The sequence below is a fragment of the Erythrobacter dokdonensis DSW-74 genome (assembly GCF_001677335.1).
Lineage (GTDB): Bacteria > Pseudomonadota > Alphaproteobacteria > Sphingomonadales > Sphingomonadaceae > Erythrobacter > Erythrobacter dokdonensis.
This window is the reverse complement of the sequence record NZ_LZYB01000003.1, coordinates 111,736-342,421: the sequence shown is the minus strand read 5'-3', so window position 1 is coordinate 342,421 and position 230,686 is coordinate 111,736. Positions and strand designations below refer to the sequence as shown.

Below are 230,686 nucleotides of genomic sequence, written 5' to 3'. Positions count from 1 at the left end.
CAGCCGATCTCGATCTGGCTTCGCGGACTGATTTCATTGGCGAGAACATCGAGGAGAGCCGCGCATCAGGTATGAGCGATGAACAATGGCGCGAACGGAAAATGCAGATCGCCGCGTCAATGCTCACCAGCGGTGTGGTAGCAGACCGATCGTCTCAAAGCTGGGTTATAACGGTCGGCTTTCGCTCCACCAATCCGGTTCTTGCTGCGGAAATCGCCGATGCCTATGCTGATGCTTTCGTGGCCACCGGCTCGCGCGATTCAATCGAGAGCAACAAATTTGCTCTGGAGTACATCAAGGGACAGATCGAAGAGACGCGCACGCGGCTGGCTGAAGCTGAGCAGGTTGCCAACAGCTACGCGCGCAGTTCCGGGATTATCCTACAAGCTGGGGGGACAGAGGAGGGCAGTGGTTCCTCGACACTGACTGCAGCCAATCTTACGAGTATCAATAGTAGGGTCGCCAGCGCCCGCGCTGCGCGGATCGAAGCAGAGCAGCGTTGGCGCGCGATCCAGAACCTGCCCGCTGCGGAACTGCCCGAAGTGCAGGCCAGTGGTGTGCTTCAGGGACTTGTGGCGGAACGGACCACTAAGCTAGCGCAGCTGGCCGAGCTGCGGCAGCGGTACAATGATGATTTCCCCCAGATCCAAAACCTGCTCGCGCAATTGCAAGTTATCGATGCCCAGGTCGAGCGCAGCGGAGACGACATCAAGGCTAGCGCTCGCAGCCAGTTTCTCGTTGCGCAGAGCCAGGAAAGAGCGCTTGAGGCGGAGTTGGCGTCTCTAACCGGAAACCGTCTTGTCGAGCAGGACCAGCAAATCGAACTGAGCGTACTGGAGCGTGAAGCGCAGGCACTGCGCGATCAGCTGAAATCGCTGCTTGATCGCTATAATCAAGTCAATAGCGCCGCAAATCTCGATCCGGGGACGATCAGCAAGATCGACTCAGCTAGAGTGCCGCGTTCACCTTTCTCGCCCAACATTCCGAAGAACATGGGCCTCGCCTTTGTCCTGGGCCTGGCGGTGGCGGCCGCACTAGCGGTGGTACGAGAGACGCTTGATGACCGGGTACGGTCGCTCGACGAAATCGAGGAAAAGCTTGGCCTGCCGCTGCTGGGACACACCCCGCACGTCGAAGGGCGAGATCTGGACGCACTCGGAACCAACCGGTTCAGCGCGCTGATGGAGGCCTATTCATCGATTCGTGCAGCGATAGACTTCAGTATGCCGCGCAACCGCAATGTCTTTCAGCTTACCAGCAGTCAGGCAAGCGAGGGCAAGAGCACGACCGCAGTGATTCTGGCCGAACTGTTCGCTAGCCTCGGCCGAAGGACCCTGCTGATCGACGCTGACCTTCGTCGCCCGTCGGTTGCGAGCCTGCTGGATATCGAGCGCCCAAAGATCGGGCTGGTAGAAGTGCTACTGGGTCATGTCGAGCTCGAAGCCGCGGTCGTGAAAGGGGTACACGAGAACCTCGAAATCCTGCCGGTCGGCGAAATTCCGCCGAACCCCGCCGAGCTTCTTGCTTCACGCGAATTGCGGGATTTCATCGAGAAATACCGGAGTGAATACTCACTTATCATCTTCGATTCGTGCCCGGTCATGGGTCTGGCCGATGCGCCGACTCTTGCCAGTCTGGTCGATGGCACAGTGTTCGTGCTCGAATCCAATCGTCTGCCATTTGGACAGGCAAGATCGGCCGTACGTCGCCTCGCGCTGGCCGGCGGAAAAATTCTCGGGGTCGTGCTAACCAAGTACCGTGCTCTTGAAGCCGGTCAGGCCTATGGTTACCAGTACGGGTATTATGAATATGGACGGGACAAGTAGCAGGTCATTGAAAATTATTTTTGGATAAGGCCGGGGTTCATCGTTAGATCAATCTGGATAGCCATGACATCGAAGTATACGAATTTTAGTACTGGCTGCTGACGAGGCTGCAGCTAAGGCCAGCGACGAAGTCCGTATTCGGCAATCAATACCTTAGTTCATGCCAAGATAAATGTAATCGCGCGAAACAGTAATTTCACTTGGCCGTAGCATGCTCGAACACGAAAAGCTCTACTAGGGTAGATAACAGCCAATGGCCCCCTCCCCACCTCTGCCCACGGTCAGCATTCTCATCGTTGCCTATAATTCGACATCGGTAATCACATCCTGCCTGGCCTCGATTCCGCAAGCCTGCGGACGCCATGATTTCGAAGTGTTGCTAGTCGACAATGGCGATGGTTCCACCGAAACACTCGTAACTGCGACGTTCCCGGACGTTCAGATCGTCCCGAGCCGGGGGAACATCGGCTTTGCGGGGGGCAATAACCTGCTGGCAGCTCAAGCCCGGGGTCGGTTTCTACTGCTGCTAAACCCCGACATGGTCCTGGAGGCAGAAGCGATCGATTACCTCATCGATGCGGCGGTGGTGGCTGATCCGTCGGTGGCTGCCTGGGGCGGTGTTACGCTAGACCGTGCGGGCAATCCGGACTACGGGAACACCGTTCACATTCCTTCCTTGCGAGAGATGGCCAGCCGCATGCTCGGCCGTTCCATCGCCGTAGACAAAGGACATCTCGGCATAGACGCTGATGCCGAAGTAGCTGTGTTAAGCGGTAGCTTTATCCTGTTTCAGCGTCAGGCATGGGACGAGGTCGAAGGCCTTGACGCCCGATATTTCCTCTATTGCGAGGAGGTTGATCTGTTCTACCGCCTGTCTTTGCGGGGCTACAAATTCTGGCGCATTGCCAAGTCGCGAGCCTTTCACGATATCGGGCACGGTCAAGCCATAACACCGGTGCGGATGCTCTATCGCGCCGCGGGTAACATGGAGTTTGCGCGTCGGCATTGGAATGGGCGCAGACAGGAACTTGCCTTCATCTTGATGTGGCTCGGGGCCTGGCAACGCGTCATTGCTGGTTGGCTGCTGGGGCGGTGGTTCCCACACATCCAGACCGTTGGATCGAGCCACCGCGATATCGCGCTGCGCCCTGGGTTTTGGCGCCATGGATATGATCCGGATCGGGGCCTGCTAGCAAAGTTGGGCAATCGCTGAGGAACCCAGCCGGCAGCCATCGGCCGCCGTGTAAGTTATCGATTGCGTTGAGGCATTTTGGTGGCTCTTTTGGAGAAAAGTCCCATGGCGACGACTGATCCGACGGCATTCACGGTCATCATTCCGGCCCACAACGAAGAAGCCGTGATTGCCCGCTGCCTCAACGTTCTGCTGGCCGATGTCCCCGCCGACAGCAAGATGCAAGTCATCATCGCCGCCAATGGCTGCAGTGACGATACCGTGGCCATTGCCCGCAAGGTCGCCCCCGGTGCGGTCGTGCTCGATCTGCCGGTCGGATCGAAGACTGCGGCCATGAATGCCGCCAATCGCGAGGCACTCTACTTCCCACGCATCTATCTCGATGCCGATGTCCAGTGTTCCTATGACTCGCTGCAGGCCGTGGCGCAGGTTCTGCGCGAGCCAGGTATTATGACGGCGGCGCCCGCGCTGCGCATGGATCTGTCGCGCTCCAATTGGCTGGCGCGCGCCTACTACCGGGTGTGGCTGACCCAACCCTATGTCAAGCGGGCGCTGGTCGGATCGGGCTGCTTTGGTCTCTCCAAGGCGGCCTATGAGAGGATCGGCGATTTCCCGCCGATCACCGGAGACGATATCTGGGTCTATTCACGCTTCAGCGAGACCGAACGCCGCAACATCGCGAACGACGCCGAAGGCCGACCTGTGTGGTTCCTCGTCTCCCCACCACGCCGGGCGATTGACCAGATCCGGGTCGAGACCCGCCGCCGCCTAGGCAATGAACAGGTTCTCAGGGATTATCCCAGCCCGCACTACGCCGGATCGAACAATGCCGGCGACCTTTACGACGCGCTGCACGAGGGAGCCTCGGTGCTCGATGTGTTGATCTATCTCGCGATCAAGGCGGTGGTCCGCCTAAGGGTGCGGCGGGTCAAGCGCAAGCGCAAGGACATCGTATGGGAGCGGGACCTTGCCGCGCGCGAGGTCTGACAGCTATTGTACGATCACCCTCTGGCTGACAGCCCGGGCCGGGGAACCGGCGATGATGCTCATCGGCGGGAAGTCTCCGCGGACCACCGCTCCAGCGGCGACGATGCAACCATCCCCTAGTCGGGTGCCAGGCAGAACCAAGGCGCGGGTAGCCAGCCACACATCATTACCGATAACAATATCACCCTCGGCCATGGGCTGATCGGTAACAGGGCTGCCAAGATCGTAACGGTAGGTCGCAGCCGTCAGCATCACCTCCGGCCCAAACAGTACATCATCACCAATGACAATGCGCCCGTCGCGCGGCCCAGCCCAAAGATGGCAGCGCGATCCGATCCGTACCCGGTGCCCGATCTCGATCCGCTCGGGATGATGGAACACCGCGTCGGGGCTGACATTGCGCGCCCCCGCAAATCGGACAGATCGCATCGGGGCGACGTGTGAGTAATTGTAATAATTTATGATTTTGACCAGATGCAACCAGGCACGAGGGTCGAACAGAGAGCCGATCAAACGCAGCACCCGCGCTGCCGTGCTCAGGCTCTTCTTGCGGGGCAAGGTGGGGGTCGTCACGGTTCAGCGCCTCCAGAATAGCACCATGCACTTGCCTATATGGCATCCGGAATCAAGCGTCGCGCATGAACCTCCGCCACGATGGCCCTGCGCTGAGACAGAATGCTTGGCGTGAGGATTTCTTTTTATTACAGATATATATGTGTCCCCAAAGCCACCATTACAACCATCATCGCGCGACATGGCAACGCTCAACGGTCGGCGACTGCCAGCTAAACGCGGCCCAATTGGGATGGCAGGACAGCACGGCGGGTGGTCGATTTACCTGCGGGCAGATACCCAAGGCTGACCGACAGGCCAACCAGCATGAAGAACCAAACAAGCGTGGCGAGCCATAGGGATACCGAGTTCACACCCAAAGCAAAGACAGACAAAGAAATCGCCACCCCGCGCAAAGTACGCGCTTCGCGAATCGGAAGGTCGCGCGATTTCAATGCCACCATTGCAATTGCGATAAGCGTAGCCCCGAGCAGCATAAGCACATTGGGGATGCCCCAACGAAGCGCGAGAATTAGCCAGAAATGATCAAACGAGCCCGAGTACATCCACGAGGGTCGATCCCAGTCCCCATAGCCGATGCCGAACCAAGGGTGGCGCGCCACGTTTTCAGTGCCGTACTGCCAGATCAGGACGCGGTTATAGGCTGACCATGAGTTCAGTGAGGCGTAGCGAACCAGAATGCCGTAGAAACCGGAATTGCTGGTCAGTTCAACGACTCCATAGAGGAGAGCCGAGAATAGCAGAAAAAGACGCCAAGTCAGGTTGGCAATGCGCTCGCTCAGCCAGTCGTAAATGATCAACCCCCCGCCCACGACAACGCCAAGCATTGCCGCGGAACTCATTGAAAAAATGCCTCCGATGGATGCTACAATGCCAAGCCACTTCGGCCATCCACGCAGTCCGGAGAGGGCATAAAGCGGAAGGAAGCTGGCGAGCAAAATGCCAGCGTGGATAGGGTGAGCAAAAGGACCTGCCCCCCTAACCAGCCCCATGCGAACTTCCAGCCGCAATCTGTTAGGAATTCCGGTCAACGAGGATGCAAATGGCTGGAAGATATGTCTATGGGTCAGGGACTCCAGTGCCACCATAAAAGATGCGAAGCCCAGCCCCGGCGCGATCAGGATAAGAAACGTTCGGAAATCCTTGGGTGACCGAATGGCAACGCGTGCAAGAAAGTAGGCAAGGGCAATGTCGACGGTGTGCGATCCGCCCATGACCGCCGCTGTCTCGAGCGAGCCGCTGGTCTGGTGCGCTGCCAACCATATCCACGCAGAGCCAAGAATAATCAGGATGTCTGGCCAGACGAAGCGGAACCGACTGCGCAAGGCACCGAACAAAATATACATCGTCGCGCCCAGCAAGTAGACGCGAAAGGGGGGAAGATAAAACCCCCCGACAGTCGGATTGAACTGTTCTGGGAGCAGAATAGTGTAGAATAGCCCGGCCGCCAGACTGACTGGGACAAGGCTGTCCTGGCGCGGTAACGGCCGTACGATCCCTCCTCCGGTGGGTAGAGGCAATGATCGGGCGGCGGCTTCCATAAGAACTCCTTGTACCTCAGCCGTGGCCAACGCGAGCGATTTCCAGACAATCGCAACCCTGTGCTCGAGACTCCAGACGATCCTTTTCGCCGTGGCCCAACGGCTGTTGCAGAACGTGCTGCCTGAACGGGCGCGCTTCTTGCGGTAACAGCCTTTTCTTGCCGTTTCCAGTTCCTCGCGCTAGCGCACACGCGCCATGCTTGAGAGGTCGCTTGGATGCCGCCCGAGCTCTGGCCGATCAGACAGATTGCGCGGAATCCCAGCCGGACTAGCGCTCTAGCCTGTGCCGGGCGTCAAGGACACCAGATGAACGAAGAGAGCAGGTCTGACGCACTTCGGAAATTCGGCGCTATGCTGCCACTGCTGGCGCAGAAGCTCAGTCTTCACCGGGTGCTGGGAGGAGCCTTTCTGCTGCGCGGCTTCAGCCTTGTCACCGGGCTGGTGCTAACCCTGCTTCTCGGTCGCTATTTCGGGGCGGCGGCGACGGGAACTTACGCTCTGATAACGCAGACCACGACGTTCATTGTCACAATCGGCCTGCTTGGGCTTGACTTGAGCCTTGTTCGCCATCTTGCGCGCCCCAAACGCAATGTAGCGACTGCGGTTTTCCTTCGAATCATGGGCCTGAGCGGCGCCTTGATGCTGTGCCTAGTGCTGGCAATCCTGCTTGGTGGCGACAATGTGTGGAGCGGCCTGTTCGGCGATGTCATTCCGCGCGAGTTCACGACAGTGATTTGCGTCCTCTTGCTGATACGCGGGCTCCATCAGACTCTTTGCGGCTTTCTCCACTCTCAGAAGCGGATTGCGCTTAGTCTGATGATCGGCTTGCTGGCTGTACCCTTTGCGGCAGTCTGCGCACTGCTGTCAGGTCTGGCACAAGATGTCCATGAGCTGCTGTGGGCCACAGCGGCAAGTGGCTTTGTCTGCATGTTGTGGGCGCTCTGGGCGAGCACGAAGCATCTCAGTAATGGCCAGGATGCGATCAGAGTATCCATGCGGCAGGTTCTTTCTTCGTCATTGCCGCTTTGGGGGTCATTGCTGACCCTGGTAATGGGGGAGTGGTATGCTCTTGCAGTAACCGCTCGCATGCTGAGCGTAGTCGACGCCGGCGTATTCCGCGTGGGCGCTCAGATTGCAGCGCCGCTGTCAGTTGTGTCCGGCACCATCACCTCAGTCTATATGCCACAGATCAGCGGCGCGTTTCATGCAGGTGACCGCCAGAGCGCCGCACGGCTTGCCCGGACAGCGGTCCGGATGTCAGCGGTACTCGCGCTTCCGGTAGCTGTCGGCATCATAATCGTGACGCCATTTTTGTTGCCCTTTATCGGTTCCGAGTTCGAAGCAGCAATGCCTGTTGTCGTGACGTTGCTAATCGGTCAGTTCCTTATCGCGCTTTCCGGACCTTGCGGTTTGGTGCTTGCGATGTCCGGCAACGAGAAAGTCAATCTCGCCATTGCGATTGCTGGAATTGCCTGCCTGCTGGTGGCAGCCCCGGTGGCCGCCACCCTCGCAGGGATTCATGGGGTTGCGATTTCGGTCGCGGCCGTACTGGTGATGCGCAACGTGGCGGCCTACTGCTACTTGCGCTACAAGGTCGGGATCGAGGTCTGGTCCGGACGCGCCATGCCAACATGATAGAAGGCATACGGGGGCACTGGCGCCGTCATTGACGAAATTTACAACGGGAGCGCAATAAGCCTCTTTCCTACACATAACCAATATGGTTCATCTTTCGGGACATACTATGCAGAAAGGTGTTATATGGAAGATGATTTCGCCAGCAACCTGCCTTCCGCGCTGACCCCTAGCGAATCGGCCTATGCCGTAACGCCGCACGACACGCTTGCCCTGCCTGCGGTACCAAAATTCCTCTATGTCGGAGTCGGCGGTCGGGTCACCTTGCGTTCACGCGACGCTGCGGCTGACGTGGTGTTCGAAAACGTGCCTTCGGGCGGCTATATCTACGTTCGCCCCAGCCACGTGCGGGCCAGTGGCACCACCGCTTCTGCTATCGTGGCCTGCGCATAATGCTGGGGCACAGGATCGCAGGGGGGCAGGTTATGCTTGCCGCGGGAGCTGGGATGGGCGGGGTTCCCGATTACATCGTCACCAGCAGGGCCGAATGGGACACTGTATTCGCCAACGATGCCGCCACGCTGGCGGGCAAGATTGTCGAGGTGGCCGCGCCGATCGCCGAAGCGGTCAACATCACCAATCGAGACTTCTCTGCGGCGGGTGCCCCTCTAACAATCCGCAGCGCCAATGCCGGTTCCTTCCTTGGCCGTCTGGAACTTTACACGTTGGTTCGCGGGGTGGATTTCTCCGGCCTCAACTTCCAGCTTACGGGCTGGCCCAAGGCGTTTGACGCCTGCGTCCAGTTTGGCACCGGCACCTTCGATCAGCTCAGGTTCGTCAACGGCACCACTTTCCGCCACGGCTACGGCGCGAGCCTCGCCAACATCGACACCTCCGCCGACCTGCCCGAATACGAGCGCATCGACAATGTGCAGACCGCGACCACGACCAGCGCGACCTATGCCCTTACGTGGAAAGATCCGGCTGCAACCCAGGGCATGATCGAGTTCTTCAATCGCGGCGCGAACAGCGTGCGCGTAGCTGTGGGGGGCTCGGACGTTGTTGCCACCGGCAGCAGCCAACTTGTCAATGCTGGCGCGCGGTTTCGTTTCGGCGGTCTCAACCCCACCACCGCCACGCATTTTGCCGTGCTGGCGACCACTGGCACCAGCGAGGTCAATGCCCGCACCGAAATCGGGCTGGCGACATACCTGGGCAGTGCGTTTCAGGCGTTCGGCTCGGCCAGTATGCAGAGCATCGAAATCCGCAACTGCCTGTTCCGCGACCTGGTCAACGGGGCCAAGGGGCTTGGCACACCGAGCAGCGTCGTTGTCATGGATAACGACTTTGACCGCATCTATGCCGACATTATCGCCGTGCCGCCTGCAGCGGGCGGAAGCGGGCGGTTCCTGCGCAACATTGCCACCATCCCTTTCTGCCGTTCGGGCATTGCCGAAAACCTCAATGGCGATGCGGGCGACCCGCATGGCGACATCATCCAGATGTTCGGCGCTGGCGCAGGTACGATCAGCAATGTCCGCATTGCTGGCAACCGGATGCGCGCAACCGCGCTGCGAACCGGCGTGACGCAGCAGGGCGTGTTTATCTCCGACAACGACACCAACCCGTCCTATGCCGACTTCGTCATTATCTCGAACACCTTTGTCGGCGGCTCGACTTTTCAGCTTGCGATTGGCGAGGGCGCTTTCTCGGCCCGCGATACGCTGGTCCACGGCGTCAGCATTTTGGATTATTCCAACGTCGCCAACCCTGCACCGACCGTCAAGATTGACACGGATCAGGGCGGCTCGGTTTATGTCGGCAAGTCAATTTACGGCCAGCTTGTCGTTTTTGCCGAGGCTCCACAGCAGGACGGCAATTTGCGCCTGCCTGACGCGGCAAGCCCCGCTGCCGTGTTCCCGAACCTTGGCAATCTTGCCGCCGCCACCACCCGCGCCGAGATTGAAGCGGCGCTGGCCACCGCCGCCGAGGGCGCAGGCCTGGGCGCGGTCGCCACGGCCAACGCTATCGACTGGACGACCACCGACCCCGAAGCCGTGATCCTCTGGGAGAACGTGCCAAGCGGTGTGCATTGGAACCCGCTGACGCAGCAAGACCCAGACACACTTATCACGCTGCCGCTGCGCAAGGTGCTTAACAAGCGGCCCGATCAACCGGTCAGCGTTACCGCTGGCACCGAATGGCGCAGCGTCGATACGGACGGCACGACCGAAGTGCAGGCATGGACGAGCAGCCCCGGCACGATCCAGCCCGGCCAATTTATTCAGATCAGAGGCACAACCGCCGCATCCGGAGGCACCATCATGCTTGGGCTATCCCTTAACCTGTTTTCACAAAACGTCAGCGTCACAAGCGCGAGCATTCCAACCGCCTATCTGGTGCGGGGCGCAACGGCGGGCTATTTCGTCGATCCGGCCAACGTGCCGAGCGGCACGAGCCGCATCACCTTCCGCGCGCAAGTCTGGCTTCCGTCGCTTTCCGGTGCTCCGCGCCTGTTCACGCAGGAAAGCACGGGTTGCGACTTGTGGGTAGGTTCATCGGGCCAGCTTGTCGCCAACATTGAAGACTCCACCGGCACTGCGATGATCTTTTCTGCAAATGTGGCACCAGACGGCACGATTGTTGCGGAAACGTGGCACGAAATCATTTTCGACGTGGATCAGGTGGCAGAGGAAGTGCGCGTGACGGTCGACGGCGTGCTGACGACGACCGCCTTCACAGCGGCCAGCAGCGGAACCTTTCAGACAAGCCGCGAAGTCAGCTTCCTTGCGCAGACGGCAGGTGCCTTCGCGGTTGCGGCAGGCACCCGGGTCGCCAACCTCGAAGTCGATTTTAACGGCACGCTGCACAAGGCGATCAGTAACGATGCGACGACCGCCAATGCCGATGCGTGGCACCGTGGCGGCGACTTTGCGAGTTGAGCGGAACCGCCGTCAGGCACCGGGACAGTCTCTCTTGCATGGCAATTTTCGGATTTGACGATGCCGTTGCCAGCCAAGTGCGACAGTCTCGGTGCGCCATGTAGCAATGCTACATTTCGCCAGCAGGGTGGCCCGCGTATCGTCCAAGCCGATGGCCCGTCAGATCTGCCTGTCGCCAGCTTGGACAAGACGCTGCAAGGCGCCCAGCATGCTGCGGACCGACTCCTTGATGCCAAGTGCCCGAACATTTTCAAACAGTGAAAGATTCTTGAAGCGCGGTCGCTTCCGACCCATCACGGTCATTGCCATCAACCTTGGCAGCACCAGTCCCTTGCGGCGGGCCTGAAACGGCTGGATGTGCCGGATCTGCTCGATTTCCAGCGGCTCGCACGCCAGGTTTCTGGCATTCATTGCCCGTAATACCAGTTCCTCGCCTTTGCGGGTACGGGACAGAACGATGCTCCGCCCCTCCTGTTCTTCGAACAGCGGGTAGCCCTTTTCGTCACAATGCCAGCCATCAGCGCACACGATGTCGGCAAATTCACCGATGCCGTCCGGACAAATCTTGCAGCGAAACTGGAGGTGCCGATTGAGAATGCTGCCCCAGCTGGTGTTGTAATCCATGGTGAAGCGCGTGCCGTCAGCCATCTGGGCAGTCGCATAACCTGGCCATCCGTCTCCGCGAAAACGGAATGCGGTCACTTGACTTTCGTCCTTGACCCCCATCGCCGCGAGCACGGCTGATGTACCGCGATAGCTCGGCACGCCTGCGCACATGAAGGCAAGCATATAGGACACCTTCTCGTCCACTCTCCGATCGATCCGGGCCAGCTGTCTGAGCCCGGCGACATCGCAAGGCTTGCCGACAAAAGCAAAGCGCCCGGGGCTGTCCAATCGCTTCGAGATATCCTCAAGCGGAGACGACGGCGCATAGCGCGAACCGGCGGCATGAAACACCTCATCGCGGCCCGTGCTAACGTAAAGCGCATTGCGGACCGGCGAGTCCTCAGAGACCGCTGTCTGCACGACATAGTCGATTTCGCCGCTGATCAGCAGGTGTGTCAGGATGGCTGATAATGCTCCACCCGAGGACGCATTGCGGCGCAGATCGTCATCGGTGCTCCAGCCGAGCCTTGCCCCCACAACGGGGCCCCACACGGAATGATACTCAGCCTCATGTTCCGCCGGATCGTGCCGGATATTGACCCCCGGACACGCCCGATCGATCACCGCTGCCATCTGCGGGCTGACCGGGCCGACCCGTTCGGGGCGCCGCAGACCCTCGGGCGTATCGCGCATGGCAATTGCCGGCGTGTCACCCGTTCCAAGCCCGGCGCAAAGCCCGCAACCCGAACACAGGCCGTTGGCCTTGATCGTCTCGATATCAAACATGGCGCGGTGCGAGCTTGCCAATCACCTCGTCCAGATAGGCCTCGTACTCGCCCAACCTGCGGCGAGCTTCAGCGCTGGCGGCCTTCGCTTCAGCGCGCATCGTCGGCACATCGGTCAGTGCCGCATCGAAGCGCGCCAGGACTGCTTCGTTGGTCTCGCACGTCAGATCGATGTTGTAGCTGTACCCGATTGATTCAAAAAGCCCATTGAATTTGCGGCTATAGCCGAGCGGGATAACGGGCGTGTCCGATGAAATCGCAGCAATCGTCGCGTGCATCCGGCTACCCGAGAACACATCAAGACTCGCGATGTAGCTTTTCGCTTCGACCGGACTGGCGAATTTGGGGGCGACTTGGACTTGCGGGTATAGCGACTTCAGCTGGTGCGCAACTGCGTAGTCGTCTTCGAAATGGCCAACGGCGGGATCGGGCGCATCCTTGCCGGAAATGACATGGCTCACCAGGTGCACATCGATCTGCGGGTCGCCGGTCAGTCGCTCGAGCAGGCTGTGGATGAGCGCCGGGTAATCGACCGTCAGCCGGACATTGCTGTGCGGCGAGCGGCCTGTCCGATACAGTAGAGCAGAAACGTTGAGGCCAAATTTCAGCGGTCGGCCTTCCCCGTCAGATTCATGACGCGCAGCTTGCTGGTGATAGGGCAAGGCAAAAGCGACATCGCAGGTCAGGGCCGACTTTTCCGCAACGCCCAGGCCTTCGAGCACCGCAAGGGAAACCTCGTCGCGGGCAAAGACCTTCCGGGCGATCTTCAATGCGGCAACGGCAAGCCGACGGGCCATCGGCGTGTGGAACGGACCGATCGTCTGCGGGCTGAAGACCAGTGGAGTCCGCGCCGCGCCTACCGCGATCTTGGACAGGATGATCAGCCAGTATCGCTTGCCGAAATAGATGTCCGAGAAGCTGTCGCCGCCGCCGATATCGAACACGATATCGCACTGTCTCAGTAGACGGTTGAGTCGAGAAAAGGGGTTCAACAGCGCCTTCAGCTGGACGTTCATGAAGTCGTGCTCGCCCGGCATCTCGTGGCCGTAGTCGAAGGCGCCGTGTGAACCCATCAGATGGAGAACGGGGCGATAGCCGTGGCGCTCGGCTGCGCGCACCAGCAGCGTGGCATTGGCTATCGTCAACGCGCCAACCCCGAGATTTTCGTTGAAGACCGTGTGCCAAAGCAGGCCCACATGGAGCGTCTTTGGCGTGGGAGCGGCATCGCCGGCGCGCTCATGTCCATCGACAATTGCTCGAGCATCCGGGGCGATCTGCTTAGACATTGGCTTATTCCCGTTTGTTCAATCTATTCGTGGATGCTGAGGAGAGTCCAAGACGCGCGGCACATGACGCGATGACGTCGATCGTCCAGTCCTGGCTTATCATCCATCAAGGGGTGCTGGTCTTGTCCGTCCCATGTCCGTCCGTTGGACCCGCCGGCCGGGCTGAAGTCGCTTGGTCCGTGTTCGATTCGCGCGAGAGATGCGCCGCTTTGTCATGCCGGGTAACGTCTATGCAAGCCGCATGTTTCGCAGGGAACGGTCATGAGAACTCGAAAGGCGCGCACCGGTTTTCCCGTGCCCCTTTTTTGACCACCGACCACCCAGATGAACACTCCGCGCCACCGGCAAAAACCTCTGGACCCTGTGCTACGCCACTTGTAGTGCCATCGGCGATCGCGAGCCCCTGTCTCTGCCGGAAAATCGGGACAAGCCTTACTTCGAGAAACGGTATCATGGGATTTTCGTTGTGGACGACCTGAAATGCACGATCATTATCCCGGCCTATAATGCGGGGCTTTTCGTTGAACGGGCGATCGCCAGCGCACGTGCGCAAGGGTCGACTGAAGAGGTGCGGATCATCGTCGTCGATGACGGTTCGACCGACGACACGGCAGCACGCGTCAAGGCGCAAGGCATGGCAGAGCTGGTTCAGCAGCCCAACGGAGGCGTCTCGGCTGCACGAAATGCCGGACTTGCGCTCGCGACGGGTGAATACATCATATTTCTCGACGCCGACGATGAACTCCTGCCTGACGCGCTGGAGCATCACCGCAACGCGATGGAAGCCCACCCCCACGCCGTGATGGTATTCGGTTCCAATCATATCATTACCGAAACCGGTGAGATCATCCGCAGCAACGAAACGGTTCCCTACGAAACGCGTGATTTCATGCGGACCGCGATGCACGTCACTCCCAGCCCGTCACAGGCCATGATGCGCCGCGCGGCGGTGGCGGCCGCCGGGGGCTATGACCCGGACCTCAAGGGCGCCGAGGATTGCGATCTGTCGCTGAGACTGCTGCAACACGGGGCGATCGTCTGCCACGGCCATTACGTGATGAACTATCGCCGGCATTCCGGGCAAGCTACCGGCCGCCCGTCGAAGGTCCTTCAGGAGCACATGCGGATGCTGCAGCGCCGGCTCAATGATCCGGCCGCACCGACAGACCCCAAGGACAGGCAGCAACTGGTCCGCAAGTGGCAACGCCACTATGGCCAATTCATGCCGCTCGAAATGACGAGACTGACCGTGACCGGGAATATTGGTGAGGCTCTTAAGGCCGCCCGCCACTTCACCAGCGCCCTGCCCGCAAGCGCTGTCGGCGCGGCAAGCTTTCTCCGCCAGCGGCTCTTCGCCAGAAACTGAGGCTGATCGGCACGGGTCGCCATCGGGCCGGGCTGGTGCGAGGCTTCCGACCGGCTCGATTGAGGTGTCTGCGGCACATGGAGCGCAGGGCAGCTGGCCGGGCTTGCCGGTGACCTCAGCCGCGCCAGGCGCGGGCCAGTTCGTCGATGATCGTTGTCGCCCTTGCCCGCCAACCGTGATGTTCGCGGGTCAAGCGCATCGCCTCGCGGGTTGCCGCCCACGCCGCGTCATCGCCCTGATCGGCATCATATCTTGAGGCAAGGTCGCTGCCATCCCCGGCAACCTCGAGCAAGCTGTCGCGCGGCAGGAGCGCCTCAAATTCGCCCGAGGCAGGCAAGGTGCCCAACAGCCGGCAGCCCGCCGCCAGCCCCTCAAAATAGCGCATCAGCAACGGACTATAGCCGCCCGACCGCTCTGGCTCAGGCGGCGTGACGACGAAGTAGCGAGAACGCGCTGCCAGAAGCCCAAGATCTCTCGGATCATCCAGAAAGCCGGTCGTTTCGCGATACTGGTAGTTCAGCCCCCGCTGCTCGCTAAGCGCCAGCAGCGACCGATGCAGCATCGGGTCGCGCCGCCCCATCCACAAAATGTCGATATCGCGCGCGACCTCCCGGGGGCGGAATACCTCGGTATCGCAGGCAAAGGGGAGGTAGATATAGCGGGTCCGCCCCCCTTTGGCCTCGAGATCGCGCAGCGCCTCGGCATAGGGCACGAAGACCAGATCGTGACCGAATAACCGGTCCGCCTGCGCGATCCGGTCGATCGCGTGCTTCCACGGATCGACGTAAAACACCGCACGAAGCACCCGGCCCGCCGCCCAGGACAGCGCCTGCAACGGCCATTCCGGCCGCGCCTTGCCGTGCATCGAAAAAAACGCGTCCATCTTCTGCGCACGCCCGGCTAGACGCAAATATTCGCCCGCGGTGCTCAAGCCGGGCGGCGGCGGCGCAAGGATCTCGCCAGCTCCAAGCGCGTGCAGGTCAGCAAACAGCGGGTCCGAAAGTAGCGTCCAATTGATCCCGCGCGGCAGCTTTTCGTTAGAGAGCAGGCCGATCTTCATCGTTTACCCCTTGTCGCAACGAAATTCCCTGAAGAGAGCCGCATCTAGGAACCCATACGATTGGGGAGATCAGCCGCCAGCGGATCGCTCGAGCGAATCCGCCGCTCCGTCTCGTCGGCATCAAGGAAGCGGCCATAAGTTCCCACTTCGATGTCACTGCGAATCACCTTGGCCGGGTTTCCGGCCACGATCGAGCGCGGCGGCACATCCTTGGTGACCACGCTGCCGGCTCCGACCACGCAATTGTCGCCAACCTTGATGCCGGGCAGAATGATACTTTCCCCGCCGATGAAGCAGTTCCGGCCAATCCGGGTGTGCATGTACATCCCGCGTGTGCGGTCATGCGTCAGTATCCGCGCGTTGAAGGCGACATAGGTATACTCGCCGATGTGCACTCCCTTCGGAAAGGTCATGTCCGGCTTGGCACTAAGGGACATCTCCACAGTCGGGTGTATGTCCATTTTCATTACACCCCGGAAGAAACGCAGGCGCGTCCCGGTGAGGAGTTTGCGCAGGAACGACAGACGGGCGAGGCTCATAGTAACATTCCTTTACGTGCTATGCTCGCTATCGCGCTGCCGCTTGACCCAAATCGATTGGACGCGCAATCCTCGATTGGTGCAGACCCAAAGCCGCTTTCCGAAGCACGCCAGAATGATTGCGCTGGCTGTTGCCGCAGTGCTGCTCGGGCTGGCTGCACTGTTGTGGCCGGAGGTTCCGCAGTGGAGAATCGCGGGGACGGTGAGCGCGAGGACATCATCTGTCACTCAACTGCCCGGGCCGTTGGCGTGCCCCAGCCCGGGCTACAGGATAACCATCCTTGGTGATAGCCACGTGGCAGGCAGCCGGATGAGGGCCGCCGGCCTGCCGTTCGGCGCAGTGCTCGAACAAGAGCTTGCTCGGGGGGTGAAGGTTACAAGCTACGGCATCGGCGGAGCAACCGCAGCAGGCGGCGAGCGACGCTGGCGCGCCAGCAATCTGCCCGAGGCCGATCTTGTGGTTATCGCTTATGGAACCAACGATGCCGCGCCACGCGGCTGGCTGAGGCGCAAGAAGCCCGTACCAATTGCGGCCTACAAAACTGCGATGACGCGACAGATCAGGGCTTTGCGTGCACGCGGCGCGCAAGTCATCCTGATGGCGCCTCCACCGGGAGGAAGCATGGCGATCAATCACAGGCTCGCCCCCTATCGGATGGCAGCACGCGACATCGCACGCGCCGAGAATATCCCGATGCTCGATCCTGCCGACGCTTTTGCATCCTGTTCAGGGTCGGAACCCCTGCTGACTCATGATGCCCTGCATATGAATCCGGCAGGGCATCAGTGCCTTGGTCGTTGGCTCGCGCGGCAATTGTGTCCGACCGCAGTTGCGCCATGATGATTGCGGCGCCCCGGTTCATCGCGGCTGCCTGGTCACTTCGGCAGAGTACCGCGCTCGGCCTGACAACAAGGCCCCAAGCCGGACGGCAAGGGGGTCAACCTTGTCCAGCGCACGGCGCTCGACGATGAGCCACGAAAATGCGGCGAGCGTAAGGGTGATAGGCAGGGCAGCAAGGATGTTAGCAGCAGGCGTCATGCCCGGCAGAAAATGCACGAGCCCCTGCTGCACCGGAAAAGCGTAGATGTAGAGGCCGTAGGAATAATCCCCGACCCGATTGTAGACGAGCAGCGGGCCCTTGACTGCGAAACCGAACCAGATCGTCGAGTACCCGACAGCGACCATGATCATGGGCAGCAGCGCGGCAGTTTTCATCACAAGTGCCACAAGCAGCCACAGCACGACAGCGATCCGAATATCCACCGGCAAGCGGTCTCGCCACACATAGGCCAGAACACCCAGACCAAAGGGGAATGCAAGATGCGCCAGCATGTCGAGGCGATAGGCCAGTCCCGACGCCGGCGCCCAGCCTAGGCTGACAAGAAATGCAGCCGCAAGCCCTGCAAAAACCAGCGTGAACGCGGCACGGCTGCGCAGCAATCCCAGCACACCCAGGGCAAAGAGGCCGAAGTAACAAACCACCTCGTAGAACAGCGTCCACAAGCTGCCATTGATGGCCGGCCCCATCGGATTATCCTCAAACACGCCCGGCAGCGAGAATTGCAGGAAGTACAGGCTGAGGTTGCCCGGCACGTAGAGCAGGGTCGCCGGATCGGTCAGATAGTCCGGCAAGGTTCGGGTGGTCAGCATCGCTCCGGCCATGACTGTCAGCACCAGAACGATGGCCAATCCCGGGAAGAGACGCATCACCCTCGCGATTGCGAACCGCCAGTGACTGCTTGCACGGTCGAAGCTGCGCGCAATCAGCAGGCCAGACAGGACAAAGAACACCGCAACGGCGTGGCCGCCCAGCGATAGACCCGTTTGCGGTTCAAGCGGTTCCACGGAACCGCTGCCGAGCGCGATAGGGAAAGCATGCGACACAAGGACCGCGCAAGCTGCAAGCACCCTGATCAGGTTGAGATTGTTGTCACGGCCTGCCAGAAGCTCGGCCAGAACCGGTCGGGGCATTGACATTTTCATCAGGCCTGCACCTGCCCGACCAGCGGACGCCACCATTGTTCGTTGTCGAGGTACCATCGTAGGGTTTGCTGCAGTCCATCCTCGAAGGTGTGCGCGGGTGCGTAGCCCAGTTCGGCGCGGGCCTTGGTTTCGTCGATGGCGTAGCGCCGGTCGTGTCCGGCTCGGTCGGTGACGAAGGTCTTGAGGCTGGCGGTCGGCTCACCCCTGGCGGCGGGCGCATCGGGGTAGCGCTGTGCCAGCCCGTCGACCTCGGCGAAGGCACAGTCGACTTCGGTGCAGACGCGATCGATCACAGTCATGTTGGGCAGTTCCGCCCCGCCGCCGATATTATAGGTCTCTCCCGGCACGCCGCGCGCGAGGCACGCCTCGATCCCGCGGCAATGATCCTCGACATGCAGCCAGTCGCGCACGTTCATGCCATCGCCATAAATCGGCAGGTTGCGCCCGTGCAGCGCGTTGAGCAGGAACAGCGGGATCAGCTTTTCGGGATACTGGTAGGGCCCGTAATTGTTCGAGCAATTGCTCGTCGTCACCTCGAGCCCGAAGGTGTGATGATAGGCGCGAACGAGGTGGTCGGACGCCGCTTTCGATGCCGAATAGGGTGAGTTGGGCGCATAAGGCGTGGTCTCGGAAAAAGCCGGATCATTCGGGCCGAGCGAGCCGAATACCTCGTCGGTCGAGATGTGGTGAAAGCGGTGCGGCACGCCGCTGCCCGCCAGCCAGACCGCGCGTGCGGCCTTCAGCAGGCTATTGGTGCCGAGGATATTGGTGTCGATGAAGGCATCCGGCCCGCTGATCGAACGGTCGACATGGCTTTCCGCAGCAAAATGCACCAGCGTGGTGATCTCGTGATCGCGCAGCAGGGCTTCTACGAGCGCGGTGTCACGAATGTCGCCGACCACCAGTTCGGCCTTGCTGCCTTCGAGCGTCGAGCGGTTGCCGGCATAGGTCAGCGCATCGAGCACCACCACGCGGGCGTCAGGGTGCCGGGCATTCCAGTAATGCACGAAATTGCCGCCGATGAATCCGGCGCCACCGGTAACAAGCAGATTAGCCAAGCTTTGCTTCCTCTTCGAGCATCAGCCGCAGATTGGTGCGCCAGTGAACCGGCGCGTCTGCCAGAAAGGTGCGGGTGGCGCTGCAATCAAGCAGCGAGAATGCCGGACGCCGCGCAGGCGTGGGATATTCGGCGCTGGTGATCGCGTGGATCACCGGAACCTTCGCAATCAGGCCCAGCGCATGGGCCTCCTCGGCGATGGCGACGGCGAATTCGTGCCACGTTGCCACTCCGTCGTCGCAATGGTGGAAGATTCCGGTCGCGCCTTTCTCGGTCAGCCCCCAGATGGTGCGAGCAAGGCCGGTGGCCCAAGTCGGCGCACCCACCTGGTCGGCAACCACCCGTAATTCGTCGCGCTCCTTCATGAGCCGGATCATGGTGCGCACGAAATTGGCACCGCCCGCTTCATAGACCCAGGCGGTTCGCACCAGCAGGTCCTCGGGGCGCAATTTGTCCTCTCCCTCTGCCTTGGTGCGTCCATAGACGGACAGGGGGTTGCGAACGTCAGAGGGCTGGTACGGGTCGCTCGACTGGCCGTCGAAAACGAAATCTGTCGACACATGGACAAGCTTTCCGCCCGTTTCGGCCATGGCCTCGACCATCGCCTCGACCGCCTCCGTATTGATCGCATGGGCGATATCTGGCTCGCTCTCGGCCCGGTCGACCGCAGTGTAGGCGGCCGCGTTGAGAATAACGTCCGGGGATTCTACGACCAGCCGGGCGCGCAGCATCTCGACCTCGGTGAAGTCGCAATCGTCGGCATCAATCGCGTTGATTTCAGCCCATGCAGGGGCCAGCCGGGTCAATGCGCCGCCAAGCTGGCCGCCCGCTCCGGTAATCAGTACCTTCATGCAAACACCGGTACATCGGCGAGACAAAGCCCGCGCGCGTCCTTTTCGGAGATAATGGGATCAAGGCCGGTCACCGGCCAGTCGATCCCGACCGCCGGATCGTTCCATGCCAGCGTATATTCGCTTTGCGGCGCGTAAGGCGCTGTACACTTGTAGAGAAAATCCGTGTCGTCCTCGAGGGTGAGGAACCCGTGAGCAAAGCCTTCAGGCACCCAGAACATGCGTTTGTTATCGGCGCTGAGTTCCACCCCGACCCACTGGCCGAAAGTCGGCGAGGACTTGCGCAGATCGACCGCGACATCGAACACCGCGCCTTGCGTCACCCGCACCAGTTTGCCCTGCGCCCCCGGATTCTGGAAATGCAGGCCGCGCAGAACGCCCCTCTGCGAGCGACTGTGATTGTCCTGCACAAAGGCAAGGTCGAGCCCGGCCGCGCCAAATGCCGCAGCGTTCCATGTCTCCATGAAGAAGCCGCGTTCATCGCCAAACACGCGTGGCTCGATGATCAGAACACCCGGCAGAGCGGTTTCGATGATGTTCACGCGGGCACCGTCTCTTCGAGCACCTTGAGAAGGTATTCACCATAGCCCGACTTGCGCAGCGGCTCAGCGATTTCCCGCAGCCGGTCGGAGGTGATAAAGCCCTGCCGCCAGGCGATTTCTTCGGGGCATGAAATCTTTAGCCCCTGCCGCTCCTCGGTGATGCGGACATAGGTCCCGGCATCGAGCAGCGAGGCATGGGTGCCCGTATCGAGCCACGCAAAGCCGCGCCCCATGATCTCGACAGCCATTGTGCCCTCATCCAGGTACAGCCGGTTCAGATCGGTGATTTCGAGTTCACCGCGTGCCGAAGGCTTCAGATCCCGCGCCCGGTCGACAACGGTTTCGTCATAGAAGTAAAGACCTGTCACAGCATAGTTCGACTTGGGGACCTTGGGCTTTTCCTCGATCGAGATCGCTTTGCCGCTGGCATCGAATTCAACCACGCCGAACGCCTGCGGATCGGTCACCCGGTAAGCGAAAATGCTTGCCCCGGTCGTGCGCGCGCTTGCGCTCTTGAGCAATTGCGGCAGGCCATGACCGTAAAAAATATTGTCGCCGAGAATAAGTGCGCTGGGGCCGCCCTTCACGAAATCCGCGCCGATGTGAAACGCTTGCGCAAGACCTTCGGGCCTGGGCTGCACCGCATAGCTCAACGAGACGCCGAAATCGGAACCATCGCCCAGCACACGCCGAAACTGATCTGCATCTTCGGGGGTGGTGATGATCAGGATTTCACGGATGCCCGCCAGCATGAGCGTGCTGAGCGGATAATAGACCATCGGCTTGTCAAAGATCGGCATGAGCTGCTTGGAGACGCCCCGCGTCAACGGGTAGAGCCGCGTCCCGGAACCGCCGGCAAGGATGATGCCACGCCTGATGCAATCGGTCGCCATATGAAAAGAAAACCCCGCCTTGCGATTGAGCTGCGTTGCACTTGCCGCATTGCAGCATGGGAAAAGTGGGTCAATCGCTAATCTGTGAGGCAGATGCGCGCCCCACAAAAACAGTGGCAACCCCCCCAGTATGGGCTAAGGGCAGCCACGCTACCGTGAGCAGCGGGGAAAAGCGAGTGCAACGGGTGGATAGCGCTGGGTCGATCGCAAGGGCGGACAGGTTCCTTGCCGACTGTGTGCGAGCCACACTTCGCGGAAGCGATTGCCCGCCCTGGTCGCAAGAGCTCGACGGCGCCCAGGCGGAAGTCATTTCGCGGATCGACTTTCATGGGATCGCGTTACTGCTCGCGGGCAGCATGCCAGACAGTCTGCCAAGGGTCCTTCAAGAGAGCATCCTCGAACAAGCCCGACTGCAGGCATTGTGGGAAATCAGCCATGGCCAGCGCGTGGCGCAACTGGTTGAGGCGCTGCATGCGCGGGGTTTCGAACCGCTGCTCATGAAGGGCACGGCCATCGCCTACTCCTGCTACGATGATCCGGCGATGCGCAGGCGCGGCGATACCGACATTGTCCTTGCTGGTGCCGAACGGGACAACGCACGTCGCTGCCTGCGGGCGCTCGGATTCCGTCCCCGCGGACACCATTTTGGGCTTCAGGAAGCATGGGTCGTGGATGCGCAAGGCGGGTTCACGCACGAGGTTGATGTCCATTGGGCAATGAGCTCATCAACGACGCTGGCTGCCGCGCTCGCGCAAAACGGCTTCGAGACGCGTACCATCGCTCTGCCCCGGCTATCGGCGAATGCGCGCAGCCTTGGGCTTGTCGACAATATCCTCATGATTTGCATCAATCGTCAGGCGCACAACATGTTAGGATATCACATTGAGGGCGAGAGAGTTTTCGATTCCGAAAGACTGATCTGGGCAGTAGATCTCGACCTCATGTGTGCCCGTCTCGACGCGAGTGACTGGTCCCTGCTGAGCGATATCTCACACAGGAGCGGTGCTGCCGGGACGGTTCTTGCCGGACTGCTATTTGCTCGCGATCGCCTGGGAACGGGCATTCCCGACAGGTGTATCGATTCCCTGTCTGCAGAAACGGCCGAAGGCCCGGTGTCCCGGTATCTGGCGCAGCAATCGAACTTTCAGAGGTTCAGACAGGATTTTGCGGCTGCTCCTGATTGGGGGATCCGGCGCGGCCTCGTGCTGCGGCAAGTCTTCCCGGAACGCGACGTGTTGGAGGACCGCTTTCCCGACAAGCGGCACTGGCCGAACGTTGCGTTGTATACGTGGCGCCTGCTGCAATCGGCCTCTGCGCTTTTGCGTTTTGGCCGGAACGGTTAGGAAAGCAGCTTTCGCATGCCGAACATGGAGCCGGGTGTCTCGTGAACCTGAACTTGCTTTGGAACAGGGCGCGCCCGTTCATCGGCGAGATCGCGACGCTCAGCGGCCTTTCGCTGCTCAGTTCGCTGGCGGCTCTGGCAATCCCCTGGCTTGCCGGCAACTTCCTTGCCGGTGTTGTCGGAGATGTCGGCGATGATCTCTATCCGACTGTCGCGCTGCTGCTGACCGCGCTCGTAACTCTGGCGATCATCAATATTGTCGTTGCGGTGCTGTCGGAACATGCTTCGGGCCGGATCCTCGCCGGCCTTCGCCGCGAGGTCTATGCCCATATCCAGGCGATGCCCCTGTCATTTCACGATCATAGCCGCAGCGGAGATCTCCTTGCATTGATGACCTATGAGGTCGAGAATCTCAGCCGGTTCCTCACGGCGACACTGGCCAACGTGCCGGCCATGATCATGACTGCGGCCGGAGCATCCCTGCTGCTCTTCCTGATCGATCCCACGATCGGATTGATCGTGCCCATCATCGTACCGGTCTTCTTCATTCTCGCCAGATTGTTCGGTCGCCGATTGCGCAATGCGTCTCGTCGCTTCCGCAAGGCCGAAACCGATCTCATCATGCTGGCGGAAAGCGATCTGGAGATGATTTCAGCGACAAAGGCTTTCGCTACCGAGGACAGCTTCCAGCAGCGATACGGCGAAGCGATCGAAAAGGCGCGCGTCCTGGCCGTGGCTCAGGCCCGCCTGGCTGCGGTGCTCGGACCGGCCCTCGCGCTAGCAGCGGCGATCGCGGCGATTGCCATCCTCGTCGCCGGCAACGGGCAGATCGATAACGGGGGACGCACTCCCGGCGAAGTCTTTACCTTCCTGCTCTATGCAGCGCTGCTTACCCGTCCGGTGGGCGGACTGGCAGAAACCTACGGCGCATTCCAGATTGCGCGCGGGACGCTGGCACGGCTCGAGAACGTGCTCTCAAAACCGATCGAGGATGGTTACGCCGGGACCGTTCGGTTGGGTCGAGCGCAGGGCGCGATCCGCTTGGAGAACGTCAAATTCGCCTATCCCGGTCGCCCCACGATTTTCGACGGACTAAATCTTTCGATCGCACCGGGACAGATCGTCGCACTGACCGGCGAGAACGGACTGGGGAAGTCCACGCTGGTTCGCCTGTTGCTGCGCTTTTACGAAATCGATTCCGGCCGCATAACGCTCGACGGGATCGATATTTCTGACCTGCAGATACAAGATCTCAGGCGTCAGTTCGGCTACGTGCCGCAGCAGCCCCTGCTATTCAACGGGACTATAGCGCAAAACATCGCCTTCGACGCGACGGATCCCGATCCGGTTGCGCTGAAGCGAGCAATCGATCTGGCCCAGGCATCGGAATTCATCGACCGCCTGCCACACGGGCTTTCCACCAGGGTCGGCGATCACGGAGTGCGGCTGTCCGGCGGCCAGCGCCAGCGCATTGCCCTTGCCCGCGCCTTGCTGCGCGATCCGCCGATCTACATCCTCGACGAAGCGACCAGCATGTACGACCTCGACAGCGAGGCGGCCTTTGTCGAAGCCTGCATTGGTGCCCTGAAAGGCCGCACAGTGATCATAATCTCGCATCGGCCCGCAAGCCTTGCCCTTGCCGACAGGGTGCTCGATGCCACCGACCTTCGCCTCGGTGGTCAGGCGCCAGAGCCGGGTTAGGCAGGTCGGATAAGATCGCGTTCAAGAAGGTCACGGGCAAGCACCAGTACATCCTGCTCGATCTGTTCGTAAGGGGCCGCAAACTCGGATTCGACAAGAAGGCTCAGATCGCGAATGGAGCAAGCCCCCTGCGTCAGGCGGCTCCAGACTCTGCTGCCGACTTCATTAAGGCCGAAATACTGCCCACTGGATAAATCGAGCAGCACCATTTCTCCCGCTACCTCGCGCGAGACGACATCGGTTGACACCACAAAACTTTCATCGGCTTGCATCACTACCCCCAGGCGAGTCCGATCCCTTGACGATCACTTCGAGAACGCTGGCCAGTTCGGAATATCTGCGCGGGTAGTCAAGCGCGGAACACGGTATTCTTTCGGAGAGGTCCGCAATGCGACAGAAATGCGCATTGAGCCTCTGCCGGTCCTCTACATCAAGAATGAAGGAGTGAAGCAACATCTGCTTGAGCGCCGCCGGCGGGGAGAGACGCTCGCAATGCAGGGGGGCATCGGGGTCATTGCCGAGCAGGTACATGTGGGAGAGAGGTGCCGGCTGGCTGCGGAATGCAAGCCCTGCTTCGGCAGACACGCTATGCTTGCGAACCGGATCCGCGGACATTGCATGATCGCCCAGAATAAAGGCCGCGCTATCAGCAAAAAGACGGACCGATGCGCTTTTCGGTTGCAGGTCATAGCCCTCGGGCGAAGCAACCAGTTCGATCACATCCTCGGTCAGCAAAGGGTAACCGTGCTTGGCAAGAGCAGCGGCCAGTGTGGTCTTTCCGCTGCGGGAAAGGCCAAGGAATGCTACGGCACGGCCATCGATTGCCACGGAGCTGCCATGCAGAAAAAGACCGCCGCAATGGTTGCCGAGCATCGGCAGGATGGAATTGCGGTAGAGGTTATCGATATGCTGCGGATCGGCCTCGGGTGTCGGACAGCAGCGGACTATCTCCGCCGCCAACGAAACTTCGAAATCCGCTTCACCAGGGAAGCGGATGAGGAACCCTTCAGGCAGGCGCCGGAACTCGGCCATCACCTCGCCCGCGGGCGTTATCCAGCTGTCATATGGGGGGCTGGAAAGCGGCGCTTGCAAACGTGCAGGAGCGGGATCGAGGCGAATCACCTAGTGAACTCAGCCTTCCAGTTGTTCAGGCAAGCTGCTCCGAAAACGCAAACAGCCCCGCTCTGGGAGCGGGGCCGCCATCGAAACCTGAAATGACCGGGTCAGGAACGGCGCGAGCGTCCGCCGTCACGGATAGTGCCACTGCTTCCGCCGGTAAGATTACGAACCGATCCAAACACTTCAAGCCGCGGCGCCTTGTATTCCGCTTTCGCTTCGGGCTTATTCATTCCAAGTCTCCGATCAACGTAGGACAGGATGCCTTAACGGCTAGTCTAATGCGCGTGCTCCAAAAAACACGCGGCTGCGTAAGTGCCATATATCTGCCAAGTTAAACTCGCGTCAACCGTTGTCTCGACTCTCTCGCCAAATTGCCTGACAAAGCAATCGTGGTTCACCAGGTCATCGAGGACCTGAGCGCCGACCCCAGTGATGTAGGAGCACATCATCCGGTTCGTGTCGTCGAAATCGAAGGCCGCCTTGGTGTCGCGCTCGATTACGATGTCCGGCAGAAATCCCCGCATCGCAAGGCGATGAGTGTATTTGTTGATGCCCCGGCGCATGCGGGCATATTCGGGCGTCGCGGCGCTGAACTCGACGAATTGCCGCGACAGGAACGGAAAGCGCAGCTCAAGGCCGTTGCTGGCGGGCTGACGCAGCATCGTTGCCCGGCTGTAAAGCGACCAAGGGTAGGCGAAACGGAGCCGGCGCTCACGCAGGTCCGGATTATCGGGCAAGGATTCGCGATAATGCGCGGCCAGTTCCGCCACCTGATCGCGCAGGTGTGGCTTGAGCCAAGCAGGGGCGACTGGCGCGCTCGTCTTGTCCCGATTCAAGAGCGCCCTGATGCCCCGACGCAAGGTCGAGGGCAGCAAGCCGGAGACTCCCCCCCGCGCCGCTAACGGGAGAGTATTCTGCCAGCCATGGACCGCCACATCCTCCCGCAGCGCGCGCATGAACCCTGCCCCATCGCGACGCGCGGCAAAATCCCGAAAGTAGCTTCTCGATCCGCCAAGCCACTCGTCTCCGCCGAGTCCCGTAACCAGCACACGGGCACCATTTTCGGAGGCACAGCGTTCAAGTTCGAACGACATCGCGCCATTGCTGGGCGGCGGCAATTCCTGGTCGGTTCGTGATTGCTCCACGTACCAATCGCATGGCGGATGGAAAATCGGCACTTCCTCAACGCGCCGAGCAATATGGTCCGCCACGGCCCGTGCATAGGGGACTTCATAGGAGGGCGTCCCTTCCTCGCCGACAAGGGTATAGCCGGAAAAATCGGGGGCGAGCAGTTCGCCCTGACGGTGAAGGTGATCTACCGCCGCGAAAATGGCCGAGGAATCGAGCCCGCCGCTTACCTCGATTGCCAGCGGCGCGCAGGAGCGCGACGACCTTCGTACCGCATCGAACAGTTCCCAGCGGTGCCGCTCGGCATATTCCGCATCTGTGCGGTAACGGATCGGGACCTCGGTGGGGAGTTCATAGTAGCGCCTGGTCACAAATCGCGCGCCGTCGCAACTGAGCCAATGCGCATGGGCCAGCGACTCAAGATCCTGCCAAGCTGTTTGTTCGGCATTGTAGAGCTCGCCCGCCATAAGGCTGGCAAGAAAACCGAAATTGGGCTCAGGCTTGCGATCAAGCGCTGTGATGATGGCAGCGATGTCGGAGGCGAGAAGCAGGCGGTCGCCGTCGCGGTAGTGAAACAATGGCTTCAGGCCGAGGTGATCGCGGGCACCGAAGAGCCGCTGGCGCCGCCAATCGGCAATGACGAAAGCAAACTCGCCGTCGCAATGGCCAACACACGCCTCGCCCCATGTCTCGTAGGCACGCAGCACCAGTTCGGCATCGGAGCGATTGCGCAGGATAGCACCGCGGGACAGGAGATCGCTGCGCAGCTCCTCCCAGTTTGCCAGAAAACCGTCGAACGCAATGGCCAGACCGCCATTCTCGTTGGCCAGAGGCTGCGCGGCTTCGCGCGATTCGGTCGTGGTGTGCAGAACACAGGCGGCGAGCCCCAGGGAACCCTTGACCAGCATCGCTGTGGCATCGTGTCGTCGCGGCGACAGGCCTTCGACCATTCGTCCCAACTGATCGCTACTGACCGGGTCGGGCGAGAAGATGGCGGCAATTCCCGTCAATCCGCTTACCCCCTTTCCGACGCCGCAATTCCGCCAAGGGTTGGCCCGCTGGCTGCGGCTGTGGCATTAGGCGGACAATGTCTGCCCCGCAACCATCGCCGATCCCGCCGGAAGGGTCCGGACCACGCCTTCGGGACCTTGGCTGGCTGCCCGCCTATTGTGCGAGGGGACTGGCGGAGCTGGTTCGCGCCCGAATCGTTTTCGCACGCCTGGAAGCACGCGATATCAAGCTCCGAAACGAGCGCGCGGAAGCACAGGCGAGAGCCCAAGTCGTGCCGGAACCGTCACATATTGCGCGCATCGCCTATGTTCTTCCGCGGTTATCCGCGCGATTGCCTTGGCGCAGCGACTGCCTCGTTCAGGCGATCGCCGGACAGAACTGGCTGGGTTCCGCCGGTCTTGCCAGCGAAATCCAGATCGGCGTGCAACGGTCGTCCGAAAGTGGCTTCGGTGCCCATGCCTGGCTGGTACATGACGGGAAATTGGTAAGCGGAGGAGATATAAGTCCTTATGAGCCGCTGCTTGCCAACAGCGTGCTTGCCACGAATACCGGTCGCAGCAGTTCGGTGAGTTCGGAGGAGGCGCCCGACCCCAAGCAAACAAAGCGGGCTGGCTCGACTCCGGTTTCGGACCGATAGGCGCGACGAGGCAAACCACGCGTTTACCTTTTTTTCCTAGAGATGGTTGCCAATCTTGCCGCAGTGCAGTACGTATCTTTCCGCATTCAGGTTCAAGAGGGCTCTAAGATGATGAAGCTTGCCTCCCGCATGATGATGGCCGCTGCCGCCGCGACAATGGTGGTGACCCCTATTGCTGCGCAGGCTAACACTCGCGCCGGAGACAGCAACGCTGTCTACAGCACAGCTTCCGCACCCGGCCTCGGCCGTGAGGCGAAAGGCGAGTCGGCCAAGAGCGGGACCAGCATCATTCTCCTTCTGCTCGCTAGCGCTGCGATCATCGGCGGCATTATTCTGGCTTCCAATTCCGATGACGACGGTCAGTCGCCCGGCACTTGATCGGGATCTGTTATTGAAAGCCCAAGGGCACGATGAAAAGGCCCGGTACCTAGTGCCGGGCCTTTTCATTTGCGGCGAAATGCTGCAACACGACAGCGCCTAATCAGGACCAAAGGCTCGACTTTGGACAAAAGCCTCGCACAACGGATACCCTTCTTCACCATCGCCGCTGTGCTGCTGGTGGCCTTCGCGCTTGGTGGTGGAGGTAGTCGTCAGGGCCTAGCCAATCTGCTCGTACAGCTGACGGCCGTCGCAGCCTTGGTTCCGCATCGCGCCGCCGTTCTGCAATTCTGGCGTACCAGTCCTCTGCCTCTCCGGATGTTGATCGGCCTGTCGCTGCTCCTGCCGCTACTGCAGATCATTCCGCTGCCTGCCGCTATGTGGACCGCATTGCCGGGCCGCGAACTCGTAGCGCGCTCGCTGGAGATGACCGACGGCAATGGCTGGCAGGCCATGAGCGTCAATCCGCTGCGCACCGCGCTCGCGGTGACGGCCCTGGTGACCCCGTTGACGGTGCTCGCGATCGGCTGGAGCCTGCCGCGTGATCGTCTCATTACGCTTGGCTGGATGGCTGCCGGTCTGGGGCTCGTGACAGTGCTTTTCGGCCTCGCGCAGCTCGGAGCCGCCAGCGACAGCGGCACTCTTTTTGGAGCGCGCAGTCCGGGAAAGGTTCTGCTCGGTACCTTCGCCAATCGCAACTCGACCGGGTTACTGCTCGGGTTTGCACTGGCGTTGGCAGCCCTGCTGCCGGCACCGCGACCGCATCCCGCTGTTCCGCTGGTGCGAGCGGTGCTGTGTGCGCTGCTGGTGCTCGCCATCATCCTGACCAAGTCACGCACCGCAATGGCGCTTGCGGCCATTCCACTTGGATTGGCAGGGATCAAGGCCCTGTGGTGGGCCTTGCGCGAACGTCGCGCCGCAGCGGCCAAAGGCGGCCAGCGTCCGCTGGCTATCGTCATCGGCGCCCTTGCCTTGCTGGCCCTGGGGGGAACCGGATTGGTCGTCGCTGCCCCCGGCCGGATCGGTGAAGCCTTCGAGCGATTTGAAGCCAGAGACGATCCGCGACGCTACATCTGGGACGACGCGACCTATGCCGCCACGCGTTACTGGCCGGTGGGCGCCGGCACAGGCACCTTCGACGAGGTGTTCCAGGTTGACGAATCGCTGGAGAACCTGACCCAGCGCACCGCGGGCCGGGCGCATAATGATTACCTTGAACTGGCGATAGAATCGGGTCTGGCCGGGCTGGTGCTTGCCGCCTTCTGGATCGTGCTGGTGGGCTGGCTGAGCTGGCGCGCGCGACTGTCCTCGCAACGCTGGGCGGCCTGGGCCGGAAGCTCTTTCCTGCTCGCGATCGCGCTGCAATCGATCACAGACTATCCGTTGCGCAACCAGACTGTCCTTGCCTTTGCCGGTTTTGCCCTATTGCTGCTGGCACGGATTGCCTCAGATCAGCGGAAGGTGCCAGCATGATCGGCCGATTGACCTGGCTGGCGAGCCTGCTGGCGTTTGCGGTGTTAACCGCCTTCCTCCAGATCGACCGGCAGGCCGACATGACCCCGTCGCTCGCCCCGACGATTCCGCAGCCGCTACGGAACTACGCCCAGCCCCGCATTGCCGCCGCCGCCGCGGAGAGCACGGATACAGCCAAGGCGCTCGAAGAGGCGAAGCGGCTGGTTCGGCGCCGCCCGGTTCCGGCCGAACATCTGACCTTGCTCGCAGTGGCCCAGACCAAGGCCGGCCAGGCAGAGCAGGCCGGGATGACGATCCAGATTGCCGCCCAGCGCGGCTGGCGCGAGCCGATTGCTCAGGAAGCGGTTCTGCGTCTCGCCCTCGCCGCTGGCGACGAGCCCGAGGCAGCACGCCGCTTTGCTGCGCTGTTTCTGCGCAGAGCCACCCCGAACGGCCTGTTGCAGGAGCTGGCCCCAGCGGTTCTTGACCAGACCAATGGTCCCGGCCAGCGGACGCTGGTCGACATCATCAACGGGACTGACCGCTGGCACAATACCTTCCTGCGCCGCGGCATCCAGGTCATGACGCCTGCCGCCTTTGCCGACATCGCCACCGCGAGCATGGCTCGGGGTACCCAGTTCGACTGCGCCATCCTGTCACAGACGCTCAAAGCGCTGCGGCAGACCGACGCGGCATCGGCCGACCGAGTCGCAGATGCCGCGCTCGAGGATTGCCCGCAGCTCGGCGCCTGAGCGCCGGGATGCATGGTCAAAGGGTGCGGATGATGCCGGAAAAGTCCGTCGCGGCATTGTCCCGGGCGAAGGCTTCATAGATCGCGCGAGCGTGATCGCCCAGTTCGACCTTCGCGCCCGCAGCCTGCGCCGCTTCCATCGCCAGCTTGAGATCTTTCAGCATCAGTCCGGCAGCAAACCCGCCCTGATAGTCGTTGTCGGCAGGGGTCTTGGGACCAACGCCGGGGACCGGGCAATAGGAGGTCATCGACCAGTTCTGGCCGCTCGACACGCTGGAAATGTCGTAGAAGGTCTGCGGATCGAGGCCCAGCTTCTGCGCCATGGCAAAGGCCTCGCAGGTGCCGATCATGTGGATTGCCAGCAGCATATTGTTGCAGATCTTGGCCGCCTGACCATTGCCCGCCGCACCGGCATGGATCACCGCCTTTCCCATCGCGGCAAGGATCGGCTGCGCGCGGGCGAAGGCTTCGTCGCTCCCCCCCACCATGAAAGTCAGCGTCCCGCCATTGGCCGCGGCGATCCCGCCCGAGACCGGTGCATCGACCATCTGGTAGCCATGCGCCTCGGTCACTTCGATCACCTCGCGCGCGGTGGCAACGTCGATGGTCGAGCAATCGAGCAGGATCGCGCCTTCGGGCGCGTGGCCGATGACGTCGTCCCAATAGACCTGTTTGACGATCGCCCCGTTGGGCAGCATCGAGACGACCGCTTCGGCACCTGCGCAGGCTTCCCTGGCGGTAGCGAAGGTCGCACACCCCGCCTCGCGCGCGGCGGCAAGCGCGGCTTCGCTGAGGTCAAAGGCGCGGACTTCATGGCCTGCCTTAACAAGGTTAGCGGCCATCCCGCCGCCCATGTTGCCAAGGCCGATAAAGGCGATTTTCATAGGTCTCTCTCTTCCCCTTGTGGTGGGCCTACCGCCCCTTCCACTGCCCCTCGCGCTTCTCGATGAAGGCTGCCATGCCTTCGGCCTTGTCCTCGGAGGCGGTAAGAATCTGGAAGATCCGGCGCTCGACGATGAGGCCCTGATCGAGCGTCATCTCGAAGGCCGAGTTCACCATTTCCTTGTTCGCAATGGTGGCCATCGGCGGCATCGCGGCGATGGTAGCGGCGGTCTTGAGCGTTTCGGCGATCAGCTCGTCATGCGGCACCACGCGGGCGACGAGGTTGCTGCGCTCGGCCTCTTCGGCACCCATCATCCGGCCGGTGAGGCACATTTCCATCGACTTGGACTTGCCGATCGCCCGCGTCAGCCGCTGCGAACCGCCCATGCCGGGGGCCACGCCGAGCTTGATCTCGGGCTGGCCGAACTTCGCCTTGTCCGAAGCGATGATGAAGTCTGCCATCATCGCCAGCTCGCACCCGCCGCCCAACGCAAAGCCGTTCACGGCAGCGATCCACGGCTTGCGCGTCTTCTTGACGATCTCGCTGGTCCAGGGGCTGAAGAAATCGTCGAGGTAGAAGTCCGCCGCCGGCTTCTCGCTCATCTCCTTGATGTCGGCGCCCGCCGCGAAGGCTTTGTCGCCGCTACCCGTGAGGATCGCGCACAGCTGCGTCGCATCGGCCTGATAGGCGGCAAAGGCGTCAATCAGCTCTTCCAGCACCTTGGAATTCAGCGCGTTCAGCGCCTGCGGGCGGTTGATCGTCAGCAGCGTGACGCCCTTGGTGCCGTGAGCATCGGTTTCGGCGGTGATGGTTTCATAGGTCATAGGGGTTTCCATTCCTCATCGGCGGACAGAGGCGCGAAGATGCTGTCGAGCAGCGCCTCGCTCACTTCCTCAGGGGTGGCCGGATCCCATTTGGGGTCATTGGTCTTGTCGACGATCACCGCCCGCACGCCTTCGGCAAAGTCGGGGCGGGTCAGCACACGGCTGGCGATGCGGTATTCCATCGCCATGTTGTCGGCGAAATCGCTCAGCTGCACGCTGGTCGCCAGCTGGCGCAGCGCGACCTTGCAGGTCTGGGGGCTCTTGGTGCCGAGCGAGTCGCGCTCCTTCATTGCCCAGTCGTCGTCAGCGTCGGCTGCGGCTTCGAGGCTGGCGAGGATATCCTCGTAAGCGTCGGAGGCGAAGTGCTTGGCGATCCTGTCGGCATTGGCTTCGATCCGGGCCTTGGGCGGGGTGCCGACGGGTTCGGACAGGATGCCAGCGATCCGGTCAGGGTGATCATGGATGCGCGCCTTGATGTCTTCAAGCATCTCGTGCGGCACGTAATGGGTGGCAAGGCCCGTCCACAGGCACTCCGAACCGTCAAGCCGCGCACCGGTGAGCGCGAGGAACTGCCCCAGCCGCCCGCCGAGCCGCGAGAGATACCAGCCGCCGCCGACATCGGGAAACAGACCGATCCCGGTTTCGGGCATGGCGAAGCGGGTATTTTCGGTCGCCACCCGGAACTTGGCCGGCTGCGAAATGCCCACGCCGCCGCCCATCGTGATGCCATCCATGAAGGCGACGATCGGCTTGGGATAGGTGAACATCTGGTGATTGAGCTGGTACTCGTCGTGGAAGAACTTCCGACCCGACACGCCGCCGTCATTGAGCGCCGAATTGCGCAGGAAGGCGATATCCCCGCCCGCGCAGAAGCCGCGCCCCTCGGCATGATCGAGGATTACCGCCTTGATGCTGTCGTCCGCCGCCCATTCGCTCAGCGCCGCGCTCATGGCATGACACATGTCGAGCGTCAGCGCATGCAATGCTTTGGGGCGGTTGAGGCTGATATGGCCGATCGGGCCATTGCTGCGGATAAGGACCTCGTCAGTCATTTTCTTCCCCTCGCCCCGCGCTCACTGGCGCAGCAAATCCCGGCCCACGACCATGCGCATGATCTGGTTGGTGCCCTCAAGGATCGAGTGCACCCTGAGATCGCGCCAGAAGCGTTCGATGGGATAATCCTGAAGGTAGCCGTAACCGCCGAACAATTGCAGCGCGCGGTCGACCACGGCACTGCCATTGTCGGTCGCGAGCCGCTTGGCCATGGCGGAAAAGCGGGTCTTGTCAGGCGCGTTGTCGGTGACCTTGGCCGCGGCGAGATAGAGCAGCGCCCGCGCCGCCTCCAGATCAGTCGCCATGTCGGCGAGCATGAACTGGGTGTTCTGGAACTCGGCAACGGCCTGACCGAACTGCTTGCGATCCTTGGTGTACTGGATCGCTTCATCAAGGCACCTTTGCGCCCCGCCGAGCGAACAGGCACCGATATTCAGCCGCCCGCCATCCAGTCCCATCATCGCGATCCGGAAACCCTCGCCCTCGCCGCCAACGAGGTTTTCTGCCGGCACCCGCACGTCTTCAAGGATCAGCTGCGCGGTCGGCTGGGAGTGCCAGCCTAGCTTCTTTTCCTGCGCGCCGAAGCTGACGCCGGGCATGTCCTTCTCGATCACGATGCAGGAAATGCCCTTGGGGCCATCCTCGCCGGTGCGCACCATCGCGACATAGATTTCGTTCGCGCCCGCGCCGGAGATGAACTGCTTGGTGCCGTTCAGCACATAATGATCGCCATCCCGGCGCGCAGTGGTCTTGAGCGCCGCCGCGTCCGAGCCCGAGCCTGGCTCGGTCAGGCAATAGCTGGCGATTTTCTCCATGGTGACGAGGCTGGGCAGGTACTTCGCCTTCACTGCCTCCGCGCCGAAGCGGTCGATCATCCAGGCGGCCATGTTGTGGATCGAGATGAAGGCGGATGTGGAGGGGCAACCATAGGCCATCGCCTCCATGATGAGCGCCGCCTCAAGCCGCCCGAGGCCGATCCCGCCCGATTCCTCGGACACGTAGATCGCCCCGAAGCCGAGCTCGGCGCTCTTCTGGATGACGTCGCGGGGGAAGATATGTTTCTCGTCCCATTCGGCGGCGTTGGGGGTGATGTTGTCGGCGGTGAAGCGCTGGGCGACCTCGCGGATCGCCAGCTGGTCTTCGGTGAGTTGAAACTGTCCGTGCATAGCCAAGGCCTCTAACGGGCTTTGCGGGGTTGGAAAAGGCTGGCGCGGCAATGCTGCGTGAGGATTTTTGCTAGGCAGCTTGCGAATTTCGTAACCTGCATGGCGCGCGCGTGCGTATCTAGCGGCATGAACCGCTCTGAAAGCCGCCTGACCCTTGTCTACAATGCCGACGGCGGCTGGCTGAACGCATTGAAGGACGCGGTCTGGAAGGTGGCGCGACCTGCGACTTATCCTTGTTCGCTGTGCGCGCTGACATACGGCTATGTGTCAATGCATCGCCGCTGGCGACAGTTCCTCGCGGGCCTGCCGCAGGACAAGGTGTTCCACCACCGCGATGATTTTTCGCTGGCTTTTCCCGATCTCGCGATCCCCCTACCCGCGATTCTGCTGGAACAGGATGGCGCCGTGCCGAAGGTGCTGGTGAGCGCGGCTGAGCTGGACGCGCTATCGGATCTCGAGGCGTTGGTCCGCTTGGTCGAAGAACGGCTGGCTCACGCCTGATCGGAACCAACAACCGCCTCGGCCTCGATCTCCACCTTCCATTCCGGGCGGCACAGCCATGCGACGCCGGCCATGGTCGCTGCCGGGCGGGCCGCACCGAAAAAGCGCGCATGGACCGCGCCGACCGCGTCCTGATCCGCAGGGTCGGTCAGCAGCATCCGGGTGCGCACCACGTCGGCCGCGCTACCGCCAAGTTGCTCGATTGCCGCAAGAATGGTCGTGCAGCACCGCTCGGCCTGCTCGGCAGCGCCGCCGGGCGTCGTCGAACCGTCAGGCTCGACCGGCCCCGTTCCGGCAACGATGATGCGATTGCCTTCCCGCACCGCGCGGGCAAAGCCGAAGGTCGCTTCATAGGGCGAACCCGAGGTCGCCCGCTGCCGCCCGCTCATCCGCAGGTGATCTGCCCGATCGTCATGCCGGCATCATACTGCACGTTCACACGATCCTGCCGGTAATCCATCGTCCACGCCGCATTGGGCGGGCCCCAGCGAAGAGTGCGCGCACCGCTTTGCTTGAGGATCGTCGCGCCGGTATCCGCATTGGCCTGCTTGCCGACATAAGACTGCACCTTTTCGGCATTGCACATCATCGGCATCGGCCCGCTACCGGGACCACCATCGTCTCCCATGGTTGCACAACCCGCCAGACCGACAGCGGCCAGTCCGATAATCGCCAGTCTCATGCCATCCTCCCTCGGCAAGCGCCGGAACCTGCCGGCGCAGATGAAGGTTATCAGGCGCGCGCTTGGCAGACTAGGCCCTGTGCTTGTCCAGCTCGTCGCCGGTCACGGTCACGACGTGGAGCAGATTGGTCGCGCCGGGGGTTCCAAAGGGCACGCCGGCGAGCACGATGAGCTTGGCCCCGGCTTGGGCAAAGCCGTGGCGCAGCGCCATGCGACGACCCTTGCCGATCATTTCCTCAAAACTGCCGATGTCCTTGGTCGCCACCGCATGCGCGCCCCACAGCAGCGCCAGCCGCCGCGCGGTGCGGGTCGAAGGGGTAAGCACTAACATCGGCGTGCCCGGCCGTTCCCGCGCGACCCGCCGCGCAGTCGAGCCCGACGAGGTGAACACCGTGATGGCGCTGATCGGCACGGTATCGGCAATGGTCATGCAGGCATGGGCGAGCGCATCGGAGGTGGTGGCATCGGGCGGCGTATCGAGAAACCGCACCCGTTCCTTGTAGCCTTCGTCGTTTTCGACCTGCACGGCGATGCGGTCCATCATGGCGACCGATTCTTCGGGCCAGGCACCGGCCGCACTTTCGGCCGACAGCATCACCGCATCGGCACCGTCATAGACCGCATTGGCGACGTCGGAGACTTCGGCGCGGGTCGGGGTCGGCGCCTCGATCATCGATTCGAGCATCTGGGTCGCCACGATCACCGGCTTGCCCGCGCGGCGCGCGGTGGCGACGATCTTCTTCTGGAGCGGCGGCACCTCGAAGGGTTCGAGTTCCACCCCAAGGTCGCCGCGCGCCACCATGATCCCGTCAGCCAGTTCGATGATCGCATCGAGCCGGTGGACCGCCTGTGGCTTTTCGATCTTGGCGCACAGTGCCGTGTGGCGCGATCCGATCAGCTTGCGCGCCTCGGCGATATCCTCAGGCCGCTGCACGAAACTCAATGCAATCCAGTCCGCGCCATGCTCGGTGGCGAAGGCAAGGTCGCGGCGGTCCTTGTCGGTCAGCGCGGGGATCGGCACCTCGGCGTCGGGCACGTTCACGCCCTTGCGATCGGAAATCACCCCGCCCACTTCGGCGCTGCACAGGATGCGGTTTTCGTCCGCTTCAAGCACCTTCAGCCGGATCTTGCCGTCGTTGATCAGCAGCCGCTGGCCGCGCTCCATGATCCCGAACAGTTCGGGATGCGGCAGGCAGACGCGGTTTTCGTCGCCCGGCGTCTCGTCCCGGTCGAGCACGAAATGGCCCGAATGGCGGATCACTGCCTGTCCGTCCCTGAAGGTGCCGACTCGCAGCTTTGGCCCCTGCAGGTCGGCAAGGATCGCAATCGGCTTGGCATATTGCTTTTCCAGCGCACGGATGGCGTGGATCGCCGCCTCGTGATCGGCATGGGCCCCGTGGCTCATGTTGAGGCGGAAGGCATCGGCCCCGGCGCGCACCAGCCGCGCGAGCATCTCCGGCGAGCGGCTCGCGGGGCCGATCGTGGCGAGAATCTTGACCTTGCGCCCGCGCGGGTCGATCCTCGGTTGCTCGCGTCGTGTCATTTTTGGCTATCCCTCGTTGGTGCGGCCTATGGCACAGCCGTTTTTCAACTCAAGGAAAAGCCGCGATGAATAGCAATGCCGATCCGCTCGATGCCCTCGACGACGCCCAGGCCGCTGCTGCCTTCCGCCGGCTGGTGCGCCACCTGCGCCACCGCCACGATGCCCAGAACATCGACCTGATGGGGCTGGCGGGGTTCTGCCGCAACTGCCTGGCCGACTGGATCCGTGAGGCGGGCTACCCCGGCGACAAGGAGCAGGCACGCACTCTTGTCCACGGAATGCCGAGCTCCGAATGGAAGGCGACCCGCCAGACCCCCGCGACCGAGGAGCAACTGGCGCGGATGGCCGAGAGCGTGGCGAAGAACGCACAGGATTAATTTTCGCAAGGTGTTCAATCGGCGCGGGGCTCTGGCTATCGCCCCTGCCAACCGATTCTCGTTTTGCGATGGAGACCCCCAAATGGCTGACGCCACCGATGACCGCCTGCGCCTTCTGATCGAGCGCATCGAACGCCTCGAAGAAGAAAAGAAGGGCATCGCCGACGATATCCGCGACGTCTACATGGAGGCCAAGGCGGTGGGCTATGATCCCAAGATCATGCGCCAGATCGTGCGCCTTCGGAAGATGAAGCCTGACGATCGCAGCGAGCAGGAAATGGTGCTGGAAACCTACAAGAACGCGCTCGGTATGGGGTGATGAAAATCCTTCACCTTGCGTTGGTTCTGGCCGGTTTATGTGGCGGCTTTCCGGCGACAGCACAATCATCGCAAGACCGACCGTTTGAACCGCAGAATTTCGCACACCTTGGGGCACGGATTGAGCGTGCTTATGCGGTCGAGCCTGATCGGGCGATGTTGGAGAACGCCTTGATCCAGAAGTCTCGTGCGCTGGAACTTGATCGCCCGCGCTTTGACCAGTGCCTGGACGAAGCCGACGAAAATCCGGCGTTCCGCGAAAGCCTCGCCGGAATTACCGGCGCTGTGTGGAATTGCGTAAGTCGCGCTTCCTCGAGCGAGGATCACGCCCTATACGCCCATGATTTGACGCAGGCGCTGCTCGAGGCGCTCGGTCAGGGCAACGAGCTCATCGGGCCGGAAAGCCTTGATGCGCTCTCGGCACAAGCACCCGGTGAACGCGCTCGCGAGTGCTGCGCGCTTAGCGTGACAGATGACCGCATCGTCCTGCGCATCGCGAACGGCTATGGCCAGCTCCCAACGCAGGAATGGCGGAAGGTGATTGAGAATTACCGCCCAGCGCGTGCCGTGGTTCTGGACCTGCGCGACGACACGGGCGGGGCGCTTCCTGAACTTGCGGAGCTAGCAGACCTGTTTCTGTCATCGGGCATCATTGTCGAAACGGTCGGCCGCTCGCCACGCGAAAATGCGCGTTACAGCGCCCGCCTTCCGGATGCGACGAATGGTTTGCCGATAGTGGTGCTGGTGAGCGAGAGAACGACGCAAGGCGGAGAAATTCTCGCCGCGAGCCTGCAGGACAACGGCCGCGCGCGAATCCTCGGGGTGCAAACGAGCGGCCAGTCGCTGATCCGTTCGGTCTATCCGATTGGGCGGCATTACGCTTTTACGCTGGTAACGGCAGTGACGCGCCGCCCATCAGGTCAGGTTATCGCAGGAAACGGCGTTACTCCCGATTGTCGGATCGATCCCGCGAGAGCCGACTTGGTCGATTGGGCGGTGCGTTATGCCAAAGGCGAAGTGCTCTGCCCGCTCGATTAGCTTGCGCGCCACAGTGTAGTGTCTTACATGAATAGGACACCACTTGAGGAGGACTACGAATGCCCGGCCCATGGAAAGACGCGCGCGGCGTCACCGTCACCACCACCCCGACAATCGAAGGCCACCCGATTCAGGAATATTGCGGCATCGTCACCGGCGAGGTGATCGTCGGCGCGAACCTGTTCCGCGACCTGTTCGCCAATATCCGCGACATCGTCGGCGGGCGGTCGGGCAGCTATGAACGCATCCTCGCCGATGCACGCAAGCAGGCGATCGAGGAATTGCAGGCCGAAGCGGCATCGCTGGGCGGCAATGCCGTGGTGGGCATCGACCTTGATTACGAGGTGATCGGCGCCAATGGCTCGATGCTGATGGTCAGCGCCAGCGGCACGGCGGTGCGGGTCTGACGGCCCCTCACCACCAGCCGTAATCGCTGGCGAGAAACAGCGCATTGTAGGCGGCGTGATGCAGCATCGCCGCCCGCAGGCCGAGCCGGGTGCGGCTATAGGCGAGCAGCAATCCGCCGATCGTCTGGGGCAGGACCACCAGCACGCCAAGCTGGTGCGTCAGCGGCTCGTAATTGCCGAGGTGCATAAGGCCGAAGAGCAACGTGCTGCCCCATACGAACCAGTGGAAATGGCGGGTGAACCAGTCGGGCACCGCCGTGTCGCGCTCACGCGTGAGCCCCCAGTGGATCAACCCCACCAGCGCCAGACCTACGCCCGCCAGCGCCAGCGGCATCCCCTTCTCCTCGCCTACGAACAGGGCCGCGACGAAGAACGCCTCTGCCGCAAAGCCGTAAAGCGCGAACCTCAGCGCCGCCATGCGGCCCGTCAGCCAGCCGCGATAGACCAGTTCCTCCACCACCGGGGCGAGCAGGAGATAGGAAAACAGATCCTCGGCCAGCGTGGTTTCCTCCTCGACCGGATCGGGGAGGAACCCCGCCCCCGCATCGAGCAGCGCGGTCAGTTCGACCACCGTCTTGTCGAGCGCGAGGTCGAACAGGAAAACCACCAGCAAGGCCGCCAGCAGGCCGCGGCCCCAGGGCATAGGCGCAATGGCGGGCGTGGGGCGCACCATGAAGCGGCCGACATCCACAAGCCGTTCGCGCAGCCTCATGCTCCCCGCCACGAGCGGCCTTGCATCCGCCTTTGCGCTCGGAGTAAGGCCCCCGCCTAGTTTTCCATCATCCCGGTGAAGTTCGTCCAATGGCAGGCCATTCCAAGTTCAAGAACATCATGCACCGCAAGGGTGCGCAGGACAAGAAACGCTCGGCTATGTTCTCCAAGCTGAGCCGCGAGATCACGGTGGCGGCCAAGATGGGCCTGCCCGATCCCGACATGAACCCGCGCCTGCGACTCGCGGTCAACGCCGCCAAGGCGCAGTCGATGCCCAAGGACAACATCCAGCGCGCGATCGACAAGGCAAGCCAGGCCGGCGGCGAGGACTATGTCGAGATCCGCTATGAAGGCTATGGTCCGGGCGGCGTCGCGCTGATCGTCGAGGCGCTGACCGACAACCGCAACCGCACCGCAACCAATGTCCGCACCGCCTTCAGCAAGAACGGCGGCAACCTCGGCAGCGAAGGCTCGGTGAGCCATGGTTTCGAGCGGCGGGGGCTGATCGAGTACAAGGCCGAGGTAGGCGACGAGGAAAAAGTGCTCGAAGCCGCGATCGAAGCGGGCGCGGATGATGTCGAATCCTCCGAAGACGGCCACACCATCTGGACCGCCGCCGATGCGCTTCACGGTGTCGCCAGCGCTCTTGAAGCCGCGCTGGGTGCAGCCGACAATGTGAAGCTCGCGTGGAAGCCGGTGCTGAGCGTCGATGTCGACGAAGCGACAGCAGGCACGCTGATGAAACTGATCGACACGCTCGACGATGATGACGACGTGCAGACGGTCTGGGGGAACTATGAAATCTCCGACGAGGTGATGGAGAAGCTGGGCTGATCATTCTCGGCCTCGACCCCTCCTTGGCATGCACCGGCTGGGGCGTGATCCGGGCCGAGGGTGCACGCATCAGCCATGTCGGCAACGGCCAGATCAAGACTGATCCGGGCGCGCCAATGACCGAACGGCTGGCGGCGCTCCAGAACGGGCTGGCAACGGTGATCGCGGAATACCGTCCCGCCCGCGCCGCCGCCGAGGAGATTTTCGTCAACAAGAATCCCCAGACGACCCTGAAGCTGGCTCAGGCGCGCGGCGCGGTGCTGTCGGCTTGCGGTGCTGCCGGCGTGCCTGTGAACGAACATGCCGCGCGGCTGGTCAAGAAGGCCGTCACCGGCACCGGCGGGGCGGAAAAGGTGCAGGTCGCGGCCATGGTGAAGGTGCTGCTGCCGGGCATCGCCATCTCCGGCAACGATGCCGCTGACGCGCTGGCCGTGGCAATTGCCGACGCGCATCTGACCCCGGGAACCTGAACGGAGACAGCCATGACGATCCACCTCTACGGAATCCCCAATTGCGACACGGTGAAGAAGGCACGCGCATGGCTGGATCAGCAAGGTCGCGACTACGTCTTCCACGATTACAAGAAGGAAGGCGCCGATCCCGAACGGATCGCGGGCTGGATTGCTGAGGCAGGTCTCGATCCGGTCGTGAACCGCAAGGGCACGACCTACCGGGCGCTGGCTGACGAGGACAAGGCGCGCGCTGCCGATCCGGCGACAGCACCGGCCCTGCTTGCTGCCAATTCTTCGGTTATCAAGCGCCCGATCGCCGAACACGCGGGCGGCCTGCTGGTCGGCTTCAAGCCCGAGGAATGGGCCGCCGCACTCGGCTGATCCCGCACCCCAGGATGAACCCGCTTGAGATCATCGCCGTCGCGCTGGGCCTTGCCAATGTCGGCCTGCTGGTTCGGCGGAGCATCTGGAACTATCCCTTCGGCATGGCGATGGTGACGCTCTACTGCGTCATCTTCTGGCAGGCGCGGCTTTATGGCGAGGCCGTGCTGCAGGTCTTCTTCTTCATCGTGCAGGGCTGGGGCTGGTGGCTGTGGGCGCGCGCCGGAGGCCTGACACGGATGGTGCGGGTCGAATGGATGGGCTGGCGCGGGCAAGTGCTGTCGGTTGCGCTGGTGGCAAGCTCCAGTCTAGGCATCGGTTGGGCGATGGCGCGTTTCACCGACGCCGCGCTGCCCTATGCCGATGCGACGATTGCGGGCGCGAGCGTGGTCGCGCAGGTGCTGCTGGCAATGCGGCGGGTCGAAAACTGGGCGCTTTGGATCGCGATCGATGTGTTGTCGATCGGCGTCTATCTGGCCCGCGAGCTCTACCTCACCGCCGGACTCTATGTGGTGTTCCTCGGCATGGCGACAGCGGGACTTGTCGTATGGGCCAGGGCGGCGCGGCAGGGCGGGGCGATTGCGACATGACACGGCGCGGTTTCCTGCTGGGCAAGTTCATGCCGCCGCACGCCGGTCACATCGCGCTGATCCGGTCAGCGCGCGCTTTGGTGGACGAGCTCACCGTAATGGTTTGCTGGTTGCCTGACGATCCGGTGCCCGGAAAGCTGCGTCTCGCCTGGATGTGCGAGCTGTTCCCCGATTGCCGCGTGCTGGGCCATGACGGGATCGTGCCGCAATCACCCGAGGAAAGCACCGACTTCTGGCCCGTCTGGCGCAATATCGTGGCCAGCGCCCATCCTGAACCTATCGACTACCTGTTTGCGGGCGAGGATTATGGCGCCGAGCTGGCGCGTCAGGTGGGCGGACTGTTCGTGCCTCTCGGCGGGCGGGTGCTCGATATGGCGGATGATCCGCTTTCGGCTCTCTCGGGCAGCGCCGTGCGCGCCGATCCGGCGCGCCATTGGGCCTATCTCCCGCAGCCGGTGCGCGCGCATTATCGTCGCACCATCTGCCTGCATGGCGCAGAGAGCACCGGGAAGACGACACTGGCGCGCGCCCTTGCGGCAGACACCGGAGCAATCACTGTCGGAGAATATGGCCGCAGCCATTGCGAGGTTCACCGCGAGCCGCTCACGCGAGAGGACCTGCTCCTGATCGGCCATGCGCAACAGGCGATGATCGCCGCCGCAGCCGAATGGGCCGGACCGCTGTTGCTGGTGGATACGGATGCGCTGATGACGGCAGCATGGTGCGAGATGCTGCTGGGCGATCGCCCCGTGGAACTAATGGGCGCACCCAAGGCCGACCTCTACCTGCTGCTCGAACCTGATCTGCCATGGATCGACGACGGCACCCGCTTCTTCAGCAATCCCGATGACCGTCACAGGTTTGCAAGGATCGTCGAGCAGGTACTCGACGATGCGGGGGTGCCGTTCGTGCGCATTTCCGGTCAAGGCAACGAAAGGCTCGCCGCCGCGCGCGCTGCGATAGGAGCGAACTATGATTAAGCCACGTCTTCTGCTGGCCACCCTGCTGCTCGGCGGAACACCTGTGCTGGCGCAAGACGCCGAGACGCTGATCATCGCCCATCGCGGCGCCAGCGCCGAGCGGCCCGAGCACACGCTCGCCGCCTATGAGCTAGCGATCGATCAGGGGGCCGATTACATCGAACCCGATCTGGTCGTCACAAAGGACCTCGTGCTTGTCGCGCGCCACGAAAACGAGCTTTCAGGCACTACCGACGTGGCAACGCGCGAAGAGTTCGAGGACCGGCGTCGGGACAAGATCATAGACGGACAGCGCGTCGCGGGCTGGTTTGCCGAGGACTTCACGCTCGCCGAACTGCGCACCCTTCGCGTCAAGGAGCGCATCCCTTCGCTCCGCCCCGCGAATGCACGCTTCGATGGGCTGTATCAGGTTCCCACTCTGGCCGAGATCGTCAAGCTACTGCGCGCCAAGGAAGCCACGATGAAAGGGCAGAGGCGGGTCGGGATCTATCCCGAACTCAAGCACCCCAATTTCATGTTGCAGGACGCGGGCATCGACATGGTCGACCTGCTGCTGCGCGATTTCCGCGAGCTCGGCATCACGCCGGAAAATCCCGTCTTCATCCAGAGCTTCGAGATTGCGCCTTTACAGCGCCTGAAGCAACGTGAAGGCGGCTTCAAGCTGGTCCAGCTGGTCGCGCCGATCGGTGGCCCGGCGGATGAACCCGCGATGCGCTATGCCGAGATGGTGACGCCCACCGGACTTGCCGAAATCGCCAAATATGCCGACGCGGTGGGAGCGCATATCTCCCTGATCCTCAAACCTGACGGGAGCCCGACCTCGCTGGTTGCGGATGCCAGGGCAGCAGGGCTGGCGGTTCATGCGTGGACCGTGCGACCGGAGAACGAGTTTCTGCCACCGATGCTGCGGACAGGAACCGATCCCAAGGGCCGGGGCTGCGGCGACACGAAGCTGGCCCTGCTGCTGGAAAAGGCTGGCGTGACCGGCATTTTCACCGATGGCGAGCTATCCCACGCCTGCGCCGAGGCCATGCCGGCAAAATAATCAGGCCCGTCTTGCGCTCAGGATGTAATTGAGCGCCATGTCATCCGACAGGTGCAGCCCCTTACCCGGGCGCCACGCGATACCGCGCTTCGCCGTGACCGTCAGGCCTGCATCCGCCAGCAGCGCCTCGAACTCCTCAGGCGTGATAAAGTCGCTCCAGTCATGGGTGCCCTTGGGAACGTAGCCCACCGCCTCGGCCGCGCCGACCAGCAGCACCCGGCTTGCCGCTGTGCGGTTGGGAGTGGACATGACCAGCAGGCCATCGGGTGCCAGCCGGGCCGCCACATCGCGCAGGAAGGCCGGCTTGTCGGCAACGTGCTCGATCACCTCGAGGCAGGTAACCAGATCGAAGGTGCCGATGTCCAGCGCGCCCACCTCGCCCGCCATGTAACGGATATCCAGGCCAACGGCCTCGGCATGTGCGGCTGCGGCAGAGACGTTCTCCGCCGCCGCATCGACCCCCGTCACCTCGCCCCCCAGACGCGCGAGCGGTTCGCATACCAGCCCCGCCCCGCAGCCAATATCGAGTGCCGCCTTGCCTGCCAGCGGCCGCCCGGAGACCGCCGCATCGGGCCAGTGCGCGTCGATGCTGTCACGGATGAAGGCGAGACGGACCGGGTTCACCTGATGCAGACTCGCCATCGGGCCCTTGGCATCCCACCAGTCCCGCGCGAGGCCGGCGAAGAATTGCGCTTCCTCGGGACGGATAGTTACATTCGATATGTTTGCGTTTCCCATGAACGCCCCTTAACAGCCGCCGCGAACACTCACCAGCGGGAGCTGACCCTTGGCCCGGATAGTGATGAAATTCGGTGGCACCTCGATGGCCGGGACGGAGCGCATCCGCCGTGTCGCCAATATCGTGCGCGCGCAGGCCGCACGCGGCGATCAGGTCGCGGTGGTCGTCAGCGCCATGGCGGGCGAGACCGACCGGCTGGTAAACTTCTGCCGCGAGGCCAATCCGCTCTACGATCCGGCCGAATATGATGTCGTTGTCGCCAGCGGTGAACAGGTCACCAGCGGGCTGCTGGCGCTGACCCTGCAGGCGCTCGGGTGCAAGGCACGCAGCTGGCTCGGCTGGCAATTGCCGATCCACACCATCGAGGCCCATGCCAAGGCGCGGGTCGAATCGATCGATTCCGACGCGCTGATCGCCTCGATGGAAGCAGGCGAGATCGCTGTAATCCCCGGCTTTCAGGGGCTTTCGGCGGACAATCGCGTCACCACTTTGGGGCGGGGGGGGTCGGACACTTCTGCGGTCGCGGTGGCTGCCGCGATCAAGGCCGACCGCTGCGACATCTACACCGACGTGGACGGCGTCTACACGACCGACCCGCGCATCGTTGCCAAGGCGAAAAAGCAGAAGGCGGTGACCTACGAGGAAATGCTCGAACTCGCATCGGTCGGCGCAAAGGTGCTCCAGACCCGCTCGGTCGGCCTTGCCATGAAGGAAGGCGTGCGGGTGCAGGTATTGTCGAGCTTCATCGGCGAAGGCGCCCCGCCCGCCGACGATCTGCCCGGGACGATGATCGTCTCGGACGAGGAAATGGACGAATTGGTGGAGAAGGGCCTGATGGAACGCCAGCTTGTGACCGGCATCGCGCATGACAAGAACGAGGCCAAGATCATCCTCACCCGCGTACCCGACAGGCCCGGCGCGGTGGCGAACATCTTCGAACCGCTCGCCGCTGCCTCGATCAATGTCGACATGATCATCCAGAACGTCGGGCGCGACAAGGGCGAGACCGACGTGACCTTCACCGTGCCCCAGTCGGACCTCGCCCGCGCACAGGCGCTGCTCGAGGACCGGCGCGGGGAAATCGGTTTCAACCGCATCATCACCGACAGCAAGATTGCCAAGATCAGCGTCGTCGGCGTGGGCATGAAGAGTCATGCAGGCGTCGCCAGCTCGATGTTCCGCGCGCTTTCGGATCGCGGCATCAACATCCAGGCGATCTCGACCTCGGAAATCAAGATCAGCGTGATGATCGACGAGGACGAGACCGAACTCGCCGTGCGCGTGTTGCACACCGCCTACGGGCTGGACGCGCAGGACTGATCGGGCGATGCGGTCTGCCCGCGGCATCTTGCGGGAAAACCCGCGAGACACCGCGGGATCGGCCCTTTTTCGGGAAGTTAGCTGACAGGCAGCCCGCTTCGCCGTTCTTAACCACGGCTGGTGAGGCGTGCTTAACCTTTGCGGCCGGAATCTGCGCGAACACATCCACAAGCGGAGTCGCGCCCTATGGCCATCAAGGCCCATCTCGATCAGCCGGCGCAGGGACAGAACCTGCGCGGTGCGCCGCGGCGCGCCTTGCGACTGGAAGCCAGCGGAACCCTGCCTGACGGTCAGGAAGCCAACGTCAGGCTACACAACATCTCGGCTGCGGGTTTGCTGCTGGAAACGGCGATCGATCTGGCAGCCGGCGAGGAACTGACGCTCGACCTGCCCGAGGCCGGGCAGGTTGCCGCGCGAATCATCTGGTCCAGCGAGGGTCTATACGGCTGCGCTTTCGTCACGCCGCTTAACGCTGGCGCACTGGCAGCCGCACAGTTGCAAGGCCTGCCGGTTGAACACCGGGCGCCGCCCGTTGCGACGACCGGGGCTGGCGCGAAACCACCCGAAGCGCTGGCGACGCGCCTCGGACGCCTCCGGCGCGAGGCCGGGCTCACACTCGCCGATGTCGCAAACAGGCTATCGGTCAGCAAGCCGACAGTCTGGGCCTGGGAGAAAGGCAAGGCCCGCCCCCTGCCCGAGCGGATGGAAGCCATCGCCGAGGCGCTAGGCGTGCCGTCAGCCGAGCTCGCCGAGACCGGCACGCCCGATGGCGATGCCGGGCTGGTCATCGAAGAGTGCCGCAAACGTATTGCAGAGGCGTGTAACACCAGGCCCGATACGGTGCGAATTCTGATAGAACTCTAACAGACTGAGTTCCCGCAACTAGAAGCAGCTACCTACTTCGCTAAATACGTATGGAAAATCTGTCAGTGTTGAAAAATATGGTAAACGAAACCCGGAGGTGATTCGTTTTTTAGTCTAGTAAATTTACATAGCTAACAAAACAGGCAGTCGAATTCGGGAAAAACAGGGGAAATGTTGTTCCTGACATAATATCGTTAGTTACCAAGTAAATCTGACTAAGAGCGATTTGACGAAGTTGTCGTTCAACCGCTGGGGCACTGTCGGCATGAAAATTGGTCTGAGTGATGTAGAGGGCCGCGTATTGCACGGCCTGATCGAGGAAGCGTCTGGCGATATCGTCATCAGGCTGGATCGCCGCGGTTTCATCAATCACGCGTCCGCGAACATTGCCGAACTCGGCTTCGATTTCTCCGGTGCCCTGCTGCTGCCGCACATCACCGACCTTGCCGAACAGGATTATGCTGCGGTCTTGAGCGAGCATGTCGGCGCGGTGCTCGAAGGCGCAGACCGCACCGACTGGATCGAGTTTCCGGTGGCATCCGGCGATCTTCAGTCCGAAAATGGCGCTCCGCAGGCCCGGCGCTGGTATGCGCTCAGCCTCCGCCCGATGATCGAGACCGACGGCAGTATCGATGGAGCGCTGTGCCTTATGCGCTCGGTGCAGCGGCTCCGCCTGCTTGAGGGCGAACTCTACAACCGCGCGGTCACCGATCCGCTGACGGGCCTTGCCAACCGGCCGGCCTTCTGTGCCAGCCTCAGGCGGCAGCTGGCGGGCGGAGGCGGCCAGATCATCGCCGTGTTCGCGGTCGACGGGATGCGCGCGCTGCTGCTGCGCTATGGCCAGCGCACCGCCGACGAGATCGTGTGGGGATTTGCCAAGTTCCTCGAAACCATGGCTCTGCCCGAGCACGAAATCGCCCAGCTTGACGGAGAGCGCTTCGGCGCACTGCTGTCGGGCATGAGCCTGAGCTCCGCGCGCGAGTGGAGCGAGGATGTGGTGCGCACCTTTGCCGCGCTTGCGGTCCCGGCCACAACCCGGTCCCCGCAGCTGACTGCCAGCGCCGGGCTTGCGCGGGTCGAATGCACCGTCGACTGGACCCTGCGCGAAGCCGAGCTGGGGCTGGTGCTAGCCCGCGCGGGCGGCGGCGGGCAAGTGGCGCTCGCAGGTCATCGCTGGACGGGCTGAAGCCGCACTGGACTCGGTCGCCCGGCGGGCTAAACCCTCGCCCCATGAGCCACATTGCCACCATCCTGCTGCTCGGTTCGGGCGAACTGGGCCGCGAATTCGTCATTTCCGCGAAGCGCCTCGGGGCGCGGGTTATTGCCTGCGATTCCTATGACGATGCGCCCGCGATGCAGGTGGCGGACGGGCGCGAGGTATTCTCGATGCTGGATGGCGCGGCGCTGCGTGCGGCGGCGGAAAAGCACAGGCCCGACCTCATCGTCCCCGAGATCGAGGCGATCCGCACCGAGATGCTGGCCGAGCTGGAGCAGGAAGGCTTCACCATCGTCCCCTCTGCCCGCGCCGCGCAGCTCACCATGAACCGCGATGCGATCCGCGACTTGGCGGCGGGCGAGCTGGGGCTGGTGACCTCGCAATATGGCTATGCGGAGAGTTTCGCCGAAGCGCAGACCATTGCCGAACGGATCGGCTACCCGCTAGTGATGAAGCCGGTGATGTCCTCATCGGGCAAGGGCCAGAGCAAGGTCGATGGGCCAGAGGCGCTGGAGGCCGCGTGGGAATACGCTGTTGCCAATATGCGCGGCGACAGGGCGCGGGTTATCTTGGAACAGTTCATCGCTTTCGACTACGAGATCACGCTGCTGACGATCCGGCACAAGGACGGCATCGCCTTCTGCCCGCCGATCGGCCACCGGCAGGAGCGCGGCGATTATCGCGAAAGCTGGCAACCTGTCGCCATGTCTCCTGCCGCGCTCGCAAGCGCGCAGGAGATGGCCGCCAAGGTCGTCATGGCGCTGCAAGGCGGCGGGCGCGGCTGGGGGCTGTATGGGGTGGAGTTCTTTGTCAGGGGCGAAGAGGTGATCTTCTCCGAACTCTCCCCCCGCCCGCATGACACGGGCATGGTGACGCTGGCCTCACAAGACCTGACCGAATTCGATCTCCACGCCCGCGCCATCCTCGGCTTGGCCGTTCCCGAGAGTATCGCCGCCCGCCCCGCCGCCTCGGCGGTGATCCTCGCCGACCGCGAGAGCGATGACTTCGCCTTCGAGGGACTGGGCGACGCGCTGGCGCTGGGCGACACCGATGTGCGGATCTTCGGCAAGCCCGTCACCCGGCCCTACCGCCGAATGGGCGTGGCGCTGGCCCGTGCCGCCGACGCGCCCGCTGCCGTCGATCTCGCCAAACAGGCCGCCGCTGCCGTGCGGATTGTCTATTCGCCGACAACCGACTAAGCGCCGCCGCCATGACCACCTATCCCCACACCGCCGCCCTGATGAAGCGCGGCACCGACTTCCTCGGCTGCGAGACGGCGATCCTGTGCGGCGCGATGAGCTGGGTGAGCGAGCGCAACCTCGTCGCCGCCATCTCCAACGCGGGCGGCTTTGGCGTGATCGCCTGCGGGGCGATGACGCCTGAACTGCTCGATACCGAGATCGCCGCGACCAAGGCGCTGACGACCAAGCCCTTCGGCGTCAACCTCATCACCATGCACCCCGCGCTGTTCGATCTGATCGCGGTGTGCCGCAAGCATGGCGTCACCCACGTTGTGCTGGCAGGCGGCATCCCGCCCAAGGGCTCGGTCGAGGCCATCAAGGCCGACGATTCCGGCATCAAGGTGATCTGCTTTGCTCCCACCCTGGCGCTCGCCAAGAAGCTGCTGCGTTCCGGCGCGGATGCGCTGGTGATCGAAGGCATGGAAGCAGGCGGACATATCGGCCCTGTCTCCACCTCGGTGCTCGCGCAGGAAATCCTGCCTGCGCTCGCGAGCGAACACCTGATCTTCGTGGCGGGCGGCATCGGCCGGGGCGAGGCGATTGCCTCCTACCTCGAAATGGGCGCGGCGGGCGTGCAGCTCGGCACCCGTTTCGCCTGTGCGACCGAGAGCATCGCCCACCCCGATTTCAAGAAGGCGTTTTTCCGCGCCTCCGCCCGCGAGGCCATCGCCAGCGTGCAGGTCGACCCGCGCCTTCCGGTGATTCCCGTGCGCGCATTGAAGAACAAGGGCACCGAGGAATTCACCACCAAACAGCGCGAAGTCGCCGCCCTGCTCGATGCGGGCGAGGTCGACATGGGCGAGGCCCAGCTCCAGATCGAACACTTCTGGGCCGGTGCCCTGCGCCGCGCGGTGATCGAGGGCGATGTCGAAAACGGCTCGGTCATGGCGGGCCAGTCCGTCGGCATGGTCACCAAGGAAGAGCCCGCCGCCGAAATCATCGCCGAGCTGATGGCCCAGGCCGAGGCGGCGCTGGCAAGATAGCATGGCCGCGCCGCTGGTTCTCACCCTCGCCTGCGCAGACCGGCCCGGCATCACCGCGCGGGTCACCGGTTTCCTGTTCGAACGCGGGTGCAACATCCTCGACGCACAGCAATTCAACGACCGGGCCGGGAATGGCGGTGAGGACCGTTTTTTCATGCGCGTGGTATTCGATCCCGATGGCACCAGCGCCGATACCCTGCGCGCCGATTTCGCCGCGCTGGCGGGCGAATATGCGATGGAGTGGGCAATGGTGGCCGAAGACCGGCCGCGCCGCACCATCATCATGGTCAGCAAGTTCGATCACTGTCTGGTCGATCTGATCTACCGCTGGCGCACCGGCGAATTGCCGATTGATCCGGTAGCGATCGTCTCCAACCATCCGCGCGAGACGGCGATCCGGGTCGATATCGGCGATATTCCGTTCCACCACATCCCCGTCACTCCCGACACCAAGCCCGCCGCCGAAGCACAATTGCGCACGCTGGCCGAGGAAACGGATACAGAGCTGGTGGTGCTGGCGCGCTACATGCAGGTATTCTCGGACGAGCAGTCCGCGCATTTCGCGGGCCGCTGCATCAATATCCACCACTCCTTCCTGCCCGGTTTCAAGGGCGCACGGCCCTATCATCAGGCCCACGCACGCGGGGTGAAGATCATCGGCGCGACCGCGCATTTCGTCACCGCCGATCTCGATGAAGGCCCGATCATCCATCAGGATGTCGAACGGATCACCCATGCCGACAGCCCGGCAGATCTCGTGCGCAAGGGGCGCGATATCGAACGCCGGGTGCTGGCCGAAGCCGTGCGCCTGTTCGCGCAGGAACGGGTGCTGATGAACGGCAACCGGACGGTGGTGTTCAGAGGCTGAGAGCTTTGGCCATTGCCAGAGGGCGAGACAGGGCGCATCCTGCCCGCCATGATCGTCCAGCGCCTCGACCATGTGAACATCATTACCGACCGGCTGGCAGAGACCGCGCGGTTCTATGCCGAATTGCTTGATCTGGAGGAGCGCGACGGCCCGCCGCCGCTGCCGCCCGAACAGGTGCGCTGGATGTACGACCCCGCGGGCAACGCGATCCTGCACCTCAATTCGCTCGATTGCCCGCGCGTGTTCGAGCGCGGCGTTGCCCCGGGGGCAGAGACCGGCGCGATCCACCATGTCGCGCTGCGTTGCGGGGATTTCGCGGAGGTCAAGGCGCGGCTTGACGCACGCGATGCGGATTACCGGATCAACGACGTGCCTTCGATCGGCCTGAAGCAGATCTTCACCGCCGATCCCAACAACGTGCTGCTGGAACTGAACTTCTTCAGCGTCTAACGCCGGGCGACCTTCTTGGCCGCCTCCAGCGCCTTGTCTTCATTGGCGCGCTTGATGACATAGGCGCGGATCGCTTCGATCTCTTCCTGCGAGAGCGATCCGGCGAAGCTTGCCATGCCGTTGTCCTTCAGCGCTCCGCCCTCGACAACCGCGTTCCACGCCTGCGCGCTTTCGAGCGATCCGGCGCGGCGCAGGTCAGGCAGAACGGTGGAACCCACTGCCCCCGGCGCGTGGCACACCGCGCAATAACGTCCGTACTTGGCTTGCCCCACGGCGATGATCTCAGCCGGGGCGGTGCTGGGCGGCGGGTCGAGAGGCAAGTCGGCCAGCGCCGGTTCGGGCGGCAGCTTGGCGGTGCCACCGAGCTTGAACACCAGCAGGCGGCTGATATTGCGCACCGGTGCCTTGCGCTTGATCAGATCGCCGTCGACCGACAAGGCATAGGCCCCGCCCCAGCCCGCCAGCACGGCGACATATTGCTCGCCATTGACCGTATAGGTCACGGGCGGCGCGACCACGCCGGTCTGCGCCGCGAAGCTCCAGAGCTTCTTGCCGTTGGCCGCATCATAGGCGTTGAATTCGCTGCCCGTGGTGCCCTGGAACACAAGGCCCCCGCCGGTCGCCAGCAGGCCGCCGTTCCACGGGCCGGGATGCTCGACCGTCCAGCGCGGCTTCTGCGCGACCGGATCCCAAGCCACCAGCATGCCTTTCAGCGTGCCCGCGACCTGCTTGCGGAAACCCTCGTCCGCCGGGACATCGCCTGCGCCAAGGTTGAAGCCGACATTGAACCCGCGCGCGGTGTCGGGCTTCCAGTCAGCCTCGGGCGCATACATCATCCCTGCCTCGAAGGCCGGGATATAGACGAGATTTTCGGTCGGGCTGTAGGCCATCGGGTGCCAGTTGTGCCCGCCCAGCGCGCCGGGGGTCACCAGTGCCGGCTTGCCGGTCTTGTCCACCCGCGTTTGGGGATTTTCGATCGGGCGGCCCGTCTTGGGGTCGATCCCGGTCGCCCAGTTGACGCTGACATAGGGCTTGGCGCTGATGAACTGCCCCGTCTCGCGGTCGATGACATAGAAGAAGCCGTTCTTGGGCGCCTGCATCAGCACCTTGCGTGGGCGACCGTCGATTTCCATGTCGGCGAGCATGATGTGCTGCGTGGCGGTGTAATCCCACGTCTCCCCCGGCGTGGTCTGGTAGTGCCAGACATATTCGCCGGTCGAAGGCCGCACCGCGACGATGCTGGACAGATAGAGGTTGTCCCCCTCCCCCGTCCCGTCCTTGCCGGGGCTGCGATAGGCGCGGTTCCACGGCGATCCATTGCCGACCCCGATATAGAGCAGGTCGAGATCCGGGTCATAGGCCATCGAATCCCACACTGTCCCGCCGCCGCCGATCGCATCGGACGAGCCGAGCACATCCATGTTCCAGGTTTCGGCCGCCTTTTGCAGGTAGGCCGGTGCATCCTCGGGATCGCCGCCTTCGGGAACGGTATAGAACTTCCACAGCTGCTCGCCGTCATCGGCGTCATATGCGGCGACAAACCCGCGCACGCCGAATTCGGCCCCGCCATTGCCGATGATCACCTTGCCATCGATCACGCGCGGCGCGCCGGTGATGGTATAGCTCTTGGACTGGTCGACCGTGACCTTCTCCCACGCCACCGCACCGCTCTCGCGGTCGAGTGCGATCAGGCGCCCATCCAGTGTACCGAGGAACAGCTTGTCGCCGTAAGTCGCAAGCCCGCGGTTCACGACATCGCAGCACGCCTTGACCGCAGTTTCACCGGGCACCTCGGGGTCGTATTCCCACAGCTTCGCGCCGGTCGCCGCGTCGAAGGCCTTCACCTTGCTCCATGCTGTGGTGAGGTAGAGCTTGCCGTCCAACACCAGCGGCGTGGCCTCCTGCCCGCGAGCGGTGTCCATATCGGCAAACCACGCAAGGCCGAGATCGCCCACGGTGTCGCGATTGACCTGGTCAAGCGGGGAATAGCGTTGTTCCGAATAGGTCCGCCCGTGGCTGATCCAGTTCGCGGTATCGGCATCGGCGCTGAGCAACATCGCGCCGGTGACGCCTTCGCCGTCCGCACCGCTGAACAGCCCGCTGCAATTGACCAGCATCCCCGACGACAACAACAAGGCCGCGCCAAACGCCCACTGCTTCACATTCATGAATTCGCTCTCCCGTGGCCATTCAGGCCATTTTCTTTTGCAACTTATGTTGCCGCAGCATCGCGGGCTTGTCCATGCCTGCCGGTCGCGCCTATCACACTGGCGTGGAGTGCATCTGGAGACCTGAAAATGTGCGATGAAACCAAGCTTGCCGAATGGGCCAGCCAGACTATCAGCCGTCGCCATTTCGGCGCCCTGACCGGCGCCGCAGCTCTGGCAGCCTGCGCTTCGGGCGAGACTGCAGGTCAGGCCAGCACCCCTGCCGGGCTGACCGAGCGCGGGGTGAGCTTCGCCACTCCCGACGGGACAATGGACGGCTTCCTCGTTCACCCCTCCAAGGGCAGGCACCCTGCCGTGATCGTGTGGCCCGACATTGCCGGGGTGCGCGAATCCAAGCGCAATATCGCCCGAAAGCTGGCGAGCGAGGGTTTCGCCGTGCTCGTCGTGAACCCCTATTACCGTGACGTCGCCGGCGAACAGTTCGCCGATTTCGCCGCCTTCATCGCTGACGGCGGCTTCCAGAAGGTCGGCCCCTGGCGGCGCAAGCTCGATGCAGAGGCGATCATGCGCGATGCGGCCGCGATCGTCGACTGGCTCGACCGGCAGGAGGCCGTGGACACCACCCGCGGCATCGGCACGCAAGGCTATTGCATGGGCGGGCCGTTCACGATCTGGAGCGCGGCGGCGGTGCCGGAACGGATCAAGGCGGCAGCGAGCTTCCACGGCGGCGGGCTGGTGCGGCCCGGCAATCCGATGAGCCCGCACGCGCAGCTCGCCAAGGTCAAGGCGGGGCTGCTGGTCGCCATCGCCAGGGATGATGACGCCAAGTCGCCCGACGACAAGCAGGTGCTGCGCGAAGTCGCCGACACCCTCGGCCTGACCGCCACCATCGGGGTCTATGACGGCGACCACGGCTGGATGGTGTCCGACAGCCCGGCCTGGAACGCGTCAGCGGCAGCCACGGGCGAGGCCGATCTGCTGGCGCTCTACAAGAGCGCGCTGGGGTAGGATCCGCTTCGCAAGCAGCGCAGGCAGCGTAGTGGCGGGCAAACTGTACGGCCTTCCTTGCCGGAACCACGTCCGCTTGCGGGCGGGCGCGGCAATGGCGGATCGTGGCCGGTTCGGCGAAGGGCGGCGTTCAGGCCGAATTCCCGATCAAACCCCGATGGGATCGCAAGTTTCATACCCCGACATCTTGCTGGCCATCGCCATCCCTTGAGCGGGACATGCGTTAGCGCGGCTTGGCTTTGTGCCAGGTTGCCCCTTGCGTCCATTTGGCGAAGTGCCTGACCATTTCACGTAGCGTGAGCGGGCAAAGCACAGCGTTTCGCGAAGGATCGATGCAGATTGCGAAGCAGTGATGGCGAGGACAGGCCAAGCACTTCAGACAGCGACAGTCATCAACCAACGCCATTTAAGGACGACCTGCCATGACCCGTTACCGCCCGAAGATCGCCGCCGCTTTTGGCCTTGTTCTCCTGATCCAGACCCCCGGCCTTTCCGCGCAAGATGCCGCTCCGCCGCCGCCGCCGCCCGCTGCCAAGATTGACCCTGCCACCGGGGGTCTGACGGCCAATACCACCACTCTTGAGATCAACTTCGTCCAGATCGCCAATCCGACCGGCCAGATCATGCTGGTGCTGTTCGACAGCAAGGAATCCTATGACAGCGGCGCCACACCCGTCAGGGCGATTGCCGTTCCGGTCATGGGCGAAACCGCCACCGCGACGATCCCCAATGTCCTTCACGGGCGCTACGGGTTCAAGATCGTCCATGACATCAACGGTGACGGGGCGATGAATACCAATCCCTTCGGGATGCCGATCGAGCCTTTTGCCTTCTCCAACAATGCGGTGGGCAACATGGGTCCGGCCACATGGGAGGCCGCCGCCTTCGACATTGCCGGGCCGACCGCGCAAACGATCACCATCCGTTGAACGACTGTACACAGGAGCCGGGCGCATGATCAGACTGCAAGCCTCTGCCGATCGCCGCCAGTTCATCCAGTCGCTGCTCGCAGCAGCAGCAGCGAGCGCGGTCATCACCCCGGAGCGCCTATTGGCCGGGGCGGCACCAGCGGACTGGACTTTGGGGGTCGCCGATGTCGAAGCCGACATCGCCCCCCGCGCTCTCACCCCGATTGCGGGCCGGGCCCCTGCGGACTTCGCCGGCGTCCTGTACCGCAACGGTCCGGCCAAGTTCCGGCGCAGCGGATCGAGCGCGGGCCACTGGTTTGATGGCGACGGGCTGATTCGCCGGTTCCGGATTGCCGATGGCCGCGCCAGCCTCGCCGCGCGCTTTGCCGACACGGCCAAGCGACGGCTGGAAACGCAGCTTGACCGGATCGTGATGCCGGGGTTCGGCACAGCTGCCGGGGAGGGCGCGAACATCGGCAATAATGACGATGCCAACGCCGCCAATACCAATGTGCGCCTGCTGGGCGGCGAATTGCTGGCCTTGTGGGAAGGCGGATCGGCCACCCGGCTCGATCCCGAAACCCTGGCTACCGAGGGAATCAAGACCTTCCGCGACGATCTGCGCCACATGCCCTTTTCAGCCCATCCCCGGATCGAGGCCGATGGTTCGGTCTGGAACTTCGGCGGCAATGGCAAGGTGACCGGCCTGTGGCACCTGGGCGCAGACGGAAGGCTGATCGATTTCGCCGTGCTGCCGCTGCCGCGTGCCAGCTACTTCCACGATTTCACCATCACCGCGCGGCATATCGTGATTGTGCTGCAACCCTGGCTGCAAACCCGCTTCGGCTTTCCGATCAGCAAGACGATGGCCTGGCAACCGGAACTCGGCACGCAGGTCATGGTCGTGGCCAAGGACGACCTGAGCCGCCGGCGGATTTACGAACTGCCCGCTTTCAGCGCGTTCCATTACGGCGATGGCTGGGAAGAGGCCGATGGCACGATCCGCTTCGCCGGCTGCCTCGAAGCCGATCCGACCTTCGGCCAGAGCAGCGCGAGCGCGCTGCTGCAGGGCGAATATATCGCTCCGCCGCGCGCGATGCTGAAGCAGATCGTGCTCTATCCCGATGGCAAGGCGGTGCTGGCAGCGACGGGGGCGGCTGGCGAATTTCCGGTCAGCGATCCCCGGCGCGCCGAGCAGCCGCATCGCCTGACTGCACATGTCACCGGTTATGACGGCAAAGGCCCCTTCCCGCACGCGATTGCCACTTGGGACTGGCAAAGCGGGCGCAGCGACTCCTTCGATTTCGGCGCGGACCAGCTGGTCGAGGAATTCCAATACGCCCCCGGCAACAGCGCGCGCGAAGGCGATGGCTGGCTCATCGGATCGACACTCAACCTGAAAGTGGGGGCAAGCGAGTTGCATCTGTTCCGCGCGGGAGACGTGGCAGCAGGTCCCGTTGCCAGCTGGCGCGCCGATGTGGCCCTGCCAATCGGCTTCCACGGAATGTTCGTCGGCGCATGAGGGCCGAACCCGCAGCCCTGAGCGGAAAACCTGAACACTGATCGGGCGCGGCCTGGTCTGGATCAAAGGCAGTAACTGGGTCGGTGGGTGAACGACCGCATGTGGCATGGCTTCCGCAGCAGCCGGCATCGGCTCCGCCGGAGCGGGTCCGGTTGCTCGCAGCGCGCCCTAGCGGGTCTTGGCCCGCTCGTTGGCCGCGCCGAAGCGGCCGTGCTTGCGGTAGCGCAGCATCCACTTGTCGAGGAACAGGCCCAGCGGCTTGGCCTCGATTCCGAGATCCGCAAGGCCCAGGGCGCCCTCGGCCACGACATTGCCTGCCTTGAGCAGCGTCCACTGGTCGCGGCTCATCGGCGTGCCGGGCAGTGCGGCGAAGGTCGCGGAAACCCCGTCGGGCATGGCAAGGAAGCGCCGCTTGCGGCCCTGCGCCTCGGCGATGCGCTGGTGGATTTCCATCATGGTGAGCTGCTCCGGCCCGCCCAGTTCATAGGTCCGGCCGCCGTGGCGCTCAGGGTGTTCGAGCGCGACCGCGACCGCCTCGGCTACGTCGTCGGCATAGACCAGTTGCAGCTTCACCCCGGGGCCGAACACCGGCAGCACCGGCAACAGTTCGATCATCCCGCCGAACAGATTGAGGAAATTGTCGTCCTTGCCGAACACGATCGAGGGGCGCAGCACGGTGGCCTGCGGGAAGGCGGCGCGCGCCCGCTCCTCGCCCAGCGCCTTGGTGCGGGCATAGGCAGCGCTCGATGAGGCATCGGCGCCGATCGCGCTGACATGGACCAGCGCCTTTGCGCCATTGGCCGCAGCCAACCGCCCGATGGTGCCCGGCGCCTCGCCCATCAGCGCATCGAGATTGCCGTCGAAGGCGCCGACGAGGTTGACCACATGGCTCGCCCCTTCAAGCGCGGCGGCGACGCTGTCTTCGCGCGTGATGTCGCAGGGCATGAATTGCAGCTGGCCGAGATTGGCGAGCGGCTTGAGCGCGAAACCTTTCTGCGGGTTGCGGCTGGCGAGGCGCAGCCGGGCGCCGCGTTCGAGCAGGCTTTGCGCGACATAATTGCCGATATAGCCGCTGCCGCCGAAGATCGTGACAAGCTGGCCGGAAAGCGGGGAGGAGGTGGGCATGGATTCGGGTGCTCTTGCTGGCGTGCGGTTTGCGCGCGCGCTTTGCGACAACGCGCCGCGCGAGGCAAGGGTTCCTCTGTTCTGTGGTGCGGGCGACAGGCTCTGTGCGCTTGCGCAGGCTTGCAAGGGGTTTGCCGGGGGTTTGCCGGGGTCCAGACCCCCTCCAGACGCTGTTCACCCCCCGCGCCGAGGCGGTTTGCCAGGACTGTTTCACGTGAAACACGCCGATTGCGGCCGGGGGCGAAGTTTGCATTGACAGCACCCCTGCCCCGGCGCTAATCGCCCGCCCCTACCCGGCCTCCGGCGACGACGACCGGAAGCTTCCGTGCCCAGATGGCGGAATTGGTAGACGCACCGTCTTCAGGTGGCGGCGCTCGCAAGGGCGTGGAGGTTCGAGTCCTCTTCTGGGCACCATCTGTTCTTCCGAGAACGTCCTGAAAATATGGACAAAGTGGCGGAAATCTGCCATTTATGAGCCCTCAACAGTCCGGTTGCGTCTGCAAGTTTCCGCATGCATCCGGGGCAAGGTGGGGGCAAATCTGCGGGTCATTCCCCCAACCGCAATTCCTCTTGCCCCCACCATCCGCGCGGACATTTCGCAGATCGATCGGACCGGGAACTGGAGGTCGCGATGCCGCTATCAGATTCTGCCATCCGAGCGCTCAAGCCAGAGGACAAGCGCTATCGAAAGACTGACCAGCGAGGCCTATATCTTGAGATAGAGCCCAACGGCTCGAAGCTATGGCGCTGGAAATATCGCTATCAGGGCCGTGAAAAGCGGATCGCTTTGGGCCGCTATCCGGACGTGTCCCTCGCAGCTGCTCGACGCTTGCAGGAAGACGCGCGGCGTTTGCTAGACGATGGCAAGGATCCCTCGCTTGAACGCCAAAGGGAGCGCCTGAGCGCCTCTATCAGTGCGGAGAACACATTCGGCGGCGTGGCGCGCGAGTATATCGAGATTAAGATGCTCGGCGAGAAACGGTCAGACACGACCGTCGCCAAAGCCCGTTGGCTTCTGGAGCAACTAAAGCCGCTGGCACCGCTCCCCGTGGCAGACATCAGGCCCGCCGAATTGCTGGGTGCTCTGCGTCGTATCGAGGCGAAGGGTAAGTACGAAACTGCCCGACGGTGCCGCTCGTTCGCAAGCCGCGTGTTCCGCTATGCGGTCGCGACATCACGTGCGGAGAATGATCCCTCTTCGGTTCTTAGAGGCGCACTGATCACTCCCAAGGTCACGCATTATGCGGCGCTCACCGACCCGCAAAAGGTGGGGGATCTCCTAAGATCTATCGACGAATACACTGGCTCTGTGATCACGAAGATCGCGATGCAGATCACACCGCACGTGATGTGCCGTCCGGGAGAGCTAAGACAAGCGGAGTGGTCAGAATTCGATCTCGAAAAGGCGATTTGGACCATCCCGCAAGGCCGGATGAAGTCGCGCCGCCCTCACTCCGTTCCGCTTTCGGAACAAGTCTTGAACTACCTTCGAGACCTTCAACCGCTTACCGGTCCAGCAGGCTATGTGTTCCCTGCGTTCCATACCTGGAAACGGCCGATGAGCGAGAATACGATCAACCAAGCCTTTCGCCGGATGGGGTACACTTCGGAGGAAATGACGGCCCATGGCTGGCGCACGACCGCTTCTACCCTGCTCAATGAATCAGGCAGGTGGAACCCCGATGCGATCGAACGCTCCCTTGCGCACGCCGACTCCAATGCGGTGCGCGGAACGTACAATCGGGGACGCTACTGGGCCGAGCGCGTCGAGATGCATCAATGGTGGAGCGACTACCTCGATCAGCTTCGGAGAGGGGGCGATGTAGTGCCGTTCGGCCGACGTGATAGGGCATGAGAGCGGATCAGATCCGATTGCCCCACGCTTGTCATATAAATTTATGATATCAGCAGGTTATACGACCCTCAATCAAATTTAATTGGCACTCCAGATCTGATTGAGAAGCTGCCATCTCAAATAATCAGCGGTATGTATCTGATTTCATGCGTATTTCATCAAGAATTAATCGGCGATTTGTCGCGTAGGGTGTGCTTTCGTCCAGACTGCTTCATCAAGTTACCAGCCTTTGCGCCCAAAACCGAACAGCGGGCATTTTAACTGATCGGACGAGGGCTAGGTAGCTACTCGGCGATTGAGATTCGTTGATGCCGCTCAATTAGATGGCCACCATCTTAGACCCAATTCCCGCCGCCCCGCTCGGTTGACAGAGGTGTTTGAAAAGTGTCGCTAACTCTGGCATCAGATGGGTCAGTGTGAGGGCGATCGTGACTGCAAAATCGGGAATTCGGGACAACCGCGAGAGGGGCGCTCCGCATCAGTTCATAACCGAGCGAAGCGGGCCTGGAAGCCGTCTTTCGGTTGTGTCGGCGTACTTTACCACGTTCGCTTACGAGTACCTTCGAAACACGTTGGACAGCGTCGAAGGTATGCGCTTCCTGTTTGGAGAGCCTCGCTTTTTGCGGGACGTGAACAATGGTGGCCTCGTCCCACCCGCGTTCGCATTAGATGAGGGCGGGCTTCGATTAGTCGAGCAGATTCGGCAGCGGACTGTTGCGCAGCGATGCGCGAATTGGATACGCGAGCGGGTCGAAGTTCGCTCGGTCAAGCGCGCAGGCCTTTTGCATGGCAAGCTGATCCATGTGGACGATGGCAAGCGAAGTCATGCTTTGCTCGGCAGCTCAAATTTTACTGTCAACGGGCTGGGCCTGGGTTCAACTCCGAACATCGAATTGAACCTCGTGGTGGACGGCGATCGTGATCGTGAGGACTTGCTAGCTTGGTTCAACGAGCTTTGGACAGACGAAAGCCTGACCGATGATGTGAAGGACGAAGTACTCCGTGCGCTGGAGGCGTTGTATGCCCATGCCAGTCCTGAGTTCGTGTACTTCAAGACACTACTACATATTTTTGGCGACTACCTCACCGAGCAAGCCGATGAGGCGGAGCAGTTTGAGCAGACTGCGTTCGAGCAGACCGCCATCTGGCAGGCGCTCTTCGATTTCCAGCGCGACGGACTTCGCGCAATCCTGACCAAGCTGGAGCGTCACGGCGGCTGCATTCTCGCGGACAGCGTGGGTCTGGGCAAAACTTACACCGCTCTTGGCGTGATCAAGTGGCATGAAAAGCGAAACAAGAACGTCTTAGTGCTCTGTCCGAAAAAGCTTCGGGAGAACTGGACCGACTATCTCGCGATCAACAACAGTGAACTCAATCCGCTGCGTGCAGATCGGTTTGGCTACACCGTGCTCTCGCATACGGATCTCTCAAGAGATAAGGGAAAAGTAGGCGACATCGATCTCTCGAAGATCGAGTGGGGAAATTACGACCTCGTCGTAATCGACGAGTCTCACAACTTTCGAAATGCCTCACGCAACCGCAGCGCTAATAGCCGCAAATCCCGCTACGAACGGCTTATGGACGACATCGTCAAGGCTGGGCTCAAAACGAAGGTTTTGTTGCTGTCTGCCACTCCAGTGAACAATGACCTAACCGATCTGAAGGCGCAACTCGATCTCATCTCGGCAGACCATAACGACGGGTTCTCGGAGGTCGGTGTCCCAAATCTCTCGGGCCTGATTGGCGCTGCCCAACGACGGTTTATTGATTGGGCGAAGAGCGGAGATCGAGACACGGCCGCGCTGTTAAGCTCTCTCCCGCCCGCGCTGTTTGGGTTGCTGGACGGTGTTACGATTGCGCGTTCTCGTCGGCATGTCGAGCGGCACTACGCCGCGTCGATGGAGCGTATTGGACACTTCCCCAAACGCGCGGCGCCCGTATCTGTGTTCCCCAGCATCGACATCGAAGGCGGCTTTCCCTCATTCGAATCTGTCGATGACCGGATAAATGGGCTGGAGCTTGCGCTGTATAGCCCACTCGTTTTTGTCCTGCCAGAGTACCGCCACCTGTACGACAAGGGCGGCAATTTCGATCAAGGTAACCGTGAGCGATACCTGATCGCAATGATGAAGTCTGGCTTTCTCAAGCGGCTTGAAAGCTCGATCAATTCGTTCTGCCTCACGATGGACCGAATGATCGGCCGGATCGACCAACGCCTCCGCGAACTGAATGCATTTGATGAAGCAACGTCGGTCAATGTCGAGTTAGGTGACGAGGACGAGCTCGACGAGGAGCTCGAAGAAGCCTTGGAAGTCGGTGGTGCGCTCAAGTACAAACTGGCTCATATTGATCGGCCAAGGTGGAAGGCCGCGCTCGAGCGGGATCGCGAACGCGTTCTCGGCCTTGCGAATGCCGCTCGGATGGTGACGCCGGAACGTGACGCCAAGCTGGCGAAACTCGTCGAAATTGTCCGCGAGAAGGCAAGCCGCCCTGCCTCAAACCGGAACGGCGAGTTGAACCGCAAGGTCATACTCTTCACAGCGTACACGGACACCGCACTCTATCTCTACGAACAGTTGCTACCGGTTGCGGAAGAACTGGGACTGGAGGCCGGGCTGGTCACCGGAACGGAATGCAAAGCGACGTTCGGGCGCGCCCACTTCCAGGACATTCTCGTAAACTTCGCACCTCGGGCTAAGCGCCGGGCGGATATGAAGAAGGCGGAACATAACGGCGAAATCGACCTGCTGATCGCGACCGATTGCATTTCGGAAGGCCAGAACCTTCAGGATGCCGACCTGCTGGTGAACGTAGACATCCACTGGAACCCGGTACGTTTGATCCAGCGCTTCGGCCGCATCGACCGCATCGGCAGTCTCAACGAGGCGATCCGGATGGTCAATTTCTGGCCGACCGAGGAGCTCAACAGATACCTCGGTCTCAAAGGCCGGGTTGAGGCACGAATGCGCCTGGTCGACCTTTCAGCGACCGGGGATGACGACTTGCTCAACAAGACGACCGAAGCCGAAGGTGATTTGCGCTGGCGGGACGAGCAATTGCTTCGCTTGAAGGATGAGGTGTTCGATTTGGAAGAAGCAGGCGGCGGCGTTACGTTGGCGGACTTCGCCCTCGACGACTTCCGCGCCGATCTGCTCGGCTTTGCAAAGACGAACGAGCAAGCCCTTCGCGACGCCCCCCTCGGTCTTCACGCCATCGTCCCAAACGAGGTCGAGGGCCGTTCGCTTGATCCCGGAGCAATCTTTTGCCTCCGTCGCCGCCCGCCTGCCCCTAATCCCGACCAGGTGAAGATCAATCCGCTCGATCCCTACTATCTTGTCTATGTAAGGGACGACGGCACAGTTCGCTTTGCCTTCGGTCAGCCAAAGCGCATTTTAGAGGCTTGGCGCGCCCTAAGTCTGGGCCACTCTGAGCCGTTTGAAATACTCTGTAACGCCTTTGATGACGAGACCGAGCAAGGCGAGAGGCTAGACCGATACGATGCCCTGATCAGCGCCGCGGTAAAGTCCATTGGAGAAACATCCGCCAAGCGAACTCTTGCTTCGCTGACTGCAGGACGTGCAACTCGAATTCCCGATGAAGCGGCTCAGGCCCGCGCAAGCTCCGAGTACGATCTGATTACCTGGCTGATTGTCCGCCCGGCGGAGGTGGCTGCATGACGGATGTCATCGGCATTGACCGCGCGATCCGTGCGTTCGCAGATCAGCCACTCGAACCCGCTGGCCGCAACTTGTTTCGGGCACTTGGCTATCAAAGTGGTAAGACCATTGCTCTTGACGGCACCCCAGCAACATTCGCACGGGAGCTTGATCACGATGGCAAGCTGGAGCGTTTGGACGCGCATTTTGCGAAGTGGCGCGAGGTGCGGTTCCTCTTTCAGCTGACGAACGACGAGATCCCGATGCTGGGCCGGGACCAAGGCTCCATTGATCTCGGTGAGCGTTACGGCCGCTCCATCATCGACAGCTATGTCTTCCTCGCCATCGCGCTGGAAGACGAGGAATGGAAGCGTTCCGCACTCGCCGGCATCACTCGCGCGGTTAACGCGTTGTTCCCGATGCCGGTAGTCTTGTTGTTCCGTCATGGCAGCCACATCTCAATAGCTGTCAGCGAGCGGCGCCAGCACAAGCGCGACGCCAGTCGCGACGTCCAGACGGGACGCATCTCAGTTATTCTCAACGTTTCTACCGAGCGTCCGCATCGTGGCCATCTGAGCATTCTCGCCAAGCTCGATTGGCAGGGAATGCCGCGTCGGCCTTCCAACTTCAGCGAGCTGCACGACCGCTGGCAGGAAGCGCTCTCGACCAAGACACTCAATGAAAAGTTCTACAGGGAATTAAGCGACTGGTTCTTCTGGGCGCGCCGACTGGTTGAATTTCCAGAAGGCGCCTATCCGCCTAACGCGGATAGGAAAAAGCCTGAGCGAAATTCGGTTCCAATGATACGTCTGCTCACGCGCGTAATTTTTTGTTGGTTCATCAAGGAGCGAGGGCTGATCCCAAGCGAGCTATTTCAGCTCGAAGTAGCGCACCGACTGCTGAAAACCGATCCAGGTAAGGAACCAGAGCACAGCAATTACTACCGCGCCATCCTGCAAAACCTTTTCTTCGCCACGCTTAACACTGAGATGGGCGAAGGGCGCAAATGGCGTTCCAAGAACGCTGGCGGCGGGCAAGATGGGCACTTCCTGGTGCACAATGTCTATCGATACCACGACCTGTTCGCCGACCCCGATGCCGCGCTCAATCTGTTCCGGAAAGTACCATTTCTCAACGGCGGGCTCTTTGAGTGTCTCGACCGTGAGCTGACCGACCGCGATCTTGCTCGTGATACGAACCTCGCGAAGGTCAGCGATGGCAAGCGGCTGCGGGTCGACGGCTTCTCGGACCACCCCAAGAACCCGCTGCACGTGCCTAATCGCATTTTCTTCGGTGACACGGTCGACGCGCCGGAACTCAACGAGGATTACGAAACCAAAGGCAAACAATACAAGGCTCGCGGTCTGTTCACGCTGTTCGACGATTATGTCTTCACGGTCGAGGAGAATACCTCGGTCGAAGAAGAAGTCGCGCTCGATCCGGAGTTGCTCGGGAAGGTTTTTGAGAATCTTTTGGCTTCTTATAACCCGGAAACCAGCTCCTCGGCGCGGAAGGTTTCTGGATCATTCTACACGCCGCGTTACGTCGTCGACTTCATGGTGCGCGAAACGCTCGCACACCAATTCACCCGCGCACTGATCGCTACCCAGTCGGGTGAAGATCGCGGTATTCGGCCGAAGACCGAGGCTCTTGACCTTGGCCCTGCACCTGGAGAGCTGAGCCTCCTGCGACCCGCTTCAAGCCCATCCCCGGAGGCAAACGGCAACGTGGCGGCGCGGGTCCACGCCCTGCTCGATCCCGCGGCACCAGCCCCTGATTTCACGGACAAAGAGCGCGACACTCTGATCGCCACGATAGAGGATCTGAAGGTGCTCGATCCCGCCTGCGGATCGGGCGCGTTTCCGATGGGAATGTTGCAGGCGCTGATAGACGTGCTGAAGCGACTGGACCCCGACAATGCGCGGTGGAAGGCCCGAAACCTCAAGCCCTATGAAGATCGTGCAGCTGCGGCGCGAAAGCTGCTGGATGCAACCCGCCGCGACAGCGAAATAGAAGAGGCCGACAAGGCCCTGGCAGAGGTCAAGGCCGAGTTCGAAGACCAAGACCTCGCCGATTATGTCCGCAAGCTGCACCTTATCGAGAAGTGCCTCTACGGCGCGGATATCCAGGCAATTGCCATTCTGATCGCGAAGCTACGTTTCTTCATCAGCTTGGCCGTCGAGCAAAAGCCGCACCCTGATCGCCCGAATCTGGGTATCAAGCCGCTTCCAAATCTCGAAACCAAGCTCGTCGCTGCGAACACCCTGATCCCGCTCGATCGGCCCAAGCAGGATGACCTCTTTGCCAACAAACGCATCGGCGAGCTGGAGGCGCAGATCGAAGGCGCGACCCAGCGCCACTTTGGCGCGCGGACGATGCGCACCAAGCGCAAATACCGCGACCTGATCCAGCAATACCGCGATGAGCTGTCCGAAGTGCTTGAGGCGGAACACTCGCTTCCACATGACGACGCGCAGAAGGCTGCCGCGTGGAACCCGTTTGATCAGAACGCCAGCGCGCCCTTTTTCGATCCGCTGTGGATGTTCCAGATGCACGATGGTTTCGACATCGTGATCGGCAACCCGCCCTATGTGCGCCAAGAGAAGATCACCGACCAGAAGGCCGCACTGCAAAAGGTCTATGGCGAGAAGGACCGAAAGGGTCAGCCGCTCGGAAGCTACGCAGGCACGGCGGATCTGTTCGTCTATTTCATCGAGCGCGGGATGCGGTTGCTGAAGCCCGGCGGTGCATTCAGCTACATCACCTCGAACAAGTGGTTTCGCGCCAAGTACGGCGAGAACCTGCGCCACTGGATGAACGTCAACGCGCGGCTTGACCTGGTAATCGACTTTGGCGACGCACAGGTGTTCGACGCCATCGCCTATCCGACCATTATCGTGGCTGAGCGCCGCGCTAGTCCGGGGCCGAAGCCGGAAGACCGCTTCCGCGCGCTCAATTGGCAAGATCTGGGCGATCAGGCAGACGAGGAGCGGTTCGAGGACTATCTAGAGCAATACGGCTTCGCCATGCCGCAATCGGCGCTGGAAAAGGGCGGCTGGCAGATCGAGCCGACCGTCAAGCGCGACCTGCTTGCCCGCATCCGCGCCGCCGGCGTGCCGCTGGGCGACTACGTCGAGGGACGGTTCTACTATGGGATCAAGACCGGCTACAACGAAGCCTTCGTGATCGACGGAGCCACCCGCGCGCAGCTGATCGCATCCGATCCGAAAAGCGACGAGATCATCAAACCTTTCCTGCGCGGACGTGATGTGAAGCGCTGGCGCGTGGAGCCGCAGGACTTGTGGCTGATCTTTACGCGACGAGGGATCAACATTGATCGCTATCCGGCGGTGAAGCGGCATCTGGAGCAATTCCGGCAATCCCTTGAACCTAAACCGCGAGACTGGAAGGGCGGTGAGTGGCCGGGACGAAAGGCCGGATCGTACGAATGGTTCGAGATTCAGGATAACGTCGCCTATTGGGAGGCGTTCCTGGAGCCCAAGATCATCGTTCCTGCGATTGAGAAGACAGTGGCCTACGCCCCCGACACGAGTGGCTTCTTCAGCAACGACAAGACGAGCATCGTCGTTTCGGATGACTGGCGCTTTTTGACCGCCTGCCTCAATTCTCCGGTTTCGTGGTGGATTGCGCAATCCCTCTATGCTGGACGCGCGGGCGGCTTCTTCGAATTCAAGCCGATGTACGTGGGACAGTTTCCGGTGCCGAGAGCATCGCCGACCCCAAAGGCCATGATTGGAGCGCTGGTGGAGGTTTTGCGCGCCGACCGCGCGAACCCCGCCCTTGAACAACTCCTCAATGGGCTAGTCTACGAACTCTACTTCCCGGACGATCTCCACACGCGCAGTTTGCATATTTTTAACGCTGCACAGGCGGCCGGGATGGAAGCCCTCGCCGGCCTCGAAGGCAAACCTCTCGCCGCCGCAGCCGAAACCTTCGCCCGCGAACACCTCGCCCCCGGCAAACCGCTGCGCGTGATGCTCTCTGATCTGCAGACGCTGGACGTGGTTCGGATCATCGAGGGCAAGGGATAATGGCTGCCAGGGGGAAGGTAAACGAAGGCGACCAAGATGCAGCGGCACCTATTCAGGAACGACAGGTGCCGCCTCGCATCAAGACCTTAACGCTTCGGAATTTCCGGGCGTTCCCTGGACCTGCCGAGGTGCCAATCCCGTTCAATGGAAAGAACCTCGTAATTTTTGGCGAGAACGGATCGGGTAAGTCGACGATCTTTCACGCTTTGGATGGATTCTTCTCGGTCGCTGAGCGCAACAATGGCGAGCGTCGTCAGCGACTTGAGAAGAACGTGAACCTGTTCAGCGATCTCGATCTAGACGAGACGTGGGTACAGGTTGAATTCGACGATAACGCCGTTGAAAAATGGGATGCAAGCAGCCATCCCTGCGATCCAGGCCAGCACCGAAGCGAGCGCGTTTTCGCAGCGGGTTATCGCAAAGCATTCCTTGATTATCGCTCGCTTCTCGAGACGAACTTCCGTCACAGTGGCGGCGCGATCAACCTGTTCGATATTTGCGTACAAACCGTACTTCGAGACTACAGGACCGCGCACGAGGGGTCCGAAGAAACAATTCGCGATCTTTGGCACGTTCTGAGGAAACACATCAATCCGCCGCGCTGGGATACCTCAGTTGGGCGGGACAAAGACGAGCGAAATCTATACCGCACAAGCGTAAATACTGGGATCAGTGAGGCGCTTGATGCCTTGGTCCCCCTAGTAAATGACATGCTAAAGGCGTTGGGCTGGACTGACACGGAGCTCGAACGCTTTGATTTTCCTCGCCTGACGTATAACAACGCGTGGCCTGTGAAGTTGCGCGACTTCGACGGGAAATCGATCAAACCGGTCATAAAGTTCAACGGTCAAGAGCTCGATGCTCCCCATTTGTCCTTGAACGAGGCTCGCCAGTCCGCACTCGCATTAGCCATCTACTTTGCTGGCCGAAAGCTATGCGCCGCGACCACCTTGGTGGACGTGCCAAAAATCATGGTACTCGACGATGTCATCGTTAGCCTTGATCAATCAAATCGCTTGCCCATCCTCGACCTACTAGCGGAAGAGTTCAGGGAGTGGCAGATCATCATACTGACGCATGATCGGTTGTGGTTCGACATGACGCGCAGCTACCACCGGAGGCATTTGGCGGATCGTTTCTGGACCTATGCCGAACTACATGCCGGCGCCAACCTTCAAGCTCCGCCCACCCCTGTCGCGACGTCTTCAAGTTCGGCCAAGGAGTCGATCGACCTGGCAAAAACGTTTTTGGCGCAGGGTCACATAAATGCAGCAGGCAATGCAGCCAGGATATCTGCTGAGCGCGCTCTTCGTGAATTTTGCGATGTAAAGCGGATACCCGTGAGGTACCGGTTAGAAACGGAAAAGATTGCATTTTCTGATCTCATTGAGGGCGCGCGCCAATGGAGCGGACGTGAAGCCAATGGCCATTACAATGATGTACTTGATCACTTGAAAATGTACGTGGAGATTTTGTTAAATCGGCTATCCCACGGCGGCTCGACAAATCTTGAGCGTCACGATGTTCAAGGCGCTATTGCTGCAACTGATGCCCTCTTGTTCGCTTTGAAGGTAACTTCCAAATATGAGCAGAATCTGTGAGGAGCAACCAATGGCGCCATGGCGAGCGTGAGTTCGTCCTCGCTCCCTTGCCCCAGGAGCAAATCGGCGTCGCGGGCTGCAATCTCGTCAAGCTGACGGTCGATTCTGTCATCGGCGACGAAGTCTGCGTCATGTTCAAAGAGGATCCCGACTATGCTGAGCAATATGCGTCGGTAAGGCCGATCAACATGTTCGCACATACTGGCGCGGTAAATACGCCACACGGTGCCGTCGCCTTCATTGTATGGCAGATCGCGGCAGGCAGTCCGTGCGAGGTTTTCGTTGAGACATTCTTCAACCCCGCCGCCTCGGGCGAGCTGATCTCTGAAGCTGCTCGCCAGACCCACCTCAAGCTGATCATCATTAACAATCGGACCTCAGCGGTCACTGCGTTTGTGGACTACGCGAACGTATTTGGGCTTGATGAGCTGGCAGCGTTCATCGAGCAAATGGACGCGCCGGCCAGCGGGCAGGACTTCCATCTGGCGACCAACCATGTCTTGACGCACATCGACTTGGTCAGCTTGGTTCGCGACGGCGCTCAGAGTGGTTGAAGTTTGTCTCAAGAAATGAGATGTTTGAGCCTCACTATGGGGGGCGACCAATGAGACCATTCACCCGCTCGATCATTGAGCTGTTCGACGGCAAGAAGCGCTACCTGATCCCGCTCTATCAGCGCCAATATGCTTGGAGCGTTTCGCCGCAACTCGAGCTGCTATGGGAGGATATCGAGCGAGCGGTTATGCGGCTGGAGGCAGATCGACAGGCCGCAACGCCGCACTTTATGGGCGCAATCGTCATCGCTCAGATCAAGACTTTCGGAAAGCAAGTGCAGGCGTTCGAGGTGATCGACGGACAGCAGCGCCTGACGACTTTCCAACTATTGCTTGCGGCGTTCCGCGACGTGGCCAACGCGCACGGCTCTGTCTACGGGCAGGAGATCAGCAAACTGATATATAACGACGGCGTAATGGAGACGCCGGAAGTGGAGCGTTTCAAGCTTTGGCCGACGCTGACAGACCGACGTTCCTTCGTTCACCTGATCGATCCAAATGCGGACTTGGCGTCCATCGGGGCTGCGCCGGACGATGAAGAAGGTGTCGTCCGTCCGGCGGTTGCGGCGCATGCCTGGTTCAAGGCGCGGATCGAGGAGCACGTCACCGTCGACGGCGCGTTTGACGCGTTTCGGCTGGAAAAACTTTACGAGGCGCTGCAAGCTGGACTTGCCGCCGTCTCGATCGAGCTGGAAGGCGGCGATGATCCGCAGACGATCTTCGAGACTCTCAACAGCCGCGGCGTCGACCTTTCGGCCGGTGACCTCATGCGCAACTTTATCTTTCAGCGCGCTAAGGGTCTTGGCCAAGAACATGGCTCACTCAACGTCGACAAACTCTATTCCGAGCACTGGTTGCCGCTTGATCGCTGGTTCTGGCGCGAAGAAGACAACCGGGGGCGTCAGACCAAGCCGCGATTGGACTGGTTGCTGGTTGATCACCTCTCGATGAAGCGGGCGGAGGTCGTCTCTGTCGAGCAACTCTTCGAAAGCTATCGTCGCTGGATTCTGAACGAGACCCCATTCTCTTCGGTTGAGCAGGAACTGCAGTCAATTTCGAGCAGCGCTGCGATCCACCGGCGCATCGCAGAGCAGCGGAGCGACGATGTGCTCGGCCGCTTCGGACGTTTTGCCAAGGCATTCGACGTGTCCACCGCTATGCCGTTAGTGCTCTATCTTGCGACCGATGGAGCTATTGACCAGGATCTTCCTGATGCCTTGGCCATGATCGAAGCCTTTATCTTGCGGCGCGATATCTGCGGCCTAACGACGAAGAACTATAACCGCATGTTTATCGATGTGCTGGATAAGGTTCGAAGTTCCAGTTTGCCGGCACTGCGTGCGCTGGAGGTGCAACTTTCGAGCGGTGACAGCGAGCTCAATCGTTGGCCGAACGATGAGGAATGGAAGGCTGGTTGGCTCGGTCGAGATCAGTACAAGGGGCCACGTCAGCCTCGCCTGAGATATCTTTTCGAAGCGATTGAGAAGTCCAAGCGGACGGCGCTGAGCGAAGAGATCGAAATTAAATCCGAACTCACGATCGAACATATCATGCCGCAGAAGTGGCGGTCTCAATGGCCCGTGCCAGGCTTCGAGCACGTAACGGAAGATGAAATCGACGTCGATCAATTGGCCCGTGAGATGGAGCGGGAACAGGCAATCAACAAACTTGGCAATCTGACACTCTTAACGCATTCACTCAATGCGACCGTCTCGAACGGTCCGTTTTCAGTGAAGATGCCAGCCGTTCGTGCCCACGCCAGCCTAACGCTCAATCGGGAGCTCAACGCTTTCGATCATTGGGACGAAGAGACTATTCTTCAACGAGGGCAAGCGCTGTTCGAAGTGGCACGGAAAATTTGGCGTGGGCCGCTAGAGAAGGAGAAGGTTTCGGCGGCCGTAGCTTCGCCAGTTGAAGCGTAGGAATGTCGCTGTCAAGGTAGCCTAGGAAGGCACCTTCCGAGATTGCGTCATCGTATCGTTTCTGCCTTTGTAACATGCATGAATTGGCGGACGCGGGTATGCGGGTGACGCTTAGCGAATCGCGAAGCGGCACCTTCTTGCCTGCGGTTCGGGATCTTTTCCGGAATCGAACCATGTTTTCGATCTGGTCCCGGGGCAAAGGCGATGGGGCAATAAGGAGATTCCGCCGAGACTTTTTCGACAATTCAATTATTTAGACAAACGATAATGGTACTCTTCTGGCACCATTTCCTTGATATCAGGCGATTTCTGCGCCTTGTCCTGCGCCGATTCGTCTGTTTCGGCCACCCGGGCGAGCGGCAAATCGCTGAAATGGCTCAAAAACGGCATTACATGTGCGGGGGCTGAGACGCCCCCGAACACGACTTCCGATTTTGCTGCCGTCTCCGCCAGGCGGGCCCCGTTCCCCGGCAATCAGCGTCACTTGCCAATCTCTGTAGGGAACGGCGGAGGCGCCTTGACCGGGGACGTTGCGGCTTCGAGTTGTTGCAACACCGTCGCTATCGCGGCTTCGAGCTGCGTATCCTGCCCGCGGTCGAGCGCCAGCTGGTCGAGCTCTACCCGGATGTCGGGAGCAACGCCTTCGTTCTCGATCGTCCATCGGCCGTCGGTATCGTAGAAGCGGAAATTGGGTACCGCCAAGCGCCCGCCGTCAATCAGGTCGGGATTGGCACTGATCCCGATCAATCCGCCCCAAGTCCGGGTGCCGATCAACGTACCCAGACCGCTTTCGCGGAAGGCATAAGGCATCCAGTCTCCGCCAGAGCCCGCGTACTGGTCGATCAGCATGACCTTGGGCCCGTAAATCCCGCCGCCCGGTGTCGCATATTCAAGCCCCTGGCGGTCCTTCCACCCCGCCAGCCACCGGCGCGAGAGCACATCGATGATGTAGTTCGCTGCCTGCCCGCCGCCGTTGGAACGCTCGTCCAGGATCAGCGCTTGCTTGTCGGTCTGGGCGAAATACATCCGGTTGAAGAAGGTGAAGCCGGCACCGGCAGTGTTCGGCATATAGACATAGGCGACCCGCCCGCCGCTCGCCTCATCGACCCGCTTGCGGTTCCCCTCGATCCATGCCCACAGGCGCAGCTGTCCCTCGTCGGCGACAGGCTCGACCGTAGAGGTGCGGCGCGGGCCGTCGGGCGTCGCCGCGACGGTAAGCGCGACCTGCATGCCGCGCGCACCCGAAAGCGCGGCATAGATATTGTCGCTGGCGGTCAGCTGCTGGCCGTTGATGGCAATGATGTAGTCGCCTTCGTTCACATCGACTCCGGGCGCAGCAAGCGGCGCGGCGAGGAAGGGGTTCCACTTCTCGCCGGTGAAGATCCGCTTGATCCGGTAACGTCCGTTTTCGACCGTTATGTCCGCGCCCAGGAGACCCGGAGCCGCGGCACTGTTGTCGTAGACATCTCCCCCGCCGATATAGTTGTGGCCGACTCCCATCTCGCCCGCCATTTCCACCAGCACCTCGTTGAGGTCCTCGCGCCGTCCGACATGCGCGAGCAGGGGTTCGAACTTGGCCCGCACCGCGTCCCAATCGAGACCGTGCATGTTCGGATCGTAGAAATACTGCTTCTCCATGCGGTGGACATCGGCAAAGATCTGTTTCCATTCAGACATGGGATCGATCAGCATCTTCACGCCCGCCATGTTTACCGGCTTGGGCTCGAGCTTCTTGCCCGCATCGGTGGTAAGCAGCGACTGATCGGACTTGGTCAGCAACAGCTTCTCGCCCTTGGCATCGGTCTCGACCGAGACGATGCCCTGCCCGACCTCCTCGGCTTTGCGATCCTCGAAGTCGAAGCGCAGCAACCTCGCCCGTTCCTGCCCGCTGCCAGGGCCGGTCGCGCCCCCTGCCTGAGCCCGCTCGACAAAGAACAGCGAGCCGTCCTTGGCAGTGGCGAGGCTTGTATAGAAGGCTTCAGCCACGGGCAGGGCCACGATGCGCTGATCCAAGCCAGCGGGATCGACTGCGGGCCTTTCATCCTTGGCATTGGAGCCATCTTTTCCGCTGCCCTTCTTGCCCGCGTCCTTGTCCTCCTCACCCTTGTCCGGCTCCTCGTTGGCAAGCACGGGCGCAAGCGGGGACTCGCCATCCGCCTCCAGCACCGCCGCATAAAGACCGGCTCGGTACGGCCGGTCCTGCGTGGTCATGTCGAGCCCGTCATATACCGACCCTGCCGTGGTCGAGGCGGCGAAGAACAGGAGCTTGCCGTCCTTGGAAAAGGTCGGCGACCCGACATCGGCAAAACCTTCCGTCACCGGGAAATTGCGCTTGCTATCGAGATCGTAGAGACTGAGCGCCGCATTCGCGTTGACGCCGCGGGTCGTGTAAGCGACCCAGCGCCCCTTGGGTGAGATGGCGGCGTCGAAATTGCCGTTGCGCCGAGGGCTTTGCGCGATCTGCCAGCGGCTGCCCGTCGCGACCTCGATCGCTTCGAGTGTCAGCTTGCTGGTCGCCACCACCAGATGTTTGCCCGCGTTCCCCCAGGCAATGAGCTCGTGGAAGTCCTCACCCAAGGGAATCGTGCGCACGGGCTCGATCCCACTCTGGTCCTCGATCTTGAGCACTTGGCCCGCACCGTCGTCGGTGACATAGGCAAGCCGTGTGCCGTCATCGGACCAGATCGCCGTGTAATCCCGCGTAGCGGCGCTCTGGGAGATGTTGCGGGTAGCGCCCTTGTCGGTGGGCACCGTGAAAACCTCGCCGCGTGCGGTCACCGCAACGCGCGCACCGGAAGGCGACAGGGCGGCGCTGGTCATCTGTCCGGCGACCGGCTTCCAGCCCGGACGGCGGGCGGGAAGATCGACGACAAGGCGGATCGGCAAGGGCGAGACACCGCCGCTGGCGACGTCAAGCGCATGAAAGCGACCGCCCGCCTCGTAAACGATACGCCCGTTCTTGGCGGTGATGTTGCGAATGTCCCAGTCGCTCTCGCGGGTAAGCTGCGCCAACGCACCGTTGGCGGGATCATAGCGGAAGATGTTGGCGCGGGTGTTCCAGCGGTCGGAGAGAAAATAGAGCTGGCCATCCATCCACACAGGATCGAATTCGCTGGTGCGGTCGCCGGGAATCTCGGTCACGGACCTGCCCGTGAAATCGATCAGCTGGATCGAGGGTGCGCGTCCACCGCGATAGCCGCGCCAGCCATTGACCCCGCCGGTCAGCACCGCGTTGGCCGATCCCCAAGGCACCGCCGCGAAGAGCTTGCCGGTCTCGTCGTAGCTGCCCGAGAACACCTGAGCCTCGGATACCTTCCTGGGCAGACCGCCATCCAGCGCGACATGGAAAAGCTGGCCCGATCGCCCGGCGCGCCGCTCTCGCGCGCTGACTATCGCCACTGCCTCGCCGCCCGGCGTCCAGTCGACTGCGGCATCGTCGCCCGGATGCCAGGTGAGCCGCTGGGGCTCGCCGCCGGTCACATCGATAACGAAAACATCTGCATTGCCGTCATAGTTGGCGGTGTAGGCGATCTTGGTCCCGTCGGGCGAAAACACCGGATCGCGTTCATCGGCGGGATGGGAGGTGAGCCGCACAGGGTTGCTACCGTCGGGCGCCGCGATCCAGATGTCACCGGCATAGACGAAGGCCAGCGCAGTGTCGGACAGGGCTGGGTCTCGCAGCAGCTTGGTTTCTTGCGGCTGTGCGCGCGCGATCGGCGCGGACAGCGCGCTCGTGACCATAAGAGCAACGGCGATCCATCGTTTTGTCATGACAATCCTCCCCAGGATGAAGCGAACTTCGAGTTACCTTGCCACCGTTACTTGCATACCAAGCGATGGCGGTCGAGACATGGGTTGCCTTTTGATGACGGGCGCGATGAGCAGCTCACGGCTGATCGGGAGAGCAATCCGGGCAAGGTGCGGCGGACGGCCCTGTTCTGGCACGCGGTCGATATGCGCGACTCCTAACCCTTTCCATAAAAGCACGGTTTACGATTGCTTAAAGCCCAGCGGGTAAAGCAGCCCATACCGACGAGAATGCGCGCTCCGGAAATGGGAGTGACACGGGAGTCGGCCGGGAATTAGAGGGGCATCCCAAGGGTATCGACCTTATCATGACCAAGCTGATCATCCAGATACCCTGTCTGAACGAGGCAGCGGGCCTGCCCGATACCCTCGCCAAACTGCCGCGGAGCATCCCGGGTATCGATACGATCGAATATTGCGTGATCGACGATGGCAGCACGGACGACACGTCCGGTGTTGCGCGTCGCTGGGGTGTGCACCACATCGTTCGCCACCGCCGCAACCGGGGCCTGGCCGAGGCGTTTCGATCGGGGCTCGAACGATGTCTTGCCGAGGGCGCAGACATCATCGTCAACACCGATGCCGACGGCCAGTATGAAGGGGCCGATATCGCCAAGATCGTCGCCCCGGTCGTCGCCGGTGAAGCCGACATCTGCATCGGCGACCGTTCGGTGGCGCGCAATCAGCATTTCGGACCGGGCAAACGCCTGCTCCAGCGGCTGGGCAGTTATGTCGTACGCACGCTTTCGGCGACCGACATTACCGATGCCGTCTCGGGCTTTCGCGCTATCAGCCGCGAAGCTGCGCAGCGGATCAATATCACCACCGAATTCAGCTACACCACCGACATGCTGATCCAGGCGGGACGCAAGCGTCTGGCGATAACTTCGGTGCCGGTGCGAACCCATGCAGCCACGCGCCCTTCGCGGCTGTTTAAATCGATCCCGCGCTTCATCCAGCAGACCGGTGTCACTATCCTGCGCGCCTATACGACCTTCAATGCGCTGCGGGTATTTGTAGGCCTTGGCGCGGTGGCAACGCTTATCGGACTGGTTCCGATCGGGCGGTTCCTGTGGTTTGCGCTTAACGGGGACGGGGATGGACACATCCAGTCTCTGGTGCTGGGCGGGGCCCTCCTCACAGTGGGCGTGCTGGTGGTGACGCTGGGCATACTTGCCGATCTGATCGCGACCAATCGCAAGCTGCTCGAGGCGGCTCTTCTCAAGCTGCGCAAGCTTGAAGACAAGCTCGATCGCGGCGAGGGACAGGCTCAGAAAATGCCAGACGACGAGACCGGCCGGCCGACCAGCGACGTGGTCCCGCAAAGGCTCGCCGGATGAGCGCATCGGCTTCTCCCGGCGCCAGCGTCCTGCCCGACCAGCAAAAGATACGGTTCGCGCTGGATACCAGCACCTGGCTGATCGCATTCATCGCGGTCATTCTCGTGCTGCAATTCGGCGAGGTGTTCCGGCGCGGGATCAATTGGGACGAGTTCCACCATTACCACCTGCTGTGGGAACTGCACGACGGACGGCTAAATCAGGCGGTCAACACCGCCTTTACCAGGGCTCTGGTCTGGATCGTCGAACTGCCGGGGGACCCGATCGATCATATCATTGCGCTGCGCGTGATGATGTTCGGGTTCGAGTTGACCATCCTCGCGGCAATCGTGGCGCTGGCCGAGCGGTTCAGCAGCCGAACGGTCGGTCTGATCTGCGCGCTTGCCTATATCACCTTCCCCTACGTCTTCGGGCATGGCTATTCCTTCCGGTTCGACCCGCCTGTGACAGCCCTGACGCTGTGCGCGGCCTGGATCATCATGGTTCGTCCGATGGACTGGAAGACGATCCTGGCAGCCGGGGCGATGATCGGCCTCTCGAGCATCCTGACGATCAAGATCGTGCTCCTTGCACCGGCCTTTGCCGGACTCATCTGGTTGCGCTGGAGTGAACATTCTTTCGCATCGGCCTTTGCCGTCCGAGTGGCGCTGCTCGGCGTTCTCGCCATCGCTATCGCCGGGCTGCTCTATCTGGCGCACTTGGGCGCATTGCCGACTGTATCGGCTGAAACTGCCGGCAAGACAGCTGGCGGGATCGGCAACGTCATGTTCGCACTGGAGCCAAAGCCGTTCTGGGGGATGGCGCTGTCGGCGGCGATCAGGGCGCCGCTCGTCACGCTGCTTGTCGCATTGTTCGTGCTGCAGTTGGGGGGGCGACCCACGTCCGAAAAAATTGCGCTGGCGGGAATGTTCGCCACCATCACCACGCTGATCTATTATCACAACACAGCGCCCTATTTCTACGTCTTCATGCTGCCGTGGGTGTTGATCGCATGCAGCGTCAGCGTCGATTGGATCATCAAGAAGTCAGCCCCGCTGCTGGTGGGCGCGATCCTTTTCATCAGCGGCGTCAGCACCTTCGCCAACGAGCCCCCATCCCCCCTCGAAAGCCAGCGGCAACTGATCCGTGCGGCACAAGAGATATTCCCGGATGGCCTTGCCTACTTCGATTTCATGGGAATGCTGCCGAGATTGGAAAAGGCAAACCCGTTCATGACCTTTCTGACGATCAAGGGTCTCCAGACAGCGAACAGGTCGATCTACAGCGAAGTAATGGCACAGCAAGCCGTGCCGCTGCTGATGAGCAATGACGAGCAATTCGATCGGCTGTTTGGCAATCCCGAAGAGGAGGTCCTTCTGCCCGGAGGCGGCAAGATGTTCACCGCCATGGACCGGGAAGCACTGCTCGATACCTACATCCCCTTCTGGGGACCGTTCCTGCTGGCAGGCGAAATAATTCCTGTCGGAAGCTCCAGCCACAAATTCGGTATCCGGGTCCCCGGCCCCTATACCGTTGCAGGCGGCTCGATCATGATTGGTGGCAGCCGTTACAGCGAAGGTGACATCGTCAATCTCGAACGCGGGATGCACGAAGCTTCCGGCGCGCGCCAAGGCGAGGTTCGCCTGGTGTGGGGCCGGAACCTCGAACCTCCCGCCTATCCGCCCCCGGAGCGCCCCTATGCTCCGGCCTGGTGACACGAACCCGCCTCCATGCCGGGCGACGGCGGGAAGGCCCGACGCCACCAGCATGACCTTGCAACTGCTCCTCACGGGTGACCGAAATGCATGACAGCGTTAGTGGCGGCAACGCATCGGCCAAATTCGCAAGTGTCCGCGAGAGTGCGGCACGCTCGCGCATCGCTGCGGCGCGCAACCGCGCGCTCGATCGCAACGCGGGCATCGAGAAATTTGCCAACAGGATGTTCTCGGGAACGACCTATGCCCTTTGGCGGCGCGGGGAGTTGATGACGCTTGCCGTATCTGGCGGCCTTACCCTCGATGCCGGCTCCGGTCGTGGCGGATGGGCCTCGATTATCACGCGCCGGGGAAGGCGCGAAAGCGTCGATATTGCACCGCGCGGCGATGAACAGGTGACTTGGACTGCCGATCTCCAGCATATGCCCCAAGTACCGACCGACCGATATGATGGCGTAGTGTGCCACCAGGTTCTCGAACACCTGCCCGACCCGACTGCTGCCGTGGCCGAAATCCACCGTGTCCTCAAGCCGGGTGGCATGGCGGTAATCTCGGTCCCGCATCTCAGCCGCCAGCATGAGCTGCCACATGATTTCCAGCGATACACGCCTGCAGGGCTGCAACACCTGGTTGAAAGCGAGGGCCTAGAGCTCCTCGAACTTGCCCACTATGGCGGGCTTGCCTGCTTCGTGCACCACCAGCTGGCAACCTTGGGATGCGCGCTGTTCAGCATACTGCCGATCATCGGCACGCGACTGTTCGCTGCGATCAACGCGCCATTCTCGGTTCTGGCTCACTTTTTCGATGCGTGGACCGACCGTAGCGGCTTGCTCGCCAATGGCGTGATCGCAATCGTTCGCAAGCCCTGCGACCGCGCGGCAGGCACCAAGCCGGACGCAGAGGGCGATACGACAATGGGGACGGCATCCCGATGAACAGTATCCAGCATGGCAATATCCCCCTGGACAGACAGTCCGCCGGACAGGTCGACCCCTTGCTCGGCGCCCTGGGCGATGATGGCTGGTTCCCTTCTCCCGCGCACATAATCCGGCGGGCGGCGCTGCTGGACACCGTGGGCAGTTGGCAGCCTGCCACACTGCTTGAGATGGGATGCGGCGCCGGTCGCCTGCTGGCAGACTGGGACCGTCTGGGGTTCCGAGGGCAGGCCGTCGAGCCGGACGCGCAATCGCGTGCCATGGCCCGTCGCTGCGCCGCGCATTTCGCGCCGAACTTTGAAGTGGTGGAACGTGCCACGCTCTGCAATGTGGATTACATCGTCTCGACCGAAGTGCTTGAGCATGTTGACGACCCGCTGCAGACTATTCGGGAATGGGTCGAGCATCTCAAGGATGGCGGATACTTCCTCGCCACCGTCCCGGCTTTCCAGGCCAAATGGGGCGCATCGGACGAGTGGGCAGGCCATGTCCAACGGTTCGAACCCGAAGAATTCCGCGCCCTGCTTGTGCAGGCGGGTCTCGTCGTGGTTTCGGTCGAGGTTTATGGCGGGTTGCTTGGCGACCTCATACGGATTGCCGGCAATGAGGCATCGCGGCGCAAGATGGCGGTACGAGCCAACCAGCCCAGTCGCGAGAACGCGACATTCGCCAGCGGTCGCGATCGGTCGATCGAGAACCGCCTCGCGCCCATACTGAAATCCTTGCCCGGCCGGGCGTTGATGCACACGGCAATCGCGGCGCAGAAATGGCTTCCGGGAGGACATGGCCTGATCGCGGTCGCCAGGAAGCTGCGTGATGAGTGACACAGCCGGAAACCGATGGAAGCAGGCAGGTGCGGCCGTCTCGGTCGCAGCGATCTGCTTTTTCGCTTTCGAGTTCTTCTCGGGAATCAACTGGAGCGAAGCTGCGCCGATCATCCGCGAGCAGGGGCGCATGTTGCCGCTTGCACTGTCGCTATACCTCCTGGCCTTCTTGCCGATGGCCGCAGGCTGGCATTTTGCGCTTGTCCTGTGCGGATCTGATGCCTCGTGGACGAGTTCGGCGCGCATCTTCCTGATTTCGCAATTCGCCAAGTATCTGCCGGGCAACATCGGCCATCTCGTCGGGCGGGTGGTGCTGGCCCGCAACGAGGGAATAGCTATGGCCACCGCCTCGGCGGCGATGCTGATCGAGATCGTCGGGGTGTTGATCGCTGCCGGCGCGCTCGTGCTTGCGGCGCTGGCGCTGGGGGCTGCGCCGGCGGTTGACACGCCACTGCTCCTGGTCGCGAGCCTGGGAGTTGCCATGGTTTGCGGCGGAGGGGCAACATTCATCCTGCGCGGAAAGCTTGCTTCCATCAGACTGCGGCCGCGGATCGCGGCAGGATTGTTGGGACTGTTTATCCTTGTGTTCCTGTGCATCTGCGCCGCTCAGATGGTTCTGCTTTTCTCGTTTGACGCGACGATGCCGGACGCCAAAGCGACGATGATCGTCGGCAGCGCGATCATGGTGAGCTGGATCGCGGGGTTTCTTACTCCGGGCGCTCCAGCGGGCATCGGGGTGCGGGAAGTGAGCCTGCTGATGCTGCTCCAAACCCTGCTGGAACAGGAGCACATCCTTCTGGCCGTCGCAGGTATGCGCCTCGTCACGCTGGTTGGAGATGCCCTGATGTGGGTGGGCGGGCTGTGTCTGCCAGCGCAAACGCGGATTTCACCCCCCGTTTCCAGCTAAAGCTGCCTCGATCGGAGCGAGATAGTCCTCGATCAGGCGCTCCCAGCGATAACGGGCGACAGTCTCCGCAATTTCGGCACCCTCCCCGGAGTGCTTTGCGAGCAGTTCGCGCAGCCCATGCTTGAGCGCGGGCAGGTCCGCAGGATCGCGTACGAAGACGACGTGATCGCGAATAGCCTCCCATTCGGGAAGCAGTTCGATGTTCGTATCTTGCGTGGCCAGAACCGGCTGACCGCGCATCAGGGCTTCGAGCAGTGCAACCGGAAGACCTTCGACATCGCCATCATGGGCCCTGGCAGGAAAGACGAAGCGCTGACACGAGGCAAGGAACGCCTCCTTTTCCGCCCCCGTCAAGAAGCCAAGAAAACGTGTGTCCGAACGGTTGACCCTGCGCGCTAGCGCTTCGCGTTCTTCACCATCGCCAGCGATCTCGAACCGCGGCTGCAGCCCCTCCTGATGCAGTTCCTCAAGCGCGGCGATAAGGTAGTCGAGCCCCTTCTTGCGTGACAGACGCCCGATCGTTCCAAGGTCCGCTCCACCGATCGAAGGGTCTGCTTCCACGAGCCGGGCAACCCCCATTGGCAGGACACTCGATTTGGCGCGCAGGCTATCGCGTTCGGCTGCGGGCAGGAAGCCTTCTGCCACCTCCAGCTGTCCCGAGTTCACGCAAAAAAAGCGGATGGCGTCGCGCAACAGGCCAGCTGCCATTGCCCTGCCTGCCACACCCAACTTCGCGAACACGGCAAGATCGGAAGAATGCGTCTGCAGCACATAGGGAATGCCGGTCCGCTGGCTCAGCCAGCGCGCCACGAGCCCTTGCGGCATGACCCAGTGCGCATAGATGCAGTCGAAACCACCCTCCCGCGAAAGCCGAAGAGCCGCTCGGGCCTGCGCTGCAAGGAATAGCGGAAGCTGTCCAAGCAAGAACGGATTTCGGCGCAGGTTCGGCAGGATCGCCGGATAGGCAAGCCCCTGCGCCCGCTTGGGCCACATGTAGCGGAATCGCTCAATCCTCAAGCGCCCGCGTTCCTCCCTCAAAGGTGCCTTGGCATCATGCGGCGCAAGGATCGTGATTTCGCTCGCTTCTCTTGCCCGCAGCCATGCCTCGGCCTGCTCGCCAACGAAATTGGCCTGCATGTCGCCATCGAAGCGCGGCAGGGTGGAGGTAAGCATCAGCACACGCATGGCTTGGCCTTCTGGTTCGTTGATCCGGGATTGCTGGGCGGCGCTGAAACGAGAATGTACCCAATAGTGGACGGCCGCGGAACTGGGCAAGCTATGCGAAGCAAAGTCCCTGCAGCACAGACGTGCGCCGGCCGTTGCCCCGTCAGGCCATTGCGCGGATTACCCGAAAGACAGTCACACTCGAGGACAGCGAGTGATATCCTGAAGTTGCGCGATGAAGGTCTGCCAACATCCCGCGCTCTCACGGTCGGACCCAATCGGACAAGAGTGCCTGGCTTGCGAATGGTAGCCTGGTCTGTCCTGCCGGCCCCGCTGGTCTGAAATTATGGCTAGTCCCGCATTATCCAGCGCTTAACCTGTTCCACTTAGGCATCTGAGACAATCATGGGATCATACGCATCATTCCGCCGCTTCGGCCGCGGAACGTGCGCCGGGTGCGAAGCGACATGGATATGGACAAGGCAGTGATTGCTGCAGGGCTGGAGAAGGATGCGGAGCCGCACAGCGCCGACCTGCGGGCTGCGCCGCGCTTCACCCTGCTCATCCGTGCGGCAAAGCTTGTATCGGCGCAGGGCGAATTTGTCTGCGTCATCCGCGATGTCTCGGAGACCGGAATAAGTGTCCGGTTGTTCCACGGGTTACCAAGCTGCCAACAGTTCGAACTCTACATGCCCGGCGGCGCGACCTATGTGGTCGACCGGGTCTGGCACCGCGATAACGAGGCAGGTTTCTCTTTCGCAGCACCTGTCGACGTCGCACGACTGGTCAACGAGTCCGGGGACTATCCGAAGCGCGGCCTCAGGCTCGGCCTGTGCTTTCCTATCAGGCTGAGCACCCTGGCGATGACCTGCGAGGCCATGGTCGAAAATCTCTCGCAGCAAGGCGCACGGATCGAATGCAGCGCGCTGCTGGCGATCGACCAGAGTGTCCGGATCGAGGCGCCAGATGCCTCGGGCACGCTGCGCGATGTGCGGGCCAAGGTGCGCTGGCGGCGCGGCCATTCCTATGGGGTGGTGTTCGACGATACCTTCACGCTCGGCGATTTTGCCCGGCTCGCGGCGCGGTTGCAGGCGCCGGCCCTGCTGGAGGGCTAGGCCGGGACGAAAGTCAGCGCCAAACCGTTGATGCAATGGCGCTTGCCAGTGGGCTTCGGCCCGTCACCGAAGATATGACCGAGATGCCCACCACAGTCGGCGCAATGAACCTCTGTGCGCGGATAGCCGAGCTTGTAATCGGTGCTGGTGCCCACGGCCCCCTTTTCGATCGGCTGCCAGAAGCTGGGCCACCCGGTGCCGCTGTCATATTTATGCGCTGAGGCGTAGAGCCGATTGCCGCAACCAGCGCACACGAAGGTGCCCTTGCGCTTTTCCTTGTTGAGCGGGTGGGTGAAGGCGCGCTCCGTCCCGGCTTCTCGCAGAATGAAGTATTGCTCCTTTGTGAGGATGCGCCGCCATTCCGCTTCGGACTTGCTGACCGGAAAGGACTTCGCCTGCGCTTCGGACGCACCGCAAGCGGCAATAAGCGGCATGGCCGCGCCAGCTCCGGCAGCGGCAAGCATTGTGCGGCGACGAAACGGGCGGGTCAGCATCGGTCAGGCTCCATCAACTCGTGACAGTTATACGTCCGAGACACCCCGGAAGTTTCAGCAAACTGTCGCACTCGTCTCAGAAGCTGGTGATCTCGACCTCGAGCTTGCGGAAGCCATGGACGAAATTGGCCCGAACCCGCTCAACATCGCCCGCCACGTGCACCCGCATCCGGCGTTTGTGCATTTCCTCCAGCAGCACCCGCAATTGCAGTTCCGCCAGCCGCGCACCGACACAGCGGTGGATGCCGTAGCCGAAAGCAAGGTGGCGCCGCGCGTTTTCGCGGGTGATGTCGAGCTTGTCCGGATTGTCGAACACTTCCTCGTCGCGGTTGGCGCTGATGTACCACAGCACCACCTTGTCGCCCGCCTTGATGGTCTGCCCGAAGACCTCGGTATCTTCGGTGCAGGTGCGGCGCATGTGAGCGAGCGGGGTCTGCATCCGCAGGCATTCCTGCACGGCGTTAGGGATGAGTTCGGGGTTTTCCTCGAACAGCTTGCGCTGGTCAGGGAACTTGTCGAGCGCGTGGATGATGCCGCTCATGGTGTTGCGGGTGGTATCGTTGCCACCGACAATCAGGAGCACCAGATTGCCCATGAATTCCTCGGGCCGCATCTGGTTCATCGCTTCCGAGTGGATCATCATCGAGATGAGATCGTCACCCGGCTCCTTGTCCATCGTGCGCTCGATCCACAGCGACTGGAAATAGGCGGCCATTTCCTGAAGGATGCTCCAGCGCAGCGAGTCCATCTCGCGCACAGTGGCGAGCTCGGTATCCCCGGACCAGTCCGACCAGAAAGTGAGCAGGCGGCGGTCCTCCAACGGAAAGCCGAACAGGATCGCCAGCATGCCGGTGGTTAGCTCGATCGATACTGTATCGACCCAGTCGAACACCTCCCCACGCGGCAGCGAATCGAGCAGCTCGCCCGTGCGCTGACGGATTTCGGCTTCCATGTCGGAAATCGCAGTGGGGGTGAATTTGGGCGCCACGGTGCGGCGCTGGCCGGTGTGCTGCGGGCGGTCCATGGCGATGAACATCGGCAGCTCGCGGGTGTCGACGCCCGCTGCGGCGGCCTCTTCCTCGCTCAGCCGGTTCAAGATGGTGATACCGCCATGCTCCCAGCTCGAAGAGAAGATTTCCGGAAGGGCCTCGATATGCTGGATCGCCTTGTGGCCGACTACCGCCCAGTAGGGGCCGAAGGGGCTCTCGGGGATGTAATGCAGCGGACCGGCGGCGCGCATCTCGGCAAAGATCGGCTGCCAGCGATCCTCGAAATAGATGTCCGAGCGGCTGACATCCCAGGGATGGGTATGCTGGGGGCGCTCTTCGGGATGCGTCTCGAAGTGCTTCTTGAGCGCTTCATAGGACGTCGGTTCGCGGCGCACCTGAGGGCGCTGCACGCCCGAAGGTGTAGGCGGGGCGATGGTAGCCATGTCTCTCTCCCGTCCGGCGGCCTCCGGTTCGGGGCCGCGCTGGTCCGAGTCGCATCCTGCCCTAACTTACAGCAATGTCAATATTGGTTGCGAATCGGAACCTATTCGGCCGGTTCAACTGCCTCCGGGCTGCGACGGGCAAACCAGCCCCTCCGCACGCGCCCTGCTCCACCCGATTTCATCACCCGCTTTCGGAACAGCAGCGAGCCGCCCTTGACCAGCGCCAGCACCGCCATAGCCTGCCACGCCAGCGCCAGCGCGTGGGTCCACAGCTCCGGCTCCATCGCCGCACGGGCCAGCATAGCGAAGGGCGACGAAAGCGGGAAGACGACCGCAGCAAGCTCCAGCGAGGAGCCCGGCTGCTTGATGGTATAAGCAGCAAGGAAGAACACCATCAGTTGCATCATCGTGACCGGCATCGACAGGGTCTGAACCTCGCGCACCGTGTTCGCCATCGCCCCGATTGTCAGGAACAGTGCGCCCAGCAGCAGATAGGCCATTGCGAAATAAATCACCCCAAGCGCGATGAATAGCGGCCAGCCCACAGCAGGTGCCGGCAGGCGGGCCGGATCGAAACCTGACGCGGCGATGATCGCCTCGCTGCCGATGCTCCACAAACCGAAAGCGGTCAGCCCCCACACCCCGATACCCACGAAGGACACTGCCAGCATCGCGAACAGCTTGCCCATGAACACTGCGTCCATCGGTATCGCGGCGGCCAGGATCTCGATGATCTTGTTGGCCTTCTCCTCGACGAGGTTGGACAGCACCATGCCTGCCAGCAGCATCGTCAGCAGGAACAGCAACATCTGGGCGATCTGTGCGGTCTGTATCCGGGTCGAGCGTTCGGCGGCTGCACTTGTAGCAACGAAGGCGCTGGCGACGTCGGGAAATGATGCCGGATTGGCTTCGAGCGCATGGCCCGCGACAAGGCCGACCGGGCCTTGCCAGCGACGCACCTGCCCCTCGGTGCCGACCAGTTGCGGGGTAGCCAGCGTGCCGGTGAGGATCGCGGCGTAATTCCCACGCCGCGCCTCCATGAAGCGCTCCGCGTCGAATGCGGGATCGCCTGCGGCTTCGGGAACTTCGCGCAAGCTCGGCAGCGCACCTCCCAATTGCGGAGTCAGACGTTTGCCTGCGGCGATCATGGCGGCATTGTCATCGGCGCTCATGGCGAGCCCGATCTCGACGCTCACCGCCTCGCGCTGCACCTCGCCGCCGATCGCGCCGGCAAGGCCGCCGACGAAAACCGGGAATAGCGGCCCGAGCAGAAAGAACAGAAAGGCGCGGCTGAATAGCACTGCCACGAAATCTCGACGGGCGATGACCCATGCGGCTTCCAGGGCAGAGAGGCGCGTACGCAGGCTGGCATCGACAATGCTCATGCGCGGTCCTCCGCGTTGTTGGCTTCCAGCTGGCGTGCCGCTGCCTCGCCAGCGATGGCGACGAAGGCATCATGCAGGCCGGCGCGCTCGATCGACAGCGACAGGATGCCGGCCTCACCCTCGATCAACCCCTTCAGCAGCGGCTCGATACCGCTTTCGGGGAGCGGAAAGTGGAAGAAATCACCATTGCGCCGCGTCTGGGAAGGCAGGAACGAAAGCCATGCGCCCTCGCGCGCCCGCGTCTCCAGACGCACCTGCGCCGGTATGCGGTCGCGCGCCGCCTCGACGCTGCCCGCGTAAGGCACCTTGCCCCCGGCGATAATCGCCACCCCTTCGCACAGGCGCTCGGCATGGTGGATCACGTGGGTCGAAAAGATCACCGTCACGCCCTCGTCAGCGAGTGCGCGGATCATCATTTCAAGCTTGCCCTGATTGATCGCATCGAGCCCCGAGAAGGGCTCGTCAAGCACGACCAGCCTTGGGTTGTGCACCAGCGTGCCGAGAAGTTGGACGGTTTGTGCCATACCCTTGGAGAGCTGGCGGATCTGGCGGTCCGCAGCATGGCCAAGGCCGTGGCGATCGAGCAACTCGACCGCGCGCTTGCGCCCCTCTTTCAGCGGCAACCCCCGCAGCGCGCCCATGAAGGCAATCGCCTCAACACACTTCATTGCGGGATACAGGCCGCGTTCCTCGGGCAGGTAGCCGATCAACCGGCCGATATCATGCGGGCGATCATGACCGAACACGCGGCGCACGCCTTCATCGGGGTCGATGATGCCGAGCAGCATCCGCAAGGTCGTCGTCTTTCCCGCCCCGTTAGGGCCGAGAATGCCGTAGATCGCGCCCTCGGGCACGGCGATGTCCACGCCGTCCACCGCGCGTGTGCCGTCAAAGCTCTTGACCAAGCCTTTCGCCTCGATCGCCAGCGGACGTTCATCCGCCGGCACGGCGCTGAACCCCGTTGCGTGATTGCCCGACCAGCCTTGTTCGCTTACCGCCATGTCCATGACATATCCGGTTAGACTTCAGGATTAAACGGGAGCCTATCCAAGCATGGTTAATGACCTGGCAACCCCTGATCTGGCGGTTCGCATTGCCGCGGAAGCCAGGGCGCTGGGCTTTGCCGCCTGCGGAATCGCTTCGGCCCGGAACGACCCGCTGCGCAGTGCGCGGCTGGAGGAATGGCTGGGCGAGGGGTATCACGGTAGCATGGAGTGGATGGCGGCGCGTGCCGAGCACCGCCGATCGCCCGAAGGCCTGTGGCCGGCGGCGCGCAGTGTGATCGCGCTCGGGATGAGTTATGCCCCGGCCCAGGATCCGCTGGCGCTCGAAGCATCGGACGAGCACGCCCGCATTTCGGTCTATGCCCAAGGGCGCGACTATCACGACGTGGTGAAGAAGCGGCTCAAGGCACTGGCCCGCTGGCTGGTGGCCGAAGAACCGCAAGCCGAAGTGAAGGTATTCGTCGACACCGCGCCGGTTATGGAAAAGCCGTTGGGCGAAGCGGCGGGGATCGGTTGGCAGGGCAAGCACACCAACCTCGTCAGCCCTACCCACGGCTCCTGGCTCTTTCTCGGCGCAATCTACACCACGCTCGAGCTTGCGCCTGCGGAAGGCCACCGCGACCAGTGCGGTACCTGCCGAGCGTGCCTCGACGCCTGTCCGACCAACGCCTTCCCCGCGCCCTACAGGCTCGATGCCCGGCGCTGCATTTCCTACCTCACCATCGAGCACAAGGGACCGGTTCCCGAGGAGTTCCGTGCGACGCTTGGCAACCGCGTCTACGGCTGTGACGATTGCCTTGCCGTCTGCCCGTGGAACAAGTTCGCTTCCGAAGCCCAGGCGATCCGCGAATTCCTACCCCGCGCCGAACTGGTCGCACCGCGCCTCGCGGAATTGCTGGCGCTGGATGATGCGGGCTTCCGCGCGCTGTTTTCCGGCTCCCCGATCAAGCGCATCGGACGCGACCGGTTCGTTAGGAACTGCCTCTACGCGGCAGGCAACAGCGGCAATACCGCACTGGGCGCGCAAGTCGAGGCGCTGACGGAAGATCCCGATCCGGTGGTGGCAGAGGCAGCGCGGTGGGCGCTTGCGCGACTCAAATCAGATCCTTGAGCGCCACTTCAGGGTCGGCCAGCAGCGCCGGATCGATCCGGCCAACGCCGCTCTCCAACAGCTTCCGCCCCTGGACATAGTCCTTCATCGTTCCCACGCAGTCGAAAGCGATGGGAACGCCGTTCTTCAAATAGACCACGGTGAATTTGCGGGCCTCGGGATCACCACGAAGCACCGTCTGGTCGTAGCCGAGATTGAGCCCCGCCGTCTGAAGCTTGAGATCGTACTGGTTCGACCAGAACCACGGCAGGGCCTCATAGGCCTCCTTCTCGCCCATGATCGCCCTTGCCACGGTATTCGCCATGTCGTGCGCGTTCTGTACGGATTCGAGCCGGATCACGGCATTGTCTGCATAACGATTGGCGTGGGCGGCGCAGTCCCCGATCGCATAGATATCGTCAAGTGTGGTGCGACAATATTCATCGACATCGACCCCGTTGCTGCCCGCAGCTCCCGCTGCGATCAACGGACCGACCGCAGGCACGATGCCAATGCCGACAACCACCATGTCGCAGGCGACTTCCTCGCCATTGTCGAGACGCACGCCGGTAACCTTGCCAGCATCCTCGCCAAGTACCGCCTGCACGCCGGTCTCGAGCCGCACGTCAACGCCCTGGCGACGGTGCTCTTCGGCGTAGAAACGCGACAGTTCCTCTCCCGCCACCCGCGCAAGCAGTCGTGGCAGCATCTCGACCAGTACCACCTCGCAGCCCAACTTGCGCAGAACTGCCGCAGCCTCCAGCCCGATATAGCCGCCGCCAATCACGACAGCACGGCTTGCGCCCCGCTCAAGCGCCAGCATCATCGTGTCTGCATCGGACTTGTCACGGACGTAGAACACGCCGGGTAGCACCGCGCCCGGCACCGGCAGACGGCGCGGATCGCCCCCGCCCGACCAGATCAGCTTGCGATAGGTGACCATGCTGCCGTCCGAGATGGTGATCCGGTGGGCGGCCGCATCGATCGCCGTTACCGCCGCGCCCAGCTTGAGCGCGATGCCCTTTTCTGCCCAAAACTTCTCAGGGCGGATCATGATCCGCTGGAAGCCCTTGTCCCCGGCGAGGTATTCCTTCGACAGCGGCGGGCGTTCATAGGGCGGCGCGTTGTCGCGTCCGATCATCAGGATCGAACCTTCGTGGCCCTGCTGGCGCAGCGCGATCGCCGCCTGCGCGCCGCCATGGCCGGTGCCGACGATGACCACATCGGCGTGATCGGTGGTGGATGCTGTCATGGCCTCGCTATGCCCCTCCGGCTCTTTGCGGCCCTTGATGTGCCGCAAACAGCCGGAGGGTCAACCCGCCAGAAGGAAGAGTGCTACCGTTCGAGCAGATTGCGCGCCTGGCTGGCGATCTGGGCGAGCATTGCCGGGCCGACCGGCGGGCGGGCCTGAGCGCGCGTCACCATGCTGCGAAACTGGGTGACTGCCTGTTCGTTGCGCGCTGCCCAGTCGTCGACATTGCTGCGCGGATCATCCTTGCCAGTTTTGCGCCGCATAAGCCTGCGCAGGAAATCGAGCCGCATCTGCTGGAAGTCGCGCGCAAGGCCGGAGACAAGCAACCGATCCCACACGTCAGACGGGCTCATATGAGCCGCGATTCCCTGAGCCCAGTCGAGGCCCAACCGCGCACCGATATCAGTGAAGGCGTGCGTCAGCAGCTTGGCATTGATCCCGGTCTCCAGCGCCAGCCTCGCGAGGCCCACCGCTCCATCGAAATCAAACAGGTTGGCGACTTGCGCCGCCAGCGCCTCGGGCGCTCCGGCGGCGACAAAGTTCTGTCTGAGTTCTAGCGAGCGTGCGCGCGGTTCGGCAGCCAGCAGTTCGTCGCGGGCTTCGGCGAGCAGTTCCACGCCGCTGCCAAGTTCACTGACCATTGTGCCTGCCGCAACCTTGCCTGCAGCGGTGCGCAGCACGTCGGACATGAGATTGCCCACGGCCGCGGCAAGCCTGTCGAACAGCGCGAGGCGTGCAGCTTCCGGAATTGCCGCCTCGTCAAGCTGACGCCACAGCGCGTCGAGCCCGAACAGCCGCTCCGCCACCACGAAGGCACCGGCGACCTCGGCGAGGCCGACACCTTCCTCCTCCGCAAGTTCGAAGGGATGGACCATGCCCAGCCGGTTGACGATACGATTGGCAAGACTTGTCGCAATCATCTCGCGCCGCAAGCGGTGACCGCGAATCTGCCCAGCATAGGTCTTGCGCATTGCCGAAGGGAAGCGCGCCAGCAGCATACCTTCCAGCACCGGGTCATCGGCAAGGTTGCTCGCCTCGATCGCGTCCTGCAGCGCAAGCTTGGCCGAGGACAGAAGCACCGCAAGTTCGGGGCGAGTGAGGCCATGGCCGTCGGCGGCGCGGCGGAGCAGGGTCTCGCCATCGGCCAGCCCTTCGGTGCGACGGTCGAACTCACTCACTTCCTCGAGGCGCTCGATAAGGCGGACATAGGAGGCTGTCGCCCCCCCTCCACCGGTCTCCGCCACCGACAGCGCAAGCGCCTGCAAGCGGTTGTCCTCGAGCACGATCTGGCCGACCTCGTCGGTCATCGCCGCCAGCAGCGTGTTACGCTTCTTCCCGGTAAGCTTGCCTTCGCGCATCGCCGCAGCGAGCGCGATCTTGATGTTGACCTCGTTATCCGAGCAATCGACCCCAGCGGAATTGTCGATGAAGTCGGTATTGATGCGTCCTCCCGCCAGCGAGAACGCGATACGCCCGGCCTGCGTCACCCCTAGGTTGGCGCCCTCGCCGATAACCTTGGCACCGACCTCGTCGGCATCGATGCGGATCGAGTCATTGGCTGGATCACCAACCTGGATGTGGTTTTCCTGCGGCGCTTTGACATAGGTGCCGATCCCTCCGAACCACAGCAGATCGACCTCGGCTCTCAGGATAGCGGAAATCAGCGCCTCGGGCTCGATCTCCTTCTCGCCGATGCCGAGCAGCTCGCGCACCTGCTTGGTCAGCTTGATGCGCTTCAGCGAACGGCTGAATACGCCGCCGCCCTTGGAGATGAGCGCGGGATTGTAATCCTCCCAGCTCGAACGCGGGAGTTCGAACATCCGCTTGCGCTCCTTCCAGCTTGTCAGCGGATCGGGTGAAGGGTCCAGGAAGATGTGGCGATGGTCGAATGCGGCCACCAGTTTGATCGCCTTCGAAAGCAGCATCCCATTGCCGAAAACGTCGCCCGACATGTCTCCGCAGCCCGCTACGGTGACGCTGTCCTTCTGGACGTCGATCCCCATCTCGCGGAAGTGGCGCTGGACGGATACCCAAGCGCCGCGCGCGGTGATCCCCATCGCCTTGTGGTCATATCCGTTCGAGCCACCGCTGGCGAAGGCATCATCCAGCCAGAAATCGCGCGATTGGGCGATGGCGTTGGCGACGTCGGAAAAGGTCGCAGTGCCCTTGTCCGCGGCGACCACGAAATAGGGATCCTCCCCGTCGAGCACCCGCACGGCCTCGGGATGCACCACCTTGCCGTCCACAATGTTGTCGGTGACCGACAGCAGTGTGCGGATAAAGATCTCGTAGGAGGCGCGTCCTTCGGTGGCCCAGCCCTCGCGGTCGAGCGCTGGGGAGGGGAGCTGCTTGGGATAAAACCCGCCCTTGGCTCCCGTGGGCACGATCACCGCGTTCTTCACCCGCTGCGCCTTCATCAACCCGAGGATCTCGGTGCGGAAATCGTCGCGCCGGTCGGACCAGCGAAGACCGCCGCGTGCCACCGCGCCCGAACGCAGATGGATGCCTTCGACCCGGGTCGAATAGACGAAGATTTCGCGCCATGGCACCGGCTTGGGGAGATTTGGCACAAGGCCCGAATCGATCTTGAAGGCCAGCGCCTCTGCAGCGGCAGGCGAAAAGGCATTGGTGCGCAGGACCGCATCGATCACCGCGCGGTAGAGCCGCAGGAGCCGGTCGTCATTGATCGCGGTAACTTTGGCCAGCCCGCGGGTGAAGGCGGCCGCGGCAGTGGCGATTGCCTCCTCGCGGTCGCCCTTGAACGCCGGATCGTGACGCCCGCCGAAAAGGTCGATCATTGCGCGGGTCACATGCGGCGCGGCCACGAGCGCATCGACCACGGTATAGATGGTATAGCTCACCCCGGTCTGGCGCAGATAACGGTAGATCGCACGCAGCCAGTTCGCCTCGCGCGGGGTAAGCCCGGTGGCGGCCACCAAACGATTGAAGGGATCATCCTCGGCCACACCGTTCGACACGTCGGCCATCGCCTGCTCGATCAGTTCGGCGCGCGAGAGCAGCGTTGCCGCATCAAGACCCGCAGGCACGGTCAGGATAAAGTCATGGATCGAACCGAGCGCGGGATCGGTCAGGAAGGTCGGCACTTCCGCCGCGACGCGGAAGCCGAAATTCTCCAGTGCTGGCACGGCATCGGACAGGGCCAGCCGCCCGCGCGCGCAATAGATCTTGAGCCTGAGACTATCTGCCGGGTCGCTATCGAGACGGTAAAGCCGCGTGGCGCGGTCAGGACGGACGGCAGAAGCAGTTTCGTCGCTTTCGGCCAGCGCCAGCGTGCGCAGGCGTGCGATGTCGCGCGCGGCTTCGGCGGGGCCATAGGTGAGACGGTAACCGGTCGGGAAGGCAGGAGCATAGCGCGCGGCAAGCGCGGCGGCGCGGCCATCATCCTCGGCAGTCGTCAGATAAGTCTCGACCGCCTCGTTCCAGCCGCGCAGCAGATCGACCAGTTCGGTCTCGATGCGGCCGGGATCCGGCAATTCCTCGCAGGCGCGAACGTCGATCAGGAAGCGCAGCAGCGCAAGATTGGTGCCTTCGACTTCAAGGCTCCAGTCAAGCAGCGCAGCACCCGGCGCAGCAAGCAGCATCCCCTGAATCTGCAGGCGGACATCGGTCGAAAGCTGGTCGCGCGGGAGCCATACGAAAGCGAACAGATGCCGTTCGAGCGTCGAGCGGAGCAGTACCAGCCGCGGGCGCGGACGGTCGATCAGCGCCATCTTGGTGGTCGCAAGCTCGGTGATGCGGCTGCGCCCGAAGGCGATCAGCAGGTCATTAGGCAAGCTGGTGAAGGCATGAACAAGTGCCTTGCCGTTGTGCCCGGCAGGGTCAAAGCCGAGCTCGTCGGTCAGAGCGGCGAGAGTCTGGCGCAGCACCGGCACCTCGCCCGGTCGCGCCGCAAGCGCGGCGCTGGTCCACAGCCCGGCATGGATCGAGAGCGCAGTGATTCGGCCTTCTTCGCGGTGCGGCACGATGAACAGGTCGAGCGGGCTGGCGCGGTGGACGCGCGCGTGGACATTGGACTTGATGACCAGCAAGGTACGCGGATTACCCTCGGCCTCGTGCCGATCGAACCAATCGAAGGCGCGCTGCAGCGAGGCCTCGGCGAGCAGTTCGCGCGCCGAGCCGCGGCAGATTCCCAGCACGTCTTCCTCGCGTCCGTCGCGCAGGCGGGTGAGGTGTCCAAGCTGAGTTAGCATGCCGGAATTGAGCCAGCCGAGCAGCGCTGCGGCCTCTTCGTCGAGCGCCGCGGCGCGTGCGACATCTTCAGCCATCATGGCCTGCATCCTCGGCCAATCACCGACTGCGGCGCGGACATCGACAAGAGTGGCGCGGAGCGCTTCGTCAAGCCCGCGACGCTCGCGCGCATCAGCGCGCGGCGTCTCGACATAGATCAATGATTCACGGGAACCGTCTTCGGCCCCCTTGAGGCCCGGCTTGCCAATCGCAGCTATCGCGCCAGTCTCGTTGCGGGTAACCGGCGCGACAGGGTGCAGCAGTCGTTCGATCGCAAGGCCCTGGGCAAGGATGGTGGCAGCGACCGAATCGACCAGAAACGGCATGTCATCGTTGATCACCGCTATGCGAAGACGGCGCTCACCGGTGTCGGACTTGATGTGGACAAGCGTTTCGCCGGGGCGTCGGATCTGCGCGGCGGCGAGCAGGAACTCTGCTGCTTCGTCCATCGCAGGTTTCGCAAGCGGGATTTCGCCCGGCAGCAGCGAGGCCTCGAGATGGGCTCGCAGCACCTTAATAAGCGACTTGCCGGCAGAACCGCCGGCCACGGTAGATCCCTTCATCAACTCCTGCCCATCCTGCTAACCGGCCTTGGCTGCATCTATAATAACGTGCAGTAATATTATTATGCCGGATTGTTGTTATCGTGTTTTCTGCGATACGCCCTTCGCGCCATGGCACGCAAGCGCCATGATCGCGGATTTCACGCTGGAATGGCGTTTTCGCAAGCTTCCAGTGTCAGTTCCAGCGAATGAATGCGCGCAGCCGGGTCAAAGGTCGCGCCACACAGCATGATTTCGTCCGCCCCGGTGCGCTGAACGAAGGCAGCGATGCCTTCACGCACCTGTGCGGGAGTTCCAACCGCTGCGGCCTGACCAAGGTGAGACAGCATAGCCTGCGCGCTGGCGGGGAGCGTGTCGACGTAATCGGCAACTGGCGGGGGCAGCTTGCCGGGGTTACCGGTTCTGAGTCGCACGAAGCTTTGCTGTTGGCTTGAGGCCAGCAAGCGTGCCTCGGACTCGGTCTCGGCGGCGAAAACGTTCATGGCGACCATCACGTGCGGGCGATCCAGCGCCTCGGAGGGCTGGAAGTCGCGGCGATAGAGCGCGAGCGCGGCATCTAGGTGATCGGGAGCGAAATGAGCGGCAAAGGCATAGGGCAGACCAAGCCTGGCGGCCAGTTGCGCGCCGAACAGGCTCGACCCCAACATCCACAGTTGGACCTTGGCGCCAAAGCCTGGAGTTGCCCTTATCGGCAAGTCGATATCACCGGTCAGGAGGGCGCGCAGCTCGACCACGTCCTGCGGGAAATATTCGGCGGCCTGGTGAAGGTTCTTTCTCAGCGCGCGCTGCAATTCAGGTCCAGCCCCCGGCGCGCGCCCCAGTCCAAGGTCGATCCGCCCAGGAAACAGCGCATCCAGTGTGCCGAACTGTTCGGCGATCTGGAACGGGGTGTGGTTGGGCAGCATGATCCCGCCCGAGCCAAGGCGAATGCGGCTCGTCGCGTTGCCCAGATGAGCCAGCACCACCGAGGTCGCTCCGCCCGCGATGCCGTCCATCGCGTGATGCTCGGCCACCCAGAAACGCTCGCAACCGCCGCATTCTGCGGCACGCGCCAGTTCGGTGGTGGCAGCGAACGCCTCGCTGAGGGTGCCGCCTTCACGGACGGGGACCAGATCGAGCACGGAGAATGTCGTCATGCGGGCGGCTCCTGATCAGGCGCGGCCTCCGAAGGGCCAAGCTGGGTTAGATAGCCCTGCGCGGTTTTTGCAGCGGGGCTTTCGGGGGCGAGGTTGATCACCGATTGCCAGCTCTCGCGCGCCGCCTCGTCACGCCCGGAGAGCACCGCGATCACGCCGGCTTCGAGGCCGATCTCCGGATTGCCCGGTGCAAGGCTCGCTGCCCGCTCGATTGCTTCCTGCGCAAGCCCCAATCGGTCGAGACGCCGCAGCAGTGTAGCGTTGAGCAGCCAGGCCTCCGTATTGTCGGGCGTCAATTGGGTAGCGCGCCCCAGCGCGGCCAACGCCTCCTCGCTCCGCCCCAGCGCTACCAACGCGCGCGCACGGTCGATAGCCGCGAGCGCCTGCAACGGCGCAGAAGCGGCGCTGCGGGCATCGGATTCGGCCATTTCCAGCAGGCCGAGCGCGCCGGCCGCATCCCCGCTTGCCAGAGCGGCATTGCCGGCCATGGTGGCGAACCGCGCGCGCGTCCGGCTTTCCTCCGTCGGAGTTTCCTCGCGCGCCGCGATAAAGGCCATGCGGGCGTCTTCCCACAGGCCCAGCTCCGTCGCCGCGGTGCCGAGGCAATGGTTGGCAAGGACCCGGTCTGCGCCACTGGTTTCGCTGCGTCGGATCTGCGCCATGGCATGCGCCCGGGCAGGATCCTCGGCGAGTTGATCGAGGCAACGCTCTAGCCAGGCGGTGGTCGGATTGAGCATCTCCTGCGCCAAGGCAGACCGCGCCGCTTCGCGCGGCGGGCGGTCGCGGACCAGATCATCGTCGGGCAACGCGCCGCGCATCGGATCGGGGCCAACCTGAAGCAACAGGGCAATAAGCAGAGACAAGGGCAACTATCCGTAGAATTCGGCCACGAGGGCCTTGATGCGGGCGATGTCGATCTCGCGCGAAAGACGATGGTCGCCGTCCTCTACCAGCGTAACCTGTACGTCGTCCGAACGCAGCGCCGACTTCAGACGCAAGCTTATCTCACAGGGCACGTCGGCATCCTTCTTGCCGTGGATCAGCCGCACCGGACAGGCAAGGTCGATCGCCCCTTCCAGCCGCAGATGGCATTCGGCATCGGCGAAGAAGCCAGGATAGGTCGGCGTCGGCTCGGGACCATAGGGATTGGGTTCGTGGATCGTTTCGCCTGCCGCCAGTTGCGCGCGCTGTTCGCTCGTATAACCCCAGCGGGTAAAATCGGGCGCAGGGGCTATGCCGATCAATCCCGCAAGACGATGCTTGAGATGCTCGGCAACCAGCAGCATCAACCACCCGCCCATCGACGAACCCACCAGCAGCACCGGCCCCGCGACATAGGAGGCTACCAATGCGAGCACCTCGTCGCGCCAGCGGCTGAGCGATCCATCAGCGAAGTCCCCGCCGCTTTGCCCGCAACCCGAATAGTCAAGCAGCAGGCAGGCGCGCCCCTTCTCCTGCGCCTCGGCAAACAGCGCGGTCGCCTTGCCGCCCGCCATGTCGGACATGTAGCCGGGCAGGAACACCAGTGTCGGTCCGGTCCCGGGGGTGAACCGGAATGCGATCCGGCGGCCATCGTAGAGGGTATGGTGCATGACATCGCTCATCCGGTCACCATGCCTTGTGCTAACGCCAACACGCAAGCATTGTCACGCAAGCGCAACCGGAGAAGATTACGCGCCCGCACATGATCAAGACCGACCCAACGGCAGGCCTACCGGCCGCCTCGCCGGCCGCACTTACCCGTCGCGGCCTTTTCACTCTTGCCGGCACCTCGGCGGCACTGGCGGCGACACCGCTGGGAGCGCGCAGCTTCGGCAGCGGCTTCACCCATGGGGTCGCCAGCGGCGAGCCGGCCACCGACAAGGTGATGCTGTGGACGCGCTATGTGGGCGAGCAGACCACCGATCTGGAATGGCAGGTCAGCGAAAGCGAGGATTTCACCAATCCTGTCGCAGAGGGCAGCGCACGGGCCAGCGCGGAACGCGACTGGTGCGCCAAGAGCTGGGCCGATGGCCTCATGCCGGGGCGCTGGTATTTCTACCGCTTCATAGCCCCGGATGGCAGCATGTCGCAGGTTGGCCGCACACGCACCCTGCCCGAAGCCGGGATCGAGAAATTCCGGCTGGCCGTGTTCTCCTGCTCCAATTTCGGGTTCGGCTGGTTCAACGCCTATGGCCACGCGGCCGAGGCCAATGACGCCGATCTCGCGGTGCATCTGGGCGACTATATCTACGAATATGGCGCGGGCACCTATCCCGATCCAAACCAGGCCAATGGCCAGCGGATGCTGGCGCCCGCGAACGAGATCGTGACGCTAACCGATTATCGCCTGCGCTACGCCACATACCGCGCCGATCCCGATTTGCAGCGCCTTCATCAGGTACTTCCAATGATCGCGGTGTGGGATGACCATGAAAGCGCGAATGACAGCTGGAAGGACGGGGCGCAGAACCACCAACCGGATACCGAGGGTGACTGGGCCACGCGCAAGGCGATTGCCAAGCGGGTCTATCGCGAATGGATGCCGGTCTCCGACGAACCCTATGCCGCATATCAGGTCGGCGATCTGGCAACACTGTTCCGGCTCGATACCCGGCTCGAGGGGCGTGATCAGCAGTTCAGCCTCGAAAAGGTGCTCGCCGGCAAGAGCGATCCTCAGGCGTTGATGGCCGCTCTCATCGCATTCCGCGATGGTGACTGGGCCGATCCCGAGCGACAATTGCTCGGAGAGGGTCAGGAAAATTGGCTGGCCGAAGGACTGGCCGACTCGACCGCAAGCGGCACCCACTGGCAGGTGCTGGTGCAGCAAGTGCTGATCGGCAATCTGCGCACACCCAAGGCGCTAACAGCCCAGATCGGCGACAGCTTGCCCGATTATATCCGTCAGCGCCTGATCGCAGCCTCGGCAGCCAGCCAAACAGGCCTGCCCTCCAATATGGATGCATGGGACGGCTATCCCGCTGCACGCGCGCGAGTGTTCAAGGCCGCGCTCGAAGCCGATGCCAACCTCTTTGTATTGGCGGGCGATACGCATAATGCGTGGGCCTTCGACCTGACCCACGAAGGCGAGAATGTCGGGGTTGAATTGGGCGTTTGCTCGGTCAGTTCGCCGGGGTTCGAAAGCTATCTGTCCTTTGTTCCACCGGCGGCGCTGGCGGGGGCCTTGGTGGCCGAGAACGAACAGCTCAAGTGGGCCGACACGGCACAGCGCGGCTATATGGTGGTAGAACTGACCCCGGCCCGCGCGACAACCGAATTCCGCTTTGTTGCCGGCGTCAGGCAACGCAGCACGCAGCTGGCCGGGACCAAACGGATCATGACCGAGAGGGGGTCGGGCATGCTCGCGGGCTAACCGGCCAGCCCCGCACGCAGCGCGGCTTCGAACACTTGGGGCTGATCGAACATGATAAAGTGGAAGCTGTCATCGATCACATCGAGCTGGGTCTGCTGCAATCCTGCATAGGCGGCGGTGTAGAGTGGCTCGATACGGCTGCGCGGGGCAAAGGGGTTCGCGGCGGCGATCACCGTCACCGGAGCCTGAATCTCGCAGAGCCGTGGACGCAGGTCGGTGGTCATAAGGGCGTGGAGCGCTCCTGCGAAGGTGGCCCGATCGCTGGTGATCGACCATGCGGCAATCTGCGCCTGGTGATCCGGCGCCTGTACCAGTGAGCGTGCCCCCATGCGCTGAGCAGCAGCAAAGCTTGCATCATCCTGCGCCGCCATCTGGGCACGCATCCCGTCAGCCTGCGCCCGCACGGCATCGGTCGTGGCGGCGGGGTCGAAAATCAGCGGAAAGAACGGCAGCGAGTCGACCACCACCACCTTGTTGATCCGGTCAGGGTGGTCGGCAGCAAGCGTCAGCCCAAGAAAGCCCCCCATCGAATGGCCCGCGAAGGCGGCGCTTTCGACCTTCCGGCAATCAAGATGCCGGATGATTTCGGCCCGGGTACGCGCAAGCAGCGTATCGGGATCGCCCTCCGGAGCACGCCCGGCAAAACCTGCCACATGGACGAAGTGCAGCCGATAATCGCGGGCGAGGCTTTCCCTGACCCCGTCCCACACCGCAGGGGACGAACCGAGGCCGGGGACAAGTACGAGATCGGGGCCCGAACCCGTCACTTCGAACGGTGGACAAGGTGCATCATCGGCGAAAGCAGCAGTGGGCAGGAGCGCAGCGAAGAAGGCGGCGATCAGCAGGCGGACGAATGTCATCGGGTTTCTCCGTCTCTCAAGAAAATAGCTTCGATCGGCAGGCCGAACACTTCGGCGATGGTGAAGGCAAGCGGCAGAGAAGGGTCATAGCGGCCCTTCTCGATCGCGTTGACGCTCTGACGGCTGACGCCCAGCCGGTCGGCAAGATCCTGCTGGCTCCAGCTGCGTTCCGCGCGCAACACCTTGAGGCGGTTGTTCATTCCTCAGCCTCGGCACGGTTGGCCAAGGCGTTCCATACCCCGCCCGCTCCCAACCCGACGAACCAGAAAAACGCCGCACCGAAACCGCCATTACCCGGCGGTACGACTTCGAAATTCTGCAGGAATTCCCATACCGTCATGATGCTGAGGCAGAAGGCCGTGGCGATCAGCGATTGGCGCACGAACATCATCCGCATGTATTCGTCGGTCTCTTCGGCTAGCAGCCGGCCAATCGTCCAGAACACCCCGAGGATCGGCAGCGCTGGCAGGACTGCAACGCCCCAGGCGAGCGGCCCGCTCGGCGGACTGACACGGAACACGGTGCCGACAGCGAAAATCAGCACCGTGTAAGCTACCATGAAGCCCGCAAGCCGCCGCAGGTAGTTGCGCATGGCTGGAGAATATCTGCGCGACATGGAAAGCTCCTCTTACATAATGATAAGGTTGCTTTACATTCGTCCCAGATTGATGTCAAGGGTGCTTTCCATCAGCGCTTAAGCGATGCCTCACCCGCGGCGCCCGATCTGCGCATAAGGCGTGACAGGCGGCGGTCATCAGCCTATGGGCAACGCCATGGCCAAGCTGCTGACCACCACTGCCACCACGACCACCCGGACTATCCGGGGGCGGGGGGCTGTGCGCTAGGCACGTGGCCCGCCGCCCGGTTCGGGGCGGCGCGGTGTCCTTCCCGAAACCGACTCTCGTTCAACACCGCTCTTCCGGTGCGCCTCGGCTTGTGGCAGGGCGCGCTCCAAACGAGACGGAACTGCGATAATGACCGAACTGCTCAAGATCAGCCTGCCCGATGGATCGGTACGCGAAGTGCCTCCCGGATCGACCCCGGCAGACATCGCCGCCGCAATCGGCCCCGGCCTTGCCAAGGCGGCACTGGCTGCGCGCGTGGATGGCGAGCTGCGCGACCTCGACCGCCCCTTCGACGGTGACGCCAACCTCGCGCTGATCACCGCCCGCGACGAGGCCGAGGCGCTGGAACTCGCCCGCCATGATTACGCCCATGTCCTTGCCGAAGCGGTGCAGGCGCTGTGGCCCGGCACGCAGATCACTTTCGGCCCGGCGACCGACGACGGCTTCTATTACGATGTGAAAGCGCCCGAGGGCCGCGAGCCCTTCGGCATGGACGATCTACCTGCCATTGAGGAAGAAATGCGGCGCATCATTCGCGCCGATAAGCCGCTGCGCCGCGAAGTGTGGAGCCGCGAAGACCTGATCGCCAAGTGGGCCGCAGAAGGCGAAGTGTTCAAGGCGGAATGGGCCAAGGAGCTGCCCGAAGGCGAGGAACTGACCGTCTATTGGAGCGGTAACGACTGGCTCGACATGTGCCGCGGTCCGCACCTGCCCTCCACCGGCAAGCTCGATCCCGATGCCTTCAAGCTGATGCGCGTCGCCGGGGCCTATTGGCGCGGCGATCAGAACAATGCGCAGCTGACGCGCATCTACGGCACCGGCTGGCTCAACAAGAAGCAGCTCAACGCGCACCTGACGAGGCTTGAAGAAGCCGCCAAGCGCGATCACCGCAAGCTGGGCCGCGAGATGGACCTGTTCCACTTGCAGGAAGAGGCGCATGGCAGCGTGTTCTGGCACCCCAAGGGCTACCGCATCTGGCGCGAGCTTGAGGCCTATATGCGCCGCAAGATGGACGGCGCAGGCTATCGCGAGATCAAGACCCCGCAGGTGATGGACGCGCGCCAGTGGGAGCAGTCTGGCCACTGGGGCAAGTACCGGGAAAACATGTTCGTCATCCCCGACGAAGTGCCCAATACCCAAGAAGGCGCGGAGCTGGTCTCCAAGGATGCCGACTGGATGGCGCTGAAGCCGATGAACTGCCCGGCGCATGTGCTGGTGTTCAAGCAGGGCATCACCTCTTACCGCGACCTGCCGATCCGGCTGGGTGAGATGGGCTGCTGCCACCGCAACGAACCGCACGGCGCGCTGCATGGCCTGATGCGGGTGCGCCAGTTCACGCAGGACGATGCGCATATCTTCTGCACGGAAGGCCAGGTCGTGTCCGAGGTGCAGGCCTTCATCGCGCTGGCCGACAGCGTCTATAAGGATTTCGGCTTCACCTATGACATCAAGCTGGCGCTGCGCCCCGAGCAGCGCTTCGGATCGGATGCCGATTGGGACAAGGCCGAGCAAGAGTTGCGCGATGCGCTCTCCGCGAACGGGCTCGAATGGGAGGAACTGCCGGGCGAAGGCGCGTTCTATGCCCCCAAGCTCGAATGGCACCTGACCGATGCGATCGGCCGCACCTGGCAGGTCGGCACGATCCAGTCGGACCGGGTTTTGCCCGAAAGGCTCGATGCGCATTACATCGGCGAAGATGGCGAGAAGCACCGCCCCGTGATGCTCCACCGCGCGATTTTCGGCAGCTACGAACGCTTCATCGGTATCCTGATCGAGCACTTCGCCGGGCGCCTGCCCGCATGGCTCGCGCCGGTGCAGGCGGTGGTGGCGACGATCGTTTCGGACGCCGACGGCTACGCTGGCGAAGTCGCGGCGCAACTCAAGGCGGCGGGCATCCGGGTAGAGACCGACACCCGCAACGAGAAGATCAACTACAAGGTGCGCGAACACTCGCTGGCCAAGGTCCCGCACCTGCTGGTGGTCGGCAAGCGCGAGGCTGAGGAAGGCACCGTCGCGGTCCGCACGCTGGGCGCGGAGCACCAGAAGGTGATGCCGCTAGCCGAAGCCATCGCGATGCTGCAGAGCGAAGGCACGCCGCCCGACCTCGCGGCGGCCTGACCGGGTCCGATGGAACTGCTGGCGGGATTTTCCGCGTGGCAGATCGCCGTGGCGGTGCTTGCAGCGCTCGGCGCGAGTTTCGTGCGCGGATTGACGGGCTTCGGCATGGCGATCCTGCTGGTGCCCGTGCTCGCGCTCGCACTACCGCCCGTCGCCGCCGTGGTGATGGGCAACGCGCTCTCGCTGCTGATCGGCCTTACCGAGCTGCCGCGGCTGGTGCGTGAATCCGAGCGCAGCGCCTGGCGCATCTCTGCGCTGGTAGTGCTCGCAACCCCTCTCGGCTTGCTGGCTCTGACGTCAACAGGGGCGAACGTGGCAAGGCTGGTGATCGCGTTGATTGCCTGCAGCGCCTTCATCGCGATCCTGCTACCGCGCCGGTCAGGGGTAGTGCCGGGACGCTTTGTTACGGGAGCAGTGGGCATCCTGAGCGGGTTGATGACAGGCTATGCAGGAATGCCCGGGCCTCCGGTGGTGCCCTATTATGCCGGGCGAGAATTACCGCGCGTCACCATAAAGGCCTCGATGCTGCTGATCTTCACTATCGCCGCAGCGGCGGGCCTGGTGGCGGCCGGCTGGATGGGCCTACTGCGCGCGGATCTTGCGCAGTTTTCGCTACTTTTGCTTCCCGTCATCCTTCTCGGCAACGGGATCGGTATGGCTGTCTCGGGCCGGATCAGCGATCCGGTCTGGCGCACGGCGGTGGGGCTGGTGCTCGGCGCAGCGGCGCTGGGCGCATTGCTGCGGCTCTACTGACCAAGCCAGCCCGCTGCCAGCACGCGACCCCCGCCGCCTTCGCGCAGGACCAGCGCATAGGCATCGGCGCCCTGCACCTGAAGTTGCGCCGGTGCGATCACAAGGTTTGCCTGGCCGCCGCGCCAGCCGGTGAGCCGTCGTTCATCCCTGACTACATTGACATATTCGATCGCGCGCCCGCCATTCTCGCCGCGCGCGATATCAACCACGGAACGGCGCCCGACCGCAACGAGCACCAGCTCGGCGGGACGCTGCGCGACGCCGGCGACACCGACCGCAAAGCCTTCCGCGCCCAGATCGCGCACCCGGATCGCCGCTCCGCCCTTGCCGCCATGGCGGGCAATGCCGCGGGTGACTTCGTCTGCGCCCGAGCCGACCGCACCGAAACGGCCATCGATCACCAGCTGCGGCGTGTAGACCCCGTTCTGCCCCGCAAGCCCCGCCCTGGCATAGGCGCGCTGCAGTTCGGTGTTGTCCTCTCTGGCAAGCGTGTCCTTCCAGCCGAGGCGGTCCCAATAGGTCACCGGCCGCGAGATCACGACAAGGGCGGGATCGCGTGCCAGCTCGCTCGCCAGTCGGTCCGCGGGAGGGCACGAGGAGCAGCCCTGACTGGTGAAGAGTTCGAGCAGCACCGGCTCGCCGCCCGCAGGCGCCGCTTCCCGTCTGGTTTCAGCCGATGACGCAAAGGCAAAGCCGGCGAGCGCTAGCGCGCCCGTGGCGAAGGCAAGCAGGGTCTTGTGCATGGGGCGGCCTTTATTCCGGTGATGTCACCGGTAGGGTTCGCCCGGAACGGCGGCGCGGTTACGCGGCGCGGCTCAGAAGGGCAGCGGGTTGCTCGCGAGGATCAGCGCTGCAGCGCAGCCGAGGACGATCAAGCTGCGCAGCGTATCGACCGGATCGAGACGGGCAAGGCGCGTCGGGACAGCGACGGCGCGGGCGGCGGGGGCAGCAAAGGTGATCGCGCGGTTCATGAACCGTACCATCCTCCCAAGATGCTAACGAACCGTTAAGCGCTCCGCGGCGCTGCGGGCATCTGCTGGCTGGCGCAATGGAAGCCACCGCCGCCCGCAAGAACCGCCTCGCCCGGCAGGCCAATGGTATCGCGATCGGGGAACAACGCGGCGATGGCAGCGACGCCCTCGGCATCATGGGGGGAGCCGAAGGTCGGCACCACTACCAGATGCGTGGTGACCGCGAAGTTCACATAGCTGGCAGGCTCGATCACCCCGTCGCGGGTCATGAGGCCCGGCGAGGGGATGCGCACCACCTCGACCCCGGCAGCCGCCGCGCGCGCTGCCGCATCGGCATAGATGGCGGCATTGGGATCCTCCTTGCCGGTCGCTTGCGGAACCACCAGCCGGTTCGGGGCGACGAACCGTGCGAGGTTGTCCACGTGCCCGTCGGTGTGGTCGTTGATGAGGCCATCGCCCAGCCACAGCACGCGGGTGAAGCCGAGTTGCGCGGCGAGTTCAGCTTCGATCTGGCTGCGGGTCATGTGTGGGTTGCGGTTGGGATTGAGCAGGCATTGCTCGGTGGTGGCCACCAGCCCGGTGCCGTCGCTGTCCACCGCTCCGCCTTCTAGGATCATCGGCGTGTGGGTCACGGTGAGGCCCGCATCGCGGGCGATTTCGGCCCCGATCTCCATGTCGCCCGGCATCAGATACTTGCCGCCCCAGCCGTTGAAGCCGAAGCGGCGGGCGATGCGTTCCTGCCCGTCCGACACCACCAGCGGCCCGGTGTCGCGCAGCCAGACATCGCCATAGACCCTTCGTTCAAGCGTGACCTTGGCGCTCACCAGCTGCCGCGCGCGGGCCTCGTTGGCTTCATCGCGCACCAGCAGGCGCACCTCTTGCCCGCTTTCGGCCACGGCAGAGGCAAAGGCCGCCATCTGCACCTGCGCGGGTTCAAGCCAGCCCGGCCATTCCTCGGCAAGGTGCGGGAAGCCTATCCACAGCCAATCCTGGGCTGCCCATTCGGGCGGCATCAAAGCGGCCATGTCTGCGGCTCCCCTGCGCCTGTCAGCAGCCGCCGTCCGACGCGGCGCAGGCCTCGTCGCGCACGCCGCGGAACTCGTCGCCCTCGTTCCAGTTGGGCCAGCTGGTGCTCATCGCCATCATCCGGCCGATGCGATAGAACAGCTGCAGGTCACCCATAACGCCCGACCAGTCCCAGTTTTCATCATACTCGTCCTTGGGGCCGTGGTAGCGGTCCCGGGTATAGTCGGCAGCGACCTTCGCGCCCGCCTCGCGCCCGCCTTCGACCAGATCCTCGCCGCCATCGATATACAGCATCGGCACGCCGCGCTTGGCGAAGGCGAAGTGGTCTGAACGGTAGTAATAGCCCGCCTCGGGCTTGGGATTGGGTGTCGCCACCCGCCCGTCAGCCTTGAGCGCGGCATCAAGGAAGGCATCGAGCTGCGACTTGCCCGGGCCGACCACGGTCACATCCTTCGCCGGGCCAGCGACCTGGAAGGCATCCATGTTGATGCCGCCCACGGTCTTGTCGAGCGGATAGACCGGGTTTGCCGCATAGTAATAGGCTCCCAGCAGACCAGATTCCTCCGCCGTCACCGCTAGAAATACGAGGCTGCGACGCGGTGGGCCGGCCTTGGCATGGGCCTCGGCCAGCGCGACCAGCGCGGCGGTGCCGGTGGCATTGTCGACCGCGCCGTTGCAGATGTCATCACCGTCCGGTGCCGGGGTGCAACGGCCCAGGTGATCCCAGTGCGCCGTATGGATCACGTATTCGTCAGCCGCATCGCTACCAGGCAGAATGCCGATGATGTTATGCGAGGTGAAGCTGCGGAAATCGTTCTCGAAGCTGGTTGAAGCGGTCATGCCCAGCGGCACCGACTTGAAGCCCTTCTGTTGCGCAGCCTTGGTCAGCCCGTCGAGATCCTGCCCGGCGGCCTTGAACAACACGCGGGCGGCATCAAGCTGTACCCAACCGTTCATCAGCGTCATGGGTGGCGGATTGTCGCCATACTGGGGGTAGGCCTGTGGACCGGTCCACGAGCTTTCAACCACATTCCAGCCATAGCTTGCAGGCGCCGTATCATGGATGATCAGCGCGCCAGCAGCGCCCTGGCGCCCGGCCTCCTCGAACTTGTAGGTCCAGCGTCCGTAATAGGTCATCGCCTTGCCGTTGAACGGACCTTCCAACCCTTCACTCTGCCAATCCGGGTCATTCACGAGGATCACCACCGTCTTGCCCTTGACGTCGATCCCTTCGTAATCGTTCCAGCCCTTTTCCGGCGCGTTGATTCCGTAGCCAACGAACACCAGTTCGCTGTTGGCGATCTGGGCCTTTGCATCCTCGCGATAGGTCACGCCGACCCATTCCTTGCCGAAATCATAGACCAGATCGGTATCACCATCAGTGATGGTGAGCGGCGCGTAATTCTTGCCAGTAATCTCCACCAGCGGGACTTGCTGCAGCCAGGATGTGCCGTTGCCAGGCTTGAGCCCCGCTTTCTCGAACCGCTCGGTCAGGAGGGCAATGGTCTTTTCCTCGCCCACGGTGCCCGGCATGCGACCTTCGAATTCATCGCTCGAGAGGATCCGGGTCACGTCCTTCATAGTCGCTTCGGAGATGTCTCCGGCGGCCACCTCGGGAATGTCGAGCGCAGTCTCGTCGCTGCCGATACCCGGGATCGCATCGCATGCCGCCAGCGCCAGCGCGCCCGCCAGCATCGCGCCCAATCCTGCAAACCGTGTCGTCATCGCGATCATTCCCTTTCCTGCTGCGCGCCTCAATTGCAGAGCGAGGGGCGGGGCGCAAGCACGCCCTCTTGTAGTGTAGCGCTAGGGTAACCAGACGCCCCTTGCGAGGAGACGCAAGCGCGGCCAGAGAGGCGAGCCATGGGTGAGACGAACCAACCCGATTGGAGCAGCGCGCTGCGGCGCGCCCGCGACTACGCTCCGTTCCTGGCGCGGGCGCTCGATCGCCAGCCGGAACTCGCCTCCTTGCTCGAGGCAGGGGACAGCGAAGCGGCGCTGGCATGGGCGCGTTCGCAAGCCGGCAACCCCGATACCGAAGTCGCCCTGCGGCGCGAGCGGCTCGCGCTGGCAACGACAGTCGCGATTGCGGATCTGGCCGGCGCCTTCCCGCTCGCGCGGGTCGTCCACGAACTCACCGCCTTCGCGGATCGCGCCCTCGACCGTGCGATCCGCACCGCGATTACCGAACGCACAGATGAAGACAGCGCCGCAGGCTTCATCGCGTTGGCACTCGGCAAGCAGGGGGCGGGCGAGCTCAACTATTCGTCCGACATCGATCCGATTTTCTTCTACGATCGCGACCGTCTGCCGCGCCGGGCTAGCGATGATCCGGGCGAGGCGGCGCAGCGCTATGCCCGGCGGGTGGTGGCGCTGCTATCGGCCAATACCGACGAGGGTTATGCGCTCAGGGTCGATCTGCGTCTCAGGCCCGCGAGCGAGATCAGCCCGCTGGCCGTTCCTGTGGGCGCGGCGCTCACGCATTACCAGGGGCAGGCGCTGGCATGGGAGCGCGCAGCCTTCACCCGCGCGCGGGCCGCGGCGGGAGACATTGCGGCAGGCGAGAACTTCCTCGCCCAGATCCGACCCTTTGTATGGCGCAGCCAGCTCGATTTCGGCGCGATCGAAGAAATCCGCGCCCTTACCCAGCGCATCCGTCACAGCCACGAAGGCCCGCCGGTACCGGGGCCGCATTTCGACGTAAAGCGCGGGCGCGGCGGCATCCGCGAGATCGAATTCTACGCCCAGACCCACCAGTTGGTCCACGGCGGGCGCGATCTGTCCCTCAGAGTGCGTGGCACCCGACACGCGCTTGACGCGCTGGCAGCGGCGGGTTGGATAAGCACCAACAACGCAGCCGTATTGGGCGAAGGCTATGATCGTCTACGGAAAATCGAGCACCGCTTGCAGATGGTCAATGACCGCCAGACTCACAGTCTGCCAGAGGGCGAGGCGCTGGATCAGGTAGCGCGGCTCGACGGGCTGGCGGACGGCGCGACGCTGGTGACCGAACTGACCGCGCTAACGGCCCGGACGGGACGCATTTATGAGGAACTGATCGGCGCGCCCGAGAGTGCGCCTGTCGCGCAAAGCGGAATCAGCGACCTGGCCCACGAACTCGCCGCACTCGGCTTTGAGGAGTCCGAGACGCTGGCCGAGCGGGTGGAGAGCTGGCGCGACGGGCGCCATGCCGCCATCCGTTCCCCGCAGGCGGTGGCGGCGTGGGACAGGCTCCAGCCCGCCTTGCTGAAGGCCATGGCGACGAGCGACGATCCGATGCGCGCGATTACCCGCTGGGAGCGTATTCTCGAAAGCGTGCCGTCGGCGATCACCACTTTCCGCCTGCTCGCCGCGCGCCCGCACCTGATCGACCGGCTGGTGGCCGCGCTGACGCTTGCCCCGGTGCTGGCCGACGAGCTGGCGCGCAAGCCCGATCTGCTCGACACCCTGCTCGACAAGCACGCGCTCGATCTGCCGGGCACGATCCCCGAAATCGCCGCCCGAATGCGCGGGGCTGCGGTGCGCGAGGATTACGAGGCGCTGCTCGATGCGATCCGGGTCATCACCGGGGAAATCCGTTTTGCGCTCGGCATCCAGTTGATCGAGGGGCTGGCCGATCCACTCGCCATTGCTCGCGCCCTGTCGCGCACCGCCGAAGCGGCGCTGGCGCTGGCAGCCGAGGCGACCATCGCCGAGTTTGCCGCCAAGCACGGGGGCGTGCCGGATAGCGAGCTGGTAGTGCTCGGCCTAGGGCGGCTGGGCGGCGGGGCGCTGACCCATGCCTCGGATCTCGATATCGTCTATCTGTTCACTGGCGATTTCGCCGCCCAGTCCGACGGCCCGCGTCCGCTCGGAGCGACCATCTATTATAATCGCCTCGCCAGCCGGGTCAGCGCAGCACTCTCGGTGCCGACCGCACAAGGCGCGCTCTACGAGGTCGACACGCGATTGAGGCCACAGGGTAATCAGGGGCCGCTGGCGGTGAGCTGCGAAGCCTTCGGCAAGTATCAGCGCGAAGCGGCTTGGACGTGGGAACACATGGCACTCGCCCGCGCGCGGGTGCTGTTTGGTTCGACCAGGGCTCGGACGGAACTTGGCAAAGTGCTTTCCGAAGTACTCCGTGCGCCCCGCGACAAGACCGCGCTGCGCGAGGCGGTACTGGGAATGCGCGCCGAAATGGCGCTGCACAAGCACCCCGGCGGACCGGTGGATGCCAAGCTGCTGCGCGGCGGGCTGGTCGATCTCGAATTCCTCGTCCACTACCTCCAGCTGAGGGGCGAGACAGCGGATGGCGGGCCGCTCGGGGAAACTATTCCCCACGCTCTCGATCCCGATCTTGCGGTTGCGCTCGAAGGACTGGCCGCAGCCGGATTGCTGCCCGCCGACTTGGCCGAGCCCCATTCCCTGATGAGCCGGATGCTGGTGGCCGGACGTTTGTTGGCCCCGGATGGCCGCGAGCCTCCTCCGGGCGGCGCGCGGGCCCTGGCGCGGGCCTGCGGACAAGACAGCTACGCCGCCCTCTTGCAAGCCTTCGGTGCGGCGCGCCAAAGGGTCGCCGAGGTGTGGAAACAAATTCTCGGAACGGACATTCTGGAAAGCGAACAGGAGACCGAAACATGAGCAACTTTCCCGGCGTCGGTGACGCCATTCCCGATATGGCAATGGAAACCCCGGAAGGCGGCAGCGTAAAGCCTTCGGACTTTGCCGGCTCGAAGCTGGTGATTTTCTTCTACCCCAAGGACGATACCCCCGGCTGCACCACGGAGAACAAGGATTTCTCCGCGCTCAAGGACGAGTTCGAGGCGGCCGGAACCAAGCTGCTGGGGGTCAGTAAGGACCCGGCGAAGAAGCACCAGAAGTTCATCGCCAAGCACGGCCTGACCGCGCCGCTCGCCAGCGATCCGGAAGAAGGTGGCCTGTCCGATGCGCTCGGCGTGTGGGCGGAAAAACAGATGTACGGCAAGACCTATATGGGCATGGTCCGCTCGACCTATCTCGTCGATGCCACCGGCAGAATCGCGCAGGTGTGGGACAAGGTAAAGGTCAAGGGCCACGCCGAGGAAGTCCTGGCTGCTGCAAGGGCGATCTGAGCCGCACGTGGAAAGCGTCGCTTCGGCCATCCGCACCGCGCTGCTGACCGCAGACCCGCGCGCTAAGTGCTTCACCACCCGCAGCGTGGCGCGGCGCTGGCGCAAGGGCGATCTTGCGTGGCGCTTTGATGTGGAGATGCCGGATACGCCCGCCTGGCCGGAGCGCCCTGAACTGCTGCCGCCCAACCGTATGCCCAAGCGCGGCAAGTTCGGTTCCGAGCGCGCGCGAATCGCGCTGTGGCACAGCCTTGCTCATATCGAATTCGTGGCGATCGATCTGGCGCTCGATATGGCAGGTCGTTTCGGCGCGCAGATGGGCGAGGAATTCGTTGGCGACTTCCTGTCTGTGGCGGCTGACGAGGCGATGCATTTCGCGCTGCTGGCGCGCAAGCTCGAATCTATGGGCAGCTTCTATGGCGCCCTGCCTGCGCACGCTGGGCTGTGGGAGGCTGCCTATAGCACCCGCCACGATGTCGCCGCGCGGCTTGCCGTGGTGCCGATGGTGCTGGAAGCACGCGGCCTGGACGTCACGCCCGCGACGCTGGAACGGGTGCAGGCCGCAGGAGATGCAGGCGGTGCAAAAATTCTCGCCCGCATCCTTGACGACGAGATCACTCATGTCGGATTCGGCACCAAGCACTTTTTGCGGTGCGCCGAACGGATCGGAACGAATCCCGAATCCCTGTGGCAGACCCTCGTAAAACAGCACTTTCGCGGGGCCATTAAGCCACCGTTCAACGACTCAGCGCGTCTTGCAGCCGGTTTGTCGCGCGAATTCTACGCCGAGATTGCGCATTAACGAATCACCCGCATAACCACGGTCCAACAAAGGCGCGCATCAGACGTGTCTCACTCTAGAACGGCGAATAGCCGAAGTCGGGGACCGGGTCCGTATGAAATTTGCCGTGCGCCAGATGTCAAAGCTCGCCGCCCTTTGCTGCGCAGCACTTCTCTCCGCAGCCGGCACGACACCCGCCCTTGCCAATTCCGCTAATTCGGCCACCGCCAGCGCCGACATCGTCGAACCCGTTCGCGAAACGCAGACCGACACACTCGACAACGGCGACCAGCGCTTCAAGTCGCTGTTCGCCAGCTGGACCGCGATCGAGCGTACCAGCCCGACCATCGGGACCGGCGCACACACCGCGTTTTCCGCGCCCTTTGCCCAGCCGACCGTGTCGGTGCCTTCACGCATGCCGCTTGAAGGCGCGCAATTGACCAGCGGCTACGGGATGCGCACGCATCCGGTGCTCGGCGGCCGCCGCAAGCATAGCGGTATCGATCTTGCCGCGCCGACCGGCACCCCTGTCTATGCGACCGCCGATGGGCTGGTCGGCCGTGCGGACTGGTATTCGAGCTATGGGCTCTACATCAGCATCGACCACGGCGCGTCGATGGAAACCCGCTATGCGCACCTGTCGCGTCTGGCGGTTGCCGCGGGCGACAACGTGAAGAAGGGCGACCTGATCGGCTATGTCGGCTCGACCGGTCGTTCGACCGGCCCGCACCTCCATTACGAAGTTCGCATCGATGGGCTTGCAGTCAATCCAATTCCGTATATGGTGGAGAGCGAGGCACAGCTCGCTTTCGCCCGTGACCGCGTTTTGACCGGCAAGGGTGGCGACTGAATTCAGAGATTGCCCGCTGTAAGCGGGCCGGACATTGGAGAGGGTGTCCGATCATGGCGGCGGGTTATCCCGCCGCCTTTTTTCTTGCCGCCGCTCCTCGCCTGATCGGTAGCATTTCCCATACTGTTTTTTGCTTGCGAGGTCGCGCGGCTTGCGTAACTTCCCTCTTCAAGCCGCCCTAGCGGCATGGGAGAGAGAAATCATGAGCATGCACCCGATCGCGCACGCCGCGACCCGTCCCGATCATCCCGCAGTCATCATGACCGGGTCTGGCAAACAGATCACCTACGGCGAGATGGAAGCAGAATCGAACCGCTTCGCCCACCTCCTGCGCGCGCGCGGAATCGGTGCGGGCGATGCCTTTGCGGTGCTGCTGGAAAACCGGATCGAATACTTCACCCTGATCTGGGGGTCGCAACGCGCCGGCACGATGCTGGTGCCGATCTCCTCTCGGCTCACCGCTCCGGAGGCGGCCTACATCATTCGCGACAGCGAGGCGAAGCTGCTCATCACCTCCACCCATTTTTCGGACCTGCTCGGCACCATCCGCGCCGAATGTCAGGGTCTTGACGTTCTGGTCATGGATTCCGGGGATGCCGACGACTTCGCTAGCGCGCTTGCTGAGCAGGCCGCCACCCCGATACCCGACCAGAGCGCGGGAATGGTCATGCTCTATTCCTCCGGCACCACAGGCCGGCCCAAGGGCATCCGCCCCGCTCCGCCCGAAGATCCCGATCCTGCCGCACCCGTCCCCTTGCTCGGACTTGCCGTCATGGGCGCCGGGATGCCGTCCGACGGCTCGATGGTCTATCTCTCCCCCGCACCGCTCTATCACGCCGCACCGATCGGCTGGTGCTCGGTCGTTCACCGGCTCGGCGGAACGGTAGTGATGATGGAGAAGTTCGATCCCGAGGAGGCACTTAAGGCCATCGAGACATATGAGGTCACCGACAGCCAGTGGGTTCCGACCCACTTCGTACGCTTCCTCAAGCTCGATCCGGCGGTGCGCACGAAGTATGATCTTTCCAGTCACCAGCGCGCGCTCCACGCCGCCGCGCCCTGCCCGGTGCCGATCAAGCGCGAGATGATCGAATGGTGGGGACCGATCATCAACGAATACTACGCCGGCAGCGAGATGATCGGGATGACGCTGGTCAAGTCCGAACACTGGCTTATGAAGCCCGGCACGGTCGGCGTAGCGGTGCACGGCAAGGTGCACGTCTGCGGACCGGACGGCGAAGAGCTCGCACCGGGCGAGGACGGGCTGATCTTCTTCGAGAACGAGAACCTGCCGACCTATCACAATGACCCCGACAAGACCCGCGAGGCGATGCATCCGAAGGGCTGGATGACGCTGGGCGATATCGGCCACCTCGACAAGGACGGCTTCCTGTTCCTGACCGACCGCAAGAGCCACATGATCATCTCCGGCGGGGTGAACATCTACCCGCAGGAAATCGAGAACCTGCTCGTTACCCACCCCAAGGTGATGGACGCCGCCGTGATCGGCGCGCCCTGCCCCGACCTCGGCGAAAAGGTCGTTGCAGTGGTGCAGCCGAGGGACATGGCAGACGCGGGACAGGGGCTGGAGGCAGAACTCAGGGATTTCCTCGCTCCCAGCCTATCCAAGATCAAGATGCCCAAGCTGTTCGACTTCCGTCCCGATCTCCCGCGCGAGGCGAACGGAAAGCTCTACAAGCGGGAGTTGCGGGATGAATACGCGGCCAGAGCGAAAGAAGCGGCAGCGTGAGCGGCACGGCCGTCCTGCCGGGCGACGTGGCGCGCCGGGTGATCGATCCGCACGCCTATGCGCAGTGGGATGGGCTGCTCGACACCTTCGATGCCATCCGCGCCGAAACCCCAGTAGCCAAAGTCCAGCCCGACACGCCAGGGCTGTTCGAGCCGTTCTGGCTGGTCACCTCCTACGATGACGTGATGCGGATTTCGAAGGACAACGCGACCTTCCTCAACAACCCGCGCCCGGTCGTTTTCAGCTTCAACCAAGCGATCGAATTCAGCCGCGCGGCGACAGGCTCCAACATGCTGGTCGATTCGCTGGTGGTGTTCGACGCGCCGATCCACCCCAAATACCGCAAGCTGACGCAGGAGTGGTTCATGCCGCGCAATCTTGCACAGCTCGAGGACGAGCTGCGTGCGCTCGCGGCGCGGACGGTTGACCGGATGCTGGAACAGGGCCCCGAGGTCGACTTCGTGAAGGAAGTATCCGGTCCCTATCCCCTGCGCGTCGTGATGCAGATCCTCGGGGTGCCGCCGGCAGACGAGTTCCGGATGCAGATGCTCACCCAGCAGCTGTTCGGCGGACAGGACAAGGACCTTTCGGGCAGCGGCATGGAAAACATGACCCCCGAACAGGTGGTGCAGATCGTCGCGGGCGCGGTGCAGACGTTCGAGGATTACTTTGCTGCCCTAGCAGAAGACCGCCGTCGCAACCCGACCGACGATGTCGCCAGCGTGATCGCCAATGCTCTTGTGGACGGCCAGCCGCTACCGCCGCGAGACATGGCGGGCTATTATATCATCGTCGCTACCGCCGGGCACGACACGACGAGCGCCAGCACCGCAGGCGCGATGCAGGCACTGGCGCGCGATCCCGGACAATATGCCCGCGTGCGCGCCGACGGTTCGCTGCTCCCCGGCATTGTCGAGGAAGCGATCCGTTGGACCAGCCCCGTACAGCACTTCATGCGCACCGCCGCCGAGGACGTCGAGATTGGCGGGCAGCATGTCAAGAAGGGCGACTGGCTGATGATCAACTACGTCGCGGCCAATCACGATCCCGCGCAATTCCCCGATCCTCGCCGCTTCGACGCGGCCCGCTCGCCCAACCGCCATCTCGCCTTCGGGGCAGGGGCGCACCAGTGCCTTGGCCTGCACCTCGCGCGGCTGGAAATGCGCATCCTGTTCGAAGCAATTCTCGACCGGGTCGCGGCGGTCGAACCGGCGGGCGAAGCGAAGCGCGCCAGCAGCACCTTTGTCGGCGGTTTGAAGACGCTGCCGCTCAAATTCACGCCTGCCTGAAATCGACACGAGCAAATCCGAATCCGCTTTGGGTTCAACGGTCTTTGCCCTAGCTTGGTGTGGATGGGATTGAACCTTCGCCTTGCGAATCCGGGGCCGTGGGCGTGAGCCTGCTTGAACCCCACAACCTGCCGTTTCTGCTCGCCTTCGGTGCGCTTGCGCTGGTGGCGGTGCTGCAGATCAGCGGCGTTGCCGACGCCCTTGAGGGCGTGGGCGATTTCGACGCGCCCGACGGGCTCGAAGCGGGCGGCCTGGCTGAAGGTCTGACAAGCCTGCTCGGGCTGGGACGGGTGCCTGTAATGGTGTGGCTGGCGTGCCTGCTGTTCACCTTCGGCACCGCCGGGGTGATTGGACAAGCGGTGATCGCCGGCACTCTGGGCGCACCGCTTTCCGCTGGATGGGCCGCGCTGGCTGCTGCCGCGGCGGCACTGCCGCTCAACAACCTCACCGTCCGCCCGCTCGCGGCGATCATGCCGAAGGACGAGACCACCGCGGTCGCCCTCGACGATCTGGTGCGGCGCGACGGCGAAATCCAGATCGGCACGGCGCGGCACGGCTCGCCCGCGCGTGCCAGGGTCACCGACGCTCACGGTCAGGCGCATTTTGTCATGGTCGAACCCCATGACGCGAGCACCGAATTGCGGGAGGGCGAGACCGTTCTCCTCGTGCGGCGTGAAGGCCAGACTTTCTTCGCCATTCATTACGAAAGCCCTCTGCTCGGGCTCGATACCTGAAAGGGACGCATATGGACTGGATCACCTTGGCAATCATCGGCGGGGGCGGCTTCCTCGTCTTCATCATCTTCATTGCCTTCCTGACCACGCTCTATCGCCGCGCTACCAAGGAAACCGCCTTCGTGCGCACCGGCCTGGGGGGCGAGAAGGTGGTGATGAACGGTGGCGCGCTGGTTTTCCCTGTGCTGCACGAGACCATGCCGGTAAACATGAACACGCTGGTGCTGTCGGTGGTGCGCAAGGATAACGAAGCGCTGATCACGCTGGACCGACTGCGCATTGATGTGAAAGCCGAATTCTACGTCCGCGTCCGCCCCGATGCCGAGGCGATCGCGATGGCCGCGCAAACGCTGGGCATGCGCACCATGCAGCCTGATGCGCTCAAGGATCTGGTCGAAGGCAAGTTCGTCGACGCGCTACGATCCGTTGCGGCGGGCATGACCATGAACGAGCTGCACGAGCAGCGCGCCGATTTCGTGCAGAAGGTGCAGCAGGTCTCCTCCAACGACCTCGCGATGAACGGTCTGGAACTGGAGTCGGTCTCGCTCACCGGGCTCGACCAGACCAGCATCGAGCACTTCAATGCCAACAATGCCTTCGACGCGGAAGGCCTCACCAAGCTGACCGAGCAGATCGAGGCGCGCAAGAAGCTGCGCAACGACATCGAGCAGGACACGCGCGTCCAGATGGAGAGCAAGAACCTCGAAGCAAACAAGCGCAGCTTCGAAATCGCGCGTGACGAGGAATATGCGCGATTGGAACAGGAGCGCGAGGTCGAGGTGCGGCGCGCCGCGCAGGTTGCCGAAATCGCCCGCGAACAGGCCGAGCGCCAACGCGAGGCCGATGCCGCGCGGATCGAGGCCAAGAAGCAGGTCGATGCCCAGCAGATCGAGGCTGATCGCCTCGTCGAGGAAGCCCGCATTGATCAGCAGCGCGCGCTCGAAATCGCCCGGCAGGAACAACAGATCGCGGTGCAGAACAAGAGCCGCGAGGAAAGCCAGGCCAAGGCCGAGGCCGATGACGCCCGCGCCAAGGCGGTCGAGGCCGAGGAACGCGTCGCCACCGCGCGCGAAAGCGAGATCGCGGAACGCCAGAAGAAGATCGAGCTGATCGAAGCCGCCAAGCAGGCCGAGCGCGATGCCATCGCGATCAAGGTGCAGGCCGAAGCGGAAAAGGACGCCGCCACCAACCGCGCCGAGGCGATCCGGTTCGAAGCCCAGGGCGAGGCCGAGGCCGAAAAGCTGCGCGCCGAAGCCGCGCGGGTGCGCTTCGAGGTGGAAGCGGCGGGCCAGCGCGCGATCAACGAGGCAGCGAACATCCTGTCAAGCGACCAGATCTCGCTCCAGACCAAGATGGCGCTGCTGAAGGTGCTGCCCGAAGTCATCCGCGAAAGCGCCAAGCCGATGGAAGCGATCGATTCGATCAAGATCGTGCAGGTCGACGGACTCACCAATGGCGGGCGCGCGGCGAACGACGCGGGCGGTGCGGGCGGCGGTGCCGGGGGCTCGGGCAACCTTGCCAGCGATGCCGTGGCCGCCGCGCTGGCCTACCGCGCGCAGGCCCCGGTGCTCGACGGGCTGATGAAGGAGTTGGGGCTGGACGGCTCCTCGCTCTCGGGTCTGGTCAAGACGGCGGCAAGGGCCGAGGCGGAAACCCCGCCTCCCGCTCCGGCCAAGCCCGCCGCGCCCAAGGCCATCGCCCGCGACAATGACGCGGAGGATGCGCCCGGCACCGAAGCTGCCGAGTGATGAAAGGTGCGAGGGGCGGCGACGCTGCCCCTCGCCTGCTTACTTTAACAGATCGAGTGCAATCGCACGCACATCAGCGCCCATGTCGGGCCGCGAAAGGGCAATCGCCAGCGTCGCCTCGACAAATCCGACCTTGCTGCCGCAATCGTAGCGGTTGCCGTCAAAGGTCACCGCGTGGAACGGCTGTGTGCCGATCATCTTTGCCATCGCGTCGGTCAGCTGGATTTCCCCGCCCGCGCCCTTCCCCTGGTTTTCCAGCACCCGCATCACTTCGGGCTGGAGAATATAGCGGCCCGAGACGATCTTGTTCGAAGGCGCCTCGGCCACCGGGGGCTTCTCGACGAGGCCCTTCACTTCGGTAAGCGCGCCGCGTGTCTCGCCCGGTGCAATCACGCCGTAGCTGGAGACCTGCTCCAGCGGCACCTCGAGCACCGAGATGAGGTTGCCGCCAAGCTGTCCATAGGCATCGACCATCTGCTTCATGCAGCCAGTGCCGCCTTGCTTGGCGACCATCAACTCGTCGGGCAGGAAAATCGCGAAAGGTTCATCCCCGACAATCGCGCGCGCACACCAGATCGCATGGCCGAGGCCAAGCGGTACCTGCTGGCGCACCGCGATAACATCGCCCGGTGTCGCCCGCGTCGGATCGAGCACGGACAGATCCTTGCCGCGTTCGGACATGGTCTGTTCGAGTTCGAAGGCGATGTCGAAATGTTCGACGATCCCGGTCTTGCCGCGTCCGGTGACGAAGATCATCTGCTCGATCCCCGCTTCGCGCGCTTCGTCGACGGCATATTGGATCAGCGGGCGATCCACCACTGGCAGCAGTTCCTTGGGTACGACCTTGGTCGCGGGCAGGAAACGTGTGCCGAGACCGGCAACAGGAAACACGGCCTTACGGATCGGTTTGGGAGACATTCGGCACCCTCGCTGGTTATGATCGGGAAGTCATGCGCCCCGGACCACCCGTGCCGTGCGCATTCGACCAGGTCAATGTTTGACCGGCCTGAGGTGCCTTCGAGTTGCACCGGGAGTGCTTTTCGTTAAGGCGGAAATCATGGACAAGCTCATCATCCGTGGCGGCAACCGCCTTTCCGGGACCATCCCGATCTCCGGGGCGAAGAACGCAGCGCTCACCCTGATCCCCTGCGCGCTTCTGACCGAGGAGCCGCTGACGCTGCGCAACCTGCCGCGTCTGGCAGATATCGACGGGTTCCAGCACCTGATGAACCAGTTCGGTGTCACCACCGTGATCCAGGGCACGCGGCCCGAGGATTTCGGGCGGGTGATGAGCATGGAGGCGACCCGCATCACCTCCACCGTCGCGCCCTATGATCTGGTGCGCAAGATGCGCGCGAGCATCCTCGTGCTCGGTCCGATGCTCGCCCGCGCGGGCGAGGCGACGGTCTCGATGCCCGGCGGCTGCGCGATCGGCAATCGCCCGATCGACCTCCATCTGAAGGCGCTCGAAGCCTTCGGCGCGCATATCGAACTCGCGCAGGGTTACGTGAAGGCCTACCAGCCCGATGGCGGGATGCCGGGCGGGGATTTTGACTTCCCCGTAGTCAGCGTCGGCGCGACCGAGAACGCGCTGATGGCGGCGGTGCTGGCGAACGGCACCAGCCGCCTGTTCAACGCCGCGCGCGAGCCGGAGATCGTCGACTTGTGCAACATGCTCGTCGCGATGGGCGCGGAGATTGAGGGCATCGGCACCTCGAACCTCACCATCCACGGAGTGAAGCGTCTGCACGGCGCGACCTACCGCGTCATGCCTGACCGGATCGAGGCCGGTTCCTACGCCTGCGCCGCGGCGATTACTGGCGGCGAGGTGCGCCTTGAAGGCGCGCGCGCTGACGAGATGATGGCAACGATCCACGCGCTGCAAGCGATCGGCTGCGAAGTGACATGGGACGCCAAGAGCGTCACTGTCGGCGCGAGCGGACCGTTGAAGGCCACCAACCTCACCACCGCGCCCTATCCGGGTCTCGCCACCGACATGCAGGCGCAGCTGATGGCGCTCTTGTGCAAGGCGGAAGGCACCAGCGTGCTGAAAGAGACGATCTTCGAGAACCGCTTCATGCATGTACCCGAACTGGCGCGCATGGGGGCGGACATCACCACCGAAGGACGCACCGCGATCGTGCGCGGGGTGGAACGGCTGACCGGCGCGGAAGTGATGGCGACCGACCTCAGGGCCTCGATGAGCCTCGTGATCGCCGCGCTGGCTGCGGAAGGCGAGACGACAGTGCGGCGGCTCTATCACCTCGATCGCGGTTACGAGCGGCTCGAGGAAAAGCTCCAGCTGGTTGGCGCGGATATCGAGCGGGTAGATGATTGATCCGGCTGCGGCGCTCGGCCTTTCCGCTCCAGCTTGTGGCTGCGCTATCGGCGGCACTTGCCAGTTGCGCTGCGAGCCATGACAAAGCGAATTGCACCGCTAACCAAAGCACTTTCCGTTACGTCGGCGCTGACAACCTCGTCCTCAAGATTGACGAGGTGCCGACTGGCTCCACGTTCTATTTAGGATCCAGGGATGAGGAGCTCTATCTTGCCAAGGATCTGTCCGAAGACGGCATCGTCCATTCGGGCTGGTTTGCGATAACCAAAGAATTGATCGACGGCGGGCAATTCAATCGTGCGAATGTGGCTTGCCAAGGCTTCCAGATAAGTACCGAGAGCACAGTGGTGCGCTGCCAGGCCAGTAGCCCCGATGTGCCGCAAGTCTATCTTTTCGAGCGCGGCAGGGGGATCGTCAAATTCTGGTGGACCGGCAAACGGGAAAGCTTGGTAACGCTCGACGGCAGCTGCGGTTACGGTCACGGGATTGAGTGAGGAGCGAGACCCCTCTCAACCGTCGCCCCGTGCTTGACACAGGGCTTGGCTCACCTTGACCTAAGCATTGGACCGAAAAAGCCGAGCCTCGTATCAAGCACGGGGCGACGACAGGGGATCAAGACTCCCCTCACCGCGGCAGTTCGCTCGCCCCCATCAGCGCCTCGTCGACCGCGCGCGCGGCCTGGCGGCCTTCGCGGATCGCCCAGACAACAAGGCTCTGCCCGCGCCGCATATCGCCGCAGGCGAAGACGCCCGGCACGCTGGTGGCGTAACTCTCGGTGTCGGCATCGACATTGCCACGCTGGGATAACGCCACGCCCGCCTGTTCGAGCATCCCTGCCTTCTTCGGGCCGACAAAGCCCATCGCCAGCAGGATCAGATCGGCGGGGATGGTGAATTCGCTGCCCGCGACTTCCTGCATCTGGCCACCGACCCACTCGACCCGTACGCATTCGAGTCCGGTCACGGTCTCGCCGTCACCGAGCACGCGCTTGGCCAGCACCGCCCAGTCGCGCTCCACGCCTTCCTGGTGGCTCGACGAGGTGCGCAGCTTCATCGGCCAGTCGGGCCAGGTCAGCGCCTTGTCTTCCTTCTCCGGCGGCTTGGGCATGATTTCGAGCTGGGTGACGCTCTTGGCGCCCTGCCGGTTCGAGGTGCCGACACAGTCGCTGCCGGTATCGCCGCCGCCGATCACGACGACATGCTTGCCGGTGGCGAGCAGCGAGCCGCGCGGGGCGGCACGTAGCTCGTCGTCACCCGCGACACGCTTGTTCTGCTGGGTCAGGAATTCCATCGCGAGGCGCACGCCCGGCATTTCCGCACCGGGGATCGACAGCGGGCGCGCATCTTCCGCACCGCCCGCCAGCACCACGGCATCAAAGTTTTCCTGCAGGGACTTGAAGGAGATATCGACGCCCACTTCCTTGGAGGTTTTGAACGTCACCCCCTCGGCTTCCATCTGCTGACAGCGCCGGTTGATGAGGTGCTTTTCCATCTTGAAGTCGGGGATGCCGTAACGCAGCAAGCCGCCGACGCGGTCGTTCTTTTCGAACACCGTCACGGAATGACCCGCACGCGCCAATTGCTGCGCGCAGGCAAGGCCTGCAGGGCCGGAGCCGACCACGGCCACCGACTTGCCGGTCTTCTTCGCGGGGATCTGCGGCTTGACCCAGCCTTCCTTCCACCCGCGATCGACGATAGCGCATTCGATCGACTTGATGGTCACCGGCTGGTCGATGATGTTGAGCGTGCACGCCGCCTCGCAGGGGGCAGGGCAGATGCGTCCGGTGAATTCGGGAAAGTTGTTGGTGGAATGGAGATTGTCCAGCGCCCGCTTCCAGTCCGCCTCGTAGACGAGGTGGTTCCAGTCCGGGATCATGTTGTTCACCGGGCAGCCGTTGTGACAATAGGGAATGCCGCAATCCATGCAGCGAGAAGCTTGTGCCGAAAGGGTCGTATCATCCGGCTGGATGACGAACTCGCGGTAGTTCTTCAGCCGCTCTTTCGGATCGAGATAGTCCCGCTCACGGCGATCAAGCTCGAGGAATCCGGTTTCCTTGCCCATGTCTGTCGTCTCGTTCCTGAAATCTACTCGGCTGCGACGCTGGCGGCTTCTCTGCGCTCGGCTTCGAGCTTCTGAAGCGCCTTGGCGTAATCGCGCGGCATCACCTTGACGAAACGGCCAAGCGCCGCGTCCCAATCGGCCAACAGCTCGCCCGCCAGCTTGCTGCCGGTGTGGAGCTGGTGACGCTCGACGAGGATGCGCAGCCGCTCCGCGTCGTGGCGAAGCATATCGCCCATGCCCAAGTCGTGCACGCTGCGCGGGCGCTGGCTCGGCCGTCCGGCGCCTTCTTCGGCATCCGCCTCGCCCGAAACCGGCATCAGATCGACCTGCGCGTGATTGACAAGGTCCTTGAACGCACCTTCGGGGTCATAAACATAGGCGACCCCGCCGCTCATGCCCGCCGCAAAATTGCGCCCGGTCTTTCCAAGCACGACGACAACGCCGCCGGTCATGTATTCGCAGCCGTGGTCCCCGGTGCCTTCGACCACCGCCACAGCACCCGAGTTCCTGACCGCGAAGCGTTCGCCTGCCACGCCGTTGAAGTACGCTTCGCCCGCAATCGCGCCATAGAGCACCGTGTTGCCGACGATGATGTTGTCCTGCGCGGCACGCGGGGCGCCTTCGGGCTGGCGCACAATGATGCGTCCGCCCGACAAGCCCTTGCCCACATAGTCATTGGCATCGCCGACCAGATCGAGCGTGACACCGTGGGCGAGCCACGCACCGAAGCTCTGCCCGGCAACGCCGGTCAGGTTGATGCGGATGGTATCGGTCGGCAGGCCCTCGTGCCCGTAGGCCTTCGCGATTTCGCCCGACAGCATCGCGCCGACAGTGCGGTGAACGTTGCGGATCTCGTAGCTGAGCTGCACCGGCTGTCTGGTTTCGATCGCGATGCGACAATCGGCGATGAGGACATTGTCCATCGCGCCTTCCAGCCCGTGATCCTGGGTCTGGGTATGGCGCAGGCTCGCACCCTCCTTGAGCTCGACACGGTGGAGAATGCGTGACAGGTCGACCCCGCGCGCCTTCCAGTGGCGCTCCATCCGGCGGGTATCAAGCCGGTCGACCCGGCCGACCATCTCCTCGACGGTTCGGAAACCCATCTCGGCCATGATCTGCCGCAATTCTTCAGCGACGAAAAAGAAGTAATTGATGACGTGCTCGGGCTGTCCAGTGAAGCGTGCGCGCAGCACCGGGTCCTGCGTCGCCACGCCGACCGGACAGGTGTTGAGGTGGCACTTTCTCATCATAATGCACCCGGCCGCGATCAGCGGCGCGGTGGCAAAGCCGAACTCGTCCGCGCCCAGCAGCGCGCCGATGGCAACATCGCGGCCCGTGCGCAGCCCGCCGTCGACCTGTACTGCGATGCGCGAGCGCAGATCATTGAGCAGCAGCGTCTGCTGGGTTTCGGCAAGGCCGATTTCCCAAGGGGAACCTGCATGGGTCAGCGAAGTCAGCGGGGACGCACCCGTACCGCCATCATAGCCTGCGATGGTGACATGGTCGGCGCGCGCCTTGGAAACGCCCGCAGCAACCGTACCGACGCCAACCTCGGACACCAGCTTCACCGATATGCGCGCTTGCCGGTTTACGTTCTTCAAGTCGTGGATCAGCTGCGCCAGATCCTCGATCGAATAGATGTCGTGGTGCGGCGGAGGCGAAATCAGGCCGACGCCCGGCGTCGAGTGCCGCACTGCGCCAATGCGCTTGTCGACCTTGTGCCCCGGAAGCTGGCCGCCTTCGCCGGGCTTCGCGCCCTGCGCCATCTTGATCTGGATGTCGTCCGAATTGACGAGATATTCGGTGGTCACGCCAAACCGGCCGGAGGCAACCTGCTTGATCCGGCTGCGCATCGAATCGCCGTTCTCCATCGGCTGGAAGCGGAACGGTTCCTCCCCGCCTTCGCCCGTATTCGAACGACCGCCGATGCGGTTCATCGCGATCGCCAGCGTCGAGTGCGCCTCGTGGCTGATCGAGCCGAAGCTCATCGCGCCGGTGGAGAAGCGCTTCACGATCTCGGAGGCAGGCTCAACCTCCTCGAGCGGGATCGCCTGATCGGCCTTCTTGAACTCCAAGAGGCCGCGGATGGTCAGCAGCCGTTCCGACTGTTCGTTGATCGAGGCTGCAAATTCAGCATAGTTCTTGGGGTCATTACCGCGCACCGCGTGCTGCAACTGGGCGACGTTCTGCGGCGTCCAGGCATGTTGTTCACCGCGCAGGCGATACTGGTAGATCCCGCCGACATCGAGCATCCCGTCATAGAGCGGGTTGTCGCCATAGGCCTGGCCGTGGCGGCGCAGCGCTTCTTCCGCAACTTCGGTGAGGCCGATGCCTTCGATGGTGGTGGCGGTGCCGGTGAAGAACTGATCGACGAAGGCCGAGGACAGGCCGACCGCGTCGAAGATCTGCGCGCCGCAGTACGACTGGTAGGTCGAGATGCCCATCTTGGACATCACCTTGCGGATGCCCTTGCCAACGCCCTTTATGTAGTTCTGCTGCACCTTCTGCGGCGAAAGTTCGGGATGGCGCTTGGCGCGCAGGGCCTCGAGCGTCTCGAAGGCGAGATAGGGGTTGATCGCTTCCGCGCCGTAGCCCGCCAGCACGCAGAAGTGATGCACCTCGCGCGCCTCGCCGGTTTCGACCACAAGGCCGGTCTGCATGCGCAAGCCCTGCCGCACCAGGTGGTGATGAACAGCAGCGGTCGCCAGCAAAGCAGGCATGGGTGCACGTGTCTCGCTCTGGGTACGGTCGGAGAGGATCAGGATGTTGTGATCCTGCAGCACCGCCTCGGTCGCGGCCCAGCACATTTCCTTGATCGCCAGCGCGATGCCTTCCGCACCCGCGCTCGCGTCCCAAGTGATGTCGATCGTGGCGCAGCGGAACGCGCCGTCGAGCGCCTCTTCCACGGAGCGGATCTTGGCCAGATCCTCGTTGGTGAGGATCGGCTGGTCGACTTCCAGACGCTTGTGCGTGCCCGCATCATGGCCGAGCAGGTTGGGGCGCGGGCCGATCATGCTTGTGAGGCTCATCACCAGTTCCTCGCGGATCGGGTCGATCGGCGGGTTGGTGACCTGCGCGAAGTTCTGCTTGAAATAGTCGTAGAGCAGCCGCGAGCGGTTAGACAGCACGGCAAGCGGCGTGTCGGTGCCCATCGAGCCGACCGGATCATCGCCCGCCACCGCCATCGGCTCGAGGAAGCGACTGATGTCTTCCTGCGTGTAGCCGAAGGCCTGCTGGCGATCGAGCAGCGTGGTCTCCTCGGAAGGAACCGCAGCCAGTTCCGGGATAATGTCGGTTATGTCTTCCAGCTTGTACTGCGCCTGCTCAAGCCACTTGGCATAGGGCTCTGCACCGGCGAGATCTGCCTTCAGCTCGTCATCCTCGATGATGCGGCCTTCTTCGAGATCGATCAGCAGCATCTTGCCCGGCTGCAAGCGCCACTTGCGCACAATGTCTTCTTCGGCAAACGGCAGCACGCCGCTTTCCGAAGCGAGGCAGACGATGTCATCCTTGGTCACGCAGTAGCGCGCGGGCCGCAGGCCGTTGCGGTCCAGCGTCGCGCCGATCTGGCGCCCGTCGGTAAAACAGACTGCCGCCGGGCCGTCCCAAGGCTCCATCAGCGCGGCGTAATATTCGTAGAAGGCGCGCCGCTCAGGGTCCATCAGCGGATTGCCCGCCCAGGCCTCGGGGATGAGGATCATCATCGCGTGGGCAAGGCTATACCCGCCCGCGATCAACAGTTCCAAGGCATTGTCGAGGCAGGCCGTGTCGGATTGCCCGTGCGGGATGATCGGCCACATCTTGTCGAGATCGGGGCCGAGCAGCTCGCTTTCCATCGTCCGGCGACGGGCGTTCATCCAGTTAACGTTACCGCGCACGGTGTTGATCTCGCCGTTATGCGCGATCAGCCGGAACGGGTGCGCCAGCCGCCAGCTCGGAAAGGTGTTGGTAGAGAAGCGCTGGTGGACGAGCCCGAGCGCCGAGACGCATTCGGGGTCGCGCAGGTCGTCATAGAAGCTCCCCACCTGGGTCGCCAGCAGCAGACCCTTGTAGACGATGGTGCGGCTGGAGAAGCTGGGCAGGTAGGTTTCGACGAGGCCGGGAAGATCGTGCCGCTCGGCCAGCTTCGCAAGGGGATTTTGCACCTGCTTGCGGATAACCAGCAGCTTGCGCTCGAACGCGTCCTGATCGGCACAATTCGCACCGCGCGCGATAACTGCCATCTCGATCACGGGCATCGAATCGATCACCGCTGCACCCAGACCGTACTGCGTGGTCGGAACGCTGCGCCAGCCGATGAAGCGCTGGCCTTCCTTGGCGGTGAAGGTCTCCATCCGCTCTTTGACGAAGGCGCGCGCGGCATCGTCCTGTGGCAAGAAGCACATCGCCACGGCATAATCGCCCGCCACCGGCAGCTCATAACCATTCTCGGTCGCCCAGCGACGAATCAGCGGGTCGGGGATCTGGATCAGAATTCCCGCACCGTCGCCCAGCAAGGGATCCGCACCGACCGCCCCGCGATGGTCGAGCTTTTCGAGAATCTCCAGTGCCTGCGCGATGATTGCATGGCTTCTTTCACCCTTGATATGGGCAACCATGCCCACACCGCAGGCGTCATGTTCGTTTCGGGGGTCGTAAAGACCCTGGGAGACGGGGTATCCCATGGCAAAGGTCCGATCTGTCAGATACCGGTAAGTGCGCTTTGCAAGCACTGGGGCTCGCAAGGGGATGCGCGCTCAACGGCGGGTGATCTGGGCACGTCTGGCCGCGGGCGGCCGCTTATGCCCGGTTTCGGCCCCTCATGCCGACAGGAAGCACATTTGGCAATGGGTTTGCGGGAAGCAATATTTCCCGACTAGCTATTCAGACTATCAATAGATTGCGCGAACCGCATCATCAGCCCATGCAACTTGCAGGATTTGCGCCATTCTCACCAGGCGTCAGGCAGCACCGCGCAATTCCTGCAATCGCTCGAGAGCTTTGCGAAGAGGCTCGTTTTCGCCTTTGACCTGATCCTCGCCGGCAATGGCAGCGAGAGACTTGAGCGCATCGGCCAATGCCTGTTCGCGCGGGGCGGCAGAAGTGTGCCGACCCTGACGCGAAGGAGCAGAGTGATGCTCATGCAGCGCGGCTGCGAAACGCTCAACCATCTGCACAAGGCTTAGTTCGTCGGGCGGCACTGCGCGCAGACGCTCAGTCGCGCTTGGCGCGGCCGGACGGACCGCAGTCGGAGCGGGAGCCGGCGTCGGCGCTGACGCAACAGGCGCCTCGCCCGACACGATCGCAGCCTCGATCTCAACCCGCAAGGGTTCCTCGACCCAGACCGAATTGCGCCCCGGCAGCGCGGCGAACTCCTCCAGTCCCATGGATAGGGGCGGCGGAAGCTCTTGCTCGGTATTTGCGGCAGCGGAGCTGGCCTCCGGCATCTGCGTCGTGAACGGAATCGTCTCAACCGGCTCATCAAGGCTATCGCTGCCCAGTTCGCGCGCCGGATCGATCATGCGGACATGGCGCATCGCCATGGCAGCGAGCGAGGGCGCGGTGCGACGCTTTGTCTTGTTGGCCAGTTCGCGAGCACCGAGGAATAACGCAAGACCCGGAACCAGCGCGACCAGTCCGGCCAACACGAAAGGCGCACCGGCCCCGAGAGTCCCGAGACCGGTCTTGGCGGCGGCGGCCAGCACCAGATTGCGTGGCAGCACGAGGGTAATCAGGCCCCCGAGCGCAAACCCCCAGAGGCCAAGCACCGCAGGGAAAAGCGGATTGGCAGGCAACGGCCGACGCGCGGGCCTGCCGCTCGTGCTCGTCTTCTTTCCCTTGCGCCGCCAGTATCCCATGCGCCTGTCATCCTGCCTTACGATCGTGGGTGTTGCCGACATGGTCAAGATCGTCCGGCTGCACGCCCCCTCTGGCTAGCAAGAGATGGTAAACAGACAGATAATCGCGCGTATTGGTGGCCCAGTCGTGTCGGGCGCGGACATGGGTGACAGCCCGGTCCTTGATCGCGTCCCACTCGCCGCGCGCGCCGATCAGCCGGGCGAGGGCGGCGGCGCAGGCAGCAGGATCGTCGGGAGCGAAGAGCGTGCCCGTTACCCCGTCCTCGATCAACTCGCGGTGCCCGCCGACGCTTGAAGCCGCGACCAGCCGACGTTGTGCCATCGCCTCGAGCGGCTTCAGGGGCGTCACCAGATCGGTCAGGCGCTGGGCCTTGCGCGGATAGGCGAGCACATCGACGAGCGAGTAGTAGCGCTCGACCTCGGTGTGCGGGACGCGGCCGGTGAAGATTACGGCGTCGGGGTCTGGCAGGGCAGCGGCGGCCGCGCGCCAACTGGCGTCCATCGGCCCCGCGCCGACCAGCAACAGCCGCGCGCCCGGGTGCGATTGCCTGAGCTGCGGCATGGCCGCGATCAGACCATCGACGCCTTCATAGGCATAGAAGCTGCCGATATAGCCGATTACAGGTGTATCCGGGGCAAGGCCAAGTTGCGCGGCGAGCACCTCGTCGCGCGCCACCGGTTCGCCGAATAGTTCCAGGTCAACACCGTTGGGCATGATCGCGATGCGGGTTGCAGGGATACCGCGCGCCACCAGATCGTCCTTCAGCCCGTGGCAGATGGTGAACACCGCATCGGCCTGCCGCACCACCCGCGTTTCCAGCGCGCGGGTCAGGCGGTACTTGAGACTACCCTCGGTACCCGAGAGGTTGCCGACCGCGGCGTCCTCCCAGAAGGCGCGGATCTCGTAGACGAAGGGTACGCCCAGCGCCCGCGCCGCGTGCTGCGCCGCCGCGCCGCACAGGGCGGGGGAATGGGCGTGGATGATGTCGGGGCGCCATTCGTCGGCGAGCCTGATGATCGCGGTGGCCAGCGCCTCGATTTCACCCAATTCGCGCAAGGCGGGCGGGCCTGCCGGGGTTCCCGGAGTGCGGTAGAAGGTCAGGCCATCGGCTTCCTCGCGCGGCCCCGCCAGCGCTGCTTCGAGATTATGCCGCTGCCCGGTGATGCCCCGCACCTCAAGCCCCAGCCCCTGCTGCGCCTTCAGAATCGCGCGGGTGCGGAAGGTGTAGCCGCTGTGGAGCGGCAGCGAATGGTCAAGGACATGAAGCACCCGGGTCATGGGTCCAAAGACTAGCGCGGGTGTGCTTAACGCCGCGTCAACCGAGGTGCGCTAGCTCTGCTCTTCCGCGCCGCTTCGGAGCCGCACCAGATGATAGACTATTTCGCGCTCGCCCTTGGCCATGGCCTTATGGCCATCGCGCTGCTGCGGCTGGTGCTGCGCGCGGATGTGGATGATGATCCGCTGCTCGGCCGACTGAAGAGCGATACCGCCGAAAACAGCAAGGCAACCAGCACCGCAGGGCGCAATGCCGCCAGGCGCGCGCGCGGCCAATCCGTTCAAGCGCAGCGGGAGAGTCCAGAATCTCCCTTGCTCAAATAGCGAAGCGGCAGCGCACGGACATGCTGGATCTCGTCTTCCTCGGTTTCATTTTCTACGTCCTGCTGCTGGGACTGAAGCGCCCATTCCTTTGGGTGTTGCTCTATGTCTACATCGATATCCTGGCACCTCAGCGCATCGGCTATTCGCTGATCACCAGTCTGCCGGTATCGCTGATCGCCTTCGCGGCGGCTTTCGGCGGATGGCTGGTTTTCGACAGCAAGGAAGGGGCCCGCTTTTCCCTGCGGCAGGGACTGATGCTGGCGCTGCTGGCCTGGTGCTGGTGGACGACCGGCCAGGCCGATTTCCCAGAGGACGCGGCGACAAAGTGGGAGTGGGTGTGGAAGGCACTGCTGTTTGCGATCTTCCTGCCATTCACACTTACCACCCGCACGCGCGTCGAGGCGCTGGCGCTCATGCTCGCGCTGGCGGTGGCCACCATCGTGATCGGCACCGGCATGAAGACGATCCTCGGCGGCGGCGGCTACGAAAACCTCAAGTTCTTCGTGAACGACAACAGCGGAATCTACGAAAGTTCGACTCTTGCCACGGTCGCGATCGGCCTGATCCCGATGATCTGGTGGTTCACCCGCCACGGCACGCTGTTCCGGCCGCACTGGTCTGTGACAGCCTTCGCGGTAGCGCTGACCTTCGCCTGTCTGCTGGTACCCATCGGCACCGAGGCGCGCACCGGCCTGCTCTGCATCGCTGCACTGGGTGTGCTGCTGCTGCGCTATACCAAACGGCGGCTGCTGTTCATCGCCAGTGCCGGCGTGCTGGGCCTCGCGGCGCTGCCGTTCCTGCCGCAGAGCTATTACGAGCGGATGGCGACGCTCGCCGAGCCGGGCGGCGACGAAAGCGCATCGACCCGTGTGGCGGTGTGGCAATGGACGCTCGACTACGTCGCCGAAAAGCCTTTGGGAGGCGGGTTCGATTCCTATCGCGGCAACCGATTCTCCTATGTGATGCCGGTCAAGCAGGTCGACGGAAACACAACCAGCGTGACATACCAGCAGGTGGTCGACGAAGGTCGCGCGTTCCATTCATCGTTCTTCGAGCTGCTGGGCGAACAAGGCTGGCCCGGACTGGTGATGTGGCTGGCGCTGCACGCGCTGGGCTTGCTGCAGATGGAGCGCATCTATCGGCGCTGGAAGGGCGCGGAGGCCGAGGAGGAAGCATGGATCGCGCCGCTTGCAGCTTCCTTGCAGATGGGCGCAATCATCTATCTTATCGGAGCGACCTTCCAGGGGATCGGCTATCAGCCGGTGATGCTGATGCTGGTGGGCCTGCAAATCGGGCTCCATTCCTACTGCGGACGCATCGATTCGGCGCGCGACCGGCTGGATCGCAGTGCTCGGCGACGCGAGGCAATCGGCGGCAAGATCGGCAGTGCCGTAGCGGCATAGCGCGCCTGAATGCTGGGCCGTTGCGCTCCCCCCTTTGTTGCGCCATGAAGCCCCTCGCCAATGGCGCGGCGGGCACGGGATTCCGCTGGCGCACAACAAGGAGGAGGAACCCATGACCCCCCAGGAAATCGCCGCCAAGGTCGGTGAACATTTTGCCACCAGCGAGTGGGTGGAAATGAGCCAGGAGCGCATCAACCAGTTCGCCGATGCGACCGGCGACCACCAGTTCATCCATATCAACGAAGAAGCCGCAAAGATGACGCCGTTCGGCGGCACCATCGCGCATGGCTTCCTGACGCTCTCGATGATCCCCTACCTTAGCGCCAATTCCGACATGCCGCGCGTCGACGGGATCAAGATGGCGGTCAACTACGGTGGCAACAAGACCCGCTTCATCGCCCCCGTCCGCTCGGGCAAGCGCATCCGCGGCCACTGGAAACTGCTCGAAATGGCCGAAAAGCGCCCCGGACAGTGGCAACAGACGGTCGAGATCACCATCGAGATCGAAGGCGAGGACAAGCCCGCCCTGATCTGCGAGTGGATGACGCTGTACTTCTGCTGATCGCCCACCGCGCGAACCGGAACGACTAGCCCCCGCCCCGGCGGGGGCACACCCCCACAAAACAAGGATACCCCAGCATGGCACGTGACGCCGTTATCGTCTCCACCGCCCGCACGCCGATCGGGCGCGCCTACAAGGGCGCTTTCAATGCCACCCCCGGCGCTACTCTTGGCGCGCTCAGCCTAGCCCCCGCAATCGAGCGTGCCGGGATCGAGGCGGGCGCGATCGACGACGTGGTGTGGGGCTGCGTGCTCACCCAGGGCACCCAGTCGGGCAATATCGGTCGTCAGGTCGCCCTGCGCGCCGGTTGCCCGGTGGGCGTTTCGGCACAGACTATCGATCGCCAGTGTTCATCTGGCCTCATGGCGATTGCGACCGCAGCCAAACAGATCATCGTCGACAATATGGATATCGTCGTGGGCGGCGGCCAGGACTCGATCTCGATGGTGCAGACGCCGGAAATGCGCGTTTCGCCCGACCGTTCGCTGATCGCGATGCACAAGGATGTCTACATGCCGATGCTCGGCACCGCCGAGACCGTGGCCAAGCGCTATAACGTCAGCCGCGAGGCACAGGACGAATACGCCTACCAGTCACAGATGCGCACCGCTGCAGCGCAGGCTGCGGGCAAGTTCGACGCTGAAATCGTCCCCGTGACCACCACCATGAACGTGGTCGACAAGGAGACCAAGGAAGTCTCCCAGAAGGAAGTCTCCCTTACCAAGGACGAAGGCAACCGCCCGGAAACCACGCTCGAAGGCCTCCAGAGCCTCAACCCGGTGATGGGACCCGGCATGAACATCACTGCGGGTAACGCCTCGCAGCTTTCGGACGGGTCCTCGGCCGCAGTGCTGATGGAAGCCAAGCTCGCCGAACAGAAAGGTCTTGAACCGCTCGGCCGCTATGTCGGCATGGCGGTGGCAGGCACCGAGCCCGACGAGATGGGCATCGGGCCTGTGTTTGCGATCCCCAAGCTTCTCAAGGCAACCGGCCTGAAGATGGACGACATCGGGCTGTGGGAGCTCAACGAGGCCTTTGCCGTGCAGGTTCTCTACTGCCGCGACACGCTGGGCATTGATAACGACATCCTCAACGTCAACGGCGGCTCGATCTCGATCGGCCACCCCTATGGCATGACCGGCGCGCGCTGCACCGGCCACGCGCTTATCGAAGGCAAGCGCCGCGGCGCGAAGTATGTCGTCGTCACCATGTGCGTGGGCGGCGGCATGGGTGCAGCGGGGCTGTTCGAGGTGTTCTGAGAAAAAGCCTCACCATCACGAAACGCGACGGCGCGGGCAGCAACGCCCGCGCCGTTTTTTATTGGAGCTGCGGTCCGGTATCGTGCTGGCGGGTCGCGCGGCAGCAGCGGTTGATGTATTCAGCGGCATTACTCATGCCGAAGCGCGTCGATTGGATCGAGCTGCGAGGCGCGGCGGGCAGGATAATATCCGAACACGATCCCCATACCGGCGGCAAACAGGAAGCTGATAATGTTGATCGCCGGATCGAACACGAACGGCACGTCGATCAGTGTTGCCAGCCCGATCGAAGCGAGAAAGCCGAGCGCGATTCCTACCAGCCCGCCGAGCGCGCACAGCACCACAGCTTCTGTCAGGAATTGCAGGCGCACCTCCCGCGCGAGCGCTCCGATCGCGAGCCGGATGCCGATCTCGCGGGTCCGCTCCGTGACCGAGACAAGCATGATGTTCATGATGCCGATGCCACCGACCAGCAGGCTGATCGAGGCGATCACCGCAACCATCGCCGTCAGCGCTCCCGTCGCTGCGCCCAGAGCCTGGTTGACCTGAGCGGTATCGATCACGTTGAAATCGTTGGGCTCCGCCCCTTGCAGCAGGCGTCGTTCGCGCAGCAGGTCGACCAGCGAATCCTGGATCACCGAAGCCGCATAAGCCGCATCATACTTGACCACAAAGTAATCGAGGTTGTCGCTGCCCTTGAAGCGCCGCTGGACGGTCTTGAGCGGCATGTAGACCGCATCGTCCTCGTCCGCGCCTCCGCCGCCCTGTCCGCGCTCCTCGATGACGCCGATCACCTGACACGAGACATCGCCCAGCCGCATGCGTGCGCCCACGGGGCTGGTGCCGGGTGTGAAGATTGCCTCACGTACCTTCAGCCCCAGCAGGCAGACATTCTTTCCCGCTGTTTCCTCTTCGGTGGTAAAAGGTCTGCCCTCGGTCACATCGATCGACTGCGCCTTCAGGAACGCGTCGTTCACACCCTGGACACGGGTGTCCCAGTCCTGGCCGTTGTAAAAGGCCGTGGCGGTAGCACCGGCATTGCCCGCAGCGAGCTCGACCCCGGCGATTTGCTGTTCGACAGCGCGCACGTCATCCTCGTCGAAGGGACGGATGGTGCCTCGGTCGGTGCGGACCGGGAAGACAATGAAATTGCTTGCACCGAGCGATGAAATCTCTTCCTGGACCGAAGCGGTTACGCCATTCCCGAGAGTTACCATCGTTACCACCGCGGCAACGCCGATGATTATCCCGAGCGTCGTCAGGATCGAGCGCAGGATATGACGGCGGATTTCGCGCAGGGCCAGGAGGATCGTCGTCCCGAGCATCACGCAGGGCTTCCTTCAGCCGCGAGCGCGCCGCGCTCGATCCGCTCCACCAACCCGTCGCGGAACCGCACGATGGTCTTGGCATAAGCCGCCATGTCTTCCTCGTGGGTGACCATCAGAATGGTGATGCCCTCGGCGTTGAGACGCCGCAGCAGCTCCATGATCTCGATCGAGCGTTCGCTGTCGAGATTCCCGGTCGGCTCGTCAGCCAGCAGGACGTCGGGCTCGGTCACCAGCGCGCGGGCAATGGCAACGCGCTGCTGCTGGCCGCCGGAAAGCTCGGCCGGGGTATGATCGGCCCAGGGCACCAGACCCACCTGATCGAGCGCCCGCATCGCCGCTTCGCGCCGTTTGACCTTGCTCTCGCCGCGATAGAGCAGCGGCAGTTCGACATTTTCCAGAGCGGTGGTGCGCGCCAGCAAATTGAAACCCTGAAACACGAAGCCGAGGTAGCGCCGCCGCAGCAGGCTGCGCTGATCGCGGTCGAGCTTCTGCACTTCCACCCCGCGGAACCGGAAGACGCCTCCCGTCGGCACATCGAGGCAGCCGAGGATGTTCATTGTGGTCGATTTGCCCGATCCCGAAGGCCCCATGATCGCAACGAACTCGCCACGCTCGATGGTCAGGTCCACGCCCTTCAGCGCTTGGAACGCCGCGGCCCCGCTCCCGAAGGTCTTGGTGATCCCTTCAAGCTCGATCAGCGGCTCTGCCATTATCTGCCTGCCGCCTTGACCCCGGTGACGACCTTCATCCCCGGCTTCAGATCATTCGAACGCACCACGGTACGCCGCCCGTCGCTACGTCCGGTGACGACCTCGACCACCTTGAGCGTGCCATCCGCCTGCAAGACCTGCACCTGCTGGCGGCTGCCTTCGCCGATGGTGGCCTGCTGCTTTTGCTCCTCGAGCCCGATCTGAGGCTGGAACACTCCGCCACCGCTTTCCTCCTTGGCGTCCGGACGGAAACGCAAGGCAGCATTGGGGACCAGCAGGGCATTGCCGGTATTCTGGGTGGCGATGGTCGCCGTTGCTGTCATGCCCGGACGCAGCAATCCGTCGGGATTCTGCACTTCGAGCCGCGCTTCATAGCTGACGACCGATCCGCCCGCCGCCGAGGCCACCGCGCCGCCTTGAGCTTCAACCGTATTGGCCGATGCGAGATCAACCCGCTGGAGCGTCGCAGGGAAGCGACGGCCGGGATAGGCATCGACCGTGAAGGTCGCTTTTTGGCCGGTCTTGACCTGACCCACGTCCGCCTCGTCAATCGAGACACGCAGCTGCATTTCGGACAGGTCCTCGGCGATGACGAACAGGGTGACGGTGTTGAAGGCCGCGACCACGGTTTGCCCCGGCTCGATCCGCCGGGCAAGAACCACCCCGTCGACCGGCGCACGGATGACCGCTCGCGAGCGGGTCGTGAGATTGCCCTTGAGCAGCGCATCGGCTGCCTCGATGTTGGCCCGCGCAGAGGCCACCGCCGCCTTGTCGCGTTCGACGGCAGCCTCGGCCTGGTCAATCTCGATCTGCGAGGGCACACGCCCGTCCGAAAGCCGGCGCACATCCTCGAGCCGGGCAAGCTGCACCTTGTCGATATCCAGCTGTGCCTGCGCCTGCGCCAGCGCCGCACGGGCAGCGTTGAGATTGGCACGCGACTGGGCGATCTGCTGGTCGATGATCTCGGTGTTGATCACCGCGATAACCTGCCCCTTGGTCACCCGGTCGTTGACATCAACCGCCACACTGTCGACCGGCCCGGTGACTTCCGCACCGACCTCGACCTGATTGGTAGGCCGCAGGTTTCCTGTCGCGGTCACAGAAAGCGACAAGGATTGCTCAACCACCTCCTGGGCGATGTAGTCCGGCTTCGGCTTCTCGCCGAAGATCGACGAAAGGATCAGCGCGAGCAGCAGCAGGACGATCACCGCCGGTAGCCAGTATTTCATGGTCCGCCGCCATAACGGACGCGGCTTGGTGCCGAGGAATTCGTCCACGCTCGGCGCCTCTGCCGGATTGCTCGCTTCGTTCACTCGTCGGGCTCCCTCGCCGCAATTTGTTCAATAGCCGCACCTTCCGGCACCGACCATCCGCCGCCCATCGCGCGCGCAAGGCTGATGAAGGCGAGCGCACGCGCGCCTTGTGCGTTCACCTCCGCATTGCGCGTAGCGAGCAGCTGGCTTTCGGCCACCAGCAGACGCTGGAAATCGATCAGGCCCGCCTGATACTGGCTGCGCGCAAGCACAGCCGCGTTCTGCGCCCCTTCGCGCGCTTCACCCAGCGCCTCGACCCGCGCGCCGCTGGTCTGAAGATCGACGCTTGCGCTTTCGACCTCCTCCAACGCCACGAGAATGCTCCGTCGCCATGCCGCAAGCGATGCATCGGCGTTCGCCTCGGCCCCCTCGATCCGCCCGCGCACCCGCCCCCCATCGAAGATCAGCTGCGAGAGGCTGGCAAAGACATTGCCGGTCACGAGGTCGAACAGGCTGCCGACATCGGTTGCGCTGGTGCCGATCGTGCCGGACAGCCGGGCGAGCGGATAGAGTTGCGTGCGCGCAACGCCGACACGCTCGAGGTCCGCAGCAAGCCGGGCTTCGGCCGCGCTGACATCGGGACGCAGCCGCAGCGTATCGGCCGGAACCGCGAGAGCGACCTGTGCCGGCGGGACCGGTACTTGGCGCGGAGCATCGGTCAGCGCTTGATATACTCGGCCCGGAGGCTCGCCGATAAGCGTGGAAATCGCGTTTGCCACGGCCACGAGATTGCTTTCGAGCTGCGGGATGCTGGCCGCGGTCTGCGCGCGCTGGGTGCGCGCCTGCTCGACATCGAGGCTGTTGACCAGTCCCGCCTGGTTGCGCCAGCGCGCGATCTGGAGATTGTCGTCCTGATTGGCCAGCGTCTCGCGCGCGATCGCGAGCTGGGCTGCAAGCGAACGGGCGGTCACCACCTGGCTGGCGACCTGCGCGACGATGACCCGCTCGATATCGCCAAGCGAATAGCCTGCCGCCTGCAAATCATTGCGGGCGGCATTGATCGAACCGTCGATCCGGCCGAACAGGTCGATCTCCCAGGCAGCATCGGCACCGAGGGAGAGCAGCACGTCGTCACTGGCGAGGTCGCCGACCTGGCGCTGCGCCCCGGAATTGGCATTTATGGTCGGCAGACGATCGGCACGGGCCTGACGCAGGCCGGCCCGCGCAGCCCGCAGCCGCGCCACCGCCTGCGCAAGATCGAGGTTGTCGCTACGTGCCTGCGCGACGAGTTCCTTGACCAGCGGATCGTCAAGCATCTCCCAATACCGATCAAGCGGCAAGTCCGCGCCGCCCGGCTCGGCCAGCACCCATTGGGCGGGAACGGTCTGGACGCCGGCCATGGCCGGCAGATCCGGGCCGATCGAGGTACAACCGGCCAGCGCGAGCAGAGCGGTACCAAGCATCATACGCGCGGCCGGCGTTGCTGAGCGCTTATTGCTGCCTTTCATGATCCCGGACGCTTCTGCTGCGGATATTGTGCCATGACGCGCGCCCTGAGAGCCCCTGTTGCGAGATCCCGGCCGCAGCACCCCCGGCACCGTCTGAATTTGGGCGGGATCATAAAAATCATTGTCTTGCTAACAGGCGCCTCGGGAGAGCACAACGTGGGTTTGTCGGCTCTGTTGCAACACTGGTCGAACAACCACCGCGATTGGCAGGCCAGTGATGGGGTCTCCCAAAGCCCCCATGGACTATCGAACACTATATGCGAACCGCCTGTGTGGGCGCGTCTGTAGGGGAAGCGTCTCGACGCAGGGGGCAAGATGGCGTATTTTGCTTCGGGCGCTGCCGCTCCTAGGGCCTGCACGAACCGGGCAGACCGAAAGGATCAATGGTGAAACAAAGCCTCATCAACCTACTGCCGCCCGCGACGCTCGCAGCGGTCGTCGCCTTCTGGGCCTTCGCACCGACTGTATGGGTCGAGGCGCCCTGGACGATCGTCATCGTCGGTCTTGCCGTAATCGCTTTCGTCCAGCTGATGGAACTGGTGTTCGAACGCCATGAAGGCTGGCGCATCAACCGCACCGAGCTTGCGACGGACATCTTCTATGTCGCCTTCGGCTACGGTGTGATCGGGTTCTTTTCGGATACCCTGATCCACGGACCACTGGCTCAGCTCAAAGAAAGCCTGGGGATCGCCACTCCGTGGCTCGCCGCCAGCCCCTTCCTCGTCCAGGTGCTGGTGGTGATGTTCCTGTTCGAATTCGGCCAGTACTGGATGCACCGCGCGATGCATAACTGGTATCCGCTGTGGCTGACCCATGCACCGCACCATCACGTGACCCAACTCAACGCGATGAAGGGCTTCATCGGCAATCCGATCGAACTGTTCCTTATCAGCATCGGGGTGACCGCGCTGCTCGATGTCGATCTCAACGCACTGTTTGCCGCGATCACTGCAGGCGGGGTAATCGCGACCTATGCCCATGCCAACGTCCGCGCCGATCCGCCGATCTGGTACGGGTTCTTCTTCACCACCATCCGCAACCACAGCCTGCACCACACGGCGCTGAGCTATGAGGACACGCGCTGTAATTACGGCAATAGCGTAATCTTCTGGGACCGGGTGTTCGGCACCTATCGTGAAGGCGAATCCGCGGTAGTCGGACAGGATGACCGCAGGCGCTTGTCGATCAAAGAGCAGTGGCTGTTCCCCTTCCGCCAGCCGGTCGCACGGAACGGCGAAGAGCCGGCGGAATAGGTACGCACTCCCTCAGAAACCGTAGCGCAGCCCCAACCATATCGTCCGCGGGACACCGAGATCGATCGACCCGCCCTGATTGCGGGTGACGATGTCCTCGCCGGTGAGGTTCTCGCCCCGCAACACTACCGACAGCTTGCCCGCCAGCGGCGCGGCGATAAAGGCATCGAGCGTGGTTGCGGCCGGCAGGACATCGCTTTCCAGATCGTCCTCGAACTGGGCCGAGACATGGCGCAGTGTGGTCGCCAGCTGCCAGCCGGCAGCCGGGCGCCAGCCAAGCGTCAGCGTAGCCGAGAATTCGGGTGTCTGTGACGGGCGGTTGCCGTCGAGCGCGAGCGAGGAGCCTTGCCCGCGCACCTCGGCATCGGTCCAGGCAAGCGACCCGTCGAGACTCACGCTGCCGAACTTCGCCGCCACGCTTGCCTCGATCCCGCGCGCCTCGATCGCGGGCAGGTTCTGGCGCTGGCGCAGGTTCGGCGCGATGGTGACATTGGCGATGGCATCCTTCACCTCGTTGTCGAAGGCGGTGACGGAGAATACCACTTCATTGACCGGCTGCCAGTCGAGCCCGACTTCGAAACCTTGGAGCCGTTCATTCTCGAGCGCGGCATTGGCCTGGGTAGTCACCGGAAACACGACGAAGGGGCGGTAGAGCTCGTTGAGGGTCGGAAGACGCAGGCCGGTATAGGCCGCAGCCCTCAGGTCGAGCCGCCGGGTGGCATAGAACAGCGCGCCTGCCCGCCAGTTCAGCGCCCAGTCGTCGCGGTCGGGCGCGATGATCTCGCTCACCAGCATGCCGGCCGGATTGACCGCGCGATAGAAGCCGTCGGTGATGGAGGTTCGGTCAGCGCGCAGACCGCCGTTGATGATAAGCGGACCGATCTGCCAGTCGTCCTCGATGAAAATGCCGAGATTGGCCGTCGCCCCGCCGGCGCGTCGGCGTTCGGTTATGTTGCCGGAAAAGGCGCTGATCGCTTCTTCCTGCAGCTCCCCGTCGGCACGACGATAGTCGATGCCGATACGCAGATCGTGGCCTTCTGCCACCGGCGGGCGCAGCTCGAACTTGCCGCCCACCCCTGTCGACGGCGTACGCCGCTGGTCGAGCACCGGGGTGAAGCGGGTCGAAGAGATCACCACGTTGCCGAAGTCGCGCGCCTGGACATAGGCGAGCGCGTCAAACTGCCAGTCACCGCGACCGACGATGCGCAAGGAAGCTTCCTGCCCTTCCGAGAAGGAATCCGCGCCTTCGAAACGCAGTGTGCGATTGTCGCGGAAGGCAGCGACACGGGCTTGCAGCTCGATCTGGCCGGTCAGCGGGGCAACCCCGCGCAGTGCGGCATTCCAGCTGTCAAACCCGGCACGCGCGGAGGCCGGGACGCGCTGGCTGTCGGGCGTGGTGAAGAAGCCCTGCCCCCTGTCCCAGCGTCCGCTGGCAACCGCAAAGCCGCTGCCGAGGCGCTGGCTCAGTACGCCGCTGGCCTCGGTCTCCTCGCGATTGTTGATCGCGGCGCTGCCGAGGAAGGTTCCGGTGGCTGACGGATCGGCGCTGTCGAGCTCGATCGTGCCGGCGAGCGCCCCCGCACCGAACGGTCCCGACCCGCCCCCCCGCGTCACGCGGATCTGGCCCAGCGTCTCGGGAGCAATCGCAGATAGCGGGATATAGCCGAAGAACGGATCGGCGATCGGCACCCCGTCGAGCAACACCAGTGCGCGGCTGGTGGCATTCCCGCCCAGCGCGCGCAGCGTCACCCCCTGTGCGCTCGGGTTCGATGAGCGGCTGTCGGAACGACGGAATTGCTGGAAGCCCGCGACACCCCGCAGCACGTCCTCGATCCGGCCCGAGGGGCTGGCGACGATCGTCTCGCGCTCCAACGTCGTGGTAGCGTAGATTCCGGTCGAAAGCGCCGGGTCAAGCCCGCGTCCGGTGACGACAATCTCGGGCTTGGCTTCGCTTTCATCTTCCCCCTGCTCTTGCGCGGCAAGCGGTGCGCACAGCGACAGGGCACAGACACAGACGGACAAACGCAACTTCATGGGCATCAGAGTACTTCCAGACAGATCAATGGCAGGCGTGGAGGTCACGCCATGCTCCTGAGGACATCGTCCCTCAAAATGAAGTGGTGGCGAAGCGCCGCGGCGACATGCAGGATCACCAGCGCGACGAACAGCCAACCCAGAATCTCGTGAGCTTCGCGGCCCACAAGATAGGCCAGATCGGTGCGGGCGACATCAAGCTTGGGCAGATCGAAAAGGCCGAACCATGACAGCGGGTACTTCCCCGCCGATGCCATGATCCACCCCGTGACCGGCATCGCAAGCATCAATCCGTAGAACAGGCCCTGCACCAGCCGTGCGCAGAGGGCCTGCGCGCGCGTGACCGTGCCGGGGTAGGGCGGGTGCGTCCAGGTGAAGCGCCAGGCGATCCGCACCATAGTCAGCGCGAGAACGGTCATGCCGATCGCCTTGTGGGTCGGGATCACGCGGATCACATCTTCGAAGGCATCGTTGAGCAGACCGCTGGCGAGGTTGGCGATGACCATCGCGGCAATCAGCCAGTGCAGCGCGCGCGCGCCGCGATTGTAGCGCCGGACAGCCTCACTCATGTGCGACGCTCCTCGAAAAAAGCGAAAAGGCACATCGGGTCAAAGGCATCGTCTGGTTCCGGAACAGCAATCGGGGCGTGCCGTCAACCGGCCGGGATGGCTGTGGTCCCGACCGGTTGCGGCTTGGTGCGTGCGATATCCGCCCTTTTGTCAGAAGAAAAGGATGGCGCCCGCCGCAATCGAATTGCTGTCGGCCTCGTTGCCATTGTGCGCCTCGCTCTGCGCCTTGGTATATTCGGCCAGCAACGTGACCCAGTCGGTCAGGCTGTAACGCAGCTGTCCGATGTAGCTGGAGTTGGTTTTTACCAGCGTGTTGCCGATGGCGGTCTCGTTACGGGTGAGGTCGAGATTGCTCTCGCCATAGCTCGCACCGATGCTGAACTTGCCGAAGGTGGCCAGCCCTTGCACATAGAACCCGTCGCTCGAACGCGGATTGCCGAGTGCATCGGTATCGAGCAGGTTGAGCACCGTGGTCCCCAGACCCTTGGCCTTGTACCAGTTGGCAACCCCGGTGAACGGCCCGACAGTCACCTTGCCGCCCAGATCCATGCCCCGGCCCGTATAGGACACGAGCCCGCCGGTGCCCTGGCCAATCGTATCGTGGCGCTGGGTCACGCCCGAGGCCCACAGCCGCAAGCCCACATCGCCAAGGCTCGCATCATAGGTCAGCTTGCCCTGGAAACCGGGCTCGGTATTGGTCTGCGCCGGAGCGGTCAGCGATTGCAGCGGCTGGAATACCCCGACCGAGGCCTGAAAGCCGCCAAGGTTCGGGCTGGTATAAGTGATCTGCGGCTGGAAGTCGGTGTAGATATAGCCCGATCCGATCCGTCCGAGGCTGGTATTTGCCGGAGCCACATTGCCGCCGGAAGGCCCCACGGCGAGCAGGGTAATGTCGTTGAGGATCGCCTCGGAACCGAACAGGCCGATGTCACGGCCCATCTTCACGGTGCCGAAGCCCCCGCCGATGGTGATGTAGACCTGGCGGAAGTCGATGCCCGCAGTTGCCAGCGCGGTCGGCTGGCCGCCGTTATTGGCGCCCAATGGCCCCCAGTTGGCCGAGTTGATTCCCGGATACATGCCGAAATGCGCACCGATATCGAGTCCGGCCTGCTGGGTGGTGACATCGATCAGCAGATAGCCCGGCAAGAGCCCGTTGCGCACAGCGTTCGAGCTGTCATCCCCGACCGAGGCGATCCCGCCTGCCACCGCGGTGGTTGCCCCCGGCGTATCGGGATTCTCGTTGACATAGAAGGCGTTGACCGATCCGGAGAACTTGATCGTTGCGGGACCGACCTCGAGCCCGATGCCCTTTTCGGTCATCTTTACGAAGCGCTCGCTCCCCTCGGGCGGCGCGGCAGGCGCCGGCGCGGCCGCCGCCGGCGCTGCCTGCGTTTCCGCCATCAACGCGGCATATTCCTCCTCCGTCAGGATGCCCTTTTCATAAAGGCGTTGCAGCAATTGCTGCGTCGCCGTCCCCTGTGCCAGTGCGGGAGAACCCAGACCCGCCAGCGCCAATGCTCCGGCCGCGCAACGCAGCCAATATCCGCCCCTCATAGAACGTCCCCTTTTCCCAAGTCGCTCGCACCGTCTTGCGCGGCGCGGTGCCGGGAAAACTGCGCAATGGAGCGGTGCTGCGATATTGGACTTTGGGCTCTGAGACTTTGGTCTGAGACCGAAGCGCCCAGACGCGCGAAAAGCCGGTTCAACCGTCGACGCGCGGCAGCAGTTCGGCTTCGAGGCGCGGATAGAAATGCGAGACCGAGCGGGTCAGTTCATACCGCGCCGCCGCGATCCCGGCGAAACGGTCCGGTATGGGAAGGTTGGCGGCCTCGGCCATGTCGAGCCCGCTAGCGACCGAACGGCGCAGCGAGGTCTCCAGCCAGCCGAGCCAATCGCGCGTCTGCGCAATCGCTTTGCCCGACGTGTCGAGCGGTCCATGGCCCGGAACCAGCTGGCGATGGCCGACTGCCTCGAGCCGCTCTAGCGACGCTTGCCATCGTGCGAAATCCGCATGGGGCGTGGCGGGCGCGCGGTCGTGAAACACAAGGTCGCCGGCAAGCAGGGTCCCTGAGGCATGATCGAGTATGGCCAGATCGCCCTCGCTATGCCCGTCAAGCGCGAGCAAGCGCAGCGAGCGGCCGCCGAACATGGTGTCTCCGCCGGTGACGTCACCCAGCGGCAGCACCACCTCGGTGCCCGTCATCCAGCCGACCAGCATGCGGTACATGGCATCGGCAAAGCCGCTGCCGTCGCGTTCGAGCTCGGCCCGCGTGGCGGGCAGGGAATGAATTGGAGTGCCGGAAAAGGCTCCATTGCCGAAGCTGTGATCGGGGTGGAGGTGGGTAATGTAGATCCGCCCCACCGGCTGGCCGGTAAGCCGCCGCGCAAGCGCCTCGAGCGCCCTGCCGAAGGCGAGCGAGGGCCCGGTATCGACAAGGATTGCTCCCGCATCACTGGCCATGATCACGGTGTTGGCGATTGCACCGCCATTGGCGAAACCGATCGCCTCGTCGGCACCGCGCACCATCCAGATGCCATCGCCGATCGCACTCGCTTGCGGTTCGTAGGTGCCGGCGAATTGCTGTGCGCGCGCGGCAAAGGGCAGCGCCAGCGCGCCGAGCAGCACCCCCCGGCGCGCGATCATCGGAGCAGCGCCGCGGCGATCCTGGTGCCGCTGGCGGGCGCAATCTGGCCGTCGAATTCCAGCCCCCCGGTGTCACGCGCCGCAACGCTGATCGCGCCTGTGACCTGCGGGACAAGCATCAGGGTAAAGGAAGGATCCTCGCTCACGGATGCATGGATCGCCATCCGCGCAAGCAGTTTGCCCGCCGCATCGGAAACTGTCAGCCGCTCGATATTGTAGACCGGGATGTTTTCGACCAGTCCGGTATCCATCGGGTGCCGAAAGGCGACCCGCAGGCGCGTCACATCCGCGCCGCTCCAGACCGCGCCGCGCATCTCCCCGAGATGATCGGCCCAGTCGCCGCGCACCCGGCTGAGCGGCGGCGCCGAACATCCCCCGCCCGCCGCATCGACCCAGTCGCCCGCGACATGCCACACCCCGTCCGCTGTCAGCACGGCGGCGCGGACCGGCGTACGCTGGTCGAGCTTGATGCGGGTCGCAACGAAGGCTTGTGCCTCCAGCGGCGTGTATTCGACCGCGACAGGGATCGGGTTGAGATCGGCGAAGATGACGATCCGCACCACCTCGCCCAGCGCTCGCGCATCGACCGTGACCGGCATGACATGCTGGTTTTCCGCCAGCATCGGCAGTTGCACCTGCACCTTGTCGTCGAATACCACCGGCGCGCCCGCGAAGAGCTTTTGCGCATGATAGTCCCACATCGGCGACCCCAGGGGATCTGCGGGGAGCGGTTGCGCCAGAGCGGCCACCGGAGCAGCCAGCATCGCGAACGGGAGAATCCTGCCTATCATACCATTGGCCAATGTATTCCTCCGTCCGGCGCGGGGCATATAGTACCTTGGACCAAGGGGAGACGGGATGCGCGGAAGGGCGATCATTGCGGGAGCCGTGGCAACGCTGGCGCTGATATCGGCCGCAAGCGCCGGAGAGCCGCAGCCGCCGTCGGCCGGGCCCGCGCTGTTCGATGCGCAGGGCTATCGCACCTCCCGCTATCGCAACCCGATCAAGGCCGATCCCGCCCCTGCCGCCGTCATCGAACTCGCTGCAGCGCTCGCGCTTGAACCGGGCAAAGAGGCGCTGTTCATGGACGTGATGCCGGTCGAGGGCGGCGTGCGCGATCCGGTCACGGGTGTCTGGACACTGAGCAGGGAACACCTGACCATCCCGGGCGCGCTATGGTATCCCGAAACCGGCCGGGCGCCGGTCGATGAAACCCTGTGGCAGGCGCTCGAGGCAAAGGTCGCCGAAGTCCGCCGCCAGGCGCCCCGGCTTCCGGTCGTCCTGTTCTGCCGCTCGGATTGCTGGATGAGCTGGAATGCCGCCCGGCGCCTGGCCGAGCGCGGCCATGACAATATCCACTGGCTGGCCGAAGGAACCGACGGCTGGCACGCCGCCGGACGCGGGCTGGTCGCTGCCACGCCAGTGGCGATACCGGCTACACGACAACAGGAAAGGAACGACTGATATGGCCAATCTGGTGGTGAGCTACCCTCGGCAAGAGGGGGCGCAGTTCGATGCGGACTATTACCGGGACACGCATATCCCCCTGGTGGAGTCCGCATGGGGCCCATGCGGACTGACGGGAGCAGAAATCCTGTGGCCGGCCGATGGGGAACAGTCCAATGCAGCGATGGTGGTGCTGCGGTTCCGCGATGCCGCGGCAATCGACGCCGCGATGACGGCCCCGGGGACCGCCGAGGTCATGGCCGACATCGCGAAGTTCACCGACATCGGGCCGGTCATCTATCGCACCGCCTGAGGCAGGCGAGGCGCGGGCCTGATTGCTCCAGCCCGCGCCCGCACCTTGCGACCCTCAGCCCTGCTGCTTCAGGTAGTCGATGATTTCCTGTCGCTTGGCGGCATCCTTGATGCCCGGAAAGCTCATCCGGTTGCCAGGCACCAGCGCACGCGGGTTTTCCAGCCACTTGTGCATCGTCGCCTCGTCCAGCACGAGGCCCGCTTCCTTGAACGCGGCCGAGAAGCCGAAGCTGCCTTGCGCGGCGGGCTTGCCGAACACGCCATAGAGATTCGGGCCGAGCTTGTGCTCGCCGCCCTTTTCGGTGGTGTGGCACACGGCGCAGCGGGTGAACGCGGCGGGCGGGGCCGTGACGGCGGCGAGCTTGACCACCTCGGCCTCCGGAGCTGGCGCAGGCGGCGGAGCAGGTTTTTCCGGTGCGACTGCGGTCTCGGCCACCTTTTCCGGCTCGGCCTCCGGTGCCTCCTCGGCAACGGGTGCTTCGAGAGCCGCTTCCTCGCCCGCTGGCGTGGACTCACCGGCAAGCACTTCGGCCGGCGGAGCCTCTGGTGTAGCAGCCTCTTCAGAAGCCGTCTCACCGCCCGAGCAGGCGGTCAAGGCCAGCGCCAGAAGCCCGCCGACAGCAATATTGCGCAGAGCCATGGGTATCCTCCCTCTTATGCATCGATCTAGCGTCGAACCTGAAGGTGACAGGTTTGCGCGCCCGGCGACATTGCACCTTCGGACGAAACGGACGGGTCAGAAGCTGGCTGCGATCCCGATGGTCAGGCGACGCGGAGCACCGGGACCGAAAGCCCGCGGATCGGAGGCATCGGGTGCTTCGGCAAGGTCGACCTCGTCAACCTCGCTGAAGGTGCCGAAGGTGGCGAATTCCCGGTCGAACAGGTTGCGCACCTCCCCGAACAACGACACACCCTTCACCACCTCCACGCTCCCGCGCAGGTTGAACAGGAGGTAGCCGGGCACTTGCGGGTTCTGGTTGGCCTCGTCGCCGACCAGGAACTGGGACGAACGGGCGATCATGTCGCCGCCAATTCTGAAACCGCGCACGCCGATCCGGCCCGCATAGTCCGCCGTCAGCGTGGCGCTATGCCTGGGAATACCGGTAAGGCGGTCGCCGCGCGCCACGGCGATCTCGCCGTCGTCATTGGCTTGGGGATTGGCCGGACTGCTCAACACCACCGGAAAGCGATAGGTCGCATCGATAAAGGCATAGCTCGCGCCCAGCCTCAGCCCGCCGCGCCGCGCCTCGAGGCTCGCTTCGACCCCCTGGCGCCGGGTTTCGCCGATATTGCGGAAGAAGCCCCGCCCGCGCGTGCTCGAGGCGACGAACTGGATGTCGTTGGTATTGGTCGTGCGGTAGCCCGACAGCAGCCAGCCGATGTTCCAGCCGCCTTGCTTGTGCCGGCCCGATGCACCCAGTTCGAAGCTCTTGGCCACCACCTGTTCGAGCGGCGGGTCGGCGATGAAGAAATTGGTGAGGCTGCAGGGCGCGTTCTCGTCCGCGCAGGACAGCTCGGCCTCGGTCGGGACACGGTTCGATTCCGAATAGCCGGCACGCAGGCTGATCGCGGGTGTAACCGCCCAGTCGAGTTCGATCCCGGGATTGAGTCGGTCGAAGCTGTGATCGCCGTTAAGCGCGGTGCCGATCTGGTCTTCCAGGATGACACGCGCGGTATTGTAGCGCAGGCCGATCTCGGCGGTGAGGCTCTCGGTCAGCGGCAAGGTGTCGGCGAGAAACACGCTCCAGAAGCGCGCCCGGGTCTTGAGGCTGACCGGTGCGATTGCATTGTCCGGCTGGTCGATGAAAGTGCCCAGCCCTTCGACGCTGCGCTCATCCGTGAGTTCGCCGAGCTCGGTCGAGGCGACGAAGTCGTTCTCGCTCGAATCATAGCTTGCCCCGAAAGCGAGCCGGTTGGTGCGCCCGCCGAAGTCCTGCTCGCTGACGATCTGCGCCAGGAACCCCTCCGAGCGCGAGACAATGTCGCCGCGGTTGAACACGCCGTAGTCGCCGCCATCGAGCACGTCGTCGATGGTGTCGCCACCCGAATCGATCAGCAGCGCCTGCTCCTCGTCGCCGTCGTCCCCGACCCTTTCGAGGCACAGGAGACCTTCGAACGCGGGATCGCCCTCGCATTCCTCAATATCGGCGGCATCGCCGTTGAGCAGCGAGGCCTTGCGGCGCTGGCGGTAGAGCGTCGCCTCGAAGCGCGTGCGGTCGGATATCGCGACCCAGGGGTGAACGCTCAGACGGCCATAGGAATTGCGCTGGTTGTCGGGCCAGGTGAAGACCGAGCGCCGCCGGGCTTGCAGCAGTTCGACCGGCGCCACGCCATTGCCGGTGAGATCCGTGTCGGCGCCGATGAACTTGACGTGCACGCCGCCACGCTCGCCGTCATAGCCCAGATCGAAGAAGCCGTTGATGAGGTCCGAGGGGCTGAAATCGCGCCAGCCGTCCTCCTCGCGGTACTGGATCGCACCGAACCAGCTGAAACCGCCGCTGGCATCGCCTGCCGAAAGGCTGAAATCGCGCTCGCCATAGGAACCGATCGCCGCCGCACCCGCGACCCCCTGTTCGGTGCGTCCGGTGGCGGTCTCGATCACCAGCGCACCGCCCAGCGCGTTGAGGCCATAGACCGGGCTAGCATCGCGCAGGGTAAGGCTGCGGATCGCGGCATCGGGGATAAGCTCGAAATTGACCGTATCGCCGAAGGGCTGGTTGAACCGCGCCCCGTCGACATAGACCGAAAGCCCCTGCGCCTGACCGACCAGCGGCGAGGCGACATAGCCGCGATAGACGAGATTGGGCTGCCACGGGTTGTTCTGCGCATCCTGCGCGGTCACCCCTGCGAAATTGCGGGTCAGCGCGGCGAGCAGGTCGGGCGTTCCTGCGATCGCAATATCGATCCGGTCGAGCGCGAGGGCATCGTCTAGATCGACCTCCCCGCCCGGCGCGGTCACGATGATGGTCGCTGCCGCCTCATCGACCCGCGGCGGTTCGGCCTGCTGCGCCAGCGCAGGACCCGCACATACGATCCCCGCTGCAAGAACAGCGACAGGCCTTGCGCCCGGATCGATCAAGCCCCTGAGCTTCGCCGTCACCATTCTCTCCCGCCCATCATTGTTCTGTCCTGCTCCGGTCGCGGTGAAGCTTGCGGGCAAGTCCTTTTCTTGCAGTCAGAAAGTTGGCCGGATTGGCGCGCAAATCGATTGTGCTTTGGTCCAATGCGCACGACCCGAGACGAATTCCGCTCTCTGGCTGGTCGGCAAGCGCTACATCACGGTTGCCCGGTGCCGTGCTTGCGGGCAGTGGCAGGCTATTCGGCCAGAACCACGCCCCAGGGCCCTTCGCCCACGGGAATGCGCGCCACCACCTCGGCCTTTGCCAGATCGACCACCGCGACATCGTCGCTGGTGCCATTGGCGACCACCGCGCGCTTGCCATCCGAACTAATGGCAAGATGCCACGGCCGACCGCCGGTCCGAATGTAATGCAGCACGGCAAGGCTCTGTGTATCGACCACAGCGATGCTGTCGGCCCGGCCGAGCGCAATGACCGCGAGCTTGCCGTCCGGAGTGAAGCGGATGCCGCAGGGCAGCACCTTGTAAGGCAGTGCTCCGGGGGGCGCGAAAGGAATGGTCTCGATGATCGCTCTGGAGACGACATCGACGACATGCACTGTCTGGCCCATTTCCGCGGCGATCCACACGCGCTTGCCGTCGGGCGTGAACTCGATGTGGCGCGGGCGCGCATCGGTTTCCATTTCCAGCACGGTTTCGCGGGTGGCGAGGTCGATCCAGCTGACCGTGCTGTCCTCCTCGCTGGCGACCAGCAGCCACTTTCCATCGGGACTCTGGGCGATGCCCTCGGGCTCCTCGCCGACCTCGACCTGCCAGGCAACCTGCCGGGTTTCGAGGTCGATCGCGGTGGCCGCCGCGTCGTCCTCGTTGGAGACGAACAGCAGCCTGCCATCGCCCGACAGGAAGAACTGTTCGGGATCATTGCCCGCCGGCATCACCGCAACCAGCGCACCGGTCTTCGCGTCGCGGATCTCCACCGCGTTGTCGAGGCTCGCGCAGACATAGATGTATTTACCGTCCTTGCTCAGCAGGATGCCGCGCGGACGCTGACCGACGGCGAAGGTATCGATCACCTCGCCGCTGGCAAGATCGACCACGCTCACGCTCGAGCCGCGCTCGTTGCTGATATAGGCGGTCTGCGCGGCGGCAGGGGCGGCAAGAGTGCAGGCCGCAAGGGCGACCGTCAGGAAAGTGCGGATCATCATGGGCCTACCCTAACTCCATATCCCTGTCGTCCGAGATTGTACCAAAGTCGAATGGGGATTCGCCGGGGCTCGCGTAATCTGTTGCCAGGAGAAATTGTCATTGCGCCGCAGGGCGTGCGACCCAAGAGGACAAGGGAATTTCGAGATGAGAAACATGACTGGCCGCATCGCGCTTGGTGCTGCCTTCGCCACCCTGGCGATGGTCGCAGGCCCCCAGATCATGGCGCATGGCGACGTGACGCCGCAGGCGGTGGACACATCGGATCTTCCCGATATCGGCGAGGACTGGCTCGAGGAAAATCCCTATAGCGGCAATGCCCGCGCGATCGAGATCGGCACCTCGGCCTACAACCAGAACTGCGCGCGCTGCCACGGGCTCGAAGCCATTTCGGGCGGCATCGCCCCCGACCTGCGCTATCTCGAACTCGGACCCTCGGGCGATTCATGGTACGTGGAGCGCTATCGCAACGGCTCGAGCCATGACGGCAAGGTGTACATGCCGCCCTTCGGCGAGGTTCTGGGCCAGAAGGCCGGCTGGGCGATCCGCGCCTTCCTCGAAACCAAATATACGGAAGAATAAGCGTGTCGGACACGCGCAGGGGGTTCATCGCCGGCCTGCTGGGCGCTGCGGGAACGCTGGCTGTCTCAGGGCCGCTCGGCGCCGCGCCACTGGCGCGAGTGAAGGAACTGGGCGTGCTAAGAGTCGGCCTCTACGCCGACAACCGGCCCTGGTCATGGGAAGCGGGCGGACGCCCGAAAGGTATCGACGCCGATCTTGCCACTGCCATTGCCGAGGGGCTCGGCGTCCGGCCGGAGATCGCGCTGTTTCCGGCCGACGAGGAAATCTCGGACGACCTGCGCAATGTCGTCTGGCGCGGCGGTCTACTGGGTTTCCGCCGCTGCGACCTGATGCTGCATGTGCCGTTCGACATGCAGCTGGCCGCGCGCGAGGATCAGGTAGTGATGGTCGCCCCCTATTACCGCGAGGACTTCACCGCCGTCTGCTCGAGCCAGACCCGCGACTGCGACATGCCGCCCCAGCGCTTCGTCGGCAGCAAGGTCGGCGCGGAACTGGACTCGATCCCCGATTTCTATCTCACAGGCGGGTTCGGCGGGATCCTGCGCGGCGATGTCGAGCATTTCCCGACCGGCTATGATGCCGCCGCCGCAGTGCATGACGGCAAGGTGGAAATGGCGGTTGCGACCCGCGCCCAGATCGAGGCGGCGATGGCAGGGCGTCCGGATAGCCGGGCCAAGCTGCGCAAGAGCCCGCTGCCGATGCTCCCCTCGCGCGGATGGGACATCGGCATGGCGGTGAGGGAAGACAGCCGTTCGCTGGGCTTCGCAGTGGAAGACATCGTCATGCAGATGACCGCAGATGGCCGGATGGCGGCCATCTTTGAAGGTCACGGGGTGAGTTGGCAGCAACCGGAGGCGACGCGCTCGATCGGCTGACAGGATCGCGCCCGCCTCGTTCCAAGGTTCAATTGTTGCCACCGCCAGCCCGGTTAAGGCTGGGATTTCCTGAAGGGGGACTGCCCCGCATCGGCTCGCAGCGAGCAGACGGGCAAGAAATGAATATCGAGGAGGGAAGAATGAAAGGCATACGCAAGACTCTGGTCGCCACCTGCGCGCTGGCGGGCCTGGCACTGACGGTTCCGGCGATGGCCGAAGGTCCGACCATGGATGAACTGATGGGCGACGCGGAATCCACCAGCGATGTCCTGACCTACGGCATGGGCCCGTGGCAGCAGCGCTTCAGCCCGCTCGATGCGATCAACACCGAAACCGTCGCCAAGATGGTACCGGCCTTCGCCGCATCGCTGGGCGGGGAAAAGCAGCGCGGGCAGGAATCCCAGCCGATCGTCTATGACGGCGTAATCTATGTCACCGGTTCCTATTCGCGCATGTTCGCCTTCGATGCCCGCACCGGCGAGAAGCTGTGGGAATACAACGCGCGCCTGCCCGACGGGATCATGCCCTGCTGCGACGTGGTCAACCGCGGCGCGGCGATCCACGGCGACAAGGTAATCTTCGCCACGCTCGATGCGCGCCTCGTGGCCTTGAACCGCAAGACCGGCAAGGTGATCTGGAACAAGGTCACCGGCGATTACAAGGCGGGCTATTCGGCCACCGCCGCGCCGATCATCGTCAAGGACATGGTCATCACCGGCAATTCGGGCGGCGAGTTCGGTGTGGTCGGCGCGGTCAGCGCGCGTGACGTGAACACCGGCGAGCTGATCTGGAACCGTCCGGTGATCGAAGGCCACATGGGCACGCTCAGGGGGCAGGACAACGGCATTACCGGTACGACCAACGCGACCTGGCCGGGCGATATGTGGAAGACCGGCGGCGGGGCGACCTGGCTCGGCGGCACCTATGATCCGGGCACCAACATGGTGTTCTTCGGCACCGGCAATCCGGCGCCATGGAACAGCCACCTGCGTCCGGGCGACAACCTCTATACCTCCTCGACCCTGGCAATCGATGCCGACACCGGGGTGATCAAGTGGCACTACCAGACCTCGCCCAATGATGGCTGGGACTTCGACGGGGTGAACGAATTCATCCCCTTCGACGGCACCTTCAACGGCAAGAAGCGCAAGATGGGCGCCAAGGCCGATCGAAACGGCTTTTTCTACGTCCTCGATCGCACCAACGGCAAGCTGCTCAACGCCACGCCCTTCGTGATGCAGCCCAACTGGGCGAGCAAGATCGACCTCAAGACCGGGCGGCCGGTGTTCAATCCGGACAACCGCCCCGGCGCGCCGGGGGATGCGGAAAAGGGCAAGTCGGTGTTCGCCACTCCGTCCTTCCTGGGCGGCAAGAACTGGATGCCGATGGCCTATTCGCCCGATACCGAGATGTTCTACGTGCCGTCCAATGACTGGGGCATGGACATCTGGAACGAGCCGATCGCCTACAAGAAGGGCGCGGCATATCTGGGTGCAGGCTTCACCATCAAGCCGATCGCCGAGGACCACATCGGCGCACTGCGGGCGATTGATCCGAAGACTGGCAAGATCATGTGGGAATACAAGAACAAGGCCCCTCTGTGGGGCGGCGTCCTGACGACCCGCGGCAATCTCGTGTTCACCGGCACGCCCGAAGGCTATCTCAAGGCCTTCGATGCAAGGACCGGCAAGGAGCTGTGGAAGTTCCAGACCGGCTCGGGCGTGGTCGGATCGCCCGTCACCTGGGAGCAGGATGGCGAGCAGTATGTCGCGGTGATGTCCGGCTGGGGCGGCGCGGTGCCGCTGTGGGGCGGAGAGGTCGCAAAGACCTTCAAGGAGATCAGTCAGGGCGGCTCGCTCTGGGTGTTCAAGCTGCCCCGCTGAGGCTCATGAATGACAGGCGGAGCGGGCCGAGGATCACCCCGTTCCGCCTGTTGCCATTTCAACAAGCTGCGATAGACACATGTCATGAACGAGGCGCTTCCGCTCGAGAGAGTTCTGATCGTCGATGACCACGGGCTGGTTCGTGACGGGTTGCGGGCGGTGCTGCTCTCAAGCTTCCCGGCTTGCGAAATCGCCGAGGCGGGCAGCTTTTCAGAAGCGCTCGACCAGCTTGAGGCGCAGCCGGACATCGACATCGTGCTGCTCGATCTCAACATCCCCGACGCCACCCGCTTTTCGGCGCTCGAACAACTGCGCGGCGATTTTCCCAGCCTTCCGGTGGTGATGGTGTCCGGCTCCTATGACCGCGTCACCGTCCGTGATGCGCTGGCGGCAGGCGCGGCGGGGTTCCTGCCCAAGACGCTCGACCGCGAGACCATCCTTGATGCAATCCAGCAAATCCTCGCGGGCGAGATCTACGTACCGCAGGAGTTCCAGACCGATGCCGTCGCCGAAGAAGAAGAATCGATCCGCCAGCTGATCGAGAACCTCACGCCGCAGCAGCGCGTGGTGCTGGGGCGGCTGGTCGCGGGCCGGCTCAACAAGCAGATCGCCCACGAGCTCGATATCTCGATGACCACGGTCAAGGCGCATGTCTCGGCGATCCTGTGCAAGCTCAATGTCTTCAGCCGCACCCAAGCGGTCATCCTTGCCAACAAGATCGGATTTGACGGCTAGGCGCTTGTCGCGATCTGCCTGAGCAGTGCGCGCAACTGGGCAGGCTTGATCGGCTTGGTGAGGATCGGCAGGTCGAGCGCCGAGAGCTTTGCCTTCACCTCCTCGCTGCGATCGGCGGTAACGATGGCGGCGGGCAGATTGCCGGAGTGCAAGGCGCGGATGCGGGCGACAGCGATATCGCCGGTCAGCCCGTCCTCGAGATGATAATCTGCCAGGATCAGCGACAAGCCGGCGCGGGCCGCGGCCAGCACTTGGGGTTCGTCGGGCCCTGCCGCGGTGATCGCCTCGTGCCCCCAATTCCCGAGCAGCGCACGCATGCCGGCAAGGATCGTCGGATCATTATCGATCACCAGGATAGCGCCGCTGGTCAAATCGGCCCGGCGGCCGGACATGACCGCAGGCTCGGGCGCAAGGCTCGCCGGTTCGGTCGCGCGCATGGTGATCGAGAAGATCGCTCCCTGTCCCGGCTCGGATAGCAGCTCTACACGATGGCCCAGCTTGGCGCAGCTGCGCCGCACGATCGCAAGGCCCAGTCCATGTCCGGGTATACGCCGCGTCGCATCAAGCCGGCGGAACTCGTCGAACACCACCTTCTGCTCGGCCAGCGCAATGCCGGGGCCGGTATCGGTCACCGAAACCACCACGGCATCCCCCTCCCGGCGCGCGGCCACCTTGACCCCGCCGGTCGCGGTGTAACGCAGCGCGTTGGAGACAAGATTCTGCAGCACGCGGCGCAGCATCTGTGCATCGCTCGCCACGAACAGCGGGGTTTCGGCGACCTCGAATTCCAGTCCCCGCGAGCGCGCCAGCGGAGCGAACTCGATCCGCAACGCCGAGAGAATACGTCCCAGATCGATCGCGCCGATCTCGGGTTGGATCGCGCCCGCATCAAGGCGCGAGATCTCGAACAGGGCCTCGAGCAGGTCCTCGACCGAATCGAGCGCGACCGACGTCTGGCTAACCAGCCCGCGGGTGCTGGTGGCGAGCCGCTTTTCCCCGAGCGCGGACACGAACAGCCGCGCGGCGTTCAGGGGTTGCAGCAGGTCATGGCTTGCAGCGGCGAGGAAGCGGGTCTTGGACAGGTTGGCGAGTTCGGCCTCGTCCTTGGCCTCGGCGAGCTGGCGGTTTGCCTCGCTCAGCTCGGTGGTCCGCTGTCTGACCGCCCGTTCAAGCGTCTCGGCAACCTCGGTCATCGACTTCTGGAAGCGGATGCGATCGGTCACATCGTCGAAAGCGAAAGCCATGCCGCCGCTTGCCAGCGTTACCGACCGGATCACGAAATTGCGGCTGCCGAGCATGCATTCGGTGCTGATGCGCGGGCCGCGCCCCAGACGCCATTCCACCGCCTGCGGCCGGTCAAGCCGACGGTGATCAATGCAGTGCCGGACAAAGGCCTCGTGCGTGCCGATCCGCGCCTGCACGTCGCGGTCGAGGCCCAGCATGTTGGCGAGTTCGTCGTTCCACGCCTGCAAACGGCCATTGGCGCCGAACAGGCAGGCGCCTTCCGACAGGGTATCGAGCGTGGATTGCAACGCGAGGTTTCGTTCGGCCAGTTCGCGGGCGCGCTGACGGGCATCCTCGGCCTTGACGGTGGTGATATCGGTATAGATCCCGACCGTCCCGCCCTCGCTGGTGCGCAGCTCGTTGATCTGGAGCCACCGCCCGTCGGCCAGCAATTGCACATGCGCGCCGGCATTGCGGTGACGGGCAAGGCGTTCCTGCTTCCAGCGCTCGGGCGAGACGAGCGAACCGATCGGGCTGCCGCTCCCGGCGAGCACTTCGACCATCTCGGCAAAGCTCGGCCGCCGGTCGACGATGTCGCGGAATTCCGGCCAGAAGCGCAAGAAGGCGGTATTGCACATCACCAGCCGGTCTTCCGCGTCGAACAGGGCAAAACCATCACTCAAGGATTCGATGGCGTCGCGCAGACGCGCGCGGGCGGCATCGGCGTCGGCATGGGCGGCCTCGATCTGGGCATTGATCGAGGCAAGCTTGCCCATCGCGTCTTCCAGCTCGCCCGTCCGGTCGCGCACCATGGCCTCGAGCGTGATGGCATTCTCGAACATCGAGAAAGCGCCGCCCTGCATGTCGGTGGCGCGCTCGACCCGGTCGATTAGCGCGGCATTGATCGTCTCGAGCTTGCGGATGCGTTCCTTCAGCCGGGCGATTTCATCGGTGTCGGACACAGCGGCCACAGGATCCCGGACGCTGGCCATCAGCGCCCGATCGCCAGCCCGCTCAGCGTCTGGTTGAGATGCGCGGCGCGGAACTGCTCGCCATAGGTGTTGAAGCCTCTGACCCGGTTGGCGGCGTAGATGTCGGAAACCGGCCGCACCAGTTGCCGGGAGTCGGCATCGATCCGGTTGAGCACGCAATCGAAGCATAACACGTGATCGATTTCACCAAGTTCGCTGCGCAATTGTTCGAAGAACGCCTCCATCTGGGCAATCCGGTCAACCGGCTCGCCGATCGCCAGCACAATCCCGCGATCAACCGCGCCGTAGAAGGTCAGGCTGCCATCAGGATTTGCGGTCTGGATCGAGCGCACATGATAGGCTCCGCCGGTTCGAACCATGGGCGGATGGGCTGCAAAAAAGGCAGTATCCAGCAGCGCACCGGGCGAACCGGCAAGCCTGCGGTATTCCTCGGCGGCAGGCGCGGCATTGATTTCATGGACGATGCGCTTTTCCGGATCCGCCAGCGTCACCACCATCCGGGCATCGCCTGGACGATAGTAGCATTCGGAAAAGACATGCAACGGGCGGGCGCTGGTCAGCATCACGATCACTGCGGTTCCGCTGCGGAAGGCGCCGTCGCACAGCACGCCCGTCTCGCTGAAGATCAGTCCGTCGCCGCTTGATCCGCCGATCAGCGGAATGTCGCCCAACGCGTCCTGCACCGTCATCGTAAGCAGTTCCTCGCGGTGGGACAGGCCGTCGACGAGAAACAGTGCCACCTGGCTGGCGTCCTCTCCCAAAGCGCGGGATTCCTGCCGGGCATTGGCAGCGAGATGCCGGATCTGGCGCCGCGCCTCCTCCCGGTCGAAGCCGTCGATGTCGGACACATGGAGCGCCCTGAAGGTAAAGCTGCCTTTCGGGAAACCCATGAATTGCAGGCTGTCGGTGTCATAGCCGCGCGCGGTAATCTCTCCGGCGCTGGTGCAACCGACCAGGGGAAAGCCGCCAAGATGGCCGGCGATCGCCGCAGCCAGTTCTTCGCGCGGGTAGCGGCTTGAACAGAAGATGATGCCCCCGGCGAGATCGCGTCCCTCGATCGCGCGCGAGATTTCGGCAATCGCCTGTTCGGCGCAGGCAGCGTGCGAACTTGCCACGACAAGACCGCCAGCCGCCGAAGGGCGCGGTGCGTGCAATTTTCTCTCCCAAGTCTCCCAGGAAGGCATGGCCTTCCTCCCGTTGTCATAATGTTGGAGTTTTCCCTTCCGCACAAGCGTTTTCGCCCTGCCCGGCGGTCTTCAGCCCACCTCCGCGCTTGCCCCGGTCGCAGGCTCGCCGGCATCCTCCAGCAGCGCTGCCTCGGCATCGGTGAACACCCGGCTGCGGGTGACGAAACGCACGCCTTCGGGCGCTTCGAGGCTCATGCCCGATCCGCGCCCCGGCACGACGTCGATGATGACCTGCGTATGGCGCCAGTATTCGAACTGGCGCGCCCCGATCCAGACCGGGGTGTCGCCCGCGACCCGGCCAAGCAGCACGTCCTGCGCGCCCACTCGGAACTCCCCGCGAACGAAGCACATCGGCGCCGAGCCATCGCAGCATCCGCCCGACTGGTGGAACATCAACGGACCGTGCAGGGCTGCCAATCGCGCAATCCATTCCTGCGCTGCAGGCGTCGCAAGGATCCTTGGCGGAACGTTTTCGGATGACATGTCACAAGCTCTCCCTGGGACAAATCGGGGCGGGAGACACATATGCCGCCCGCCCCGCTGGGTTGCCGGAGCCCGCACGCTGGGGAGAGGTTGAGCGTAAAACGGGCGATCCGGACTTTCCGGCTCAGAAGAAGCCCAGCGCCTTGGGGCTGTAGCTGACGAGCAGGTTCTTGGTCTGCTGGTAGTGTTCCAGCATCATCTTGTGGTTCTCGCGCCCGATGCCGGACTGCTTGTAGCCGCCGAAGGCCGCATGAGCAGGGTAGGCATGGTAGCAATTGGTCCACACCCGGCCCGCTTCGATCGCCCGGCCGAAGCGATAACAGGTGTTGGCATCGCGGCTCCACACCCCGGCGCCGAGGCCGTAGAGCGTGTCGTTGGCGATGCTGAGCGCCTCGTCATTGTCCTTGAAGGTAGTGACCGACAGCACCGGGCCGAAGATCTCCTCCTGGAAGATGCGCATCTTGTTGTGCCCTTCGAGGACGGTCGGCTTGACGTAGTACCCCTCGGCCAGTTCGCCTTCATGGATGTGGCGGCCACCGCCGGTCAGCACCTTCGCGCCTTCACCCTTGCCGATCTCGATGTAGCTGAGGATCTTCTCGAGCTGGTCGTTCGAGGCCTGCGCGCCGATCATGGTCGCGGCATCGAGCGGGCTGCCCAGCTTGATCGCGTTTACCCGGGCAATCGCCTTTTCCATGAACCGGTCATAGATCGATTCGTGGATCAGCGCGCGGCTCGGGCAAGTGCAGACCTCGCCCTGATTGAGCGCGAACATGGCGAAGCCTTCCAATGCCTTGTCGAGATAGTCGTCATCCTCGCGCATCACGTCGGCGAAGAAGATATTGGGGCTCTTGCCGCCCAGTTCGAGCGTGCAGGGAATGAGGTTCTCGGACGCATATTGCATGATGAGGCGGCCGGTGGTGGTTTCCCCGGTGAAGGCGATCTTGGCGATCCGCGGGCTGGTGGCGAGCGGCTTGCCCGCCTCGATGCCGAAGCCGTTGACCACGTTGACCACGCCTTCCGGCAGCAGGTCGCCGATGACCTCCATCAGCACCATGATGCTCATCGGGGTCTGTTCGGCGGGCTTCAATACCACGCAGTTGCCCGCGGCCAGCGCCGGGGCGAGCTTCCACACCGCCATCAGCAGCGGAAAGTTCCAGGGGATGATCTGTCCGACCACGCCCAGCGGTTCGTGGAAGTGGTAGGCGATGGTGTCGTGGTCGATCTCCGAGATGCCGCCTTCCTGCGCTCGCAAGGCGCCCGCGAAGTAGCGGAAGTGATCGACCGCCAGGGGCAGGTCGGCTGCGGTGGTTTCGCGGATCGGCTTGCCGTTGTCGATCGTCTCCACCAGCGCGAGCAGATCGAGATTGTCCTCGATGCGCTGGGCGATGCGGTTGAGGATGTTCGACCGCTCGGTGGTCGAGGTCCGGCCCCATGCAGCGCGCGCCTTGTGCGCGGCGTCGAGCGCAAGCTCGATGTCCTCGGCACTGCCGCGCGCCACCTGGCACACGCGCTTGCCATTGACCGGCGAAATATTGTCGAAATACTGGCACTTGACCGGCGCGACCCACTGGCCGCCGATAAAGTTGTCGTACTTGCCCTTGATCAGGGACTTGCCTTCGAACTGGCTCAGTGCTTGCTCAAGCATGGTGCATCTCCTCTCGCCACACGGTGGTCATGGGAGGAATGTGCGCCGGGAAGAGGAAAGCGCCAATTGTACCTTAGGCTGATACGCCGTGGCGGATCGGCAGGTTTGCTAACGGGGCTGCGGCCCTGCCTGCCCGGATGATGGCCTGACGACCTTCCAGACCCGCAAAGCGTCTGGCAGGGGGAGATCGACCGGCTCCAGCCAGTCGGGCAATGGCCCCTCCACAAGCGCGTTTGCAAAACTGTCCGGACCACCGGCCGCCCGGTAATTGGTAAACTCGACCACATCCGTGCACACGACCACATAATCCGCGCGGTGAGCCGTAATCTGTTGGTGTGCCGTCGCCTGATTGCCTGTGAAGGCCGCGATCACATCACGCATCCCCGATGCGGAGCGGTGATGGCCGGAGCCGATAATGCTGTGGTGCGTGTCGAGCAGCAGCGGAGGACCGATATCCAGCGGCGCGAACACGATACCGGCGGGCAATCGGTCGATATGCCTCATGGTGTTGTGAATTTCGCAGGTCGATGGAAAGATCTCTGGCTCATTGATCGCGCCCGTACGATGCAAAAGTCCGTCAAGCGCAAGAGCCGCAGGCGCAGGCAGAAACACCAGATAGATTGCGATGGCCGCTGCAAGGCGGGCAGGCAGGCGGGCGGATCCTTGCCAAAGATCGATAACGCGCGCCGCCAGCACCGCCAGGGGAATGGTGCACATGATTCCGGCAAAGGCGATCGACCGCCAGGTCGCCAAACCGCCAAGGATCGCAACGGCCAGCACGAGCGCATATTCGCGCCACCAGTCGCGCAACCCCTCATCCCCGCGTGCAGCACAGACAATCGCGACACCGAGCGCAACCAGACATTGAACAACAGCTGAAAAAGCTTCGCCAATCGGCTGCTGCCACACCGGCATTCCCTCGGTGACCCGCAGGTACCACAGGTCGCGGACCAGCGGGTCAAGGCCAGCAAAGGGCGATGCGAGACACGCGGGCGCAGTCGCACCCAGCACGGCAATACCGGCAAGCCCGCTTGCCGCCAGACCGCCCAGCACCATCAGGCGCGACGCCGGTGACGCCAGTCCCAGCACGCTTACACCGACCGCGATGGTACCGAACAAGCCCAGATGCGCCGGAGCGATCGCGTCGCAATGCGCGGCAAGATCGGCCACGCCGCGGGTCAGTGCAAAAAATGCCGCAAGACCGCCCGCCAGCGCCTGCAGATAGCGCACCAGCCACACCCGCGCCGCCGGATCGGCAAGCCAGCGCCAGGTGAACAGCAGCGCAAAACCAGCCGCCATGACGACCGTTTCAAGCGAGATAACAAGCCCGGCCGCCATGGCGAGACCGGCGATGGTACCACCACGCACGGCATGCGACTGAAACACCGCCCAAAGGGCGAGCGCGACCATCAGGATCTGCCAGCCGTGATGATCGATCCTGAGCGGCTGGAACTGCGCTGGCACCATCGGCATCAGCGCAAAGGCGCCGATGGCGAGCAGCGTGACCCGCAGCCCGAAGCGTTGGAGCGCGATGCGACCGACCGCGAGCATGGTCATCAGCATCAGCAGCAGGGGTGCCGCGAAAGCGACAAGGAACTCCGCGCGGGCAGCAGGAAGCACATGCGAGAGCAGCCAGATCAGCCCCGCCAGCGGCGCATCAACAAGCCGCGACCAGTGCATCAGGGTACCCTCGGGCGGATTGATGCGGTACTGGCGCAGATCGAACCAGTCCTGCCCGGCCAGAAGGTCGCGCACCTGAAGCAGCCGCATGGTGTCGTCGACATCGGGAAAGCGCGCGGCGGCCAGATGCGGTGACGCAAGCGCAATGATGGTGGACACGCCCAGCCAGACCAGAACGATGGCAGGAAACGGGCGCTGCACCAGGCCGATGTCCGCTCGGCGTGGAATCATGATCCGGTGTTTTCCCTGAACACGACCATGGCACGCAGGATGTAGGTCAGCGCGAAGCTGGCAATGATCGCGGGCAACTTGGCAAGACGCGGATCGATCCCGGCGCGGTCGGCCAGCGTGACGATCAGGGTGGTCAGCGCCAGCCCGGCCAGCGCCGATACCACGAACAGCACCTTCTGCATCGTGCGTTCGCGTCCCTGGGCCGCGACGCCTTGATGAAACACGGCACGGCTCGACATCAGCCAATGTGCAACCACGCCCAGTGAATAGCCCAGCGCCGAGGCCGGGCCTGCAGCCACACCCAGGGCAAGACAGGCGAAGAATACACTGACATCAACCGCAAGCGCACCGACACTGGCCGCGAGATAGCGCAGGAAACGGATATCCGCGAGGCGCAGGGCCAGCCGGGAAAGCGGACGGATCATGGCATGCTCCATCGTCCGCTATCAGGCAGATTTGCGCTGCTGGCGGTCCTGCTCGACTTCGGTGGACAACCGCTCGGGCACGCCGCGCAAGGATGTCAGTGCGGCGACCTGGTCATCGGTGAGAGGGCGGGTTTCGGCGGCCTCGCGGGCCGGCAGACCGGTCTCGGCGCCTTCGTCGCCAGCCTCGTGATATTCGGCATCCTCGTTGACGCACCACGTATCATAGAGCCGCTTGCCGGCGAGGATGTTCTCGGCCGTGAGCATCGCGGTCATCATCGCATGGTCCTGGTTGTTGTAGCGGTGCATCCCGTTGCGGCCGACGAGGTGGAGCGTGGGGAAGCGTTCCTCCAGCTCGTGGCGCATGGCGGCGACATTGGCGGCATAGTCCTCGTCATAGACGGGATAGGCCTTTTCCTGCCGCACCACCGCGCCGCCGATTACCTTCTTCGGATCGACCAGGCCGAGGATTTCCATCTCGCGCTTGGCCAGTTCGACGAGTTCATCATCGGGGGCGGACCACAGCCCGTCGCCTTCGAAGCAGAAATATTCGAGGCCGACGCAGGCGACCTTGGGATCGGGCACCATCTCGGGCGACCACGAACGGAAGTTCTGCACCCGCCCGACCTTCACCTTGCTGTCGTGGATGTAGATCCAATTGTCGGGGAACAGGTCCTCGCTGTCGATCATCAGCGCGACGGTCAGGAAGTCGCGGTAGCGCAGCTTGCTCGCCTCCAGCGTGGTCGCGGGGAGCGGGTGGATGCGCTTGGCCAGCTCGCGCATCGGCGCGGAACTGATCGCGTGGGCAGCACGGATCTGGATTTTTCCGTCGGGTCCGTTGGCGGTCATCGACCAGCCGCCCTGCCCGTCGCTCGCCAGCCGGTCGAGGCTGTGTCCCATCAGCACCACGCCCTTGCCCGAGGCAATGATCTTGTCGCGCGCCGCATCCCACATCATGCCGGGCCCGAGGCGCGGATAGCGGAAGGTTTCGAGCAGGGTCTTGACCGCCTGCCCGTCATTGGGACGCTTGTTGAGGCCGAGGCTGCGCTTGAGCCCGTCGACCACCGCGCCCATCAGCGAAAGCCCCTTGATGCGCTGGGCGGCCCAGTCGGCGCTCATCTCGTTGCAGGGCATCCCCCACACCTTCTCGGTATAGGTCTTGAAGAAGATCGAATAGAGCTTCTCGCCGAACTGGTTGGTGGTCCAGTCCTCGAAACTGCGCACGTCCTTGATCGGGAACGCGCGGCGCCACAGGTAGCTCGCCATGCAGGCGGTGGAGCGCAGGACACCCAGGTTCGACAGCGCTTCGAAGGCGCGCAACGGGTAGGAGTAGAACTTGCCCTCGTAATAGATGCGGCTCATGCGCGGGCGCTGGATGAAGTCGTCGGGCAGGATCTCGTTCCACAGATCGACCACTGCCTGCGACTTGGAGAAGAACCGGTGACCGCCGATGTCGAACCGGTAGCCTTCGTGCTCGACCGTGCGGCTGATGCCGCCGACATAGGTGGGGTCCTGTTCGATGATGGCGACAGTCTTACCCGCCTTGGTCAACTGGTAGCCGGCGGTCAGTCCCGCCGGTCCGGCCCCAACGATTACCACGTCGACCTCCATCGCACCGGTCGTGTGCGACGACGAGAAAGCATTGCGCGGCGTTCCGTAATCCATTGAAGTCATTCCAGCCCCCAGTTGGCAACAGGCGCCCGGGAGTGTCCCTGCGGCCCTTGTGCTTGGCGGGTTCGGGAATGAACGAAAATGGTTAGCGAAAAGTAAACCGGACGGGGCGGTCTAAGGAAAAATCCTTAGGCCGCACAACCTCAACTGGCGTGGGCGGCAATCCATTCCTCGACTTGCGGAGCAACCTTTGTGCGCCAGCGGCTGCCGTTGAAGATGCCGTAGTGGCCCGCGCCCTCGGCCATGTAGTAGCGCTTCTTCGCTTCGGGCAGGTTCGGGGTGAGCTTCAGCGCCGCGCGGGTCTGGCCGAGGCCGGAGATATCGTCCCGCTCGCCCTCGATTGCCAGCAGCGCGGTGTCGGTGATCGCGGTGAGATCGACGATTTCGCTCTTGTGGCGGAACTCGCCCTTGGGGATCGAGTGCTTCTGGAACACTTCCTCCACCGTCTGGAGATAGAATTCGGCGGTCATGTCGCACACGGCGCGGTATTCGTCGTAGAATGTCTTGGTCGCCTGCGCGCTCGCCTCGTCGCCGATGGTGAGGTGCTTGAACATCTCGTAATGGCTCATCATGTGGCTCGACAGGTTCATGCTCATGAAGGCCGAAAGCTGCATGAAGCCGGGATAGACCCGCCGCCCGCTGCCGGGATATTTCATCGGAACGGTGGCGATCACGCTCTGGCGGAACCACTCGATCGGACGCTGCATCGCCATGTTGTTGACGACCGTGGGACATTCGCGGGTATCGATCGGCCCGCCCATCATGGTCAGCGTGGCAGGCGTGGCGGGCGATTTGTGGAGATTGAGCAGCGCGGTCGCGGCAAAGGCCGGGACGCTGGGCTGGCACACCGCCATCATGTGAATGCGCGCACCGCCTGCTTCACCGTGCACGTGCTCGGCGAATTCCATCAGGTAGTCGATATAGTCGTCGAGATCGAACTTGCCCGCGGACTGGGGCACCATCTTGGCATCGGCCCAGTCGGTAATGAAGACCTCGGCCGATTCGAGCATCCGCTCCACCGTGCCGCGCAGCAGCGTGGCGTAGTGGCCGCTCATCGGGGCGACGATCAGCAGGCGCGGACGGTCAGCAGGTGCGCCTTCAACCCGAAAGCGCAGGAGATCGCCGAAGGGACGCTTGAGCACGGTAGATTGCACCACCTCATGGGCCGTGCCGTCGATTTCGACGCTGTCGATGCCGAATTCGGGCTTGCCGTAATGCGCGGTCGCGTGGGCGAAAACGTCAAGGGCGCTCGCGGCCATCGGGCCAATGCCGAGATAGGACAGCGGACTGGCCGGGCTGGACAACATCCCCGCGCTGATCGAGGCCAGCGTGCTGGCGCTGTTCATCCAGCTGCGCTGGATTTCGTAGGCATGGTAAAGCATTCAAGAGCCCCTGTGCGACGAACATCGATGGCGCCTCTCTCCCGGGCGCCTGGAGAGCACAAATGGGCCTTCGCGCTCCCTTGTGCAATGCACAATGTTGCGACAGTTAACCCACGGAGCACCATTCTGTTGCTTTTTGCACGTGAAATTCGCGGACTTCGTGGCTAGAGGGGCGGCACGATGCACGGCGAAACCCCCGAAGACACGCGCGCTGGCCCTCATGCAGGCGACGGCCCCGAACCGGCAAACCCAGAGGCCGCGACCTTGGCTCCGGACGGCGAAGAGGCCGAGACGGCGCCCAAATCGCGCTCGCTTGCGCCCTTGCGGATGGTGTTCGGCACGGCGGTGCAATACCCGCGGCAGATCGCGCTGGCGCTGGTCGCGCTGGTCATCACATCGGCAGCGACGCTGGCGATCCCCTGGCGCTTCAAGGTCATCATCGACGAGGCTTTCACCGGTTCGGCCAGCACCGACGACATCGCCCACGCCTTCCAGTACCTGCTGATGATCGTGGTGGTGCTGGGCATCGGCACTGCGCTGCGGTTCTACTTCGTGAGCTGGCTGGGCGAACGGGTGGTGGCCGACATCCGCCTGAAGGTGCAACAGAACCTGCTGCGCCTGTCACCCGGCTTTTACGAGGTCAACAGCCCCAAGGAAATCTCCAGCCGGATGACATCCGACACCGCGATCATCGAGAACGTGGTGGGCACCACGGTATCGGTGGCGCTGCGCAACACACTGACAGGGCTGGGCGGGATCGGTTTCCTCGTGTTCCTCGCCCCGTCGCTGACGCTGGGCCTCTTGGTCGGAATTCCGCTGGTGATCGTCCCGATCGTCTATTTCGGGCGCAAGATCCGCGCCGTCTCGCGCACCAGCCAGGACCGCATCGCCGATGTCGGCGCCTATGTCACCGAAGTGCTTTCGGCGATGAAGATCGTCCAGAGCTTCGGGCAGGAGAAGCGCGAGGGCGACCGGTTCGCGGGCGTGGTCGAAGGCACCTTCGAAACCGCACGGCGGCGCATCCTGCTGCGTGCGGCGATGACGACGGTGGTGATCCTGCTGGTGTTCGGGGGCGTGGTGCTGGTGATGTGGCGCGGCGCGCTGGCGGTGGCCGCAGGCGAAATCAGCGGCGGCACCATCGCCGCCTTCGTGCTGACCGGCGGGCTGGTGGCAGGCGCGCTGGGCGCGCTCACGGAAGTCTATGGCGATCTCTTGCGCGGCGCGGGCGCGGCGAGCCGGCTGGCCGAATTGCTCGAAGCCCGGCCCGAGATTGCGCCGCCCGCCCGGCCCCAACGCCTGCCCGAGCCACCGCGCGGCAGCCTGTCGTTCCGCAATGTCACCTTCCGCTATCCCGCGCGGCCCGAGGTCGCGGCGCTCAGGGACTTCACGCTCGAGATCGAGCCGGGCGAGACTATCGCCATTGTCGGACCTTCGGGCGCGGGCAAGAGCACGATCTTCCAGCTGGTCGAACGTTTCTACGATCCGCAGGGCGGCACCATCCGGCTCGACGGGATCCCGCTGACGAAGGCCGACCCTGCAGAGATCCGCGCCCGGCTCGCGCTGGTGCCGCAGGAAGGCGTGCTGTTCAGCGCCAATGCCCGCGACAACCTGCGCTATGGCAAGTGGGACGCCAGCGACGAGGATATCTGGGAAGCGGCCCGCGCGGCCAATGCCGAAACCTTCCTGCGCGCCCTGCCGCAGGGGCTCGACACCTATCTCGGCGAGGGCGGCACCCAGCTATCGGGCGGACAGCAGCAGCGTGTCGCGATTGCCCGCGCGCTCTTGCGCGATGCACCGATCCTGCTGCTGGACGAGGCGACCAGCGCGCTCGACGCGGAAAGCGAGCAGCTTGTCCAGCAGGCCCTCGAAGGGCTGATGGCAAACCGCACCACACTGGTGATCGCGCATCGTCTCGCCACGGTTCGTGCCGCCGACCGGATCGTGGTGCTCGACGAAGGACGGATCGTCGAACAGGGCACACATGATGCGCTGACCAGGGCGGGTGGGCTCTATGCGCGCCTTGCCAGACTGCAATTCGCTGCCGACGCCGCCTGACGACGCGGGTTCGCTCGTTCGGCGCGCAGGCCCGCTGCCGCTTTTCGACGAAACGCCCTGCCTGCCGGATGAAGGACAACCTTTCCGCAGCCGCGATGGTAGGAGCATCGTGACAGCAATGTTGCACCAGTTCTCAGGGACCCCAGACATGATTCGCAAAACCGCCCTTTTCGGCGCCAGCCTCGTTGCGCTCGCCCTTGCCGCGCCCGCTTTCGCCAATGAAACTGCCCACGATCACACCGACGGCACCGAGGTGCTGCTGGCCGAGGGCGAAACCGAGGGTTCGGCCCTGCCGACCATGAGCTTCGGCACCTGGGGCTTTGATCCCGCCTATCTCGCCACCGATATCAAGCCCGGCGACGATTTCAGCGCCTATGCCAACAAGCGCTGGATCGATGCCAACCCGCTGCCGCCCGAATTCAGCCGGATCGGCGCCTTCACCCTGCTCGGCGAAAAGAGCACCTATGACGTCAAGGCGCTGATGGACGAGCTGGCCGCCAAGGATACCGCCAGCCTCTCGGCGGACGAACAGCGGATCCTCGAGGCATACCGCGCCTATCTGGATACCGGTGCGATCGAAGCCGCCGGTCTTGCTCCGGCGCGCCCCTATCTCGACCGGATCATCGGCGCGACCACGCTGGAAGACCTTGCCAAGCTCTGGGCCGAGCCGGGCTATGCCAGCCCGATCGGCGGCGGGGTCAACGTCGATGCCAAGCAGCCTGATCGTTATGTCGCCTATGTCGGCTTCGGCGGGCTCGGCCTGCCCGACCGCGACTACTATCTCGACGAAAGCGAGAAAGGCCGCGCGATCCAGGCCAAGTACAAGGACTATCTCGCGTTCCTGCTGGGCGAGGCGGGTTATGCCGATGCCACCGCCGCGGCTGAAGCGGTCTATGCCTTCGAGAATCGCATCGCCCGCGATGTGGCGTGGGACCGCGCCGTGCGCCGCAACCGCGACCTTACCTACAACCGCGTCTCGGCTGATGAAATGGCCGCCATGGCCGGCAAGGTGCCCGCGCTCGAGATGCTTGCCGCCATCGGTCTCGACAAGAGCCCGACCTATGTCGTCAGCCTGATGCCGCCCACGGACGAGGAAGTGGCCGAGCTTGGTCTCGACGAGGCGACCCTCGCCAAGATCGGCTCGGGCCTGCCGGGCATGTTCGCCCTGCTCGGCGAAACGCCGGTGGCCACGCTCCAGGCGTGGATGATCAAGGAAATGCTGTCGGACAATGCCGCCGTCCTGCCCAGCCGCTTCGACCAGGCAAGCTTCGAATTCTACGGCAAGACCCTGCGCGGCACGCCGGCACAGCGCCCGCGCTGGAAACGCGCGATCGGCGAGGCCGAGGGCTTGCTGGGCGAGTTGATCGGCAAGGAGTATGTCGCGCGCTACTTCCCGCCCGAAAGCAAGGTGGCGATGGACGAGCTGGTGGCCAACCTCAGGCTCGCGCTGCGCGAGTCCATTGCCGAGATCGACTGGATGGGAGAGGCGACCAAGACCCAGGCGCTCGCCAAGCTCGACAGCTTCGATCCCAAGATCGGTTACCGCCCCAACCTCGAGACCTATGAAGGCCTCGCCATCACCGCGGGCAATCCGATTGCCAACCGCATGGCCTCTGCCCGTTGGCGTCAGGCAGACAATGTCGCCAAGCTGGGCGAGCCGATCGACCGCACCGAATGGGGCATGCTGCCGCAGACGGTGAACGCCTATTACAACTCGGTGAAGAACGAGATCGTCTTCCCCGCGGGCATCCTGCAGCAGCCGTTCTTCGCGCTGACCAACGACATCGCGGTGAATTACGGGGCGATCGGCGGCGTCATCGGCCACGAGATCGGTCACGGCTTCGACGACCAGGGCTCCAAGTCCGATGCCACCGGCGCGCTGCGCAACTGGTGGACCGACGAAGACCGCAAGGCCTTCGACGCGCTGGGCGATGCGCTGGTGGCGCAGTACAATGCCTTCTGTCCGCTCGACGAGGGCAAGACCTGCGTCAACGGACGCCTGACCCTGGGCGAGAACATCGGCGACGTCGGCGGGCTGTCGATGGCCTACCGCGCCTACAAGATCGCGACCAAGGGCAAGGATGTTCCGGTGATCGACGGGCTGACCGGCGACCAGCGCTTCTTCCTCGCCTGGGCGCAGGTATGGCGTTCGACACAGCGCGAGGCGAATTACCGCACCCGCCTGCGCACCGACAGCCACAGCCCGGAAGAATACCGGGTCAACGGCGTCGTGCGCAATCTCGACGAATGGTACGAGGCCTTCGGCGTCAAGCCGGGCGACGCGCTCTACCTGCCGCCGGAACAGCGCGTGCGGATCTGGTAAGCACAGCAAAGGCCCGCCCGGTGATCCGGGCGGGCCTTTTGATTTGACACCCGCTCCGGTCTCGTCGAAGCGGCTGCGCCATGACCGACACCCTAGCCGCCATCCTGCTCGGCATCCTTGAAGGGCTGACCGAATTCCTGCCCGTGTCATCGACCGGGCACCTGATCCTCGCCACCGAGCTGCTCGGCTTCGACCAGCGCGAATGGGAGGTGTTCAACATCGCCATCCAGCCAGCGGCTATCCTCGCCATCGTGGTGCTCTACTGGCGGACCTTCTGGGATGTGGCAAAGGGGCTGTTCGGACTGGACAAAGGCGCGCTCGCCTTCGTGCGCAACCTGCTGGTCGCCTTCTTTCCGGCGGTGCTGCTGGGCCTGGCCTTCGGCGACGTGATCGAGACCATGCTGGGCAATGCCGTGCTGGTATGCTGGACGCTGATCATAGGCGGCTTTGCGATCCTTGCCGTCGAACGCTGGGCCAATCCGCCCGCAGAGGGCGCAGGCGTTGCCGGCGTTCCGCTGCGCACCTCGGTGCTGGTGGGGCTGGTGCAGTGTCTGGCGATGATCCCCGGGGTCAGCCGTTCGGGCGCGACCATCCTCGGCGCGATGGCCTTTGGCGTCGATCGCAAGACCGCGGCGGAATTCAGCTTCTTCCTCGCGGTGCCGACCCTGTCGGGGGCAACGGTCTACCAGCTGGCGAAATACGGCGCCGACCTTTCAGCCCGCGACTTCGAACTGATCGGCATCGGTTCCGCGGTCGGCTTTGTCACCGCGCTGGTAGTGGTCAAACTGTTCGTGACGATCATCACCAGGATCGGGTTTGCCCCCTTCGCCTGGTACCGCATCGTCATCGGTGCGGCGGGTCTCGCCTGGCTGACCCTGCGCTAGACCACGCTTTTGCGGAACCACACGGCGACACGCTGGTTTGGGAGTCGGACCGGCAGACGCCGGGTACGACGAAGCGAAGGCGGATAATGGCGTTATTGGTGCTGATCGTGTTGGGTGCGACGCTGGGCTGGCTGGCCTCGATCCTCGCGCGCACCGAAGCGCCAGGCGCGATCCTGCGCCAGATCGCGGGCGGCGTCGTGGTGTCTCTTGTCACCGGCGGTATCGCCAATGGCGGGACCATGCTGGGAAGCCTGTCGTTCCTCGGCCTCGGCGTGGCGCTGGCGACCACCTTTATCATGCTGGTGCTCTACCACGCCGTCCTGCGGCGCAAGGCGAACGCCTAGACCGGCACCTAAACGGGTTCGGCCCCGCTGCCGCGCCCGCCGCGCAGATGGTATTCCTGGCTACCCCGGTGCAGCACGTTATCGACATCGATCACCGCCGAATTGGCATAGGTGAACCCGGCCGGCAGGCTGCGATAGAGCCGGTCGAAGTCGCGTTCGACCGTCTGGCGGTAAAGGTCCGTGAAACTCTCGATCACGAAATAGGTCGGCTGCAGGTCGCTGATCACGTAATCCGTGCGCATCACCCGGTCGACATTGAGCATGATGCGGTTGGGGCTTTTCGCCTCGACCGCGAAGCGCGCTTCGGTCGGGCCTGACAGGATACCCGCCCCATAGGCGCGAAGATCCGTGCCGCCTTCGAGAATCAGCCCGAATTCGACCGTGTACCAGTAGAGCGCGCCCAGCGCCTTCAAGCGGTTATAGCGCATCGCCTTCCAGCCGGCGCGGCCATATTCCTGCATGTAATCGGCATACACCGGATCGGTCAGCATCGGGACATGACCGAACACGTCGTGAAACACGTCCGGCTCCTGAATATAGTCGAAGGTCTCGCGCGTGCGGATGAAATTGCCCGCCGGAAAGCGCCGGTTGGCAAGGTGCCAGAAGAACACGTGATCGGGGATCAGCATCGGCACCGGCACCACGCTCCAGCCGGTGAGAGCGCCCAGTTCCTCGGACAGCTGGCCGAATTCCGGCACGCCGCCGCGCCCGAGATCGAGTTTCTCCAGCCCCGCCATGAAGGCGCTCGCCGCGCGGCCGGGCAGGATCTCCATCTGGCGGGCGAAAAGATCGTTCCAGACGGCGTCATCCTCGGTGGAATAGTCGGTCTGTTTCGGCTCCAGCCAGTCCTCTCCCACATGCGCCGGCTTGGCGAGCGGGGCAGTAAAGACATCCGCCGACATTTCGGGCAGGGTGGCGAAATCAGGGGTAGGATCTGCAAGCGTAGCCATGTCGTTGCAGATGATACTACCTTTGCGGGCCGAGGACAAACGCAACAGGAGCAACGCGCATGGGCATCAAGCGCAAGGATTACGAAGAGGCGCTGGCGCCGCTGACGCTCGAACTGGTGAGCATGGCGCGCTGGGTCAAGGAGACCGGCGCGCGCGTGGTGGTGCTGTTCGAGGGGCGCGACACGGCGGGCAAGGGCGGCGCGATTACCGCGGTGCGCGACCGGCTGAACCCGCGCCAGTGCCGCACCGTGGCCCTTTCCAAGCCAACCGAGGCGGAGCTGGGCCAATGGTATTTCCAGCGCTACGTGCCGCATCTGCCTATGGCGGGCGAGATCGTGTTGTTCGACCGGTCATGGTACAACCGCGCCGGGGTGGAGCGGGTCATGGGCTATGCCTCGGAAGATCAGGTCGCAGCCTTTCTGAAGGCGGTGCCGACCTTCGAAAAGCTGCTGGTGGATGACGGCATCCTGCTGTTCAAATACTGGCTGGCGACCGATCAGGAACAACAGGAAGAACGCCTGCGCGAGCGGCTGGAAGATCCGCTGAAGCGCTGGAAGCTGTCGCCTGTCGATCTCGCCGCGCGGACCAGATATGATGATTATACCGCCGCGCGCGAGGCGATGCTGGCGGCGACACACACGGATCATGCGCCGTGGACGCTGGTGGATTTCAACGACCAGCGGCGCGGGCGGCTTACGCTCGTGCGCGACCTGCTCGACCGGATACCCGACACACATCAGGACCCGCCGGGCATCGACTTCCCCGATCTGGGCCGGGAACCGGTGGCGGAAAGCTATCGCGTACTGGGGCCGATTGCCGATTATCCGCTGGACTAGACTGTCGCGCTGGCTTGCGTCACCTGGCGCCCGTCATCGGCAAAGGCGGCAAGGTCGTAGCCGTCGCTGCTCTTGCGCATCACCAGATGCAGCGCCTCGCCCGCGATGGCAGGCGACAGTCCGCGAAACCGGAATGTCCGCAGGCGGTTTGCACCCAGCTCGCTTTCGGCCAGTTGCAGCAGCAGGCTGGCTGTCAGCGGCCCGTGGACAACGAGGCCGCGATAGCGCTCGACCTCGCGCGCATAGGGTGCATCATAATGGATGCGGTGGGTGTTGAAGGTGAGCGCCGAATAGCGGAACAGCAGGCGCGGATCGGGAGTGAGGCTGCGATGTGCGTCCCAGCCTTCGGGCGAAAAGCTTGCCTCGTCCAGAGGCGGCGGAGACAGGTCTTGACCCCCGCTAGCCGCCTCCCGGTAGACGATAGACTGGGTTTCGACCACCGCCAGCGTGCCGTTGCTGCGTGTTTCATGTGAAACATCGACAAAGGCGAGCGGGCCGGACGAGCCCTGTTTTTCGGTTATGGCGGCGATCTTGCTGCGCCGCTCGATCACCGCCCCGATGGCGATCGGCGCAAGGAACCGCATCGTGGAAGAGGCCCACATCCGGCGCGGCATGGGGAACGGCGGCAGGAAGCTGTCGGCACTGTCGTCGCGCGCCGGATGACCGTCCTCTCCCAGCATCGCGGTCGGCGCATCCGGGGTACAGAGCGCGAAGTGGATGCCCTGCGGCATGATCGCCGGATGCGGGCGCGGCAGGTCGAAGGTGGCAAGCCAGCGGGCTGCCAGCGCGTCGTCGAGCCGGTCGCGGGCATTTGTCTCCCGCCCGATCCATGCGCTGAAGTCGGTCATGCGGCCCGCTCGAACACAGCAGCAATGCCTTGCCCGCCGCCAATGCACATTGTTTCAAGGCCATAGCGCACCCCGCGCCGGTGCATTTCATGCGCCATGTCGGCGAGAATGCGGCCCCCGGTCGCGCCGATGGGATGGCCGAGGCTGATCCCCGAGCCATTGACGTTGAGGATCTCGCGGCGGCTGTCGTCGGCGCTCCAGCCCCAGCCCTTGAGCACGGCGAGCACCTGCGGGGCGAAGGCTTCGTTGAGTTCGACAAGGCCGATATCGTCCCAGCTGTAGCCGCGCCGCTCGAACAGGCGCTCTACCGCCGGCACCGGGCCGATGCCCATGCGCGACGGGTCACACCCTGCCGCCGCCCAGCCGCCGAACCACAGCATCGGAGTGAGGCCGAGTTCCTCCAGCTTGTCCTCCGCGACCACAAGGCACGCAGCGGCCGCATCGTTCTGCTGGCTGGCATTGCCGGCGGTGACGATCGCTTGGGGGTCGCGCTTGAGGTCGATCGGCGCAAGCTTGCCGAGCGTCTCCATCGAGGCATCGGAGCGGTACCCCTCGTCGTGATCGAAGATTACCGGATCGCCCTTCCTCTGCGGGATGGCCACGGGCACCAACTGTTCGGCAAAGCGGTTGTCCGACCAGGCCTTGGCCGCATTCTGGTGCGAGCGGACGGCGAAGGCATCAGCCTCCTCGCGGGTGATGTCGTAATCCTTGGCGAGGTTTTCGGCCGTCTCGATCATCCCGGTGATCACCCCGAAGCGTTCGACCGGCTGGCTCATCACGCGGCCGCGGCTGAGGCGATCATGCAGCACCATGTCGCCCATCCGCACGCCCCCGCGCGCGGCGAGGGTGTAGTGCTCGACGTTGGACATGGACTCCACGCCGCCCGCGACCACGACATCGGCCATACCGGTCTCGACCATCATCGCCGCAGTCGCGACCGCCTGCACACCCGAGCCGCAGCGGCGATCGAGCTGGAAGCCGGGCACTTCGATGGGCAGCCCCGCCGCGAGCCACGACCAGTGGCCGATCGCGGGGGCCTCGCCATTGCCGTAGCCCTGACTGAACACGACATCATCAACCCGCGCCGGATCGATGCCGGAACGCTCCATCAGCGCCTTGAGGATCACCGCGCCGAGCTGACCAGCGTTCAGCCCCGCAAGCCCGCCGAGGAACTTGCCGACCGGGGTGCGCAGCGGAGTGCAAATCGCAGCCCTGCGATTTTCTGGGCGTCTGGTCATTTCGAATCCTTGTCAGAAAGAGCAACCGTCCCCGCATCCACCAGCTTGCCGATCGCGCCGGAGGACAGGCCGAGTTTCTCGGCGAGCACTTCCTCAGAATGTTCGCCGAGGTAGGGCGCAGGGCGAGGATCGCCGACCTCGCGGCCGGGGAAATTGGCGAAGCTGCGGGTGGCAGGGTATTCGAAACCGCTCGGATTGGCGGGCGAGGGGCCGAACAGCGGGTTGTCGGCCACGAGCACCGGATCATTCGCCGCCTCGAAGGCGGTACGGTAACGTTCGAAGGTGCAGCCCTCGGCGGCCATGCGCGCCGCGAGGGTATCGTAGTCCATGCCGTCCGCCGCCTCCTGGAACAGCGCGAACAGCCGGGCGCGGTGCTGGAAGCGGGGCGTGTCCCCGTCGGCGAAGCGCACACCCAGTTCGGCCTCCATCGCCGCCATGGGTTCTGCGATCCCGAAGGCCTTGACCAGCCCGATCCACTGCTTGGGAGTGAGGGCTGCGACCATGAAGCGCTTGCCGTCGCGGCTACGGAAATCGCGCCCGAACGCGCCCCAGATGGCATTGCCGAGCCGTTCGCGATCCGCGCCGCGGTAGAGCATCTCGGCCATCGTCCCCGAATTGGCGAGCGTCCCGATCGCGACGTCACCAAGCGGCACGCGCACCTCGCTGCCCTCGCCCGTCCGGTCGCGGTGGTGGAGCGCGGCGAGCATCGCGAATGCGCTATAGGCCCCGGTGATGAAATCCCACGCGGGCAGCACCTGGTTGACCGGCGGCGCTGTGGCGGGATCCCAGTCTTCGGGTCCGCACATCAGCGGATAGCCGGCTGCGGCATTCACAGTGAAGTCCATCGCCTGCCGCCCGTCATGCCAACCCATGATGCGCAAGCTGATCATGTCGGCCCGCCTTGCCGCCATAGCGGCGTGACTGAGAAAGCTTTTCTCGGGCAGGTTGGTGATGCACTGGCCGACGCTCGCCGCCAGCTCCACCAGCAACTCCCGCCCCTCGGGAGATTGCAGATCGAGCGCTACCGACTTCTTGGCCCGGTTGAGGTTCTCCCACGAGAGGCTGCGGCCTTCAGGGGTCAGCATGTAGCGATTGTAATCGAGCCCGCCCGCCTTGTGATCGACGCGGATCACCTCCGCCCCCATCTGCGCGCAATACAGCCCCGCTGTCGGCGAGGCGACGAAGCTGGAAACTTCGACGATGCTTAGATCATTGAGTAGGTTGTACATCTAATCAGAAACCTGTCGTGCTTTGCCGCAGGGTACGGCTCGCTTGCGAGCCGCAAGGGCGACCGCCCGCAGCGATGCGACCTTCAGGTCGCGTGAGCGAGGATTTCGCGGCCCGGACGGGCTGCGGAAAATCAAGATTCCCTCCACTCGCGCAGCATGTGCTTGGCGATCTGGAGTTGCAGGATCTGGGTCGTGCCTTCGTAGATGCGGTAGATGCGGGCATCGCGGAAGAACCGCTCGGCGTCGTATTCGGCGAGGTAGCCCGCGCCGCCATAGATCTGCACCACGCGATCGACCACCCGGCCGCACATCTCGCTGGCGAACACCTTGAAGGCAGCGGCCTTGACGAGGATGTTCTCGCCCGCGTCGGCGCGGGCGGTGACGTCCTTCATCATCGCCTCGGCGGCGTAAATCTCGATCTCGCTGTCCGCGAGCATCTGCTGGATCAGCTGGAAGTTGGCGATGGGTTCCCCGAAGGCCTTGCGCTCATTGGCATAGCGCAGCGCGCTGTCCAGAGCCCGCCGGGCATAGCCGGTCGCCGCCGCGCCCACGCTGATGCGGCCATTGTCCAGGCTCTTCATGGCGAAGACGAAACCCTTGCCGGTCTCGCCGCCAAGCAGCGCGTCACCCGGGACGCGCACATCGTCGAGCATGATGTCGGAGATGTGACTGCCTGACTGGCCCATCTTCCTGTCCGGACTGCCGCGCGATATGCCCGGCGTGTCCATCGGCACGATGAAGGCCGAGACATGGGCGTTCTTGGGCAGCGCCTCCTTGCTGGTGCGCGCCATGATCAGTGCGACATCGGCATGGGGAGCGTTGGTGATGTAGCGCTTGGTGCCGTTGAGAATCCAGCCATTGCCGTCAGGGTCGGGCGTGGCGGTGGTCGCCATGGCGGCGCTGTCGCTGCCCGAACCCGGCTCGGTCAGGCCGAAGCAGGCGATCCGACCCTCCGCGATCTTCGGATACCACTCGGCCTTCTGGGCTTCGGTCGCGCCGTTCTTGAGCGCGCTGGCGAACATGCCGACATTGATCGAGAAGATCGAGCGATAGGCCGGTGCGGCATAGGCCATGATGTTCACGACGCGGGCATATTGCGTCATGTTGAGCCCGGCGCCGCCATACTCCTCGGGCACCGACAGGCCGAACAGGCCCATCTCGCGCATTTCGGCAAGGATGTCGTCGGGGATGCGGTCTTCGGCGATTACCTGCGGTTCGGCGGGGATCAGGCGCTCGCGCACATAGCGCGCGAGCTGTTCGGCGAACTGTTCGAAGGTATCCTCGTCCATGCCGGGATTGCGGGCGGCAGCGAGATTGGCAGGGGCGTTCATGGCAGGCAGAATCCTCGGGGCGGCGGCCGTGTTCGGCAAATGTGGCTCGCCGGAGCGTTGCAGGGTCTTCGGGCTTACTGGCCGTTCCGGTCGGCGCTGTCGCCTGTCACTTCGGCAGGGGCAGCCTCGGGAGGGAGCGCTTCCGCAGGCAGGCGGCGGCGGTCGAGCATTTCGGCCGCTTCCTCGAGCGCCTCGGCCTCGCCCGCGCTGACCCCGCCCGGCGCATCCGCAGCCGCGCTGCCGCACGCAGCCAGCACGGCAGCCAGCGCCGCAAGCAGGATCAGGCGGAACATGGCTGGCGGACCTTACTCGTCGGTACCCTCCGCAGCGGCGGCGGCTTCGGCAGCCACGTCGGCAGCGGCATTGGCGGCTGCTTCGGCATTTGCCGCGTCGGCGGCGTCGCTTTCCGGCGCATCGGCGGCGGTCGCTTCGGGGTCCTCGACCGGCTCATCCGAAATCGCCTCAAGCGCTTCGTCGGCGGGCATTTCAACCGTGTCGGCGCTCGCTTCGGTCGAAGCATCGTCCGAACTGCCGCAAGCGGCCAGCATCAGCGCGGCGCCGGAAAGGGCGGCGAAAGTGGTGCGGGTGTTCATCGCGGAGTCTCTCCTCTTGGTCTGTCGATACCGAACCATCACAAGCCCGGCATCATCGAGCGGGGTTTAGCCAAGGCATGGGGCATAGGCCAAGCGCCAAATGGTGCCTTAACCATTGTCGATTAGGCTGACCCGCATGAACCGCTATCCCACCCGCGCGGCTTTTGCCCTCGCCGCACTCGCACTACCCGCAAGCCTCCTCGCCCAGAACGGCAGCGGGCCAGCCTTTACCGTGGTCGAGACCGGGCGCTCCTATGCCAGCCTGCAAGCGGCGGTCGACGCGATCGGTAATGCGCGCGCCACGATCCGCATTGCGCCAGGCACCTATCGCCAGTGCGCGGTGCAGGAAGCGGGGGTGATTGTCTTCGAAGCCGCCGAGCCGGGCACCGTCACGCTCGAAGGCCGCGCCTGCGAAGGCAAGGCGGCGCTGGTGCTGCGCGGCACGGGAGCAGAGATCCGCGGGCTGACCTTCAGCGGCATCAATGTCGAGGACGGCAACGGCGCGGGCATCCGTTTGGAGGAAGGCAGTCTCAACGTCGCTTATGCACGCTTCCAGAACAGCCAGCAGGGCATCCTAACCGGCGTGATCGAGAACAGCCGCATCTACATTACCCGCTCCACCTTCAGCGGGCTCGGCACCTGCGAGAACGACGCAGGCTGCGCCCATTCGCTCTATATCGGCGATGTCGCCTCGCTGACCGTGCGCGAAAGCCGGTTCGAGCGCGGGACAGGTGGCCATTACCTCAAGGCGCGCGCCGCCGAGGTGGTGATCGAGGGCAACAGCTTCGACGACGCGAACGGGCGCACCACCAATTACATGATCGACCTGCCTGCGGGCAGCGTCGGGCGGATCGCCGACAACTGGTTCGTGCAGGGCCGCGACAAGGAGAACTACTCCGCCTTCATCGCGCTGGGCGCCGAAGATCTGCTGCACCCCTCGGCGGGCCTTCGCATCGAGAACAACGAGGCGCGCTTCGTCCCTGGTCTCAGCCGGCAGAGCACTTTCCTCGCCGACTGGACGGGCGAGCGGGTGGTAATGCAGGGCAACCGCCTGGCAGCGGGGATCAAGCAGTACGAGGCGCGCTAGGACGCGGGCGGATCGAAGGCGCGAACGTAACGCTGCTCGGTCGCCGGGATCGCCGGGCCGAGGCTCTTGACCTGAAACGCCCAGCCCAGCTCGCCGGCCAGCCACATCGGGGTGTTCTGCGCAAAGCCGAAATGGGCATAGAGTTCGGGGTCGCCCAGCACGGTGATGCCCTTGACGCCGCGCGTCCGCATCACCGCCTCCCCCGCCTCGATCAGCTTGCGACCCAGCCCCTTGCCCTGATGCGCCGGATCGACCGCGACCGGGCCGAGCACCACCCAGCCCTCCTCGCCATTTTCCAGCAGCGCGGGGGAATAGGTGATCTGGCCGATGATTGCGCCGTCCGCCTCCGCCACCAGTGACAGCAGCAGGTCGCCATCATCGCGCAAACGGTCGATCACGTCCTGCTCGTCGCCGTCGGAATAGGCATGGCCGATGAAGGCGCGGCGCACCATGTCATGGATCGCGGCTTCGTCGCCGGGGCGTTCCTCGCGGATGGTGATGTCGGTCATGGCAGCAGATGTCCTGATTTGTCGCGCTTGGTCGCCAGATAGCGGGCGTTGTGCGGGTTTTCGGGGAGCTGGTGCGGCACCCGCTCGCTGACCGTGATGCCTGCCGCTTGCAGCGCGGCGACCTTGGCCGGGTTGTTGGTCAGAAGGCGGATGGTCCGCGCTCCCAGCAGTTCCAGCATCCGCGCCGCCACCGGGAAATCGCGCGCCTCATCAGGTAGGCCCAATCGCTGGTTGGCCTCGACCGTGTCGAACCCCTGATCCTGCAAGCGATAGGCGCGCAGCTTGTTGACCAGCCCGATCCCGCGCCCCTCCTGCCGCATATAAAGCAGGATGCCCCAGCCGCCGGAATCGCGCGCTTCGTGGGCCATGGCATGGAGCGCGGCGTCCAGTTGCGGGCCGCAGTCGCATTTGAGGCTGCCGAGGATGTCGCCGGTCAGGCATTCGGAATGGAGCCTTACCAGCGGCAGGCGGTCGCCCGACTGCTTGCCGATGATCAACGCAACGTGCTCGCGCAGGTCGGCGGCGGAACGGAAGGCGACGATTTCCGCCTCCTCGCAGGCCGACACGGGCAGGCGGGCGCGGGTGACGATGCGCAAGGCGCCAGCATCGGCATAGGCGGCGATATCACTCGCAGCGACGGGCACGGCCTCGCCCGCATCCACCGGATCCACCAGAAAGGCGGGCAGGATCCCGGCGATGCGCGCCAGTTCCAGCGCCGCGGCGGCGGCTTCCGCCCAATCGAGCGTGACGGCCTTGAAGGGGCCCTTGAGCGGATTGCCGAGGTCAAGCGCCGGATCGGCAATCGGCAGCGCCTCGCGCAGGGTAAAGTCCTCGCCTCCCGCAATCAGTACCGGGGCGTGCGGCACCGCCGCCTCGCGCTGGTTGGCAAGCTTGAGCGTCGCCGCACGCGCGGCGGAGATCAGCATCTGCGGCGAGGTGGCTCCCTGCGCGATGGCAGTCTCGACCGGCAACAGGACAGGCCCGCCGTCGAACGCCAGCGGCCAGCCGTGGCGCAGGGCGTCCACCGCCTGCGCGGCGCGGCGCGAAGGCGAAAGCGAAGGCGGGAGGCTCAGAGGTCGAACTCCGTGATCAACGGCACGTGGTCGGACGGCTGTTCCCACGCCCGCGCCTCTTCCAGCACGCGGTGCCCGCGCGACTGCTGCGCGAGTTCCGGCGAGGCCCACATGTGGTCCAGCCGGCGGCCCTTGTCGTTCTCCTGCCACTTCGGATTGCGGTAGCTCCACCACGAGTAATAGCGCTCCGGCGCAGGGATATGCTGGCGTCCCAGATCGACCCAGCCGTGAGCGTCCTGAAACTTGCCGAGGGTTTCCACCTCGATCGGCGTGTGGCTGACGACCTTCAGCAGCTGCTTGTGGCTCCACACATCGCTTTCGAGCGGGGCGATGTTGAAATCGCCGACGATCAGCGTGGGGCGATCAAGCTTGTCCGCCCATCTGGTCATGCGCCCGAGAAAGTCGAGCTTCTGGCCGAACTTGGGGTTCGCCTCGCGGTCCGGCACATCGCCGCCGGCGGGAACATAGACGTTCTCGACCAGCACGCCCTTGCCCAGCACCTCGACGCCCACATGGCGCGCCTCGCCATTGGCCTGCCAGTCGTGGCGGGCAAGCTCGCGGATCGGAACGCGGCTGATGGTGGCGACCCCGTGATAGCCCTTCTGTCCGCTTACCGCCTGATGGGTGTAGCCCAGTGCCGCCAAGGCCTCGGCCGGGAACAGGTGGCTCTCGCACTTGATTTCCTGGAGGCACAGGATGTCGGGCGCAGCCTCGGTGAGCAGCTTTTCAATAAGGCCGACGCGCAGGCGGGCCGAGTTGATATTCCAGGTGGCAACGGTCAGCATGGAGGCGGACTTAGGGGCGGGCGGCGGCAAAATCCAGCGGGGAGGGCGCCGATCATGCCTTTACGCCGTCACGCGGGGCCGATAGCGCACCGGCCAAGGAGACCCGCCATGACCCCTACCCGTGCCCTGATCGCTCTCGCAATTGCCGCCGTGCCGCTGGGAGGCTGCGCCGCCACCATCAGCACGAACGCGGCGACCGGCTACAGCGATGCGCGCCCGGGGCAGGTAGCCCAGGCGCCCGCCCCGGCGAAGGCAAAGAACGTGATCCTGTTCATCGGCGACGGCATGGGCATTTCCACCATCACTGCCGCGCGCATCTACGAAGCGCAAAAGCGCGGGGAAACGGGCGAGGAAAACTCCCTGAGTTTCGAACGCTTCCCCAATGTCGCGCTGGTAAAGACCTATAACACCAATGCGCAGGTGCCCGATTCCGCTGGTACGGCAACCGCAATGCATTCGGGCACCAAGACCCGCATCGGCGTGCTCGGCATCGGCCCGGAGGCCGAGAAGGGCGTGTGCAAGGATGCGCTCGCCCACCCGCTTCCGCTGCTGGGCGAAGAAGTGAAGCGCCGCGGATTGGCGCTCGGCATCGTCACCACCACCCGCATCACCCATGCGACACCGGCGAGCGTCTATGCCCGTTCCGCCGATCGTGACTGGGAGGCCGACAGCGCCATCCCCGCCGACCAGCAGGGTCAGGGATGCAAGGACATCGCCCTGCAACTCGCAGAGGCCGATTTCGACGTCACGCTCGGTGGCGGGACAGCGGCCTTCTATGGCAAGAAAAAGGGCGGTCGCCGCTCGGATCCCGCAGCGGATCTCCCCGGCCAATGGGCAGCGCGCAGCGGCGGTACCGTTGTCAGGGATGCAGCCGGACTGCGCGCCGCGCCGATGGGCAAGCCGGTGCTCGGACTGTTCCACCCCAGCCACATGACCTACATGGCCGAGCGCAAGCCGGATTCGCCAGAGCCCACACTGACCGACATGACCGCGCATGCCATTGCGCGCCTCAAGGCCGATCCGGACGGCTTCTACCTGATGGTCGAGGGCGGACGGATCGACCATGCACACCATGCGGGCCAAGCGGGCTATGCGCTGGAGGAAGCGGTCGAGTTCGCCCGCGCGGTGCAATATGCTCTCGACAACACCGACCCGGCAGAGACGCTGATCCTCGTCACCGCCGATCACAGCCATGTCTTCACCATCGCAGGCTATCCGCAGCGCGGGAACGACATTCTGGGTTTGGTGGTGCCGCCGGCGGGCCGCGGCGAGGACGGCGGCGACGGGCGCACCCCGGTTCTGGCGGCGGACGGCAAGCCATATTCGACGCTCGGCTATACCAACGGTCCAGGCGCCGTGCAGGGCGCGCGCGGGACGCCCGAAAGCGGCATCGGTGCGCGCCAGCAGGCGCTGGTCCCGCTGGGGAGCGAAACCCACGGCGGCGAGGATGTCGCCCTGTTCGCTACCGGCCCCGGCGCAGATCGCGCACGCGGCGTGATCGAGCAGAACGTGATCTATTCCCTCATCCGCCGCGCGCTGGGCTGGGAGGAGTAAGCCCGAAGGCCCGATTCCCCGCGCTCCCCGGCGGGCGAAGCCGCGCCGCAAGGCCGACCGGCCGTCGCGCCTTATGGCGCGGAAGCCAAGCGGGCCGGATGGCCCGCGCCCGGCGCTTGAGGGCGCAAACAAAAAACGCGCAGGGCGGAACGCTTTGCAGGCCTGCATAAACCGCCGGGACCACAAAAAACCCTCGACCCGGGGGCGATGGGTCGAGGGTTCCATGGAGCGTTCGTCACGCTTTGTACAAGACAGGCCCTCTTGGAAGGGTGGGCAACAGGGGGGAAACCGCCCTTCGGCCCGCCTTGTTGAGAATGATTAGCTGTTTGCGCCTTTCAGCCACATGAACGGAGCGAAATTTTTGTCGCTTCCTTACAACCACTCGCCGCTGAGGCGTTCATCCCGGGCGACGGGATGCACGGCGCGGATCGCGGAAGGTGAAGGTGCTGTCGGCTACCGGCACGCCATAGCGCTGATTCGTCAGCTGCACCCGCGTGCGGTGATTCTGGGCATCGAGCGCGACCCAGTGGGTCAGCTGCCAGCCGCCCGGGGCCGAAGCGTTGCGCACGAAGATCAGGTTGATCATCCCGAATTCGGGCTTCTTGGGATCGCGCACCTCGACACTGATAACGTCCGGATTGCCGGTCGGCACCAGCTTGCCGAAGCGCTTCACGTCGCGTTCGGGATCGAACAGCGCGCCCAGCGGCGAATTCTTGATCGGCCAGCGCTCGACCTGGCTCACCTCGTAATCGACGACATAGAGCGACTTGCCGTTGGAAATGACGAGGAAATCCGAATCCTTGCCATAGTCGAAGCGGATCTTGCCGGGTCGCTTGAGCGTCATGACCCCGGCCATGACATTGCCCTGGCGGTCGGTCTGGGTGAAGTCGGCGCGCATCGTGCCGATCGCGCGCAAGGCACCCACCACGGCATCAAGCTCGCTGGCCGATTGTGCGGCAAGCGGGCCCGGCGCGATAGTGGCTGGTAGCGCTGGCACAAGTCCGAGCCCCAGCGCGCCGGCGCCAAGGCCCAGCAGCAGGCTGCGGGCGGTGGATCTGCGGTTGGTCATCCGCAAGCGCCTAGGGCGGAAGGCTTGAACTGTCGATGAATTATCGCGCCCCGCCCTGCGGCAGGATGCGCGGGAGCCTTACTTGATCTTGGCTTCCTTGAACTCGACATGCTTGCGCGCCACCGGGTCATACTTGCGGAAGCTCATCTTCTCGGTGATGTTGCGCGGGTTCTTCTTGGTCACGTAGAAGAAGCCGGTGCCCTCGCTCGAGACGAGGCGGATCTTGACGGTGGTGGGCTTCGCCATGGCGGGTTCCTGTCAACTGGGTCGGCCCGGAGGGTGCTTCGCTCGGGCTTGAAAAAGCAAATAGCGGCGCGCCCGGAAGGCCGGCACACCGCCACACGGGCGCGCCATTCGCCGATTCACGGGAAAAAGTCAAGGCGGGTGGATGGGCGAGCCTACCAGTCCGAGGCGCGGGGCTTGCCGCGATTGGCCTTGACCGCACCGCGCACCTTCTTGACCTTCAGGCGCTCGGCTTTGCCGACCCGGTTGAGGCGGGTCCTGGCGCGCTTCTTCGGCTCGGTCTGCGCCTTGTCGAGCAGCGCGGCCAACTTGGCGCGGGCATCCTGCCGGTTGGCCTCCTGCGTGCGGTGCGCCTTGGAGGTGACGATCAGATCGCCATTGCCCGCCAGCTTCGATCCGGCCAGCTGGCGCAGGCGCGCGAACACTGGCGGGGGCAGGCGCAGGGCATAGATATTGACCCGCAGCTCGACTTCGGTGGCGACCTTGTTGGCGTTCTGCCCGCCCGGCCCCGATCCGGCGAGGAAGCTCTCGCTCGCCAGCCGCAGCGCGCGGGCGGTCAGCGGTTCGGGCGTGTCGTCATCCATCCTGCGCCCCCAGCGCGCGGAAATCGGCGGGCAGGGGCGCGCGGGCCTCGATCGGAGTCTTGCCCGGGCGCGTGACAGTCAGGCTTTCGGCATGGAGCATGGTCCGCGAAGCCCCGGCCACCGGCCCGGCGCCATAGACCGGATCGCCCAGCAGCGGTGCGCCAAGCCCCTTGAGGGCGTGAACGCGTAGCTGGTGGGTCCGGCCGGTCTCGGGGCGGAAGCGGATCAGGCTGTTTGGGCCCAGTTCGCTCACCAGCTCCCAGTGCGAGACGGCGGGCTTGCCCTTCTTCGCCGGGATCATCCGCCAGCCCTTCTCCGCCGAGCTGATCTTCGACAGCGCCAGTTCGATCGTTCCTTCGGTGCCCGGCGGCTTTCCGGCAAGGATCGCCAGATAGGTCTTGCCTACCAGCCGTTCCTCGAAGGCCTTGTTGAACCGTGCCAGCGCCTTGGGATTGCGCGCCAAAAGGAGGCAGCCCGAAGTGTCGGTGTCAAGCCGGTGCACCGCCACCGGCGCACGCTGGAAGCCGAGTTTCAGGCTATCAAGATGATCGTCGAGGCACGCCCCGCCCTTGCGCGGACGATCAACCGGAAGGCCCGCAGGCTTGTCGATCACCAGCGCCTCACCGTCTTCGTAGAGGATTGTCGGTTTCATATCAGTTCAGCCCGAATCAGGCCGCGCAAGGCATTGCCGAGCCAGAAGCCGCCTTCGAGATCATTCAGGGCCAGCTCCGCCTCGCGTGCGCGGCCTTCGGCAATCAGGCTCTCTCGCAGCACGCCGGGCAGCAGGCCGAGACCCACCGGCGGGGTCAGCAGCACACCGTCCGGGCCGTCCACGAAAATGCTGGTCCAGCTGCCTTCGGTGACCAGGCCATCTGCCCGCACCAGGACCGCTTCGGCCGCGCCGTAGCTATGGGCCGCAGCAAGCGCATCCTCGTAGAAGCCGCGGTCGGAGGTCTTGTGCATGAGCCGCCAGTCGGAAGGATCGAGCGGATGGGGTAGTGCGGCAACCTTCACCGGCTCGGGCAGAGGTTCGGGCAACAGGCCTGTCTCCAGCGCGCTCGCCCCCGAACGCGCGACCAGCAGGCGCACTTTCGCGGGCGCTTCCAGTTCGAAGCACAGCGCCTGAATCTGGTTGCGCAGGGCGTGGCGATCAAAGGCGAAGCCCAGCATCGCGGCGCTCGCCTTCATCCGCGCAAGGTGCAGCTCCAGCAGGGCAATGCCGCTTTCCGGTTCGAACCGCATGGTCTCGATCAGGTCGCATTGCGGCGCGACGAGCCCCGGCGCGGCGCGGCGCGCGAAACCGGCCTTGACCTCGCATTCGCGCCGCTCGGCCAGTGGCTCGCTATCGGCGACAATCGCCGAGCCGATGCCCAGCACCGCGGACCCCTGCCCGTTCTCGATCGGGGTCAGGCGCAGGGTGCGGATCGCGACGTTAAAGGCAGCGTTGCCGTCTGCGTCTATCCGGCCGATGGCACCGCAATAGGGCCCGCGCGCATCGCGCTCGATCTCGGAAAGGAGTTCCATCGCCCGGATCTTGGGCGCGCCGGTGATCGAGCCGCAAGGAAACAGCGCGCGCACGAGGTCCATCGCGCCCTTGCCCGGGGCAAGGCGCGCGCTCACGGTCGAAACCATCTGGTGCACCGTCGGGTAGCTTTCGACCGCGAAAGGCGCATCCACGGTAACACTGCCCGCCTCGGCCACCCGCGACAGGTCGTTGCGCATCAAGTCGACGATCATAAGGTTTTCCGCGCGGTCCTTGACCGAGGTGGCGAGGTCATCCGCCCATGCACGATCCACCTCCGGATCGGGGCTGCGAGGACGTGTCCCCTTCATCGGCTTGACCTTGGCCTCGGTCCCGCCGAGCGCGAAAAACAGTTCGGGCGAGAAGCTCAGCAGCCAGTGCGACCCGTCGAAGATCAGCCCGCCGTAGCCGGCGCGCGCCGCATCACGCAGGGCCGCATAGAGCCCGACCGGATCGCCGCGGAAGGAACCGGCAAGGGAATAGGTGAGATTGGCCTGATAGATATCGCCCGCATGGATCGCATCGCGCAAGGCGGCGAAGGCGGCTGCATAGCCCCCGGGCGATAGCTGCGGTTCCAGCGGCCCGAGGGTGCCGGTGCCTTCTGCCTTGTCCGCCAGCCAGTCGGGAACGTCGGCAGCGGCGATGCGCCGGGGGACATCAAACAGGCCGAGCCACACCAGCGGCCCGGCCGCACCCGCGCGTGCCGCAGCAAGGCCTGCCAGCTTCGATTCCAGCGCCAGCCCTGCCTCATAGGCGACATAGCCTGCCAGCGACCCGCCGCCCGCCGCGCGCGCCGCTTCGGCCTCGGCCAGCACGCGCTCCACGTCTTCGGGACGGCTGGCGACGAACAGCGCGCGCGGCGCTTCGTAGAGCAGCGCATCGGCCGCCCCGTCTCCGGTGCGGGCATCGTCGAGCAGCACGAATGGCAGCGGTTGACCCATGCCGCGCAGCCTTACCGCAAATAGCGCTGCTGTCGAGAACTTGACCGCCGCCCCAGCCCCCTGCACAGGAATGCCGAGCCTTTACAGCAGGGGGACAGATGATGGCGGATACGGCGGGCGAGATCTTTCTGGGACTGGGTGCGGACGGATCGCGGCAGGCGCTGCTGCTCGGCCGTTCGAACCGCCACGGGCTGGTGGCGGGCGCGACCGGGACCGGCAAGACCGTGACGCTGCAAGGCATCGCCGAAAGCTTTTCCGCCGCCGGGGTGCCGGTATTCGTCGCCGATGTGAAGGGCGATCTTTCGGGCATCGCCATGCCGGGTTCGCCCACCTTCAAGCACGCCGACAAGCTCGAATCGCGGGCGAAGGAACTGGGCATGGACAACTATGCCTATTCCGACAATCCGGTGATCTTCTGGGACCTTTACGGCGAACAGGGCCACCCGATCCGCACAACCGTATCGGAGATGGGCCCGCTGCTGCTGTCGCGCCTGCTCGATCTGAACGAGACGCAGGAAGGCGTGCTTCAGATCGTCTTCCGCTATGCCGACGAGAACGGGCTGCTGCTGCTCGACTTCGGCGATCTCGCGGCGCTGCTGCAATGGGCCAATGCCAATGCGGCCGAACTTTCGGGCAAATATGGCAATGTTTCCAAGGCCTCGGTGGGTGCGATCCAGCGCCAATTGCTGTCGTTCGAAGCGCAGGGAGCGGACAATTTCTTCGGCGAGCCGGCGCTGGAGATCGACGATTTCCTGAAGCTGGATGAACAGGGGCGCGGCTATGTCAATGTGCTCGCCGCCGACAAGCTGATGCGCAGACCCAAGCTCTACGCCACCTTCCTGCTGTGGTTGCTGGCCGAGCTGTTCGAGAGCCTGCCCGAGGTGGGCGATCCGGAAAAGCCGAAGCTGGTGTTCTTCTTCGACGAGGCCCACCTCCTGTTCGACGATGCCCCCAAGGCCTTGCAGGACACGATCGAGCAGGTTGTGCGCCTGATCCGTTCCAAGGGTGTCGGGGTGTTCTTCGTGACGCAAAACCCGATTGATATTCCTGAAGAAGTTGCAGGCCAGCTGGGCAACCGGGTGCAGCACGCCCTGCGCGCCTTCACCCCGCGCGACCAGCGGGCGATCAAGGCGGCAGCGGAAACCTTCCGGATCAATCCGGAGCTCGATGTCGAGGCTGCGATCACCGAATTGAAGGTCGGCGAGGCGCTGGTCTCGACGCTTGACGATGACGGCGCGCCGACGGTGGTGGAGCGCACGCTGATCAAGCCGCCGCGTTCGCGGCTGGGGCCGGTGACGCCGAAGGAGCGCGCGATCATCCAGTCGATCAGCCCGCTCGAAGGCAAGTATGATACCCGTGTCGACCGGGAGAGCGCCGAGGAAGTGCTCGCCGCCAAGGCCGCCGATGCCGCCGCCACCGCCGAAGAGGTCGCCGAGGTGGGCGAGGAGGAAGTCGGCAAGCGGTCCCGCAAGAGCACCAGCCTGTGGGAGAAGGCGGTCTCGCGCGGGGTGACGGTCGCGGCCAGCGGGGCTGCCGGGGTGGCTGCCTCGAAGATCCTCGGCAAGAAAAGCCGCGCCAATCCGGTCGCCTCGGGGATAACCTCGGCCGCGGGATCGATCGCCACCGACCTTGCCGGACCGATTGCGGGACGGTTCGTGCGCAACCTCATCGGCGGGTTGATGCGCTGAACCGCGGCCGCCCCGGCAAGGGCAATGTTTCACGTGAAACCCCGCTTCAAAGGGGGGGTCTGGAAGGGGTCTAACGGGGGTCTAACGGGGGTCTGGCACCCGCTGACGCCGCGCGAGCAGGCCTCAAGCCCCGGCTGGCCGCACCATGCAGAACGCGTTCAGCTTGTTGCCGTCGGGATCGCGGAAATAGGCGGCATAGAACCCGTCATCCCCGCGCGGGCCGGGTGCGCCTTCGTCGGTCGCGCCGTGGGCCATGGCGGTGGCATAGACCGCGTGGACATCTTCGGGTGTCTTCACTTCCAGTGCCACCATCACCCCGTTGCCGACCGTGGCGGGCTGGCCGTCGAACGGTACAGTCGCCGCGATCCCCGGCGCGCCGCCCCATTCGCCCCAGGCGATGAAGGTTTCGAAATCCATCATCCGGCCGACGCCGAAATGCGCGGCCAGCGCGTCGTAGAAAGCCGCAGCGCGCGGCAGATCATTGGTGCCGAGGGTGACGTAGCCGATCATTGTGGTTCCTCCCGTATGTCGCGACTCGCGATAGGTGGAACATTACAGGAACACCGATGATCCGACAAGCGCGCCTCAGAGCGGCTGCGTCTCGCGCTCCAGCCAGGCCAGATCATCGCCCGACAGCCGCGGGGACAGCACCTCGCGCACCTTGGCGTGATAGGCATCGACCCAGGCGATCTCGCTGGCGGTCAACAGCGCCTTGTCGATCAGCTTGCGGTCGATCGGCACGAAGGTCAGCGTCTCGAAGCCGAGATAGCGGCCTTCCTGTCCTGCGATCTCGCGTTCCTCGGTCAGTACCAGGTTCTCGATCCGGATGCCGAATGCGCCCGGCTTGTAATAGCCCGGCTCGTTGGAAAGGATCATGCCCGCGAACAGCTCCTGCCCGGTGCCGGCCTGCCCGCCGGAAGGCTTGGCGATGCGCTGCGGGCCTTCGTGGACGCCAAGGAAGCTGCCGACCCCGTGGCCGGTGCCGTGGGCGTAATCGACGCCTGCCTCCCACAGATATTGCCGCGCCAGCACGTCGAGCTGCCCGCCGACCGTGCCCTGCGGGAACACCGCGCGATCGATCTGGATATGGCCTTTGAGGACGCGGGTGAAACGGTCCTTCATCTCGGCGCTCGGCTCGCCCGGGCCGATCCACACGGTGCGGGTGATGTCGGTAGTGCCGCCCGGATATTGCCCGCCCGAATCGACCAGATAGATCGAGCCCGGCGGGATCGGGATATTGCTGTCCTCGTCGACCTTGTAATGCGGCAGGGCGGCGTGACCGGCGGCGGCCGAGATGGTGTCGAAGCTGAGATCGCTAAGCCCCGCGTCTTCCTCGCGGAAGGCCTGCAAGCGGGCGGCGGCGGCCAATTCATCCACCCCGCCCCCCGGTGCCTCGATTTCCAGCCAGCGCAGGAACTTGGCGACTGCCGCGCCGTCGCGCGCCTGCGCATCGCGGTGGCCGGCCTGTTCGACCGGGTTCTTGATCGCTTTTGCAAGGATCGTGGGGTCCTGCTTGAAGGCGAATGTCGCGCCCCCGCTACGCAGGGCCTGGGCGATGCCGACCACAGCGAAATCGGGATCGAGGACAACGCTCTTGCCCGCATAATCGCTCGCCAGTGCGGTCTCGAAGCCGGCCCGATCGCGCACCGTCACCGCATTGCCGAGATGGCGGGTGAGTTCCGGCGTGACCTTTTCCGGCACGATGAACAGTTCGGCGCTGCCATCCTTGTGCGCAACGACATAGGACAGCGCGACCGGCGTATGCGGCACGTCGGCTCCGCGAATGTTGAGCAGCCATGCAACCGAATCCAGCGCCGGGATCACTACCGCATCATGGCCGTGGCTTACCAGCCAGTCGGCCACGGCGGCGCGCTTGTCGGCCGAGGAACGGCCGGCCTGCGTCTCGTCATGCACGATGGCGAGCGCGGCCGAGGGCGCGGGCCGGTCAGACCACACCGCATCAAGCGGGTTGCTGTCGGCAGGGACCATGGTGATGCCTTTGGGCTCCACCTGCTTTTCCAGCGCTTCGACCCAGGCCCAGGTGTGGAGCCACGGGTCATAAGCGATTGTCGCCCCGCTTTCGCATACCTGCGCCAGCCAGCCGGCCAGCGTATCGGCGGGGACGGACTTGTAGTCGAACAGGCTGCCATCGACCTGCTCGCGCACCTGCACGGTGTAACGCCCGTCGACGAAGATCGCGGCATGGGTAAGCGTGACGGCGGCAAATCCGGCAGAGCCGCCGAAGCCGGTCAGCCAGCGCAGCCGCTGGGCATAGTCGCCGACATATTCGCTCATGTGTTCATCGGATATGGGGATGATGAAGCCGTCCACCCCGCGCCGCTTCAGCTCCTCGCGCAGCGCGGCAAGGCGGGCCTCATGGGTTTGCATCAGCATTTCGTCGATCCTCGGGTGAAGGCACGGGCACTTGCCGTGCAATAATGTCTCATTACAACGACCATCATAGGCCCATGCACGGCGACTTTCCACCCGCAGCCGGCGTGGACGCCACGAAGAAGGGATCGCTCGTGATGACCAGACTTGTCAGCGCTGCCGCTCTTGCTACCGCACTTGCTGCCGCCACCTTTGCACCGGCCGCGATGGCCGCCACCAGCCAGGATTCCGCTCACGTGACCACCTCTTCCGCCGCCGCTGCCCAGACCTCCGCCAGTATCAAGCCGCCCGTCGCGGAAAAGCGGCCGCACAGCTACACCCGCCACGGGATCACCATCGAAGACCCCTATGACTGGCTCTACGACAAGTCCTATCCGGTGGTGGACGACAAAGACGTGCTCGATCACCTCAAGGCCGAAAACGCCTATTTCGAGGCGCATATGGCCGCGCAGGCCCCCTTTACCGAGGCGCTGTTCACCGAGATGCGCGCACGCATCAAGGAGGACGATTCGACCGTGCCGCAGAAGGATGGCGATTACATCTACTGGTCGGAGTTCGAGGAAGGCGCGCAATACCGCAAGCATTACAGGAAGCCTGTGGCGGGCGGCGAGCCGCAGCTGCTGATCGACGAGAACGAACTGGCGAAAGACCTCGAATATTTCCGCCTTGGCGCCGCCTCGATCAGCCAGAACGGGCGCTATCTCGCTTTTTCGACCGATACCAACGGATCGGAACGCTACACCGCGCGGATCAAGGATCTTGAGACCGGAGAGCTGCTGCCCGATGTGCTCGAGAACCTGCGCGGCGATCTGGTGTGGGTGAAGAACGACACCGCGCTGGTCTATGGCCCCTCGACCGAGGAATGGCGCACGCTGGAGGCAAAGCTCCACGTGATCGGCACACCGGTGGCGCAGGATGTGACGCTCTACAAGGAGGAGGACCAGTCCTTCGGCGTGGGCGCGGGGCTTTCCGCGCAGGAAGACTGGCTGATCATCGCCACCGGAGACAACGAGACGAGCGAAGTGCGCCTCGTCCCCGCCGCCGACCCGACCGCTGCACCGATTCTGGTGAAGGCGCGCAAGAAGGGCGTCGAATACAGCGTCGACATCCGCGAGGGCGAAGTGTGGGTGCTGACCAATGATGACCACATCAACTTCCGCCTCGCCAAGGCCGACCTGAAGACGCCGGGCAACTGGCAGACCGTGATCGCGGGATCGGACGATTTCTACCTCACCGATTTCGACCTGTTCAAGGACTTCTTCGTCACCGAGGGGCGCCTCAGCGGGCTCGACCAGATCCAGCTGCACCAATACGCCGATCCGGCCAAGGTGACCACGGTCACCTTCCCCGAACCGAGCTACACCGCGGGGCTTTCGAACAACCCCGAATACGACATGAGCAAGCTACGGCTGTCCTACCAGAGCATGGTGACGCCCAGCACGGTGTTTGATTACGACGTGAAGACCGGCAAGCTCGCGACGCTCAAGACGCAGGAAATCCCCAGCGGCTATGACAAGTCGCTCTACACCACCGAGCGGTTGATGATCGCGGCGCGTGACGGGACGATGGTGCCGGTCAGCATCGTAATGCGCAAGGACCGCGCCGGAATCCTCAAAGCTGCCGGGATCGAAGGGCCGGGGCCGCTGCATCTCTATGCCTATGGCGCCTACGGCTATGCCGTCCCGCCGGGCTTTTCGACCACGCGATTGAGCCTCGTCGATCGCGGCTTTGCCTTTGCCATCGCCCATATCCGCGGCGGCGATGATCTCGGGCGGCGCTGGTATCTGCAGGGCAAGCTGTTCGAGCGCACCAACACCTTCAACGATTTCGTCGATGTCGGCCGCGGCCTGATCGCGAAAGGCTATACGGCGGAAGGGAAAGTGACCGCCAGCGGCGGCTCGGCCGGCGGCGAGCTGATGGGGGCCGTGATCAACCAGGACCCGTCGCAATATGGCGCGGTGGTCGCCCATGTGCCCTTCGTCGACGTGGTCAATACCATGCTCAACGAGAAGCTGCCGCTGACGCCGGGCGAATGGCAGGAATGGGGCAACCCGATCACCGACAAGGCGGCGTTTGCCTATATGCTGTCCTATTCGCCCTATGATCAGGTGGTGGCCAAGGATTACCCGCCGATGCTGGTGACCGCCGGCCTCAACGACCCGCGCGTGACCTATTGGGAGCCCGCCAAGTGGGTCGCCAAGCTGCGCGAGGTGAAGACCGACGACAACCTGCTGCTGATGAAGACCAACATGGGCGCAGGCCACGGCGGGCAGTCCGGGCGCTGGAACAGCCTGAAGGAAACGGCGGAGGAATACGCCTTCATCCTGTGGCAGATGGGCATGGCACCGAAGGAGTGACCAACCGCTTCATCCGCACCTTCGTCGCGTCCCCTGCGCACATCGACGAGCTCGGCCACGTCAACAACACCGTTTGGGTGCAGTGGATCCAGGACATGGCCACCGCCCACTGGGACGCAGTCGCGCGGCCCGAGGATCGGGCGGCGTTCTTCTGGGTCGTGGTGCGGCACGAGATCGACTATCGCGGCAACGTCTCCGAGGGCGAGAGCGTCACCGCCGAGACATGGATCGAAGGCCCGGCGCAAGGCGCCAAGTCGCTCCGCCGGGTGGAATTCACCGATGCTTCCGGCAAGCGGCTGGTCAGCGCGGCAACGACATGGGCGATGCTCGACCGGGCCAGCGGCAGGCTGGCGCGGGTGCGGCCCGAGATCCTCGCGCCCTTCCGAGAAGGTTAGGCCGCCTTGTCGCGTCGCTTGCGCTGCGCGGGCGGATCGCTGAACACGGTCAAGCGTTCATAGGCGAGCCGGTTGCGTCCGCTTGCCTTTGCTTCATACATCAGCGCATCGGCGCGGGCGTAGAATTCGGCGAACTGCATGTTGTGACGCCGCGCCTGCGACATCACGATCACCCCCATGCTCGCGGTCACGGGCAGCTCGAGTCCGGGCACATCCTGCGCGATCCTGAGCGGTATTGCCTGCCGCAGGGCCTCGGCGCGCTGGAGCGTGTTCTCGCCGCGCAGCAGCACCACGAATTCCTCGCCGCCCAGCCTAACCGCAATCGCGTCGCGATCCCCGGCGGAGCGGATCGCATTGGCGCAGGCCACCAGCGCCGCATCGCCGACCTGGTGGCCGTGCAGGTCGTTGATCGCCTTGAAGCGGTCGAGATCGACCAGCGCGAAGGTGTCGAAGCCCTGCGCCAGCAGCTCGTCGAAACGCGCCTCGATCGCGCGGCGGTTCATCAGCCCGGTCAGCGAATCGCGGGTCGAAATCTGCTCCAGCATCCGCGCCTCGGTCAGCGCCGCGTCGCGTTCGTGGCGGATCGCAAGGAAGCGGTCGGCGATGGCAAGGCTGATCACCACCACCTCGACCCCGGTGGCGATGAACATCATCAGGTCAAGGCTTGACGGGCCCGTATAGACCCCAAGCCCGCGGATCAGCCGTTCGATCGAGGTCAGGATCAGCGGGAACCATGCGACGGCAACGAATTTGGCCGAGCGGCTCCCGCGCAGGATCGCGTGGACCAGCGCGGCCGAAACCACCACGGCGGCAGGGGTGATGGTGAAGAAATAGGCGGCATCGTCGAAGGCCTGGGTGGCATGGAACTGGAACGCGAAAAAGCCCGGCACCGCGATCGTCCAGCACCCGGTCCAGAAGGTCAGCCGCCGCATCCCGCGCGAGAGTGCGCCGCGTTCAAGGAATTCGCTCAGGAACAGCAGCGCCATGCCGCACCCGGTCGACCAGCACAGCGGCGCAAGGATCGCGAGCAACGCCACAGGCAGGCTCGCGAGCACCGAAATCACGCCGCCCGCGAACAGCACATAGCCCATCATCGCCACCACCATCGCGGCGTGGAACAGCACGAAGCGTTCGCGCAGGACCAGATAGAAGCTGATGTCGAACAGCAGCGGCAGCACCAGCATCCCCAGCACCAGCGCGAGCAGCATCATCTCGTACAGCGACCGCCCGGCATCTTCGGGATGCCGGACCAGCGCTGCCTCGGTCAGCAGCGGGATGGAATGCGGTCGGTCGATCCGCACCAGCACCGCCTCGGTTTCCGAGGTGATGACAGGCAGAGGCAAGCGGAACACCGGGCCGGCGGCAAAGGGCGTGCCTTCGCTTTCGGCAAAGCTGCGCGCGCGCAGGGTGCCGCCGGCATCGAGCGCATAAAGCGTGATCCGTTCGTGACGCGAGGTGCGGGTGACGAAATGGCGCGGCGCAGGCCCTGTCTGCCATGCATCGGCATCGAACCGCAGCCAGGCGACCGGCGCATCGGCCTTCCAGCCGGTACCGCTACAGTTCCACGCGTCCCGCCCGATCATCGCTTCGGCGGGGCGGTTCGCGTCCGATACGGCATGGCACAGCGCAGTGGCCGCAGGGGCGTGATGGTTGTCCGCCAGTGCGGGCACGGCAAGGCCCAGCGCCAGCAGTGCTGCCGCTATCCAGAGCCGGATCATGAGGCGCAATCGTCCCATCCGCGCGCCGTTACCACGAAAGGCCTTACGATGCTGTTAAGCTATCCATCCCGGTTTCGGTAGAAATGTTCCCGAAACTCATAGGTTTGGCAGACAGGTTCGGGAGGAAGGGCGGCATCGGCAGGGCCGCGTGGGATCGCGGCGCTATGCCAGTCACAAGCGTGTCATGAATTGGCCCTAGCGCGCTTTCGTACCCCCATTTCAGGAACCGTGATGAAGCGTCCCATTTCCGCCCTCGCCCGCACCGGAGCCACCCTTGCGCTTTCCGCCCTCGCACTTGCCGCCTGCGACAGTGCCGGCGGCGGCGGAGCGCGCAATTCGGTGCACGCTGTCGGCTCCTCGACGGTCTATCCCTTCGCCAAGCTGGTCGCGGAAAACTTCGCCCGCTCGAACACCGATTTCCGTTCGCCGCTGATCGAATCCACCGGCACGGGCAATGGTATCCAGCTGTTCTGCAAGGGGTTGGGCGCGAATACGCCCGACATGGTCAATGCCTCGCGGCGGATGAAGGACAGTGAATTCGACCGCTGCGTGTCGAACAAGGTGGACGAGATCATCGAACTGCAGGTCGGGCTCGACGGAATCGCCTTTGCCTCCTCGAAAGGCGGCATCATGCTCAACCTGTCGCCCAAGACCGTCTACGAGGCGCTTGCCGCCAACCCCTATGGCAAGGAGCAGACCGCGAAAACCTGGGCCGACGTCGATCCGGCGCTGCCGGCCGAACCGATCCTCGTCTATGGTCCGCCCAGCACATCGGGCACGCGCGACGCGCTGAAGGAACTGGTGCTCGAAGCCGGCTGCAAGACCAATCCGGACATGGCCGCCCTCAAGGAAAGCGACGAGAACAAATACAAGCAGGTCTGCACCGAAGTGCGCGACGACGGCGGCTATGTCGATCAGGGCGAGCAGGACAACCTCATCGTGCAGAAGATCGAGAGCAATCCGAAGGCCGTCGGCATCTTCGGTTTCTCCTATCTCGAAGAGAACGCCGACAAGGTGCAGGGCCTGCCGATGAACGGCGTGCAGCCCACCTACGATAACATCGCCAGCTTCGCCTATCCGGGCGCGCGTCCGCTCTATGTCTATGTCAAGAAGGCACATATGCGCGCCATTCCGGGCCTCGGCGCGTTCATGGAGGAATGGGTCAAGAGCTGGGACAAGGACGGCCCGCTGGCCCGCATCGGCATGGTCGCCATGCCTCCCGAAGCGATGGAAGCCAATGCGGCCAAGGTGCGCGACCAGCTCATCCTCACGCGCGAGGATCTCGCCGCCGAATAAGCCCGATTGCCGGTCGGCACGCGGCAGGCTAGCCTTGCCGGCATGAGCGCCCGCAAGATTGCCGCCTGGCACGCTGCCGGATTGATCGACGCGGAGACGCGCGACCGCCTGCTCGCCTACGAGGCCGACCATGCCCGCCCGCTAGCCCTGTGGGCGGTGTCCGGCATCGGCGCGCTGGCAATCGGGCTGGGGCTGGTTTCCGTCATCGCCGCCAACTGGGAGGAGATTCCGGGACAGCTGCGGCTCGGCGTCCATCTGGCGCTGATTGTCGCAGCCCTCGGCGCGCTGTTCGCCCGCGAGGAGCGGCTGGCGCAGGCCTCGCCCTGGGCAGTGGAGGCGCTGGTCTTCGTCACCGCCGCATTGGGCCTCACCTTCTTCGGCCATATCGGGCAGGTCTACCAGACATCCTCGCCGCTATGGCAGCCGCTCGGCGTGTGGCTGGCGCTGTTCGCGCCGCTGCTGCTGCTAATGGGGCGCAGCTGGCCGGCGGCGATGGCGGTGGTTGGCGGCGCGGGGTGGTGTGCGTGGGAATATGCCACTGCGAGCACCGGCTGGCTCGCGGCACGCGACCCGGGCTTCGCGATGCGGTTGTGGCTCGCCGCCGTCACCGCCGCGCCGGTGCTGTTTGCGCCGCTCGCCGCCTGGCAGCGCGCTCGCAGCGCCCGGCCCGATTTCTGGCGGCGGCTCGAACAGCTGGCACTGGCCTATGCGGTCGGCGGTGGAACGCTGGCCTGCGGTCTGGCAAGCGGCGGGGGCTATAACGGCGAAGCAAGCCTGCTGGGCATGGCAGCCATGGCGCTGCGCGGAGCGGTTGGCGTGCTTGCGGGTCTGGGCGTCATGCTCGCACGGCCGGGCATTTCGGGGCGGATGGCAGGCGCGATCATCGCCGGGGCGGGACTTGTATTGCCGCTCGCCCATGCGCTCGAGGACCTGACCGTTCCGGCCGCCGCGCTGTTCTTTGCCCTGTGGGCCGGCATCGCCGCCGCCGCGCTTGCAGCGCACTGGCGCGGGGTGTTCCAGCTTGCCGTCGGCGTGATCGCGATGCGGCTCATCATCCTCAGCTTCGAGCTGGCGGGCGACCTGCTGGCGAGCGGCTTCGGGCTGATCCTGTCGGGCTTCCTGATCCTTGGCGTGGCATGGGGCGCGGTGCGCGTTTCGAAGACCTTCGCTCCGCGCGGGGAGAGCGAGGCATGATCCGCCCCATGCACTCGATCGTCCGCCTTGCCGCAGTGCTGCTGCCCGCGCTCGGCCTTGCCGCATTGTGGGGGCAGAGCCACCAGACCTACAACACGGGCACAGAGTGGGAGGTGCCGATCATGGGCTACGACCCGCGCGACATCCTGCGCGGGCACTATGTCGAATTCACCTATGACTGGCCGCTCGCTGGCGATGCGGACGAAAGCGGGTTGATGTTCCTGTGCCTGTCCGGCGATGCGCCGCGGCTTGTTCGCGCCACGCCGGTAGCAAGCGCGGCAGAGCTTGCCGCTTGCCCGCACCCGCTGCGCGCCGAGGCGGACCATATCTACGGCATGACCAGCCTCGAACGCGGCAGGCTCTATCTCGACCAGTACAAGGCGGCGATGGTCGATGCCCAGCTGCGCGACACCGAACAGCGCGGGATCGTGACGATCCGCCAGCGCGAGGACGGCAGCTTCACGCCCGTCGCCATCCGCTTCCGCCCGCTTACCCCCGGAGAGCGGGCAGCGCGCGATGCGCCGAGGGAGGAACCGCCTGTCCCGGCGATCATGGACGCGCCCTAGCTGAAGTCCTCGCCCGTCGCGGCGATCCGGGCCTTCAGGCCATCCTGGCAGATGTTCTGGATCTCGATCCCCGGGTGCGCGTTCACCTCGATCACCAGCGGGCCTTCGTTGACGTCGAGCACGATATCCGCCCCGCAATAGCCCAGCCCCACCGCAGGGCCGCATTTCGAGGCGAGTTCGAGCACGCGCTTCCAGCCCGGAATCTCGAAGCCGATCAGGTTGACGCCGGTATCGGGGTGGTGCGTGATCGGCGTGCCTTTCACCACCGCGCGGGTGATCCGGCCGGTCTCCATGTCGATCCCCGCCCCGATCGCGCGCTGGTGGAGGTTGGCCTTGCCATCGCTTTCGTTGGTCGGCAGGCGCACCATCGCCATGAGCGGGGTGTGGTGCAGGCTGATGACGCGAAGATCGGGCAGGCCTTCGGGTACGATCCCCGCCAGCGCCGGATCGGCGATGATCAGCGGCTCGATCAGCGCCGCATCCTCGGCGGCGGAATCGCCCGAAAAGCCCCCGTCGACGACCTTCTGGATGTGATGCATCACCGTGTCCTCGGTCAGCGGCGCGCCCGAACCCTTGAACCACGTGTTCCCCTCGCGCCGGACGGCCAGCAGGATGCCGTCGCCCTGCGATCCGCGCGCGGGCTTGATCGCCCAGGCATCGGGCATGTCGCGGCTCGGGCGGAAATTGCCGAGCTTCTGGTGGTCGTCGATCACCGCCACCGTGCCGGTGCAGGCAATCCCGGCCGCCTCCAGCGCGACCTTGGCCGCCACCTTGTCGCGCGCGCGCTCGATCGCGTGGCGCGGGTTGTACTTGGCGATCAGGGCGTTGCGCATGTTTATCCCGAGGATCTCGTCAAAGGGATCGAGCTCGCGCACCTTGCCGGCAAAGCTCCTGCGGAAGTTCATGAACACGTCAGACGTCCTCCACCTTGCGGATGATCCAGGCATTGTGGATCGGCGGCCGCCAGCCGGGCGCGGGCGCACCGGACGCGCCAACGCGAGGCTCGAACTGAGCCTCTCGGTCGGGAACGACGGGACCTGTTGCCTGCGGGACGCGCCTTCGCGCGAACCGTTTCAGATCCGCGCGCGAATTGATGACCCACATGCCCGATAGCGGCGGCGCGCGCTCGCTGGCGACAATCGCGACAGGATCGGGCACTGCCGTGCGGGCCGGGGCAGCGGAAGGCTCTGCCGCAGGTACACGCCGCGTATCCGGCAGCCCCTTGCGCCGGTCCTCCGTGACGCCTTCGGGCAGCACCAGCGCCTTCGCCTTGCGTCTGCGTTCAAGCCAGATCGGCGCGAAACGGTGGATTTCCGACAGGCGCAGGCCCCGATAGCGCCCCAGCACGCCGATCGCCACGGCAGCAAAGGCCGGCATCAGCAGCGGCGACCATTCGATGAAGGCCATGGCGAAGTCGCTGACCATCACGAATTCGATCACCACCGCAAGGATGAAGGTGTTGAATGCCATCTTCGCCGCCGCCTTGGCGCCGTCCTTGCCCCACTGCTTCCACCAGCGTTCGACGCACAGCGCGCAGACGATCACCGGGAAGGCATCGACCTGCAGCCGGGTGTCGAGCAGCAATTGCAGGGCGACCAGCACCAGCACGATCAGCGAGATCAGCACCCCGAGAAAACCGACGCGGGTCATGCGCAGCTTGAGCAGGGTGGGGGTCACGATCATCCCCACCAGCACCGAGGAACACAGCACGACCGGCCCCATCACCGGCCCGATCTGGAGGAACGCCAGCGCGATCAGCATCGGCGTGAACAGGCCGAACGCCTTGAGGCCCACGAAACTGCGCGCGAGCACCACCAGGAAGGCGCCAAGCGGCAGCACCATCAACAGGTTGGACGGCTTCAGGCCCCAGACCGCCTGCGACGTCGCGACCCCATTGAACGAGGAGGGCAGCGCGAAGAATATCTCGGTATTGGCGATGCCCAGCACCACCAGCGCGATAATGATCGCGCCGACAACAAGCCCGACATAGAAGGGGCGCCTGACCTGCGGGGTCGCGCGCTCCCATATGCGGCAGAACTGGGAAAACAGCCTAGAACGCATACCCGACCGAAAGCGTCAGACGGTAACCCTCACGCTCGCGCACAGGCTCGTTGCTATCGAAGAAGATATATTTCGCTTCGGCCTCGATCCGCCACTGGCCCGGCCACCACAGCAGCTCGACCTCGGGCACGACCAGCCGGTCGCGGCGCAGCTGCCCTTCGGGGGCAAGCCGCCCGTCGAAACGGGTCTTGATGACTTCAAGTGCCGGGCGCACGCGCAGGTCCGGCGTGATCGGACGGGTATAGGCAACCCCTGCGGATTCGCGTTCGTAGCCACGGCGCGGATCATCGGATTCGATGCTTTCGGCGCGCAGGTCGAATTGCAGGTAGTGATAGCGGCCGAAACGGCGGCGATACTGGGCATCGACGCGCGGGCCTTCGCCGCTGGTCTCGGCGAGCGGTCCGTTGGCATAGTCGCGTTCCCGCCAGCTGCCCTCGATCCGCACCCGGTGCTCGCGGCGCGGCTCGAAGGTTATGCGGGCGGCCCCCTGCCATTCGTCGGTATCGGCAGCTTCGACCGTCACCACGTCATCATAGTGGCGCGCCATCAGGCGAAGGTCGAAATCCTTGCCAACCGGCGTTTCGAAGGTCGCGGTGAAGCGGTCGCGGGCGATGTTGTTGCGCCCTTCGCCGATACGGATCACCTCGATCCGGTCGGCCTCGATACGAAAGCGCGTATCGCCTTTCTCGAGCGCGACCCCGACCTGCCCGCGCAGATTGATGGCCTCGCCGTCGATCACCAGGTCCTCGTCGCGGGTTGTGGTCTGGGCACTCAGCACCGAGACCTCGATCCGCGCATCGGGTTCGAGCTTCCAGCTATCGTCCTGCGCCGAGACAGGCGAAGCGGTGAGCACGGACAGACCGGCAAACAGCAATGCGACCCAAGCGCGCAACAAGTGGTTCATCTGGTTAGCCCCCGTATGATTTACGTAGCGCTACGAGGAGGTTCTTTAGAAATTGCTAACCACGTCGATAAACCATGAGATCCAACGCAAACGGGGCGGAAGGCAGAACCCTGCCCTCCGCCCCGCTGACGGGTATTCATCCGGGTGCGTCAGAAGCGCGCGGTCGCCTGTACACCATAGAAGCGCGGCTCGGCCGGGATGAAGGTGGGAATGCCGAAGGCCCCACCGGTATTGCCCGCATCCAGCAGGTAGTCCTCGCCGGTGGCATTACGGATGAAGCCTGCGATTTCGTAGCGGCCATCGCCGAAGCTCAGGCCTCCGCGCGCGTTGACGAGCGTCACCGCTCCCTGCGAGATCAGCGGATTATTCGGCACCTCGAAGAAGATCCGGCTGCGATGCGTGACGCTGGGCGTCAGGAAAAACCGCATGCCATTGCCGAACTCGTAATCGACCGTGAAGCCGCCCGAGGCCTGCCATTCGGGCTGCAGGCGGAAGCGCGCGCCCGAGAAGGCGGGCGAGAAGGCTCCGTCCTCGTCGATCCCGCCGTCGATATAGCCGAAATTGCCGAATACCTGGAACCAGTCGGTCAGATCGACCGCCAGCTCGCCTTCGACGCCGAGATTCTTGGCGCTCCCTGCGCTGGCGGTGATGAAGGCACCGGTGGGATTGCCCTGGTCGTCAAGCTGCGCGACCGAGACCTGGAAATCGTCATAGACCTGATAATAGACGCCCAGCGAGCCGGATACCGATCCGGTCGCCAGTTTGATCCCGCCTTCGTAGTTCCATACCACTTCCTCGGCGATGTCGGTGACGTTGGGCACCACCTGGGCGCCGGTGCGGCGCGCGGCGACCTGGACCACCGGCGAGCGGCGGCCCTTGGACACGGTGGCAAAGACGTTCACGTCGTCGGTGATGCGGTAAAGCACGTTGAAGCGCGGCAGCACCGCCTGGAAGCTGTCATCGGCAAAAAAGGTCTGGCCGTTGGTGTCGACCTGGCCAGGGATCAGCGGCGCACCGCTGATCTGGCTGTTGGGCACATCGGCGCGGAAACCCGAGCGGCGATATTCCTGCAGGAAGCGCACGCCCGCGGTCAACTCCAGCGAATCCGTCGCCAGCCAGGTGGCGTCGGCGAAGACCGAATAAGCCTCGTTGCGGCCCTGGTTCTCGAACACCGAGGTATAGGGGATCGCCTGCAAGGCACCGCCCGTCAGCAGGCCGGTGACCGCTGCCGCCGGAACGCTGCCGTCCGGCCCGACGCAGGGAATGCCCGGAATCAGCGGCGCGCCGAACAGCGAGGTGAGGCATTGCAGATAGGTGCCTTCCTCGGTCGCGAAGGGGACGTTCTGGAAGCCGTCTTCGACGAAAACGTTCCAGCCCGCGCTTGCCCGCAGACTGTCGCCCGCATAGCTGAAGCGGCCCTCGTGGCTGATCTGCCAGCCCTTCGCGAATTCGGTGAATTCGAGGAAGGGCGCCGCCGAACCGTCGGCATCGAACACCTCGACGCTGTCGAATTCGCGGTAGCCGTTGACCGTGGTGAAGGTCCATTCGTCGGCGAACTGGTATTCGGCGGTGATGTTCAGATCATAGACCTCGCGGTTGAGGCCGAGCTGGTCGTCGAGCAATGCCGCCGCGCCTGCCGGATTGCCGCCAAGATTGGCGTCGCGGAAGGCGTTGGCAGCCCCGCCGGGTGCCCCCGCGAAGGCGGGGAAGGTGCCCGAAATGAACGGCGTGCCGCCATTCCTCTGCTGGTCATAGGTGGCGATCACGTCGAGCGTGAAATCGGTCGTCGGCGTGTAGCGCAGCGAGGCACGCAAGCCGAGCTGGTCCTGCGCGTAGAGCTCCTTGTCCTGATTGGGCGAGAGGTTTTCGACATAGCCCTCGCGGGTGCGCCATTCGAAGGCGATGCGCCCGGCCAGCACGTCGGACCCGGCATTGATATGACCGCCCAGCAGGGTCTGGTCGAAATTGCCGTAGCCACCGGTGATCTCGCCCGAGAAGCCCTCGCGCGGGCGGGCCGAGACGAGGCTGATCGCACCCACCGCCGAAGCCGTGCCGAACAGGGTCGCCTGCGGACCCTTGATCACCTCTACGCGTTCGAGATCGTAGATCGCCTGATAGGAACCGCGCGAACGCGAGATGTCGACGCCGTTGTAATAGAGCGTGACGCGCGGACCCTGCTGCGCCGAGCCGCTGTCCGAGGTGATGCCGCGGATCACGATGCCGGGGTTATTGGCGCTCTGTTCCTGGATGTTGAGACCGGGAATGTAGTTCGACAGCTCGTCGAGATCGGTCACGCCCAGCTCGCGGATGCGCTCGCCGCTCACCGCCGAGATGGTGATCGGCACGTCGACGGCGCGCTGTTCGATCTTCTGCGCGGTGACGATGATCTGGTTGCCGGAGGCCTGTTCCTGCGGTTCGCCTTCGGCGGCATTGTCCTGCGCGAAGGCGGTTTGCGGGGCAGCGGCAAGCGTGGCGGCGAGCGCGAGCTTGGAGGCGCGCGAAGAGAAGGTGCGGAGCATCTTTGGGTGTCCCTGTTGCTGGAGAGAGACCCTGCCCCTGACAGGCCTTGGTGACGCAACCGCGACGGATGCATGAAGCGTCGGTTACTGCCGATTGACAGTTTCGGGACGTTGCCGAATTGCATCAACCCTGCGCCGAGGCTCCCACCCGCATGGGTTCGGGGTGCGCATCGTGCCGCTTCGGAGCGGAGGTCTTCCGCGTGAGGTCAGATCGGATTGCCGTCGCGATCGCGGAAGATCTCGCGACGGCCGACATGGTTGGGCGGGCCGACCAGCCCTTCGCTCTCCATCCGCTCGATCCACTTGGCCGCCGTGTTGTAGCCAACCCCCATCTGGCGCTGGAGCCAGCTGCCTGACGCCTTCTGGTTCTCGATCACGATCTGGCAGGCCTGGCGATACTTGCGCTCTTCCGGATTGTCCGAGGCGGTAAACTCGTCCTCGAAGCCGAAGCCGCCGTCTTCCGGTTCCTCGGTGACGGCATCAACGTATTCTGGAGCGCCCTGCGAGCGCCAGAAGTTGGCCACCGCTTCCACTTCCTCGTCGGACACGAACGGGCCATGGACGCGCACCATTGCGCCGGTGTTGGGCTTGTAGAGCATGTCGCCCTTGCCCAGCAGCTGTTCAGCGCCCTGTTCGCCAAGGATGGTGCGGCTGTCGATCCGGCTCGTCACCTTGAAGCTGATGCGGGTCGGAAGGTTGGCCTTGATGACGCCGGTGATGACGTCGACCGACGGGCGCTGGGTCGCCATGATCAGGTGGATGCCCGCCGCGCGGCTCTTTTGGGAAAGGCGCTGGATCAGCACTTCGATTTCCTTGCCCACCGTCACCATCAGGTCGGCAAGTTCATCGACGATCAGCACGATCTGCGGCAGCGGTTCGTAGTCGAGCTGTTCTTCCTCGAACAATTGCTCGCCGGTTTCGGGATCGAAGCCGGTCTGCACCCGGCGGCCCAAAGGCTTGCCCTTTGCGATCGCAGCGCTGACCTTTTCGTTGAAGGAGTTGATGTTGCGCGAGCTGATGGCGCTCATCATCCGGTAGCGCCGCTCCATCTCCTCGACCGCCCACTTGAGCGCGCGCACCGACTTGTGCGGCTCGGTCACCACCGGCGAAAGCAGGTGCGGGATATCGTCGTAGGTTTTCAGTTCGAGCACCTTGGGATCGATCAGGATCAGGCGCAGCTCGGCGGGGGTAAAGCGATAGAGCAAGGAAAGCAGGATGACGTTGAGCCCGACCGACTTACCCGAACCGGTCGTCCCCGCGACCAGCAGGTGTGGCATGGCGGCAAGGTCGGCGATCACCGGCTCGCCCGCGATATCCTTGCCGAGGATGATCGGCAGGTTGCCCTTGGCATCGGCAAAGGCGGCACAGGCGGCCAGTTCCTTCAGCATCACCACCTGGCGGTCCTGGTTGGGCAGTTCGATACCCATCACCGTGCGCCCCGGGATCGGCGAGACGCGCGCGGAAATCGCGCTCATGTTGCGGGCGATGTCCTCGGCAAGGCCGACCACGCGGCTGGCCTTGATGCCGGGCGCCGGTTCGAGCTCGTACATCGTCACCACCGGGCCGGTGCGCACCGCGGTGATTTCGCCCTTCACGTTGAAATCGTCGAGCACGTTTTCCAGCAGGCGGGCGTTGCGCTCCAGTGCCAGCTTGTCGAGCTTGGGGGCCTTGTCGACCGGAGGCTCGGCCAGCAGGTCGAGGCTCGGCAGGTTGAAGGCGGCGAACATGTCCTTTTGCGCGGTCTTGGCGGGCAAGGCGCGCCGCGGCGGAGCAGAGGGGTCGGAAATCTCCGGCGCGCGGCGCGGGCGCTCGTCGATTTCGGCAGGTGCAGCATCGCCTCTTGCCGTGCGCCGCGGACGCGGCGCGGCATCTGCTTCATCATCGTCTTCGGCAAAGGCAAGCGCGGGCGCCGCCTTGCGCCTGAAGAAAGGAACCCGGCGCAGCAGGCCGCCAAGCGAGCCGCCGCCGAGAAATTCGGGCAGGCTCAGCAGCACCCGCCAGTCGATTGCGAAAATCCGTGTGAGCAGAGCCACGCCCACCGCCAGCGAGGTCAGCGCCGCGCCGAGGATCACCCACCCCTGCGCATCGCCGGCAATCCGGGCTGCCAGCGCTTCGATCGCCCCCGCGCCAAGCAACCCCGCCAGCCCGCCCGCCTGCGCAGGCAAGGTGCCGCCCGGGCCGGGAAAGGCCAGCGAGAGCACAGTGGCAAGGAGTGTCATCGCGATCAGCAACAGGCCGGTCGGCAGCCACCATGGGGTAGTCTCCTGCTCCTCGCCGTTCTCGACATCGCGCCACAGCTTCCGCGCCGAGACATAGAGCAGCGGCAGCAGCAGCGCGCCGGGCACGCCGAACACGAGCAGCACCGCATCGGCAACCCAGGCGCCCGCCGTCCCCATCCAGTTGGCAACTTCAGACGGGTCGGCAGCGGTCGAGGAACTGGGATCGGTCTGGGTATAGCTGATCAGCGCGAGCGCAAGGAACACGCAGGCGGCGAGCAGCACCCCAGCACCCACCATCTGCGCAAGCCGCCGCACGCCGCGCTTGAACCCAGCCCGCCATTCGGCATCGGACTTGCGCACGGCAGCCTTGCGGCCATTCGTGCTTCGAGGGGTAACGGCGCGCGTGGCCATGATGGTTCTCCTAGGCGGAACACATCATGAATCCTCGGGCGCGAGCGGTCAAGCGATGTGCGGCGAAGCGTTGTTCAGCTCAATCCGTCGATCGCGGCCCAGCGCGGCCAGCTTATCGCGCGGGCGCGTCCGGCAGTCATCCCGCCCAGCGCGATCACAGGCATGCGCGATTGCCGCGCCAGCAGGCGAAAGCGCACGGGGCCGAGCACCGCGCCGCCCGGATGGGTGCGGGTCGGAAACACCGGCGAAAGCAGCGCGGCATCCGCACCCAGCCTTGCCGCGAGGCCCAGTTCCGCCATGTCGTGGGCCGTGGCGAGATGGATCAGCCCGGCACGACGCGGATAGAGACTGCGCGGCGCACCATAGATTCCGTCTGCCCCCCATTCACGGGCGGTCAGCGCGCTATCAGCGAGAATTACGACATGTCCCCGCGCCCGTGCGACGCGCCGCAAGGCGAGGAAGCGCCGGAGGCGCTCCGGATCGGGCAGGTGGTAATGGCGATAGACGAAGCCCGAACCGCGCGGCAGACGGGTCAGGGCGCGCTCGAGCGCGGCATCGTTGCGTTGGTCGCTGATGAGCCACAGGCGGGGCAGGGGATTGGCGCGCGTCACCGAGCCGCTATAGAGCCGCCCCATGGAAAATGCAGCAACCCGCCTCGCAGAAGTCCGCGGCAACATCGCCCGCGTGTGCAAGCCCGCGCGGCGCAGGCCGGAGGACGTCACGCTGATTGCGGTCAGCAAGACCAAGGGCGCGGACGCGATCAAGCCGCTGATCGATGCGGGCCAGCGCGTGTTCGGCGAGAACCGGGTGCAGGAGGCTCAGGGCAAGTGGCCCGCCTTGCGCGAAGCTCATCCCGACATCGAACTGCACCTCATCGGCCAGCTGCAATCGAACAAGGCCGACGAGGCGGTGGCGTTGTTCGACGTCATCCACTCGCTCGACCGGCCGAGCCTGCTCGCCGCGCTCGCCAAGGCGATGGAAAGGCAGGGCAGGCGGGTGCCGTGCTTTGTCCAGGTCAATATCGGCGACGAGGCGCAGAAGGGCGGGTGCCCGATTGCGGAACTGCCTGCCTTTCTGGATGCGGTGCGCGCGGCGGACATCCCGCTCGCGGGACTGATGTGCATTCCCCCTGCCGATATCGAGCCTGCGCCGTTCTTTGCGCTGCTCGCCAAGCTGGCGGCGGATCATGGCCTTGAAGGGCTCAGCATGGGGATGAGCGGGGATTACGAGACGGCCGTGATGCTGGGGGCGACCCATGTCCGGGTGGGGACCGCGCTGTTCGGGGCGCGGGGCTAGGCGCGGGTGAGCGATACGCTCGCCCGGCTCGATGCGTTCTTCGGGAAGTGGCGCGAACGGCTGTGCGGCCATCAGGCCGAGGTGCGGTTCGTCGCGCGCCCGCTTGATGCCCTGCCGGGTTTGCACTGCGCGTGCGCCGACAGCTTCGTGACCTCGCTCGGCTATCAGCCGATCGGTGCAAATTGGGAACTGCTCGACGCCGAGGCGGCACCGGACGGGGCGCGCTCGGCCGCTACTGCGCTGGTCGAGGCTTTCGCGCATGACATGGCGTTGCCGCAGCAGCCGTGGCTGGGCGAGGGCGATGCGCAGGCGATGGCAGGGGACTTTCTTGCGTGCTTCGATCCCCGCACGCGGCAGATCGTCACCAACCGCATGTATTTCGGCTGGAATCCTCTCACGGACGCAGCAATCGAATGGGCCTTCGTCGCATTCGACGACACCGCCATCGCGCTGCTGCTCGCCACCAGCGGGGACTGAACGAAAAAGGGCGCCCCGTTGCCGGAGCGCCCTTCCTCTTGTTCCAGGCTTTCGCCCCGATCAGAACTCGAACATCGCCTCGATGCCGATGTTCCGGCCGCGCATCAGCGGCGAGAAGGTGCCGGCCGTCGGGTTCGGCGCAAAGGGCTGGCGCACGCCGGTCGAGTTCGGGCCACCGAACGGAACCTGCGTATCGCCGCCTTCCTGCACTTCGTCGAGCAGGTTGCGGCCATAGACCGACAGGGACAGGCCATCGACCGGGGTATTCCAGGTGATGTTCGCCTCGAGGTTCGAGAGCGCGTTGAGCCAGCCGAGGTTGTCGTCGGTATAGGCTGCTTCATCACGGTACTGGTAGTTCACCCGGGTCACGATGTTGCTGCTGCCCAGATCCCAGTCATGGATCAGGCCAGCACCCACCGTGATCGGGGGAACGCGCGGCAGGCTCAGGTCGAGATCGGCATCGTTGATCAGACCGTCGCCCGAGATATCGAACAGCACCTCGTCATACTCGGCGTCGATGATGCCGATATTGGCCGTGAACACGAGGCTGTCCGACACACGCATGCGTGCTTCGGCCTCGAAACCGGCGATCGTGGCGTCGGCGGTGTTGAGGATGTTCTGCACAACGCCCGCGCCCGGATCGGCCAGGTTCACCTCGCGCTGCATGTTGCCGACCTTGGTCACGTAGCCCGCCACGTTGAGCGTGAAGGAGCCGTCCGCGGTCTGGAACTTGCCGCCCAGTTCGTAATTGTCGACCTGCTCTTCGTCGAAGAACAGATCGCCGGTCGCCGCGAAGGCGCGGTTGAACACCGGGATGTTGGTGATGCGGAAGTTGTAACCGCCCGAACGGAAGCCCCGGCTCCAGTGGCCGTAGATCTGGCTATCGGCGAACTGGTACTGCAGGCCGAGCTTGGGCGAGACGTTGCGGAACCGCACACGGTCGGTGAAGCCGTCGGTCTCGGTCGCCGGGTCGAAAGGCTGGCTGCCGGTCGGGCAGGTGCCCTGCACCACCGAACACGGGGCGCGCGGAATGATGTAGGTCACGCCCGCATCCTTGGTTTCCTGGTTCCAGCGGATCCCGGCGATGATCGACAGGTTGTCGAGCACTTCGTACTGCGCGTTGGCGAACAGGCCGATCACCTCGTGGTTCTGCGAACCGCCGCCGAAGAACAGCGGGGGCTGCAAGGCCGGCGGCAGATCGCGGCGCAGCGCACGCACTTCGGTATAGGCCAGGTCCTGTTCGAACCAGAAGCCGCCGATGGTCAGATCAAGCCGATCGAACGACATGGCGTAGCGCAATTCGTTCGAGAACTGCTCCTGCGTCGTCTCGGTGTTCGAGTGGAACAGGAACAGCGGGGTCGCGTCGATATCGCCGTTGGTGGTAGCATCGTAGTCGCGCCAGCCGAAGACATTGGTCAGCGTGCCCGGGCCGATATCCCATTCGGCGGTGAGCGAGCCGGTCCAGATCTCGTTGGCGTAGGCGCCCGGCTCGTCAATCGCGATATCGAAGCTGTTGCGATCGAAGAACGCGCGGTTCTGGGCCGAGGGGCCGTCGCCGTCGCTCTCGAAATAGTCGAGCTTGCCGGTCAGGGTCAGATCGCCCAGACGCGCTTCGAGCGCGCCGCGCAGGATCTTTGTTTCCGCCTTGCCGTGATTTTCCGGAATGTTCGGATTGGTCAGCGAGGCGAGGTTGCGGAAATAGCCTTCGTCCTTGTTGTAATAGGCGCCGACCTTGAACAGCAGCACGTCCTCGACGATCGGGCCGGAGACCACGCCGCTCACGGTGTAGTTCGGGCCGCCGCGGCCGCCATCCAGTGCCGGGCCGTCGACTGCCGCGCGGAACTTGCCGCGGAAGTCCTCGGTCGGGTTGCCGGTGTTGATTACCACCGCGCCGCCGGTCACGTTGCGGCCGAACAGCACGCCCTGCGGACCGCGCAGGATTTCGACGCTTTCAAGGTCGAACAGGTCGAACACGACGCCGCCGTTGATGCCGAGATAGACGCCGTCGACGAACACGCCCACGGTCGGGTCGATCGAGGGGATCGAGGAATTGATGCCAAGACCGCGGACGGTGAAGTTGGCGGTACCGCGGCTGGTGCCGATCTGGTCAAGGCTGACCGTCGGCGCCTGGAACGACAGGCCTTGGATGTCGCGGATCTTGAAGGCTTCAAGCGTGCCGGCGTTGAACGCGGTCACGGCCAGCGGAATGTCCTGCACGTTTTCCGGGTCACGGGTCTTGGTGCCGGTGACGAGGATTTCGTTGATGGTGTCGATTGCGCTGGCGCGCTGTTGCGGCTGGTCGTCAGTTTCGACGTCCTGGGCGCTAGCAGCATAGGGGGCCAGGGCCGCAGCGGAAAGCAGCAGCGCGGTCTTGCCAAGCCGCAAGCGGCCGGCAACGGGGGATTTGGTAAGCATTATCGAACTCTCCCTGAGTTGAGGCGCGGGGGAATAGCGAAGAGTTGCAGGAATGCAACCTAATGTGGCTCAGGCTTCGACAGAGCGCCCATTGCGCCCGATCAAGCCTGCTCGAGCTGGCGCTGGCGGCGGTCGCTCGCTGCTTCGAGCAGCGCCGCCTCGATCTCGGCGAGACGTTCGGGAGCCTTGACCTTGGCACCCGTCAGATCGGTCACATAGAATGTGTCCGCCGCCGCCTCGCCATAGGCCGTGATATGCGCCGAATGGACGATCAGGCTGGCCTTGTAGAGTGCATGGGCGAGCCGGTTGAGCAGCGCCGGGCGATCGCGTGCGGTAACTTCGATGACCGTGAAATTGTTCGAGGCATCATTGTCGAACCCGACCCGCGGAGCAACGTCGAAGGCCTTCGCACGGGAATGCGCCAGCGGGCGCGCAGCAAGCTTGGGTACCAGTTCGACCTTGGCCAGCAGCGCGTCGCGGATACCCTTCTTGATGCGCGCGATCTGCGCTTCCTCGCCCAGAGGCTGACCATGCTGGTCCTGCACGAGGAAATTGTCGAAGGCATAGCCGCTTTTCGCGGTGTGGATGCGCGCATCGATGATGTTCCCGCCGGCCAGATGGATCCCGCCCGCCATGCGATAGAACAGTCCGGGATGGTCGGCGGCAATGACATTGACGCGGGTCGCGCCGCGGGTCTCATCCGGCTCGCAGTGGATCGAAAGCTGCTCCTGCGCGGCGCGCGCGGCATCATATTGCAACAGATTGCTGGCGATGATATCTTCGGGCTCCGCGATCCAGTAGGCATCGGCCAGCAGCGCGCCGATTGCCTCGACAAGATGCTCGTGTTCGCCCAGCAGCCGCGCCACCGCCTCTTTCTTCGCCGCCACGCGCTGCGCCCGGCCGGACCCCTTGTGGCCCAGTCGCAGGCGCTCCTGCGCGGCATCGTAGAGTTCGCCCAGCAGCTGGCCTTTCCAGCTGTTCCAGGTGCCGGGACCAACGGCGCGGATGTCGACCGCGGTCAGGATCGCGAGATTGCGCAGCCGCTCGAGGCTCTGCACCTCGGCGACGAAATCCTCGATCGTCTTGGGATCGGTGAGATCCCGCTTCTGTGCGGTGCGGCTCATGAGCAGGTGATGCAGCACCAGCCAGGCGACCAGATCGGTCTCTTTTTCGTCCAGCCCGAAGCGCGGACACAGCCGGTGTGCCACCTCCGCGCCGAGTTCCGAATGATCCCCGCCCCGTCCCTTGGCAATGTCATGCAGCAGCACCGCGACGAACAGCGCGCGCCGCGAGGCCACCTTGGAAATCTCGCGGGTCGCGCGCGGGTGATCGGCGGCAAGCAGCCCGCGCTCGATCTGGGACAGGAGCCCGATGGCGCGGATGGTGTGCTCGTCGACGGTGTAGTGGTGATACATGTCGAACTGCATCTGCGCGTTGACCCGGCCGAAGTCGGGCACGAACCGGCCGAACACGCCCGCCTCGTTCATCCACCTGAGGGCGGTTTCGGGATCCTTGCGGCCCGCCAGCAGATCCAGGAACAGGGCGTTGGCCCGCTTGTCGCGGCGCACCTTGCCATCGATCAGCTTCGCATCGCGGTCGGCAAGGCGCATGGTTTCGGGGTGGACCTCCAGCCCCTCGGCCTCGGCCACCTGGAACAGCTCGATCAGCCGCACCGGATCGGCCCGGAACCAGTCGTCACCCGGTGCGCGCAAGCGTCCGCCTTCGACCATATAGCCCTTGAACACGCGGGGTCGCTGGGTCCAGCCGGCAAAGAAACCGCTGCGGGTGCGCTTCTTCGCGAATTCATCGTCGAGGTGCGCCAGGAACACGCCGGTCAGGCTGCCGACGCGTTTCGCCTGAAGGAAATAGTACTGCATGAACCGCTCGACCGCGCTTTTGCCGGGGCGGTCGGCGAACAGCATGCGCTCGGCCACGGCGCGCTGCAGATCGAAGGTCAGCCGGTCCTCGGCGCGGCCGGTGATGATGTGCATGTGGCAACGCACCGCCAGCAGGAACCCCTCCGCGCGGCGGAAGCTGCGATATTCGTTGGCGGTCAGCAGGCCGACATCGACCAGTTCGGCGGCGTTCTGGACACGGTGGACATATTTGCCGATCCAGTAGAGCGTTTGCAGGTCGCGCAAGCCCCCCTTGCCGTCCTTGATGTTGGGCTCGACGACATAGCGGCTGTCGCCCATGCGCTTGTGCCGCGCGTCGCGTTCGGCCAGCTTCTGGGTCAGGAACTGGCGTTCGCTGCCCTTGGCGACCTCCTGCCAGAAACGCTGGCGCAGTTCCTCGTAAAGCTGCTGGTCGCCCCACACCAGCCGCCCTTCGAGCAGCGCGGTGCGGATGGTCAGATCCTCTTTCGCCATGCGCATCGTATCGGCAACGGTGCGGCTCGAATGGCCGACCTTGAGACCGAGATCCCACAGGATGTAAAGCATCGCCTCGATCACCTGTTCGCACCAAGGCGAACGCTTCATCGGAGTGATGAAGGCGATGTCGATATCCGAATGGGGCGCCATCTCGGCGCGTCCGTAGCCGCCCACGGCAAGGATCGCGAGCCGTTCGGCCCGGGTGCGGTTGGGAACGGGATAGAGGTGCGTGGTGACGTGATCGTGGATCACCCGCAAAAGCTGGTCGGTGAGGAAGGAATAGCCCCCCGTCACCTCGTGACCGGCCGAGGGCGCCACGGCGAGGCGGCGCTCCAGTTCGCAGCGTCCCTCGCCCAGCGCGTCGCGCAGCGCCTTCACGATTGCCCCGCGCGAGGCGGCCCCGTGGGCCTCGTGCAGCGCGGCGATTTCCTCGGCCAGCGCGCGCCGGTCGATGATCGCGCGCTGGCCGGGGACGCGCCTCGGACTCACGTCACACTCACGCGGCAACCGCCTCGCTGCCGTAGCGCGCCTTGACGCTGCGCTTGTCGATCTTCTGGGTGCCGAGGCGGGGCAGCGCCTCCTCGGTGATCCAGATCTGGTGTTCGAGCGGCACCTTGAACGGCGCGATCCGCTCCAGCAGGAAGGCGCGCAGTTCAGCAGGCGTGATCGCCGCACGGCCTTCCTTCATCCGGAAAACCGCCGCCGGCACCTCGCCAAAACGCTCGTCCGGCAGGCCGAAGACCGAACATTCGCCGATGTCGTCATGCGCGTAGATCGCATCTTCCACCTCGATGCAGGAGATGTTCTCCCCGCCGCGGATGATGATGTCCTTCTTGCGGTCGACGATGAACAGGTAGTCGTCCTCGTCGAGATAGCCGAGGTCGCCGGTGCGGAAATAGCCGTTGGCGGTGAAAGCGGCCTTGGTCGCCTCCTCGTTCTTCCAGTAGCCGCGGAAATTGGCGACCGAGCGGATGCAGACCTCGCCCACCTGCCCATTGGAGAGCGGATTGCCGTCATCGTCGAGGATTGCCAGATCGACCATCGGCTTGCTGGCGCGGCCGGTCGAACCGGGCTTGGCGAGATAGTTCTCGTTGAAATTGCCGCAGCCGACCGCGTTGGTTTCGGTCAGGCCATAGCCCAGCAGCGGGAAGCCGCCGGGAAAGGCTTCCTTGATGCGGGTGACATGCTCGACCGGACGCGGCGCGCCGCCTGCGGCAAAGCTTTTGCACTTCGACAGGTCGTATTGCGCGCGGTCGGGATGGTTGGCGATTTCATAGCTCATCAGCGGCACGCCGACGAAATAGGTGACGTTTTCATCCGCCATCAGCCGGATCGCCAGCCCTGCGTCCCACTTGGGCATCAGCACCAGCTTGCGCGCGATCGCGAAGCTCTGGAGAAACAGCGGCACTTCGCCGGTGACGTGGAACAGCGGCACGGCCACCAGCGCGCAGGGCTGATCGGTCATCGGGCCTTCCTGGCTTTCGACATGGACCTTGGCCATCGCGCTCTGGCTGACATAGCTCATCACGCCATGCACGACGCCGCGGTGATCCGACCACGCGCCCTTGGACTTGCCCGTGGAACCCGAGGTGTAAAGGATCGTGGCGATATCGTCCGGCCCGATCTGCCCCAGCATCGCCATTGCCGCGCTGGTGCCCTGCGGCACGGCCCAGACATTGGCGAGGCCTTCGGACGGGGGATTGCCGTGGCTGAAAAGCACGACGCTGGCGCCGTGATCATGGCCCTCGAGGCGGGCGGCGCGGCCTTCGTCGGCCAGCACCAGCTTGCATTCGGCAAGGTCGATGCCATGCGCCAGTTCCTCGCCGCTGGAAAAGCCGTTGAGCAGCGTGGCGCAGCCGCCGGCCATGATGATGCCCATGTAGGCGATCATCCAGTTGGCGGAATTGCGCGCGGCGATCCCGATCCGGTCACCCTTGTGCACCCCGTGAACCGTCACCAGACCTTCGGCCACGCAGGTCGCGGCGCTGTAGGCCTCGGCGAAGGTGAGCCGCACATCGCCATCGACGAGGAAAGGCACGTCGCGATGCTCGTTGCAGAAATGCGCGAAGTAATGCGCAAGGCTCGGCGGGGCACCGGCGAAGGCAGGCATCTCCACCCCGTCGCGGGTGAAGGGCACGGTGGCAAACGGCTGACCCGGAGCGGTGAGCGCGCTGATGATCGCTTCGAGCGCATTGTCCAGCTGGGTGGGCATGCGGTATCCTTTCCTCTCTCTTGTTGGAGAACCGGCGCGCCTGAAGCGTGTCCGGTCATCCGATCCCAGTTCCTGCCCGCGGCCCTGCGCCCCTTCCCCTGCCCCGCGCGCTGTGCCAGAAGCACCCGCGACGAGGGCCATGTCAGGCCCGCCGATACGGCATATCATTGTCAATAAGGGGTTCGCTCCGTGCTGTCACTACTTGCTGCAAGCGGCGTCTCCGATCCGCTCTACTGGTCGGACCTCGGCCTGCGCCCGGGAATCGACCTGGGGTTCTTTCAGCTCCGGTTCTATTCGCTGGCCTACCTCCTCGGCGTGATCTTCGCCTGGTGGCACACCTCGAAGATGCTGAAGCAGCCCGGCGCGCCGATGGCGCAGCGCCATGCCGACGACCTGTTTTTCTACTGCACGCTCGGCGTGATTCTCGGCGGACGGCTCGGCTATGCGGCGTTCTACACCGGCGGGAACACCGGGATTCCTTCCGTCTTCACCGATTTTTCGGGCGAGGGAATCGTCTCGTGGAAACTGCTGCGGCTGTGGGACGGCGGGATGAGCTTTCACGGCGGACTGATCGGCGTGACGGTGGCGATGGCTTTCGTGGCGTGGCGCGACAAGCTGAACTTCATCCGCGTGGTCGATTACGTCAGCGTCGGCGTGCCGATGGGAATGCTGCTCGGCCGACTGGCGAATTTCATCAATGGCGAGCTGTGGGGCCGGGTCTCGGACGCCCCCTGGGCGATGATATTCCCGGGCGCGGGCGAACTGCCACGCCATCCCAGCCAACTCTATCAGGCGGGACTGGAAGGGCTGGCGCTGCTGGTGGTGATGATGCTGCTCTTCTGGAAAACCCGCGCGCGCTATCGTCCCGGACTGCTGGCGGGGGTGTTCACGCTGGGCATGGGAATTTCGCGCTTCGTTAACGAGTTTTTTCGCGAGCCGGACGCACAGTTGGCTGACTTCGCGGCACGAACCGGGCTATCGATGGGGCAATGGCTGACCATACCGCTGATATTGACTGGATTGATTGTCGTGTTCTTCGCGCTGCAGAAGAAACCGCTGGCGACGGGCTCGACCAGCCCGGCCTGACCGGAGGTGCGCGCGTCTGGCGCAGCGCGCTCCGGCTGATCGATCCCGAGGAAGACGTAGCCGCCGAGGCGAAGGCCCGCGCCAGGGCGGAAGCCGAAGCGAAAGCACGGGCAAAGGCGGCAGCAGAGGAACAGGCGCGCCGCGCGGCGGAAGCTGAGGCAAGGGCAGAAGCGGAAGCCAAGGCCAAGGCCGAGGCCGAGGCCGAGGCCGAAGCAAAAGCCCGCCGCGAAGCCGAAGCGAAAGCCAAGGCAGAGGCCGAAGCCGAAGCCGCCGAACGCGCCAAGGCGGAAGCAGAGGAAAAGGCCCGACAACAGGCCGAAGCGCGCGCCAAGGCCAAGGCCGAGGCAAAAGCCAGGGCTGAAGCCGAAGCGAAAGCCAAGGCAGAAGCCCTCGCCCGCGCAAAGGCGGAAGCCGAAGCGCGCGCGCGGGCCATGCGCGAGGAGCGCGAGCGCGCCAAGGCCGAGGCCGAGGCCCGCGCCGCTGCCGAGCGCAAAGCCCGCGAGAAAGCCGCCGCCGAAGCCCGCGCGCGCCGCGAAGCCGAGGCCGCCGAACGCGCGCGCCTTGCAGCAGAAGCAAAGGCGAAGGCCGAAGCAGAGGCTCGCGCCCGCAAGGAAGCGAAGGAAAAGGCGCTCGCCGAGGAAAGGGCCAAGGCCGAGGAAAAGGCGCGTCTCGCGGCCGAAGCCAAGGCAAAGGCAAAGGCAAAGGCGGAGGCCAAAGCACGCGCCAGGGCGGAAGCGGAAGCTGCCGCCAAGGCCGCCGCCGAAGCGGAAGCGCGGCGCAAGGCCGAAGAAAAGGCGAAAGCGGAAGCCGAGGCAAAGGCGCGCGCCAAGGCAGAGGCCGAAGCCCGCAAGAAAGCCGAGGCCGAAGAGAAGGCGCGACTTGCGGCTGAGGCCAAGGCCAAGGCCGAAGCCGAGAAGAAGGCCAAGGCGGAAGCTGCCGCTGCCGAAAAGGCGCGTCTCGAAGCCGAAGCAGCCGCCAGGGCCAAGGCCGAAGCCGAGGCAAAGGCAAGGGCCGAAGCTGAAGCCGCCGAGGCCGCCGAACGTGCCAAGGCAGAACAACAGGCCCGCATCGAGGCGGAAGCCGCCGAACGTGCGAACATCGATCTGGGCAAGACTTTCCGCCGGCTCATCAAGGAGACCGGTCCCATCAGCCTCGCGCAGTACATGGGCGAGAGCAACGCGCGCTACTATGCCAGCCGCGATCCGTTGGGCGATCAGGGTGACTTCATCACCGCGCCCGAAATCAGCCAGATGTTCGGCGAGCTGATCGGACTGTGGTTCGCCGACCTGTGGGTACGCATGGGCAGCCGCAAGCGTATCCACTATGTCGAGCTTGGTCCGGGACGCGGCACGCTGTCGAAGGACGCACTGGCCACTGCCGCGCGCTACGAATTTGCCCCGCAGGTACATTTCGTCGAGACATCACCGACATTGCGCGCGATCCAGCGCGAAGCCTTTCCCGATTGCCACCACCACCACGATCTTTCGACCCTGCCTGACGATGCCCCGCTGCTGATCGTCGCCAACGAGTTCTTCGATGCCCTGCCGATCCGCCAGCTGATGCGCTCGGCTGATGGCTGGTTCGAACGGATGGTCGGGCTCGACGGCGAGAATTTCACCTTTGTCGCCGGCAAGGAACGGATGGACGACATCGTCCCGCCCAGCTGGGTCAAGGCGGCTCAGGGCGCAACCATCGAGACCAGCACGGCCGCCGTTGCGGTGATGGAGGAGATCGCCCGGCGCCTGAAGGAGCAGGGCGGCGCGGCACTGATCGTCGATTACGGCCATCGCGAGCTGGCCTCGGGCACCACCCTGCAGGCCTTGAAGGCACACAAGAAGGTGGATGTCTTCGCCCATCCCGGCGAGGCCGACATCACCGCCCATGTCGATTTCGAGCTGCTTTCGCATGTCGCGCAAGCGAACGGCGCGGACCTGATGGGATTGCAGTGCCAGGGCGAATGGCTGCGCCAGATGGGTATCGATACGCGGCTGGAGGCGCTCCAGCGCCGCAATCCGGGCGAGGCCGACAAGCTCAAGCGCCAGCGCGACCGGCTGGTCGAAGACCACCAGATGGGCACGCTGTTCAAGGTGCTGGGCATCTGCGGACGGCGCTGGCCGTTCGGGGTCGGCTTCGATTAAGGGTAACCGGATGCCCGGTTTGCGCGTATCATCACCCATTCGCCGCTGGAGAATCATTCGATGATGCCGCGACTTGCACTATTTTGCGCGCCGATGCTGGTCGCCCTTTCGCTGGGCGGGGTAGCTGCCCATGCCGCAGAGCCGGTGGCGGGACGCTGGGTGACGGCGGAAAAGGACGGGGTGATCCTGATTGCCCCTTGCGGCAAGGCCGTCTGCGGCACGATCGACCGGTTCCTTGTTCCGCCGCCTGAAGGACCTGACCAGCGTGACATCAACAACCCGGATGCGAAGTTGCGCAACCGCAAGCTGCTGGGCTTGCCGATCCTGACCGGCTTCGTCGCGGATGGCGAGTTATGGCGCGGGCGGATCTATGATCCCAAGAGCGGCCGGACCTACCGTTCGGTAATCCGCCGCAAGGGAGCAAACGTGCTCGAGGTGAAAGGCTGCATCGGTCCGTTCTGCCAGACACAGGTGTGGAAGAAGGTGTCTTGATTGGCGCGGGCTGCGGCCCGTGCCCGCGCGATAATCTCCTCCCGCTTGCAGGAAGGGTCGGGGTGGGCAAAGCCTAGAAGCCGGCCTTCTCCGCCAGCTCTGCTGCCGCCTGCTTCGGGGTCAGCTTCGCTTCATCCTCGCGGTCGACGGCAAGGTTGGCCTCGCGCATGGCCTCGACCGGAATCGCTCCCACCAGCGGCGTGAGCGCCGCGATCACTCCCTCGTCCGCGGCGATCCGGGGCGAGAGCATGATCATTGCGTCATAGCTCGGCAGCGCGCCCTCGGGGTCTTCGAGAACCACCAGCTTGTCGGCCGCGATGCGCCCGTCCGAGGTATAGGCGCTGATCACGTCGGCCTCGCCCGACTGGAGGGCATTATACATGAAGGTCGGAGCAAAGTTGCGGCTTCTGGCGAAGCGCAGCCCATAGGCATCGCGCACCGCGATCCATTCTGGGCGTTCGAAGAATTCGGGGTCCCCGCCCACGGTAAGATTGGGCGCAACCGCGGCAAGATCGGCCAGCGAAGCGACCCGCAGTTCCCGTGCGCGCTCGCCGCGCATGGCGAAGGCATAGGCGTTCTCGAACCCGAGGCGACCCAGCACCCTCACGCCGTTTTCGCGCCACTCCCAGTCGCGGATCGTTTCATACATCGCCTCGCGCCCGGGATTGTCCTTGCGCCCCAGATAATTGGTCCAGATCGTGCCGGTGTAGTCGACCGAGATATCGATGCTTGACGAGGCGACCGCCGAATGCACCACCGCGCTGCCCAGCCCGTCGCGATATTCGACCGCATAGCCCGCCGCCTCCAGCCGCCCGCCAATCAGTTGCGCGAGGATGTATTGCTCGGAGAACTGTTTGGAGGCGATGACGATGCGGCGCTCGTCGTTCCCGGAACCCTGCGCCCACAGCGCAGCGGTGATCCCGATTGCGACCACTGCCATACCCCCGAACGTCTGGAGCCGCGAGCGCCGCGCGAGCCCGACCTCGATCACCCACAACAGGTTGTCCGCCGCCAGCGCCAGCCCTGCGCTGGCGAGGCATCCGGCCAGCACCAGTGCCCAGTTCTGGGTTTGCAGCCCGGCAAAGATCGGATCGCCAAGGCTTGGCTGGCCGATGGTGGTGGCAAGCGTCGCCGCGCCGATCGTCCAGACGCTTGCCGTGCGGATGCCGGCCATGATGAAGGGGGCCGATAATGGCGCTTCGACCAGCGTCAGTTTCTGCCAGCGGGTCATGCCGACACCATCGGCGGCTTCGAGCACGCCCGGGTCGAGATTGGCCTGCGCGGTCACGGCATTCCTCAGGATCGGCAGCAGGGCATAGAGCGTCAGCGCCAACAGCGCGGGCAGGAAGCCCAACGTCGGCAAACCCTCGCCGAACACCGCGCGCAAGGACAGCAGCAGCGGGAAGAACAGCGCCAGCAGCGCCAGCGCGGGGATGGTCTGGACGAGGCTTGCAAGACTGAGCGCGAGGCGCGAGACCAGCGGCGAACGGCTTGCCCACACCGCCATCGGCAGGGCGATCAGGATGGCAAGGCCGATTGCGCTGGCCGAGAGCACGACATGCGCAGCCAGCTTGTCGCCAAGTCCGGGCAGGATATCCCAGATATCGCCCATCAGCGGCGCGTCTCCCCAACGCCTTCGAGCGCGGCGAGTCGTTCGGCCTGCTGGCGCGGGACGGAAACGAGGCCCTGCGCGATTTCTCCCCCCGCTCCTGCAAGCAAGGCGCGCGGGCTCTCGTCGGCCACCAGCGCGCCTGCATCCATCACCAGCACCCGGTCAGCCAGCAACAAGGCTTCGGCCATGTCATGGGTCACCATCACCGTTGTCAGGCCAAGCGTGTCGTGGAGTTCGCGCACCTTGGTCCCGAGCGCATCGCGGGTCAGAGGATCGAGCGCGCCGAAGGGCTCATCCATCAGCAGCAATTCCGGCTCGCCTGCCAGCGCCCGCGCCACGCCGACCCGCTGGCGCTGCCCGCCGCTGAGTTCGTCGGGCATGCGGCTTCCCATCGCCGGTTCGAGCTCGACCAGCTCCAGCAGCTCGGCAATGCGTTTGTCCGGCAGTTTCTCGCCGGTCAGGCGCGGACCGATGGCGATATTCTCGGCCACGCTCATATGCGGGAACAGGCCGATGCCCTGGAACACGTAACCGACCCGGCGGCGCAGGTGCGCAGGGTGCAGGCTCGCCACGTCCTCCCCGCCGAACAGCACCCGCCCTGCAGTGGGTTCGACAAGGGTGTTGACCATCTTGAGCAGCGTCGACTTGCCGGAACCCGAAGCGCCCACCAGCGCGACAAAGCTGCCCGCCGCGATGCTGCATGTCACCCCTGCCACGGCCAGCACATCGCCATAGGCGCGCGCGGCACCTTCGAAGCGCAGCAGGGGATCGCGGGAGGTCATCACCGCCTGTCCTAACGGCGAAACATCACAAGGACCAGCGTCCCCGATTGGCCTTTGTCCGGCGGCTTGCTATGCGCACCCACAGAACAATCATTTCACTCGCAGGACATAAAATGCGCGGCACCCCCGATTTCGACTTCCAGCTTGGCGAAGCGGCCGAGATGATCCGTGAAAGCACCGCGCGCTTCGCCGACGAACAGATCGCGCCGCTCGCGGAAAAGACCGACCGCGAAGACCGCTTCCCGCGCGAGCTGTGGGAGCCGATGGGCGCGCTGGGCCTGCACGGCATCACCGTCGAGGAGGAATGGGGCGGGCTGGGGCTCGGCTATCTCGAACACGTGATCGCGGTCGAGGAAGTGTCGCGGGCCTCCGCCAGCGTCGGTCTCAGCTACGGTGCGCATTCAAACCTGTGCCTCAACCAGATCCGCCGCTGGGGGAATGACGAGCAGAAGGCGAAGTATCTCCCCAAGCTGATTTCCGGCGAACACGTCGGCAGCCTCGCCATGTCCGAAGCCGGGGCGGGCAGCGACGTGGTGTCGATGAAGCTGAAGGCGGATGCCGTCCAAGGCGGCTATGTCCTCAACGGCACCAAGTTCTGGATCACCAACGCGCCCGAGGCCGATACGCTGGTGGTCTATGCCAAGACCGATGGCCACGCCGGATCGCGCGGCATCACCGCCTTCCTGATCGAAAAGGGCGACGAAGGCTTTTCCATCGGCCAGAAGATCAGCAAGGTCGGCATGAAGGGCTCGCCCACCGCCGAGCTGGTGTTCAACGACTGCTTTATCCCCGAAGACCGCGTGATGGGCCCGGTCAATGGCGGCGTCGGCGTGCTGATGAGCGGGCTGGATTACGAACGCGTGGTGCTTGCCGGCTTGCAATTGGGCATCATGCAGGCGTGCCTCGACACCGTGATTCCCTACCTGCGGGAGCGCAAGCAGTTCGGAAAGCCGATTGGCAGCTTCCAGCTGATGCAGGCCAAGGTCGCCGACATGTATGTCGCCCTGCAATCGGCCCGCGCCTACACCTATGCGGTCGCCAAGGCCTGCGACGCGGGGCAGACGACGCGCTTCGACGCGGCAGGGGTGATCCTGCTGGCGTCGGAGAACGCCTTCAAGGTTGCGGCAGAAAGCGTGCAGGCGCTGGGCGGTGCGGGCTACACCACCGACTGGCCGGTGGAACGCTATATGCGCGACGCCAAGCTGCTCGACATCGGCGCGGGCACCAACGAGATCCGCCGGATGCTGATCGGACGCGAGCTGATCGGGGCGGCGGGGTAGAGATGGCCGGTATCTTGCTTTTGTGCAATTTTGTGCTATTTACACGCCATATCACCCACGGTGCTTCGGTGCCGTGGCGCACGGCGGCCCCTGTGGCCGCCGTTGCTTTTTGAGGGGGCTGGATGCGTACTCGGGTCTATATCGACGGGTACAACCTTTATTATTCGTGCCTTAAACGCTCGCCTTATAAGTGGTTGAATGTTCATGCATTGGCAGTCAATCAGCTACCTAAGAATCAGATAGACCGCGTGCGATATTTCACAGCTCGTGTAAGCGCGCGTCCTCATGATCCCACACAGCCACAGCGGCAGGAAACCTACTTCCGGGCGCTCCGATCAGTGCCTGAGGTCGATATCCATTTCGGCCATTTCCTTACACACGAAGTAAGCATGCCCGATGCAGCGGCTTGGAACGCTGGTCAATATCAGCCTCGGCGCGTCATAAAGACGGAAGAGAAGGGTTCGGACGTTAATCTAGGTACGCACTTGTTGATGGATGCGTTTGATGGTCTCTTCGATGTCGCAGTCGTCATCAGCAATGACAGCGATTTGGCTGAACCAATACGGATGGTAAGGCAGCGCTTCGGCAAAGCCGTAGGGTTACTCGGGCATCGATCAGTGCGAGTCAGCGGAAAACTGAAGCCTCTTGTGAGCTTTATCCGATCTTTTCCAACAAGCGCACTTCAAAGCGCACAATTCCCTCATCAAATGACAGACGGGAACGGGACGTTCTCGAAGCCGCCGCAATGGTGAAGTTATGACCGCCCCCATCCTCACCACCAAACTCGACCGCGAGGCGCCTGAGGCCAAGGCCCGCTTTGCGCATAACCATGCCCTCGCACAGGAACTGCGCACCCGCGTGGCCGAAGCCGCATTGGGCGGGCCGCAGAAGCACCGCGAGCGGCATGTCAGCCGCGGCAAGTTGCTGCCGCGCGAGCGGGTGGAGCGGCTGCTCGATCCGGGTTCGCCCTTTCTGGAGATCGGCCAGTTGGCCGCCAACGGCATGTACGAGGGCGACGTCAACGGCGCCTCGATCATCTGCGGGGTGGGGCGCGTTTCGGGTCGCCAGTGCATGATCGTGTGCAATGACGCGACCGTGAAGGGCGGCACCTACTACCCGATGACGGTCAAGAAGCACCTGCGCGCGCAGGAGATCGCGCAGGAAAACCGCCTGCCGTGCATCTATCTGGTCGACAGCGGCGGGGCCAACCTGCCCTATCAGGCGGAGGTCTTCCCCGATCGCGACCATTTCGGGCGCATCTTCTTCAATCAGGCGAACATGAGCGCGCTCGGCATCCCGCAGATCGCCTGCGTCATGGGAAGCTGCACCGCGGGAGGCGCCTACGTCCCCGCCATGTCCGACGAGACGGTGATCGTGCGTAATCAGGGCACGATCTTCCTCGCCGGCCCGCCGCTGGTGAAGGCCGCGACGGGCGAGGAGATCAGTGCCGAGGATCTGGGCGGCGGTGACTTGCACGCCAAGAAGTCTGGCGTGGTCGATCACCTCGCAGAGAATGACGAGCACGCGCTCACCATCGTGCGCGATATCGTCAGCCACCTCGGCGCGAATACCGGCGCGGCGAAGGACGTTGCGCTCAAAGACCCGCGCCCGCCGAAGTTCGACGCGGAAGACCTCTACGCCCTCATCCCCGAAGACGTGCGCGCGCCCTATGACGTGAAGGAAGTGATCGCGCGCCTCGTGGACGGCAGCGAGTTCCACGAGTTCAAGGCGCATTACGGCGCCACCCTCGTATGCGGCTTCGCCCATATCTGGGGGATGCCGGTCGCGATCCTCGCCAACAACGGCGTGCTCTTCTCCGAAAGCGCGCAGAAGGGCGCGCATTTCATCGAACTCGCCTGCCAGCGGCGCATTCCGCTGCTGTTCCTCCAGAATATCAGCGGCTTCATGGTCGGCGGGAAATACGAGGCGGAGGGCATCGCCAAGCATGGCGCGAAGCTCGTCACCGCCGTCGCAACCGCGACCGTGCCCAAGGTCACTGTGGTGATCGGCGGCAGCTTCGGCGCGGGGAACTACGGCATGTGCGGCCGCGCCTATTCCCCGCGCTTCCTGTTCACCTGGCCCAATGCGCGCATCTCGGTGATGGGCGGGGAGCAGGCCGCGAGCGTCCTCGCCACCGTCCACCGTGACGCCGACAAGTGGGACGAGCGCGAGGCCGAGGCCTTCAAGCAGCCGATCCGCCAGAAATACGAGGACGAGGGCAACCCCTACTACGCCACCGCCCGCCTGTGGGATGACGGCGTGGTCGATCCGGTCCAGACCCGCGATGTGTTGGGGCTGGCCTTCGCGACATGCCTTGAGGCACCGATTGCGGAGCGGCCCGCGTTCGGGGTGTTCCGGATGTGAGGAATTCTCAATGGTCGATTTGGTGTTCGTGCCTGCACTCGTTGCCGTCTTGCTCAATAAGGAGCGGGAGAAGGGCTCGCCACTCACCGAGGCCGAGGTGATCGAAATCCGGGACACTTCCGAGGTGATCGCGGCGACACGTGAGCAGCATCTCGAGGTAATCAAGGAGCGTGGTTACTTGGACATCGACCCCGAGAACGTCTGGGAGGCATGGCAGGAAGCGCGTAGAGACTTCGAGGACTTGCATTAATCCCCCACGCTTTCCCTTGCGTAACTCCCCCGGTTGAGGGCAGATGTATGAGCGAGAGAGGGATCAACGCTTGAAACACAACGAAACCCGTAACGTCACGCTGCTGTCGCGCATCGTGAACCGGATCATCCTGTTTTTCTATTGGCAGCGCGGCTGGAAGATCGTCGAACGGTTTCCCGAAGGCGTGAAGAAGTGTGTGATTGCCGGTGCGCCGCACACGTCCAACTGGGACTTCGTGTTCTTCGCAGGGGCCACCAAGCAGGAAAAGGTGCAGCCCAACTTCATGGGCAAGCACACGCTGTTTCAGGGCATGATGAAGAACTTCATGCTCGACATGGGCGGCATCTCGGTCGACCGCACGAAGAAAGCCAACACGGTCGAGCAGATGAAGGTGGAATTCGACCGGCGCAGCGAACTGAACCTCGTCATTGCGGCTGAAGGTACGCGCTCTTCGGATGGCAAGTGGAAATCGGGCTTTTACAATATCGCCCGCGCGGCGGGTGTGCCCATCGTTCTGGCCTACGCCGACAACGCCAAGCGCACGATCGGGTTCAGCCCGCCAATGATGCCGACCGGCAATTACGGCGAGGACCTGCTCAAGATCGCCGATTGGTTCCGCTCCAAGATCCCTGATCTCGATCGCTACATGGTGCTCGAACAGCAGGCGCGCGACATCATCGCCGGCAAGAACGATGTTTGAACTGCTGGCGGTGAATGCCGCCATCCTGATCGTGCTGGTGCTGGCGCAATGGGCGATTTCCGTCCGCATCAATGACGTGAGCTTCATCGACGCCTTCTGGGGGGCGGGCATGGGCATTCTCGCGCTGGCGAGCTGGCTGCATGTCGGCGGCGGGCCGGGCGACCTTGCCACGCTGATCATGCTGATGACCACCGCCTGGGGCTTTCGGCTCGGCATCTACCTGTTCCGGCGCTGGCGCAAGCACGGCGAGGACAAGCGTTATGCCCTGATCCTGAAGAAGGCGCGCGCCGAGGGCCGCTTTGCCAGCGCGGCGCTCACCAAGGTCTGGCTGCTGCAGGCGGTGCTGCTGTTCATGGTGTCGAGCCCGGCGCAGGTCGGCATCCTCGCCAGCGGCGCGCCCGCGCCTATCCCGCCGCTGGCATGGGCGGGCTTTGCCGTGTGGAGCGTCGGCGTATTCTTCGAATGGGTGGGCGACTGGCAGCTTGCCCGGTTCAAGGCCGATCCGGCGAACGAAGGCAAGGTCCTCGACACCGGACTGTGGCGCTACACCCGCCACCCCAATTATTTTGGCGATTTCGCCGCGTGGTGGGGCATCTGGCTGGCCTGCGCAGCGGCCGGGTGGGAATATGCCGCGGCGACGGTCATCGGGCCGATATTCCTCAGCTTCACGCTCACCAAATGGTCGGGCGCGGCGCTGCTGGAAAAGGGATTGGACAAGTCCAAGGGCGACAAATACGCCGATTACAAGCGCCGCACTTCAGCGTTTTTCCCCTGGCCCCCGCGGAACTGATGCGGGTGCAAACCGTCAATCCGTCATGACCTTTCCCTTGTTGCGTCGCACAAAAATCGACGAGCGGCTCTTTAAGCCCGCGTCCGCTTGGCCTATGTTGGCTCGCAACCTGGGAGGTTCGAGCGACATGCCACTGACCGAAACGGCCCGTGAAGCCGAGCGCGAACGTGTCGCGCGCCACGTCCTCGACCTCGTCAAGGAGCGCGGCTCGGAGATCCCGTGGACCGTAGCCATGGCCGAAAGCGGCCTGACCCGTGCCCGGTTCGAGGCGCTTTTCGCCGATTACGACGATCTGTTCGATGCGGTCGCCCAGCTCTGGCTCGCGCCGCATCTGGCGGTCATGGAGGAGGTGCTGGGCAGCGCCCTGCCGCCGCAGCGCAAGATGTACGAATTCTTCCGGCGCCGCTTCGTCATCTCGCAGGGGCGCTTCCGCGAGGACCCGGAACATTTCACCATTCTGTGCGAAATGGGTGCGGCCAATTTCGAAAAGGTGCGCAGCTATGTCGACCTTGCCGATCACTACCTGTGCGAACTGATCGCCGAGGCGCAGGCGGAGGGGTTCTTTGCAGGGCTGGAGATCGACGAGGCGCTGTCCCTGATCAACCAGATGATTTCGAACTACACCCTGCCCGATGCGCTGATCTATCTCGGCGACAAGCTGACCGAAGAGAAGCTGGCACGGATCGTCGATACCATGTTCATCGGCCTGTCGGGTGAAGCAGGTGCGGATTCCTCGGGCGTGAATACGCTCAAGATCGCATCGTCCTGAAGGCGGGCTAGGCCTCGTCCCACCACGCTGTCGAGGGATCATCGCTCCCCCGCGCGCCGCGGCGCAGCAGGCCATCGAACAACCCGCCCGCAAGCTGCATCGTCGCCGGCTGCGAGCGGTTCCAGTCCATTACATAAAGCCGCTCGGCAATGCGCCAGCGCCCTTCACGCTTGACCAGCCGGTCAAGATAGCGCCCGCCGACGACAAGCTCAGTCTCGCCGTCGGGGCCCGGGATGATGTGCAGCGCGACGCAATTGGTTTCGGCCTTGGCGCGCGCATCGCCGGTAAAGCGGATCACCGTGTTCGCAATATTGTGCTGCGTCAGTCGCATCGCGCCGAGGCCCGCCATCAGTCCGGAGATGGTTTCGGCCGGGGGCTTTGCGCCGTCACCGTAATCGATCCGCGAATCAGGGGTGAAAACCTCGGCCAACAGGGCAGCGTCGCAGCGGTCGATCGCCCGGCAATAAAGCGCAAGGGTTTCGGCAATGGCGAGCCGGTTGACAACTTCGTGATTATCCATGGGCGAGATAGTAACGAGGATCGGACCGCACCGACACTCCCACAAGCGCGCAGCCTAATCGCGGCGGAACTGCAGCACGTTGGCGGGCGGCTTTCCCCGTGGAGGGCGCAGGCGCTTTTCGGCCAGCGCATATTTGAGCGCCCCGCCCACCATTGCCGCCGACAGGGCAAGGATGAGTGCCGCCCAGAGCCAGTGCGGCAGGCCTGTCACGGCAGCGATCTGGCCGGTGTCGGACAGAACCTCGCGACCGCCAATCACGGCGTTCTCGGTAAAGAGATAGTGGAAATCACGCAGCATGCTCATCGCCGCCAGCACGCCGAGGAATTGCAGGGTGAAGCGGGTGAGCGCCGGGCCGGCCCGCCAGGCGACCAGTGCAAGGCAGGCGGCGACTAGTGGCAATACGGCAAAGCCGACCGCCGAGCGCACCCAGATGATGACGCTGGCGATGATCGCACCCGCCACCCCCCACAATACCGGTCGCCACAGACGGGGGTGAGCGCTGGCGATG

General features: G+C 64.0%; 197 protein-coding genes and 1 tRNA gene (2 of these 198 running past the window's edge). 98 read left to right on the top strand and 100 right to left on the bottom strand.

All coding sequences use genetic code 11. The features are described 5' to 3' along the window. From I603_RS07990 to I603_RS07980, 3 genes are all read left to right on the top strand, one after another. Window positions 1-1,826 carry the 3' portion of a GumC family protein gene (locus I603_RS07990; protein WP_068863851.1) on the top strand. The gene continues 388 nt to the left of window position 1, outside the view, so the window shows 1,826 of its 2,214 coding nt (coding positions 389-2,214); its start codon lies beyond the left edge, outside the window; the stop codon is at window positions 1,824-1,826. A 253-nt stretch (window positions 1,827-2,079) separates the two neighbouring features. Next, complete coding sequence (locus I603_RS07985; protein WP_068863849.1) at window positions 2,080-3,039, top strand: glycosyltransferase family 2 protein; 960 nt, start codon at window positions 2,080-2,082, stop codon at window positions 3,037-3,039. A gap of 84 nt (window positions 3,040-3,123) precedes the next feature. Continuing rightward, window positions 3,124-4,005 (top strand): glycosyltransferase, encoded by an 882-nt coding sequence (locus I603_RS07980; RefSeq protein ID WP_068863848.1) that lies wholly within the window; start codon window positions 3,124-3,126, stop codon window positions 4,003-4,005. A 3-nt stretch (window positions 4,006-4,008) separates the two neighbouring features. Here I603_RS07980 and I603_RS07975 read toward each other — a convergent pair whose 3' ends face one another. Both I603_RS07975 and I603_RS07970 read right to left on the bottom strand, forming a co-directional pair. Beyond that, window positions 4,009-4,578, bottom strand: coding sequence for an acyltransferase (locus I603_RS07975; RefSeq protein ID WP_068863846.1), 570 nt, complete (start codon window positions 4,576-4,578; stop codon window positions 4,009-4,011). Between the two features lie 212 nt (window positions 4,579-4,790). Next, window positions 4,791-6,119, bottom strand: a complete 1,329-nt coding sequence (locus tag I603_RS07970; RefSeq protein ID WP_143736672.1) for an O-antigen ligase family protein — start codon at window positions 6,117-6,119, stop codon at window positions 4,791-4,793. A gap of 306 nt (window positions 6,120-6,425) precedes the next feature. On the opposite strand from I603_RS07970, the gene I603_RS07965 reads away from it, so the two are divergent. The 3 genes from I603_RS07965 (at window position 6,426) to I603_RS07955 (ending at window position 10,636) form a co-directional block, all read left to right on the top strand. Further along, window positions 6,426-7,754 (top strand): lipopolysaccharide biosynthesis protein, encoded by a 1,329-nt coding sequence (locus I603_RS07965; protein ID WP_068863842.1) that lies wholly within the window; start codon window positions 6,426-6,428, stop codon window positions 7,752-7,754. 126 nt (window positions 7,755-7,880) lie between these two features. Then, on the top strand, window positions 7,881-8,147 hold the full coding sequence (locus tag I603_RS07960; RefSeq protein ID WP_068863840.1) for a spike base protein, RCAP_Rcc01079 family: 267 nt from the start codon (window positions 7,881-7,883) through the stop codon (window positions 8,145-8,147). Window positions 8,148-8,200: 53 nt separating this feature from the next. Then, window positions 8,201-10,636: a hypothetical protein gene (locus I603_RS07955; protein WP_068863839.1), complete on the top strand. Its 2,436-nt coding sequence runs from the start codon at window positions 8,201-8,203 to the stop codon at window positions 10,634-10,636. A gap of 159 nt (window positions 10,637-10,795) precedes the next feature. Here the strand turns inward: I603_RS07955 and I603_RS07950 are convergent, their stop codons facing one another. Together I603_RS07950 and I603_RS07945 are read right to left on the bottom strand one after the other, a co-directional pair. Continuing rightward, window positions 10,796-12,028: a Coenzyme F420 hydrogenase/dehydrogenase, beta subunit C-terminal domain gene (locus I603_RS07950; RefSeq protein ID WP_068863838.1), complete on the bottom strand. Its 1,233-nt coding sequence runs from the start codon at window positions 12,026-12,028 to the stop codon at window positions 10,796-10,798. Beyond that, entirely contained in the window at window positions 12,021-13,313 is a 1,293-nt protein-coding gene (locus I603_RS07945; protein ID WP_232305291.1) for a polysaccharide pyruvyl transferase family protein, read from the bottom strand. Before I603_RS07945 ends, I603_RS07950 begins: the two co-directional genes overlap by 8 nt. A gap of 466 nt (window positions 13,314-13,779) precedes the next feature. Between I603_RS07945 and I603_RS07940 the strand changes: the two genes are divergently transcribed. Continuing rightward, entirely contained in the window at window positions 13,780-14,679 is a 900-nt protein-coding gene (locus I603_RS07940) for a glycosyltransferase family 2 protein (RefSeq protein ID WP_068863837.1), read from the top strand. 115 nt (window positions 14,680-14,794) lie between these two features. On the opposite strand, the gene I603_RS07935 is transcribed toward I603_RS07940, so the two are convergent. Together I603_RS07935 and I603_RS14885 are read right to left on the bottom strand one after the other, a co-directional pair. Continuing rightward, entirely contained in the window at window positions 14,795-15,739 is a 945-nt protein-coding gene (locus I603_RS07935) for a CgeB family protein (RefSeq protein WP_068863835.1), read from the bottom strand. 44 nt (window positions 15,740-15,783) lie between these two features. Then, window positions 15,784-16,278, bottom strand: a complete 495-nt coding sequence (locus I603_RS14885; RefSeq protein WP_068863833.1) for an acyltransferase — start codon at window positions 16,276-16,278, stop codon at window positions 15,784-15,786. A 79-nt stretch (window positions 16,279-16,357) separates the two neighbouring features. On the opposite strand from I603_RS14885, the gene I603_RS14275 reads away from it, so the two are divergent. Next, entirely contained in the window at window positions 16,358-17,119 is a 762-nt protein-coding gene (locus I603_RS14275; RefSeq protein WP_232305313.1) for an SGNH/GDSL hydrolase family protein, read from the top strand. 18 nt (window positions 17,120-17,137) lie between these two features. Here the strand turns inward: I603_RS14275 and I603_RS07920 are convergent, their stop codons facing one another. From I603_RS07920 to rfbA, 5 genes are read right to left on the bottom strand one after another with little or no spacing between them, the layout of a single operon-like run. Next, window positions 17,138-18,262: an acyltransferase family protein gene (locus I603_RS07920; RefSeq protein WP_068863829.1), complete on the bottom strand. Its 1,125-nt coding sequence runs from the start codon at window positions 18,260-18,262 to the stop codon at window positions 17,138-17,140. Further along, window positions 18,262-19,320 (bottom strand): dTDP-glucose 4,6-dehydratase, encoded by a 1,059-nt coding sequence (gene rfbB, locus I603_RS07915; protein ID WP_068863827.1) that lies wholly within the window; start codon window positions 19,318-19,320, stop codon window positions 18,262-18,264. Before rfbB ends, I603_RS07920 begins: the two co-directional genes overlap by 1 nt. Further along, a complete protein-coding gene (gene rfbD, locus I603_RS07910) occupies window positions 19,313-20,170 on the bottom strand; it encodes a dTDP-4-dehydrorhamnose reductase (protein ID WP_068863826.1) in 858 nt (285 codons plus the stop codon). Before rfbD ends, rfbB begins: the two co-directional genes overlap by 8 nt. Then, window positions 20,167-20,712, bottom strand: a complete 546-nt coding sequence (gene rfbC / locus I603_RS07905) for a dTDP-4-dehydrorhamnose 3,5-epimerase (protein ID WP_068863824.1) — start codon at window positions 20,710-20,712, stop codon at window positions 20,167-20,169. The genes rfbD and rfbC overlap by 4 nt, the downstream gene beginning before the upstream one ends. Then, window positions 20,709-21,605, bottom strand: coding sequence for a glucose-1-phosphate thymidylyltransferase RfbA (gene rfbA, locus I603_RS07900; protein WP_068863822.1), 897 nt, complete (start codon window positions 21,603-21,605; stop codon window positions 20,709-20,711). The genes rfbC and rfbA overlap by 4 nt, the downstream gene beginning before the upstream one ends. 236 nt (window positions 21,606-21,841) lie before the next feature. Here rfbA and I603_RS07895 point away from each other — a divergent pair, with 236 nt between their 5' ends. After that, window positions 21,842-22,948 (top strand): nucleotidyltransferase family protein, encoded by a 1,107-nt coding sequence (locus I603_RS07895; RefSeq protein ID WP_158093627.1) that lies wholly within the window; start codon window positions 21,842-21,844, stop codon window positions 22,946-22,948. 41 nt (window positions 22,949-22,989) lie between these two features. Then, window positions 22,990-24,648: an ABC transporter ATP-binding protein gene (locus I603_RS07890; RefSeq protein ID WP_068863818.1), complete on the top strand. Its 1,659-nt coding sequence runs from the start codon at window positions 22,990-22,992 to the stop codon at window positions 24,646-24,648. Here I603_RS07890 and I603_RS07885 read toward each other — a convergent pair. The 4 genes from I603_RS07885 to I603_RS07875 form a co-directional block, all read right to left on the bottom strand. Then, window positions 24,645-24,920 carry a PqqD family protein gene (locus I603_RS07885; protein ID WP_068863816.1) on the bottom strand — a complete coding sequence of 92 codons (276 nt, stop codon included), beginning with the start codon at window positions 24,918-24,920 and terminating at the stop codon, window positions 24,645-24,647. The two genes, I603_RS07890 and I603_RS07885, sit on opposite strands and share 4 nt — an antisense overlap. After that, a complete protein-coding gene (locus I603_RS07880) occupies window positions 24,907-25,770 on the bottom strand; it encodes a hypothetical protein (RefSeq protein ID WP_143736674.1) in 864 nt (287 codons plus the stop codon). Before I603_RS07880 ends, I603_RS07885 begins: the two co-directional genes overlap by 14 nt. 101 nt (window positions 25,771-25,871) lie before the next feature. Further along, window positions 25,872-25,997, bottom strand: a complete 126-nt coding sequence (locus I603_RS14925) for a lasso RiPP family leader peptide-containing protein (protein ID WP_143736675.1) — start codon at window positions 25,995-25,997, stop codon at window positions 25,872-25,874. A 45-nt stretch (window positions 25,998-26,042) separates the two neighbouring features. Continuing rightward, window positions 26,043-27,905: an asparagine synthetase B family protein gene (locus I603_RS07875; protein ID WP_086621729.1), complete on the bottom strand. Its 1,863-nt coding sequence runs from the start codon at window positions 27,903-27,905 to the stop codon at window positions 26,043-26,045. A 77-nt stretch (window positions 27,906-27,982) separates the two neighbouring features. Between I603_RS07875 and I603_RS14270 the strand changes: the two genes are divergently transcribed. The 4 genes from I603_RS14270 (at window position 27,983) to I603_RS07860 (ending at window position 31,125) form a co-directional block, all read left to right on the top strand. Then, window positions 27,983-28,543 carry a lasso peptide biosynthesis B2 protein gene (locus tag I603_RS14270; RefSeq protein WP_084439970.1) on the top strand — a complete coding sequence of 187 codons (561 nt, stop codon included), beginning with the start codon at window positions 27,983-27,985 and terminating at the stop codon, window positions 28,541-28,543. 108 nt (window positions 28,544-28,651) lie between these two features. After that, window positions 28,652-28,921 carry a hypothetical protein gene (locus I603_RS07870; protein ID WP_143736676.1) on the top strand — a complete coding sequence of 90 codons (270 nt, stop codon included), beginning with the start codon at window positions 28,652-28,654 and terminating at the stop codon, window positions 28,919-28,921. 123 nt (window positions 28,922-29,044) lie between these two features. Further along, window positions 29,045-30,394 (top strand): O-antigen ligase family protein, encoded by a 1,350-nt coding sequence (locus I603_RS07865; RefSeq protein ID WP_143736677.1) that lies wholly within the window; start codon window positions 29,045-29,047, stop codon window positions 30,392-30,394. Further along, window positions 30,391-31,125, top strand: a complete 735-nt coding sequence (locus I603_RS07860; protein WP_068863806.1) for a hypothetical protein — start codon at window positions 30,391-30,393, stop codon at window positions 31,123-31,125. Before I603_RS07865 ends, I603_RS07860 begins: the two co-directional genes overlap by 4 nt. A gap of 16 nt (window positions 31,126-31,141) precedes the next feature. Here I603_RS07860 and mmsB read toward each other — a convergent pair whose 3' ends face one another. From mmsB to I603_RS07840, 4 genes are read right to left on the bottom strand one after another with little or no spacing between them, the layout of a single operon-like run. Next, a complete protein-coding gene (gene mmsB, locus I603_RS07855; protein WP_068863804.1) occupies window positions 31,142-32,008 on the bottom strand; it encodes a 3-hydroxyisobutyrate dehydrogenase in 867 nt (288 codons plus the stop codon). Window positions 32,009-32,036: 28 nt separating this feature from the next. Then, window positions 32,037-32,831 carry an enoyl-CoA hydratase-related protein gene (locus tag I603_RS07850; RefSeq protein WP_068863803.1) on the bottom strand — a complete coding sequence of 265 codons (795 nt, stop codon included), beginning with the start codon at window positions 32,829-32,831 and terminating at the stop codon, window positions 32,037-32,039. Further along, the gene (locus I603_RS07845; RefSeq protein ID WP_068863801.1) at window positions 32,828-33,883 is read right to left on the bottom strand and encodes an enoyl-CoA hydratase/isomerase family protein; all 1,056 of its coding nucleotides are present in this window, start codon (window positions 33,881-33,883) and stop codon (window positions 32,828-32,830) included. Before I603_RS07845 ends, I603_RS07850 begins: the two co-directional genes overlap by 4 nt. Before the next feature lie 21 nt (window positions 33,884-33,904). Continuing rightward, on the bottom strand, window positions 33,905-35,050 hold the full coding sequence (locus I603_RS07840) for an acyl-CoA dehydrogenase family protein (protein WP_068863799.1): 1,146 nt from the start codon (window positions 35,048-35,050) through the stop codon (window positions 33,905-33,907). Between the two features lie 126 nt (window positions 35,051-35,176). On the opposite strand from I603_RS07840, the gene I603_RS07835 reads away from it, so the two are divergent. Then, a complete protein-coding gene (locus I603_RS07835; RefSeq protein ID WP_068863797.1) occupies window positions 35,177-35,551 on the top strand; it encodes a hypothetical protein in 375 nt (124 codons plus the stop codon). Here I603_RS07835 and I603_RS07830 read toward each other — a convergent pair. The 3 genes from I603_RS07830 to pyk all read right to left on the bottom strand — a co-directional run bounded on the left by I603_RS07830 (window position 35,542) and on the right by pyk (window position 37,776). After that, complete coding sequence (locus I603_RS07830; protein ID WP_068863795.1) at window positions 35,542-35,940, bottom strand: RidA family protein; 399 nt, start codon at window positions 35,938-35,940, stop codon at window positions 35,542-35,544. The two genes, I603_RS07835 and I603_RS07830, sit on opposite strands and share 10 nt — an antisense overlap. Beyond that, window positions 35,937-36,233 (bottom strand): I78 family peptidase inhibitor, encoded by a 297-nt coding sequence (locus tag I603_RS07825; RefSeq protein WP_084439969.1) that lies wholly within the window; start codon window positions 36,231-36,233, stop codon window positions 35,937-35,939. Before I603_RS07825 ends, I603_RS07830 begins: the two co-directional genes overlap by 4 nt. 70 nt (window positions 36,234-36,303) lie before the next feature. Then, window positions 36,304-37,776 carry a pyruvate kinase gene (pyk, locus tag I603_RS07820; protein ID WP_068863793.1) on the bottom strand — a complete coding sequence of 491 codons (1,473 nt, stop codon included), beginning with the start codon at window positions 37,774-37,776 and terminating at the stop codon, window positions 36,304-36,306. A gap of 65 nt (window positions 37,777-37,841) precedes the next feature. On the opposite strand from pyk, the gene I603_RS07815 reads away from it, so the two are divergent. From I603_RS07815 to I603_RS07800, 4 genes are all read left to right on the top strand, one after another. After that, window positions 37,842-38,153 carry a DUF1244 domain-containing protein gene (locus I603_RS07815; protein ID WP_068863791.1) on the top strand — a complete coding sequence of 104 codons (312 nt, stop codon included), beginning with the start codon at window positions 37,842-37,844 and terminating at the stop codon, window positions 38,151-38,153. A gap of 82 nt (window positions 38,154-38,235) precedes the next feature. Continuing rightward, entirely contained in the window at window positions 38,236-38,472 is a 237-nt protein-coding gene (locus I603_RS07810; protein ID WP_068863789.1) for a DUF2312 domain-containing protein, read from the top strand. Further along, complete coding sequence (locus I603_RS07805; RefSeq protein ID WP_084439968.1) at window positions 38,472-39,509, top strand: S41 family peptidase; 1,038 nt, start codon at window positions 38,472-38,474, stop codon at window positions 39,507-39,509. The genes I603_RS07810 and I603_RS07805 overlap by 1 nt, the downstream gene beginning before the upstream one ends. A gap of 59 nt (window positions 39,510-39,568) precedes the next feature. Then, window positions 39,569-39,916 (top strand): heavy metal-binding domain-containing protein, encoded by a 348-nt coding sequence (locus I603_RS07800; RefSeq protein WP_068863786.1) that lies wholly within the window; start codon window positions 39,569-39,571, stop codon window positions 39,914-39,916. 7 nt (window positions 39,917-39,923) lie between these two features. Here the strand turns inward: I603_RS07800 and I603_RS07795 are convergent, their stop codons facing one another. Next, window positions 39,924-40,628, bottom strand: coding sequence for a CPBP family glutamic-type intramembrane protease (locus I603_RS07795; protein ID WP_068863784.1), 705 nt, complete (start codon window positions 40,626-40,628; stop codon window positions 39,924-39,926). A gap of 89 nt (window positions 40,629-40,717) precedes the next feature. Here I603_RS07795 and I603_RS07790 point away from each other — a divergent pair, with 89 nt between their 5' ends. From I603_RS07790 to I603_RS07765, 6 genes are read left to right on the top strand one after another with little or no spacing between them, the layout of a single operon-like run. Beyond that, a complete protein-coding gene (locus I603_RS07790; RefSeq protein WP_068863782.1) occupies window positions 40,718-41,461 on the top strand; it encodes a YebC/PmpR family DNA-binding transcriptional regulator in 744 nt (247 codons plus the stop codon). Beyond that, window positions 41,458-41,931: a crossover junction endodeoxyribonuclease RuvC gene (ruvC, locus tag I603_RS07785; protein WP_068863781.1), complete on the top strand. Its 474-nt coding sequence runs from the start codon at window positions 41,458-41,460 to the stop codon at window positions 41,929-41,931. Before I603_RS07790 ends, ruvC begins: the two co-directional genes overlap by 4 nt. Before the next feature lie 12 nt (window positions 41,932-41,943). Beyond that, window positions 41,944-42,294, top strand: a complete 351-nt coding sequence (locus tag I603_RS07780) for a Spx/MgsR family RNA polymerase-binding regulatory protein (protein ID WP_068863779.1) — start codon at window positions 41,944-41,946, stop codon at window positions 42,292-42,294. Next, a complete protein-coding gene (gene pnuC / locus I603_RS07775; protein ID WP_324613940.1) occupies window positions 42,273-42,884 on the top strand; it encodes a nicotinamide riboside transporter PnuC in 612 nt (203 codons plus the stop codon). Before I603_RS07780 ends, pnuC begins: the two co-directional genes overlap by 22 nt. Then, window positions 42,881-43,864 carry an AAA family ATPase gene (locus tag I603_RS07770; protein ID WP_084439999.1) on the top strand — a complete coding sequence of 328 codons (984 nt, stop codon included), beginning with the start codon at window positions 42,881-42,883 and terminating at the stop codon, window positions 43,862-43,864. The genes pnuC and I603_RS07770 overlap by 4 nt, the downstream gene beginning before the upstream one ends. Then, entirely contained in the window at window positions 43,857-44,909 is a 1,053-nt protein-coding gene (locus I603_RS07765; protein ID WP_068863773.1) for a glycerophosphodiester phosphodiesterase family protein, read from the top strand. Before I603_RS07770 ends, I603_RS07765 begins: the two co-directional genes overlap by 8 nt. On the opposite strand, the gene ubiG is transcribed toward I603_RS07765, so the two are convergent. Beyond that, window positions 44,910-45,647 carry a bifunctional 2-polyprenyl-6-hydroxyphenol methylase/3-demethylubiquinol 3-O-methyltransferase UbiG gene (ubiG, locus tag I603_RS07760; RefSeq protein ID WP_068863771.1) on the bottom strand — a complete coding sequence of 246 codons (738 nt, stop codon included), beginning with the start codon at window positions 45,645-45,647 and terminating at the stop codon, window positions 44,910-44,912. 49 nt (window positions 45,648-45,696) lie between these two features. On the opposite strand from ubiG, the gene I603_RS07755 reads away from it, so the two are divergent. From I603_RS07755 to I603_RS07725, 7 genes are all read left to right on the top strand, one after another. Beyond that, entirely contained in the window at window positions 45,697-46,968 is a 1,272-nt protein-coding gene (locus tag I603_RS07755; protein WP_068863770.1) for an aspartate kinase, read from the top strand. A gap of 186 nt (window positions 46,969-47,154) precedes the next feature. Continuing rightward, the gene (locus I603_RS07750) at window positions 47,155-47,832 is read left to right on the top strand and encodes a helix-turn-helix domain-containing protein (RefSeq protein ID WP_068863767.1); all 678 of its coding nucleotides are present in this window, start codon (window positions 47,155-47,157) and stop codon (window positions 47,830-47,832) included. Window positions 47,833-48,097: 265 nt separating this feature from the next. Continuing rightward, complete coding sequence (locus I603_RS07745) at window positions 48,098-49,018, top strand: GGDEF domain-containing protein (RefSeq protein ID WP_143736678.1); 921 nt, start codon at window positions 48,098-48,100, stop codon at window positions 49,016-49,018. Window positions 49,019-49,062: 44 nt separating this feature from the next. Continuing rightward, window positions 49,063-50,247: a formate-dependent phosphoribosylglycinamide formyltransferase gene (gene purT / locus I603_RS07740; protein ID WP_068863763.1), complete on the top strand. Its 1,185-nt coding sequence runs from the start codon at window positions 49,063-49,065 to the stop codon at window positions 50,245-50,247. A gap of 11 nt (window positions 50,248-50,258) precedes the next feature. Further along, window positions 50,259-51,272, top strand: coding sequence for an NAD(P)H-dependent flavin oxidoreductase (locus I603_RS07735; protein ID WP_068863760.1), 1,014 nt, complete (start codon window positions 50,259-50,261; stop codon window positions 51,270-51,272). A gap of 1 nt (window position 51,273) precedes the next feature. Next, window positions 51,274-52,140, top strand: a complete 867-nt coding sequence (gene purU / locus I603_RS07730; RefSeq protein ID WP_068863758.1) for a formyltetrahydrofolate deformylase — start codon at window positions 51,274-51,276, stop codon at window positions 52,138-52,140. A 48-nt stretch (window positions 52,141-52,188) separates the two neighbouring features. After that, window positions 52,189-52,590, top strand: coding sequence for a VOC family protein (locus I603_RS07725; protein ID WP_068863756.1), 402 nt, complete (start codon window positions 52,189-52,191; stop codon window positions 52,588-52,590). Here the strand turns inward: I603_RS07725 and I603_RS07720 are convergent. Continuing rightward, window positions 52,587-54,758 (bottom strand): PQQ-dependent dehydrogenase, methanol/ethanol family, encoded by a 2,172-nt coding sequence (locus I603_RS07720; protein ID WP_068863755.1) that lies wholly within the window; start codon window positions 54,756-54,758, stop codon window positions 52,587-52,589. The two genes, I603_RS07725 and I603_RS07720, sit on opposite strands and share 4 nt — an antisense overlap. Window positions 54,759-54,887: 129 nt before the next feature. On the opposite strand from I603_RS07720, the gene I603_RS07715 reads away from it, so the two are divergent. The 3 genes from I603_RS07715 (at window position 54,888) to I603_RS07705 (ending at window position 58,196) form a co-directional block, all read left to right on the top strand. Beyond that, complete coding sequence (locus tag I603_RS07715; RefSeq protein ID WP_068863753.1) at window positions 54,888-55,766, top strand: dienelactone hydrolase family protein; 879 nt, start codon at window positions 54,888-54,890, stop codon at window positions 55,764-55,766. Window positions 55,767-56,188: 422 nt separating this feature from the next. Beyond that, window positions 56,189-56,695, top strand: coding sequence for a DUF2141 domain-containing protein (locus I603_RS07710; protein WP_068863751.1), 507 nt, complete (start codon window positions 56,189-56,191; stop codon window positions 56,693-56,695). A 25-nt stretch (window positions 56,696-56,720) separates the two neighbouring features. Next, entirely contained in the window at window positions 56,721-58,196 is a 1,476-nt protein-coding gene (locus I603_RS07705; protein ID WP_068863749.1) for a carotenoid oxygenase family protein, read from the top strand. A 168-nt stretch (window positions 58,197-58,364) separates the two neighbouring features. On the opposite strand, the gene I603_RS07700 is transcribed toward I603_RS07705, so the two are convergent. After that, window positions 58,365-59,321: a complex I NDUFA9 subunit family protein gene (locus I603_RS07700; protein ID WP_068863747.1), complete on the bottom strand. Its 957-nt coding sequence runs from the start codon at window positions 59,319-59,321 to the stop codon at window positions 58,365-58,367. A gap of 327 nt (window positions 59,322-59,648) precedes the next feature. On the opposite strand from I603_RS07700, the gene I603_RS07695 reads away from it, so the two are divergent. The 7 genes from I603_RS07695 to I603_RS07665 all read left to right on the top strand — a co-directional run bounded on the left by I603_RS07695 (window position 59,649) and on the right by I603_RS07665 (window position 72,961). Continuing rightward, window positions 59,649-59,735: transfer RNA gene (locus I603_RS07695), tRNA-Leu, on the top strand. A gap of 217 nt (window positions 59,736-59,952) precedes the next feature. Continuing rightward, entirely contained in the window at window positions 59,953-61,176 is a 1,224-nt protein-coding gene (locus I603_RS07690; protein WP_068863744.1) for a tyrosine-type recombinase/integrase, read from the top strand. A gap of 572 nt (window positions 61,177-61,748) precedes the next feature. Next, window positions 61,749-64,853 (top strand): helicase-related protein, encoded by a 3,105-nt coding sequence (locus tag I603_RS07685; protein WP_198157230.1) that lies wholly within the window; start codon window positions 61,749-61,751, stop codon window positions 64,851-64,853. Further along, complete coding sequence (locus I603_RS07680) at window positions 64,850-68,884, top strand: Eco57I restriction-modification methylase domain-containing protein (RefSeq protein WP_068863742.1); 4,035 nt, start codon at window positions 64,850-64,852, stop codon at window positions 68,882-68,884. The genes I603_RS07685 and I603_RS07680 overlap by 4 nt, the downstream gene beginning before the upstream one ends. Next, window positions 68,884-70,485, top strand: coding sequence for an AAA family ATPase (locus I603_RS07675; RefSeq protein WP_068863740.1), 1,602 nt, complete (start codon window positions 68,884-68,886; stop codon window positions 70,483-70,485). The genes I603_RS07680 and I603_RS07675 overlap by 1 nt, the downstream gene beginning before the upstream one ends. Beyond that, on the top strand, window positions 70,482-71,039 hold the full coding sequence (locus I603_RS07670; RefSeq protein WP_068863738.1) for a hypothetical protein: 558 nt from the start codon (window positions 70,482-70,484) through the stop codon (window positions 71,037-71,039). The genes I603_RS07675 and I603_RS07670 overlap by 4 nt, the downstream gene beginning before the upstream one ends. 50 nt (window positions 71,040-71,089) lie before the next feature. Beyond that, window positions 71,090-72,961 carry a DUF262 domain-containing protein gene (locus tag I603_RS07665; protein WP_068863736.1) on the top strand — a complete coding sequence of 624 codons (1,872 nt, stop codon included), beginning with the start codon at window positions 71,090-71,092 and terminating at the stop codon, window positions 72,959-72,961. Between the two features lie 480 nt (window positions 72,962-73,441). Here I603_RS07665 and I603_RS07660 read toward each other — a convergent pair whose 3' ends face one another. Beyond that, window positions 73,442-76,732: a S41 family peptidase gene (locus I603_RS07660; protein WP_068863734.1), complete on the bottom strand. Its 3,291-nt coding sequence runs from the start codon at window positions 76,730-76,732 to the stop codon at window positions 73,442-73,444. A gap of 344 nt (window positions 76,733-77,076) precedes the next feature. Here I603_RS07660 and I603_RS07655 point away from each other — a divergent pair, with 344 nt between their 5' ends. From I603_RS07655 to I603_RS07635, 5 genes are all read left to right on the top strand, one after another. Continuing rightward, on the top strand, window positions 77,077-78,108 hold the full coding sequence (locus I603_RS07655) for a glycosyltransferase family 2 protein (RefSeq protein ID WP_068863732.1): 1,032 nt from the start codon (window positions 77,077-77,079) through the stop codon (window positions 78,106-78,108). Next, window positions 78,105-79,802 (top strand): hypothetical protein, encoded by a 1,698-nt coding sequence (locus tag I603_RS07650; RefSeq protein WP_068863730.1) that lies wholly within the window; start codon window positions 78,105-78,107, stop codon window positions 79,800-79,802. The genes I603_RS07655 and I603_RS07650 overlap by 4 nt, the downstream gene beginning before the upstream one ends. Before the next feature lie 86 nt (window positions 79,803-79,888). Then, window positions 79,889-80,737 (top strand): class I SAM-dependent methyltransferase, encoded by an 849-nt coding sequence (locus tag I603_RS07645; RefSeq protein ID WP_198157229.1) that lies wholly within the window; start codon window positions 79,889-79,891, stop codon window positions 80,735-80,737. Continuing rightward, window positions 80,734-81,561 (top strand): class I SAM-dependent methyltransferase, encoded by an 828-nt coding sequence (locus I603_RS07640; RefSeq protein WP_068863726.1) that lies wholly within the window; start codon window positions 80,734-80,736, stop codon window positions 81,559-81,561. Before I603_RS07645 ends, I603_RS07640 begins: the two co-directional genes overlap by 4 nt. Further along, complete coding sequence (locus I603_RS07635; protein WP_068863724.1) at window positions 81,554-82,468, top strand: lysylphosphatidylglycerol synthase domain-containing protein; 915 nt, start codon at window positions 81,554-81,556, stop codon at window positions 82,466-82,468. Before I603_RS07640 ends, I603_RS07635 begins: the two co-directional genes overlap by 8 nt. Here I603_RS07635 and I603_RS07630 read toward each other — a convergent pair. After that, window positions 82,448-83,653, bottom strand: a complete 1,206-nt coding sequence (locus I603_RS07630) for a glycosyltransferase (protein ID WP_068863721.1) — start codon at window positions 83,651-83,653, stop codon at window positions 82,448-82,450. The genes I603_RS07635 and I603_RS07630 overlap by 21 nt on opposite strands. 446 nt (window positions 83,654-84,099) lie before the next feature. Here I603_RS07630 and I603_RS07625 point away from each other — a divergent pair, with 446 nt between their 5' ends. Then, on the top strand, window positions 84,100-84,747 hold the full coding sequence (locus tag I603_RS07625) for a PilZ domain-containing protein (protein ID WP_232305290.1): 648 nt from the start codon (window positions 84,100-84,102) through the stop codon (window positions 84,745-84,747). Here I603_RS07625 and msrB read toward each other — a convergent pair. The 4 genes from msrB to I603_RS07605 all read right to left on the bottom strand — a co-directional run bounded on the left by msrB (window position 84,744) and on the right by I603_RS07605 (window position 89,065). After that, entirely contained in the window at window positions 84,744-85,241 is a 498-nt protein-coding gene (msrB, locus tag I603_RS07620; RefSeq protein WP_068863719.1) for a peptide-methionine (R)-S-oxide reductase MsrB, read from the bottom strand. The genes I603_RS07625 and msrB overlap by 4 nt on opposite strands. 76 nt (window positions 85,242-85,317) lie before the next feature. Further along, window positions 85,318-86,673 (bottom strand): cytochrome P450, encoded by a 1,356-nt coding sequence (locus tag I603_RS07615; RefSeq protein WP_068863717.1) that lies wholly within the window; start codon window positions 86,671-86,673, stop codon window positions 85,318-85,320. 101 nt (window positions 86,674-86,774) lie between these two features. Further along, window positions 86,775-88,058 (bottom strand): ABC transporter permease, encoded by a 1,284-nt coding sequence (locus tag I603_RS07610; RefSeq protein WP_068863715.1) that lies wholly within the window; start codon window positions 88,056-88,058, stop codon window positions 86,775-86,777. Further along, window positions 88,055-89,065, bottom strand: a complete 1,011-nt coding sequence (locus I603_RS07605; protein WP_068863713.1) for an ABC transporter ATP-binding protein — start codon at window positions 89,063-89,065, stop codon at window positions 88,055-88,057. Before I603_RS07605 ends, I603_RS07610 begins: the two co-directional genes overlap by 4 nt. A gap of 46 nt (window positions 89,066-89,111) precedes the next feature. Here I603_RS07605 and queG point away from each other — a divergent pair, with 46 nt between their 5' ends. Then, window positions 89,112-90,173: a tRNA epoxyqueuosine(34) reductase QueG gene (queG, locus tag I603_RS07600; RefSeq protein WP_068863711.1), complete on the top strand. Its 1,062-nt coding sequence runs from the start codon at window positions 89,112-89,114 to the stop codon at window positions 90,171-90,173. Here queG and I603_RS07595 read toward each other — a convergent pair. The 5 genes from I603_RS07595 to I603_RS07575 form a co-directional block, all read right to left on the bottom strand. Continuing rightward, window positions 90,157-91,404 carry an NAD(P)/FAD-dependent oxidoreductase gene (locus tag I603_RS07595; RefSeq protein ID WP_068863709.1) on the bottom strand — a complete coding sequence of 416 codons (1,248 nt, stop codon included), beginning with the start codon at window positions 91,402-91,404 and terminating at the stop codon, window positions 90,157-90,159. The genes queG and I603_RS07595 overlap by 17 nt on opposite strands. 83 nt (window positions 91,405-91,487) lie before the next feature. Continuing rightward, on the bottom strand, window positions 91,488-96,215 hold the full coding sequence (locus I603_RS07590) for an NAD-glutamate dehydrogenase domain-containing protein (RefSeq protein ID WP_068863707.1): 4,728 nt from the start codon (window positions 96,213-96,215) through the stop codon (window positions 91,488-91,490). 140 nt (window positions 96,216-96,355) lie between these two features. After that, window positions 96,356-97,351 (bottom strand): LLM class flavin-dependent oxidoreductase, encoded by a 996-nt coding sequence (locus tag I603_RS07585; RefSeq protein WP_068863705.1) that lies wholly within the window; start codon window positions 97,349-97,351, stop codon window positions 96,356-96,358. Beyond that, on the bottom strand, window positions 97,348-98,214 hold the full coding sequence (locus tag I603_RS07580; RefSeq protein WP_232305289.1) for a tetratricopeptide repeat protein: 867 nt from the start codon (window positions 98,212-98,214) through the stop codon (window positions 97,348-97,350). The genes I603_RS07585 and I603_RS07580 overlap by 4 nt, the downstream gene beginning before the upstream one ends. Window positions 98,215-98,220: 6 nt before the next feature. Then, window positions 98,221-98,955, bottom strand: a complete 735-nt coding sequence (locus I603_RS07575; protein WP_068863703.1) for an alpha/beta fold hydrolase — start codon at window positions 98,953-98,955, stop codon at window positions 98,221-98,223. A gap of 80 nt (window positions 98,956-99,035) precedes the next feature. Here I603_RS07575 and I603_RS07570 point away from each other — a divergent pair, with 80 nt between their 5' ends. Continuing rightward, a complete protein-coding gene (locus I603_RS07570; protein ID WP_084439966.1) occupies window positions 99,036-100,703 on the top strand; it encodes an alkaline phosphatase D family protein in 1,668 nt (555 codons plus the stop codon). Here the strand turns inward: I603_RS07570 and I603_RS07565 are convergent. The 3 genes from I603_RS07565 to I603_RS07555 are packed head-to-tail and all read right to left on the bottom strand — an operon-like array spanning window position 100,700 to window position 102,179. Next, the gene (locus I603_RS07565; RefSeq protein WP_068863701.1) at window positions 100,700-101,563 is read right to left on the bottom strand and encodes an alpha/beta fold hydrolase; all 864 of its coding nucleotides are present in this window, start codon (window positions 101,561-101,563) and stop codon (window positions 100,700-100,702) included. The two genes, I603_RS07570 and I603_RS07565, sit on opposite strands and share 4 nt — an antisense overlap. After that, window positions 101,560-101,763 (bottom strand): helix-turn-helix transcriptional regulator, encoded by a 204-nt coding sequence (locus I603_RS07560; protein ID WP_068863700.1) that lies wholly within the window; start codon window positions 101,761-101,763, stop codon window positions 101,560-101,562. Before I603_RS07560 ends, I603_RS07565 begins: the two co-directional genes overlap by 4 nt. Then, window positions 101,760-102,179 (bottom strand): hypothetical protein, encoded by a 420-nt coding sequence (locus tag I603_RS07555; protein WP_068863698.1) that lies wholly within the window; start codon window positions 102,177-102,179, stop codon window positions 101,760-101,762. Before I603_RS07555 ends, I603_RS07560 begins: the two co-directional genes overlap by 4 nt. Window positions 102,180-102,537: 358 nt before the next feature. Between I603_RS07555 and thrS the strand changes: the two genes are divergently transcribed. Both thrS and I603_RS07545 read left to right on the top strand, forming a co-directional pair. Continuing rightward, the gene (gene thrS / locus I603_RS07550; protein WP_068863696.1) at window positions 102,538-104,526 is read left to right on the top strand and encodes a threonine--tRNA ligase; all 1,989 of its coding nucleotides are present in this window, start codon (window positions 102,538-102,540) and stop codon (window positions 104,524-104,526) included. Window positions 104,527-104,535: 9 nt separating this feature from the next. Then, the gene (locus tag I603_RS07545; protein WP_068863694.1) at window positions 104,536-105,279 is read left to right on the top strand and encodes a TSUP family transporter; all 744 of its coding nucleotides are present in this window, start codon (window positions 104,536-104,538) and stop codon (window positions 105,277-105,279) included. Here the strand turns inward: I603_RS07545 and I603_RS07540 are convergent. From I603_RS07540 to I603_RS07530, 4 genes are all read right to left on the bottom strand, one after another. Continuing rightward, the gene (locus I603_RS07540) at window positions 105,273-106,022 is read right to left on the bottom strand and encodes a DUF1223 domain-containing protein (protein WP_068863692.1); all 750 of its coding nucleotides are present in this window, start codon (window positions 106,020-106,022) and stop codon (window positions 105,273-105,275) included. The genes I603_RS07545 and I603_RS07540 overlap by 7 nt on opposite strands. A gap of 72 nt (window positions 106,023-106,094) precedes the next feature. Then, window positions 106,095-106,250, bottom strand: coding sequence for a hypothetical protein (locus tag I603_RS14510; RefSeq protein WP_157090863.1), 156 nt, complete (start codon window positions 106,248-106,250; stop codon window positions 106,095-106,097). 35 nt (window positions 106,251-106,285) lie between these two features. Continuing rightward, complete coding sequence (locus I603_RS07535; RefSeq protein ID WP_068863690.1) at window positions 106,286-107,275, bottom strand: agmatine deiminase family protein; 990 nt, start codon at window positions 107,273-107,275, stop codon at window positions 106,286-106,288. Between the two features lie 22 nt (window positions 107,276-107,297). After that, on the bottom strand, window positions 107,298-109,001 hold the full coding sequence (locus tag I603_RS07530; protein ID WP_068864134.1) for a M28 family metallopeptidase: 1,704 nt from the start codon (window positions 108,999-109,001) through the stop codon (window positions 107,298-107,300). Window positions 109,002-109,139: 138 nt separating this feature from the next. Here I603_RS07530 and glnE point away from each other — a divergent pair, with 138 nt between their 5' ends. From glnE to I603_RS07490, 8 genes are all read left to right on the top strand, one after another. Beyond that, window positions 109,140-111,896 (top strand): bifunctional [glutamate--ammonia ligase]-adenylyl-L-tyrosine phosphorylase/[glutamate--ammonia-ligase] adenylyltransferase, encoded by a 2,757-nt coding sequence (glnE, locus tag I603_RS07525; RefSeq protein ID WP_068863688.1) that lies wholly within the window; start codon window positions 109,140-109,142, stop codon window positions 111,894-111,896. Beyond that, entirely contained in the window at window positions 111,893-112,366 is a 474-nt protein-coding gene (locus I603_RS07520; RefSeq protein WP_068863686.1) for a peroxiredoxin, read from the top strand. The genes glnE and I603_RS07520 overlap by 4 nt, the downstream gene beginning before the upstream one ends. A 7-nt stretch (window positions 112,367-112,373) precedes the next feature. Beyond that, window positions 112,374-113,165, top strand: coding sequence for a ferritin-like domain-containing protein (locus I603_RS07515; protein ID WP_068863684.1), 792 nt, complete (start codon window positions 112,374-112,376; stop codon window positions 113,163-113,165). A gap of 115 nt (window positions 113,166-113,280) precedes the next feature. After that, window positions 113,281-113,994, top strand: a complete 714-nt coding sequence (locus I603_RS07510) for a M23 family metallopeptidase (RefSeq protein WP_232305287.1) — start codon at window positions 113,281-113,283, stop codon at window positions 113,992-113,994. A gap of 208 nt (window positions 113,995-114,202) precedes the next feature. After that, a complete protein-coding gene (locus I603_RS07505) occupies window positions 114,203-115,744 on the top strand; it encodes an acyl-CoA synthetase (RefSeq protein ID WP_198157232.1) in 1,542 nt (513 codons plus the stop codon). Next, window positions 115,741-117,033: a cytochrome P450 gene (locus tag I603_RS07500; RefSeq protein WP_068863677.1), complete on the top strand. Its 1,293-nt coding sequence runs from the start codon at window positions 115,741-115,743 to the stop codon at window positions 117,031-117,033. Before I603_RS07505 ends, I603_RS07500 begins: the two co-directional genes overlap by 4 nt. 104 nt (window positions 117,034-117,137) lie before the next feature. Continuing rightward, window positions 117,138-117,767, top strand: a complete 630-nt coding sequence (locus tag I603_RS07495; RefSeq protein ID WP_068864132.1) for an OB-fold-containig protein — start codon at window positions 117,138-117,140, stop codon at window positions 117,765-117,767. Between the two features lie 11 nt (window positions 117,768-117,778). Next, window positions 117,779-119,515, top strand: a complete 1,737-nt coding sequence (locus tag I603_RS07490) for a flotillin domain-containing protein (protein WP_084439964.1) — start codon at window positions 117,779-117,781, stop codon at window positions 119,513-119,515. 39 nt (window positions 119,516-119,554) lie between these two features. On the opposite strand, the gene I603_RS07485 is transcribed toward I603_RS07490, so the two are convergent. Continuing rightward, on the bottom strand, window positions 119,555-120,433 hold the full coding sequence (locus tag I603_RS07485; protein WP_068863675.1) for a UTP--glucose-1-phosphate uridylyltransferase: 879 nt from the start codon (window positions 120,431-120,433) through the stop codon (window positions 119,555-119,557). Between the two features lie 139 nt (window positions 120,434-120,572). Between I603_RS07485 and murA the strand changes: the two genes are divergently transcribed. Then, the gene (gene murA, locus I603_RS07480; protein WP_068863673.1) at window positions 120,573-121,853 is read left to right on the top strand and encodes a UDP-N-acetylglucosamine 1-carboxyvinyltransferase; all 1,281 of its coding nucleotides are present in this window, start codon (window positions 120,573-120,575) and stop codon (window positions 121,851-121,853) included. Continuing rightward, the gene (locus I603_RS07475) at window positions 121,850-122,347 is read left to right on the top strand and encodes a hypothetical protein (RefSeq protein WP_068863671.1); all 498 of its coding nucleotides are present in this window, start codon (window positions 121,850-121,852) and stop codon (window positions 122,345-122,347) included. Before murA ends, I603_RS07475 begins: the two co-directional genes overlap by 4 nt. 130 nt (window positions 122,348-122,477) lie before the next feature. Here the strand turns inward: I603_RS07475 and I603_RS07470 are convergent, their stop codons facing one another. From I603_RS07470 to I603_RS07455, 4 genes are all read right to left on the bottom strand, one after another. After that, window positions 122,478-123,914, bottom strand: coding sequence for a glutamate synthase subunit beta (locus tag I603_RS07470; protein WP_068863669.1), 1,437 nt, complete (start codon window positions 123,912-123,914; stop codon window positions 122,478-122,480). Between the two features lie 23 nt (window positions 123,915-123,937). Next, window positions 123,938-128,578: a glutamate synthase large subunit gene (gltB, locus tag I603_RS07465; RefSeq protein ID WP_068863667.1), complete on the bottom strand. Its 4,641-nt coding sequence runs from the start codon at window positions 128,576-128,578 to the stop codon at window positions 123,938-123,940. A 276-nt stretch (window positions 128,579-128,854) separates the two neighbouring features. After that, on the bottom strand, window positions 128,855-129,793 hold the full coding sequence (locus I603_RS07460) for a hypothetical protein (protein ID WP_143736679.1): 939 nt from the start codon (window positions 129,791-129,793) through the stop codon (window positions 128,855-128,857). Continuing rightward, complete coding sequence (locus tag I603_RS07455) at window positions 129,759-131,030, bottom strand: TIGR04063 family PEP-CTERM/XrtA system glycosyltransferase (protein WP_068863663.1); 1,272 nt, start codon at window positions 131,028-131,030, stop codon at window positions 129,759-129,761. Before I603_RS07455 ends, I603_RS07460 begins: the two co-directional genes overlap by 35 nt. Window positions 131,031-131,159: 129 nt before the next feature. Between I603_RS07455 and I603_RS07450 the strand changes: the two genes are divergently transcribed. From I603_RS07450 to I603_RS07435, 4 genes are all read left to right on the top strand, one after another. After that, a complete protein-coding gene (locus tag I603_RS07450; protein WP_232305286.1) occupies window positions 131,160-131,351 on the top strand; it encodes a hypothetical protein in 192 nt (63 codons plus the stop codon). Between the two features lie 20 nt (window positions 131,352-131,371). Continuing rightward, the gene (locus I603_RS07445; RefSeq protein ID WP_068863661.1) at window positions 131,372-132,754 is read left to right on the top strand and encodes a DUF5935 domain-containing protein; all 1,383 of its coding nucleotides are present in this window, start codon (window positions 131,372-131,374) and stop codon (window positions 132,752-132,754) included. A 112-nt stretch (window positions 132,755-132,866) separates the two neighbouring features. Further along, complete coding sequence (locus I603_RS07440) at window positions 132,867-133,316, top strand: MaoC family dehydratase (protein ID WP_068864130.1); 450 nt, start codon at window positions 132,867-132,869, stop codon at window positions 133,314-133,316. Window positions 133,317-133,393: 77 nt separating this feature from the next. Then, on the top strand, window positions 133,394-134,575 hold the full coding sequence (locus I603_RS07435; RefSeq protein WP_068863659.1) for an acetyl-CoA C-acyltransferase: 1,182 nt from the start codon (window positions 133,394-133,396) through the stop codon (window positions 134,573-134,575). Window positions 134,576-134,703: 128 nt separating this feature from the next. Here I603_RS07435 and I603_RS07430 read toward each other — a convergent pair whose 3' ends face one another. Genes I603_RS07430 through I603_RS07415 form a run of 4 tightly spaced genes read right to left on the bottom strand, consistent with a single transcriptional unit; the run spans window position 134,704 to window position 139,332 of the window. Further along, window positions 134,704-135,900: an ABC transporter permease gene (locus tag I603_RS07430; protein ID WP_068863657.1), complete on the bottom strand. Its 1,197-nt coding sequence runs from the start codon at window positions 135,898-135,900 to the stop codon at window positions 134,704-134,706. Continuing rightward, window positions 135,900-136,613, bottom strand: a complete 714-nt coding sequence (locus I603_RS07425) for an ABC transporter ATP-binding protein (protein ID WP_198157228.1) — start codon at window positions 136,611-136,613, stop codon at window positions 135,900-135,902. The genes I603_RS07430 and I603_RS07425 overlap by 1 nt, the downstream gene beginning before the upstream one ends. Beyond that, window positions 136,613-137,926, bottom strand: coding sequence for an efflux RND transporter periplasmic adaptor subunit (locus I603_RS07420; protein WP_068863652.1), 1,314 nt, complete (start codon window positions 137,924-137,926; stop codon window positions 136,613-136,615). The genes I603_RS07425 and I603_RS07420 overlap by 1 nt, the downstream gene beginning before the upstream one ends. Beyond that, entirely contained in the window at window positions 137,923-139,332 is a 1,410-nt protein-coding gene (locus I603_RS07415) for an efflux transporter outer membrane subunit (RefSeq protein WP_068864128.1), read from the bottom strand. The genes I603_RS07420 and I603_RS07415 overlap by 4 nt, the downstream gene beginning before the upstream one ends. A 425-nt stretch (window positions 139,333-139,757) precedes the next feature. Between I603_RS07415 and I603_RS07410 the strand changes: the two genes are divergently transcribed. After that, window positions 139,758-140,627, top strand: a complete 870-nt coding sequence (locus I603_RS07410) for a sterol desaturase family protein (RefSeq protein WP_084439962.1) — start codon at window positions 139,758-139,760, stop codon at window positions 140,625-140,627. Window positions 140,628-140,639: 12 nt separating this feature from the next. On the opposite strand, the gene I603_RS07405 is transcribed toward I603_RS07410, so the two are convergent. From I603_RS07405 to I603_RS07385, 5 genes are all read right to left on the bottom strand, one after another. After that, window positions 140,640-142,667, bottom strand: a complete 2,028-nt coding sequence (locus I603_RS07405) for a TonB-dependent receptor plug domain-containing protein (RefSeq protein ID WP_068863650.1) — start codon at window positions 142,665-142,667, stop codon at window positions 140,640-140,642. A gap of 38 nt (window positions 142,668-142,705) precedes the next feature. Further along, on the bottom strand, window positions 142,706-143,230 hold the full coding sequence (locus I603_RS07400) for a cytochrome b (protein ID WP_068863648.1): 525 nt from the start codon (window positions 143,228-143,230) through the stop codon (window positions 142,706-142,708). 150 nt (window positions 143,231-143,380) lie between these two features. Beyond that, on the bottom strand, window positions 143,381-144,784 hold the full coding sequence (locus tag I603_RS07395) for a porin (RefSeq protein WP_068863646.1): 1,404 nt from the start codon (window positions 144,782-144,784) through the stop codon (window positions 143,381-143,383). Window positions 144,785-144,932: 148 nt separating this feature from the next. Then, window positions 144,933-145,874, bottom strand: a complete 942-nt coding sequence (locus tag I603_RS07390; RefSeq protein ID WP_068863644.1) for a quinoprotein relay system zinc metallohydrolase 1 — start codon at window positions 145,872-145,874, stop codon at window positions 144,933-144,935. Next, window positions 145,871-146,665: a quinoprotein dehydrogenase-associated SoxYZ-like carrier gene (locus I603_RS07385; protein ID WP_068863642.1), complete on the bottom strand. Its 795-nt coding sequence runs from the start codon at window positions 146,663-146,665 to the stop codon at window positions 145,871-145,873. The genes I603_RS07390 and I603_RS07385 overlap by 4 nt, the downstream gene beginning before the upstream one ends. Before the next feature lie 67 nt (window positions 146,666-146,732). Here I603_RS07385 and I603_RS07380 point away from each other — a divergent pair, with 67 nt between their 5' ends. Both I603_RS07380 and I603_RS07375 read left to right on the top strand, forming a co-directional pair. Continuing rightward, complete coding sequence (locus I603_RS07380; protein WP_068863640.1) at window positions 146,733-147,338, top strand: rhodanese-like domain-containing protein; 606 nt, start codon at window positions 146,733-146,735, stop codon at window positions 147,336-147,338. A gap of 1 nt (window position 147,339) precedes the next feature. After that, the gene (locus I603_RS07375) at window positions 147,340-147,633 is read left to right on the top strand and encodes an EthD family reductase (protein WP_068863638.1); all 294 of its coding nucleotides are present in this window, start codon (window positions 147,340-147,342) and stop codon (window positions 147,631-147,633) included. A gap of 54 nt (window positions 147,634-147,687) precedes the next feature. On the opposite strand, the gene I603_RS14800 is transcribed toward I603_RS07375, so the two are convergent. The 3 genes from I603_RS14800 to I603_RS07360 form a co-directional block, all read right to left on the bottom strand. Then, window positions 147,688-148,272, bottom strand: a complete 585-nt coding sequence (locus I603_RS14800) for a c-type cytochrome (RefSeq protein WP_068863636.1) — start codon at window positions 148,270-148,272, stop codon at window positions 147,688-147,690. Between the two features lie 96 nt (window positions 148,273-148,368). Continuing rightward, entirely contained in the window at window positions 148,369-150,735 is a 2,367-nt protein-coding gene (locus I603_RS07365; protein ID WP_084439960.1) for a TonB-dependent receptor, read from the bottom strand. A gap of 212 nt (window positions 150,736-150,947) precedes the next feature. After that, window positions 150,948-151,913: a PQQ-dependent catabolism-associated beta-propeller protein gene (locus I603_RS07360; RefSeq protein ID WP_086621908.1), complete on the bottom strand. Its 966-nt coding sequence runs from the start codon at window positions 151,911-151,913 to the stop codon at window positions 150,948-150,950. Between the two features lie 148 nt (window positions 151,914-152,061). On the opposite strand from I603_RS07360, the gene pedF reads away from it, so the two are divergent. The 4 genes from pedF (at window position 152,062) to I603_RS07340 (ending at window position 155,989) form a co-directional block, all read left to right on the top strand. Next, window positions 152,062-152,496: a cytochrome c-550 PedF gene (gene pedF / locus I603_RS07355; protein ID WP_068863633.1), complete on the top strand. Its 435-nt coding sequence runs from the start codon at window positions 152,062-152,064 to the stop codon at window positions 152,494-152,496. A gap of 2 nt (window positions 152,497-152,498) precedes the next feature. Continuing rightward, complete coding sequence (locus I603_RS07350; protein WP_068863631.1) at window positions 152,499-153,371, top strand: substrate-binding periplasmic protein; 873 nt, start codon at window positions 152,499-152,501, stop codon at window positions 153,369-153,371. Between the two features lie 140 nt (window positions 153,372-153,511). Next, window positions 153,512-155,254 (top strand): methanol/ethanol family PQQ-dependent dehydrogenase, encoded by a 1,743-nt coding sequence (locus tag I603_RS07345; RefSeq protein WP_068863629.1) that lies wholly within the window; start codon window positions 153,512-153,514, stop codon window positions 155,252-155,254. Between the two features lie 84 nt (window positions 155,255-155,338). Then, window positions 155,339-155,989, top strand: coding sequence for a response regulator (locus tag I603_RS07340; protein WP_084439959.1), 651 nt, complete (start codon window positions 155,339-155,341; stop codon window positions 155,987-155,989). Here the strand turns inward: I603_RS07340 and I603_RS07335 are convergent. The 8 genes from I603_RS07335 to I603_RS07300 all read right to left on the bottom strand — a co-directional run bounded on the left by I603_RS07335 (window position 155,986) and on the right by I603_RS07300 (window position 166,906). Next, the gene (locus I603_RS07335; protein WP_068863627.1) at window positions 155,986-158,205 is read right to left on the bottom strand and encodes a hybrid sensor histidine kinase/response regulator; all 2,220 of its coding nucleotides are present in this window, start codon (window positions 158,203-158,205) and stop codon (window positions 155,986-155,988) included. The genes I603_RS07340 and I603_RS07335 overlap by 4 nt on opposite strands. Next, window positions 158,205-159,320, bottom strand: a complete 1,116-nt coding sequence (locus tag I603_RS07330; protein WP_068863626.1) for an FIST N-terminal domain-containing protein — start codon at window positions 159,318-159,320, stop codon at window positions 158,205-158,207. Before I603_RS07330 ends, I603_RS07335 begins: the two co-directional genes overlap by 1 nt. Before the next feature lie 141 nt (window positions 159,321-159,461). Further along, the gene (locus tag I603_RS07325; protein ID WP_068863624.1) at window positions 159,462-159,875 is read right to left on the bottom strand and encodes a DUF779 domain-containing protein; all 414 of its coding nucleotides are present in this window, start codon (window positions 159,873-159,875) and stop codon (window positions 159,462-159,464) included. A gap of 124 nt (window positions 159,876-159,999) precedes the next feature. Further along, the gene (gene adh / locus I603_RS07320; RefSeq protein WP_068863622.1) at window positions 160,000-161,520 is read right to left on the bottom strand and encodes an aldehyde dehydrogenase; all 1,521 of its coding nucleotides are present in this window, start codon (window positions 161,518-161,520) and stop codon (window positions 160,000-160,002) included. 108 nt (window positions 161,521-161,628) lie between these two features. Beyond that, complete coding sequence (locus I603_RS07315; RefSeq protein ID WP_068863620.1) at window positions 161,629-163,431, bottom strand: hypothetical protein; 1,803 nt, start codon at window positions 163,429-163,431, stop codon at window positions 161,629-161,631. Continuing rightward, entirely contained in the window at window positions 163,428-163,856 is a 429-nt protein-coding gene (locus tag I603_RS07310) for a GtrA family protein (protein WP_068864120.1), read from the bottom strand. Before I603_RS07310 ends, I603_RS07315 begins: the two co-directional genes overlap by 4 nt. A gap of 21 nt (window positions 163,857-163,877) precedes the next feature. Next, window positions 163,878-165,464, bottom strand: coding sequence for an NAD(P)/FAD-dependent oxidoreductase (locus tag I603_RS07305; RefSeq protein WP_086621912.1), 1,587 nt, complete (start codon window positions 165,462-165,464; stop codon window positions 163,878-163,880). Between the two features lie 203 nt (window positions 165,465-165,667). Further along, entirely contained in the window at window positions 165,668-166,906 is a 1,239-nt protein-coding gene (locus I603_RS07300) for a polyhydroxyalkanoate depolymerase (RefSeq protein ID WP_068863616.1), read from the bottom strand. Between the two features lie 180 nt (window positions 166,907-167,086). Here I603_RS07300 and I603_RS07295 point away from each other — a divergent pair, with 180 nt between their 5' ends. From I603_RS07295 to I603_RS07280, 4 genes are all read left to right on the top strand, one after another. Further along, a complete protein-coding gene (locus I603_RS07295) occupies window positions 167,087-168,961 on the top strand; it encodes an ABC transporter transmembrane domain-containing protein (RefSeq protein WP_084439957.1) in 1,875 nt (624 codons plus the stop codon). A gap of 148 nt (window positions 168,962-169,109) precedes the next feature. After that, entirely contained in the window at window positions 169,110-171,284 is a 2,175-nt protein-coding gene (locus I603_RS07290; RefSeq protein WP_068864117.1) for a M13 family metallopeptidase, read from the top strand. Window positions 171,285-171,364: 80 nt separating this feature from the next. Next, on the top strand, window positions 171,365-172,168 hold the full coding sequence (locus I603_RS07285; protein WP_068863614.1) for an undecaprenyl-diphosphate phosphatase: 804 nt from the start codon (window positions 171,365-171,367) through the stop codon (window positions 172,166-172,168). Between the two features lie 86 nt (window positions 172,169-172,254). After that, window positions 172,255-172,512, top strand: coding sequence for a GlsB/YeaQ/YmgE family stress response membrane protein (locus tag I603_RS07280; RefSeq protein WP_068863612.1), 258 nt, complete (start codon window positions 172,255-172,257; stop codon window positions 172,510-172,512). 8 nt (window positions 172,513-172,520) lie between these two features. On the opposite strand, the gene phhA is transcribed toward I603_RS07280, so the two are convergent. Then, window positions 172,521-173,462, bottom strand: a complete 942-nt coding sequence (gene phhA, locus I603_RS07275) for a phenylalanine 4-monooxygenase (RefSeq protein ID WP_068863610.1) — start codon at window positions 173,460-173,462, stop codon at window positions 172,521-172,523. A gap of 59 nt (window positions 173,463-173,521) precedes the next feature. Here phhA and ppk2 point away from each other — a divergent pair, with 59 nt between their 5' ends. Further along, on the top strand, window positions 173,522-174,298 hold the full coding sequence (gene ppk2, locus I603_RS07270) for a polyphosphate kinase 2 (protein WP_068863608.1): 777 nt from the start codon (window positions 173,522-173,524) through the stop codon (window positions 174,296-174,298). Here the strand turns inward: ppk2 and I603_RS07265 are convergent. The 6 genes from I603_RS07265 to I603_RS07240 form a co-directional block, all read right to left on the bottom strand. Further along, on the bottom strand, window positions 174,295-175,146 hold the full coding sequence (locus I603_RS07265) for an HTD2 family dehydratase (RefSeq protein WP_068863606.1): 852 nt from the start codon (window positions 175,144-175,146) through the stop codon (window positions 174,295-174,297). The genes ppk2 and I603_RS07265 overlap by 4 nt on opposite strands. After that, the gene (locus tag I603_RS07260; RefSeq protein ID WP_068863604.1) at window positions 175,143-176,384 is read right to left on the bottom strand and encodes an acetyl-CoA C-acetyltransferase; all 1,242 of its coding nucleotides are present in this window, start codon (window positions 176,382-176,384) and stop codon (window positions 175,143-175,145) included. The genes I603_RS07265 and I603_RS07260 overlap by 4 nt, the downstream gene beginning before the upstream one ends. Beyond that, the gene (locus I603_RS07255) at window positions 176,381-177,613 is read right to left on the bottom strand and encodes a CoA transferase (RefSeq protein ID WP_068863602.1); all 1,233 of its coding nucleotides are present in this window, start codon (window positions 177,611-177,613) and stop codon (window positions 176,381-176,383) included. Before I603_RS07255 ends, I603_RS07260 begins: the two co-directional genes overlap by 4 nt. Before the next feature lie 131 nt (window positions 177,614-177,744). After that, window positions 177,745-178,944, bottom strand: coding sequence for an acyl-CoA dehydrogenase family protein (locus tag I603_RS07250; RefSeq protein WP_068863600.1), 1,200 nt, complete (start codon window positions 178,942-178,944; stop codon window positions 177,745-177,747). A gap of 74 nt (window positions 178,945-179,018) precedes the next feature. After that, the gene (locus tag I603_RS07245) at window positions 179,019-179,237 is read right to left on the bottom strand and encodes a hypothetical protein (RefSeq protein WP_068863598.1); all 219 of its coding nucleotides are present in this window, start codon (window positions 179,235-179,237) and stop codon (window positions 179,019-179,021) included. 12 nt (window positions 179,238-179,249) lie between these two features. Continuing rightward, window positions 179,250-179,537 carry a hypothetical protein gene (locus I603_RS07240; protein WP_068863596.1) on the bottom strand — a complete coding sequence of 96 codons (288 nt, stop codon included), beginning with the start codon at window positions 179,535-179,537 and terminating at the stop codon, window positions 179,250-179,252. Window positions 179,538-179,673: 136 nt separating this feature from the next. On the opposite strand from I603_RS07240, the gene I603_RS07235 reads away from it, so the two are divergent. Then, window positions 179,674-180,624, top strand: a complete 951-nt coding sequence (locus I603_RS07235) for a right-handed parallel beta-helix repeat-containing protein (RefSeq protein ID WP_068863594.1) — start codon at window positions 179,674-179,676, stop codon at window positions 180,622-180,624. Here the strand turns inward: I603_RS07235 and I603_RS07230 are convergent. Genes I603_RS07230 through I603_RS07220 form a run of 3 tightly spaced genes read right to left on the bottom strand, consistent with a single transcriptional unit; the run spans window position 180,621 to window position 182,991 of the window. After that, entirely contained in the window at window positions 180,621-181,133 is a 513-nt protein-coding gene (locus tag I603_RS07230) for a GNAT family N-acetyltransferase (protein ID WP_068863592.1), read from the bottom strand. The two genes, I603_RS07235 and I603_RS07230, sit on opposite strands and share 4 nt — an antisense overlap. After that, window positions 181,130-182,158 (bottom strand): GTP cyclohydrolase II, encoded by a 1,029-nt coding sequence (gene ribA / locus I603_RS07225; protein WP_084439956.1) that lies wholly within the window; start codon window positions 182,156-182,158, stop codon window positions 181,130-181,132. The genes I603_RS07230 and ribA overlap by 4 nt, the downstream gene beginning before the upstream one ends. Before the next feature lie 44 nt (window positions 182,159-182,202). Then, window positions 182,203-182,991 carry an exodeoxyribonuclease III gene (locus I603_RS07220; protein WP_068863591.1) on the bottom strand — a complete coding sequence of 263 codons (789 nt, stop codon included), beginning with the start codon at window positions 182,989-182,991 and terminating at the stop codon, window positions 182,203-182,205. Window positions 182,992-183,099: 108 nt separating this feature from the next. Here I603_RS07220 and I603_RS07215 point away from each other — a divergent pair, with 108 nt between their 5' ends. Beyond that, window positions 183,100-184,545 (top strand): alkaline phosphatase, encoded by a 1,446-nt coding sequence (locus I603_RS07215; RefSeq protein WP_068863590.1) that lies wholly within the window; start codon window positions 183,100-183,102, stop codon window positions 184,543-184,545. A 397-nt stretch (window positions 184,546-184,942) separates the two neighbouring features. Here I603_RS07215 and I603_RS07210 read toward each other — a convergent pair whose 3' ends face one another. The 5 genes from I603_RS07210 to pabB all read right to left on the bottom strand — a co-directional run bounded on the left by I603_RS07210 (window position 184,943) and on the right by pabB (window position 188,904). After that, window positions 184,943-185,614, bottom strand: a complete 672-nt coding sequence (locus I603_RS07210; protein WP_068863589.1) for a LolA family protein — start codon at window positions 185,612-185,614, stop codon at window positions 184,943-184,945. A 78-nt stretch (window positions 185,615-185,692) separates the two neighbouring features. Then, a complete protein-coding gene (gene rpmG, locus I603_RS07205) occupies window positions 185,693-185,860 on the bottom strand; it encodes a 50S ribosomal protein L33 (RefSeq protein WP_017664380.1) in 168 nt (55 codons plus the stop codon). 152 nt (window positions 185,861-186,012) lie between these two features. Continuing rightward, on the bottom strand, window positions 186,013-186,441 hold the full coding sequence (gene arfB / locus I603_RS07200; protein WP_068863588.1) for an alternative ribosome rescue aminoacyl-tRNA hydrolase ArfB: 429 nt from the start codon (window positions 186,439-186,441) through the stop codon (window positions 186,013-186,015). After that, entirely contained in the window at window positions 186,434-187,093 is a 660-nt protein-coding gene (locus I603_RS07195; protein WP_068863587.1) for an RluA family pseudouridine synthase, read from the bottom strand. The genes arfB and I603_RS07195 overlap by 8 nt, the downstream gene beginning before the upstream one ends. Further along, the gene (gene pabB, locus I603_RS07190; RefSeq protein ID WP_068863586.1) at window positions 187,090-188,904 is read right to left on the bottom strand and encodes an aminodeoxychorismate synthase component I; all 1,815 of its coding nucleotides are present in this window, start codon (window positions 188,902-188,904) and stop codon (window positions 187,090-187,092) included. Before pabB ends, I603_RS07195 begins: the two co-directional genes overlap by 4 nt. A 98-nt stretch (window positions 188,905-189,002) precedes the next feature. Between pabB and I603_RS07185 the strand changes: the two genes are divergently transcribed. Next, window positions 189,003-190,592 carry a helicase HerA-like domain-containing protein gene (locus I603_RS07185; RefSeq protein ID WP_407643887.1) on the top strand — a complete coding sequence of 530 codons (1,590 nt, stop codon included), beginning with the start codon at window positions 189,003-189,005 and terminating at the stop codon, window positions 190,590-190,592. A 123-nt stretch (window positions 190,593-190,715) separates the two neighbouring features. Here the strand turns inward: I603_RS07185 and I603_RS07180 are convergent, their stop codons facing one another. After that, window positions 190,716-191,102 carry a VOC family protein gene (locus I603_RS07180; RefSeq protein ID WP_068863585.1) on the bottom strand — a complete coding sequence of 129 codons (387 nt, stop codon included), beginning with the start codon at window positions 191,100-191,102 and terminating at the stop codon, window positions 190,716-190,718. 75 nt (window positions 191,103-191,177) lie between these two features. Next, complete coding sequence (locus tag I603_RS07175; RefSeq protein WP_068863584.1) at window positions 191,178-192,986, bottom strand: aminopeptidase P family protein; 1,809 nt, start codon at window positions 192,984-192,986, stop codon at window positions 191,178-191,180. 134 nt (window positions 192,987-193,120) lie between these two features. Between I603_RS07175 and I603_RS07170 the strand changes: the two genes are divergently transcribed. Together I603_RS07170 and I603_RS07165 are read left to right on the top strand one after the other, a co-directional pair. Then, complete coding sequence (locus I603_RS07170) at window positions 193,121-195,340, top strand: S9 family peptidase (RefSeq protein ID WP_068864111.1); 2,220 nt, start codon at window positions 193,121-193,123, stop codon at window positions 195,338-195,340. Next, window positions 195,337-195,735, top strand: a complete 399-nt coding sequence (locus I603_RS07165) for an acyl-CoA thioesterase (protein ID WP_068863582.1) — start codon at window positions 195,337-195,339, stop codon at window positions 195,733-195,735. Before I603_RS07170 ends, I603_RS07165 begins: the two co-directional genes overlap by 4 nt. Here the strand turns inward: I603_RS07165 and I603_RS07160 are convergent. Beyond that, window positions 195,732-197,453 (bottom strand): GGDEF domain-containing protein, encoded by a 1,722-nt coding sequence (locus I603_RS07160; protein WP_232305283.1) that lies wholly within the window; start codon window positions 197,451-197,453, stop codon window positions 195,732-195,734. The two genes, I603_RS07165 and I603_RS07160, sit on opposite strands and share 4 nt — an antisense overlap. A gap of 231 nt (window positions 197,454-197,684) precedes the next feature. On the opposite strand from I603_RS07160, the gene I603_RS07155 reads away from it, so the two are divergent. The 3 genes from I603_RS07155 to I603_RS07145 are packed head-to-tail and all read left to right on the top strand — an operon-like array spanning window position 197,685 to window position 200,509. Next, window positions 197,685-198,749: a substrate-binding domain-containing protein gene (locus I603_RS07155; RefSeq protein WP_068863578.1), complete on the top strand. Its 1,065-nt coding sequence runs from the start codon at window positions 197,685-197,687 to the stop codon at window positions 198,747-198,749. A 42-nt stretch (window positions 198,750-198,791) separates the two neighbouring features. Next, window positions 198,792-199,943, top strand: coding sequence for a DUF2157 domain-containing protein (locus I603_RS07150; protein ID WP_068863576.1), 1,152 nt, complete (start codon window positions 198,792-198,794; stop codon window positions 199,941-199,943). Then, a complete protein-coding gene (locus I603_RS07145; RefSeq protein ID WP_068863574.1) occupies window positions 199,940-200,509 on the top strand; it encodes a GDYXXLXY domain-containing protein in 570 nt (189 codons plus the stop codon). Before I603_RS07150 ends, I603_RS07145 begins: the two co-directional genes overlap by 4 nt. Here the strand turns inward: I603_RS07145 and I603_RS07140 are convergent. From I603_RS07140 to I603_RS07115, 6 genes are all read right to left on the bottom strand, one after another. Next, on the bottom strand, window positions 200,506-201,414 hold the full coding sequence (locus I603_RS07140) for a sugar-transfer associated ATP-grasp domain-containing protein (RefSeq protein ID WP_158093628.1): 909 nt from the start codon (window positions 201,412-201,414) through the stop codon (window positions 200,506-200,508). The genes I603_RS07145 and I603_RS07140 overlap by 4 nt on opposite strands. Window positions 201,415-201,421: 7 nt before the next feature. Then, window positions 201,422-202,570 (bottom strand): 7TM domain-containing protein, encoded by a 1,149-nt coding sequence (locus I603_RS07135; protein WP_068863570.1) that lies wholly within the window; start codon window positions 202,568-202,570, stop codon window positions 201,422-201,424. After that, on the bottom strand, window positions 202,560-203,474 hold the full coding sequence (locus I603_RS07130) for a BamA/TamA family outer membrane protein (protein WP_068863568.1): 915 nt from the start codon (window positions 203,472-203,474) through the stop codon (window positions 202,560-202,562). Before I603_RS07130 ends, I603_RS07135 begins: the two co-directional genes overlap by 11 nt. A 149-nt stretch (window positions 203,475-203,623) precedes the next feature. Beyond that, window positions 203,624-205,993 (bottom strand): TonB-dependent receptor, encoded by a 2,370-nt coding sequence (locus tag I603_RS07125; protein ID WP_068863566.1) that lies wholly within the window; start codon window positions 205,991-205,993, stop codon window positions 203,624-203,626. A 206-nt stretch (window positions 205,994-206,199) separates the two neighbouring features. Further along, window positions 206,200-208,623 (bottom strand): FtsK/SpoIIIE family DNA translocase, encoded by a 2,424-nt coding sequence (locus I603_RS07120; protein ID WP_068863564.1) that lies wholly within the window; start codon window positions 208,621-208,623, stop codon window positions 206,200-206,202. Between the two features lie 74 nt (window positions 208,624-208,697). Then, window positions 208,698-209,258, bottom strand: coding sequence for a thiamine phosphate synthase (locus I603_RS07115; protein WP_068863562.1), 561 nt, complete (start codon window positions 209,256-209,258; stop codon window positions 208,698-208,700). Between I603_RS07115 and I603_RS07110 the strand changes: the two genes are divergently transcribed. Together I603_RS07110 and I603_RS07105 are read left to right on the top strand one after the other, a co-directional pair. Beyond that, entirely contained in the window at window positions 209,257-209,919 is a 663-nt protein-coding gene (locus tag I603_RS07110; protein WP_068863560.1) for a YggS family pyridoxal phosphate-dependent enzyme, read from the top strand. The genes I603_RS07115 and I603_RS07110 overlap by 2 nt on opposite strands. Before the next feature lie 6 nt (window positions 209,920-209,925). Beyond that, on the top strand, window positions 209,926-210,396 hold the full coding sequence (locus tag I603_RS07105; protein ID WP_068863558.1) for a hypothetical protein: 471 nt from the start codon (window positions 209,926-209,928) through the stop codon (window positions 210,394-210,396). 60 nt (window positions 210,397-210,456) lie between these two features. Here I603_RS07105 and I603_RS07100 read toward each other — a convergent pair whose 3' ends face one another. The 3 genes from I603_RS07100 to I603_RS07090 all read right to left on the bottom strand — a co-directional run bounded on the left by I603_RS07100 (window position 210,457) and on the right by I603_RS07090 (window position 217,395). Then, entirely contained in the window at window positions 210,457-212,811 is a 2,355-nt protein-coding gene (locus I603_RS07100; protein WP_068863556.1) for a TonB-dependent receptor, read from the bottom strand. A 101-nt stretch (window positions 212,812-212,912) separates the two neighbouring features. Continuing rightward, on the bottom strand, window positions 212,913-215,672 hold the full coding sequence (locus I603_RS07095; RefSeq protein WP_068863554.1) for a [protein-PII] uridylyltransferase: 2,760 nt from the start codon (window positions 215,670-215,672) through the stop codon (window positions 212,913-212,915). 7 nt (window positions 215,673-215,679) lie between these two features. After that, window positions 215,680-217,395: a class I adenylate-forming enzyme family protein gene (locus I603_RS07090; RefSeq protein WP_068863551.1), complete on the bottom strand. Its 1,716-nt coding sequence runs from the start codon at window positions 217,393-217,395 to the stop codon at window positions 215,680-215,682. Between the two features lie 189 nt (window positions 217,396-217,584). Between I603_RS07090 and lgt the strand changes: the two genes are divergently transcribed. The 3 genes from lgt (at window position 217,585) to I603_RS07075 (ending at window position 221,111) form a co-directional block, all read left to right on the top strand. Further along, window positions 217,585-218,481: a prolipoprotein diacylglyceryl transferase gene (gene lgt, locus I603_RS07085; protein WP_068863550.1), complete on the top strand. Its 897-nt coding sequence runs from the start codon at window positions 217,585-217,587 to the stop codon at window positions 218,479-218,481. Then, window positions 218,385-220,619 (top strand): class I SAM-dependent methyltransferase, encoded by a 2,235-nt coding sequence (locus tag I603_RS14910; RefSeq protein ID WP_324613942.1) that lies wholly within the window; start codon window positions 218,385-218,387, stop codon window positions 220,617-220,619. Before lgt ends, I603_RS14910 begins: the two co-directional genes overlap by 97 nt. A 93-nt stretch (window positions 220,620-220,712) precedes the next feature. Beyond that, window positions 220,713-221,111, top strand: coding sequence for a DUF2147 domain-containing protein (locus tag I603_RS07075; RefSeq protein WP_232305282.1), 399 nt, complete (start codon window positions 220,713-220,715; stop codon window positions 221,109-221,111). A 73-nt stretch (window positions 221,112-221,184) separates the two neighbouring features. On the opposite strand, the gene I603_RS07070 is transcribed toward I603_RS07075, so the two are convergent. Beyond that, a complete protein-coding gene (locus I603_RS07070) occupies window positions 221,185-222,723 on the bottom strand; it encodes an ABC transporter permease/substrate-binding protein (RefSeq protein ID WP_068863548.1) in 1,539 nt (512 codons plus the stop codon). Further along, window positions 222,723-223,505: an ATP-binding cassette domain-containing protein gene (locus tag I603_RS07065; protein ID WP_068863546.1), complete on the bottom strand. Its 783-nt coding sequence runs from the start codon at window positions 223,503-223,505 to the stop codon at window positions 222,723-222,725. Before I603_RS07065 ends, I603_RS07070 begins: the two co-directional genes overlap by 1 nt. A gap of 113 nt (window positions 223,506-223,618) precedes the next feature. On the opposite strand from I603_RS07065, the gene I603_RS07060 reads away from it, so the two are divergent. The 7 genes from I603_RS07060 to I603_RS07035 all read left to right on the top strand — a co-directional run bounded on the left by I603_RS07060 (window position 223,619) and on the right by I603_RS07035 (window position 229,658). Continuing rightward, window positions 223,619-224,785 (top strand): isovaleryl-CoA dehydrogenase, encoded by a 1,167-nt coding sequence (locus I603_RS07060; protein ID WP_068863544.1) that lies wholly within the window; start codon window positions 223,619-223,621, stop codon window positions 224,783-224,785. A 122-nt stretch (window positions 224,786-224,907) separates the two neighbouring features. Next, window positions 224,908-225,537 carry an NYN domain-containing protein gene (locus I603_RS14255; RefSeq protein ID WP_084439952.1) on the top strand — a complete coding sequence of 210 codons (630 nt, stop codon included), beginning with the start codon at window positions 224,908-224,910 and terminating at the stop codon, window positions 225,535-225,537. A gap of 4 nt (window positions 225,538-225,541) precedes the next feature. Next, entirely contained in the window at window positions 225,542-227,149 is a 1,608-nt protein-coding gene (locus I603_RS07055) for a carboxyl transferase domain-containing protein (protein WP_068863542.1), read from the top strand. A gap of 10 nt (window positions 227,150-227,159) precedes the next feature. After that, complete coding sequence (locus tag I603_RS07050) at window positions 227,160-227,399, top strand: hypothetical protein (RefSeq protein ID WP_068863540.1); 240 nt, start codon at window positions 227,160-227,162, stop codon at window positions 227,397-227,399. A 70-nt stretch (window positions 227,400-227,469) separates the two neighbouring features. Continuing rightward, window positions 227,470-228,099 carry a lysophospholipid acyltransferase family protein gene (locus I603_RS07045; RefSeq protein WP_084439994.1) on the top strand — a complete coding sequence of 210 codons (630 nt, stop codon included), beginning with the start codon at window positions 227,470-227,472 and terminating at the stop codon, window positions 228,097-228,099. Next, window positions 228,092-228,889, top strand: a complete 798-nt coding sequence (locus I603_RS07040) for a DUF1295 domain-containing protein (RefSeq protein WP_068863536.1) — start codon at window positions 228,092-228,094, stop codon at window positions 228,887-228,889. The genes I603_RS07045 and I603_RS07040 overlap by 8 nt, the downstream gene beginning before the upstream one ends. A gap of 127 nt (window positions 228,890-229,016) precedes the next feature. Continuing rightward, window positions 229,017-229,658, top strand: a complete 642-nt coding sequence (locus tag I603_RS07035; protein WP_068864106.1) for a hypothetical protein — start codon at window positions 229,017-229,019, stop codon at window positions 229,656-229,658. Window positions 229,659-229,665: 7 nt separating this feature from the next. Here the strand turns inward: I603_RS07035 and I603_RS07030 are convergent, their stop codons facing one another. Next, window positions 229,666-230,178, bottom strand: coding sequence for a nuclear transport factor 2 family protein (locus I603_RS07030; RefSeq protein ID WP_068863535.1), 513 nt, complete (start codon window positions 230,176-230,178; stop codon window positions 229,666-229,668). A 54-nt stretch (window positions 230,179-230,232) separates the two neighbouring features. Continuing rightward, window positions 230,233-230,686 carry the 3' portion of a M50 family metallopeptidase gene (locus tag I603_RS07025; RefSeq protein ID WP_068863534.1) on the bottom strand. Its footprint extends 323 nt past the window's final position, so only the last 454 of its 777 coding nucleotides appear in the window; its start codon lies beyond the right edge, outside the window — the gene reads right to left on this strand; its stop codon occupies window positions 230,233-230,235.

Coding starts and splice junctions, on each gene's coding strand:
- I603_RS07810 (WP_068863789.1), top strand. CDS start 38,236: ATGGCTGACGCCACCGATGACCGCCTGCGCCTTCTGATCGAGCGCATC.
- I603_RS07145 (WP_068863574.1), top strand. CDS start 199,940: ATGATCCGCCCCATGCACTCGATCGTCCGCCTTGCCGCAGTGCTGCTG.
- I603_RS07140 (WP_158093628.1), bottom strand. CDS start 201,414: ATGAACTTCCGCAGGAGCTTTGCCGGCAAGGTGCGCGAGCTCGATCCC.
- I603_RS07280 (WP_068863612.1), top strand. CDS start 172,255: ATGGCGTTATTGGTGCTGATCGTGTTGGGTGCGACGCTGGGCTGGCTG.
- I603_RS07365 (WP_084439960.1), bottom strand. CDS start 150,735: ATGGTGACGGCGAAGCTCAGGGGCTTGATCGATCCGGGCGCAAGGCCT.
- I603_RS07845 (WP_068863801.1), bottom strand. CDS start 33,883: ATGACTGACGAGGTCCTTATCCGCAGCAATGGCCCGATCGGCCATATC.
- I603_RS07715 (WP_068863753.1), top strand. CDS start 54,888: ATGTGCGATGAAACCAAGCTTGCCGAATGGGCCAGCCAGACTATCAGC.
- I603_RS07310 (WP_068864120.1), bottom strand. CDS start 163,856: ATGATCCGTCCGCTTTCCCGGCTGGCCCTGCGCCTCGCGGATATCCGT.
- I603_RS07050 (WP_068863540.1), top strand. CDS start 227,160: ATGGTCGATTTGGTGTTCGTGCCTGCACTCGTTGCCGTCTTGCTCAAT.
- I603_RS07815 (WP_068863791.1), top strand. CDS start 37,842: ATGAATAGCAATGCCGATCCGCTCGATGCCCTCGACGACGCCCAGGCC.
- I603_RS07830 (WP_068863795.1), bottom strand. CDS start 35,940: ATGAGCGGGCGGCAGCGGGCGACCTCGGGTTCGCCCTATGAAGCGACC.
- I603_RS07175 (WP_068863584.1), bottom strand. CDS start 192,986: ATGCTGATGCAAACCCATGAGGCCCGCCTTGCCGCGCTGCGCGAGGAG.
- I603_RS07260 (WP_068863604.1), bottom strand. CDS start 176,384: ATGACCAGACGCCCAGAAAATCGCAGGGCTGCGATTTGCACTCCGCTG.
- rfbA (WP_068863822.1), bottom strand. CDS start 21,605: ATGGCGACCGATTGCATCAGGCGTGGCATCATCCTTGCCGGCGGTTCC.
- I603_RS07765 (WP_068863773.1), top strand. CDS start 43,857: ATGATTAAGCCACGTCTTCTGCTGGCCACCCTGCTGCTCGGCGGAACA.
- pedF (WP_068863633.1), top strand. CDS start 152,062: ATGAGAAACATGACTGGCCGCATCGCGCTTGGTGCTGCCTTCGCCACC.
- I603_RS07325 (WP_068863624.1), bottom strand. CDS start 159,875: ATGTCATCCGAAAACGTTCCGCCAAGGATCCTTGCGACGCCTGCAGCG.
- I603_RS07510 (WP_232305287.1), top strand. CDS start 113,281: ATGTCAAAGCTCGCCGCCCTTTGCTGCGCAGCACTTCTCTCCGCAGCC.
- I603_RS07385 (WP_068863642.1), bottom strand. CDS start 146,665: ATGATAGGCAGGATTCTCCCGTTCGCGATGCTGGCTGCTCCGGTGGCC.
- I603_RS07660 (WP_068863734.1), bottom strand. CDS start 76,732: ATGACAAAACGATGGATCGCCGTTGCTCTTATGGTCACGAGCGCGCTG.
- I603_RS07130 (WP_068863568.1), bottom strand. CDS start 203,474: ATGAACCACTTGTTGCGCGCTTGGGTCGCATTGCTGTTTGCCGGTCTG.
- I603_RS07655 (WP_068863732.1), top strand. CDS start 77,077: ATGACCAAGCTGATCATCCAGATACCCTGTCTGAACGAGGCAGCGGGC.
- I603_RS07945 (WP_232305291.1), bottom strand. CDS start 13,313: ATGTCTAAGCAGATCGCCCCGGATGCTCGAGCAATTGTCGATGGACAT.
- I603_RS07285 (WP_068863614.1), top strand. CDS start 171,365: ATGACCGACACCCTAGCCGCCATCCTGCTCGGCATCCTTGAAGGGCTG.
- I603_RS07170 (WP_068864111.1), top strand. CDS start 193,121: ATGACCAGACTTGTCAGCGCTGCCGCTCTTGCTACCGCACTTGCTGCC.
- I603_RS07215 (WP_068863590.1), top strand. CDS start 183,100: ATGACCCCTACCCGTGCCCTGATCGCTCTCGCAATTGCCGCCGTGCCG.
- I603_RS07070 (WP_068863548.1), bottom strand. CDS start 222,723: ATGGGCGATATCTGGGATATCCTGCCCGGACTTGGCGACAAGCTGGCT.
- I603_RS07250 (WP_068863600.1), bottom strand. CDS start 178,944: ATGAACGCCCCTGCCAATCTCGCTGCCGCCCGCAATCCCGGCATGGAC.
- I603_RS07255 (WP_068863602.1), bottom strand. CDS start 177,613: ATGTACAACCTACTCAATGATCTAAGCATCGTCGAAGTTTCCAGCTTC.
- I603_RS07090 (WP_068863551.1), bottom strand. CDS start 217,395: ATGCCCACCCAGCTGGACAATGCGCTCGAAGCGATCATCAGCGCGCTC.
- I603_RS07400 (WP_068863648.1), bottom strand. CDS start 143,230: ATGAGTGAGGCTGTCCGGCGCTACAATCGCGGCGCGCGCGCGCTGCAC.
- I603_RS07735 (WP_068863760.1), top strand. CDS start 50,259: ATGACCACCTATCCCCACACCGCCGCCCTGATGAAGCGCGGCACCGAC.
- I603_RS14800 (WP_068863636.1), bottom strand. CDS start 148,272: ATGGCTCTGCGCAATATTGCTGTCGGCGGGCTTCTGGCGCTGGCCTTG.
- I603_RS07375 (WP_068863638.1), top strand. CDS start 147,340: ATGGCCAATCTGGTGGTGAGCTACCCTCGGCAAGAGGGGGCGCAGTTC.
- I603_RS07555 (WP_068863698.1), bottom strand. CDS start 102,179: ATGTCGCGCAGATATTCTCCAGCCATGCGCAACTACCTGCGGCGGCTT.
- I603_RS07985 (WP_068863849.1), top strand. CDS start 2,080: ATGGCCCCCTCCCCACCTCTGCCCACGGTCAGCATTCTCATCGTTGCC.
- I603_RS07450 (WP_232305286.1), top strand. CDS start 131,160: ATGGCCATCGCGCTGCTGCGGCTGGTGCTGCGCGCGGATGTGGATGAT.
- I603_RS07705 (WP_068863749.1), top strand. CDS start 56,721: ATGATCAGACTGCAAGCCTCTGCCGATCGCCGCCAGTTCATCCAGTCG.
- adh (WP_068863622.1), bottom strand. CDS start 161,520: ATGCTTGAGCAAGCACTGAGCCAGTTCGAAGGCAAGTCCCTGATCAAG.
- I603_RS07410 (WP_084439962.1), top strand. CDS start 139,758: ATGGTGAAACAAAGCCTCATCAACCTACTGCCGCCCGCGACGCTCGCA.
- I603_RS07295 (WP_084439957.1), top strand. CDS start 167,087: ATGCACGGCGAAACCCCCGAAGACACGCGCGCTGGCCCTCATGCAGGC.
- pabB (WP_068863586.1), bottom strand. CDS start 188,904: ATGGGTCAACCGCTGCCATTCGTGCTGCTCGACGATGCCCGCACCGGA.
- I603_RS07970 (WP_143736672.1), bottom strand. CDS start 6,119: ATGGAAGCCGCCGCCCGATCATTGCCTCTACCCACCGGAGGAGGGATC.
- I603_RS07035 (WP_068864106.1), top strand. CDS start 229,017: ATGCCACTGACCGAAACGGCCCGTGAAGCCGAGCGCGAACGTGTCGCG.
- I603_RS07635 (WP_068863724.1), top strand. CDS start 81,554: ATGAGTGACACAGCCGGAAACCGATGGAAGCAGGCAGGTGCGGCCGTC.
- I603_RS07955 (WP_068863839.1), top strand. CDS start 8,201: ATGGGCGGGGTTCCCGATTACATCGTCACCAGCAGGGCCGAATGGGAC.
- thrS (WP_068863696.1), top strand. CDS start 102,538: ATGACCGAACTGCTCAAGATCAGCCTGCCCGATGGATCGGTACGCGAA.
- I603_RS07560 (WP_068863700.1), bottom strand. CDS start 101,763: ATGAACAACCGCCTCAAGGTGTTGCGCGCGGAACGCAGCTGGAGCCAG.
- murA (WP_068863673.1), top strand. CDS start 120,573: ATGGACAAGCTCATCATCCGTGGCGGCAACCGCCTTTCCGGGACCATC.
- I603_RS07650 (WP_068863730.1), top strand. CDS start 78,105: ATGAGCGCATCGGCTTCTCCCGGCGCCAGCGTCCTGCCCGACCAGCAA.
- rpmG (WP_017664380.1), bottom strand. CDS start 185,860: ATGGCGAAGCCCACCACCGTCAAGATCCGCCTCGTCTCGAGCGAGGGC.
- I603_RS07505 (WP_198157232.1), top strand. CDS start 114,203: ATGCACCCGATCGCGCACGCCGCGACCCGTCCCGATCATCCCGCAGTC.
- I603_RS07590 (WP_068863707.1), bottom strand. CDS start 96,215: ATGAAGGGATCTACCGTGGCCGGCGGTTCTGCCGGCAAGTCGCTTATT.
- I603_RS07570 (WP_084439966.1), top strand. CDS start 99,036: ATGATCAAGACCGACCCAACGGCAGGCCTACCGGCCGCCTCGCCGGCC.
- I603_RS07545 (WP_068863694.1), top strand. CDS start 104,536: ATGGAACTGCTGGCGGGATTTTCCGCGTGGCAGATCGCCGTGGCGGTG.
- I603_RS07870 (WP_143736676.1), top strand. CDS start 28,652: ATGATGAAGCTTGCCTCCCGCATGATGATGGCCGCTGCCGCCGCGACA.
- I603_RS07460 (WP_143736679.1), bottom strand. CDS start 129,793: ATGTCGGCAACACCCACGATCGTAAGGCAGGATGACAGGCGCATGGGA.
- I603_RS07445 (WP_068863661.1), top strand. CDS start 131,372: ATGCTGGATCTCGTCTTCCTCGGTTTCATTTTCTACGTCCTGCTGCTG.
- I603_RS07345 (WP_068863629.1), top strand. CDS start 153,512: ATGAAAGGCATACGCAAGACTCTGGTCGCCACCTGCGCGCTGGCGGGC.
- I603_RS07805 (WP_084439968.1), top strand. CDS start 38,472: ATGAAAATCCTTCACCTTGCGTTGGTTCTGGCCGGTTTATGTGGCGGC.
- I603_RS07490 (WP_084439964.1), top strand. CDS start 117,779: ATGGACTGGATCACCTTGGCAATCATCGGCGGGGGCGGCTTCCTCGTC.
- I603_RS07210 (WP_068863589.1), bottom strand. CDS start 185,614: ATGACCAACCGCAGATCCACCGCCCGCAGCCTGCTGCTGGGCCTTGGC.
- I603_RS07315 (WP_068863620.1), bottom strand. CDS start 163,431: ATGATTCCACGCCGAGCGGACATCGGCCTGGTGCAGCGCCCGTTTCCT.
- I603_RS07885 (WP_068863816.1), bottom strand. CDS start 24,920: ATGCAAGCCGATGAAAGTTTTGTGGTGTCAACCGATGTCGTCTCGCGC.
- I603_RS07610 (WP_068863715.1), bottom strand. CDS start 88,058: ATGAGCATTGTCGATGCCAGCCTGCGTACGCGCCTCTCTGCCCTGGAA.
- I603_RS07265 (WP_068863606.1), bottom strand. CDS start 175,146: ATGACCGACTTCAGCGCATGGATCGGGCGGGAGACAAATGCCCGCGAC.
- I603_RS07790 (WP_068863782.1), top strand. CDS start 40,718: ATGGCAGGCCATTCCAAGTTCAAGAACATCATGCACCGCAAGGGTGCG.
- I603_RS07390 (WP_068863644.1), bottom strand. CDS start 145,874: ATGATCGCGCGCCGGGGGGTGCTGCTCGGCGCGCTGGCGCTGCCCTTT.
- I603_RS07795 (WP_068863784.1), bottom strand. CDS start 40,628: ATGAGGCTGCGCGAACGGCTTGTGGATGTCGGCCGCTTCATGGTGCGC.
- I603_RS07160 (WP_232305283.1), bottom strand. CDS start 197,453: ATGATCCGGCTCTGGATAGCGGCAGCACTGCTGGCGCTGGGCCTTGCC.
- I603_RS07180 (WP_068863585.1), bottom strand. CDS start 191,102: ATGATCGGCTACGTCACCCTCGGCACCAATGATCTGCCGCGCGCTGCG.
- purT (WP_068863763.1), top strand. CDS start 49,063: ATGAGCCACATTGCCACCATCCTGCTGCTCGGTTCGGGCGAACTGGGC.
- I603_RS07950 (WP_068863838.1), bottom strand. CDS start 12,028: ATGTTTGATATCGAGACGATCAAGGCCAACGGCCTGTGTTCGGGTTGC.
- I603_RS07455 (WP_068863663.1), bottom strand. CDS start 131,030: ATGACCCGGGTGCTTCATGTCCTTGACCATTCGCTGCCGCTCCACAGC.
- I603_RS07430 (WP_068863657.1), bottom strand. CDS start 135,900: ATGCTCGGGACGACGATCCTCCTGGCCCTGCGCGAAATCCGCCGTCAT.
- I603_RS07665 (WP_068863736.1), top strand. CDS start 71,090: ATGAGACCATTCACCCGCTCGATCATTGAGCTGTTCGACGGCAAGAAG.
- I603_RS07075 (WP_232305282.1), top strand. CDS start 220,713: ATGCTGGTCGCCCTTTCGCTGGGCGGGGTAGCTGCCCATGCCGCAGAG.
- I603_RS07110 (WP_068863560.1), top strand. CDS start 209,257: ATGGAAAATGCAGCAACCCGCCTCGCAGAAGTCCGCGGCAACATCGCC.
- I603_RS14510 (WP_157090863.1), bottom strand. CDS start 106,250: ATGAACCGCGCGATCACCTTTGCTGCCCCCGCCGCCCGCGCCGTCGCT.
- pyk (WP_068863793.1), bottom strand. CDS start 37,776: ATGACACGACGCGAGCAACCGAGGATCGACCCGCGCGGGCGCAAGGTC.
- I603_RS07575 (WP_068863703.1), bottom strand. CDS start 98,955: ATGAGCGATGTCATGCACCATACCCTCTACGATGGCCGCCGGATCGCA.
- I603_RS14910 (WP_324613942.1), top strand. CDS start 218,385: ATGGCTGACCATACCGCTGATATTGACTGGATTGATTGTCGTGTTCTT.
- I603_RS07065 (WP_068863546.1), bottom strand. CDS start 223,505: ATGACCTCCCGCGATCCCCTGCTGCGCTTCGAAGGTGCCGCGCGCGCC.
- I603_RS07720 (WP_068863755.1), bottom strand. CDS start 54,758: ATGAATGTGAAGCAGTGGGCGTTTGGCGCGGCCTTGTTGTTGTCGTCG.
- I603_RS07800 (WP_068863786.1), top strand. CDS start 39,569: ATGCCCGGCCCATGGAAAGACGCGCGCGGCGTCACCGTCACCACCACC.
- I603_RS07150 (WP_068863576.1), top strand. CDS start 198,792: ATGAGCGCCCGCAAGATTGCCGCCTGGCACGCTGCCGGATTGATCGAC.
- arfB (WP_068863588.1), bottom strand. CDS start 186,441: ATGGATGACGACACGCCCGAACCGCTGACCGCCCGCGCGCTGCGGCTG.
- I603_RS07935 (WP_068863835.1), bottom strand. CDS start 15,739: ATGAAGATCGGCCTGCTCTCTAACGAAAAGCTGCCGCGCGGGATCAAT.
- I603_RS07640 (WP_068863726.1), top strand. CDS start 80,734: ATGAACAGTATCCAGCATGGCAATATCCCCCTGGACAGACAGTCCGCC.
- I603_RS07980 (WP_068863848.1), top strand. CDS start 3,124: ATGGCGACGACTGATCCGACGGCATTCACGGTCATCATTCCGGCCCAC.
- I603_RS07750 (WP_068863767.1), top strand. CDS start 47,155: ATGGCCATCAAGGCCCATCTCGATCAGCCGGCGCAGGGACAGAACCTG.
- I603_RS07415 (WP_068864128.1), bottom strand. CDS start 139,332: ATGATGCTTGGTACCGCTCTGCTCGCGCTGGCCGGTTGTACCTCGATC.
- I603_RS07965 (WP_068863842.1), top strand. CDS start 6,426: ATGAACGAAGAGAGCAGGTCTGACGCACTTCGGAAATTCGGCGCTATG.
- I603_RS07770 (WP_084439999.1), top strand. CDS start 42,881: ATGACACGGCGCGGTTTCCTGCTGGGCAAGTTCATGCCGCCGCACGCC.
- I603_RS07835 (WP_068863797.1), top strand. CDS start 35,177: ATGAACCGCTCTGAAAGCCGCCTGACCCTTGTCTACAATGCCGACGGC.
- I603_RS07520 (WP_068863686.1), top strand. CDS start 111,893: ATGAGCAACTTTCCCGGCGTCGGTGACGCCATTCCCGATATGGCAATG.
- I603_RS07185 (WP_407643887.1), top strand. CDS start 189,003: ATGATGGCGGATACGGCGGGCGAGATCTTTCTGGGACTGGGTGCGGAC.
- I603_RS07595 (WP_068863709.1), bottom strand. CDS start 91,404: ATGACAGCATCCACCACCGATCACGCCGATGTGGTCATCGTCGGCACC.
- I603_RS07195 (WP_068863587.1), bottom strand. CDS start 187,093: ATGAAACCGACAATCCTCTACGAAGACGGTGAGGCGCTGGTGATCGAC.
- I603_RS07530 (WP_068864134.1), bottom strand. CDS start 109,001: ATGACGACACGGTTTGCAGGATTGGGCGCGATGCTGGCGGGCGCGCTG.
- ppk2 (WP_068863608.1), top strand. CDS start 173,522: ATGGGCATCAAGCGCAAGGATTACGAAGAGGCGCTGGCGCCGCTGACG.
- I603_RS14255 (WP_084439952.1), top strand. CDS start 224,908: ATGCGTACTCGGGTCTATATCGACGGGTACAACCTTTATTATTCGTGC.
- I603_RS07565 (WP_068863701.1), bottom strand. CDS start 101,563: ATGACATTCGTCCGCCTGCTGATCGCCGCCTTCTTCGCTGCGCTCCTG.
- I603_RS14885 (WP_068863833.1), bottom strand. CDS start 16,278: ATGAGCCTCGCCCGTCTGTCGTTCCTGCGCAAACTCCTCACCGGGACG.
- I603_RS07230 (WP_068863592.1), bottom strand. CDS start 181,133: ATGACCGACATCACCATCCGCGAGGAACGCCCCGGCGACGAAGCCGCG.
- I603_RS07690 (WP_068863744.1), top strand. CDS start 59,953: ATGCCGCTATCAGATTCTGCCATCCGAGCGCTCAAGCCAGAGGACAAG.
- I603_RS07860 (WP_068863806.1), top strand. CDS start 30,391: ATGATCGGCCGATTGACCTGGCTGGCGAGCCTGCTGGCGTTTGCGGTG.
- I603_RS07240 (WP_068863596.1), bottom strand. CDS start 179,537: ATGAACACCCGCACCACTTTCGCCGCCCTTTCCGGCGCCGCGCTGATG.
- I603_RS07245 (WP_068863598.1), bottom strand. CDS start 179,237: ATGTTCCGCCTGATCCTGCTTGCGGCGCTGGCTGCCGTGCTGGCTGCG.
- I603_RS07055 (WP_068863542.1), top strand. CDS start 225,542: ATGACCGCCCCCATCCTCACCACCAAACTCGACCGCGAGGCGCCTGAG.
- I603_RS07340 (WP_084439959.1), top strand. CDS start 155,339: ATGAACGAGGCGCTTCCGCTCGAGAGAGTTCTGATCGTCGATGACCAC.
- I603_RS07135 (WP_068863570.1), bottom strand. CDS start 202,570: ATGCGTTCTAGGCTGTTTTCCCAGTTCTGCCGCATATGGGAGCGCGCG.
- I603_RS07630 (WP_068863721.1), bottom strand. CDS start 83,653: ATGCGTGTGCTGATGCTTACCTCCACCCTGCCGCGCTTCGATGGCGAC.
- glnE (WP_068863688.1), top strand. CDS start 109,140: ATGGGTGAGACGAACCAACCCGATTGGAGCAGCGCGCTGCGGCGCGCC.
- I603_RS07060 (WP_068863544.1), top strand. CDS start 223,619: ATGCGCGGCACCCCCGATTTCGACTTCCAGCTTGGCGAAGCGGCCGAG.
- I603_RS07485 (WP_068863675.1), bottom strand. CDS start 120,433: ATGTCTCCCAAACCGATCCGTAAGGCCGTGTTTCCTGTTGCCGGTCTC.
- I603_RS14925 (WP_143736675.1), bottom strand. CDS start 25,997: ATGAATAAGCCCGAAGCGAAAGCGGAATACAAGGCGCCGCGGCTTGAA.
- I603_RS07405 (WP_068863650.1), bottom strand. CDS start 142,667: ATGCCCATGAAGTTGCGTTTGTCCGTCTGTGTCTGTGCCCTGTCGCTG.
- I603_RS07300 (WP_068863616.1), bottom strand. CDS start 166,906: ATGCTTTACCATGCCTACGAAATCCAGCGCAGCTGGATGAACAGCGCC.
- I603_RS07745 (WP_143736678.1), top strand. CDS start 48,098: ATGAAAATTGGTCTGAGTGATGTAGAGGGCCGCGTATTGCACGGCCTG.
- I603_RS07540 (WP_068863692.1), bottom strand. CDS start 106,022: ATGCACAAGACCCTGCTTGCCTTCGCCACGGGCGCGCTAGCGCTCGCC.
- purU (WP_068863758.1), top strand. CDS start 51,274: ATGGCCGCGCCGCTGGTTCTCACCCTCGCCTGCGCAGACCGGCCCGGC.
- I603_RS07425 (WP_198157228.1), bottom strand. CDS start 136,613: ATGGCAGAGCCGCTGATCGAGCTTGAAGGGATCACCAAGACCTTCGGG.
- I603_RS07235 (WP_068863594.1), top strand. CDS start 179,674: ATGAACCGCTATCCCACCCGCGCGGCTTTTGCCCTCGCCGCACTCGCA.
- I603_RS07435 (WP_068863659.1), top strand. CDS start 133,394: ATGGCACGTGACGCCGTTATCGTCTCCACCGCCCGCACGCCGATCGGG.
- I603_RS07335 (WP_068863627.1), bottom strand. CDS start 158,205: ATGGCCAGCGTCCGGGATCCTGTGGCCGCTGTGTCCGACACCGATGAA.
- I603_RS07380 (WP_068863640.1), top strand. CDS start 146,733: ATGCGCGGAAGGGCGATCATTGCGGGAGCCGTGGCAACGCTGGCGCTG.
- I603_RS07605 (WP_068863713.1), bottom strand. CDS start 89,065: ATGGACATGGCGGTAAGCGAACAAGGCTGGTCGGGCAATCACGCAACG.
- I603_RS07040 (WP_068863536.1), top strand. CDS start 228,092: ATGTTTGAACTGCTGGCGGTGAATGCCGCCATCCTGATCGTGCTGGTG.
- rfbD (WP_068863826.1), bottom strand. CDS start 20,170: ATGAAGGTACTGATTACCGGAGCGGGCGGCCAGCTTGGCGGCGCATTG.
- I603_RS07645 (WP_198157229.1), top strand. CDS start 79,889: ATGCATGACAGCGTTAGTGGCGGCAACGCATCGGCCAAATTCGCAAGT.
- I603_RS07710 (WP_068863751.1), top strand. CDS start 56,189: ATGACCCGTTACCGCCCGAAGATCGCCGCCGCTTTTGGCCTTGTTCTC.
- I603_RS07675 (WP_068863740.1), top strand. CDS start 68,884: ATGGCTGCCAGGGGGAAGGTAAACGAAGGCGACCAAGATGCAGCGGCA.
- I603_RS07625 (WP_232305290.1), top strand. CDS start 84,100: ATGGATATGGACAAGGCAGTGATTGCTGCAGGGCTGGAGAAGGATGCG.
- I603_RS07585 (WP_068863705.1), bottom strand. CDS start 97,351: ATGACGACATTCTCCGTGCTCGATCTGGTCCCCGTCCGTGAAGGCGGC.
- I603_RS07535 (WP_068863690.1), bottom strand. CDS start 107,275: ATGGCCGCTTTGATGCCGCCCGAATGGGCAGCCCAGGATTGGCTGTGG.
- I603_RS07120 (WP_068863564.1), bottom strand. CDS start 208,623: ATGGCCACGCGCGCCGTTACCCCTCGAAGCACGAATGGCCGCAAGGCT.
- I603_RS07440 (WP_068864130.1), top strand. CDS start 132,867: ATGACCCCCCAGGAAATCGCCGCCAAGGTCGGTGAACATTTTGCCACC.
- I603_RS07125 (WP_068863566.1), bottom strand. CDS start 205,993: ATGCTCCGCACCTTCTCTTCGCGCGCCTCCAAGCTCGCGCTCGCCGCC.
- queG (WP_068863711.1), top strand. CDS start 89,112: ATGGTTAATGACCTGGCAACCCCTGATCTGGCGGTTCGCATTGCCGCG.
- I603_RS07850 (WP_068863803.1), bottom strand. CDS start 32,831: ATGACCTATGAAACCATCACCGCCGAAACCGATGCTCACGGCACCAAG.
- I603_RS07220 (WP_068863591.1), bottom strand. CDS start 182,991: ATGCTGACCGTTGCCACCTGGAATATCAACTCGGCCCGCCTGCGCGTC.
- I603_RS07305 (WP_086621912.1), bottom strand. CDS start 165,464: ATGGAGGTCGACGTGGTAATCGTTGGGGCCGGACCGGCGGGACTGACC.
- I603_RS07920 (WP_068863829.1), bottom strand. CDS start 18,262: ATGAAAATGTCAATGCCCCGACCGGTTCTGGCCGAGCTTCTGGCAGGC.
- I603_RS07725 (WP_068863756.1), top strand. CDS start 52,189: ATGATCGTCCAGCGCCTCGACCATGTGAACATCATTACCGACCGGCTG.
- I603_RS07100 (WP_068863556.1), bottom strand. CDS start 212,811: ATGCTTACCAAATCCCCCGTTGCCGGCCGCTTGCGGCTTGGCAAGACC.
- phhA (WP_068863610.1), bottom strand. CDS start 173,462: ATGGCTACGCTTGCAGATCCTACCCCTGATTTCGCCACCCTGCCCGAA.
- I603_RS07115 (WP_068863562.1), bottom strand. CDS start 209,258: ATGGGGCGGCTCTATAGCGGCTCGGTGACGCGCGCCAATCCCCTGCCC.
- mmsB (WP_068863804.1), bottom strand. CDS start 32,008: ATGAAAATCGCCTTTATCGGCCTTGGCAACATGGGCGGCGGGATGGCC.
- I603_RS07825 (WP_084439969.1), bottom strand. CDS start 36,233: ATGAGACTGGCGATTATCGGACTGGCCGCTGTCGGTCTGGCGGGTTGT.
- I603_RS07360 (WP_086621908.1), bottom strand. CDS start 151,913: ATGATCCGCACTTTCCTGACGGTCGCCCTTGCGGCCTGCACTCTTGCC.
- I603_RS07155 (WP_068863578.1), top strand. CDS start 197,685: ATGAAGCGTCCCATTTCCGCCCTCGCCCGCACCGGAGCCACCCTTGCG.
- I603_RS07700 (WP_068863747.1), bottom strand. CDS start 59,321: ATGCCCACCTCCTCCCCGCTTTCCGGCCAGCTTGTCACGATCTTCGGC.
- I603_RS07840 (WP_068863799.1), bottom strand. CDS start 35,050: ATGCACGGACAGTTTCAACTCACCGAAGACCAGCTGGCGATCCGCGAG.
- I603_RS07680 (WP_068863742.1), top strand. CDS start 64,850: ATGACGGATGTCATCGGCATTGACCGCGCGATCCGTGCGTTCGCAGAT.
- msrB (WP_068863719.1), bottom strand. CDS start 85,241: ATGCTGACCCGCCCGTTTCGTCGCCGCACAATGCTTGCCGCTGCCGGA.
- I603_RS07290 (WP_068864117.1), top strand. CDS start 169,110: ATGATTCGCAAAACCGCCCTTTTCGGCGCCAGCCTCGTTGCGCTCGCC.
- I603_RS07030 (WP_068863535.1), bottom strand. CDS start 230,178: ATGGATAATCACGAAGTTGTCAACCGGCTCGCCATTGCCGAAACCCTT.
- I603_RS07960 (WP_068863840.1), top strand. CDS start 7,881: ATGGAAGATGATTTCGCCAGCAACCTGCCTTCCGCGCTGACCCCTAGC.
- ubiG (WP_068863771.1), bottom strand. CDS start 45,647: ATGGGAAACGCAAACATATCGAATGTAACTATCCGTCCCGAGGAAGCG.
- I603_RS07780 (WP_068863779.1), top strand. CDS start 41,944: ATGACGATCCACCTCTACGGAATCCCCAATTGCGACACGGTGAAGAAG.
- pnuC (WP_324613940.1), top strand. CDS start 42,273: ATGGGCCGCCGCACTCGGCTGATCCCGCACCCCAGGATGAACCCGCTT.
- I603_RS07395 (WP_068863646.1), bottom strand. CDS start 144,784: ATGAGGGGCGGATATTGGCTGCGTTGCGCGGCCGGAGCATTGGCGCTG.
- I603_RS14270 (WP_084439970.1), top strand. CDS start 27,983: ATGTCTGCCCCGCAACCATCGCCGATCCCGCCGGAAGGGTCCGGACCA.
- I603_RS07470 (WP_068863669.1), bottom strand. CDS start 123,914: ATGGGCAAGGAAACCGGATTCCTCGAGCTTGATCGCCGTGAGCGGGAC.
- gltB (WP_068863667.1), bottom strand. CDS start 128,578: ATGGGATACCCCGTCTCCCAGGGTCTTTACGACCCCCGAAACGAACAT.
- I603_RS07615 (WP_068863717.1), bottom strand. CDS start 86,673: ATGGCTACCATCGCCCCGCCTACACCTTCGGGCGTGCAGCGCCCTCAG.